This is a genomic window from Bartonella sp. AC62GZZY (assembly GCF_042196525.1).
In the GTDB taxonomy this organism is placed as follows: domain Bacteria; phylum Pseudomonadota; class Alphaproteobacteria; order Rhizobiales; family Rhizobiaceae; genus Bartonella.
The window spans coordinates 115343-334251 of the sequence record NZ_JBHIQN010000003.1; the positions used below are offsets into that span (position 1 = coordinate 115343).

Annotated in this window: 166 protein-coding genes, 2 tRNA genes and 5 pseudogenes (1 of these 173 cut by a window edge); 78 read left to right on the plus strand and 95 right to left on the minus strand. The window is 36.9% G+C overall.

Annotation, left to right across the window (positions count from 1 at the left end):
• Together ACFIML_RS03350 and rpoZ are read right to left on the minus strand one after the other, a co-directional pair.
• A protein-coding gene (locus ACFIML_RS03350) for a RelA/SpoT family protein (protein WP_375606310.1) crosses the window boundary here: on the minus strand, positions 1-1351 show its 5' portion. 872 nt of this gene lie to the left of the window's left edge; the window shows 1351 of its 2223 coding nt (coding positions 1-1351); the start codon lies at positions 1349-1351; its stop codon lies beyond the left edge, outside the window.
• 127 nt (positions 1352-1478) lie between these two features.
• Positions 1479-1877, minus strand: coding sequence for a DNA-directed RNA polymerase subunit omega (gene rpoZ, locus ACFIML_RS03355; RefSeq protein WP_273791104.1), 399 nt, complete (start codon positions 1875-1877; stop codon positions 1479-1481).
• A gap of 570 nt (positions 1878-2447) precedes the next feature.
• Between rpoZ and ACFIML_RS03360 the strand changes: the two genes are divergently transcribed.
• Positions 2448-3116: a uracil-DNA glycosylase gene (locus ACFIML_RS03360; RefSeq protein ID WP_375606474.1), complete on the plus strand. Its 669-nt coding sequence runs from the start codon at positions 2448-2450 to the stop codon at positions 3114-3116.
• A 48-nt stretch (positions 3117-3164) separates the two neighbouring features.
• On the opposite strand, the gene smpB is transcribed toward ACFIML_RS03360, so the two are convergent.
• Both smpB and dapA read right to left on the minus strand, forming a co-directional pair.
• Complete coding sequence (smpB, locus tag ACFIML_RS03365; RefSeq protein ID WP_012231306.1) at positions 3165-3641, minus strand: SsrA-binding protein SmpB; 477 nt, start codon at positions 3639-3641, stop codon at positions 3165-3167.
• Between the two features lie 18 nt (positions 3642-3659).
• Positions 3660-4544, minus strand: a complete 885-nt coding sequence (dapA, locus tag ACFIML_RS03370) for a 4-hydroxy-tetrahydrodipicolinate synthase (RefSeq protein WP_375687361.1) — start codon at positions 4542-4544, stop codon at positions 3660-3662.
• A 253-nt stretch (positions 4545-4797) separates the two neighbouring features.
• On the opposite strand from dapA, the gene ACFIML_RS03375 reads away from it, so the two are divergent.
• The gene (locus ACFIML_RS03375; RefSeq protein WP_375687363.1) at positions 4798-6891 is read left to right on the plus strand and encodes a lytic transglycosylase domain-containing protein; all 2094 of its coding nucleotides are present in this window, start codon (positions 4798-4800) and stop codon (positions 6889-6891) included.
• Positions 6892-7905: 1014 nt separating this feature from the next.
• Here ACFIML_RS03375 and ACFIML_RS03380 read toward each other — a convergent pair.
• Positions 7906-8676: an energy transducer TonB gene (locus ACFIML_RS03380; RefSeq protein WP_375606475.1), complete on the minus strand. Its 771-nt coding sequence runs from the start codon at positions 8674-8676 to the stop codon at positions 7906-7908.
• A 243-nt stretch (positions 8677-8919) separates the two neighbouring features.
• Between ACFIML_RS03380 and ACFIML_RS03385 the strand changes: the two genes are divergently transcribed.
• From ACFIML_RS03385 to ACFIML_RS03405, 5 genes are all read left to right on the plus strand, one after another.
• Positions 8920-11097 (plus strand): TonB-dependent hemoglobin/transferrin/lactoferrin family receptor, encoded by a 2178-nt coding sequence (locus ACFIML_RS03385; RefSeq protein ID WP_375610142.1) that lies wholly within the window; start codon positions 8920-8922, stop codon positions 11095-11097.
• 263 nt (positions 11098-11360) lie between these two features.
• Positions 11361-12404, plus strand: coding sequence for a hemin-degrading factor (locus ACFIML_RS03390; RefSeq protein ID WP_375606314.1), 1044 nt, complete (start codon positions 11361-11363; stop codon positions 12402-12404).
• Positions 12405-12417: 13 nt separating this feature from the next.
• On the plus strand, positions 12418-13320 hold the full coding sequence (locus ACFIML_RS03395) for a hemin ABC transporter substrate-binding protein (protein ID WP_375606315.1): 903 nt from the start codon (positions 12418-12420) through the stop codon (positions 13318-13320).
• Positions 13321-13325: 5 nt separating this feature from the next.
• A complete protein-coding gene (locus tag ACFIML_RS03400) occupies positions 13326-14423 on the plus strand; it encodes a FecCD family ABC transporter permease (RefSeq protein WP_375606316.1) in 1098 nt (365 codons plus the stop codon).
• Positions 14420-15220, plus strand: a complete 801-nt coding sequence (locus ACFIML_RS03405; RefSeq protein ID WP_375606317.1) for a heme ABC transporter ATP-binding protein — start codon at positions 14420-14422, stop codon at positions 15218-15220. The genes ACFIML_RS03400 and ACFIML_RS03405 overlap by 4 nt, the downstream gene beginning before the upstream one ends.
• A 1144-nt stretch (positions 15221-16364) precedes the next feature.
• Here ACFIML_RS03405 and ACFIML_RS03410 read toward each other — a convergent pair.
• Positions 16365-17339: a phage tail protein gene (locus ACFIML_RS03410; protein WP_375687365.1), complete on the minus strand. Its 975-nt coding sequence runs from the start codon at positions 17337-17339 to the stop codon at positions 16365-16367.
• Between the two features lie 1866 nt (positions 17340-19205).
• Between ACFIML_RS03410 and thiC the strand changes: the two genes are divergently transcribed.
• The 9 genes from thiC to ACFIML_RS03455 all read left to right on the plus strand — a co-directional run bounded on the left by thiC (position 19206) and on the right by ACFIML_RS03455 (position 30916).
• The gene (gene thiC, locus ACFIML_RS03415; RefSeq protein ID WP_375687367.1) at positions 19206-21041 is read left to right on the plus strand and encodes a phosphomethylpyrimidine synthase ThiC; all 1836 of its coding nucleotides are present in this window, start codon (positions 19206-19208) and stop codon (positions 21039-21041) included.
• The gene (locus ACFIML_RS03420) at positions 21038-21988 is read left to right on the plus strand and encodes an FAD-dependent oxidoreductase (RefSeq protein WP_375606320.1); all 951 of its coding nucleotides are present in this window, start codon (positions 21038-21040) and stop codon (positions 21986-21988) included. The genes thiC and ACFIML_RS03420 overlap by 4 nt, the downstream gene beginning before the upstream one ends.
• A gap of 3 nt (positions 21989-21991) precedes the next feature.
• Positions 21992-22189, plus strand: a complete 198-nt coding sequence (gene thiS, locus ACFIML_RS03425) for a sulfur carrier protein ThiS (protein ID WP_375606321.1) — start codon at positions 21992-21994, stop codon at positions 22187-22189.
• A gap of 2 nt (positions 22190-22191) precedes the next feature.
• Complete coding sequence (locus ACFIML_RS03430; protein ID WP_375606322.1) at positions 22192-22965, plus strand: thiazole synthase; 774 nt, start codon at positions 22192-22194, stop codon at positions 22963-22965.
• Positions 22962-23567: a thiamine phosphate synthase gene (locus ACFIML_RS03435; RefSeq protein ID WP_375610135.1), complete on the plus strand. Its 606-nt coding sequence runs from the start codon at positions 22962-22964 to the stop codon at positions 23565-23567. Before ACFIML_RS03430 ends, ACFIML_RS03435 begins: the two co-directional genes overlap by 4 nt.
• Positions 23558-24316, plus strand: coding sequence for a hydroxymethylpyrimidine/phosphomethylpyrimidine kinase (locus tag ACFIML_RS03440; protein ID WP_375606476.1), 759 nt, complete (start codon positions 23558-23560; stop codon positions 24314-24316). Before ACFIML_RS03435 ends, ACFIML_RS03440 begins: the two co-directional genes overlap by 10 nt.
• Before the next feature lie 446 nt (positions 24317-24762).
• Positions 24763-25602 carry a uracil-DNA glycosylase family protein gene (locus ACFIML_RS03445; RefSeq protein ID WP_375606324.1) on the plus strand — a complete coding sequence of 280 codons (840 nt, stop codon included), beginning with the start codon at positions 24763-24765 and terminating at the stop codon, positions 25600-25602.
• A gap of 73 nt (positions 25603-25675) precedes the next feature.
• Positions 25676-28306 (plus strand): aminopeptidase N, encoded by a 2631-nt coding sequence (gene pepN, locus ACFIML_RS03450; protein WP_375606325.1) that lies wholly within the window; start codon positions 25676-25678, stop codon positions 28304-28306.
• A 288-nt stretch (positions 28307-28594) separates the two neighbouring features.
• Positions 28595-30916 (plus strand): ATP-binding protein, encoded by a 2322-nt coding sequence (locus tag ACFIML_RS03455; protein ID WP_375614399.1) that lies wholly within the window; start codon positions 28595-28597, stop codon positions 30914-30916.
• Here the strand turns inward: ACFIML_RS03455 and ACFIML_RS03460 are convergent.
• Positions 30913-31434, minus strand: coding sequence for a methylated-DNA--[protein]-cysteine S-methyltransferase (locus ACFIML_RS03460; protein WP_375606327.1), 522 nt, complete (start codon positions 31432-31434; stop codon positions 30913-30915). The genes ACFIML_RS03455 and ACFIML_RS03460 overlap by 4 nt on opposite strands.
• An 809-nt stretch (positions 31435-32243) precedes the next feature.
• Between ACFIML_RS03460 and carB the strand changes: the two genes are divergently transcribed.
• The 3 genes from carB to ACFIML_RS03475 all read left to right on the plus strand — a co-directional run bounded on the left by carB (position 32244) and on the right by ACFIML_RS03475 (position 37707).
• On the plus strand, positions 32244-35729 hold the full coding sequence (gene carB, locus ACFIML_RS03465; protein ID WP_375614401.1) for a carbamoyl-phosphate synthase large subunit: 3486 nt from the start codon (positions 32244-32246) through the stop codon (positions 35727-35729).
• Positions 35730-35976: 247 nt separating this feature from the next.
• Positions 35977-36186 (plus strand): cold-shock protein, encoded by a 210-nt coding sequence (locus ACFIML_RS03470; RefSeq protein WP_012754908.1) that lies wholly within the window; start codon positions 35977-35979, stop codon positions 36184-36186.
• A gap of 318 nt (positions 36187-36504) precedes the next feature.
• Entirely contained in the window at positions 36505-37707 is a 1203-nt protein-coding gene (locus tag ACFIML_RS03475; protein ID WP_375610130.1) for a pyridoxal phosphate-dependent aminotransferase, read from the plus strand.
• Positions 37708-38869: 1162 nt separating this feature from the next.
• Here the strand turns inward: ACFIML_RS03475 and ACFIML_RS03480 are convergent.
• Both ACFIML_RS03480 and trxB read right to left on the minus strand, forming a co-directional pair.
• A complete protein-coding gene (locus ACFIML_RS03480; protein ID WP_273791217.1) occupies positions 38870-39775 on the minus strand; it encodes a LysR family transcriptional regulator in 906 nt (301 codons plus the stop codon).
• Positions 39776-39817: 42 nt separating this feature from the next.
• Positions 39818-40774 (minus strand): thioredoxin-disulfide reductase, encoded by a 957-nt coding sequence (gene trxB / locus ACFIML_RS03485; protein WP_375606331.1) that lies wholly within the window; start codon positions 40772-40774, stop codon positions 39818-39820.
• Between the two features lie 310 nt (positions 40775-41084).
• Here trxB and ACFIML_RS03490 point away from each other — a divergent pair, with 310 nt between their 5' ends.
• Positions 41085-42479, plus strand: a complete 1395-nt coding sequence (locus ACFIML_RS03490; protein WP_375606332.1) for a TrkH family potassium uptake protein — start codon at positions 41085-41087, stop codon at positions 42477-42479.
• Positions 42480-43710: 1231 nt separating this feature from the next.
• Here the strand turns inward: ACFIML_RS03490 and ACFIML_RS03495 are convergent.
• Together ACFIML_RS03495 and greA are read right to left on the minus strand one after the other, a co-directional pair.
• Positions 43711-44769 carry a glycosyltransferase family 4 protein gene (locus ACFIML_RS03495; protein ID WP_375606333.1) on the minus strand — a complete coding sequence of 353 codons (1059 nt, stop codon included), beginning with the start codon at positions 44767-44769 and terminating at the stop codon, positions 43711-43713.
• A gap of 17 nt (positions 44770-44786) precedes the next feature.
• Positions 44787-45260 (minus strand): transcription elongation factor GreA, encoded by a 474-nt coding sequence (gene greA, locus ACFIML_RS03500; protein ID WP_375606334.1) that lies wholly within the window; start codon positions 45258-45260, stop codon positions 44787-44789.
• 336 nt (positions 45261-45596) lie between these two features.
• On the opposite strand from greA, the gene ACFIML_RS03505 reads away from it, so the two are divergent.
• The 3 genes from ACFIML_RS03505 to ACFIML_RS03515 all read left to right on the plus strand — a co-directional run bounded on the left by ACFIML_RS03505 (position 45597) and on the right by ACFIML_RS03515 (position 49937).
• Entirely contained in the window at positions 45597-45911 is a 315-nt protein-coding gene (locus ACFIML_RS03505) for an SH3 domain-containing protein (RefSeq protein WP_375609122.1), read from the plus strand.
• A gap of 260 nt (positions 45912-46171) precedes the next feature.
• The gene (uvrB, locus tag ACFIML_RS03510; protein ID WP_375614037.1) at positions 46172-48481 is read left to right on the plus strand and encodes an excinuclease ABC subunit UvrB; all 2310 of its coding nucleotides are present in this window, start codon (positions 46172-46174) and stop codon (positions 48479-48481) included.
• 667 nt (positions 48482-49148) lie between these two features.
• A complete protein-coding gene (locus ACFIML_RS03515; RefSeq protein WP_375687370.1) occupies positions 49149-49937 on the plus strand; it encodes a BA14K family protein in 789 nt (262 codons plus the stop codon).
• A 68-nt stretch (positions 49938-50005) separates the two neighbouring features.
• Here the strand turns inward: ACFIML_RS03515 and ACFIML_RS03520 are convergent.
• Positions 50006-50320, minus strand: a pseudogene (locus tag ACFIML_RS03520) (MBL fold metallo-hydrolase); the annotation flags it as partial.
• Here ACFIML_RS03520 and ACFIML_RS03525 point away from each other — a divergent pair.
• Together ACFIML_RS03525 and ACFIML_RS03530 are read left to right on the plus strand one after the other, a co-directional pair.
• A pseudogene (locus ACFIML_RS03525) lies at positions 50316-50720 on the plus strand (sensor histidine kinase); the annotation flags it as partial. The pseudogenes ACFIML_RS03520 and ACFIML_RS03525 overlap by 5 nt on opposite strands.
• 482 nt (positions 50721-51202) lie before the next feature.
• On the plus strand, positions 51203-51826 hold the full coding sequence (locus tag ACFIML_RS03530) for a BA14K family protein (protein ID WP_375614038.1): 624 nt from the start codon (positions 51203-51205) through the stop codon (positions 51824-51826).
• 68 nt (positions 51827-51894) lie between these two features.
• On the opposite strand, the gene ACFIML_RS03535 is transcribed toward ACFIML_RS03530, so the two are convergent.
• The gene (locus ACFIML_RS03535) at positions 51895-52545 is read right to left on the minus strand and encodes an MBL fold metallo-hydrolase (protein WP_375606477.1); all 651 of its coding nucleotides are present in this window, start codon (positions 52543-52545) and stop codon (positions 51895-51897) included.
• 144 nt (positions 52546-52689) lie between these two features.
• Here ACFIML_RS03535 and ACFIML_RS03540 point away from each other — a divergent pair, with 144 nt between their 5' ends.
• Both ACFIML_RS03540 and ACFIML_RS03545 read left to right on the plus strand, forming a co-directional pair.
• The gene (locus ACFIML_RS03540; protein WP_375606339.1) at positions 52690-53394 is read left to right on the plus strand and encodes a response regulator; all 705 of its coding nucleotides are present in this window, start codon (positions 52690-52692) and stop codon (positions 53392-53394) included.
• Between the two features lie 8 nt (positions 53395-53402).
• Positions 53403-54743: an ATP-binding protein gene (locus tag ACFIML_RS03545; RefSeq protein WP_375606340.1), complete on the plus strand. Its 1341-nt coding sequence runs from the start codon at positions 53403-53405 to the stop codon at positions 54741-54743.
• 45 nt (positions 54744-54788) lie between these two features.
• Here ACFIML_RS03545 and ACFIML_RS03550 read toward each other — a convergent pair whose 3' ends face one another.
• Entirely contained in the window at positions 54789-55289 is a 501-nt protein-coding gene (locus ACFIML_RS03550) for a YbjN domain-containing protein (RefSeq protein ID WP_273724125.1), read from the minus strand.
• Positions 55290-55692: 403 nt separating this feature from the next.
• Positions 55693-55938, minus strand: a complete 246-nt coding sequence (locus ACFIML_RS03555) for an accessory factor UbiK family protein (RefSeq protein WP_375606341.1) — start codon at positions 55936-55938, stop codon at positions 55693-55695.
• A 306-nt stretch (positions 55939-56244) separates the two neighbouring features.
• Here ACFIML_RS03555 and lgt point away from each other — a divergent pair, with 306 nt between their 5' ends.
• The 4 genes from lgt to ACFIML_RS03575 all read left to right on the plus strand — a co-directional run bounded on the left by lgt (position 56245) and on the right by ACFIML_RS03575 (position 60478).
• On the plus strand, positions 56245-57123 hold the full coding sequence (gene lgt / locus ACFIML_RS03560) for a prolipoprotein diacylglyceryl transferase (RefSeq protein ID WP_375606342.1): 879 nt from the start codon (positions 56245-56247) through the stop codon (positions 57121-57123).
• Complete coding sequence (locus ACFIML_RS03565; protein WP_375687373.1) at positions 57098-58177, plus strand: class I SAM-dependent methyltransferase; 1080 nt, start codon at positions 57098-57100, stop codon at positions 58175-58177. The genes lgt and ACFIML_RS03565 overlap by 26 nt, the downstream gene beginning before the upstream one ends.
• Before the next feature lie 102 nt (positions 58178-58279).
• On the plus strand, positions 58280-59071 hold the full coding sequence (gene pgeF, locus ACFIML_RS03570) for a peptidoglycan editing factor PgeF (RefSeq protein ID WP_375606344.1): 792 nt from the start codon (positions 58280-58282) through the stop codon (positions 59069-59071).
• Between the two features lie 474 nt (positions 59072-59545).
• Positions 59546-60478: a ribose-phosphate pyrophosphokinase gene (locus tag ACFIML_RS03575; RefSeq protein WP_375606345.1), complete on the plus strand. Its 933-nt coding sequence runs from the start codon at positions 59546-59548 to the stop codon at positions 60476-60478.
• Here ACFIML_RS03575 and ACFIML_RS03580 read toward each other — a convergent pair.
• Positions 60475-61974: a helicase HerA domain-containing protein gene (locus tag ACFIML_RS03580; RefSeq protein ID WP_375606346.1), complete on the minus strand. Its 1500-nt coding sequence runs from the start codon at positions 61972-61974 to the stop codon at positions 60475-60477. The genes ACFIML_RS03575 and ACFIML_RS03580 overlap by 4 nt on opposite strands.
• A gap of 287 nt (positions 61975-62261) precedes the next feature.
• Here ACFIML_RS03580 and ACFIML_RS03585 point away from each other — a divergent pair, with 287 nt between their 5' ends.
• Both ACFIML_RS03585 and pth read left to right on the plus strand, forming a co-directional pair.
• Positions 62262-62891: a 50S ribosomal protein L25/general stress protein Ctc gene (locus ACFIML_RS03585; protein WP_375610123.1), complete on the plus strand. Its 630-nt coding sequence runs from the start codon at positions 62262-62264 to the stop codon at positions 62889-62891.
• Positions 62892-62967: 76 nt separating this feature from the next.
• Positions 62968-63543, plus strand: a complete 576-nt coding sequence (gene pth / locus ACFIML_RS03590; protein WP_375606348.1) for an aminoacyl-tRNA hydrolase — start codon at positions 62968-62970, stop codon at positions 63541-63543.
• A gap of 416 nt (positions 63544-63959) precedes the next feature.
• Here pth and ACFIML_RS03595 read toward each other — a convergent pair whose 3' ends face one another.
• Positions 63960-64703 carry a L,D-transpeptidase gene (locus tag ACFIML_RS03595; RefSeq protein ID WP_375606349.1) on the minus strand — a complete coding sequence of 248 codons (744 nt, stop codon included), beginning with the start codon at positions 64701-64703 and terminating at the stop codon, positions 63960-63962.
• Between the two features lie 265 nt (positions 64704-64968).
• Here ACFIML_RS03595 and ychF point away from each other — a divergent pair, with 265 nt between their 5' ends.
• A complete protein-coding gene (ychF, locus tag ACFIML_RS03600) occupies positions 64969-66072 on the plus strand; it encodes a redox-regulated ATPase YchF (protein ID WP_375606350.1) in 1104 nt (367 codons plus the stop codon).
• A gap of 155 nt (positions 66073-66227) precedes the next feature.
• On the opposite strand, the gene ACFIML_RS03605 is transcribed toward ychF, so the two are convergent.
• The 4 genes from ACFIML_RS03605 to petA form a co-directional block, all read right to left on the minus strand.
• On the minus strand, positions 66228-66668 hold the full coding sequence (locus tag ACFIML_RS03605; protein ID WP_375606351.1) for a PRC-barrel domain-containing protein: 441 nt from the start codon (positions 66666-66668) through the stop codon (positions 66228-66230).
• A gap of 103 nt (positions 66669-66771) precedes the next feature.
• Positions 66772-67668 (minus strand): cytochrome c1, encoded by an 897-nt coding sequence (locus ACFIML_RS03610; RefSeq protein WP_375606352.1) that lies wholly within the window; start codon positions 67666-67668, stop codon positions 66772-66774.
• Positions 67662-68918 (minus strand): cytochrome bc complex cytochrome b subunit, encoded by a 1257-nt coding sequence (locus ACFIML_RS03615; RefSeq protein WP_375606353.1) that lies wholly within the window; start codon positions 68916-68918, stop codon positions 67662-67664. Before ACFIML_RS03615 ends, ACFIML_RS03610 begins: the two co-directional genes overlap by 7 nt.
• A gap of 4 nt (positions 68919-68922) precedes the next feature.
• Positions 68923-69471 carry a ubiquinol-cytochrome c reductase iron-sulfur subunit gene (gene petA / locus ACFIML_RS03620; RefSeq protein WP_375606354.1) on the minus strand — a complete coding sequence of 183 codons (549 nt, stop codon included), beginning with the start codon at positions 69469-69471 and terminating at the stop codon, positions 68923-68925.
• Positions 69472-70210: 739 nt separating this feature from the next.
• Here petA and ACFIML_RS03625 point away from each other — a divergent pair.
• Positions 70211-70687, plus strand: coding sequence for a tRNA (cytidine(34)-2'-O)-methyltransferase (locus ACFIML_RS03625; RefSeq protein ID WP_375606355.1), 477 nt, complete (start codon positions 70211-70213; stop codon positions 70685-70687).
• Positions 70688-71172: 485 nt separating this feature from the next.
• Here ACFIML_RS03625 and ACFIML_RS03630 read toward each other — a convergent pair whose 3' ends face one another.
• On the minus strand, positions 71173-72426 hold the full coding sequence (locus tag ACFIML_RS03630) for a CCA tRNA nucleotidyltransferase (RefSeq protein ID WP_375614406.1): 1254 nt from the start codon (positions 72424-72426) through the stop codon (positions 71173-71175).
• Positions 72427-72671: 245 nt separating this feature from the next.
• Here ACFIML_RS03630 and ACFIML_RS03635 point away from each other — a divergent pair, with 245 nt between their 5' ends.
• The 5 genes from ACFIML_RS03635 to ACFIML_RS03655 all read left to right on the plus strand — a co-directional run bounded on the left by ACFIML_RS03635 (position 72672) and on the right by ACFIML_RS03655 (position 80983).
• Positions 72672-73703 carry an AAA family ATPase gene (locus tag ACFIML_RS03635; protein WP_375606357.1) on the plus strand — a complete coding sequence of 344 codons (1032 nt, stop codon included), beginning with the start codon at positions 72672-72674 and terminating at the stop codon, positions 73701-73703.
• Entirely contained in the window at positions 73704-74615 is a 912-nt protein-coding gene (locus ACFIML_RS03640; RefSeq protein WP_375606358.1) for a DUF58 domain-containing protein, read from the plus strand. It begins immediately after the preceding gene.
• Positions 74612-77410, plus strand: coding sequence for a DUF4159 domain-containing protein (locus tag ACFIML_RS03645; protein WP_375687375.1), 2799 nt, complete (start codon positions 74612-74614; stop codon positions 77408-77410). Before ACFIML_RS03640 ends, ACFIML_RS03645 begins: the two co-directional genes overlap by 4 nt.
• Complete coding sequence (locus ACFIML_RS03650; RefSeq protein WP_375687377.1) at positions 77407-79503, plus strand: glutamine amidotransferase; 2097 nt, start codon at positions 77407-77409, stop codon at positions 79501-79503. The genes ACFIML_RS03645 and ACFIML_RS03650 overlap by 4 nt, the downstream gene beginning before the upstream one ends.
• 595 nt (positions 79504-80098) lie before the next feature.
• On the plus strand, positions 80099-80983 hold the full coding sequence (locus tag ACFIML_RS03655) for a metallophosphoesterase family protein (RefSeq protein ID WP_375687379.1): 885 nt from the start codon (positions 80099-80101) through the stop codon (positions 80981-80983).
• A 1381-nt stretch (positions 80984-82364) separates the two neighbouring features.
• Here ACFIML_RS03655 and ACFIML_RS03660 read toward each other — a convergent pair.
• From ACFIML_RS03660 to ACFIML_RS03715, 12 genes are all read right to left on the minus strand, one after another.
• Positions 82365-83189: an outer membrane protein gene (locus ACFIML_RS03660; RefSeq protein ID WP_375614411.1), complete on the minus strand. Its 825-nt coding sequence runs from the start codon at positions 83187-83189 to the stop codon at positions 82365-82367.
• A gap of 770 nt (positions 83190-83959) precedes the next feature.
• The gene (locus ACFIML_RS03665) at positions 83960-86905 is read right to left on the minus strand and encodes a bifunctional [glutamine synthetase] adenylyltransferase/[glutamine synthetase]-adenylyl-L-tyrosine phosphorylase (RefSeq protein WP_375606363.1); all 2946 of its coding nucleotides are present in this window, start codon (positions 86903-86905) and stop codon (positions 83960-83962) included.
• A 77-nt stretch (positions 86906-86982) separates the two neighbouring features.
• Positions 86983-88365 carry an ATP-binding protein gene (locus tag ACFIML_RS03670; protein ID WP_375687382.1) on the minus strand — a complete coding sequence of 461 codons (1383 nt, stop codon included), beginning with the start codon at positions 88363-88365 and terminating at the stop codon, positions 86983-86985.
• Positions 88362-89048 carry a response regulator transcription factor gene (locus ACFIML_RS03675; protein ID WP_273791552.1) on the minus strand — a complete coding sequence of 229 codons (687 nt, stop codon included), beginning with the start codon at positions 89046-89048 and terminating at the stop codon, positions 88362-88364. Before ACFIML_RS03675 ends, ACFIML_RS03670 begins: the two co-directional genes overlap by 4 nt.
• A gap of 72 nt (positions 89049-89120) precedes the next feature.
• Complete coding sequence (locus ACFIML_RS03680) at positions 89121-90632, minus strand: Do family serine endopeptidase (protein ID WP_375687384.1); 1512 nt, start codon at positions 90630-90632, stop codon at positions 89121-89123.
• Positions 90633-90848: 216 nt separating this feature from the next.
• Positions 90849-91259 carry a cytochrome c-type biogenesis protein CcmH gene (locus ACFIML_RS03685; RefSeq protein ID WP_375606366.1) on the minus strand — a complete coding sequence of 137 codons (411 nt, stop codon included), beginning with the start codon at positions 91257-91259 and terminating at the stop codon, positions 90849-90851.
• Between the two features lies 1 nt (position 91260).
• The gene (locus ACFIML_RS03690; RefSeq protein ID WP_375686391.1) at positions 91261-93240 is read right to left on the minus strand and encodes a heme lyase CcmF/NrfE family subunit; all 1980 of its coding nucleotides are present in this window, start codon (positions 93238-93240) and stop codon (positions 91261-91263) included.
• Positions 93241-93247: 7 nt separating this feature from the next.
• Positions 93248-93727 (minus strand): cytochrome c maturation protein CcmE, encoded by a 480-nt coding sequence (gene ccmE, locus ACFIML_RS03695; protein ID WP_375606368.1) that lies wholly within the window; start codon positions 93725-93727, stop codon positions 93248-93250.
• A 311-nt stretch (positions 93728-94038) separates the two neighbouring features.
• A complete protein-coding gene (locus ACFIML_RS03700) occupies positions 94039-94797 on the minus strand; it encodes a tetratricopeptide repeat protein (RefSeq protein WP_375607780.1) in 759 nt (252 codons plus the stop codon).
• 236 nt (positions 94798-95033) lie between these two features.
• Entirely contained in the window at positions 95034-96452 is a 1419-nt protein-coding gene (locus tag ACFIML_RS03705; RefSeq protein ID WP_375606370.1) for an ATP-binding protein, read from the minus strand.
• Positions 96452-97117, minus strand: a complete 666-nt coding sequence (locus tag ACFIML_RS03710) for a response regulator transcription factor (protein WP_375606371.1) — start codon at positions 97115-97117, stop codon at positions 96452-96454. The genes ACFIML_RS03705 and ACFIML_RS03710 overlap by 1 nt, the downstream gene beginning before the upstream one ends.
• A gap of 21 nt (positions 97118-97138) precedes the next feature.
• On the minus strand, positions 97139-97375 hold the full coding sequence (locus ACFIML_RS03715) for a hypothetical protein (protein WP_375606372.1): 237 nt from the start codon (positions 97373-97375) through the stop codon (positions 97139-97141).
• Positions 97376-97730: 355 nt separating this feature from the next.
• Between ACFIML_RS03715 and ACFIML_RS03720 the strand changes: the two are divergent.
• From ACFIML_RS03720 to ACFIML_RS03735, 4 genes and pseudogenes are all read left to right on the plus strand, one after another.
• Positions 97731-99880 (plus strand): annotated as a pseudogene (locus tag ACFIML_RS03720) (transglycosylase domain-containing protein).
• Positions 99881-99897: 17 nt separating this feature from the next.
• Positions 99898-100494, plus strand: coding sequence for a DUF1214 domain-containing protein (locus ACFIML_RS03725; protein WP_375687386.1), 597 nt, complete (start codon positions 99898-99900; stop codon positions 100492-100494).
• Entirely contained in the window at positions 100487-101026 is a 540-nt protein-coding gene (locus tag ACFIML_RS03730; protein WP_375687388.1) for a hypothetical protein, read from the plus strand. The genes ACFIML_RS03725 and ACFIML_RS03730 overlap by 8 nt, the downstream gene beginning before the upstream one ends.
• A 534-nt stretch (positions 101027-101560) precedes the next feature.
• Positions 101561-102346: a DUF1499 domain-containing protein gene (locus tag ACFIML_RS03735; protein WP_375687390.1), complete on the plus strand. Its 786-nt coding sequence runs from the start codon at positions 101561-101563 to the stop codon at positions 102344-102346.
• 1100 nt (positions 102347-103446) lie between these two features.
• Here ACFIML_RS03735 and ACFIML_RS03740 read toward each other — a convergent pair.
• The 3 genes from ACFIML_RS03740 to ACFIML_RS03750 all read right to left on the minus strand — a co-directional run bounded on the left by ACFIML_RS03740 (position 103447) and on the right by ACFIML_RS03750 (position 107990).
• Positions 103447-103692, minus strand: coding sequence for a hypothetical protein (locus ACFIML_RS03740; RefSeq protein ID WP_375606377.1), 246 nt, complete (start codon positions 103690-103692; stop codon positions 103447-103449).
• A gap of 1056 nt (positions 103693-104748) precedes the next feature.
• On the minus strand, positions 104749-105078 hold the full coding sequence (locus tag ACFIML_RS03745; protein WP_375606378.1) for a hypothetical protein: 330 nt from the start codon (positions 105076-105078) through the stop codon (positions 104749-104751).
• Positions 105079-107381: 2303 nt separating this feature from the next.
• Positions 107382-107990, minus strand: a complete 609-nt coding sequence (locus ACFIML_RS03750) for a hypothetical protein (RefSeq protein ID WP_375687392.1) — start codon at positions 107988-107990, stop codon at positions 107382-107384.
• A gap of 242 nt (positions 107991-108232) precedes the next feature.
• On the opposite strand from ACFIML_RS03750, the gene ACFIML_RS03755 reads away from it, so the two are divergent.
• Genes ACFIML_RS03755 through ACFIML_RS03770 form a run of 4 tightly spaced genes read left to right on the plus strand, consistent with a single transcriptional unit; the run spans position 108233 to position 111630 of the window.
• Positions 108233-109072 carry an ABC transporter transmembrane domain-containing protein gene (locus tag ACFIML_RS03755; RefSeq protein WP_375606380.1) on the plus strand — a complete coding sequence of 280 codons (840 nt, stop codon included), beginning with the start codon at positions 108233-108235 and terminating at the stop codon, positions 109070-109072.
• Positions 109073-109104: 32 nt separating this feature from the next.
• Complete coding sequence (locus tag ACFIML_RS03760; protein WP_375606381.1) at positions 109105-109851, plus strand: ATP-binding cassette domain-containing protein; 747 nt, start codon at positions 109105-109107, stop codon at positions 109849-109851.
• Positions 109841-111166, plus strand: a complete 1326-nt coding sequence (locus ACFIML_RS03765) for an HlyD family type I secretion periplasmic adaptor subunit (RefSeq protein WP_375687395.1) — start codon at positions 109841-109843, stop codon at positions 111164-111166. The genes ACFIML_RS03760 and ACFIML_RS03765 overlap by 11 nt, the downstream gene beginning before the upstream one ends.
• On the plus strand, positions 111166-111630 hold the full coding sequence (locus ACFIML_RS03770) for a toxin-activating lysine-acyltransferase (protein WP_375687397.1): 465 nt from the start codon (positions 111166-111168) through the stop codon (positions 111628-111630). Before ACFIML_RS03765 ends, ACFIML_RS03770 begins: the two co-directional genes overlap by 1 nt.
• Positions 111631-111855: 225 nt before the next feature.
• On the opposite strand, the gene ACFIML_RS03775 is transcribed toward ACFIML_RS03770, so the two are convergent.
• Positions 111856-111930 (minus strand) — tRNA-Gln (locus ACFIML_RS03775).
• Positions 111931-112805: 875 nt separating this feature from the next.
• On the opposite strand from ACFIML_RS03775, the gene ACFIML_RS03780 reads away from it, so the two are divergent.
• Positions 112806-113408 carry a superoxide dismutase gene (locus tag ACFIML_RS03780; protein ID WP_375606385.1) on the plus strand — a complete coding sequence of 201 codons (603 nt, stop codon included), beginning with the start codon at positions 112806-112808 and terminating at the stop codon, positions 113406-113408.
• 82 nt (positions 113409-113490) lie between these two features.
• Here the strand turns inward: ACFIML_RS03780 and ACFIML_RS03785 are convergent, their stop codons facing one another.
• The gene (locus tag ACFIML_RS03785; RefSeq protein ID WP_375609100.1) at positions 113491-115584 is read right to left on the minus strand and encodes a S9 family peptidase; all 2094 of its coding nucleotides are present in this window, start codon (positions 115582-115584) and stop codon (positions 113491-113493) included.
• Between the two features lie 854 nt (positions 115585-116438).
• Here ACFIML_RS03785 and ACFIML_RS03790 point away from each other — a divergent pair.
• Positions 116439-116876 (plus strand): MucR family transcriptional regulator, encoded by a 438-nt coding sequence (locus ACFIML_RS03790; protein WP_012754848.1) that lies wholly within the window; start codon positions 116439-116441, stop codon positions 116874-116876.
• Between the two features lie 98 nt (positions 116877-116974).
• Here ACFIML_RS03790 and ACFIML_RS03795 read toward each other — a convergent pair whose 3' ends face one another.
• On the minus strand, positions 116975-117385 hold the full coding sequence (locus ACFIML_RS03795; RefSeq protein WP_375606387.1) for a SufE family protein: 411 nt from the start codon (positions 117383-117385) through the stop codon (positions 116975-116977).
• A 108-nt stretch (positions 117386-117493) separates the two neighbouring features.
• Positions 117494-117869 (minus strand): annotated as a pseudogene (locus ACFIML_RS03800) (DUF5330 domain-containing protein).
• Positions 117870-118925: 1056 nt separating this feature from the next.
• On the opposite strand from ACFIML_RS03800, the gene ACFIML_RS03805 reads away from it, so the two are divergent.
• Positions 118926-119759: a peptidoglycan-binding domain-containing protein gene (locus ACFIML_RS03805; RefSeq protein ID WP_375606388.1), complete on the plus strand. Its 834-nt coding sequence runs from the start codon at positions 118926-118928 to the stop codon at positions 119757-119759.
• Positions 119760-120651: 892 nt separating this feature from the next.
• On the opposite strand, the gene ACFIML_RS03810 is transcribed toward ACFIML_RS03805, so the two are convergent.
• The 4 genes from ACFIML_RS03810 to ACFIML_RS03825 all read right to left on the minus strand — a co-directional run bounded on the left by ACFIML_RS03810 (position 120652) and on the right by ACFIML_RS03825 (position 125568).
• Positions 120652-120777 carry a hypothetical protein gene (locus tag ACFIML_RS03810; protein ID WP_375614987.1) on the minus strand — a complete coding sequence of 42 codons (126 nt, stop codon included), beginning with the start codon at positions 120775-120777 and terminating at the stop codon, positions 120652-120654.
• Between the two features lie 716 nt (positions 120778-121493).
• Entirely contained in the window at positions 121494-124160 is a 2667-nt protein-coding gene (ppdK, locus tag ACFIML_RS03815; protein ID WP_375687399.1) for a pyruvate, phosphate dikinase, read from the minus strand.
• A 166-nt stretch (positions 124161-124326) separates the two neighbouring features.
• Complete coding sequence (locus tag ACFIML_RS03820; RefSeq protein ID WP_375606390.1) at positions 124327-124983, minus strand: DsbA family protein; 657 nt, start codon at positions 124981-124983, stop codon at positions 124327-124329.
• A gap of 84 nt (positions 124984-125067) precedes the next feature.
• Complete coding sequence (locus ACFIML_RS03825; RefSeq protein ID WP_375606391.1) at positions 125068-125568, minus strand: DUF721 domain-containing protein; 501 nt, start codon at positions 125566-125568, stop codon at positions 125068-125070.
• 200 nt (positions 125569-125768) lie between these two features.
• Here ACFIML_RS03825 and mutY point away from each other — a divergent pair, with 200 nt between their 5' ends.
• Positions 125769-126827, plus strand: coding sequence for an A/G-specific adenine glycosylase (mutY, locus tag ACFIML_RS03830; RefSeq protein ID WP_375607797.1), 1059 nt, complete (start codon positions 125769-125771; stop codon positions 126825-126827).
• 745 nt (positions 126828-127572) lie between these two features.
• Here the strand turns inward: mutY and ACFIML_RS03835 are convergent.
• Positions 127573-128709: a site-specific DNA-methyltransferase gene (locus ACFIML_RS03835; RefSeq protein WP_375609097.1), complete on the minus strand. Its 1137-nt coding sequence runs from the start codon at positions 128707-128709 to the stop codon at positions 127573-127575.
• A 316-nt stretch (positions 128710-129025) separates the two neighbouring features.
• Here ACFIML_RS03835 and ACFIML_RS03840 point away from each other — a divergent pair, with 316 nt between their 5' ends.
• From ACFIML_RS03840 to ACFIML_RS03875, 8 genes are all read left to right on the plus strand, one after another.
• Positions 129026-129721, plus strand: a complete 696-nt coding sequence (locus tag ACFIML_RS03840; RefSeq protein ID WP_375606394.1) for an HAD family hydrolase — start codon at positions 129026-129028, stop codon at positions 129719-129721.
• A gap of 425 nt (positions 129722-130146) precedes the next feature.
• A complete protein-coding gene (locus ACFIML_RS03845; RefSeq protein ID WP_375606395.1) occupies positions 130147-130368 on the plus strand; it encodes a hypothetical protein in 222 nt (73 codons plus the stop codon).
• Between the two features lie 1251 nt (positions 130369-131619).
• Positions 131620-131976 carry a hypothetical protein gene (locus ACFIML_RS03850; RefSeq protein ID WP_375687402.1) on the plus strand — a complete coding sequence of 119 codons (357 nt, stop codon included), beginning with the start codon at positions 131620-131622 and terminating at the stop codon, positions 131974-131976.
• Positions 131977-132155: 179 nt separating this feature from the next.
• A complete protein-coding gene (locus tag ACFIML_RS03855) occupies positions 132156-132521 on the plus strand; it encodes a hypothetical protein (protein ID WP_375687404.1) in 366 nt (121 codons plus the stop codon).
• A gap of 209 nt (positions 132522-132730) precedes the next feature.
• A complete protein-coding gene (locus ACFIML_RS03860) occupies positions 132731-133093 on the plus strand; it encodes a hypothetical protein (protein ID WP_375606398.1) in 363 nt (120 codons plus the stop codon).
• A gap of 636 nt (positions 133094-133729) precedes the next feature.
• The gene (thrC, locus tag ACFIML_RS03865) at positions 133730-135127 is read left to right on the plus strand and encodes a threonine synthase (protein ID WP_375606399.1); all 1398 of its coding nucleotides are present in this window, start codon (positions 133730-133732) and stop codon (positions 135125-135127) included.
• Between the two features lie 83 nt (positions 135128-135210).
• Entirely contained in the window at positions 135211-136485 is a 1275-nt protein-coding gene (locus tag ACFIML_RS03870; protein ID WP_375606400.1) for a M16 family metallopeptidase, read from the plus strand.
• 398 nt (positions 136486-136883) lie between these two features.
• Entirely contained in the window at positions 136884-139769 is a 2886-nt protein-coding gene (locus tag ACFIML_RS03875) for an EAL domain-containing protein (protein ID WP_375687406.1), read from the plus strand.
• Between the two features lie 42 nt (positions 139770-139811).
• Here ACFIML_RS03875 and ACFIML_RS03880 read toward each other — a convergent pair whose 3' ends face one another.
• On the minus strand, positions 139812-140396 hold the full coding sequence (locus ACFIML_RS03880) for a YqgE/AlgH family protein (RefSeq protein ID WP_375606402.1): 585 nt from the start codon (positions 140394-140396) through the stop codon (positions 139812-139814).
• Between the two features lie 71 nt (positions 140397-140467).
• On the opposite strand from ACFIML_RS03880, the gene ACFIML_RS03885 reads away from it, so the two are divergent.
• The gene (locus ACFIML_RS03885) at positions 140468-141346 is read left to right on the plus strand and encodes a protein-disulfide reductase DsbD domain-containing protein (protein WP_375687408.1); all 879 of its coding nucleotides are present in this window, start codon (positions 140468-140470) and stop codon (positions 141344-141346) included.
• Between the two features lie 27 nt (positions 141347-141373).
• Here the strand turns inward: ACFIML_RS03885 and rnhA are convergent, their stop codons facing one another.
• The 4 genes from rnhA to cyoE all read right to left on the minus strand — a co-directional run bounded on the left by rnhA (position 141374) and on the right by cyoE (position 144968).
• Positions 141374-141841, minus strand: a complete 468-nt coding sequence (rnhA, locus tag ACFIML_RS03890; protein WP_375687410.1) for a ribonuclease HI — start codon at positions 141839-141841, stop codon at positions 141374-141376.
• 5 nt (positions 141842-141846) lie between these two features.
• Complete coding sequence (locus ACFIML_RS03895; protein WP_375606405.1) at positions 141847-142806, minus strand: homoserine kinase; 960 nt, start codon at positions 142804-142806, stop codon at positions 141847-141849.
• Positions 142806-143861: a 4-hydroxy-3-methylbut-2-enyl diphosphate reductase gene (gene ispH, locus ACFIML_RS03900; protein ID WP_375609088.1), complete on the minus strand. Its 1056-nt coding sequence runs from the start codon at positions 143859-143861 to the stop codon at positions 142806-142808. Before ispH ends, ACFIML_RS03895 begins: the two co-directional genes overlap by 1 nt.
• A gap of 171 nt (positions 143862-144032) precedes the next feature.
• A complete protein-coding gene (gene cyoE, locus ACFIML_RS03905) occupies positions 144033-144968 on the minus strand; it encodes a heme o synthase (RefSeq protein ID WP_375687412.1) in 936 nt (311 codons plus the stop codon).
• A gap of 344 nt (positions 144969-145312) precedes the next feature.
• On the opposite strand from cyoE, the gene ACFIML_RS03910 reads away from it, so the two are divergent.
• Positions 145313-145852 (plus strand): invasion associated locus B family protein, encoded by a 540-nt coding sequence (locus tag ACFIML_RS03910; RefSeq protein WP_375687414.1) that lies wholly within the window; start codon positions 145313-145315, stop codon positions 145850-145852.
• Between the two features lie 109 nt (positions 145853-145961).
• Positions 145962-147380 (plus strand): metalloprotease TldD, encoded by a 1419-nt coding sequence (tldD, locus tag ACFIML_RS03915; RefSeq protein ID WP_375687416.1) that lies wholly within the window; start codon positions 145962-145964, stop codon positions 147378-147380.
• A gap of 543 nt (positions 147381-147923) precedes the next feature.
• Here tldD and ACFIML_RS03920 read toward each other — a convergent pair.
• The 8 genes from ACFIML_RS03920 to ACFIML_RS03955 form a co-directional block, all read right to left on the minus strand.
• Positions 147924-149177 carry a class I SAM-dependent RNA methyltransferase gene (locus ACFIML_RS03920; protein ID WP_375609087.1) on the minus strand — a complete coding sequence of 418 codons (1254 nt, stop codon included), beginning with the start codon at positions 149175-149177 and terminating at the stop codon, positions 147924-147926.
• Complete coding sequence (locus ACFIML_RS03925; protein ID WP_375609086.1) at positions 149174-149917, minus strand: TlyA family RNA methyltransferase; 744 nt, start codon at positions 149915-149917, stop codon at positions 149174-149176. The genes ACFIML_RS03920 and ACFIML_RS03925 overlap by 4 nt, the downstream gene beginning before the upstream one ends.
• Before the next feature lie 16 nt (positions 149918-149933).
• Positions 149934-151841, minus strand: coding sequence for a 1-deoxy-D-xylulose-5-phosphate synthase (gene dxs, locus ACFIML_RS03930; protein WP_375606412.1), 1908 nt, complete (start codon positions 151839-151841; stop codon positions 149934-149936).
• A 236-nt stretch (positions 151842-152077) separates the two neighbouring features.
• The gene (locus ACFIML_RS03935; protein ID WP_375606413.1) at positions 152078-152332 is read right to left on the minus strand and encodes an exodeoxyribonuclease VII small subunit; all 255 of its coding nucleotides are present in this window, start codon (positions 152330-152332) and stop codon (positions 152078-152080) included.
• Between the two features lie 7 nt (positions 152333-152339).
• The gene (gene ribB / locus ACFIML_RS03940) at positions 152340-153452 is read right to left on the minus strand and encodes a 3,4-dihydroxy-2-butanone-4-phosphate synthase (protein ID WP_375687419.1); all 1113 of its coding nucleotides are present in this window, start codon (positions 153450-153452) and stop codon (positions 152340-152342) included.
• Between the two features lie 15 nt (positions 153453-153467).
• Positions 153468-154556 (minus strand): chorismate synthase, encoded by a 1089-nt coding sequence (gene aroC, locus ACFIML_RS03945; RefSeq protein ID WP_375687421.1) that lies wholly within the window; start codon positions 154554-154556, stop codon positions 153468-153470.
• Between the two features lie 147 nt (positions 154557-154703).
• Complete coding sequence (gene fabI, locus ACFIML_RS03950) at positions 154704-155522, minus strand: enoyl-ACP reductase FabI (protein ID WP_375606416.1); 819 nt, start codon at positions 155520-155522, stop codon at positions 154704-154706.
• A gap of 128 nt (positions 155523-155650) precedes the next feature.
• Entirely contained in the window at positions 155651-156553 is a 903-nt protein-coding gene (locus tag ACFIML_RS03955) for a DnaJ C-terminal domain-containing protein (RefSeq protein ID WP_375614995.1), read from the minus strand.
• A 321-nt stretch (positions 156554-156874) separates the two neighbouring features.
• On the opposite strand from ACFIML_RS03955, the gene pdxH reads away from it, so the two are divergent.
• Positions 156875-157498 carry a pyridoxamine 5'-phosphate oxidase gene (pdxH, locus tag ACFIML_RS03960; RefSeq protein WP_375609083.1) on the plus strand — a complete coding sequence of 208 codons (624 nt, stop codon included), beginning with the start codon at positions 156875-156877 and terminating at the stop codon, positions 157496-157498.
• Between the two features lie 482 nt (positions 157499-157980).
• On the opposite strand, the gene ubiA is transcribed toward pdxH, so the two are convergent.
• Positions 157981-158985 (minus strand): 4-hydroxybenzoate octaprenyltransferase, encoded by a 1005-nt coding sequence (gene ubiA / locus ACFIML_RS03965; protein WP_375606419.1) that lies wholly within the window; start codon positions 158983-158985, stop codon positions 157981-157983.
• Positions 158986-159075: 90 nt separating this feature from the next.
• Between ubiA and purD the strand changes: the two genes are divergently transcribed.
• The gene (gene purD, locus ACFIML_RS03970) at positions 159076-160350 is read left to right on the plus strand and encodes a phosphoribosylamine--glycine ligase (RefSeq protein ID WP_375606420.1); all 1275 of its coding nucleotides are present in this window, start codon (positions 159076-159078) and stop codon (positions 160348-160350) included.
• Positions 160351-161435: 1085 nt separating this feature from the next.
• Here the strand turns inward: purD and ACFIML_RS03975 are convergent.
• From ACFIML_RS03975 to ACFIML_RS04005, 7 genes are all read right to left on the minus strand, one after another.
• The gene (locus ACFIML_RS03975; RefSeq protein WP_375609082.1) at positions 161436-161963 is read right to left on the minus strand and encodes a DUF6101 family protein; all 528 of its coding nucleotides are present in this window, start codon (positions 161961-161963) and stop codon (positions 161436-161438) included.
• A gap of 144 nt (positions 161964-162107) precedes the next feature.
• Complete coding sequence (locus tag ACFIML_RS03980; protein WP_375687424.1) at positions 162108-163517, minus strand: FAD-binding oxidoreductase; 1410 nt, start codon at positions 163515-163517, stop codon at positions 162108-162110.
• 2 nt (positions 163518-163519) lie between these two features.
• Positions 163520-164482, minus strand: coding sequence for an L-threonylcarbamoyladenylate synthase (locus ACFIML_RS03985; protein WP_375606423.1), 963 nt, complete (start codon positions 164480-164482; stop codon positions 163520-163522).
• Entirely contained in the window at positions 164479-165120 is a 642-nt protein-coding gene (locus ACFIML_RS03990; RefSeq protein ID WP_375606424.1) for a ribonuclease HII, read from the minus strand. The genes ACFIML_RS03985 and ACFIML_RS03990 overlap by 4 nt, the downstream gene beginning before the upstream one ends.
• Positions 165121-165399: 279 nt before the next feature.
• Positions 165400-166308 carry a 4-(cytidine 5'-diphospho)-2-C-methyl-D-erythritol kinase gene (locus tag ACFIML_RS03995; RefSeq protein ID WP_375606425.1) on the minus strand — a complete coding sequence of 303 codons (909 nt, stop codon included), beginning with the start codon at positions 166306-166308 and terminating at the stop codon, positions 165400-165402.
• A gap of 221 nt (positions 166309-166529) precedes the next feature.
• The gene (locus tag ACFIML_RS04000; protein WP_375687426.1) at positions 166530-167381 is read right to left on the minus strand and encodes a S49 family peptidase; all 852 of its coding nucleotides are present in this window, start codon (positions 167379-167381) and stop codon (positions 166530-166532) included.
• 189 nt (positions 167382-167570) lie between these two features.
• Positions 167571-168359, minus strand: coding sequence for a tRNA1(Val) (adenine(37)-N6)-methyltransferase (locus tag ACFIML_RS04005; protein WP_375687428.1), 789 nt, complete (start codon positions 168357-168359; stop codon positions 167571-167573).
• A gap of 179 nt (positions 168360-168538) precedes the next feature.
• Between ACFIML_RS04005 and ACFIML_RS04010 the strand changes: the two genes are divergently transcribed.
• From ACFIML_RS04010 to glyS, 4 genes are all read left to right on the plus strand, one after another.
• A complete protein-coding gene (locus tag ACFIML_RS04010) occupies positions 168539-169615 on the plus strand; it encodes a polyprenyl synthetase family protein (RefSeq protein WP_375687430.1) in 1077 nt (358 codons plus the stop codon).
• 95 nt (positions 169616-169710) lie between these two features.
• A complete protein-coding gene (locus tag ACFIML_RS04015) occupies positions 169711-171405 on the plus strand; it encodes a tetratricopeptide repeat protein (RefSeq protein ID WP_375687432.1) in 1695 nt (564 codons plus the stop codon).
• Between the two features lie 91 nt (positions 171406-171496).
• Entirely contained in the window at positions 171497-172438 is a 942-nt protein-coding gene (locus ACFIML_RS04020; RefSeq protein WP_375606430.1) for a glycine--tRNA ligase subunit alpha, read from the plus strand.
• Complete coding sequence (gene glyS / locus ACFIML_RS04025) at positions 172438-174660, plus strand: glycine--tRNA ligase subunit beta (RefSeq protein ID WP_375687434.1); 2223 nt, start codon at positions 172438-172440, stop codon at positions 174658-174660. The genes ACFIML_RS04020 and glyS overlap by 1 nt, the downstream gene beginning before the upstream one ends.
• A 139-nt stretch (positions 174661-174799) precedes the next feature.
• Here the strand turns inward: glyS and ACFIML_RS04030 are convergent, their stop codons facing one another.
• The 9 genes and pseudogenes from ACFIML_RS04030 to ACFIML_RS04070 form a co-directional block, all read right to left on the minus strand.
• Complete coding sequence (locus ACFIML_RS04030) at positions 174800-175294, minus strand: F0F1 ATP synthase subunit B (RefSeq protein ID WP_375606432.1); 495 nt, start codon at positions 175292-175294, stop codon at positions 174800-174802.
• An 11-nt stretch (positions 175295-175305) separates the two neighbouring features.
• Positions 175306-175872 carry a F0F1 ATP synthase subunit B gene (locus ACFIML_RS04035; protein WP_375606433.1) on the minus strand — a complete coding sequence of 189 codons (567 nt, stop codon included), beginning with the start codon at positions 175870-175872 and terminating at the stop codon, positions 175306-175308.
• 143 nt (positions 175873-176015) lie between these two features.
• The gene (locus ACFIML_RS04040; RefSeq protein WP_005773968.1) at positions 176016-176246 is read right to left on the minus strand and encodes a F0F1 ATP synthase subunit C; all 231 of its coding nucleotides are present in this window, start codon (positions 176244-176246) and stop codon (positions 176016-176018) included.
• Between the two features lie 54 nt (positions 176247-176300).
• Complete coding sequence (locus ACFIML_RS04045; protein WP_375687449.1) at positions 176301-177059, minus strand: F0F1 ATP synthase subunit A; 759 nt, start codon at positions 177057-177059, stop codon at positions 176301-176303.
• A 7-nt stretch (positions 177060-177066) separates the two neighbouring features.
• On the minus strand, positions 177067-177501 hold the full coding sequence (locus ACFIML_RS04050; RefSeq protein WP_375610075.1) for an AtpZ/AtpI family protein: 435 nt from the start codon (positions 177499-177501) through the stop codon (positions 177067-177069).
• A gap of 990 nt (positions 177502-178491) precedes the next feature.
• Positions 178492-179916 (minus strand): ribosome biogenesis GTPase Der, encoded by a 1425-nt coding sequence (der, locus tag ACFIML_RS04055; RefSeq protein WP_375687436.1) that lies wholly within the window; start codon positions 179914-179916, stop codon positions 178492-178494.
• Positions 179917-179920: 4 nt separating this feature from the next.
• Positions 179921-180592 (minus strand): tetratricopeptide repeat protein, encoded by a 672-nt coding sequence (locus ACFIML_RS04060; protein ID WP_375687438.1) that lies wholly within the window; start codon positions 180590-180592, stop codon positions 179921-179923.
• 494 nt (positions 180593-181086) lie between these two features.
• Positions 181087-181358 (minus strand): annotated as a pseudogene (locus ACFIML_RS04065) (XRE family transcriptional regulator).
• 98 nt (positions 181359-181456) lie between these two features.
• The gene (locus ACFIML_RS04070; RefSeq protein ID WP_375687440.1) at positions 181457-183229 is read right to left on the minus strand and encodes an SLC13 family permease; all 1773 of its coding nucleotides are present in this window, start codon (positions 183227-183229) and stop codon (positions 181457-181459) included.
• A gap of 354 nt (positions 183230-183583) precedes the next feature.
• Here ACFIML_RS04070 and ACFIML_RS04075 point away from each other — a divergent pair, with 354 nt between their 5' ends.
• Both ACFIML_RS04075 and nhaA read left to right on the plus strand, forming a co-directional pair.
• Positions 183584-185290: a hypothetical protein gene (locus ACFIML_RS04075; protein ID WP_375687442.1), complete on the plus strand. Its 1707-nt coding sequence runs from the start codon at positions 183584-183586 to the stop codon at positions 185288-185290.
• Positions 185291-185438: 148 nt separating this feature from the next.
• Positions 185439-186800, plus strand: a complete 1362-nt coding sequence (gene nhaA, locus ACFIML_RS04080; protein ID WP_375606439.1) for a Na+/H+ antiporter NhaA — start codon at positions 185439-185441, stop codon at positions 186798-186800.
• Between the two features lie 1210 nt (positions 186801-188010).
• On the opposite strand, the gene ACFIML_RS04085 is transcribed toward nhaA, so the two are convergent.
• Positions 188011-189267: an aspartate kinase gene (locus tag ACFIML_RS04085; protein WP_375606440.1), complete on the minus strand. Its 1257-nt coding sequence runs from the start codon at positions 189265-189267 to the stop codon at positions 188011-188013.
• 188 nt (positions 189268-189455) lie between these two features.
• On the opposite strand from ACFIML_RS04085, the gene ubiG reads away from it, so the two are divergent.
• Positions 189456-190199, plus strand: coding sequence for a bifunctional 2-polyprenyl-6-hydroxyphenol methylase/3-demethylubiquinol 3-O-methyltransferase UbiG (ubiG, locus tag ACFIML_RS04090; protein ID WP_375606441.1), 744 nt, complete (start codon positions 189456-189458; stop codon positions 190197-190199).
• A 17-nt stretch (positions 190200-190216) separates the two neighbouring features.
• On the opposite strand, the gene grxC is transcribed toward ubiG, so the two are convergent.
• Together grxC and ACFIML_RS04100 are read right to left on the minus strand one after the other, a co-directional pair.
• Positions 190217-190474, minus strand: coding sequence for a glutaredoxin 3 (gene grxC, locus ACFIML_RS04095; protein WP_375606442.1), 258 nt, complete (start codon positions 190472-190474; stop codon positions 190217-190219).
• Positions 190475-190520: 46 nt separating this feature from the next.
• Positions 190521-191306 (minus strand): ComF family protein, encoded by a 786-nt coding sequence (locus tag ACFIML_RS04100; RefSeq protein ID WP_375606443.1) that lies wholly within the window; start codon positions 191304-191306, stop codon positions 190521-190523.
• A gap of 196 nt (positions 191307-191502) precedes the next feature.
• On the opposite strand from ACFIML_RS04100, the gene ACFIML_RS04105 reads away from it, so the two are divergent.
• Positions 191503-192381: a methyltransferase gene (locus ACFIML_RS04105; protein ID WP_375608569.1), complete on the plus strand. Its 879-nt coding sequence runs from the start codon at positions 191503-191505 to the stop codon at positions 192379-192381.
• A gap of 7 nt (positions 192382-192388) precedes the next feature.
• Here ACFIML_RS04105 and ACFIML_RS04110 read toward each other — a convergent pair whose 3' ends face one another.
• The 3 genes from ACFIML_RS04110 to ACFIML_RS04120 form a co-directional block, all read right to left on the minus strand.
• Positions 192389-193744: an L-cystine transporter gene (locus tag ACFIML_RS04110; protein WP_375606445.1), complete on the minus strand. Its 1356-nt coding sequence runs from the start codon at positions 193742-193744 to the stop codon at positions 192389-192391.
• Between the two features lie 1968 nt (positions 193745-195712).
• The gene (locus tag ACFIML_RS04115) at positions 195713-197086 is read right to left on the minus strand and encodes a glutamate--cysteine ligase (RefSeq protein WP_375606446.1); all 1374 of its coding nucleotides are present in this window, start codon (positions 197084-197086) and stop codon (positions 195713-195715) included.
• 59 nt (positions 197087-197145) lie between these two features.
• Positions 197146-197889 carry a 16S rRNA (uracil(1498)-N(3))-methyltransferase gene (locus tag ACFIML_RS04120; protein WP_375606447.1) on the minus strand — a complete coding sequence of 248 codons (744 nt, stop codon included), beginning with the start codon at positions 197887-197889 and terminating at the stop codon, positions 197146-197148.
• A 237-nt stretch (positions 197890-198126) separates the two neighbouring features.
• On the opposite strand from ACFIML_RS04120, the gene ACFIML_RS04125 reads away from it, so the two are divergent.
• Positions 198127-198270 carry a hypothetical protein gene (locus ACFIML_RS04125; RefSeq protein WP_375606448.1) on the plus strand — a complete coding sequence of 48 codons (144 nt, stop codon included), beginning with the start codon at positions 198127-198129 and terminating at the stop codon, positions 198268-198270.
• Positions 198271-198589: 319 nt separating this feature from the next.
• Here the strand turns inward: ACFIML_RS04125 and ACFIML_RS04130 are convergent, their stop codons facing one another.
• Positions 198590-200470 carry an AsmA family protein gene (locus ACFIML_RS04130; protein ID WP_375687444.1) on the minus strand — a complete coding sequence of 627 codons (1881 nt, stop codon included), beginning with the start codon at positions 200468-200470 and terminating at the stop codon, positions 198590-198592.
• 297 nt (positions 200471-200767) lie between these two features.
• Between ACFIML_RS04130 and folD the strand changes: the two genes are divergently transcribed.
• Positions 200768-201667: a bifunctional methylenetetrahydrofolate dehydrogenase/methenyltetrahydrofolate cyclohydrolase FolD gene (gene folD, locus ACFIML_RS04135; protein WP_375606450.1), complete on the plus strand. Its 900-nt coding sequence runs from the start codon at positions 200768-200770 to the stop codon at positions 201665-201667.
• Positions 201668-201727: 60 nt separating this feature from the next.
• On the opposite strand, the gene edd is transcribed toward folD, so the two are convergent.
• The 5 genes from edd to ACFIML_RS04160 form a co-directional block, all read right to left on the minus strand.
• Positions 201728-203551, minus strand: a complete 1824-nt coding sequence (edd, locus tag ACFIML_RS04140) for a phosphogluconate dehydratase (protein WP_375606451.1) — start codon at positions 203549-203551, stop codon at positions 201728-201730.
• 55 nt (positions 203552-203606) lie between these two features.
• Positions 203607-204359: a 6-phosphogluconolactonase gene (gene pgl, locus ACFIML_RS04145; protein WP_375606452.1), complete on the minus strand. Its 753-nt coding sequence runs from the start codon at positions 204357-204359 to the stop codon at positions 203607-203609.
• Between the two features lie 10 nt (positions 204360-204369).
• The gene (gene zwf / locus ACFIML_RS04150; RefSeq protein ID WP_375606453.1) at positions 204370-205842 is read right to left on the minus strand and encodes a glucose-6-phosphate dehydrogenase; all 1473 of its coding nucleotides are present in this window, start codon (positions 205840-205842) and stop codon (positions 204370-204372) included.
• 119 nt (positions 205843-205961) lie between these two features.
• Positions 205962-207251 (minus strand): NAD(P)/FAD-dependent oxidoreductase, encoded by a 1290-nt coding sequence (locus tag ACFIML_RS04155; protein WP_375606454.1) that lies wholly within the window; start codon positions 207249-207251, stop codon positions 205962-205964.
• Between the two features lie 5 nt (positions 207252-207256).
• Positions 207257-208684: a glutamine synthetase family protein gene (locus ACFIML_RS04160; RefSeq protein WP_375606455.1), complete on the minus strand. Its 1428-nt coding sequence runs from the start codon at positions 208682-208684 to the stop codon at positions 207257-207259.
• Positions 208685-210294: 1610 nt separating this feature from the next.
• On the opposite strand from ACFIML_RS04160, the gene ACFIML_RS04165 reads away from it, so the two are divergent.
• From ACFIML_RS04165 to ACFIML_RS04175, 3 genes are all read left to right on the plus strand, one after another.
• The gene (locus ACFIML_RS04165) at positions 210295-211716 is read left to right on the plus strand and encodes a coproporphyrinogen-III oxidase family protein (RefSeq protein WP_375614151.1); all 1422 of its coding nucleotides are present in this window, start codon (positions 210295-210297) and stop codon (positions 211714-211716) included.
• A gap of 10 nt (positions 211717-211726) precedes the next feature.
• Positions 211727-212947, plus strand: a complete 1221-nt coding sequence (locus ACFIML_RS04170; RefSeq protein WP_375614152.1) for an MFS transporter — start codon at positions 211727-211729, stop codon at positions 212945-212947.
• A gap of 781 nt (positions 212948-213728) precedes the next feature.
• Positions 213729-213875, plus strand: coding sequence for a hypothetical protein (locus ACFIML_RS04175; protein WP_375608561.1), 147 nt, complete (start codon positions 213729-213731; stop codon positions 213873-213875).
• Positions 213876-213921: 46 nt separating this feature from the next.
• Here the strand turns inward: ACFIML_RS04175 and ACFIML_RS04180 are convergent, their stop codons facing one another.
• The 7 genes from ACFIML_RS04180 to ACFIML_RS04210 all read right to left on the minus strand — a co-directional run bounded on the left by ACFIML_RS04180 (position 213922) and on the right by ACFIML_RS04210 (position 218743).
• Entirely contained in the window at positions 213922-214311 is a 390-nt protein-coding gene (locus tag ACFIML_RS04180; RefSeq protein WP_375608560.1) for a hypothetical protein, read from the minus strand.
• A gap of 558 nt (positions 214312-214869) precedes the next feature.
• The gene (locus tag ACFIML_RS04185) at positions 214870-215208 is read right to left on the minus strand and encodes an NADPH-dependent FMN reductase (protein ID WP_375606460.1); all 339 of its coding nucleotides are present in this window, start codon (positions 215206-215208) and stop codon (positions 214870-214872) included.
• A 260-nt stretch (positions 215209-215468) separates the two neighbouring features.
• Positions 215469-216812 (minus strand): MATE family efflux transporter, encoded by a 1344-nt coding sequence (locus ACFIML_RS04190; RefSeq protein ID WP_375606461.1) that lies wholly within the window; start codon positions 216810-216812, stop codon positions 215469-215471.
• A gap of 122 nt (positions 216813-216934) precedes the next feature.
• Positions 216935-217075, minus strand: coding sequence for a hypothetical protein (locus ACFIML_RS04195; protein WP_375606462.1), 141 nt, complete (start codon positions 217073-217075; stop codon positions 216935-216937).
• A gap of 25 nt (positions 217076-217100) precedes the next feature.
• Positions 217101-217177, minus strand: a tRNA-His gene (locus tag ACFIML_RS04200).
• A gap of 138 nt (positions 217178-217315) precedes the next feature.
• Positions 217316-218398: a quinone-dependent dihydroorotate dehydrogenase gene (locus ACFIML_RS04205; RefSeq protein ID WP_375609059.1), complete on the minus strand. Its 1083-nt coding sequence runs from the start codon at positions 218396-218398 to the stop codon at positions 217316-217318.
• 51 nt (positions 218399-218449) lie between these two features.
• Positions 218450-218743, minus strand: coding sequence for a hypothetical protein (locus ACFIML_RS04210; RefSeq protein WP_375606464.1), 294 nt, complete (start codon positions 218741-218743; stop codon positions 218450-218452).
• Between the last annotated feature and the right edge of the window lie 166 nt (positions 218744-218909).

A 218909-nucleotide genomic window follows, 5' to 3' on the forward strand; every position in this document is an offset into this window, starting at 1 on the left:
GAATAATATCAACCTCATCACCATTTTTTAATTTGGTCATTAAAGGCATAATACGACCATTGATTTTTACACCTACACAAGAATCACCGATATCTGTATGGACGGCATAAGCAAAATCAATAGGCGTAGCTCCTTTAGGAAAAGCAATTAATCGACCTTTCGGCGTAAAACAAAAAACTTGGTCTTGAAAAAGCTCAAGTTTTGTATGTTCTAAAAACTCTTCTGGATTATCTCCATCAGACAAAGATTGTATCGTTTGACGCAACCATGCATAGGCATTCGTTTCACTTGATAACTTCACAGTCGAATAATTGGAACCGTGCTCTTTATATATGGAATGAGCAGCAACCCCATATTCAGCAACTTCATCCATAGCAGCCGTTCTAATTTGCAACTCAACACGTTGTCTTGAAGGACCAACAATTGTTGTATGAATAGAACGATAATCATTTTGCTTTGGTATAGAGATATAATCTTTAAAACGACCAGGAACCATTGGCCATGTCGTATGAATGACACCAAGAGCACGATAACAATCATTCACGGACTCAACAATCACACGAAATCCAAAAATATCCGATAATTGTTCAAAAGATAATGCTTTACTTTCCATTTTGCGAAAGACTGAATAAGATTTTTTCTGACGGCTTTTAACATCTGCTTTAATGCCATGCTCGAAAAAAAGTTTTGTCAATTCATTTTCAATTGTGGAAAGCAAATCACGGTTGTGTTTCAATAATTCAGAAAGTCGATTGGTAATCGTACGATAACCTTCTGGATTTAAATAAAAGAAAGAGAGATCCTCTAACTCCTCACGCATATCCTGCATACCCATACGGCCTGCAAGTGGCGCATAGATATCCATCGTCTCCTCAGCAATTCGCCGACGTTTATCATCACGCATAACACCAAGGGTACGCATATTATGAAGACGATCAGCAAGTTTGACTAAAAGAACACGAACATCATCAGAAATAGCAATAAGAAGTTTACGAAGATTTTCTGCTTGTACGGCTTTCTTTGATACAAGATCAAGCTTATTAAGCTTTGTAAGCCCTTCAACCAACTTTCCGATTTCAGAACCAAAAATCTGATCAATTTCTGCTCGTGTAGCGCTTGTATCTTCAATTGTATCATGCAAAAGAGCAACAGCAATCGTTGCCTCGTCCAACCGCATATCTGTCAAAATAGCAGCAACTTCTAAAGGATGAGAAAAATAAAGATCACCTGATGCACGCTTTTGATGTGCATGCTTTTTCATTGCATAATCATAGGCCCTGTTTAAAAGAGCCTCATCTACGTCAGACTTGTAACGTTGAACACGTCCAACAAGCTCACACTGACGCATCATACGAGCATATCCTTTATCTTTTCACACCTCTAATCTTTATTGAACATGTCCTATCAAAAAAGACAAGAAAAATAATTGCTCCTTACATGACAAGGTATCTTTACTCCTGTAACATAAATTTCTGCAATTAGTAATCGTCACTTTTTTCTGGAACAACCAAACCTTCAATACCCGCTAAAAGCTCTTCTTCTGACATATGATCAAATGAAGTACCTTCTTCTTGCGACGACGTATTAAAAACACTTTCAGCTTCACCTGAATGGGTAATAAATTCACTTGCCATTTCTGGCTCATCTACTTCCACATGTTTTTGCAGCGAATGAATAAGGTCTTCCTTTAAATCAGCAGGCGACAATGTTTCTTCTGCTATTTCACGTAAAGCAACAACTGGATTTTTATCATTATCGCGATCAACCGTAATCTGCGCTCCTTGTGAAATCTGACGCGCCCGATGACCTGCTAAAAGTACCAACTCAAAGCGGTTGTCAACTTTATCAATACAATCTTCTACCGTTACGCGGGCCATTTATGCCTCTTTCTCAAATAAAAAAATTTAATAGCGGATAAAGTAGTATATACAATAATCAAAATAAAACACAAGAAAAACAACACAAACTTTTATATTTTTTAATTAAAGAACTTATTTAAAAAAAATCTTGGAAAATTTATAAAAATGTATAACCTATTCATGCTCGTTATCAAAATTTCTTTTAAAAGCATTCCAATAGATTGACTTCAAACAAAGAGAGATCTTTCTTGACAGAATACTTGTCTGGAGTCCTTATCCTTTTAAAAGGAATACCTGCTGTTTAAACCCTTTGCAATAACAGCAGCCTTATACATACTTTTTATGATAATATCTTTATCTAAAGAGAGAACTTTTTTCTTTGAACATCATGTGTATTGCACTCTTATTCATCGAATAAATTACTGAAAGATGACCTATCCTTACACAATAATGAGCAATAAGTTTATATTAAACTTTCTTCTAAAAAAGTTTATTTATATTCATTATAGATTGTTTATCAAACCATAACCCGTCATATACGCTATAAAAGACTCAAAAAAAATAGAAAAACGATTAATGCCTAACACCATGAATAGCCAATTAACATCGCTTTGCCCAGAACCACCCCCAAATTGCAATTTATGTCCTAGGCTCCATCAATTTATCGCTGGCTGGCGTGTAAAAGAACCAAGTTGGTATAATGCACCGGTGCGCCCATTCTTTCCTTATAAAGGGCCAGACACAACACGCCTTCTTATTGTTGGGCTTGCCCCTGGATTACGCGGAGCAAATCGAACTGGACGTCCATTTACTGGTGATTATGCTGGGCACTTACTTTATTCAACTTTAAAAAAGTTTGGTTTTGCCCAAGGAACCTTTGAAGAAAGAGCAGACGATACTCTTGAACTTATTGATGCAGCAATTGTTAACTCTGTTCGTTGTGTTCCACCAGAAAATAAACCCACCGGTGCAGAAATTAACACGTGCCGCTATTTCTTCTCTCCTCTTTTAACAAATCTTCCCAAACTTAAAGCCGTTATTACCTTAGGCACCATTGCGCACCATTCAACAATACGTGCCCTTAATGCAAAAGTTTTAGCTCACCCTTTTGGACATGGCGAAATCAATAATATCGGTAGATTACGCATCTTTTCAAGCTATCACTGTTCTCGTTATAATACGAATACTGGCCGCTTAACAGACGCTATGTTTCACCAAATTTTTCAAGCAGTAAAAACATACTTAGATCAATGCTAAAACTATTTTAAATAGCGCTATAAATAAAGGATATCTAAATCGCATCCGTCATCCATATCTTTTTAAAAGTCTTGCTTTTTCACGTCCCCAATCGCGTTTTTTTTCCGTTTCGCGCTTATCATGAAGCTTTTTCCCTCGCGCTAGAGCGATCTCCAACTTAACGCGCCCTCGTTCATTAAAATAAAGTTTGAGAGGAACAAGTGTCATTCCTTCACGAGACGTTGCATTAAAAAAACGTGCCATCTCACGTTTTGAAAGTAATAATTTGCGCAAACGTCGTGGTTCATGATTAAAACGATTAGCCTGCGTATATTCAGGAATATAGCTGTTTACTAACCATAATTCCCCATTCTCAAAACTCGCATAGCTTTCAGCAATATTAGCATGATTGGAACGTAAGGACTTCACTTCCGCTCCCTGAAGGACAAGACCAGCCTCGAGATTATTAAGGATTTCAAAATTAAAACGTGCTTTACGATTGTCAGCAATTATTTTCCGTACGGGCGCGTTCTTTTTTTTATTCATGACTTTTTCAATATCATTTTATGCTTTTAAAAGACCAGCATGGCTGAGGGCTACATCAATAACCTTCTTTGTGCTCTCTGTTAATGGAACAATCGGAGAACGTACAGTCTCACCACAAAGCCCCAATTTTGTAGCAGCATATTTAATCCCTGCTGGGCTAGGTTCAATAAACACAGCACGATTGAGAGGCATGAGGCGATCATTTAATTCTCGTGCTGTTTTATAATCATCACGAAAACACGCAGCTTGAAGCTCTGCACAAAGCTTTGGAGCAACATTCGAGGAAACCGAAATACAGCCCATACCTCCATGTGCATTAAATCCTAACGCTGTACAATCATCACCGGAAAGCTGCATAAAATCCTTGCCACACTTTTCACGTTGCTCACTAACGCGCTCAATTCTGCTCGTCGCATCCTTAACACCAACGATATTTTTAAAATCTTGATAAAGATCTCTCATCGTTTCCACGGCCATATCGATAATAGAACGACCAGGGATATTATAAATTATAATCGGAATAGAAACAGCTTTGGCAATAGAAGAAAAATGCTTGTATAAACCAGATTGATTTGGTTTGTTGTAATAAGGAGTGACAACCAAAACTGCATCTGCACCAGCCTTTTCTGCATATTGTGCAAGCTCTATAGCCTCACTTGTGCTATTTGATCCCGCTCCCGCAATAACAGGAACACGCTTTGCGACCTGCTTGACACACAATTCTATAATTCGCCTATGTTCTTCATGACTTAAAGTTGCTGATTCACCTGTTGTCCCAACAGGGCTTACACCATTAATCCCTTGTGTAATCTGCCATTCAACAAAATCACAAAATGCCTTCTCATCAATTGCGCCCTTGTTATCAAACGGGGTGATAAGCGCAGTTATAGCTCCCTTGAGCATGATAAACTCCCTATAATGTTTGCTTTTATTTTTTTATAATCGCCTTTTATAAATTTTAAATAGAGCATAATCTTGCTCTATCATTGAAGCAAGATGAATTTCAAAAAAAGCCCTCATAAGATGAAAATGAACCTCCTTAAATGTTGAACATTTCTTTAAAACAAACCGTCTATATTAACGCGTTTTTCACGCTTGTGTTCTAAAAAACCTTAAGTTTTTTTTACAAAAAGCAAGGTCTCAAGGTCTTTTCTCTATGCGTGTATTTTCCACCTCTCTTTTCGTATCAACCTTTACTGCACTTATACTGGCAATAAGAATTTTATTTTCAAGTGCACTTGCACAAACACCGCTTTTACATGGGAAAGTACCAATCCCTTCGACACGTCCTACCCCCATTGCCATAAAACAAAAAGCTCAAGAACCTCTTCAACAGAGACACACGACATCGCACAATACTGCGACACTCAAACAACTAAAAGCTGGATTAGATGCACTAGCAAACAACAATATTGCAAAAACAATAAATCTTCGTAATTCAATGGAAAAACATAGCCTTGATCGTTATATTTTGACATGGGCGCTAGGACTATCAAAGCAAAATAATATACCAAGCTCTGAAATATCTAATGCAATTAACATGCTAAAAGGATGGCCTGGTATAGAAACGATGCAACGCAATGCTGAACGTGCTTTTCTTAACGAAACCAATATCACACACGCCATTATCCAAAAATTTTCTCATCATCCCCCCCTTACAGCACAAGGCATGGCTCTCTTTGCTAAAGCGCTCATTGCAACGGGACAAATCACCCGTGCTCAACACATTATTGCACCATGGTGGCATAAAACACGGCTTAATGCACAAGAAGAAGTATTTGTTCTTAAAAATGCAAGTGCTGCCTTAAAACCTATTGATCATTTAAAACGCATGCAGTTTATGTTGTATGCACATCGTTTTGATTCAGCGGCACGCGTTGCAAAATTAGCCCATGCTCAATCTCTTTTTGATGCTTTTGTGGCGGTTGAAAAAAATGATCCTAGCGCAACACAAAAATTAAAAGCTTTAGAAAGAGTATGGAAAAAAGATCCTCTCTTCCAGTTTGCTCGAATGCGCCATCTGCGGCGAACAGAACAATATGATGCAGCCGCAACACTCATGATGAAAACATCACAAGATGCATTCCATCTTATGAACCCTCAATCATTGTGGAAAGAGCAACGCGCCCTTTCTCGTGAAATGCTTGATTTAAACAAACCCCAAATAGCTTATCAACTCGTTGCAAGGCACACCGGTATGACATCTGCATTAGCCGTCGATGCTGAATTTCACGCAGGATGGTATGCACTACGGTTTCTTCATAACCCTAAGTTGGCAATGCAACATTTTTCACGCATTCCTCAACTCTCCTCTTTACCTTTTGCTGCATCACGTGGATATTACTGGATGGGACGAACAGCAGAAACGCTAGGAGAACATAAAAATGCCCAGCTGTACTTTCATCGCGCCGCTCATTTTGGCGCAACGTATTATGGTCAATTAGCCGCTGCGCGACTCAACCAAAAAAAAATTAATATCTCTTTTCCTAAACCAACAATCGCTGAGCGACAACATTTTAGTGCACGAAAAGCGATCAAAGCAATTCAACGTCTTGAAGAAGCTGGATATGCTGAGTTTGCTAAAGTTTTTTATAGAGAACTCGGAAAAAAAATAGAAAGCCCCGGTGAATTAGCTCTTCTGGCTGTTATGGCAGAAAAAAATGGTGACTATTATACCAGCCTCAGAATCGGAAAAATGGCTGCTTTCCTAGGAAAAAATGTTGGAGCACTCTCTCATCCTCTGGGAGCTATACCAGACTCTGCTCATATTTCTGTAGAAGAAAAATCGCTTATCTATGCCATTGCACACAAAGAAAGCGAATTTAATCCAACAGCCATATCACAAGCAGGTGCACAAGGGATACTCCAATTGCTTCCTACAACTGCAGAAGCACTAGCAAAAAAATACTCAATCGCATGGTCTCCTAAAAGATTTAGCAGTGATGCGCGTTATAATGTGACATTAGGCGCCCATTTTCTCAATGAACAATTGGAACGTTTTAATGGATCCTATATACTAACTCTTATTGGCTATAATGCAGGCCCCCGCCGTGTCAATGAATGGACCAAGCGCTATGGCGATCCTCGAGGACAACCTCTCGATAACGTCATCGATTGGATTGAACGTATCCCTTATACAGAAACACGGAATTACGTGATGTGTGTCATGGAAAATTACGGTGTTTACAAAGCGAGACTCACCGGGAAAATAAATATAAAAACCGACTTGCTTTCTGGTCGACGGAAATAATATGCCTGAACTTCCCAAGTAGCATTTGAAAGGGTTCATAAGAAGTGTTTTTATTCCTTTTTAAATAGTACCCACATACCAACCTTCTTAGGACGTATAAAAAGTAATTTTAATTGATTCAGTATTCATAAATTCGAAATGAGAAAACCCTACACTATTTGGGTCTTTTATTTCAAATACAAAATGATGAATTATCATTATAAATCAACAGGTAGTACAAATAATTCATTTCTTCTCAACATAGATGACAATATCATAGAGATTACAAATATAAGAGAAGAGTGAAACAAATAGCTCATCCTTTTACTGTTGCTTATTAGTCAATATTCAAATCTTGTGAAACAGCTTATTTTAAGACTATTTTTTCTGCTTACAATATTTCTATACCCAATAGGGGCGCATTATTGTGTATATCGTTTGGATTATCTCTGATAACAGAAAGAGAGACTCATTGAGTTAGAAAGCCTTAAAGACAAACAATTCTCTTCTGCCCCTTCCCTTTTCATTCGGTTTTACGACTTTTAAATATGTCAATATCTTTTAATAATGAAGATGAAGCTTTGCTTTTTTCTCATTTTTACATATAAGCTCACATCCTTTACACAAAACAGAGCATCCCCAAATAGTATGTTTTTCTTATTTATATTATTGTTTTATTTTAATGTTTCTAAGTCCATTTCACAACGGTGTATCTGAAAAGTACTTACGAAAATCTTCTCACGAATGGTATAAAAATCGATTAGACCTTTAATTAATAAAAGCTATAGCTCTATCATCCCTTAACTCCCAATGTTGCAAAAGCCCTTTCATTTAGAGCACTCATAAGAAGTATGTTCACTGCTTTTTAGAAGTTTTTTGTCCATGCTCCTCCTCAACTTGTATCATAAGTAAGCGGATGGTTTTGATTGATTCAACATCAAAAAAATTCGAATAAATTATATTTTAACTTTCATCAAAATTATAAACAATCATTATAAATCAATATATTATAAGAAAATCGCCCCGTATAAAAAATCAGCTAAATATTAGGGATACTCTAATTGTTTTATTCACTTTTGATGGTGGTGGTGGTGGAAAAGAACCAACGCGTCGAAGGGCTGCCATCGCTAATCGATCAAGTTCTGGATCTCCAGCAGAAACAACGACACGACTAGAAAAAATACTCCCCTGCTCATGCACCATAAATTCTAACTTCACCGTTCCTTTTGTACGATTGGTGCGCTGTCCCACAATATAATTTTTTTGCCTTTCTAATTGTGACTGTACCTTTGCTAACCACTCCATTAACAACATATCTTCAAGCCCTGCTGTACCGCCGCCCTTGTTGATGGAAGAAGAACGTACCGCCTTTGCATTGGAGCGCTTTACTACTGCCTTTGGCATCGGTATTGTTTTTTTGATAAACGCTTTATGCTCCACTTTTTGAGGTAGGGGTTCTTCCAAAGGCTTTAAATCATCTTGTTCTACTATATGCTGAGGTTCTTCCGATTGAACTTCATCCACGGATTCCAATCCTTCTGACTCCTGCTCTAGGAGATCAGACTGTAATACTTCTTGCTCTGTATTAATATCCAACTCTCTATGAATATCTGGCAAGTCTGTATCAACATCCGGATATACAGTTTCTTGCACAAAAGTCAGCATAATCTCCGACGAGAGCAAGCCATTACTGATACCAGTACTTTGAAAATAAAACTGTGCTGCCAATAATACATGCAAAAAGAAAGCCCCAATAAATGCACCAATCCAAAGAATTAATAATTGTTTCGTATTTGCAAAATTCATCGTTTTTTCTGCCACTATTTTAAGCTTAATATTGGTGTTCAATCTCATTAAAACAAGCTATTTTGAAATTGCAACTTTTTTCTTGACTGATTTTGTCATGTTTAATATGGTCTTCTAATGATTTTGTGCTGTTGTCAAAATCATTCCTACTTGGCTGGCAAGTTTTAATTAGTGAGTCCAGCCTTTTTGTATTAAAAAAATTTCAAAACAGAGAGGGGATGTTTAAAAGGGTTATGATGTGTTATGCAAATAAGACGAAAAAATATCTATAAAAGCTGTGTAATTTTAAGTGCATTATCGGTTTGTATACCTTCATTTGTTTTTGCACAAAATAAAGATGGAAGTGCTGTCACTGAACTCAAACCAATCCTTATTAAAGGAAAAAAAATAGAAGATGCTTCAAATTCAATAACCATTCTGACTGATCGTAAGACCAACAAGAATATTGATGAAAGACAAATAACTGATGTTTATGATGTGAGTCGTCTTAATCCTTCCGTATCCTATAACTCAGAAAATAACAGTTTCGTTATTCGGGGTTTAGATGCAAACCGTGTTCTTACGACAATGGATGGTATTTCTCTTCCATGGTTTAATGATATATTCCGTGGTGGAGGTGGAAACACAACTTTTGATTTCAATGCTCTTTCTACGTTTGATACTATTCAAGGATCAGATTCTAGTCTTTATGGTTCTGGCGCCTTAGGGGGAATCATTGCGTTGCGTACCCTTGATCCTGAAGACCTGATCGTGGAAGAAAAGAATTGGGGAAGCCTTATAAAAGGTGGTTATAATTCTGTTGATAACAGCTGGCGCATCGATCAAGCTTTTGCTGTGCGTAATTACCGGACATTTTTACTTTTTCAAGGATCTTATGTAGAAGGTCATGAGCGCAAAAATATGGGAACAGTAGAAGGGTATGAGGAACGCACGCGCAAAAACCCTTCTCACTTTGATAAAAATAACTTACTTTTTAAAATTCATCAATATTTGAGTGATAATCACCGCCTTGGTTTTACCGCAGAGCGTTTTGGTCATAAGAGTAACACACATGAATTAAATTCGTCTAAAAGATACGCTCCAGGTTCCGTTTATGAGCAGGATAATAAACTTCGTGAGCGCTTTTCTCTTTCTTATAATTATAATGGTAATGGTGATGCAGTTCTTGATGCGTTTAATGGGCAGCTTTATTGGCAAAGGCAATCAAGTCGTTACGTTATGACAGGCGTTCGTGTTTCAGCCCCCAAAGGGGATTATTTGAGAGATAATTTCTTGCGTAATATCAATTATGGTTTCAATGCTGATGCCCTTAAAAAAGTGGATTTTGGCACTATAAACCATACGTTAAAGTTTGTAATGAATGTTTCGTCATCTAAATTTCATCACTATTTGTTAGGTAAAGACAATTGTCATATAAAAGAATACGCTCGAGGATGTCTTTTTGTTCCTGCTAATCGATCAGATTCGCCAGACACAAATGGTTACAATTTAGGTTTTGTTTTTGAAGATGAAATTGGGTTGGTTGATGATCGTTTTCGTGTAACACCGGGAATCCGGTATGATTGGTACAAATATGTTCCTCAGAAAACACCTTCTTATGAGAAAGCTCTGATTTCTGATAAATTCCCTCCAGAAAGAAGTGGTTCACGCTTTTCTCCTAAATTACGCGTGGAGTGGGATGTTCGTAATCAAGTAACGCTCTATGCTCAGTGGGCACAGGCTTTTCGTGCACCACGTATTTCAGAACTTTACGTCTCTTATATCAAACCTTCTGCTTATTACGTGAAAGGGAATCCTGATCTTCAACCAGAAACAAGCAATGGGTATGATGTTGGTTTACGGTATGGAAATGTAAATTTCGGTGGTTCCTTCAATGCCTTTTTTAATCAATATAAGAATTTCATAGATACTGAGGATAGAGGGCCATCAGAGGAATTTAGATTTGCGCGTCGGCATTATATGAATCGTTTTCACGTGCAAATTTTTGGTGTTGAGACAAAAGCCCATTTAGTTCTTAAAAACGGTTTTCATAGCAATGTTGCTCTTGCTTATTCACAAGGAAAAGATCTTGATAAAAAGGAGTATCTTAACTCAATTCCTCCTTTGAAAGCAATTATCGGATTAGGATATGCAAAAGAGGTTTGGGGAAGCGATATTATCCTTACTTTGGCAGCTAAACGTGATAAAGTAGCCGGAGAATCTGATTACCAAAAAATTCCAGGATATCATGTCGTTGATATGACAGGGTGGTGGAAACCATTCGGTGAAACAGGACCTATTCTAAGAGCCGGTGTTTATAATCTTTTCAATACAAAATATTGGAATGTATCTGAACTTCCTTCAGGTAAAAGTTCAACACCAAAAGACTATTATAGCCAGCCTGGTCGTAACTTTAAGGTGTCGTTTGTACAAAAGTTTTAGTCACTTCTGTTAATTATTCGGTCAATAAAATCATATTGATAAAAGGATTAATTATTGTGTTTCTATTTTCAACATCTTTAAAATTACAAAGATTTGGTAGAAAAGTTTTAATTCTTTCTGTTTTATCGTTTTTTGATTGCTCAGCTGTTGGCGATAGAGTGTTATTTTGTGATAGATTGAACTCTTAAAAGAATTTAATTTATTGCCTTGGAATTGTAAAATTTGAAAGTTAGTTTTTGAGTTAAGTAGCATAAGGTAAATTCATGGCACATACAGCTGAAATGATTCTTCGTTTGCGTGAAGAAAAAAAAGAAATGCGAAACCGCGATTTTGCGGTTTCGATTGGTATATCTGAAGCGGAGCTTATTGCGGCTTATTGTACCATTGGAAAAGCAAAAAGGCTACAAACTGATGTTGCTACTCTCTTGGAAAATGCACCTCGACTTGGAACCGTCATGGTCTTAACTCGCAATGAATATGCTGTTCACGAAATAACGGGACGCTTTGAAAAAATTGTTCAAAACGAACATATTCCTATCACACTTGGTGAAATTGATTTGCGTATTTTTACAAAACAATGGAAGTTCGGTTTTGAATATGATGTCGTTATTCTTGGAAAACCTACAAAAAGTCTGCAATTCTTTGATCAACATGGCGTTGCTATCTTAAAGGTCTATTCTAAAGATATGACAAATATGGAAGAGTGGAATAAACTTGTTGAAAAGCTCCTTCTTGAAGATCAGTCTCCTGTTCTTAACATTCTTCCCGTTTCTCTCCCAGCCCAGTGTGACATAACAGAATTGGATATTGAGAGTTTTCGGGACCGTTGGCGGAAAATGACAGATGTACACCAACTTCACAAAATTATTTCCGAATTTAAAATTAATCGACATCATGCTGTAAAATATGTTGGTAATGAATTTGCCGATGAATTACAGGTAAATGCTGTTGAAATAATGCTTAACCAAGTCGCACAACAAGAACTGCCAATCATGTGTTTTGTTGGGAATAAAGGGTGTATTCAAATTTTTAGTGGGACTGTAAAAAATATTAAGCAAATGGGACCTTGGCTTAATGTTCTTGATCCAAGATTTGACCTTCATTTACTCACGTCTGGGATTTCTAGTGTATGGCATGTTCGCAAACCTACCCGTGATGGTTATGTCAGTTCACTTGAAGTTTTCGATAAAGATGATGAGATGGTTATTCAATTTTTTGGCGTACGCAAAGAGGGTCAAAAAGAACGTGAAGATTGGCGTTCTTTATTGAATAGTTTGCCATCATGCCAAGAAAACAGCAGTAACTAAGATAAGGTTAGACATGTTCATATCTCTTTTACATAGGTTATCAAACCTTTTTCTTATGTGTTTACTGCTCTCTCTTACTTGTTTTTCTAAACAAGTGATTGCTGAACCTGCAACGCGTTTTCCTGAAAATGCTCGAATTGTTTCTATCGGCGGAGCACTTACAGAAATTGTCTATGCATTGGGAGCCCAAGATCAACTTGTCGCCCGTGATAGTACAAGCGTCTACCCACAAGAAGCGCTCAAGCTTCCTGTGCTAGGATATATGCGTGCTCTTTCACCTGAGGGGGTTTTATCACTTGCTCCAGAGGGTATATTGCTTGTTGAAGGAAGTGGTCCCGCTTCAACAATTGATATTCTCAAAAAAACATCGATACCTCTGGTGATCATACCAGAAGACTACTCCCGTGAAAATGTGATAGAAAAGATTCGCCTCGTTGGTCAAGCCATTCATCGGGAAGTGCAAGCCGCAGCGTTAATTGAGAAATTGAAGCGTAATTTTTTAGACAACGATGCGCTTTTGGCGAAAGTAACAACACCAAAGCGTGTTCTTTTTGTTTTCTCTGTGCAAAATGGACGCGTCATGGCATCTGGAACAGGTACTGCAGCTGATAGTATGATCAAACTTTCAGGCGCTATCAATGCTATCACCGATTATAAAGGATATAAACTTCTCAACGGCGAAGCATTATTGAAATCAGATCCTGATGTTATTTTGCTTGTAAAACATGGTGCAAGATCAACCAGCATTGATAAGATTTTAGCCATACCGGCAATTCAAGCAACAACTGCAGCGAAAAATCATGCCATAAAACAGATGGATGCTATGTATTTTTTGGGATTTGGTCCACGTACTGCAGACGCATCAAGAGAGCTTATTGAGATACTTTATGGTGCACATCAAAACGGTAAGAGCTGATAAAAATGGTAGACGGTACATCCAGGATGCATTTACCTAAAGAAAAAGAAGGTAAAAAAATAAACCGTTCAAAGCAGGGGAAGATTTTATTATTAAGCTTAATAATATTCCTTATTTTAAGTATTTTTGGTGGGCTCTTGAATGGTGCAGCAAAGGTTTCTTTCGTTGATCTCCTCCATGTGATGCTTACACAAGATTTTTCGGTAAGTAGTAAAACGCGTGATTACCTCGTGCTCATCGACATAAGGCTTCCCCGTGTTATCTTGGGATTATTGATTGGAGCAGCTTTAGCTGTCTCCGGTGTTCTTATGCAAGGGCTTTTTCGTAATCCTCTTGCAGATCCCGGAATTGTAGGTGTATCAGCAGGTGCTGGACTTGGAGCAGTCTTAGCAATTGTTGTCGGCATTGCTTTTCCTGTTTCATTTGCACCTTTTCTAGAGCCTTATAAAGTTATCATAGGTGCTTTTTTTGGTGGACTTTTATCAACGATTATTCTCTACATAATAGCAACACATAACAGCTTTACCTCTATTGCAACCATGCTGCTTGCTGGTATTGCTCTTGGTGCATTAAGTAGTGCTGTTGTCGGAACATTGATTTTTGTCGCAAATGACCAACAACTGCGTGATATCACTTTTTGGAGTCTGGGCTCTCTTGCGGGCGCTACATGGTTGAAAGTATGGCTCGTTCTCCCTTTTATCGTTATTGGTCTTCTTTTCTCTCCCTTTTTATCACGAGCACTTAATGCCCTTGCTCTTGGAGAAGCTGTTGCTGGCCATATTGGTTTCCATATTCAACGCGTCAAAAATATTTCTATTCCCCTTGTTGCTCTTATGTGTGGTAGTGCTGTTGCTGTCAGTGGTGGTATTGGTTTTATTGGTATTATTGTTCCTCATATTTTACGTCAGCTCATAGGTCCTGATCATCGCTATCTCATTCCTTGCTCTGCTCTCTTGGGAGCAGCATTACTTATTTTTGCTGATATGTTTGCACGCTTAATTGTTGCCCCCGCAGAATTGCCGATTGGGATTGTAACAGCACTTTTTGGTGCACCTTTCTTTCTATGGATCCTTATATGCAAACGAGGAACAGACTTTTCATGATTGAAGCGACAAATATTTGTGTTCAGCGCGGAAAAAAACAGATTCTTAAACACATTAATCTTCAAGCTAAAAGTGGTGCTTTTACCATTATTATTGGCCCTAATGGATCAGGAAAAAGTACTTTTATCAAAGCTCTGAGTGGTGAAATTCCTTACAGTGGAAAAATAACTTTAAATGGTTATAATGTATGCCAAACAAAAACTCATGTAATGGCAAAAATGCGCGCTGTACTACCACAATCAACAACGCTCGTATTTCCGTTCTTAGTCCATGAAGTTGTAGGGCTTGGCCTTTCTGTAAACCAATTTAGCACTGCCAAAGCCGAATTGCAAAATCTTATCCAGAAAGCTTTAGATCGCGTTGACCTTTCTGATTATGGTAACCTATATTATCACCAATTATCAGGTGGAGAACAAGCGCGCGTACAACTTGCTCGTGTTCTTTGCCAAATCTGGAAACCTGTTCATAATGAGGTTCCTCGCTGGATGATATTAGATGAACCTATTGCTAGCCTCGATATTCAACATCAAATCATCGTTATGGATATTGCTAAACAATTTGCTCATTCTGGTGGCGGCGTTCTCGCTGTTCTTCATGATCTCAATCTTGCAGCACATTATGCAGATAGCATGATCTTGCTAAAAGAAGGAGAGATTTATTGCGAAGGAAATGCGACTAATGTTTTGACAACACAAAATCTCCGCGATGTTTATCATTGTTCCTTAAACGTTTCTGAATTACCTAAAGAAGATATCCCATTTATACTCCCTCAAACAGCATCCTCTTATGAGATTTAGATCCTAAAGCAGTCAGCTTCAATCTAAAAATTAATGTACCTAGCACAATAAAGTACGCAAATATTCAAGATTCTATTTTATTTTTAATGAACTCCTTTCTATCATCTAACGTCTTCCGCTCGCATCAAAGATATTTTTGGAAAAGACTATCTGTTTAAAATCTTTCAAGATTTTACGTACTAAAAATATTTGAGATTTTGTTTTGCTATCATACTTTTATATAATGCAAGTTTATACGACATAAATATGTATTTTCCTCGCTATTTCTATCACTCTTGTCTTTAATAAAAATGATCCAGAAATACATACAAATACCTTTGTCATAATAATTACATGGATTATTTATATTTTCTAGGGACTAGATAAAAATTAAGTACCTCTTAACAATCTGTAAAAGATTTATTTGTTGCTTTAACGGCGTTATTTTTTCTCATAACATATATGCTTTTTCTTTATCTTTTTTTATATTGATTCTTTATCTATCTCTGTAGTCAATAAAAACATTAAATATAATCATATTTTTATTTTTCTTCCTCTATTAGAAAAATTGTTTATTGGTACATCAAAAGAATTAAACTATTGAATAAAATATTTAAAATAAATTCAATAACGCTTCTTGTCGTCCCCTTAACGCAAAAACAATGCGTAATATAGAGATGAAAAGAAAGTATAACGATAATTTCACTCAAGGAGTATACAATTTACAAATATAACCTACATCATAGCATTGCAAAGAAATAAAATTGATAAAGAGATGAGAAATCTCTTTATGAGATCAATTCGCTGATACAAAGATATACTGTTTTTGTAATAAAACGCTACAAATGTTGCACTTTTTCATGCCTCAGATTGAGTAATTGTATCACTTTAGCCCCTATCAAAACACCTGATGAAAAGATATATCTCCAGATCATTTAATGGCAAATTTAAAATAATTTTTACATATTTTCTCTTCATAATCATACAATTATAATAAATTATATCCTTAACTCTTCCCTCCAATCATTTAAAATTATTTTTTAACTCTCTCAAGTATTGTATAAAGAGTATAGATTTCCTCTTCACATACATAAAAAATAACGCGGAATTGCTCCGCGTTAACAAAATTATCAAAGTGTATAGATTATTTATGAGCAGATCATACTCATGATTTTATAGCATAGACAACAGTTGCATTAACAGGGCGCGTTTCTGCCTCACCCGTATGGGAAAGAGTGATCTTGTGTGTATGTGCACCAGCAGAAGCTGTTGTCCCTTTCAGGGTCGCATTATAGGTATAATGATTTGGTAGCCTTCCAATATCACCAACGGGCCATCCTACTGTTTTATACTCAAAACTGTGTGCATGCTCGCCTGCTTCTTCAATGGTCCCAATATGCGTATGCGATCTTATGCTATCTTGTTGTTTATCTGCAAATTTTCTACCACCATCTAAACCACGGCCATCATCAAAGCCGCGTAAAAACATACCTCTAAAATCAGGAACTTTAAAAGTTCCATAGCTGTTTTTCCCCCATTTATCACCTATTGCCTTGAATAACTGCGGATAATCCTCACACTTATAGGACTTACCATCACATAAAAGCCAACCATTTGGCACACTTTGCATAGCAAATGTTGCAATGAATCCAGCAGGAAAATTTTCTATTTTTGGTGGTGTAGGATTTAATAAATACCACCCTTCATGCTCTTTTATTAAAACACCATTATTATATACCATTTCATAAATGCCACCTCTTTGCAGCTCTCCCCCTTCTAAGGGGATAACCCCCACATCAGTGGCTTTATAGATAAGCTTTTCTCCTATATTATTAACAGTTATTGTCGTCGTGCCAATATTTGTGCCACGAGCTTTAAAACGTATGATGATATCATTGTTGTATTTCTTTATTGGTGAAACTGTCTTTAAGGTAATTAATGTTGTTTTATCTTCCGCATTTACCATAAAGCTTGAGTCAATAGATCCACCATTATCTGCAAGATATTCTCGTACGCGCTGCATCATCGCCCGTGCACTATCATTAACAGAACTAGGCGGCTGTCCTTCTGCCCAATTAATGATACTATCTGAATAAGCATTTTCATCAGCCTTTAGAGACCAATCGTAAATATTAGACATTTTAAACCCCCATTATTTTCATAGTTTTTCTAACAACTTCTCGTTCTGTGCACTAAAATGTGCTGCCGCTGTTGATTGATACATCATAACCACTGCACCATCCTTATTTACGCATTTTATCTCTCTTCACTCCTTCCAATTTTATAACCTAAATTCACCAGACGCTTTTCATAACATTAGTATGAATACTTTCTCTTCTAATGTATAATGTAACCACCTCATCTGATGTTACTTAATATCTTGTTTTGTTGTTTTGCTGTTGTTATATAATTATTTTTTAAATCTTGCATCTTGTTGCAAAATTTATAAATATTATTCAAATTTTTCCTTATTATGGATTTCATATAACCATTACTGAATGTAATAACTTATCATCCACATAGAAAGTTTCTGACTTAAACATTATCTTTTTTTATTTTTTTTCAATAGTTTAAATCTATCTCGTCGATATTTTATACCATATATTTTAAACAAAGAAATTCTATCTTTTGGCTATCATTTGTATTAAAACTTTAAAAATTAGCTTCAAATTTTTTACATGCTTCATTATCTTTTTATTCACACGCAGATACTTTGTTCTATTTTATTCAATTTATTTCTGAAATTGTGTCACAAGATTAGCACCAATGTTTTTTTGAATAAGCTTTTATTCAATCTAAATGTATCATAGAAAATATATTCAATATGGACACTTGCTCCACACTTTCATTAAACTGGAAATAAAATACTTTGAAATATCAAATATCACACACCTTCACAAAATTTGAAGGTTGTATCCGATCCGGAAAAAATTAAAAAGCATAACCTAGCCCCTCCCCCAATCTTTATGAACAATATCCTTGTTTTTTAAACGCCCCATAACCAACTTTCCCCCTCCCACACTTAGCACATCTCCCTCTATATACTATTATATGTATATGTTTTTTGCAAGAGCAATAAATCATTCTAAACAACATCTTGCAATTATTGGTGTTCTTCTTAATTCAAGACAATATTATTTTTAATAATAAAGATTAGGTATTGTTTCCCGCTTTTGTTTATCGCATTCTTAATGGAAACATCCCCCTCATGAAGAATAGAATACCCCAAACAAAATATAATGATATTGCATATTACGCACTTTTTAAGAAATATTGCTCAAAATATACTCCTTTCATTTTACGACAGCGCACGTCAATGATACAATAGCAAGCCATTATAGATCATCAGCTTTAAGCTTTTGAGGATACAAGTGGAATCCATCATACATTTTGTTGGCCTCCACTTTTTGACAGCCTCACATCTTAGAATATTCATTAAATGACATTTGGCTTCCTTTCTTCAAGTGTTTTGCCCCATACGCTCCCACTTATGACGTGCAAGGAAGTGTTTTTATATGAAAAGATATATGATGAGAGAATCTTATGGTATTCTGAGTTATTATTTTAATATGAAAAAAATCTCAATCAGAGCCATAAACTATCTACTTTTTCTCTGATAATCCGCTTTTAACTTTATTCTGGTTTATAAAAGCTTCAATATCATAGTTTATCACTTCATAATATTTATTTTCACTCTTAAAAACACACCAAAATCGTTTAAAATATATTTTTATGATTGACAATATAGATATTTAAGCCAACCATATTCGTATTAACAAAAATACTTTAAGTGGGAGGAGGCATGCAAATATTAGAATAGATATTGTATCAGTTTTTCAAAATAACTTTTCTTGAGCTGTATTGGGTTTTCTTTGCTACAAAGCAATACTTACCCCTATTCATCCGAATGCTCGTGATTGATAATTTGAATACATCTCCATTAACATCGTAACTCCATTAACATCGCAACCTATTTTTGAACTCCGTGTCTATAAGGAAAAAGTTTGTGCAGAAAAATACTCCATCAATTAGTTGTAACCCCTTTCCCGCTTCACGCAAAATTTATCAACAGAGCCTTCTCTTTTCTGATGTGCGCGTACCATTGCGTGAAATTTCACTGGCTGATGGCAGTGGTGAAAAACCTTTAAACGTCTACGATACTTCTGGCCCCTACACAGATAAAGATATGATCATTGATATTACAAAAGGCCTTCCAGCAATTAGCTTGCCTTGGCTCTCTAAACGGGATGATACTGAAACTTATCCTGCACGATTAGTTAAACCTGAAGATAATGGATTGACTTCTGATAAAAACCTTACACCAGCCTTTAAGCAAAAACGTTCTGTTTTACGAGCAAAAAATGGCAAAGCAATTACACAAATGGCTTACGCACGCGCAGGCATTATTACCGAAGAAATGGAATATGTGGCTATACGAGAAAATGAAGGATTAGCAGTAGAAGAGCGGCAAAATGTACCATCAAATGAAACATTTTCTGGATCAATACCTGAAACTTATACTGCGGAATTTGTTCGCAATGAAATTGCTTGTGGACGCGCCATTATTCCACAAAACATTAATCATCCAGAGTGCGAACCTATGATTATTGGACGTAATTTTCGTGTTAAAATTAATGCCAATATTGGAAATTCAGCAGTAACTTCATCTATGGAAGAAGAAGTTGATAAAATGGTTTGGGCCATTCGCTGGGGAGCAGATACAGTTATGGATCTTTCTACAGGACGAAATATTCACAATATTCGTGAATGGATTATCCGAAATTCTCCTGTGCCCATCGGAACAGTTCCTCTTTATCAAGCACTCGAAAAAGTGCAGGGTATTGCCGAAAACTTAACATGGGATATTTTTCGTGATACCCTTATTGAGCAAGCAGAACAAGGTGTTGATTATTTTACCATTCATGCAGGATTAAGACTACCTTTTATCCCTTTGACCGTTGATCGGGTAACAGGTATTGTTTCACGAGGTGGTTCTATTATGGCAAAATGGTGTTTGCATCATCATAAAGAAAGTTTTCTCTATGAACATTTTGATGAAATTTGTGATATTGCACGCACGTATGACATCTCTCTTTCATTGGGGGATGGATTGCGCCCTGGCTCTATTGCCGATGCCAATGACGAGGCCCAATTTGCAGAGCTTAAAACCTTGGGAGAATTGACAAAAGTTGCTTGGAAAAAAGATGTACAAGTTATGATTGAAGGCCCTGGGCATGTCCCAATGCACAAAATTAAAGAAAATATGGAGCAACAATTAGATCTTTGTCATGAGGCGCCTTTTTATACTTTAGGACCTCTTACAACGGACATTGCTCCGGGTTATGATCATATTACATCAGCAATTGGTGCCGCTATGATTGGATGGTTTGGAACTGCTATGTTGTGTTATGTAACACCTAAAGAACACCTAGGACTCCCCGATAGGAATGACGTAAAAACTGGTGTGATTACTTATAAAATTGCTGCTCATGCCGCAGACCTTGCCAAAGGTTTGCCGAGAGCACAATTGCGCGATAATGCTCTTTCGCGTGCACGATTTGATTTTAGATGGCATGATCAATTTAACCTTTCTCTTGATCCAGAAACAGCCTGTGCCTTTCATGATGAGACAATGCCTAAAGATGCCCATAAATTGGTGCATTTTTGTTCCATGTGTGGACCAAAATTCTGTTCTATGCGTATTTCCCATGATATTCGTGATGCTGCAGCACTCAAAAAAACAAAAGGTGAAGGTATGATTGCTATGGCTGAAAAATATCAAGAAAGTGGTGATCTTTATATGGAAATTGTTCCTCCTCAAAAAAAGAAAGTAAACAGTTGAAGAACATTCTTATCAAAGGTGCAGGTGTAGGCGGCTTAACAGTTGCCTTTATGTTACAGCAAAAAGGTGCTTCTGTTACTGTATCAGCCCCCCCTCATTCACCTATAGGAAGTGCTAGTTGGTATGCAGGAGGAATGCTCGCACCTTACTGTGAAAGAGAAAATGCGGAACAGATTGTTGAAGATCTTGGTGTACAAGCTATACAATGGTGGCGTAAAACGCTCCCCAACCTTGTCATACAAAAAGGCACTTTAGTAGTTGCACCTACACGAGATAGAGGAGAGCTTGAACGATTTTTTATGCGTACGCATAATCACAAAACCATAGATAATACAGAAATAGCTCATCTTGAACCAGATCTTGCGGAACGTTTTAACTGTGCACTCTTTTATGAAAATGAAGCCCATATTGATCCTCGCAAAGCACTTATGGCTTTAAAAGAAAAGCTTCTCAACAATGGAGCCTGTTTTGTTGATGTAGAGAAGGCTGAAAAAAATTTTGATATTGTTATTGATGCGACAGGAATAGGACGTTTAGGAAAAGATAAAAATATACGGGGTGTACGTGGTGAAATGCTACTCTTGCGGAGTACAGAAATTAAAATTTCCCGCCCAATTCGTCTTCTTCATCCACGATTTCCACTTTATGTTGTTCCACGACAGAATGATATTTTCATGATTGGCGCAACGATGATTGAAAGTGACTTTGATGGTGCAATCTCTGTAAGATCAATGATGGAATTGCTCAACGCGGCCTATACATTGCACCCTGCTTTTGCCGAAGCAGAAATTGTTGAATCCGGCATTGGTATTCGTCCAGCTTATCCTGATAACTTCCCTTCTGTATGCAAATATGGTAACCATATCTCTATTAATGGATTTTATAGACATGGTTTTCTTTTGTCTCCAGAAATGGCAAAACGAGCAGTGAAATTGGCATTGGAATAAAGCATGCAAATATTTGTTAATGGTGAAACACTTCAAACAGAAGCTCCTTTTCTTAGTCTCTTGCTTGTGGAATTGGGGTATGAAGGAAATTGGCTAGCAACTGCTGTTAATGCTGAAGTTGTTCCTGTAGATGCGCGAGACCAATTTATTTTGCATGAAGGAGATAAAGTGGAAATTTTAAGCCCAATGCAAGGTGGTTAATTATGTTGAATCTTTATGGACGACAATTCACCTCTCGTCTTATGTTAGGTACAGCGCAATATCCTTCTCCTGTCATCCTTCGTGATGCTATTCATAAATCCAATACAGAAATTGTAACCGTTTCATTACGTCGAGAAAGCGCAGGTGGAAAACAAGGAGGGCAGTTTTGGCAATTTCTTCAAGATCTTGGGGTAACAGTGCTTCCTAATACTGCTGGTTGTTATACTGTTAAAGAGGCCGTAACCACAGCGCAATTAGCAAGAGATCTTTTTAAAACAGCTTGGATTAAACTCGAAATTATCGGTAATTCAGACACCTTACAGCCAAATATTTTTTCCTTAATCGAAGCTGCTCAAATTTTAAACAATGAAGGTTTCAAAATTTTTGCCTATACAACGGATGATCTCATTGTTGCTGAAAAACTTTTCGACATTGGTTGCCGTGTTATTATGCCTTGGTGTGCTCCTATTGGTTCTGCCAAAGGACCTCATAATACTGATGGATTGCGTTCTATCCGTGCTTACCTTCCTGATGCTACTCTTGTTATTGATGCCGGCATTGGACGCCCATCCCATGCCGCCATTGCGATGGAACTAGGTTATGATGCAGTACTGCTTAATACCGCAGTTGCTAAAGCAGCTGATCCTGTTTTGATGGCTGAGGCCTTTTCCAAAGCTATTCAGGCAGGGCGTATGGGGTATAAAGCTGGCATGATCGAAGCACGCAATGTAGCAGTCCCTTCAACACCAATCATTGGAAAAGCGGTATTTTCATGAAACTGGATCCTTTTTACCTCATCGTTGATAACGCTGATTGGATTGAACGTTTGCTTCCTCTTGGTATCAAGCTCGTACAATTGCGTATGAAACATGAAAATCAACAAATAATCCGTCAACATATTAAGCGTGCAAAAAACATATGCAATAAATTGGGAACACAATTAATTATTAATGATCATTGGGAAATAGCAATTGATGAAAAGTGTAATTTTATTCATCTGGGACAAGAAGACCTGAGCAATGCTGATCTTCACGCAATTCGTAAAAGTGGTATAAAAGTTGGTCTTAGTACACATGATGAACATGAATTGGATATCGCACTCTCTGCTAATCCTGAGTATATTGCACTTGGTCCTATTTATCCGACAATCTTAAAAAAAATGAAATGGATGCCACAAGGACTAGAGAAAATCAAACAATGGAGAAAACGGATTGGTGCTTTACCTTTAGTGGGTATTGGTGGGTTAACACCAGAACGTGCAGTTAGTGTTTTAAATGCAGGAGCAAATAGTGCTGCTGTTGTGACTGATATTATCCTCCATAAAAAACCTGAAGAGCGTGTACAGCAGTGGATAAAAGTGACACAAACATGGCGTTGATACCTTCCATTCTTATTGTTGCAGGCACTGATCCAACAGGAGGTGCCGGTATTGTTCGTGATATAGAAACCTCTGCACATTTTCAAATAAAAGCAAATTTAGCAATTACTTGTGTTAACGTACAAGATGATAATCGCGTTGTCGAAATCATTCCAATGTGTGGAGACCTCGTCGCTGCGCAAATGCGTGCTGCTCTAGAAGCAAATCCAATAAGCGCAATAAAAATTGGTATGACGGGGACAAAAGCAATTATAGCAGCAATCTGTAACGTACTCAAAGACTATCCCCATGTTCCAGTTGTTTTGGACCCTGTACTTGTCGCTTCATCAGGAGGAAAACTAATAACAGAAACAATCATCGACACTATGATCGATAAACTGCTTCCTCATGTTGATCTTTTAACACCGAATAGAGAAGAACTCGCTCTTCTTAGCCAAAGTCCATTGGCATCTAATGATAAGCAAGCAATACAACAAGCAAAAAAACTTTTGTCATTGGGAGCTCGCTCTATCTTAGTAAAAGGCGGACATGCGGAGGGTCCTCTTGCAATTGATAGCTTCATTGACAAAATTGAAGTCATCAATATTTCTACTCCACGTTTAAAAGGAACAATGCGTGGAACAGGTTGCATTCTATCAAGCGCTATTGCAGCGCATTTGGCACTCAATGAACCTCTCATTTCAGCTGTAAAAAAAGCAAAAGAATATATCCACACATTGCTTTTAACCCATTGTGAAAACTGTTTGTAACGTCTTAGTGTTTTCTCATATAAAAGTAATAATTATATATTTCAATTAATATATTTAATTTATTTAATAAAAGCTATTAAATAAATATAATAATAAAAAATTATACTTAATTTTTTAAATAAAATACTACAAAATTCACTTTCACTAAGTATTAAATATAGAATATAATGATAAAAAATATTATCACGCCACTTGCATTCAGTAAAAAATTCTTTTATTATGAGTGAGTTTATTTTGTTTAAAAAGTTGAAATAGCGCAATTTAAACAAATTATACATTTAAAGATGCATATAATCGCGAAAACTCGCATTTTACGATTTGCCTTTTTTGTGAAAAGAGAGAATCCTATCAGCATTCTTATACATTAATGGCTAGCGAATACGTTTATAAAACTTGAAGGATAATTTTGTTTGATCTATAGTGCCTAGATCATTAGAAAAAGTAAAATGTTAAATCAAACGCCGTACTCGATTTCCTATGAAGAACTCTTAAACTTTTATAAAGAAAGTGGTGCGGATGCCGTTCTGACAGACTTCCCTATTGATCGTTTTAAGCAGTCTGCTTGTTCAGAGAGAAAATTAACGCCTGTTGTTAACATTTCTGGTAATCAACAAACATCTGCCAAAACATCTCCAAGCGTAAAATTAGATAATCATCCACTGTATAATTCTAGTCCTATACAAAACGAATCCGCTGCTATAGAGAGTGCAAAAAGTGCAAAGACACTTGATGAATTAAAATCTGCCCTCCTTGCATTTAATGGCTGTTCACTAAAATTGACAGCAAAAAATACCTGTTTTTCAGATGGAACAGCAGGAAGTCCCCTAATGCTCATAGGTGAAGCACCAGGACGAGAAGAGGATATACAAGGAATTCCTTTTGTGGGAAAAGCAGGGGTGTTACTTAATAAAATTCTCGCATCAATTGGCTTAGCAAGAAATAATGTTTACATTGCCAACACTATTCCTTGGCGTCCACCAGGAAATCGTACACCAACACCAAGAGAAGTTGCCTTGTGCCGCCCTTTTATTGAACGGCACATTTATTTAGCACGTCCTCGTGTTCTTATAGCACTGGGAGGCGTTGCTGCACAATTTCTTACTGGATCTCAAAATGGGATTATCCGAACAAGAGGGAAATGGCATATCTATGAAAGCGAAGATAATATAAAAATACCTGTTATGCCAACTTTTCATCCAGCTTACCTTCTTAGAACCCCTAGTCAAAAGAAGCTTACATGGATAGACTTCTTAGAAGTAAAAAATCGCCTCGACAGCCTTTTGTAATTCTTTAATCCTATCTTGCTTCTAAAATTAAAACACCCTTCTTTAACTCTTAAAATACTAATGGGAAAAAACTATGAAACAGCCAATAACATCTATTTATCGTTTGGAAGATTACCAACCAACTCCTTACGCTATCCCTAAAACACACCTTTCTTTCCAATTGGCACCAACAAAAACCTATGTTACAGCCATATTGTTTATTGAGCCCCGTCACGATACAAAAGAATTAACACCTCTCGTTCTTTCTGGTGATGATCTTACTTTAATTTCCGTTTCTATTAATGATGAGATATTAGCCCCAAACACTTATAGAGTGACGCCTTCACGTTTAGAGATTACAACGCCACCAACGGCTCCTTTTACATTAAAATTGGTTACGGAACTGAATCCTGAAAGCAACCGCCAACTTATGGGGCTTTATCTTTCAAATGGTGTTTATTGCTCACAATGCGAATCGGAAGGTTTTCGTCGTATCACTTATTTTTACGACCGCCCAGATGTTCTTTCTACCTATAGAGTAAAAATTGAAGCAGATTCCAAAACAATCCCAATCTTGCTTTCAAACGGTAATCTCGTGGGAACAGGAACTTTAGAGAATAATCGTCATTTTGCTATTTGGGAAGATCCTTATCCCAAGCCATCTTATCTCTTTGCTTTAGTAGGTGGAGATCTTGATAAGTTAGAAGACCATTTTACAACTGTATCTGGACGACGTATCGAGCTTGGTATCTATGTAGAAAAAGGAAAAACCGAACGCGCAACCTATGCAATGGATGCTCTTAAACGTTCCATGCGTTGGGATGAACAATGTTTCGGACGCGAATATGATCTTGATGTTTTCAATATTGTTGCTGTGTCCGACTTTAACATGGGAGCAATGGAAAACAAAGGCCTTAACGTTTTTAATGATAAATATGTTCTTGTCGATCCTGAAACAGCAACCGATCAGGATTATAGAAATGTTGAACGTGTCATTGCCCATGAATATTTCCATAATTGGAGCGGTAATCGTGTTACCTGTCGCGATTGGTTTCAACTCTGTTTAAAAGAAGGATTCACTGTTTATCGTGATCAGGAATTTTCATCAGATCAAAATATACGCAGCCTACAGCGAATTGAAAATGTAAAAGCATTAAAAGCGACGCAATTTACAGAAGACGCAGGACCTCTTGCGCATCCTGTACGTCCTCGTCAATATAGCCAAATTAATAATTTTTACACCACAACTGTTTATGAAAAAGGTGCTGAAGTTGTTCGCATGATACGAACTATTTTAGGTCCTACTCTGTTTCGTAAAGGCACTGATCTTTATTTTCAACGTCATGATGGACAAGCTTGTACAATTGAAGATTTTATTACCTGTTTTGCTGAAGTATCTGGTCAAGACTTCTCCCAATTCATGTTGTGGTACGAACAAGCAGGAACACCCAATGTAGAAATCGATAGTCATTATAGCGATGGTGTTTTAACAATTCATACAAAGCAACATATTCCCGCAACCCCACAACAAAAAACAAAAAAGCCCATGCTTATCCCTATCGCATTTGGCTTATTAGGACCTAACGGAGAAACCCTCGCTTATGAAGCGGATACAGATATTCAATCAGACGTTATGCTTTTATCCAAGGAAAGCCAAACGTTTACATTAAAAGGACTGCGTGAAAAACCCGTTTTATCACTGCTGCGAGACTTTTCTGCACCAATCATTCTACACACGCCATTTAATGAAAGTGAACTTATTTTTCTTGCACAACATGATGACAATCACCTTAATCGCTGGCAATCTCTTAATCATTTAATGACGCAAGCTTTGCTTCAAAGCATTCAAGATAAAACACAAGCAGCAAAAGAAACAATCTCCTCTGCTTTGCTAAACCTGATTGAAACAATCATAACAGATGAAACCTTAGAGCCTGAATTTCGTGCCTTCTGTTTAAATTTACCTAGTGAAGTTGAGCTTGCTCATACAATCGGTAAAAATATTGATCCAGATCGTATTCATTACGTGCGCAATCAGTTTCTCGCTTCACTTGCACAAACACATCAAAAACTCTTAACAAAATTTTATGAACAAATGCAAACCCAAGAACCCTATTCACCAGACACTGTACAAGCCGGAAAGCGAGCATTCAAGAACATACTATTGGATTATCTTTCCATTTCTGAGAACAATCCAAATCGTGCGGCGACACAGTATGCAACAGCTGATAATATGACTGACCGAATGGCGAGTATTGCTGTTCTCGTGAAGCGTTTTAACGAAAGTGAGCAGGCACAAAATGCCTTAAATGATTTTGAAAACCGCTATCGACATGACCCTTTGGTTATGGATAAATGGTTTTCTATTCAAGCAATGGTTGCTGGCACATCAACACTCGAAAATGTTCAAAAGCTCATGCAACACCCGCTATTTTCAAAGGATAATCCTAATCGTGTACGATCTCTGATCGGTATCTTTGCCTCTAACAACCTAACAGGCTTTAACAGAGTTGATGGTGCCTCCTATGATTTTCTTTGCCAAATCATTTTAGAAATTGACAAAAAAAATCCACAGCTTGCTTCACGATTATTAACAACTTTGCGCTCTTGGCGACAATTAGAACCCATTCGGCAACAAAAACTTGAAACGGCATTAAAAACGATTGCTGCCGCACCAAAATTATCAAGCGATGTTTCTGATATCATCAATCGTCTACTCACTTGAAACAAAAAAACATTTTAAATCAATATACTATAATATTTTTAAAAATAAACTCTACAAGCTACTTTGATCATCATTAAACCTATAAACAGGCAATCTAAGCCTGTTTATAGGCCATGTTTAAAATGCCTTTTCCTTTTCATATTCCAAATTCATAAAAGTAAAATACTTTTTTTTAAAAAAAGACTGGACAGAAGACTCCTGTTTTGATTCATTGCACTCTCATGGGGTTATTAATGAATATCGAAGCAGTTTTTAAATCACATTATTCCGGAATTAAAGGAACAAGAGATGGCTAAATTGGACGCATATAATGCGCCAACGGAGATATATGCTGATTCAAAATCGAGCGCTCAAAGCCATAAAGCGCAGACAAAGCGTATTCATCTGTTTTCTGGCTCTACCTATCAAAAGCTTCTCTTTATTGAACCTTGGTTGCGACGCTCACTTCCATTTGTCATTGTGGCATTTCTTATTGCGCTTGCAGCAATCCGTTTCGTATCAATCTATGATTGGCGCAACACAATTGATAAAAACACGCATTCTACCATCACTCTCTTAGCTTCTCATATTACCAATACAATCGACCGTGACTTACTTGCCGCCACTCGACAAGGAAAAGCTGCTGCTCTTTCTCATAATCATTTACAAAATATCCTAACCAATTTTCGTAACAAAGGTTTTATAAAAACCAGCGCTGTTATTGCTATTGTCGATCAAAAAGGCAATGTCCTAGCTTCATCAAGTTCTGAGATCATCCTAGGAAAACCTTTGCAAGATTTTATCTCTGACAGCATTGCTTTACAATCTCTTGGACAACACGCTGGAGTTATGAAAATCACAATAGGCAAAGATACCCCTGCTCTTGCTTCATTTCACCAAACAGAAAATGGACAATATGGCGTATTCATTAGCGAAAAGATGCAACATATTTATATGGAATGGCGGAAAGCTCTCTCGTTAAATATAACCATGTTCATTGGAACTAGTGGCGTTATCCTCGCTCTTCTTTATGCTTATTATAACCAAATTGTACGAGCACGCAAAACAGATCTTGTTTCAGAAAAAATTCAAAACCGTATTGATATGGCAATGATGCGTGGACGCTGTGGACTATGGGATTGGAATATGGCCAGTGGGCGCGTCTACTGGTCACGAGCAATGTACGAAATGCTCGGCTATGTCCCTCAAGATGCATTGCTCTCAATTTCCCAAATTAGCGCCATTATCAATCCAAATGATGCGAATTTTTTTGACCTTGCTCAGGAATTAATGAGCGGCAAAAAAAAGCATATCGATATTAACGTTCCTATGCGTCATGCTGATGGTCATTATGTATGGATGCGCATTCGTGCCGAAGTGACTGAAGAAGAAGAACCCCATTTGGTTGGTATTTCCTTCGATATTAGTGAACAGCAACAATTGGCTGAACAAACGGCACAAGCCGACCTTCGTATTCGTGACGCGATTGAAAACATTTCAGAATCTTTCGTCTTGTGGGATGCTGAAGGACGTTTAGTCATGTCCAACAGCAAATTTTGCGAATATGCCGCTATTCCTAAACAAATTCTCCAATCAGGTATCCAACGTGCAACCGTCGAAGCCATGGCACGCCCTGCTCTTAGTGAATATCCCCTTAAAGATGATGGTACTGGTAACTTAACCAGTATTCGCCAAACGGCAGATGGTTGTTGGCTCAAAATTAACGAACGACGAACCCAAGATGGAGGATTGGTTTGTATTGGTACTGACATTTCTGAGCTTAAACAACAACAGGAAAAATTTGAAGACAGCGAAAGGCGTCTTTTTTCTTTCATTCAAGAACTCAAACGTGCGAGAGGGAGTGCTCAACAACGCGCAACAGAAGTTGAAAAACTTAATAAAAGTCTGAAAGCAGAAAAAGAACGCGCCGAAAGTGCTAATAAGGCTAAATCAGAATTTTTAGCCAATATGTCTCATGAATTGCGCACTCCACTAAATGCTATTCTCGGCTTTTCAGATATTATGTTACAATCAACCTTTGGCCCTCTTGGTTCACAACGCTATAAAGAATATATGCATGATATTTATAATTCAGGAACCCATCTTCTAACCCTTATCAATGACATCCTTGATATGTCAAAAATCGAAGCTGGAAGATTTACGCTTGATTGTAAAAATACCGATCTTGAACCTATCATTAGTGAAGCAGTACGAACACTAACGCCTCAGGCTCAAGAAAAAAATATTGCTGTTACAACAAACATTACCCCAGAACTTCATGCTGAAGTTGATGGTCGTGCAATGAAACAGATTTTCCTTAATCTCATCTCTAATGCCGTTAAATTCACTCCTTCTGGCGGAAATATTGATGTCTGCGCTTTCAAGAAAAAAAATAATCTTATTTTTAAAATTACAGATACAGGTGTTGGTATTCCACAATCAGCAATTAAAAAACTTGGACAACCCTTTGAACAAGTTGAAAATCAACTTACTAAATCTCATACGGGCTCAGGTCTTGGCTTAGCCATTTCACGCTCCTTGCTAGAACTCCACAAGGGAAAACTTGAAATTACTTCAAAAGAAATGAAAGGAACAACTGTAACGATTATAATGCCCATCACACAAAGTTAAATTTCTCCATTTTGTTCTCGTTGTAGTAAAATCTGTTTCCGTTTGTCCCCCCAACGATACCCTGAAATAAAACCATTTTTACGCACAACACGATGACACGGAATGATAACAGCCAATTCGTTACGTGCACAGGCATTAGCAACGGCACGAAAAGCATTCGGCATACCAATACGGCATGCTAAAACCTCATATGAAATTGTTTCACCACATGGTATATCACATAATACTGCCCATACTTGTCGTTGAAAAACTGTACCATTTATATCTAAGGGAAAATTATATTTTTTTACCAGCTTAGGTGTTTCTATCATGGCTATAATATGGGCAACTTCTCTCTTAAATGTATTGTCACCTACAACTTGTTGTGCATCACCAAATCGTAGCGTAAACTCCTGTAGTAATTGCTCTATAGTGTCTCCTAACGCACTATGACAAATCCCTTTTTGAGACCTAGCCACCAAAAGCTTTCCTATTGATACATCTTTCAGACAAAATCTCGTTTGGGAAATGCTCGGCATTTTATCCTTCTTTATATTTTAAAAAGTTTTGAACATCACCATAAAGTAAAGGGAGAGTATTCACTCTCTTTTAAAAACAAACAAAATCATTCTGAAATTATCTCCTTAGCCATTGTATTAAAATACACTCTCACCCTTTTATGAAACGGACACATCTATAGATTGACGTTCCCTACCCTAAAACGGAAACTTCGACCAGAGCCGATTTATCAACAATCTTATTGTTTATTTAACAGATTCCAACTGAAACCATTTTATATGGTTTATTTCATAAGCTCTCTACAGACAAATTTGGTCCTGAATTTTATCATACGCTCTAACAAAAAACACCTTAATGTGGTAATTTTCATACCTTATATCACAGCTCTAAACAGCAGTATTTTACGGAACAACACGATAAGTTTCCCATTTCATTGTACGAAATCCCATCAAACCATAAATAATGGCTTATGTTTTACAAGAAATAGAAAAAGCGCGGGTTCTCTTAGGCAAACAACGTCATAAAACACAAAATATGCAAGCAATGTATTGGAAAGATGTTCCGACTTTTTATGCTCCACGTATGATTAAATATTCTAATTTGTTGGAGCACTGTTATTATTTTTTATCAAAGGTCATACTTTTGATAGACTGACGAGATGACTCAACTCAAAAAAGAAATTTATCTTAAATTTTATGAAAAAAAGCATGGAAAAGGTATTTTAATGCTTACTTTCTTTGTCACTTAACTTATAAAATGACTGTAGCTTCAAAACTGAAATATTTTGCCTGCAACAATCGCACATAGATATTTGTCATAGGAAAAAGTCATGCCCAAACGCACAGATATAAAATCTATTCTTATCATCGGAGCAGGACCTATTATCATTGGTCAGGCATGTGAATTTGATTATTCTGGTACTCAAGCCTGTAAAGCATTAAAAGAAGAAGGTTACCGAATTATTTTGGTCAATTCTAATCCTGCCACGATTATGACAGATCCAGATCTAGCTGATGCAACTTATATAGAGCCCATTACGCCTGAAATCGTTGCCAAAATTATTGCCCATGAACGTCCCGATGCCCTTTTACCCACTATGGGAGGACAAACAGCCCTCAATACTGCTTTATCATTAAAGCGTATGGGTATTTTAGACCGCTATCATGTTGAAATGATAGGAGCCAATGCTGATGCTATTGATAAAGCTGAAGATCGTGCTTTATTCCGCCAAGCGATGGCAAAAATCGGTTTGGAAACGCCACGCTCTATGTTAGCCAATGCAACAGAACTGAAAGAAGAAAATCGCCAACAACACGCAAAAACGTGTGCTGAACTTAAAGCAAAGCTTTCTGGTACCGCGCTTGACAAAGCACTCGAAGAACTTGAGCGCAACTGGCGACATACCGAAGCTGATCGCAAACAACATTATATCGCTCATGCAACAGCAAAAGCAGTTCAAGCTCTTGATGTTGTTGGGCTTCCAGCTATTATTCGTCCTTCATTTACCCTTGGTGGAACTGGTGGTGGAATCGCTTATAACCGCTCTGAATTCTATGAAATTATTGAACGTGGGCTTGAAGCTTCACCAACAACAGAAGTATTAATTGAAGAAAGTGTTTTAGGGTGGAAAGAATATGAGATGGAAGTTGTTCGTGATAAGAACGACAATTGTATCATCGTTTGTTCTATCGAAAACATTGATCCAATGGGGGTTCATACCGGTGATTCGATCACTGTAGCACCTGCTCTCACCTTAACCGATAAAGAATATCAATGTATGCGTAATGCTTCGATTGCTGTTTTGCGTGAAATTGGCGTTGAAACGGGGGGATCCAATGTACAGTTTGCTGTCAATCCTGAAAATGGGCGCCTCATTGTTATTGAAATGAATCCGCGTGTTTCTCGCTCTTCAGCGCTTGCTTCAAAAGCAACGGGGTTTCCCATTGCCAAAGTAGCGGCTAAACTGGCTGTTGGTTATACACTTGATGAATTAAAAAATGATATCACGGGCGGTGCAACACCAGCATCATTTGAACCTTCTATTGACTATATTGTGACAAAAATTCCTCGTTTTGCGTTCGAAAAATTTCCCGGTTCATCACCTGTCCTCACAACTGCGATGAAATCTGTAGGAGAAGTCATGGCAATTGGACGCACTTTTCAAGAATCGTTACAAAAAGCACTCCGTGGACTTGAAACAGGGCTTACGGGTCTTGATGAAATTGTGATTCCAGAGCATGCTGAAGGTGATGAAAAAAGTTCTATACGCTCAGCCATTGCCATACCAAGCCCTGATCGTCTACGCTATATTGCTCAAGCTATGCGCACAGGCTTACCTTTAAATGAGATTCACCAAATTAGCAAAATTGATCCGTGGTTTTTAGAACAAATAGCCTCCATCATTGAAATGGAGCAGCGTATCCGCATTCATGGATTACCCCAAGATGCAGATAATTTACGTATGTTAAAAGCTATGGGCTTTTCAGATGCGCGATTAGCCTCCCTTATCGGACAAGAAACCGATTATATCGCAGCTTTGCGTAAATCACTGAATGTTAAACACGTCTTCAAACGGATCGATACTTGTGCGGCTGAATTTTCTTCTCCTACAGCCTATATGTATTCAACATATGAAGTTCCCTTTGCAGGTGTAGAGCACTCGGAAGCACACGTTTCTGAACGCAAAAAAATTGCTATTTTAGGCGGTGGACCAAACCGCATTGGGCAAGGTATTGAATTTGATTACTGTTGCTGCCACGCTGCTTTTGCACTGCGTGATGCAGGATTTGAAGCGATTATGATTAACTGTAATCCTGAAACAGTTTCAACCGACTATGATACCTCTGATCGCCTTTACTTTGAATCTTTAACAACAGAAGACGTTATCGCTATTTTAGAAGCAGAACAGGAAAAAGGAGATTTGGTTGGAGTCATCGTCCAATTTGGCGGACAAACACCCTTGAAATTGGCAAGCGCTCTAGAAAAACACAACATCCCCATCCTAGGTACTTCACCTGACGCTATCGACTTAGCTGAAGATAGAGATCGCTTTCAAAAACTGTTATTTAAACTTAATTTAACACAACCTCAAAATGGTATTGCCCACTCCATCGAACAAGCACGCCTCATTGCCCACGAACTAGGCTTCCCCTTGGTTGTACGTCCATCTTATGTTTTAGGAGGACGTGCTATGCAAATTATTCGTGATGAGCGTAGCTTACAAAATTATTTACTTGAGAGTGTCCCTGAATTAATTTCAGAAGATATCAAAGTCCGTTATCCTAACGACACAACAGGACAAATCAATATATTGCTTGGTAAAAATCCGCTTCTTTTTGATACCTATTTAACAGAAGCAATTGAAGTAGATGTTGATTGTCTCTGTGATGGCAAAGAAACACTAATCGTTGGTATTATGGAACACATTGAAGAAGCTGGTATCCACTCTGGTGATTCAGCATGTTCTTTACCAGTCCATACGCTCTCAAATAAAATAGTTACTGAATTAGAGCGCCAAACCAAAGCATTAGCACAAGCACTTCATGTTCGCGGTTTAATGAATGTACAATATGCTATAAAAGATGACACCATTTATGTCTTAGAAGTCAATCCCCGTGCTTCACGTACTGTTCCATTTGTTGCAAAAACGATTGGTCGCCCTATTGCTAAAATGGCTGCACGTATTATGGCAGGAGAAACGCTTCATGATGCTCTTCAAGCTTATGGTGGATTACCTTCTTTGCAGGAAAAACAACATATTGCTGTCAAGGAAGCAGTGTTTCCTTTTGCTCGTTTTTCAGGTGTTGATACACTTCTTGGTCCAGAAATGCGCTCAACCGGTGAAGTTATGGGTCTTGACTATGAGTTTTCGCTTGCTTTTGCTAAAGCCCAACTTGGAGCTGGTGTAAAACTCCCTAAAGAGGGAACTTTGTTCGTTTCTGTAAGGGATGAAGATAAAAAACGCATCTTAAATCCTGTAAAACGTTTAACTGAGCTTGGCTTTTCTGTTGTCGCCACAAGTGGAACACAAAAATTTCTCACCGAACACCACGTTGAAGCAAAAAAAATCAACAAAGTTCTAGAGGGACACCCCCATATTGAAGATGCTATTCGTAATCGCCAAATTCAATTGATTTTTAATACAACTAGCACTGCCAGTGCCATCTCAGACTCAAAATCATTACGTTATGCAGCACTCATGCAAAATGTTCCCTATTATACAACAATAGCTGGAGCCGAAGCCGTCGTAGAAGCGATCAAAGCACTCAAAAAAAGGCACCTTGAGGTACGTTCACTACAAAGTTATTTTAGTTGAATTTTTTTCTACTTAGTAAAATGTACACTATTTTCTTATTTTTTCTTTATATAAAAATTGATTAAGACTTGCTTTTTGTTCTAAAAACTTTTATAGAGGTTTCATCGAATTTTCGGTTACGTGACTTTCTTTCCTGTGCAATCTGCACTTTCGACGAAACTTCTCCCACCTAATTTCGATCTACAGCCGTATTGAAGGGATAAAAGCTTCAATGCTCAATATAATTATATATTCTAAGGAGTTTCCTATGTCTACAGGAACAGTTAAGTGGTTTAATACAACAAAAGGTTTCGGATTCATTCAGCCTAGTGATGGTAGTGCAGATGTATTTGTACACATTTCTGCCGTCGAGCGTTCAGGTCTAAACAGTCTTAATGAAGGGCAAAAAATCTCTTATGATGTTCTTCAAGATCGTCGTTCAGGAAAATTTGCCGCTGGTAACCTTGCAGCACTTTAAAGTTTAAATTCTGCAATATTTTATTTAGAAGTCTTCGTCTGTAACGACGAAGATTTTTTATTTTGTATAAAACATTATTTTACCTTGTTAAAATAAAAGACTGCTTATCTCCTTTGCACAATTTATCAAACCTCCTCTATCTTTCCTTATAAATCTTTCATAAAACCTAAGAAGAAATGACCTTGCAAAAATCTCAAAAAAGAAGAATATAAAGCCTATGTAAGAGTATTGTGGAAGTTTTTTATTGCATACAATATAATCTCTTATAAAATATTCTTAAAGCAATAATCATTTGATATAATATAAGGATTTTAAATTATGGCTTTTATTGCCGACAAACTGTCTCGTATCAAACCTTCTGCAACAATTGCTGCTTCTCAAAAAGCCCGTCATTTAAAAGCATTAGGGCGAAATGTTATTGCTTTAAGTGCTGGAGAGCCAGACTTTGATACCCCAGACAACATCAAAAACGCGGCTATTGAAGCTATTCGAAGGGGAGAAACAAAATACCCTCCCATATCTGGAATTCCAGAATTGCGCCAAGCAATTTCTGCAAAATTTAAAAGAGAAAATAACCTTCTTTACCAACCAGAACAAATTATTGTTGGTACCGGTGGAAAACAAATTCTCTTTAATGCATTTATGGCAACTTTGAATAGAGGAGATGAAGTCATCATTCCATCTCCTTATTGGGTTAGTTATCCAGAAATGGTCACACTTAACGATGGTACGCCTGTCTTTTTAGAAACAAAAGCGGAATTTTCTTATAAACTCCAACCACAAGAGCTAGAAGCTGCCATTACCCCAAAAACCAAATGGTTTATCTTTAACTCTCCTTCAAATCCATCAGGTGCCGCTTATACATATAATGAACTGAAAAAACTCACCGATGTTTTAGTAAAATATCCTCATGTATATATTCTCACTGACGATATATATGAACATCTCACGTATGAGGGTTTTACCTTTGTTACTCCAGCTCAAGTAGAACCAGCGCTTTATGATCGCACACTCACAATGAATGGTGTTTCTAAAGCTTATGCGATGACGGGCTGGAGAATCGGTTATGCAGGCGGACCACAAGAACTCATTAAAGCTATGGATACCATTCAAGGCCAGCAAACATCTGGCACGAGTGTTATTTCACAATGGGCAGCAGTTGAAGCTCTCAATGGACCACAAGACTTTATCACTAAAAATAAAAGTATTTTTCAAGCACGCCGTGATCTCGTTGTTTCCATGTTAAACCAAGCTCCTGGCATTCACTGTCCAACACCCGAAGGTGCTTTTTATGTTTATCCTTCTTGCAAAGGACTTATTGGTAAGAAAACACCTAACGGTCAATGTATTATGAATGATGAAGACTTTGTCATAGCGCTTCTAGAAACAGAGGCTGTTGCTGTCGTCCAAGGGTCTGCTTTTGGACTTGGATTAACTTTTCGTATTTCTTATGCAACATCAGAAAAACTGCTTGAAGAAGCTTGCTTACGTATCCAGCGCTTTTGCAACAGTTTAACTTAAAATTTTTAACATCATCTCTTGTGATTGTTTTTTGCCGAATGTTAGTATATCCGAGAAAATACCAGAAACTGCGTCATGGTCTAAATCTATCGATTCAGCAAAAATATCTATGAATAAACACAAAAATAGATGCTGTAGATAAAGATCAAAAAAATCTAGCTATCAAATAAATGAATCAGTCTCTTATCATAAGAGATGACAAGCCTATTCTGCTTTCTCCATTCAATTTATAACTCTAAAAAAGACCGAGCACTTTTAAACACAATTGCCCTTATAATCAAAGGCCCTTACAATAAAATCTCTTCTATTTCTCAGCTTCTTCTTCGTCCTAAAATGAAGAAGAAGCCACCTCCCATCGTTGTGTAAACAATCCAGTTTCCTTTAAGTTCTATCTAATAACTACTTGATTTACTTCATAGGCTTTATGAACAAGACCTGCCTTAAATATTCATCTCACATTCTAATAAAAAGCACTTCATGTATAAGGTTTTAAATATTTTATATCACGCTCCTAAAAGACAGACTTTTACAGTACAGTAGAATACCCCCTCTCAAACTCCTCATTGAATTTTAGTATTCTTAAAAAAATTGTTGGATATCCGCCAGTTTCGAAATTTTTTCTTTATCATCTTCCCATATATTGCAATTTCTAGGGACTCTTTCAAAAATTAAAAAAAAAGCCGGACATATGCCCGGCAAATTTGGAAAATCCTCAGAGATAAAATCAATCTGATAGATCTTCGTAAGGGAACACTCAAGAAAACGAAACTGGGAGGCAACATAATCAAGAGATAATATTCTATGTCATTTTATAAGGAAAAGCACAATAAAGACTTAAGCGTATCTGCTATGCGATAAACACATAGCTTTAAATTTGTCTCCATCATGTACCACTCTCTTTAATTAAATAGTAAAAATGTTAACTACACCATCACACGATTTTCCATTTTTCAATATATAATAACCCTCACCGTTGCTAGCATTCATAAAAAACATTTATCCCTCTTTTCAAAAATATTTACCCGCACAGACTCCCTCCACTTTTAATGTGCAACAAATAATTTTAATTGATTCAATATAGGCAAATTTGAAACGAAAGAATATTACGGGAGTCTCAAGTTGCAAAATAGCTAATTGTCCCTTATAAATTAAGATATTAATATTAAAAAGACCACTGACGGGCTTTTAAAAAAATATAATCTCGAAAAGCATTTAACCTTGCCAAATTCTTTAAATTATAAGGATAACAAAAAAAAGTATCAAAAGAAGGAATATCAACCATATCAGGAAAAAGACGCACTAAATGCTCATCATTATTGACGATATAATCAGGAAGCACAGCAATCCCAAGATCACGCATAAGCGCATTCTTTATTGAGATGATATTGTTGATTTGTAGAACTGAAACGCGCAATGATCCATCACTTCTACCAGCCTTTTCCAACCAATTTAAACCAGACAAATAAGGTGGAACCGGTTCACCGAACGAAATAATACGATGCTCATCGAGATCAGACAATTTTTCCGGCTTTCCATAATTTGCAATATACTTTTCCGAAGCATAAACATGCATATGAATTGTAAAGAGTTTTCTTTGTATAAGATCAGGTTGTTTGGGTTGATGTAAGCGAACAGCACAATCCGCATGACACATTGTCAAATCAAGCTCTTCATCGGAAAGCAAAAGCTGAACCTGCATATCAGGATAAAGACTAAGAAATTCTGGCATACGCTCTGCAATCCACCCTGCCCCCATTCCAAAGGTCGAGGTCACACGCAAGTGCCCCGTTGGTTTTGCATAGCTTTCACTTAATTGCAAACGCACACTTTCAAGCTTCATCAAAACATCATGAGCTGTACGATAAAGAGTTTCTCCTTGTTCTGTAAGAATCAAACCACGCGCATGACGTTGAAATAAGGATACCCCAACCTCTTGTTCTAAAGCCGAAACCTGTCGTGAAACGGCTGATTGAGATAAATGAAGTTTTTGAGCAGCATGCGTAAAAGATCCCGCTTCTGCTGCAGCGTGAAAAACCCTTAACTTATCCCAATCCAACGGTGGCGCCACAATTAATTTTACCTCTATATTCTCTATGTTCTCAATGGGTGACTAACGCTTGAGTATATCCAAAAACCGTTCTGCTTCCAACGCTGCCATACATCCTCTTCCCGCAGCTGTTACAGCTTGGCGGAATGTTTCATCTGTCACATCCCCAGCAGCAAAAACACCAGCAATGCTTGTTGCTGTTGAGTCCGGTGCTGTCCATAAATAGCCACTTTGTTTTTGTTTCAGCTGTCCTTCAAACAGAGAAACAGCAGGATCATGCCCAATGGCAATAAATATGCCCTCTGCATTCACTTTCATCTCGTGACCTGTCTTAACATTTTTCAGACGTGCCCCTGTTACAACAGCGCCCATTGAATCTTGAGCGGGTAGCCCCAAAATTTCTTCGACCACATGATCCCAAAGAACACGTACATTATTACAAGCTAGCAACCTATCTTGCAAAATTTTTTCTGCCCGAAACTGCCCCCGCCTGTGAACCACGCTTACACTTTTAGCCAAATGCGATAAATAAAGTGCTTCTTCAACAGCCGTATTTCCTCCTCCCACGACAATAACGTCCTTATCACGATAAAAAAAGCCATCACATGTCGCACAAGCGGAAACACCTCCGCCCATAAAGGTCTGTTCACTTTCTAAACCAAGCCAGCGCGCTTGAGCTCCTGTTGCAATAATCAGTGCATCACAAGAATATTGTGTTCCTGAATCCCCATATAAAACAAAAGGATACTTCAACAAATCAGCCTTTATAATTGTATCATAGACAATTTTTGTCCCCATATTCTCAGCTTGTTTTGCCATTTGCTCCATCAACCATGGTCCTTGAATGGGATCTGCAAAACCTGGATAATTCTCAACATCAGTTGTAATTGTTAATTGCCCACCCTGCTGCAAGCCCGTCACCAAAACCGGCTTAAGCATTGCTCTTGCTGCATAGATCGCCGCTGTATAACCAGCCGGACCTGAGCCAATAATCAGCAGACGAATATGAGATTGTACCATTAAATCCCCTTCACTTTATTATAAATTAATTATTCTATAAATGATAACGGAATGCAGCCTTTTAAAAAAATATTTTTCAAGAGCCCTAATTATGTTATGTATACTTCTTTTCAAGTTTTATGAAAAGGTCTGATTACCAATTCATCAAGGCGCGCTAATGTTAAGAATTAATCCTTATCCTATAAAGAGAAAAATGTAACTTCTTATGAGCACAAAACCATAATAAAAAGAGATACAAAGATAGGGAACGATCATTTTTCAATTTATTATCAATGTCTGTGCACGTTTTGCCTTAATCATGGGAGGAGCAATGCTTTTGCCAATTTTTGTGGATTTGCACGACAACAATCGTAATTGGATAAGCTTTCTCTATTCTTGTGCCATAACCACCATGTTAGCAACGCTGATTCTTTTAGCAACTAAGGGGGCTACTTGTCGTTTTTCAGCACGCCTTGGTTTTATGCTCACTGTTTGTCTTTGGCTCACAGGAAGCATCGTGGGTGCCTTACCTCTTTATCTTTCCCCTCTACCCATTTCTCTAGCAGGTGCCATCTTTGAATCTGTCTCTGGAATTACAACAACAGGCTCTACAGTCCTTTCGGGTCTTGATAATTTGTCGCGAAGTATTTTGTTATGGCGTTCTATCATATGCTGGATTGGAGGCATCGGTTTTATCGGTTTAGCCCTCTTGATTTTGCCTTCACTGCGTGTGGGGGGAGTACGACTTTTTCATATGGAATCATCTGATAAATCTGAAAAAATATTGCCTCGCATCAACCAAATTGCTAATGGAATTATCATAGCTTATGTTGGTCTCACATTGGCTTGTATGCTTTCTTATTTTGCTGCAGGCATGAATTTATTTGATGCCATTAACCATGCAATGAGTACAGTAGCAACTGCTGGTTTTTCGACTCACGATGCTTCTTTTGGCTATTTTTCTAATACACCAGCTATCTTAATTATCTCAACAATCTTCATGTTGCTTTCTGCTTTACCCTTCGTCCTTTATGTTAAATTAGTTCTTCCTGGACACTCCAAACGCTTCCTTGATCCACAAGTAATTGTTTTTCTCCATATCGTTCTCCTTTTCAGCTTTGCTTTAGCAGTGTGGCTACGGTTTCATGATCATCGCGCTTTCCATTTGGTTTTTCTTGATGCCATTTTTCACCTTTCATCCATTATTAGTACCACAGGTTACAGTGCTGAAGATTATCAACTTTGGGGCCCCTTTGCGCTTGGAATTTTCTTTATTGTTTCTTTTACAGGTGGGTGTGCTGGTTCTACTTCTGGTGGTATGAAAATCAATCGCCTTATTATTCTTTGGCGTATTACACAAACAAATATACAAAAACTTCTTTCTCCTAATGTTGTCGTAAAAGCTCGCTATGATCACTCAAATATATCAAACGATGTTGCTCAAGCCGTTTTATTTTTTGTATGTCTTTATATGTTCTGCCTTGTTATCGGCACTGCACTTTTGCTTACAACCGGTCTTGACTTTACCTCTTCCTTTACAGGTGTCTTAACCGCACTTTCAAATGTTGGTCCAGGCTTTGGAGATATCATTGGCCCTGCAGGTAATTTCTCTACAATCAATGATAATGCTTTATGGATTTTAAGTTTTCTAATGTTAGCTGGACGCCTTGAAATCATAACAATATTCGTCCTTTTTATTCCCGCTTTCTGGCGTGAACAATTCTAATGCATAGAGTATTTTATGCTACCATGATAAAAAATTTACAAGATAAAAAGGCGAGAACAGTATGCGTCATAATATTCACCCCTCACCCAATCTACTGAAGATTTCCTAAAATTTCATACAAAACATCATATCAATGATATAAAAATAATTCAACAAAAACAATCAAATACCAATACTCTCAAAGCCATAACATATAAAACTTCACTTTATTGATCTTCTTTATCAAATAAAGTGGACGCATAGAACATTCTTTTACGAATAATCCCTCATGCAAAAATATGAATATTTGCTGATAAAAGTGTTTTTTCTCTTTAATAGAACAACATCTTTATGGAAAATAGAATGCATTCTATTACAAATTTACGAGCTTGTTAAAAAACATCTCACAATACTCATCTTATTCATTTCACAACAATTCTTATGAAAGGTATAAGATCTAATTGGTCCCATCATTTTTACTTAAATAATAAAGTGCATACCGAAACCACAACATAAGATACAATTAGCACCATCATATTATTTTTCTGCTGTTAATGTGCAACAGACTGCATTTCAGACAATTTATAAGAAATCTCTTTACACCTTTCTTAAATAGTTTTTATCCGCCACATGCTCTCTTCCAATTGTGACGTGCAAATGTATAGTTTTTATTGATTTACTATAAACAGATTTGACATGGAAGAATCATACGATATTGAAAGTTCTTATTCAAATTGCAAAGATAAATTATTTATATGATATCAATATATTAATCAAAGCACATTTTGTTTATGAATTTCTACTACCCGAAAATATGTACAACTATTTTATCCATGAAAATACTAGAGAAAACCTCAAAAATTTTCTCTCATTTAAGATAAGAATTTTTTTGCTCTATATTTAAGTCTTACAAAACGTAATAATATTAGCATGACAGCGTTAAGATAGTGCATAAATCTCTAGACTTTAAAAGTTAAAGTATTATTTTCTCATTCTAAAATATTGCTGGAATTAAAATAATTCTTCTCTCTCCTCGTATGCTTTGTCATAAGCCATATATCGCTCTCAAACCTATAGATTTTTTAATCTTTGATCCCAAACTTTGAGAACTTCTTATAGCGTTATATGAAAGACATGATAAATTTTTTGAAATAACACTTATATAATTGAGATGTTTTCTTGATGATCATAAAAAACCTTTAAAGGAAACACTTTTTATCATTCCTCAAGAAGATTTTTGATATAATATATTTTAAAGTATTTTTTCCGCAAACAGTTCTTTGTAAATACTTCCAATCTCAATTGCCTCCTTTTCCAAAGGAAAGTGAGTACGAACATGGGTTAAAGCTTTCTTTCCGGCTGCTAATGTTTTTTCTACATCAGCAAAATAAAGTTCAATCGCTGCCGTTAAAGCCGAACCATCTCCTGCTTTTACAACCGTTCCTGTTTCTGCTACTACCAACTCTTTATAAGCTCCCGCATCACTCGTTACAACCGCAACCTGTGATGCCATTGCCTCTAATGGTGTTAAACCGAAACCTTCTGTACGAGAAGGTGCCACATAAAGTGATAAACGACGATACCATAAAGGTGTATCCAGAATCTCACCAAGAAAAATAATGCGATCATTCAGATCAGCCTTAGCAATCTTTTGGCGTAATTCTTTTTCAAAATGATAATGTTGTTCTGTCGTACGACCAGCAATAAGTGCTGTCCACTCAGGATAGTGGGGCAATAATGCTATCATAGCATCAACAAATAAATCTGTTCCCTTTGAGCTACGCACACGTCCAAAACATCCTACCGCATATTTTCCTGGAAATCCTGTTGAAGAAAAGTAATCATTAAGAGTCTGTGGTGGCGTAAAACGCCTTACATCCACCCCATGCATAATAACCTTGTGAGGCACTTCTAGATAAGCGCCCGTATGCGTACTGGTAGCAATAACTCTATCCATACGGCGAATCAACCATTTGGTAAAAGGCTTATGATGGCGTTGTGAAGCCGATGTGAATATAAGCCTCAGCTTCATTCGCAAGATATCGCGTAAAAAGATCCCACAAAGCATCTCAATATTGCGTCGTGCATGCCAAATACGAAATGATTTCCCTTTCGGACTTTTCCAAAGTCCGAAAAGGTCCCTAAAGGTAAGAGCAGGCAAGTTTTGTGGTAATCCAAATCCCAAAGTAGATATACGCACCCCCTGTTCGCGCTGTAGTGGAATAAGCTGAATAATCGTAGATGTCACTCCCGACAAACGCTTTTTTAAATGAGGCGCAATAACCTCAGTTTCTTCCAAAGAGATACGCATAATAATCCATATGTTATTTAGATGTACTGAACCTTAATGATCTCATAATTATGCGCACCACCTGGTGCATTCACCTCAATCACATCACCTTCTTGCTTGCCAATAAGTGCACGTGCGATAGGCGAAGAAATAGAGATTTTACCAATTTTTACATCAGCTTCTTGATCCCCTACAATCTGATACACTTTTTTTTCTTCAGTATCCTCATCCAAGAGTTTAATGGTTGCGCCAAATTTTATTTTGTCACCTGAAAGACGCGAGACATCTATCACTTCTGCTCGTGCGATATAATCTTCAAGCTCATTTATACGCCCCTCATTAAGACTTTGCGCTTCTTTAGCTGCATGATACTCGGCGTTTTCTGACAAATCACCATGTGCTCGCGCCTCAGAAATTGCTTCAATAATCCGCGGACGCTCCTGTTGTTGACGCCAACGCAACTCTTCTTTAAGACTTTCAAAACCAGCTGTAGTCATCGGAACTTTTTCCATAATCCGTCCCTTTCTATTACACGGAAAGTTTAATAAAAATACAAAAAACGGCTTCCAAAATTACTTTTGGAATCCGAAAACTACGATCTTTTTCATTATATAGTACAGTCTCTCTGTTTTCCATATAAAAATAAATAAAGGGAACAAAACATGCACCAATAGTGTTTAAAACATCTCATTTTGGTGTTTAAAATATTAAAATTCACTCTACTGCTGAGTCTCCTAAAGAAGAAAGAATTGTATTTTTTTCTGTTTTATCATAGTCTGGCAAAAGAAATCATATGTGATACGAAGAGAGAAGGATAGAAAATTACTAAAGAAGTTCTTTGCAGTAAAATGAAAAAAATCATAATTTTTTTTATGTTTGTTCCTTTCTTTTTAACTACAACGATATCCGAGGCAGCAGAGGCCTTTGTTACGAGAAATCTTAATTTTAGAGCAGGCCCCAGCACTCAGTATGCGCTTTGTGGCTTAATCTCTGCGGGGGAATTGATCTTTGTCAAAAACTGTGAAGGAAACTGGTGCCATATCCGATATAACGCTCAAATGGGTTGGGTGTCATCTCGTTATCTTTCATTTAAAGATGGAAATGATCTTTATCACACATACACAATGCCTTTAGTGCCCAAACGTACCGATTATTCTCCATAACAGCCATAATAACTTATGCCCTCTTGAATATCATCATGGAAAAAATGCAATAGTGTCTATGAACAACCACAAATATGCTCCCTCCAAAGAAATACTTCGAAGAATTTGTCTCATAGAAAAAACTTGATCAAGATCCTAATGAAAGCTCCAATAAACCAAAACAAATCTGTTCAATAATGTTTTGCTGTTGTTGTAATGAAATTGTAAAAATTAGTATTTTCTTTAAAATCACCAGCACGCTTCTATCAAAGGATACAACAATGAAAAATGGTGTTACTGCAACAGTAGAAGCTCTTTCTGCTCTCATTGCTTCAGGTAATCCTCTTTTTAAGAATGGTGCATTATGGACACCTCACCGCCCTATTCGTCCTGAAAAATCTGAAGGTGGTATTCCATTTCAACTCGAAACATCTTTTAAACCAGCGGGAGATCAACCTCAAGCCATTAAAACTCTGGTTGAGGGAATTCAAAAAGATGAACGTACACAAGTGCTTTTGGGTGTTACCGGCTCAGGAAAAACCTATACAATGGCCAATATCATTGAAAAAACACAGCGTCCAGCTCTGATTTTAGCTCCAAATAAAACTTTAGCGGCACAGCTTTATGGAGAATTTAAAAGCTTTTTTCCTCACAATGCTGTCGAATATTTTGTTTCTTATTATGACTATTATCAACCAGAAGCCTATGTTGCACGCTCTGACACTTATATTGAAAAAGAGTCCTCTATTAATGAACAAATCGACCGGATGCGTCATGCTGCAACACGCGCCGTCTTAGAGCGTGATGATGTTATTATCGTCGCATCTGTCTCCTGCATCTACGGAATTGGTTCCGTAGAAACCTATACGGCCATGACCTTCGAAATAGAAAAAGGGGACAAACTCAATCAACGAAAACTCTTGGCTGATTTAGTCTCTCAACAGTATTATCGACAAGATATCAACTTCGTTCGTGGTTCCTTTCGTGTACGAGGAGATACAATCGAAATTTTCCCTGCCCACCTCGAAGATCGTGCTTGGCGTATTTCGCTCTTTGGCGATGAAGTGGAAACAATTACGGAATTTGATCCTCTCACCGGACAAAAAACAGGCGATCTTCAATCAATTAAAATTTATGCCAACTCACACTACGTAATACCACGCCCAACACTTAACCAAGCGATGAAATCTATCAAAATGGAACTCGTTCAACGCCTCGATGAGTTGAACGAAGCTGGGCGTCTTTTAGAAGCACAACGTTTAGAACAACGTACAGTTTTTGATTTGGAAATGTTGGAAACCACCGGTTCATGTCCGGGAATTGAAAATTATTCACGTTATTTAACAGGACGAAATCCCGGTGAACCACCCCCAACTTTATTCGAATATATTCCACTCAATTCTCTTGTTTTTATCGATGAAAGCCATGTAACCATTCCCCAAATTGGTGGTATGTACCGAGGTGATTTTCGCAGAAAAGCAACTTTAGCAGAATATGGTTTTCGCCTCCCTTCCTGTATGGACAACCGTCCTTTGCGCTTTGAAGAATGGGATGCCATGCGCCCACAAACAATTGCTGTCTCCGCAACACCTGGACGCTGGGAAATAGAACAATCCCATGGTATTTTTGCTGAACAAATCATTCGCCCAACAGGGCTTGTCGATCCAGAAACAGAAATTCGTCCAGCACGCACTCAAGTCGATGATGTTGTGAATGAAATTCGGAAAACAATTCAAAAGGGCTACCGTACATTGGTGACAGTTCTCACAAAGCGTATGGCCGAAAACTTAACTGAATATCTCCACGAACAAGGTATTCGTGTACGCTATATGCATTCCGACATTGATACATTAGAACGCATTGAAATTCTACGCGATCTTCGGCTTGGCACCTTTGATGTCCTCATCGGTATCAACTTGCTCCGAGAAGGCTTAGATATTCCAGAATGTGGTTTTGTTGCCATTCTAGATGCCGATAAAGAGGGCTTTTTGCGCTCTGAAACTTCCCTCATACAAACAATCGGACGTGCTGCACGTAACGTAGATGGCCGTGTTATCCTCTATGCAGATACGATCACTGGTTCCATAAAACGAGCCTTACAAGAGACACAAAGACGTCGACAAAAACAAATAGCCTATAATGAAGAACACCATATCACACCGAAAAGTATCAAAAAAAATATCGGAGATATTCTCAATTCAGGTTATGAAAACAACCATATTCGTACAAATATCCCTGATGTCATCGAGAAAAAAAATATGGTTGGCAACAATTTAGCATCTCATATTAAACACCTCGAAAAATTAATGCATGAAGCAGCTGCTGATCTTAATTTTGAAGAAGCAGCACGCCTTCGCGATGAAATCAAACAATTACAAAAGATAGAACTAGAACTCGCGGAGAATCCCTTAACACATCATAGAGAACAATCCCCCCAAGAGCCCGTGTTACAACCAAGTCTTTTCTCCAAACCAGACCTTGCACACATGGGACCAACCATGGACACTGGTATTTTGGAAAATCAAAAAGGAAAATCTCGTAAAAACACTCCTAATCAAGCAACAATAAAACGAAAAAAACGCAATCAATGAAGGAGCAAGAAATTTCACACCGCCAAAACTAATCTTTAGCTCTTCTAAAAAACTGACTATCGATGAAGAGTAAACAGTATTGCCCTAAAAATAGATAACAGCAAATATTAAAAATATTCCAATTTTTCTAAGACAACATAAGAGAGGATATTTTACAAAAAATGCCTAAAATTATTGACTTTTCAAAAAATCTTTCTTGTTCAACCTTATTATAAAAATCTTTAAAACTGTAAAAACTTCTAAAATATAAATAAATGCAGACAAATTTAAAAAAATATCTTCCATGAAACAAAATATTACTACAAATATATTATATTTATACAATTATACTATAATATATAATTTAATATTAATCATAATTATATAGTAATAAAACTATAGGCTTTATTTATAAAATAGTTATTAAATTACATTAAATTAATTGATAGGAACAAATTATTCCCAAATAAATACTTTATACAACATAGTAAAAATCATCTACTACCAATACAATCTTATCAATTAAATACATTAAATTGAAATCAAAATTTTGTCAGTATCTATGATAGCTTTTACTAAATGGCTTATTTATTTGTTTTGTCACAATAAAGTCCCAAATTGTTCAGGCTCTATTCAGTTTGAAACGTGTAGGATGTGAAAAATACGAATTAACACAAGGAGCATCATTATGAAAAAAGTGATCAGGTTAGCGGTATTATCAGCAATGTCAACTGTGACCATTTTGATGCCGCTAAATGCAACGCTTGCGGATATGGCATGGAATCGTAGTGACTCTATCTCGAGAGAAATAGATGATATGATGAGGAAGATGCGTAAAGAAAGAGATGATGCGATAAGGGAAATAAGGAAGAGAGCTGATATTCTGCCTTGCGGTTTTTCTCACTCCCATTGTTCTGATAAAAAACGTGGTTTTTTTTCTGATGATTTCCAAAAGTTTGTTGATGATTTCCACAAGAGTTCTGATGACAACAAGAGAAGATTTAAAGCCAAACATGAAAGGTCTGTAGCCAAACATAGTAAGACGGAACAACAACAACAACACCATCATCACCACCACCACCATTATCATCATGTTGAAAACAAAACATATCATTACGTCGAGCGCAAAAAGACAAAACACAGTAATATTCATATAGACAACTCAGGAGATGCTTTAGCGGTGGGCATTCTTGGTCTTGCAACAGGTACAATTCTTGGTACAATTTTAAAAAAACCAGAACAGCCACAAGTGGTTTATCAAATAGTACCACAAAGTCAGGTAATTTATCAAAAAGTTCCGCAAAATCAAAGGGTTTATCAAGTGCAGCAAACGGTGGCATATGAGCCATTCCAGCAATCATTAGAATCTGATTGGCTTAACTATTGCAAGAAAAAATACCGTTCCTTTAACCCTAAAACAGGGACCTTTCGAGACCGTAATGGTTTGGAACACATTTGTTATGCCCCAATAAATTAACTTCTGTTGCGTCCTACTAAAAAAGTTTTAAATGGCAAAAAAACGCTTCAAAGCGTTTTTTTGTTTTCTCATATATTAAAATCTTGAAGAAAAGTATTATTTTGGCGCTCATAGTCTATACTACTTTTGGGATCATGCCCACAGATAAAACAAACATCATCGCCTAAGGGTAAAACTTTTTCTCGAAGGGATTTCATCAATTTTTCATAAGAACAGAAGGGGAAGTCCGTACGTCCAATAGAACCACGAAAGAGAACAACACCCAAGAAGGCTAAGCGCTCTTTCTCATTGAAATAAATAACATGACCAAGGGAATGCCCCAGTGTATGCAAAACCCTAAACTCATGTCCAGCAAAATACACACACTCACCATCTTCTAAATATATCGAACAACGCCCCATGATGCTTGCGGATGTAAGCCATGATTTAAGAACCATTCTCACCCGTTTTAAACTTCAGCTAACATTAGCAAATACTGACTTTGATATCAAGCCGCTTGAGCAAAATGTGAGCGACATGCAAAATATGTTAGAAGATTATCTTGCCTTTGCCCGTGGAGAAGGAAGTGAAAGTGTCAAGACTTTTGATTTAAATGCTCTTATGCAAAAATTCTCTACCGATGCACATCTTCACAAACGTCAATTTTCCTACACCATTGAAAGCCCTACACAAATACAAGCACGCCCACGTGCCTTCACGCGTCTCATCAGCAATCTTGTGTCAAATGCATTTTGTCATGCCAATACTGTCAAACTAACAGCCATATCCCAACAAGAATGTTTCCCATATATCAAAAAAAGTTCCCGCAATATATTATATTTATACAGTTATAATATGATATCGAACTCAATATTTAGCCTCACAAGAGAGTAGTGAAACAGGACTGTATTCAATCACACAAATAAGGTGAAATAAGGTTCTATCTTAGCACCATAAGCCTATAATAAAAAACGATAACTTTTATTCATACACCTATTGTTCAATTCATATTGTATCAAGCAATAAAAAAGTACTCATCAATAAATAATTTATAACCAATAGTAAAAAATCTGGTGCTCTAAATACAAGCTGCTTAATTAAGCTTAAGAAGAGTACATTAATTGAAATCAAAATTCTGTCATGATTTTATTTTATTGTATTGATAATAGTTTTAACTAAATGAATTTTTATTTTTTTGTCACAATAAAGTCCAAAATTGTTCAGTCTCTATTCAGTTTGAAACGTGTAGGATGTGAAAAATACGAATTGACACAAGGAGCATCATTATGAAAAAAGTGATCAGGTTAGCGGTATTATCAGCAATGTCTACTGTAACCGTTTTGATGCCATTAGATCCAACGCTTGCGGATATGGCATGGTATCATAACTATGATATGAGAAGGGAGGCTGGTTTACCGTCTCACAATTTTAGCTCCCATTTTTCTCATAGTGAACATCACTCTTTTGATAATCCCCACAAGCGTCATTATGTTAGCCATAAATGGGGAGCACAACAACACCATCATGTTGAACACAAGACATATCATTATGTCGAGCGCAAAAAGACAAAACACAGTAGTATTAATATAAATAACTCAGGAGAAGCTTTAGCAATGGGCATTCTTGCTCTTGCAGCAGGTGCACTTCTCGGCAAAATTTTTAAAAAACCAGAACAGCCACAAGTTGTTTATCAAACCGCACCACAGCATCAAATTGTATATCAACAGGTTCCACAAGAACAGATAATTTATGAAACTCCGCAAACGGTGGAATATGAGCCAGTACAACAATCATTAGAATCTGATTGGCTTAACTATTGCAAGAAAAAATACCGTTCCTTCAACCCTAAAACAGGAACTTTCCGAGACCGTAAAGGCGTCGAACACCTTTGTTATGCCCCAATAAATTAACTTCTGTTGCGTCCTACTAAAAAGTTTTAAATGGCAAAAAAACGCTTCAAAGCGTTTTTTTTGTTTGCTCATATATTAAAATCTTGAAGAAAAGGATTATTTTGGCGCTCATAGCCTATGCTACTTTTGGGACCATGCCCACAGATGAAACGAACATCGTTGCCTAAAGGTAAAACTTTTTCTCTAAGAGATTGCATCAATTTTTCATGGGAACAGAAGGGGAAGTCCGTACGTCCAATAGAGCCACGAAAAAGAACATCACCCAAGAGGGCTAAGCGCTCTTTTTCATTGAAATAAATAACATGACCAGGAGAATGCCCTGGTGTATGAAAAACCTTAAACACATGTCCAGCAAAATGAACGCACTCACCATCTTCTAACCATCGATCAGGAATACAAATGCAAGCATCAGTGATGCCATAATTTTTTGCGCTTTCGCTCACGGCATCCATCACAGGCTTATCATCGCGATGTGAACCGATAATTTTTACATTAAGCGCTTCTTTCACTTGCATTGCTGCTCCTACATGATCAAAATGACCATGTGTTATCCAAATAGCCTCAACGATAACACCATTCTTTTCGATTACGTCTTGAATCCGCGGCCAATCACCACCAGGATCAACGAGAACCCCCGTTTTACATTCACTATCAAAAAGCAAAGTGCAATTTTGTTGGAATGTCGTAACTGGAATAATATGTATATTAAGACTACCCATCATATCCTTTTCAAAAATAACTTTTTTCAATTTATAAATAAAACTTTCTCTCCTTTAAGGTAAAGGTGCTGCTCGACAGCTTTATACAACTTATGTAAACTTGCACTTTGTGTAAACTAAATTTTTATCAAGGTTTTTTTAAGAATGAGCAATCACGTTCAAGTTTTGTGTGACGATGCCCCTCACCTTCTTGTGATTGATGACGATACGCGTATTCGCAATCTTTTATTTCAGTTTCTCATTAAAAATGGATTTCGTGTTTCAGTTTCAGCCAATGCGAATGAAGCAAGACGACTGTTAGCAAGTTTAGATTTTGATCTTCTTATTGTTGATGTCATGATGCCTGGCGAAAACGGTATTGATCTCACTCATTCACTCCGTCAAACAAAAGATGTCCCTATCTTCATGTTAACAGCTTTATCAGAAATAGACAATCGTATCCGTGGATTAGAAGCAGGGGCAGATGATTATCTGGCTAAGCCGTTTGACCCTCGTGAACTTCTCCTTCGCATCAACGCCATTTTACGACGTGGTTTTCCCCTTAGCCAACCTAAAATTGAGCAAATCATTTTTGGTCCTTATATATTTTCAATTTCACGGCGCGAACTCAAAAAAAGAGGAGAAATTATTAAATTAACCGATAAAGAACAAGAAATGATGATCATTTTTGCCGAAAATGCAGGCGATACAATTCCGCGCCATAAATTCGCGACCGATGACAGCAATATAAGTGAACGTGCCATTGATGTACAAATCAACCGCCTTCGCCGTAAGATCGAAAAAAATCCAGCACTTCCTATATGGCTCCAAACTGTGCGAGGAATAGGGTATAAACTCTCAATTGAATAGGCACAAGAATGTTCAAACCTTTAAGATTTTTTTTTCGATGGCTAACGAAAAAAATGCCTAAACGGCTTTATGCTCGTTCTTTGATCATTATTATTGCTCCCATGGTGCTTCTGCAAACGGTTATTGCTTACGTCTTTATGGAACGTCATTGGCAAATGGTAACCGAGCGTCTTTCAACTGCTGTCGTGCATGATATTTCAGCCATTATTGATATTATTGAAACATATCCACAACAAGATAACTATGAAGATATCAAGCGTATTGCACAACAACGTATGGGATTAAACATTTCTATTCTCTCTCCTGCCCCCTTACCCCCACCGGGACCTAAGCCATTTTTTGCAATTCTTGATTATTTTTTAAGCGAAGAAATTACCCGACAAATTAACCGTCCCTTCTGGATCGATACCGTAGGAGATTCTGATCTTGTTGAAATCCGTATCCACCTTGGCCACAACATCTTGCGTGTCTTCGCTCCGCGCAGCCAAGCCTATGCTTCCAATACCTCTATTTTTTTAAGCTGGATGGTAGGAACAGCTCTTGTTTTATTGTTGATAGCAATTTATTTCTTACGCAACCAAATAAAACCAATTCAACAACTCGCTGAAGCGGCTGAAAGCTTTGGGCGAGGTCGTCCCTTACCAAAAGGATTTCAACCACTAGGAGCTGATGAAGTCCGTCGTGCAGGCATCGCTTTTTTACGTATGCGAGAACGTATTGAACGCCAAATAGAACAACGCACCATGATGCTCTCAGGAGTAAGTCATGATTTAAGAACCATTCTTACACGTTTTAAACTTCAGTTAGCATTAGCAAATACTGGCTTTGATATTAAACCGCTTGAGCAAGATGTAAGTGATATGCAAAATATGTTAGAAGATTATCTTGCCTTTGCCCGTGGAGAAGGAAGTGAAAGTGTCAAGACTTTTGATTTAAATGCTCTTATGCAAAAATTCTCCACCGATGCTCATCTTCACAAACGTCAATTTTCTTACACTATTGAAGGTCCTACAGAAATACAAGTACGTCCACGTGCTTTCACACGCTTGGTCAGCAATCTTGTATCAAATGCATTTTGTTACGGCACAACCGTTAAACTAACAGCTAACTCTCAACAAGAATCTTTTATATTGATAATCGATGATAATGGACCTGGAATTCATGAAAATATGCGCACAGAAGTTTTTAAGCCATTCTTTCGACTTGATAAAGCGCGAAATCAAGATGCAAGTGGAACAGGACTTGGTCTTTCTATTGCTCAAGACATAGCACGCAGCCATGGTGGCAATATACAATTAGACGAGAGCCCACTCGGGGGATTGCGCGCTATTCTTGATATCCCCCTATGAGCAATATTTCAGCAAACCGTCTGTAAAAATAACAAACTGTATATTTTAGGCATTCCCTACAGTTTCAAACAAAGTGTACTGCAGTGCCTTGTAAGCACTTTCTCCCGATAAAGCAACCATCTGAAATGCAACATAATGGCTTTCACAGGCTTTAAGTGCATGTATCAATAATGTTTCAACCTGTATATGAGATGGATGCATCCCACCAGCCAAAAGAAGACCTTGTCGATAAATAACTGAATTATTCCTTTGCCAGTAATCAAAATGTCCCAACAACAACTTTTCATTAATTGCTAGCAATAAGCGCTGTATTTCAGCTGTTCGAGCATTTTTAATAGAAAGATCAAACGAACAAGCTAAATGAAGTGCTTCATGCTCTTCCATCCATGAAAAAGCAAGACGATAGTTTGCACGTTTTCCTTCCACACAAACGCTAATTTCATCTTGTGCATCTCGCTCAAACGACCAATCATATTCACAGGCAATCTGTTCGATAAAGTCAACAGGGTGCTCTTTTCTTTCTGTGGCGCAAAATGCAAGCCTCATCACAATCCTCAATCATCTTAAAACATTGTCAACAGAATATAAACCGCTTAAATTGTAACAATATTTGCTACAATCAAACCTCTTACACCAAACAAATACACATTAAAAACATCAACAAAACACAAACACCTAGAACACAATCGCGCTCTTTAGGGAAACCTGATAATCATGAAACGAATCATCAAGTTTTTTCAGTGTATTGATACAATTTGATAGCGCCAGCCCCCCTGATTCAAAAAAATGTATTTTTACCCAAAAAAAATCAAAAACAAACAAATGCTCCGCTCTAACAGACTCAAGATTAAGCATTTTTTAGTTTCACGCATCATATTGAAAAATTGGGGATATTTTTTTGAAGATTCTTTTTTTTAAACTATTTTACTTTTTTGTGCCTGCGTTTTTTTTAATCATCTTTTTTTAAATCATCAAGGCGTCTTTTCAAATCAGCGTTATCAGTATGGATTTTCAGCACCATCTCCTTAAAAGTCTCAAACTCTTCGCGAGAAACAAGATCAAGTTTGTTTGCTATCTTTTCAGCCTGCACACGAAAAGCTGTTCCAGCTTCACGTCGTATGCCTTGCGCAACGTCAGCAGCATCTGTTGCTAATTTTGCTAATTCATCAAGAATACGATTTGATCCATTACGCATAACCTTTTTCCTTAAATTTTAATTATTGACACACGCATTATAGCGTATTCTCATAACATTTAGATACTGTAATTTGTTCCTTTTACTCTATATTTTACATACTGTGCAGATTTTTCATAATGATTTTGTTTCAGATTTTTTAATATTCCTTTTATCACCATATTTTTTTACCGTGATAAATCAGTGGAAATCTCCCCCCCTTTCTGACTAGCCTCCCTACTGACTTGACCATTGTGTATTCATCTGTCATTTCTGACCATCAGAGTCACTTCATATTCATCTCGTATAATGTAAGATGCTTAACTCATGAACAATTTGTCTTGTCCAGCCATTGCTTTTCCGTCTTTTCTTGATCCTGTCATTATCCATCTAGGTCCCATAGCACTTCATTGGTATGGACTTGGTTACGTACTGGGTATTCTTTTTGCTTGGTGGTATGCGCAAAAATTATTAAAAAAAACATCTCTATGGTATAGAAACTATCCTCCTATGGATAAAGAAAAGATCGGAGATTTTGTTGTCTGGTCTGCCATAAGTGTTGTTGTCGGAGGGCGTTTAGGACAAGTTCTTGTATGGGATCCCATTTACTATTTTAACCATCCAAGTGCTATTATTGCCGTATGGGATGGGGGAATGTCCTTTCATGGCGGACTTATTGGTATTATCATTGCTATGATCTGGTTTGCCCGTAAAAATCATATTAACATACGAGCCATGTTTGATATCATTGCGGCAGGTGCTCCTATTGGTATCGGCGTTGTACGAATCTGCAACTTCATCAACCAAGAATTATGGGGCAATATTACTACACGTCCTTGGGCTGTTTGTTTTCCTCTCGATCCTTACTATTTACCGCGCCATCCAAGCCAGCTTTACGAAGCATTTATGGAAGGATTTCTTCTCTTCATCATCCTGTGTCTTCTTATTTTTGGGTTCAAAGCATTAAAACGTCCCGGTACTGTATCAGGAACATTTATTATAGGCTACGCAGTAACACGCAGCATTTCTGAAGTTTACCGTGCGCCTCAAGAAGATCCAGAATGGTTTTCGACTCTTTTCCATTCTACTGGTTTTACCTATGGCATGGCTTTATCTCTTCCCATGCTTCTTGTAGGGTTTTATCTTCTTCTCCACGCCTTTAAATATAAACCGACAGAAAATGGCCAATCTCAAAGAAAAAATTAAAGAAATTATTGTCCTTAATGGACCAATCACTGTTAGCCAATATATGACGTTGGCACTTACAGATCCTCAATTTGGTTATTATCAAACACAAACACCTTTCGGACGTGCTGGTGATTTCATTACAGCACCTGAAATAAGCCAATTATTTGGAGAAATGATTGGCATTTGGACTCTTGCGAGCTGGAAAGCTCAAGGGTGTCCTCACCCTTTTATTCTCGCTGAAATAGGTCCAGGACGAGGAACTTTGATGGATGACATTTTGCGAACCATCCAAAAGCTCTCTCAAACGGCATTTAATGCTGCTGAAATTTTTCTGATCGAAATAAGCCAAAAACTCGCAAAAGAACAAAAAAAGCGCCTTTGCTCTTATCAAAAACAAATCCATAGCATTGAAAATTTTAATCAAATTCCTTCAAAACCTCTCTTCCTCATTGCTAATGAATTTCTCGATACACTCCCTATCAACCAATATATTAAAGTCAATGGAAAATGGAAAGAGCGCCGCATTACAGTCAATCAAAATGGAGATTTTATCTTTATTGCTGCCCCGCATAAACTTCCCTCTTCTTGTCTACAAACCTATTGTTCTAAAGTGCCTGACGGAACAATTTTTGAACATGCCCCCTTACGGCATCAATTCATGCAACAAATCAGCCACCATTTAGTGCAAGTGACAGGTTCTGCTTTACTTATCGACTATGGTGCTTGTGAGCTTGCCTTTGGCGATACCTTGCAAGCACTCTCAAAACATAGATTTCGTGATGTTTTTGATGCCCCTGGTGAACATGATTTAACATCCCATGTTGATTTTTCTTTTTTAAAAAACATAGCTCTTGAACAGAGCTGTTTTGCTGAAATCTTAGAGCAAGGAGAGTTTCTTTTTAAAATGGGGCTACTGGAGCGCGCAAAACAGCTTGGAGTTGGCAAAAGTGCTCCTTTGCAAGACAAAATCCGCCAAGACATTGAACGGCTCGCTGGTCCAGATCAGATGGGAAAATTATTTAAAGTTTTACATTTCAGTGATAAAAATATCTCCATACCTCCCCAATTTTAATGATCGGCGCTTTTGTCAATAAACACATCATTATCTGAAATATTCATTGACAAATATGAACATCTCCATCCTCACTTTAAATAATCTCCATAAGGAACTTTTATGAAATCTATCCCTCATCCCATTCTTGCAAAAAATCTTTCTACTTTACACACCCATGGAATAAAACATGGATTTTTTACACGTCAAGGTGGTTTTTCAAAAAATCTTTATCATAGTCTTAATGTTGGGAAAGGTTCAAATGATCAACCTGAACATATCGTACAGAATCGTCTTTTGATCGCCAATTATTTTTCTATTGAAGCGCAAAATTTAGTCACAGTTAATCAAATACACTCCTGTAACGTTGTCGTAGCTCATCAAGCAACTATCGGTGCACCTCCTCAAGCTGATGCTCTGGTTACGACTACCCCAGAACTCGTTATTGGAGTTCTTACAGCAGATTGCGGACCCATTCTGTTTGCTGATCCACAAGCTGGAGTCATCGCTGCAACTCATGCTGGCTGGCGTGGAAGCTTAAATGGAATTATCGAGAAAACAATTGCTGTTATGGAAAAACAAGGAGCCAAAAGACAATCAATAACAGCAGTCCTTGGACCTTGTATTGGCCCTTATCACTATGAAGTAACAAACGAATTTTACGACCAGTTTATTGATTACCACAGCAAATACCAAAAATATTTTTTAAAAACAGACAAAATAAATCGCTTTTATTTTAATCTATGGGCATTTATTATAAATCAACTCAAAGAAGCAGGTGTTAATGCTTCTTGTGTAGAGCTTTGTACCTATCAAGATGAACAGCGTTTTTTCTCCTATCGCCGTGCAATACACCGCAACGAACCCGATTACGGACGGCAAATTTCTGCTATTATGCTGAAAAATAAAAGATGAGCCCCTTTTATGCTTGAGAACAATACCAAAACTGCAAAACTAAACTTTTTACCCAAATATAAAAATAAATCCCATTATACTTTGCTTTTTTCACGAAATTATCTACCAGCCCATAAAATATGATAGCCTTCGCTATGATCATTTTCAATGTTTGGTTATAATGATTGAAGGCAAGATAATACTTCTTTTTATTACTCCCTTTCATTCATCTTAAATATGAAACATTCCCCATATTGAAAGTATTTTTATAAAGTAATAACCAAAAAGCTTAATCAATATGTTTTTCTTTGCCGCATGGAGAAAAAACTTTGCTCTAAAAGTAACAAACTTTTGGAAAAAGAGAAAACATACTGCATAGCTCTTTAATAATAATCAATAAAATTGTAATGGTTTTGTAATTGTTTTCTTGCAATTTAATAAAAAGAAATTAAAAACCGTGTCGCATTCCTACCATGATGATTCAGAGGTTCTACTATGAAACTTTTCTGCGGAAATTCTAATCCACGCCTAGCTGAAGATGTTGCAAATTATTTGAACATCCCCTTAGGCAAAGCAACTGTAAAGCGCTTTGCTGATCAAGAAATTTTCGTAGAACTGCATGAAAATGTACGTGGACAAGATGTTTTTGTTTTGCAATCTACATCCTATCCCGCAAATGATCATTTGATGGAATTACTCATCATGATTGATGCCCTTCGTCGTTCTTCTGCGCGTCGTATTACAGCTGTTATCCCCTATTTTGGCTATGCACGCCAAGATAGAAAACCAGGACCACGAACTCCTATTTCTGCAAAACTTGTTGCCAACCTCATTACTGAAGCAGGGGCCCATCGTGTTTTAACATTGGACCTTCATGCAGGACAAATTCAAGGTTTTTTTGATATCCCTACAGATAATCTCTATGCTGTTCCTGTCATTTCTCGCGATGTCAAAGTGCATTATTCTCTTGAAAATGTTATCGTTGTTTCACCTGATGTGGGTGGTGTGGTGCGCGCGCGCGCACTCGCCAAGCGCTTGAACAGTTTGCTCGCTATTGTGGATAAACGTCGCGAAAGCCCCGGTGAATCAGAAGTTATGAATATCATTGGAGATGTATCGGGAAAAGATTGCCTTTTGCTTGATGATATTGTTGATTCAGGTGGAACTTTATGCAATGCAGCAAGTGCTCTGCTTAAACATGGTGCCAATAGTGTCACAGCTTATATCACGCACGGTGTTCTTTCTGGTAATGCAATCGAGCGAATTGCCAATTCAGAGATGAAAGAATTGGTTATTACAGATTCAATCATGCCAACACAAGCTATTGAGAAAACCCATAATATTCGTGTTTTGCCCATTGCCGACCTTATGGGAGAAGCAATAGCAAGGACAGCAGCAGAACAATCCGTTTCAAGCTTATTTGGTTAAAGTGGTTCCTTGGGATCTCCTGGTGCTGTTTCAACACCAAGATCAGGAAATGCAACAATGCGTTGGCCACTAAAATGCGTATGAATAACAATGAGACCGCGTTCTTCAAAGTAGGTTAAAAGCCGACGGACGCGGCTTAAAGAATGAGTCCCATAAAGACGTGCTAAAAATGCATCGGATGGACAAGGCTTTCCGCCCAATGCGGCTTGAGCCACGTTCAAGAAGACTCCTTGAACATCTTCTTCCAAACTTTCTGATATCTGCAAAATATGTTTCCAATGTTCACTGACAGCCGTTTGTTCATCAACAAAAGCCTGAGCAATAGCCAATTTACGCCGAAATTGTGAAAGATTAAAAGGAACCTTTGACATACCATGGATACGGCAACGAACTGAAAAATCTTGATAAAGCACCGCTGTTGAACGATAAAAAGCCTCAGAATCCTCAAGAATTTCCCGAATAATATGTTCTGCTTGGCCGTCACGCTCAACATCAGAAAGTTCAGGAAATAAACTCAAGTTTTCTTCCAACAGCTCTTGTTTTTTATGTACTACCTCCTCTAACATCTCGTGCATTGATTTTTCCCTCATCGGCTCTCGTGTTTGTTTAAATGGCGTTAAAATTTCCTCTGGTGAAGCAGTAAAAACGAGCTCTTGCACATCATCCCGCTCTGTTGGAAGTGGCATTAATTTAGGACTAGAAGAGCGTGCCAAAGTTTCAACAGAACCGATAATGATTGGTAAGGGACGTCGTGATAAAGCGGGACCTAAAGCGATAAAATTTCCCCGCTCAAGATCTCTAAACATTTCTGCTTGACGACGCTCCATTCCCAAAAGATCAGCAGCGCGCACCATATCAATATCTAAAAAAGTCCGCCCTATTAAAAAGTTTGAAGCTTCAGCAGCAACATTTTTGGCCAGCTTAGCCAAACGTTGTGTCGCAATAACACCAGCAAGACCACGTTTGCGCCCCCGACACATAAGATTAGTCATAGCACTCAGTGAAATTTTACGTGCTTCATCAGAAACTTCTCCTGCAGCAGTTGGAGCAAACAATTGTGCTTCATCAACAACGACAAGCATAGGATACCAATAATCACGTTCCACATCAAACAGTGCCCCAAGGAAAGCACCCACAGCACGCATCTGTTGTTCAGTATCCAAACCTTCAAGATTAAATACTACAGAAACCCGATGTTGTCGAATGCGATGCGCAATACGCGTCAATTCTAGTTCGCTCCGTTGAGCCTCTACAATAACATGACCAAATTTGTCTGCCAAAGTTACAAAATCACCTTCTGGATCAATCACACAATGCTGTACCCACTGAGCACTTTGTTCTAGAAGACGGCGTAAAAGATGTGATTTACCTGAACCAGAATTACCTTGAACAAGAAGACGTGTTGCCAATAACTCTTCCAAATCAAGAAGTGCTGGCATCGATTTATGCAAAGCACGACTCTCTGATATCTCACCCAAGGCAATCTCAACCTTCATAACATCTCCAGTGTTTGATTTTGAACATATCAGCGCATATTGGTTGATTCTCCATCCTGTACCATAATGTGTAACATTTCCTCTTTTTTAACGATAGAAATCATCGATTTTTCCCACAACTCTTGCATCTATGAATAGTTTGAATTATAGAACAGACTTCTGCGTAGACACCCTTGGAGGCAACGCAGAATGGAGCAATCGCTGCTTATCAGCGCATATCTTCATATCCATGCAAAAACTGTTATTGTTTTTGAAGGATCTCCAATCATGTAAAAAGGACTTAAATTATGAGCAAAAGCTACACTCTTAAGGCCGAAAAACGCGAGCGGGTTGGTAAGGGGTCCTCCCGTGAACTTCGCCGCAACGGTCTTATTCCTGCTGTCATTTATGGTGAAAAACAACCTCCTTTGGCAATAACAGTTCCCTATAAAGAAATTTTCTATAAAATTCACGCTGGTGGCTTTCGTACCACCATTGCAACGATTATTCTTGACAAGCAAAAAATTATGGTTTTGCCAAAAGATTATCAATTAGATCCCGTGCGTGACTTTCCCCTCCATGTAGATTTCTTACGCATTTCAGCAAAATCCGTTGTAGAAGTGAATATTCCTGTCCACTTCCTCAATGAAGATACGGCCCCTGGACTTAAAAAGGGTGGTGTCCTCAATATTGTTCGGCACGAAATTGAATGTACAGCTCCAGCAAGTGCTATTCCTGAAGCTATTGAAATTGATCTCTCCAGCTACTCTATTGGTGATTCTATTCACATTTCAGCAGTGCAACTGCCAAAAGATGTGACTCCCATCATCCAAGATCGAGACTTTACCATTGCAACCATTGCAGCTCCTGCTGGCATGGATGTCAGCGATGAAACCTCTGAACAAGAAAATGATGAAGAAGACACGGAAACTTCATAAAACTCAAAAGGCGGAAATTTTTTCCGCCTTAATTTATGAGACATTACCCTTACTCATACTTTGACTGAAAATACACATGTGGCTTATTGCTGGTCTTGGCAATCCTGGTTTACAATATCAAAATAACCGCCATAATATCGGTTTTATGGCTGTTGATGCCATTTATCAGTCCTTCTCTTTTTCTCCATGGTCGAAAAAGTTTCAAGCAGAAATCTCCAATGGTTTCATAGATAATGAGAAAATTTTTCTTATAAAACCGCAAACTTTTATGAATTGCTCGGGTCAAGCTATCGGTGAAGCTTTGCGATTTTATAAATTAGATTTGAAGAATTTGATCATCATTTATGATGAGTTAGACCTGCCTCCGGGAAGAGTCCGTGTAAAAATTGGTGGAGGAAATAATGGACATAATGGTATTAAATCTATTGATACCCATTGTGGTACTAATTATTGCCGTATACGCATAGGAATTGGTCATCCTGGAAGCAAAGAACTTGTTCATCAGCATGTCCTAGGAAATTTTACCAAATCTGATCAAGAATGGCTTCCCCCTCTCTTAGAGGCAATCGCAAAAAATATCGCTCTCCTTATAAAAGATGACAAATCCCTCTTTATGAATGAAGTTTCACAAACAATAAAAAATAAGAACTGACCCTAACAGCTTATTTCTCTCATCAATAAAAAAACAACTTTTCTCTATAAAATCTATACATATAACTTATTGATTTATAAGAATTAATTGTTTTATATTCTTGAATAGAAATGCCAAATATCACAAGATTTATTTTAAATCTATTAATAATGAAACCATAAAAACCATTGGCTTACACCTCACAAGTTGGAGGACATATGGATAAAAACTTTTGAAAAAAGAAAGAAAAATGCCTCTTATAAATTTCCTCAAAGACAAAACCTGTTGGGAAAATATGAAAGCTAGCAAATAGAACAATGATATTTGTACATATCTTTTGAAACAGAGAAGAGGTCTATACTCTTTTTTTGGAGGAAGAGAAGATTGAACAGCAAACCAAAATACCCAAACGGCTCTCTCCAATCTTCTCCCCTAAATTAAAAAAAATCATTTGGCTGAATGGTCGATTGTAGCGGATCGTAACCATTTGATTGTTGACTATAAACTGTAGGAATACTCCTATTGTTTTGCAATACCACAACACGCGAACCAACGGGAACACGATCATAAAGATCGATAATATCTTGATTAAGCAAACGGATACACCCACTTGAAATAGCACGCCCAATTGACCACGATTCGTGTGAGCCATGAATACGGAAAAGTGTATCTTTCCCATTTTTGAACAAATAAAGTGCCCGCGCACCTAATGGATTATCGGGCCCTGGTGGCATTCCTTTCCCAAGATGACCATAACGTTCTGGTTCTCGAGCCATCATAGCTGCAGTAGGAGCCCAATTTGGCCACCGACGCTTGCGCTGTATAACCCCCTCACCTTCAAATGCTAGGCCTTCTTTACCGACACCAATCCCATAACGCAAAGCTTTTCCATTTTCACCAATAAGGTAAAGAAAACACTCTTGCGTATCTATAACCAATGTTCCAGGCGCATAAGATGTATAATAAATCACCTCTTGTCGCCAATATTTTGGATCAATTGTCGCAAGATCAACAGCAGGTAACGAATAGGCCTCATTCGTTACAGGACCATACAAAGCCTGTATTTCTGGTGGAATGTATCGAACTTGTTGAAAAGGTACCGATGACATATCTGACTGACGTGTAGCACATCCAGCCAAAGCCAAAAGTGCTGCAATTAAAAAGGCACAACGAGATAACACTCTTCTATTTTCTCCGATTAATTATTTATGCAGATTTGCATACCATGAAAAACTTAGCACACTATTAACATTAATTCGAAGTTTTCTTATCCTTGTAACTAAGGAGAGCATTAAGATAAGAAGAACTAAGGTAAAAAAGTAGATACCTACTACTTTAGACTTTTTTCTCACTTATCGCAAGACAAGGACTATAACTCTTCTGAAAATATGCTATAAAAAGGAAGCTTTATCTTAACCATAAAATCAGTAGAAAAGAAAGACTCTCATGGGCTTTAAATGCGGTATTGTCGGATTACCTAATGTCGGGAAATCAACTCTTTTTAATGCATTAACAAAAACAGCCACTGCACAGGCTGCCAATTATCCTTTTTGTACTATTGAACCCAATACCGGTGAAGTTGCTGTTCCAGATTTACGAATGGAAAAAATTGCATCAATTGCTGGTTCAAAAGAAACGATTCCTACACGCATTAACTTCGTGGATATTGCGGGGTTGGTACGAGGAGCCTCAAAAGGCGAAGGTTTAGGGAATAAATTTTTAGCCAATATTCGTGAAGTCGATGCCATTGTCCACGTTTTACGCTGTTTTCAAAACGAAGATATTACCCACGTAGAAGGACGTATTGATCCTGTTAGTGATGCAACAACGGTTGAAACCGAACTTATGCTTGCAGATCTTGAAAGTCTTGAGAGAAGAATCGTACAAATCCGTAAACGAGCAACTGGAAAAGATAAAGAAGCCCTTACAATTCTACCCATTATGGAAAAAGCATTAAACATACTGCAACAGGGAAACCCTGTCCGCTTATTACTCAAAGATATCTCTTCTGATGAAAAGAACATTCTTAAAAGTTTAAATCTTTTAACCTCCAAACCTGTACTTTATGTTTGCAACGTAAGCGAAAATGACGCCGCTCATGGCAATAGTTTTACCCAAACAGTTGAAAAAATGGCAACAGAGCAAAATGCGCAAAGTATTATCATTTCGGCTTCTATCGAAGCGGAAATCACGCAACTGAGTGATGCTGAAGCCTCAGAATATCTCAATGCTCTAGGACTCTTTGAACCAAGTTTAAATCGCCTTATTCGCGCTGGTTATCATTTACTTGATCTCATTACTTACTTCACCTGTGGGCCTAAGGAAACGCGAGCATGGACAATTGCGCGTGGTACCAAAGCTCCCCAAGCAGCTGGCGTTATTCACTCAGATTTTGAGCGCGGCTTCATTCGTGCACAAACCATCAGCTACAATGACTATATTGCTCTGGGTGGAGAAAGCGGTGCAAAAGAAGCAGGAAAAGCCCGCGATGAAGGAAAAGAATACATTGTGCAAGATGGCGATATCATGTTATTTAAACATAATACTTAAATCTTCACTCTATCTTAATAGTTTATCTTGAAAATTTTGTATTAAGTTCATGAGAGCTTACCGCAAAAGTTCCTAAAGGTCTCCTGAACAAAAAACAGGTGCTACCATTATTGTGACAGCAACTGTTTTATCCATTCAAGAATGGAAATATAAAATTAGCGCGTCCAACGCCCTTCGTATTTAAATGTTGGAGCGTCCTTTAAAGAATCTTTTGTCGCATTTGTAATAAGTTTCCACTTACCATAATCATTTGTCATCTGGATTGTTTCTGGAGAAACGACCACATAACTCTCCCCTATACCAAGGAAACCACCAACTGCAACAACAAATCCCGCAATATTATTTTCACGTAAAATAATATCTTTTACTTCACCAATATTTTCATCTTCTATATTATATACCTTAGCACCTATAAGGCTAGAAGCAACAAAATCCGTTGCTAAAGGTGTTACATAACGCACAGAATTATTTATCCCTACCTGTACAATACCTGTCGAAGAAATCATTTCAGGTTTAGAAGGTCCTTCAAAAGACTGCGCATAAGTACTAGAAATCATCAAAATTGACATAAGAGTAGTACATGAAATTTTTTTCATTTTAACATCTCCGTTTTTACTTTGCTTTTACTTTATAAAACCTCAATGCATTATAAACAGATTTGTTCCTTATGCTTTTTATACTCTTTCAAAACCAGTCGCCTTATCCTTTTTTCTTTATTTCGTCTTTTGTTTCTTTCTCAAACTCTTCTTCTAAACTACGCCAAATACGACCTTTTAAAATATAAACAAGCCCTGCAAAAATGATTAAAAATAAAATAACACGAAAACCGGTTTTTTTACGAATTTCCATATGAGGATCAGCAGACCACATCAAAAAAGCAGAAACATCACGAGCGTAATGTTCAACGGTTTCTGGGGTTCCATCTTCATAAGCAACTACACCATCACTCAAAGGAGGTGCCATAGTTAAAAAATTACTGGCAATAAAATAAGGATTATACCAATAACCATCAGCAACTTTTACTTTCTTCGGCGCTTCCTGATATCCTGTTAAAAGAGCTGTAATATAATCTGGACCAGCCGTATCATAATGAGTCAAAACATCCGTAATTAAAGCAGGAAAAGGCAAAGATACACCACGTGCACGTGCCATCAATGACAAATCTGGAGGATAAGCACCATTCAAAACCTGTCTTGCTTCTTCTTCATACGCAAAGGGAGAAGGAAAATAATCCGTTGCAACCCCAGCACGTTTAAAAAATTTTCCTTCTCGATTAGGACCATCACGCACTTCATACTGCCCCGCTAAAACTTTAATCTGTTCTTGATCATACCCAAGAGCTTTTAAATTGCGAAAAGCCACATATTTTAGCCCATGGCAGCTGGAACAAACTTGTTTATAAACCTTTAATCCGCGCCTCAATTGCGCCTTATCGTAGAACCCAAATGGACCTGAAAAACTCCATTCTTGTTTTTTAGGAACCTGTAAAGGAAAAGAAATAAATCCCTCTTCCTGATCAGAGGCATCACCCGCTAAACTCTGAGCAGAAAAACTCATAGCAACAATAACAACCAGCCCGACAAAAACATTTACCATAGTCTCTTTTTTTTCTGTTTTAAATCTTGCATAATTGAAGAAGGAAGAGAATAATTTTTTTCAAACGCTGGCAAAATCGGCAAAATAACCAAAAAAAATATAAAATAATAAACCGTAGCCAATTGTGTCCATAAAAGAATTTTGTCACTTATTTCTCTTGACCCCAACCAACCAAGAAAAACGACATCAATAACCAACGCCCAAAAGAAAATTTTATAAACAGGTCGATATCTTGCTGAACATATTTTAGAGCGGTCCAACCATGGCACAAAAATTAAAATGCAAATCGAACTGACGAATAAAACAAAGCCAACAAAGTTTGAAGAGAAAATACCAATATCAAAAGTTATAGCACGAAGCATCGCATAAAAAGGCAAAAAATACCATTCTGGAACTACACGAAGAGGTGCCTTTAAAGGATCTGCCACACTATAATTTTCAACCTGCCCCATATAATCGGGCATATAAAACAAAAACCAGGCAAAGAAGATGAGAAAAACAGTAATAGCAAAAATATCTTTGATCAGTGCATAAGGCGAAAATGGAACCGTTTCCTTATCTGACTGTATAGCAAGACCCGTTGGATTTCCTTGCCCAACACAATGAATTGCCCAAATATGAAGCCCCACAAAAAGAAGCAAAACAAATGATAAAACATAATGGAAAACATAAAAACGATTCAACGTTGGTTGTCCTACGACATAACCACCAAGAAGTGTCTCATGCAACCAAGACCCCACTAAAGGAATCGTTTTGAAAAGCCCTGCAATCACTGAAGCAGCTGAAATAGACATCATCCCCCAAACAAGCACATAACCAAAAAACGCTATTGCCATCATGATGATATAAATAAAAATACCTGTAACCCATACCATTTCTCGCATATTTTTATAAGAACCATAATAAAGTCCACGTGCCAAATGGATATAAACAGCAATAAAAAAAAACGAAGAGCCTACACAATGCCATGGACGAAAAAGCCAACCAAACTGCCCTTCACGCCGAAATCGTTCACTAGTTTCAAAAGCCAAATGAATATCCGGAACATAATGCATAGCCAAGACAATACCTGTCAATAGCTGTGATAAAAGCATAATGGTTAAAATACCGCCAAATGTGTAAAAGTAATTAAGATTACGCGGAACAGGAAAAATCACAAATGCATTATAAAAAAAACGAGGAAGAGGAAAACGCTTATCAAACCAACGAGCAAGTGCATTTTTAGGACAATAAGGAGAAAACCTTGTCATAACCTTATCCTATTTTGAGCAAAGTATCAGAAAGAAATTGGTAAGGAGGAATAGCCAAATTATAGTTAGCTGGACCCGAACGCACTCTTCCAGCTGTATCATAAACAGACCCATGACAGGGACACAACCACCCTCCAAATTTACCCGATTGCCCAAGTGTTACACAGCCTAGATGCGTACAAAGATTAATAACAATAAGCCAATTTTCACGTCCTTTACCTGCTGAACGCGCAAAATCTGTTGCTTCCTTTTCACCTTCAAGATTAGGATTGCGCGCTTGACGATCTTTTAGAAGTCTCAATTCAGTAGCGCGCGCATCAGCAATTTCTTTTGCCGTACGATTTCGAATAACAACAGGCTGTCCTCGCCACTTTACCGTTATCGACATCCCCTCTTCAATACCAGAAAGATCAACCTCAACAGAGGAAGATGCCAAAACAGCTTCATCTGGACGCAACTGACGGATAAAAGGCCACATAACCGCTCCCATTCCAACTGCTCCTGCAACAGCTGTTACCAAAAACAGAAAATCCCGCCTCGTTTGCTCACCCATGGCCTTAACTTAAAGAGACACTTTGCTAAAACATCCTTTCTACCATACCCTCTCCCATTGTACAATGCTTGATCACTCAGTTACCTCAATCATAAAAACATCCCCGTAAAAACTCCTGCCATTTGTATGGTTTATACAAAAAACTGTTTTATAATGATAATTCATCATTTTACAGAGTGAATGAAATCCTGAAACACCGTAAGGTTTTTTCATTTCCAACCTATTCATATTAATCAATCAAAATTACTCCCCCGCCCGTGAAAATCAGAGATAGCATGTAAATAAACACTTTTAAAGAAAGATAGTCTTATTATGACCATATCTCAGTAAACAAGTTGAGCTTATCGGTTATTTCTTTAACACATTTACAGCATCTCTCCCTCTCTCAATTCCAACTGGTTGTATGAGTATTTTTTTCGCTTCTGTTTTTGCATAAGCTTCTGTTTTTGCATAAAAAGCATATTTTGTTGATTTTAATTAAAATGGATGATCTAACCTCATTAAATATCCCACTTTTCAACATAATGAGCCAATCCATTCATGGATCGCTCAATAAAATGAAGTCCCGAATAGGGAGCTTCTCTCTTATCCCAAACAGATCTGTATACATAACTTTTTCCCTGAAATTTAAAGGGAATAAAAATTAACCGTAAAAAACATGTATTTCTCAAAGCATATTTTTCGAATAAATTGTGGTATTTCTTTACAAAGTCGAAAGAAAAATCATATTACAGAGAACATGACACTTCATATAGCTCTTTTCCAACCTGATATTGCTGGTAATACTGGAACGATTTTACGTCTTAGCGCTTGCTTTGGTTTACATGTGCACATTATTGAACCTGCAGGCTTCAATCTGTCGGATCGTAATCTCAAACGCGCAGGATTGGATTATCTCGAATATGCTTCCTTAGAACGACACATTGATTGGCAACATTTTATAAGCTCCATGAAACACTTTAACCGCCGCCTGTTGCTTTTAAGTACAAAAGCAAAAACATGCTATACGCAGATATGCTATCAAAGAAATGATGTTTTACTTTTTGGTCGGGAATCAGCTGGAGTTCCCGATTATGTTCATGAAACGGCCGATTACACACTGAAAATTCCCATGCAACCACAGGCACGCTCTCTCAATCTCGCCATGAGCGTGGCTATAACAACAGGAGAAGCATTGCGCCAAATTGGTTATTATGAAAGAAAATGTATTTTATAAAAATATAAATTATCACGAAAAACAATAATACAACATATAAAGAACAGTTAGAGCGTATAATGCCTATCATTTTCAAACAATTAAGTGCTTGTAAAATAAACATTTATTAGTGCCCATCACATCCATTTCATATCACCTCATATCACCACCTATGAATGATTAAATACTCCTCATAGTAAAAATCCAGTGAACATCCCCCTCTTTATGGTCATACAAGGTGCAAACCGCTATCACTATTCTCTTTATTCGTTCTCATTTTCGAGAATCCTTATCTTTGAGATGGTTTATAAGAGACATTTTCCCCCTCTGTAATCATTTTTCCTCACTTGTGACGTGTAAGGCAATAATTTTGATTGATGTAATATGAACAGGTTTGAAATAACCTTACAATATTGTGGACTCTTCTTTCACATGAATAGTGATTATTATAAATTAATATGTTGACTTAAAAAATATAAAAAACAGTGGGTTTATAAACAGAAATATTATAAATCAATTTTTTCTAATAGTGCATGACGATCCATTAAAAATCCGCTTTCAATCCATATCATTTCTAGCTCTTTAAGCTTTTTTCCTAAAAGTATACCTTTCGTAAAACCTTTTTTTATTAAATCGTTACCATTAATAGGAAAAGTTGGAATTTGCCATTTTTTGGCAAGTTGATAAAGCTTAATATAACCCTCTGCTTTTTGCAAAGCATCACTTTTTTCCAGATGATCAAGATGTGATGCAGCGACAGACAACGATAATTGATCTAAAACTGGCTGTCGTCCATGAAAATAAATCAGTTTTTGCACAAAATGATCAGAACAGTTTTGGCTGATTATTTCTAACTCTGCCCATTCTTTTAATCGCGTTGTTTCCTTAAGAGAAAAACGCAAGCGCTGTGCCATTTCATGAAGACGCATGGGATCAGGAGGAAGAAGGCTTTCTAGCCGTAACAATGGATCAACTTTCCAACCAAGAGCCTGTTCTGTCTTCACCAATGCGTGAATTGCATCAATACCCCATCGTTCTGTTTCAGGGAAAATGAGTGCCAAAATTCTGCTTTGTCGCATCCATAAAAGAGCACGCGTTGGATCAAACGCCGCAAGAAGCTTTTTCATTTCTGCCCAAATACGTTCAGAAGAAAGTTTTTTTAAACCGTGTTTTAAACGAACACATGCCTTCAATCCTTGCACATCAGGTCGCCCTGCTCCATACCACGCAAAAAAGCGAAAAAACCGTAAAATACGCAAATAATCTTCGCCAATACGATCTTCTGCAACCCCAATAAAACGAACTGTTCGGCTAGCAATATCACTCAAACCTCCCACATCATCATAAAGGTTGCCAGCAGCATCACAATAAAGCGCATTTATCGTAAAATCTCGCCGTTCAGCATCTTTTTTCCAATCACGACCAAATGCCACTTTTGCATGACGACCATCCGTTTCAATATCGCAGCGAAGCGTTGTAACCTCATAAGAACATGAATGAGCAACTACTGTTATTGTACCAAACGCAATCCCTGTAGGAATAGCTTTAAATCCTGCTGCTTCTACACGTGCGATAATCTGTTGCGGCAAGCAGGTTGTGGCAATATCAATATCACTAATAGGCTGCCCTAGCAGTTGATTGCGTACTGCTCCCCCTACAATACGCGCCTCTTCCCCCTCCACAGACAAAACACGAAGAAGTGTTTGGATATCACTTTGTTGTAACCACGCAACCTGTTTGAAGTTCTGTCTTATATTCACCCTTTAACCTTTCAAAAAAGTTGTCTTCATTGCTTTAAAAAACTCTCTTCATAAAACAATTTTTTTAAGACATCCCTTATAAAGCACGTCTATTCTTCCAAAGAAACTTTTCTCTTCTATATGAATATGAAAAAAAACGGCATATGATACTTCATTTCTTCTCATTTTCTGTTACAAACAATAAGATATCCATTATCATGCAGAGAAAATTACCATTTTTGCGACAAACGCCTTAAGGAAGAAATATGAGTCAACATGATCCATCATCCAATTCTATAAAAAAGGTCAATATCAATCATGAAGCTCAAGTCATTATTGATGATATTGATACGGCACACAAAGAGTTGGATATTTTACAAAAAGAAATTGACAAAGTTATTTTTGGGCAAAATCAGGTAATCGAATATGCTTTAATCGCTATTTTTGCTGGTGGTCACGCCCTTCTTGTCGGTGCTCCAGGACTTGCAAAAACACGTCTTGTTGAAACATTGGGAACAGTCTTAGGGCTTGATGAAAAACGCATCCAATTCACTCCTGACTTAATGCCATCGGATATTATTGGTTCTGAAATTATGGATTCCGATAAAGACGGTAAACGTTCTTTTCGATACATTCAAGGTCCTATTTTCACGCAACTTCTCATGGCCGATGAAATCAATCGTGCTTCCCCACGGACACAGTCAGCCCTTTTACAAGCTATGCAAGAATATCATGTTACTGTTGCAGGTACCCGTTATGATTTGCCACAACCTTTTCATGTTCTTGCAACGCAAAATCCTCTCGAACAAGAAGGGACCTATCCACTTCCTGAAGCACAACTGGATCGCTTTTTGATGCAAATCGATATTGACTATCCTGACCTCACAACAGAGCGACGGATTATTTTAGAAACAACAAAAGAAAAAAAATCAAATGCAAAACCAATTTTATCCGGCAAAAAATTGCAAAAAATTCAAAATATCGTTCGCAAAATGCCTCTTTCAGAAAATGTGATTGAAGCTATTTTAAAAATTGTCCGCTCATCTCGCCCTCATAAAGACAATAGCCTTGCTAATACTTATGTTTCTTGGGGACCTGGTCCACGGGCATCACAAGCCCTTTCACTTTGTGTTCGCGCTCGTGCTCTTTATTATGGACGCTTAGCTCCTTCACTTGATGATGTTGAAGCATTGGCCTATCCCGTATTACAACACCGCATGGCTCTTAATTTTTCTGCCCGTGCTGAAGATATAACCGTAAAAGATATTATTAATAACCTTGTGAAAGATGCTCTTTGAATGGCTCTTGGCAAAAAAGTTTTACAAAAGCCTCCATTGTCGCTGGCAAATGAACTGCATAAGGATACTGGCAAAATGCCATATTTCCTTTTACAAGCGCGTCATATCGCTAATACATTGATAACCGGATGGCATAGACAACGTAAAAGCGGTAATGGGGAAAACTTTTGGCAATTTCGTCCCTATATGGAAGGAGAATCCATTAGCCGCATTGACTGGCGTCGCTCAGCGCGTGATGAAAATACATATCTCCGTGAACATGAATGGCAAATGACACAAACCGTTTGGCTTTGTCCTGATCAGAGCGCATCAATGCATTACTGTTCGCGCTTTTCTAAAATCTCTAAAGGTAATCATGCCACTCTTCTTACCCTTACCTTGGCATCCCTTCTTGCACGCAGTGGCGAACATATTGCTATTCCCAACTTAATGTCCCCCACAATGACATCCAATGTCGTAGAACGAATAGCCTTTGCTTTAGAAAATCATTCAGATGAAAATTCATTTCCGGATTTTTCAACGATTACACGCTTTTCACATGTCGTTATAATGAGTGATTTTCTCGACTATCCTGAAAAAATCATCCAACATTTAACCGTTTTAACTACAAAACAGGTGACAGCTCATTTAATTGAAATTTCTGATCCCGCAGAAGAAAGCTTCCCCTACACAGGTCACACAGCATTTTTGGATCCTGAAACGAAAGAGAAACATGTTTCCACTAAAGCAGAAGATCTTCGTAAGAGCTATTGTAAACTATATCACGCAAGGCGACAAGAATTGGTAAATTTTTGCGCACGCCAAGGATGGTCTTATCACGTTAGTACAACGGATCAACCTTTAACAGAGACCATTTTTCATCTCGCAAATACAATGAGCGACTCTCCATTGCAAAAAAGGAGGGCACTTTGAGTTTTGCTGCTCCCTTTCTGTTACTAGGGCTTTTGTTCCTACCGGTCATTTGGTGGCTATTGCGGATAACTCCTCCATCTCCGCGTAAAGAGCTTTTTCCCCCTTTTCGCTTCTTACCCAAACCAACTCATCAACAAGAAACAGCAAAACATACACCTTGGTGGTTGCTCTTGTTGCGTTTAACCATAGCGGCACTTGTTATCATAGCTCTAGCACGCCCCACTTGGAATCAAAAACCAATAAGCCTTTCTGGGTCTCAACCCCTTGCACTCATTATTGATAATGGTTGGGTTTCTGTAAAAGAATGGAAAAAACGCATCTCTATCGCTGAAATACTCCTTGCACAGGCAGAAAAACAGCAAAAAGATATTTATCTTGTTGCAACGGCTGAACATGATATCTCCAATATAGAGCCCCAACCAGCCAAGATTATAAAACAGCATTTAATGCATTTGCAACCGCGTCCTTGGCCTGTCAACCGTGTGCATGCCTTCAAAAAACTCAGCGAAATAACCAAAGGAAAACCTCTTGATATTGCTTATTTAAGTGATGGATTACAAACAAATGAAGATGAGCAAGCTTTTGCTCTTCTTGAAGAACTAAAACCTAGAAACTTCTTGTGGTATTTGACTGATATTTCCGATTTAACCGGCATAACATCCATAGAAAATAACAATGGAAACATGGGCGCGCGTATTATCCGCTCAACAACACACAGTAATACTCCCGCTATACTCAGCCTTTACGATTCAAATAATCAACTTCTCGGTCAATTTACGAACAATTTCTCTGAAGGAGAAACAACAGTACTTGTTCCTTTTAATGTACCACTTGAACTACGCAATGATATCGCTTGGATAAAAATAAACAATCAAAACCATGCTGCTGCAACCTTCTTGGTAGACAGCCATAACAGGATAAGCCGTGTTGCTCTTCTCTCACCCGATACCAATGAAATGGCACAGCCTTTACTTGCTCCATTTTATTACATTATTAAAGCCTTACAAGGTCATACACAGCTTATAACAGCCGGTGGAAGAGAACTTTCAACGGATATTGATCATTTGCTTAAACAAAATCCATCTGTTTTTATTATGGGTGACATTGTTAACATGCCCGAAAATGCAGAAAAAAAACTTTCTGATTTTGTGAATAAAGGGGGAACACTCATCCGCTTTGCAGGAGAAAAACTCAGTAGCGCAGAACATTACGATAACCTTCTTCCGATACCACTGCGCCCAGGCCAACGTTCCCTTGGAAGTATTATGTCTTGGACAAAACCACAAAAGCTTGCACCTTTTGCAAAAAATAGCTTTTTCTTTGGTCTTCCCTTTCCAGGAGATGTTACTGTCTCTCGCCAAATCCTCGCAGAACCAACCCCAGATCTTTTTGAAAAAACGTGGCTTAGCCTTTCGGATGGAACTCCTCTTATTACCGCAGCAAAACGTGGTAAAGGAACCCTCATTCTCATTCATGTTGCTCCTGACCCAACATGGTCTAATCTTCCTCTTTCTGGCTTTTTTGCACAAATGCTGCAAAAATTAATCACATTAGGTTCTAACGAAAACACAAACCTAACACACAGAGAAAAAAGAACAGTGGTACAAAACCCTTGGCGAACTATAGCCGTTGACGGACAATTACAAGTACCATCCTCTGATATTGTTCCACTGGTCTTTGATGCTCAAAATCCACCCCGTCCTTCCTATCATACCCCACCAGGACTTTATGGTGTCAAAAACAATTTTTATGCGCTTAATCTCTTAACTCATTCATCGCGCTTGATGAAACAATCATCATTGCCACCTTCTCTTAACAAGAGTCCTTTATCTTACGATATAAAAGAAAAAAATCTTACCGGTCCACTTTTAGGATTAGCCATCTTATTATTCGCCTTTGATAATTTTCTCATTTTATGGATGGGAGGTATTTTTTCTTTCAATAAACGGCATAATATGTTTTTCCTCCCTCTCATAATTCTTATTGCCTTGTTTGCATATGCTCCAATTCTTCATGCACAAACGACAGAAAATCATCATGATAGTGTACAAGCCGCTGGTGCAACACATCTTGCCTACGTTATAACCAACAATCGTGAAATTGATACAACGAGTAAAAGTGGTCTAGAAGCCTTAAGCCAATTTATTGCAGAGCGCACAATGCTTTCCCCTGGCTCTGTTACAGCACTTGATCTCGATAAAGATGAACTCTCCTTTTATCCTCTTATTTACTGGCCAATTGATGTTGAGAGTCCTATACCAACTCCCAAAAGCCTTGAAAAAATAAATAATTTTATGAAACATGGGGGAACAATTTTATTTGACACACGCGATCAGATAAAGAGCAATCTTAATCTTGAAGGAGATGCCACTCCAGAAACGCAAAGATTACGAACCATCTTAAAAGGATTAAATATTCCATCCATTGAGCCAGCATCAACCGATCACGTTGTTGCACGTTCCTTTTATATTATGCCAGATTTTCCTGGTCTCTACCGTGGTTCACCTTTATGGGTTGAATCCTCATCAACAAACAAAAAAAATAAAAATTCTCTTGCCAGTGGTGATAACGTAAGTTCTCTTCTCATCACCGCAAATAACTTTGCCGGTGCTTGGGCACTCGATGAAAAAGGAACATGGAAATATCCCCTTGTTCCCAATGATCCAATGCAACGTCTATGGGCATTTCGCGCAGGTTTAAATATTGTTCTTTATGTGCTTACAGGAAACTATAAAGCGGACCAAGTTCATGTTCCTGCGCTCTTGGAACGCTTTAAAAGAGAAAGAAGGCAATGATACCACTTTTCACTTTTCAGCCTTTCTTACCACTCTTTTGGATTCTGCTCTTAAGCGGAATATCCTTTCTTTTTGTCGTTGTTGGTCTTGTTACGCAACGTCAAGGTTCTATATTTCGTCTGATGGCATTAAGCGCCCTCATCCTTGCTTTGCTTAATCCAATGATCATAAAAGAACAGCGCGAACCACTGAAAAGCACAGTGGGAATTATTATTGACCGCAGCAAAAGCCAAACATTTGGAACACGTACAAACGACAGTGATGAAGCGCGCGCGCAATTAACTCAAGTATTGGCGCATTATCCACAATTTGAACCACGTTTTATTGAAGCTGGAAAACTTGCTGATAATCAGTATGCGCCCTCAACGAATTTGTTTGAGACTTTAACACAAGCAGTATCTGATGTACCACTCTCTCGTTATGCAGGAACCATTTTTATCACTGATGGACAAGTGCATGACATCCCTGACCTATCAGATCTTCATCATGAAGCACCTCTCAATGCTTTGATTACAGGATACTCAGATGAATTTGATCGCCAAATCAAGTTTATTTCTCCTCCACGCTTTGCCCTTGTCAACAAACCACAAACGCTCTCCATTTTGGTAGAAGATAAAGGCCCCGCCAAAAAAACAATACCACAGAAAGCAAATATTACACTAAGCGTCAATGGACAAGACATTGGCCATTATTCTGTAACTCCTGGCGTGATTTTTCAAACTGAAATTACTCTTCCTCATGCTGAAAAAAATATTATCCAAGTTATAACTGATCCATACAAAGGTGAACTAAGCTTTGAAAATAACCGCGCTATAACAATTATTGAAGGAATCAGAGAAAATTTACGCGTTCTTCTTATTTCAGGTGCTCCTTATAATGGAGAACGGACATGGCGAGACCTTTTGAAAGGTGACTCCAATATTGATCTTGTTCACTTTACTATTTTGCGTCCCCCCACCAAAGCAGATAATACGCCCTCAAGCCAATTATCCTTAGTGGTCTTTCCCACAAGAAAACTCTTTGTTGAAGAAATTAATAACTTTGATCTCATCATCCTTGATGGCTACCAGCACTCTACTGTTCTCCCCTTAATCTATTATGATTATATCGCCCAATATGTACAAAAGGGGGGTGCATTGTTGATGGTAACAGGACCTGAATTTACCCAAAAAAACTCACTTGCGAAAACACCTTTAATAAGCATTCTACCGGCATTGCCCAATGGAACTATTATTGAAAAACCTTTTCGCCCCACATTAACCAAAGAAGGTGAGCGCCATCCTGTCACAAGGGGTCTTGCAACACTTAACCTTCCAGCTTCTCAATGGGGACAATGGTTGCGACAAATTGCTATTCAAAATATAAATAACGGAATCGCCCTCATGAAAGGAGCCAATGAACAACCACTTTTAATTCTCTCCCATGTTGATAAAGGGCGTGTAGGCATGTTGCTTTCCGATGAAAGTTGGCTTTGGGCTAGAGGTTTCGAAGGCGGAGGTCCTTATGCTGCTCTTTATCGACGAATTGCCCATTGGCTTATGAAAGAACCAGAACTTGAAGAAGAAAAATTAAGTGCAACCAGCAGCAATCATCATTTAACAATTCGCCGCCAAACCCTCAAAGAGCATCCAGAGCCCGTCGAAATAATCTTTCCCTCTGGAAAAAAAGAAAATATTACTCTCACCAAAGAACAAGAAGGCCTTTTTACTGCAACTGTGACCACTGATGAGACAGGAGTTTTTACCATTAAAAATGGCGATTTAACAATACTTTCTTCTGTAGGGATGCTCGATAATCTTGAGTTGTTTGACTTGACTTCAACACAAGAAAAACTGGCCCCCATTATTAAGCACACTGGTGGCTACATCGGACGTTTACACCCTGAGGGAAAAGAAAATTTTCATCTTCCTCCATTCAAGCTGATTCAATCAAAAAAAAGTCCGTCCTCTTCCCCAGCACATTCAATTGTTCTGAAAGAAGCAACCGAAACCCGTTTAATCAATACCTTTTATTTTTCGATATTTTCTGGCTTTTTTGCACTGCTTGCCTGCCTTTTACTGTTGAGCAGCATGTGGTATCGTGAAGGCCGTTAAAAAATCTGAAATTTAGTATAATAGTTTTTAAATTTAGCTTATCCTTTTACGTATTTACTTGTCTTTTATAATTATATAACGTATTGATTTATAACTAAAAATACAGTGGAATTCTCCTTATTTCCAATATCCTCATATTAAAATAATAAAAAACATTCTCTTGCGTATTATTAGAAGAAATGCTGTATGGATAGAAACCATTGAAGAAAAGAGTGAAATACCTCTTATGAATCCTCTTAAAGCAAAGCAAGAATTTTCATAAAATTGGGGGAAAATAGTATGATGTTTTTTATTTGCACCTTGTATAAGCGTAGAGATGGTAGTGTACAGTAAGCCCTATATAGTTCACAGAAGCTTTCCATTATAATATCGAGTACCGTCTTGAAATTAGCTCAAACGCATTGAGAAATGTTTTTTACAAATATGTGAATGTACGACACAATGATATTTTATTAGGGATATTCTATTTGGAACATTCCGTTTGAGACATTCTTTTTTTGCAAGCTAATTTTCATTTTACCATCTTTCTTGCCTTTAAACACTAAGTTATCTTATGTTTATTCTTTAAATCGTTTTTAATACTCTACGAGCTTTTATGTTTTATCTTGCCCATATATCGGATGTACATCTTTCCCCTCTCCCGCAACCTTCCCTTTTTGAACTTTCTGGGAAGCGTCTTACCGGTTATCTGAACTGGCAAAAAAAACGTAAGAGTCAGATGGCAACAAATGTCTTAGAAACTTTAATGGATGCCTTGAAAAAAACAAAGCCTGATCACCTGGTGATCTCTGGTGATCTTGTCAATCTTGCTCTCGATAAGGAATTTGAACAAGCGTATCGTTGGCTCCTTAACTTAGGACAACCCCAAGATATTTCTTTGACATTTGGAAATCATGATGCCTATGTCCGCGGCGCTTTACAAAAAGCATGCACTCTTTTTAAACCTTGGATTACAGGTGACATCCCTCAAAAAAGCGTCTTTCCTTATATGCGCATTCGTAAAGATGTTGCCATCATAGCAGCTTCTTCAGCCATTGCGACATTGCCTTTTCAAGCTTCCGGTTATTTTGGTAAAATGCAAGCGCAAACTTTACCGCTCTTTTTAAAGGAAGCAGCACAATGCAACCTTTTTCGTGTCGTCATGATTCACCACCCCCCCTTTCCAAAGGCAACGTCTTGGCATAAAAAACTACGGGATATAAAACGTTTTCTAGACATTATCAAATACCACGGTTGTGAGCTTATTCTTCACGGACATACTCATTTACCCACATTGAATTACATTGAAGGACCAATTAAAAAAATTCCTATTGTTGGTGTTCCTTCCGCATCACAAGCTTTTGGAGATAAAAAACCGCCCGCAGGTTTTAATTTATTTTCCATTGAACGCTTACAAAATCAATGGCATTGCCAATTACAACGTTATAGCATTATCAACCCCAAAAACGAGATTGCATGTACTGAAACAATTAATCTTTAAACACCTTCATAGTTGCCCAAACAACCAAAAATGAAAATATTTTTATTTCATATCCCTTTGGAAATCATAATTCTTATTTCCTTTTTCTCCTTAAAAGATAAAGTTTCACCTTCTCTGTCAATAGATCAATTTTTCTCAGACAGTTCCATCTGCAGCCCCACTTATGTGACTAGCTTTTTACAAACTTATCGGTTTTGGTTTTCTTCCTTCCCGCCCTAAAGGACGAAAATTCTACCACATCTGATTTATAAATAATTCGGATTCTTGTCTCAAGGGTTCCATCTGCTAATCGCACATGTGATTTACTTCACAAAGCTCTACACATAAACCCTGCTTTGAATTTCATCATCCACTCCTCCAAAAGCATCTAATGCGTAAAATCCTTATATTATTACAATGATGATATTTTATAGAATAATAGAGAAGCTCATTCAGCTTCTATGCCTGAAAATCAATGGCTAAAAAAGCCAAATAATAACTAAATTATATAATTTAAATAACCCAATATACTTGTGATTCATAAACAAATGATGTTGATTGATTTATCGTAAATAGATTTGAAATGATCCATTACTATTTCACTCAAAATTTATTATCGTACATTAAAAATTTAGGAAAAATAATAGATTATGTTTCGATAAAAAACATAGGTAATAATATTTTTTATGTCTCAATAAATTCCTAATTTTTCATCTATTTTTTCCTATAAATCACTTTATAATACTCTTTATAATTATTTTATTATTGAGTTACATTGTGGATGTAATTTTATGTTCTTTAGAATTTTTTGCGAGCTTTTTGTTATTAAATAAAATATTTTACGATACCGCAAAACAGAAAAGTTGATTGTATGAGAAATCTTTCAAATAAAATAAAATGCCATTAGCTTGCCAATTCACATGTTGGTTTAAAAAAGCATCTTTTAAAGCACCCAAACCCATTTCCCGACGGCACCTAGGAATGATGTAATGTTAAGTCCATTTAGCAACACCATCTTCACGTTTATGGAAAAGCAAGCTCGTATCAAATCTCATACTTCGCCACCCCCCTAATGTAGCGAAAGTCTTTAGCACTTAAGATGGTTCATAAGAAGCATTTTTATTCTTTCTTGAATGTTTTTATCTCACGAATCTCCCTCTTTTTGATGTACAAAAGACATGGTTTAGATTGGTTCAATATGGTATAGGTTAAAAATGAGAAAATCTTATGACACTTGGGTCTCTCACTCAACATGACAAAAAGTAATTTATATTTACAAATCAAAGTATTGTTCGAATAAAATAGTAGCTTTTTTGAGTAAAGGATATTTACTAGAACATATCTGAAAAACAAAAGCCTCATTCGAAAATGAGACTTTTGAAGTGTTTAATTCTGCAAAAAATTAAAATTTATAAGCTACCCCCACACGGAAATCGTTTGTCTTGTAGCCCATTTCAAATTTATCCTGTATGAATTTCTTTTTGCCAAAATCTGAATAACGATATTCTGCACGTACAATAATATTATCAGTCATTGCAAAATCAATACCACCTCCAAGGGTATAACCAATCATGGTCTTTTTTTCATCATGCAACCAATCAGAAAAATCAACTTCTCCATTTTTGCTATCAGCTACTGCCGCAAAAATATTCTGAAGTTGCGTATAAGCAATTCCTCCAGAAACATAAGGCATCATACGTTCAAGTGCAAAACCAACTTTCACTCGCGTAGCACCTGACCATTTTTGTTTTAAAGTATGCTGTATAGCCTCAATAGGTAACGCTGGAGATTCCTCCTCATGAGAATCTCTCGTGTAACCTGTTCTTTCTAAAGATTTTGCTATTCCTTCAGGTTTATTTTTTGGTAGAGGGATATCCTTCGTACTTTTTTTATTAGACCACATAACATCCGTATCAATACCTATAATAAAACCATTATCGATATCAATATTGGAACCTGCATAAACGCCCCCGATAAAACCAGAAAGTTTAGGCAAATTCTCTTTTCCAACTGGATTCCATATCCCTGTCTCTTTTTTTAAATAACTTGCAGTCGTTTTGCCTGAAAAGTTTCCAATCTGCCCTCCAAGATAAAATCCTGTCCAAGAAAAAGAAGGCGCTGCAATAACAGGAACAGGCTGTTCAGGAATAACGCTATCCGCTGCCTGTACGATAGAAATTGAAATTAAAGAAAATATAGATGTTGAGATTAAATACTTTGTAATCATAATTGCTCCCCTAAAAGCTAATGTGATACATAAATAATAGTAAATCGTTTCACATTTTTTGCAAAAAATCTATAGCAAAAATGACACAGTTAAAAACTTTAAACTCCTATTTAAAAATAAAATTATTTTTTAATAAATAATTATTATAAATACTTTAAAAAAATTATTTATAATTTTCTTAAATTATTACTTTATAATAGCTTTCATAGATGGATATTTCATTATTATCCATAATAATATAAACAACTCCAATATCAATTTTGTTTAAAAAATGAGATATATAATCAATAAAACTTTTTATCATATTTACTTCAATATATTTTTATAATAATAAATAATATATATCCACTACCTCTATAATATTTTATATAAATCTAATATGATAAAAACATTATTGAATATAATTATTGTGTTTAATATCTCTAACTTGATAAGTATATCTAATATAATACTACTGATTTATAACTGATCCATATTCTTGTATCATATACATGAGCAACATCATTCGCTAAAATCTAGTCCTTATTTCTTTTTGTATAAAGAATAACACCTAGAGTGACTTTTTTTGATAGAGAAACTCTTTCATGACACTTGAAGAAATAAGTAGAGAATGGTTTTTACTCTCTAGATCTCTCAAACCTATATGACATAAAATATCAAAATTAATATATAAAAATGGAATTAATAATTTTTAAGCTTCTATAATATCTTTTTATGATTTTATCTAATAATCGCATTCAATAATTTCATAAAAGCATTATAAAATACATTTAATGTTTCATGACTTTCGTAAAAACTGAACAGACTAATTGCCCAGTTTCTGCAATTAATTTTTCAACACGAAGCAAATCAGGTTCCCCAACACTCTTTAACAAAAGATCACTTAATCCAGCTGGCATATCATTGGGATCAAGAGAATCATTTAAGCAAAGTCGTATAATTTGACTCAAATTTGTATAGAGACCATAGGCATAATGTAAATCAGCAACACATGACTGATTAAGAAAACTATTTGGTAAATTATCTAAAATATCTGCTGTCGTCTCTCCAATGTGAAACTCAATGACATGCGTAATAAGAGAAAATTGAGCAATAAACTCCAAATCCATAATGCCACCAGACATCGTTTTTAAATCCCATTGATTTTTTGGCGGCTTTTCTTTTGCAATCAAGGAACGCATTTCACATACTTCTTTTGCAACTTCCTTCTTATCACGAGAAATAGCAATAATTGCACACACTTCATTTTCTAGCTTTTGTAAAAAATCAGGATCTCCTGCAATGCCTCTAGCCCTTGTTAAAGCAAGATATTCCCATATCCATGCTTCTTGGCGATAATACTTTTTAAAAAATGGAAAAGAAACAGCAATAGGTCCTTTATTGCCTAATGGCCGTAATCTTAAATCAACGACATAAAGAACACCTTGGCTTGTAAGAGTGGATAAAGCAGAAACGAGGCGCTGTGCTAAACGCGTATAATATTGAGAGATATAAAGAGGCTTTTCTCCATCAGATATTTCTGCATCATCATCATGTTCATAAAGCAAAACGAGGTCAACATCAGAATCTGCCGTTAATTCGCGACTTCCAAGCTTCCCCATACCCAATATGCCAACACGCCCCCCTTTAATACGACCATGAAGACGAGAAAATTCCTCTTGAACGGTAGCAAATGTTTTTGTAATCATAAGATCAGCAAGCGCAGTAAAAGCAAAACCCGCTCTTTCTCCTGTAATTGTACCATTCAAAATTCGAATACCAATCAAAAAACGTTGTTCATCTGCAAAAATTCTTAAATGGTCAAGAATTTCCTCATAAGAAAGAACATTTTCAAGAAAATATTCAAGCCGTTTTTCTAAGTACATTTTGGTCGGTAATTCTGAAAGAATATTCGGATCTAACATTCCATCAAAAACATGGGACCTGCGTGCAATAATTTCTGCAAGACGTGGAGCAGCCCCCATAATAAGGACAAGCATATCCAAAAGAGAGGGATTAGATTGCAAAAGACTAAAAAGTTGAATTCCTGAGGGTAAGCCCTGTAAAAAACTATCAAAACGCAACATCGCCTCATCAGCTCGCTTTGTCGCGCCAAAAGCTTTCAAAAGAGCTGGCGTTAATTCCGTTAATCTCTCGCGTGCTTCGGCTGATTGCGTTGCTTTATAACGACCACAGTGAAGGGTGCGCATAATACGACAAATATCACTTGCTCTTTCAAAGCCTAAACGGCTTAACGTTATTAATGTCTCTGGATCATCTTCTTCACCTGTAAAAACTAAATTACCAATTTCTAAACCAAGTTCTTGCTCATTCTCAAACAGTGCAGCATAATGTTTTTCAACAACCTGAAGTGTTTTTAATAAATCACGGATAAAACTGCTACTGTCTTGATAGCCCATTAAATAGGCAACACTCGTGAATTGAACAGTATCATTTGGAAGAAGATGTGTTTGTTCATCGAAAAGCATTTGAATACGATGTTCCACATTTCGAAGAAATGCATAACTTTTTATAAGGCTATTTCTCGTTTTTTCACTGATCCAACCAAGCGTGTGAAGTTCTGCTAACATTGCAACTGTCTGACGTCCACGTAATTGAGGAAAACGTCCACCAGCAATGAGTTGTTGTGTCTGAACAAAAAACTCAATCTCACGAATACCCCCACGACCTAACTTTATATTATGCCCATAAGCTGCAATTTGACCATAATTTTTATGCGCATGAATTTGACGTTTGATCGAATGAATATCAGCAATAGCAGCGTAATCTAAATATTTCCGCCACACATAGGGAAAAAGCTCTTTGAGAAAGTTAAAACCTGCCCTCTTATCACCAGCAACTGGACGTGCTTTAATCATGGCTGCTCGTTCCCAATTTTGCCCACGCCCTTCGTAATAACGCAATGCAGTCCTTACTGGTAAGGCCAAAGGGGTTGATCCTGGATCTGGACGAAGACGAAAATCAAGACGAAAAACATATCCTTCCGCAGTGCGTTCTTGAATGATACGGATTAATCGGCGTACCATTTTAGAAAATACGTCAACACTTTCAGAAAGATTACCAATATGAGGTGATGTTTCATCAATGAAAACAATAAGATCAATATCAGAAGAATAATTAAGTTCCCCTGCTCCTAGCTTTCCCATCCCTAAAATAATTAAACCACAGTCTTTTTCTGGATTTTCGCGGCTTAGCAAATTAATCTTACCATGATCATGCGCTTCTCTTAATAGAAAACGTAGTGCTACACTTAATGCTGCTTCGCCCAAACGTGTCAACCAAGCACATGAAATTTCGTAAGTAAAAACACCTCCCAAATCAGCTAAAGCAATGAGAACATGCGCTTCTCGTTTTTTGCGCCTTAAAGCAGCCATCAATGAAGTTTCATTTATAGATTCATCCTTATCAATAGCCGTAATATCATCTATAATTTCGCTCAGCCTTGTTTCTATATCAACATTTAATAAAACACTAAGATATGATGGATTGGCAATTAAAACCTCACGCAAAAAAGGAGATAAGGTCATAACCGAACTGATAAAATCAATCTGCGTTCCACTCTCTGAAATGATGGAAACAAGCGATTCTAAACCTTCTTTCCTTGCTTGTTCTTCCATGTCTTTTAACCATTGGGAACCACTTTTATCGAGAGGACATAAAGAAAGAAGCTGTGTTTTTAAAAAAGCTTGTTTCGTCTGCGCTCCCTTGAAAAGCATTTTGCTTTCCTTTCTATTGCTTTATACTTTTAAAATAGTTATTACGTATGAAAAGAGAAAAGTGAAGAAAAATATCTTTAAGGAAATAACAAAATAGCCCTAAGCCCTGGATTTGCATTTTCAAGTAACAATTCACCCCCATGAAGCTTCATAACCGCTTTTGCTATACTTAAACCAATCCCAAACCCAGGTTGTGTGCGGCTTTCTTCAAGACGAACAAATCGTTCTGTCACTTTTTCACGTTTATCCTCTGCTATTCCTGGTCCATTATCGCTCACAACAACTAATAAATGTTCATCACGATATTCCATTGATAAGAAAACCTTCGCTTGCCTTCCACCTTTAGGCGCATATTTAATTGCATTATCTATAAGATTAAAAATTGATTGTGCAACAAGCTCACGATTCAATTTTAGCTCTTTATCAAATATATCTCCCAACTGAAGTAAAACACCTGACTCTTCAGCAAAAGGTTCGTAAAGCTCAACAGCATCCTCAATGATCAGTTTCATATTAATCATTTCAAGATGTTCAATTGTACTGCTGGCCTCAATACGTGAAATCATTAAAATCGCATTGAAAGTACAAATAAGTTGATCTGATTCTGCAATAACCCTATCAAGGACCTGACGATATTCAAGCTTTGTCTTATTTCCTGAAAGCGCCTCTTCAGCGCGATTTCTAAGACGTGTTAACGGCGTTTTCAGATCATGAGCAATATTATCTGATACTTGACGTAAACCAATATTTAACTCTTCAATGCGGTCTAACATAACATTAAGATTGGTTGACAATCGATCAAACTCATCCCCTACTCCAGAAACAGGTAAACGCCCACTGAAATCACCATCCATCAAACGCTGTGATGCAGCCGTTACATGATCAATCCTTTGTAAAGCTCTCCTGCCAACAAAAAACCATATGAGTAAAGCGCCTCCAACCATTGCAGCAAGTGCAATGATCACAGCTTTGCGAATAACCACTGCAAAACGTTCTGGCTCATCCAAATCACGTCCTATAAGAATCTTCATAGCATTAGGCAAGTCAACAATAACCGCCAAAGCGCGATGTTCACTTGTTTTGCCATGTTCTCCAAAACGGGAATACAAAAAAGAGGTAGAAATAAAACCACTCTGATTCAAAAGACCTAATTCAATACGCGCTACATTTCCTGCTAAAATACGCCCCATAGAATCTGTAACAAGATAAAGAAATGCTCCTGGTTGTCTTGAACGATAATCAATAGTGCGCATTAATAAGGATAATCCCCCATAATTATAAGCATTTTCAATATACTTTAATTCTTCATGTAAAGCCTGTTCAGTTTGCTCTGTTAACAATGAAGCAGAAAATGCCGTCATATAAATCGAAAGTCCTGTTGCCACCAATCCAAACAATAAAATGTAAAGTGCTGAAAGCCTTAGCGCCGTCGTGCGCATTATATTAATCAAACGATTCATGCTTTGTTATCTGGTACTTTGAGCATATATCCAGCTCCACGCACTGTATGGAGAAGGGGAACATCAAAATCTTTTTCAATTTTGGCTCTCAAACGAGAGATATGGACATCAATGACATTCGTTTGTGGATCAAAATGGTAATTCCAAACGTTTTCCAAAAGCATAGTGCGTGTAACAACCTGCCCCGCATAACGCATCAAATATTCAAGCAAACGAAACTCTCGTGGTTGCAATAGAATGTTTCTATCACCCCGTTTTACCGTATGTGCTAACCGATCAAGCTCAAGATTACCTACACAGTAAACAGTTTCTGCTTCTTTAGGATTTTTCCGCCGTTGTAAAACTTCAACACGCGCAAGAAGTTCAGAAAAAGCATAAGGCTTTGTCAAATAATCATCTCCCCCTGCACGCAGCCCCGTTACACGATCATTAACTTGCCCTAAAGCAGACAGAATAAGAACTGGTGTTTCATTGCCTTTAGCGCGCAATTCAGCAATAATAGAAAGACCATCACGATGCAAAAGCATTCGGTCAACAACCATAACGTCATAATTTTCCGTGGTTGCTAAAGCATATCCCGTATCTCCATCATAAGCAACATCAACAGAATGCCCTACTTCCAAAAATGCTTTTTCGAGATAATGCCCCGTCTCATGATCATCTTCAATAACGAGTATCTTCATAAAACGTATCTCCATTATTTTATTATGTTGTAGGACAAATATTTAATAAACATTTGTCCTACAACTAAAGCTTTATTTTTTGAAAATTGGAAGAGCAACAAAACGATTTTGATCATTTGTTCGCACTTGTAAGAGTATAGCTTTTCGTCCTAACTGCTGAGCATTTTTGATTGTGTTAATAATATCAGAGATTCGTTTAACCGGTTTATTATTTACTGTCACAATGATATCACCAGGGCGTATCCCTTTATCTGCAGCATCTGAATCGGTATCGACATCCGTTACGACAACCCCTACACCATCATCAGAAGGCATAACAATCAGACCATAATCTTCCAATGTTTCATCTAAATCACTCTGTCCATTTGAATATTTTGAAGTCTCTTTCTTACTTTCATCTTCAGACATTGAAGCGAGTTTAACCTTGATGCTCTCCTCCTTACCTGATCTCCAAATCCCTATGGTTACCATTTCTCCTGGTTTAATATTTGCAATACGTTTCGCCAGCTCACGCGCATCAGCAACTTTTTCATTATTCACTGAAATAATGACATCACCCGCTTTAATACCAGCCTTTTCTGCCGGTCCTTTTAACGGATCAGTAACCAAAGCGCCTTTGGCTTCTTTCAAACCTATTGAATCAGAAATCTCCTTTGTTACCGGCTGAATCTGAACACCTAACCAACCACGTTGAACTGAACCTTTTTCAATAAGTTGTTGTACAACCTGTTTTACAGTCGCTGCTGGAATAGCAAAAGCAATCCCAACATTTCCTCCAGAAGGAGAAAAAATTGCTGTATTAACCCCAACAACCTTTCCATTAAGATCAAACGTTGGACCACCAGAGTTTCCTCTATTAACAGCAGCATCAATCTGAATAAAATCATCGTACACACCAGTGCCAATATCACGTCCACGTGCAGAAACAATACCTGCTGTCACAGTTCCACCAAGACCAAATGGATTTCCAATGGCAACAACCCAATCCCCAACACGAAGCTTTGAATCATCACCAAAATCAACATAAGAAAATTTTCTTTTATCATTCACTTTTAATACGGCAAGATCGGTTTTGGGATCTTTCCCAATGAGCTTTGCATTCAATTCTGTACCATCATCAAGAACAACAGTATAACTTGTTCCATCAGAAATCACATGATCATTGGTCACAATGTAACCATCAGATGAAATAAAAAAACCCGATCCAAAAGCAACAGGACGGAGTCTATGCGATTGGTGCGGAAATTTATTTTTAGGTTTATCAAAATCATAAAACTCTTTAAAAAATCTTTTTAAAGGATGCTGATCTGGTAATTGATCAAGTCCTGGACCACTAAAAAAGTTGCTAAAGAACCTATCTTCTTTCTTTTTATTGCTCTTTACTTGTACTGCTACAACGGCTGGTTTCACTTGAGCAACAATATCGGCAAATCCCTGTTGTTGCATTAACGAAGTAAATACAGAACTTGCATGAGCCTTTGTCATCCACAAGCTTGATGTACATCCACTAAAAAACAGTGCACTTTCCAATATCGCAGAAAAACTCACTGCGACAAACGTTTTAAAGAAAGCCTTTTTAACCATTTATTCTATGCTCCTATTCAATCATACCTTTATTTCAATTCCGATCACTTATAAAATACCAGACCTTACCGTTTTCTGTCTAAATTATTAAAGTTTTGTAAGGTTTCAGTATTCCCTAATATAATTACAATAAGATTGTCTGCTCATTGCAGATAATCTTATTTTTTCTTTTATGTAACATTTTTTTAATGCAATGACATTTTTGACTGTCCTTTTTCATTCACATAACTCATGATTATTCCGTTTGAAGTGGAAAAATATGATACTTACGCCAATGATAATAATGATCAAAGGCGAGAACCATAAAAACCAAGTTATCTTATTCAACGGTGGTTTCAAGAGAATAAACTCACCATATCGCTCAACAAGAAAGTCAGTGACTTGCTGATTACTATAGCCCATTTTTAGCCTTTCCCGAATTAAAAGCCGTAAATCACGTGCTAAAGCAGCATCTGAATCATCAATTGATTGATTTTGACAAACGGGACAACGTAAATGCGATGAAATATGGCGTGCTCGCGCTTCAAGAATCTTATCCTTTAAAATCTCATCCGGCTCTACTGCTATTGCTAATCGAAAAGGAAACGCTGCCATTAAAAAAAATACAATCCAAAATTTTTTTTTCATCTCAATGTCTTTTCCAAAAATTTAAAGCAAACACTACCTTATTGTACATGCCAATGCGAAACCAATACCCCAAAAGAGAAAGACATCCTCCCATAGCCATCATGAATGCCCCTAACCAAATACATATTACATAAGGCTTCCACCATATGTGCACAACGAGACCCCGATTATCAATATGTCCCGGTACAATATAGAGCTGTGATAAGCCATGATTTTTAAGACCAACTTCTGTTGTTGATGTATTTTGGCTTGAATAAAATCGCTTTGAGGCTGTTACATGACCTACAATGTTTTTATTTTCATATATTTTAAAATAAAACTCCATTGTCGAATAATTCGAACCAACACCATCATACACTGCATCAAAATGAAGCGTTTTATCCGCTATCGTCACCCTATCCCCTACGTTCATGATTAAAATACGTTCTTGCCCAAAACTTGCCACGCAAACAATACCAAATAATGTAACGCCTAATCCCATATGTGCTATTGCTGCACCAAAAGTAGACCATGGCAATCCAAGAAATCTCTTAACGCGTACTGAAAAAGCTCTCTTGCCATATCCACTCTTTCCCCATAGATCCGCTAAACTGCCTAAAAAAACAAACGCTGAAAGCCCAATCCCTAAAACTGCAAAAATATCACGCACAGATGTCGCGTAAAATATTATAAAACAGACGATACCAACCAATACAAAAACAAACCACAACCGTTCAAAAACTGCAAGAAAATCACCGCGTTTCCATGCCATCATTGTCCCAAACGGAACAAACAACAACAGCAAAACCATTAGCGGTCCACAGGTAAGGTTAAAAAAAGCAGCCCCTACAGAAATTTTTTGCCCTGTTAATATCTCAATAAAATAAGGATAAAGCGTACCAATCAATACTGTTGCTGTTATTGTTGTCAGTAACAAGTTATTTAAAACAATAAACCCTTCACGTGAAATTGGTTGAAAAAATCTTTCTGTTTTTAAAATAGGGGTACGCAAAGCAAAAAGAAGAAAAGCAGCTCCCGTAAAGAAAAATAAAAGTGCAAGAATTGCCTGCCCCCGTGCTGGATCAATAGCAAAGCTATGAACAGAAACTAAAAGTCCCGAACGAACAAGAAAAGTTCCCATTAAAGAAAGAGAAAAAGTTAGCAGAGCCAAAAACAAAGTCCAACTTTTTAATATTTCTCGTTTTTCGAGAACAAGAATAGAATGTAAAAGAGCTGTTCCTGAAAGCCAAGGCATAAACGAAACATTTTCAACAGGATCCCAAAACCAGTAGCCCCCCCATCCTAGCTCATAATAAGCCCAATAAGAGCCAACCATAATACCCAATGTCAAAAAACACCAAGAAAGTAAAAGCCACGGACGAATCCCACGCGCCCAAATTCTATCAACATGTCCCATAATCAATGCCGCAACGGCAAAAGAAAAACAAAGTGAAAAACCGACATACCCTAAGTAAAGTAGCGGTGGATGAATTGCTAATGCGATATCTTGTAAAAGAGGATTGAGACCATTTCCCTGCAATGCTGGTGGATTTACGCGTAAAAATGGATTGGATACAAAAAGAATAAATAAAAGAAAAGCAGTTGTAATCCAACTTTGGCAAATTAAAACAAGCGTCTTAAAATCTTCTGGCAAATGTTGGTTAAAAAAAGCCATCAATGCACTAAAAAAAGCAAGACTTAAAACCCATAACAACATAGAGCCTTCGTGGTTGCCCCAAACACCTGTAATTTTATAGAGCATCGGTTTTTCTGAATGAGAATTCTCAACAACGTTCAAAACAGAAAAATCAGATACGACATAAGCATAAATTATCACTAAAAAAGATAAAAGCAGTAATGTAAAAGTGATATATGTTAGAGGAACAACTGTTTGCATTAACAAACGCTCTCTCCACCAAAAACCTAAAGCAGGTAAAAATGCCCCTAATAAGCTTACTGAAAATGCTGCAGCTAAAAAAATATGACCCAGTTCGACAAGCACAATCGAATTATTTCTCCATAATGTAATGTTTTTTCAAACGATCAGCTGTTTCTTTAGGCATATAAGTTTCATCATGTTTTGCTAAAATACGCATCCCAATAAAAAAGCCCTGTTTATCGAAATGCCCTTCTACGATCACCCCCTGACCTTCACGAAAAAGATCCGGTAAGGCACCATTGAAAACTACTTTTTCATGTTTTTTGTTATCCGTTACAAAAAAAACAACGCCTCTCTCTCCAACATATTGAACAGTTCCCTTTTCAACAAAACCACCCAAACGCAAAGGGCGCCCCGTTAAAATATCTTCTCTTGTAATTTCAGAGGGCATTCTAAAAAAACTGACCGCATGACGCATTGCATACACTATGAGACTTGCTGCAATTGTCATAACCAAACAACATAATAATATGATCAGTAAGCGCTTTTTTTTTCGCTGCTCTAAAATAACCTTCAACGAAGTAGAACTTTTTAAAGATTGATTGTTCATAGACACTCTGCGAAAAAATTTTAAATACGTTATAATTAAGTATCAATATTTTATTTTTTAAGAGCTTTGCACATCTTCTACATAGGTGCAACTTTTTATCCAATCTCTCACCTTTGCTAATAAGCTTACCAATAGCTTTCTTACTTTTTTCACCAATTTTTATTTAATATATAACCACTTATATTGCGCTCTTTCCATTCTTCATTTCTGTTCTTTAATCGTCTCTACACATACCTTTCTCTTCTAGAATGCCCCCCTCTTTTATCTTCCTAAACAGCTTTTCTCTTTTATTTTCTCATCTCAATTGACGCCTATTCCTTTTCTTTGTATGGCCCACTCGATAAATCACGTAACTGAATCATCATTTTTTCAACACGTGATCGTCCTGAAAAATTTTCAGGCATTGTGTCAAGAAAGCTTTGTAAAAATTGCACTGCCTGCGCAGTTTTTCCTGCTTGATGCAATGCATCAGCCAACAATAAACGTGGATAAAAATCTGTTGGCGCTAAATCCGCTGCTTTTTGAAAAGCATTTTGTGCTTCTTGCGTTATCATGCCTCCTTCATAACCAACCAATGCTAAACCATATCCTACAAGCCTTGGAGCTGTCTCTCCATTCAAACGAAGTGCATCTAAATAAGCATTGACCGCCTCTTGAAAATGGCGCTCTTCAAGATAGCCTACCGCTAACGCATCTGCGAGCTTGCCATCACGAGGTGATCGGAAAAACAGCACTTGTAAGCGAACAAGCTTTTCTTGCTGACTTAGAATTTTAGGATCTTTATCCATTAATTCGCTAAAAAAATAGCTTTTCACTTCCGGATTACCTGTCAGCCCATAAATACTCCATGTGATGAGAAGAACAAATAAAACACTTAAGGCCTTAAGAATATTCCTTTTTTTATAATGCATATAAAGCTTGTTACACTCAATCGTATGCCTATGGCTTCTATCACCATCCATGGTTTGAACTTTTCCTTCTTTCTTTATCCTATCGTCAAAACGGAGTGAAAGAAAAAGAACACTTGCCAGAAAAGCCAGAAAAAATGCTGCAAAAATGAATAAGAGCATATCACTTTTTTCCAATACCAACAGAGAATCTCTCGCTTACCTTTTATCCTCTTCATAAGAAGAGTGATGTGAATTAATAAAAATTCATTTTTTCATGGAGAATATTATAAAATCTATTATATATATATCAATTAAACAAAGAAACTAAAAACAATGTTTCCTTACTCTTTAATGTATTGTCTGAAAATACTGCTTTACAAAATTTATAGACATTTCTTGCTTAAGGAGAAAATATGTTATTCTCCCATCTTAGGTAATAAAACTTTTGCATACAACCCACCCAAATCAGAACGTGATAAAAAGAGATTGCCTCCATATTCACTGACCATATCTGAAACAATTGCTAACCCTAAGCCTGACCCTAGTTTACTTTCATTAAAGCGCCGCCCTCTTTTTAATGCCTCATCAATTTTGTCTTCTGTTAAACCAGGACCATCATCTTCTACAAAGATACTAAAATATTCTGTTTCTTCAGCATTTTCTTCTAAACAACAAGAGATCAAAACCTTTGCGCGAGACCATTGAGTAGCATTTTCAATCAAATTTCCTATAATTTCTTCTAAATCTTCCTTCTCTCCAGAAAAAACAATATCATCAACATCCATAATAAATTGAATTTGTTTTTCAGGATTAAGCTTTTTCATAACCCGCACCAAGCGTTCAAGCACACTGCGAACAGACGTATGATAGACAACACTATCGCATTGTGCTGCAATCCGCGCACGCTGAAGATAATGATTGATTTGAGCTTGCATTATTTGCGTTTGCTCTCTCAACAAACTAGCCTTTTCTCCGCGCATCTTATCTGTCTCATTCATAATCACGGATAGAGGCGTCTTCAATGAATGCGCGAGATTACCAACCTGTGTGCGAAATCGCTCGATAATACGCTGATTATTATTAATGAGAGCATTCATCTCTTGTACAAGCGGCATCACTTCGCTTACTAAATCCGTATTCACATAATGAACTCTTCCTTCGCGAATATCATTCAATGCACGTCGAATAAGCTTTAACGGTTGAAAACTAAAGAAAATAATAGCAATATTAATAAGAACACTCCCGAGACCGAAACTCCAAAGAAAAATTTGCAAAGTTCGCTTAAATCCCTTTACCTGGGCATGAGCTTCATCGATATTCCCAACAAGCCGAAAACGTGCAATATGATTTTTATTATCAAGAACAACATCACTCTCAATCACTTGTAGCTTTTGACCATTGTTCCCCGTTATCCGATAAGAGCGAAAGAATTTATTGTCAAAAGGTATATCAACATCACTTGGTGTAAATATCTCGCCTGTTCCCAATGAAGGAGATGTCAATCTTCCTTTTAAATTATGGGATATCGAAACAACTTCCCAATACCATCCTGTTGTTGGATCAGAATAACGAATATCATCAATCCCAGCCCCTCCTATCAAGGTACCTTCCGATGACACCGTCACTGTTGCAATAAGACTGTAGAGTTGAGCAGAAAGGATACGCTCTAGGCTTTGTTCAGTTGAACGCTTATAAAATAAAATACTTACTGCAGAAATCGATAAAAGAGAAATAACAACCCATAATGTTGATAAGATCATAACACGTAAACTGAGAGATCGAGTAATTACAAAAAAGAACCTCCTATACCAATTATTCTCTTCAAAAACATTCATTAATCACCTCGCGTTCTCACGCGATATCCCATTCCTCGAATAGTTTCAATCAAATCCACTCCAAGCTTTTTCCGTAACCGACCTACAAAGACTTCCACTGTATTCGAGTCCTTATCAAAATCCTGATCATAAAGATGTTCAGTAAGCTCTGTTCTTGAAATGACCCTGTCACAATGATGCATGAGATACGAAAGCAGTCTGAATTCATAAGATGTTAGTTTAATCAATTGACCATCCACAAAAACACGAGACGTCTTTGTATCCAACAAAACATTTCCGCAACATAATGCACTCGTCGCATGTCCCGTAGTGCGACGAATTAATGCTCGCAAGCGCGCCATCACTTCCTCCAAATGAAATGGCTTCACAACATAATCGTCAGCTCCAGCATCAATACCGTGCACCTTATCAGACCAACGGTCTCGCGCTGTTAGCATTAAAACAGGCATGGAGAGCCCTTCTTGACGCCACTTTTCAACAACACTAATACCATCAATCTGCGGTAAACCTATATCAAGTATCACCGCGTCGTAAGACTCTGTGCTACCTAAAAAATAAGCCTCTTCACCATCGAAAGCACTATCGGAAACATATCCTGCACGTCTTACAGCTTCTGCTAATTGATGGTGAAGATTCCGATCATCTTCAACGATTAAGATACGCATCACAACACCATCTGCCAAAAACTAATCAGCAGGAACAAAAAACTCAACACGACGTAATTTTTCACCATTACGGGCTGGTACAACAACCACAATTGCACACATGTCCTTTCCATCCTGAACAACCGGTTTTGAACGGACGAGAACCCCACTCTCTTGCGCAGCAGCCTTCTTACCTAATTCAGCACACCCCGAAGCTAGAACATAATCTGCTTCTAAAAAAGCTGCTATTATTACAAACAAGAATTTTTTTTTCATCATAAATATTTCAATAACCCATCTCTTCTCTTCCTTGATAAAGGATAAAAGAAATAATGGTTTTTTTTGGTCGATTAAAAAATCACAAATGGAAAAACTTTATCCTCTATCTTACAAAAGTAACATATTAACATTAATCCAAATTTTTAAAAAATCAAAAAAATATTTTTAATAATGAGAATAAAATTTATTCAATAAAATAATAAAATAATAAAATATTAATATACTATCTTACAAAAAATGCATAATTCTAAAACAAATTCTTTCTCTGTTATAACTATAGAAAAAAAATACTTCTACTCCATATACTTATTGTAGATTTGTTTGGTTGTATTGCTTTGCCATAGGCTCTCTTTAAATGTTTGATTTTTTTAAAAAAAAGAAAGGGCAACACCGTAAGCCATTTCATAGTCCTGCTCTCATTGAATTAGACGCACGATTAGACACAGCGCTTTATCACATTCGTTCTGCTAACAGTTTTTTCTGGAAAAAGGCAAAAATCGTCTCACAAAATTTTCATCTTCAAGGATGGAAACGTTTTATCGTTGAAGTTCTCGATGAAATACTAACATTAGGGTTGATGGGATTTACTCTTTTCACCATTTTGGGCATTTCTGTTTTTGAACTTACCAAAACAGATTGGTCTTCTCCTAAAAACTTTTCCATTCTTTTTCTCGATCTCTATGGAAATCCAATTGGACACCGTGGTGCAATGCCGGCTATTTCTGTCCCTGTTGAAGAAATGCCTGACACTGTTATTAAAGCCGTTCTTGCCACAGAAGACCGTCGTTTTTTTGATCATTGGGGCGTTGATTTTCAAGGACTTACACGGGCAATTTCACAAAATATTCAAGCTAAAGGGGTGGTGCAAGGTGGTTCAACTCTCACACAACAATTGGCTAAAAATTTATTCTTAACAAACGAGAGAACCATAACACGTAAAATCAAAGAAGCTTATCTTGCTCTTTGGCTAGAAGCAAATTTTAGCAAAAAGCAGATTTTGCAACTTTATCTTGATCGAGCCTATATGGGAGGAAACAATTTTGGTATTGCAGCCGCTGCAAAATTTTATTTTGGAAAAGATATCCGTCATGTATCTTTGAGTGAATCTGCTATGTTAGCAGGACTCTTTAAAGCTCCAACAAAATATGCCCCTCATAGTCATCTCTTTGCTGCTCAAACACGTGCCAATGTCGTCCTTTCTAATCTTGTTAATAGTGGCTTTATGACGAAAAGCCAGATTATCAACGCGCATCGCCACCCTGCTAGGGCCCTTCCCCAAATAGACAATAATCAGCCTGATTATTTTCTTGATTGGGCATTCGAGGAAGTCAAAAAAATGCGCAATCAACTTCCAAGCCATAGTTTAATTATTCAAACGACCCTTGATCCGAATATTCAAAAAGCAGCAGAAGAATCAATTGCCTATCATTTACATCAATATGGTCAACAATATCGTGTAACACAAGCAGCCACCGTTATACTCGATAATAACGGTGCGGTATGTGCAATTGTTGGAGGACTAGATTACAAAAAGAGCCAATTTAACAGAGCAACACAGGGCGGTCGACAACCTGGTTCTTCATTCAAACCTTATGTTTATGCAGCCGCAATGGAACATGGATTATCACCCTCAACAATCGTTCTAGATGCTCCCATCAATTGGGGAGGTTGGACACCCAAAAATAATTCTGGTCGTTATCTGGGAAAAATTGACTTAGCAACAGCTTTAGCCTTTTCCATTAATACAGTCCCTGTTTATCTCACCTACCAATATCTTAACCGCGATACCCAACCTATCATAGATCTCATTAAAAATATGGGGATTAACGCGCATATTTTATCACACAAAACGATGGTTCTTGGCACTTCCAACATGACCCCCATGGATCAAGCTACAGGCTTTAATGTCTTTGCCAATGGAGGAATAGCGGGTAATCGTCATGGGTTTACGCAAATCAAAACAATTGGTGGTCGTGTTGTGTGGGATTTCGAACATAACGGAAAAAAACTACACCGAGTTCTGAGTGAACAATCAGCAGCTTATATGAATCAAATGATGGTGGGTGTCACAACACGAGGATCTGGTAAGCGTGCTGCGTTGCCCATGACTCTTGTCGCTGGGAAAACTGGAACATCACAATCTTATCGTGATGCTTGGTTTGTTGGCTTTACGGGAAATTATACGGGAGCGGTATGGATGGGAAATGATAATTTTTCACCGATGAATCGTGCTTTTGGGGGTGGCGTTCCTGCCATGATATGGCATCGTATCATGCTTGCTGCGCATCAAAATATTATGCTCAAACAGCTCTATGGTGTTAAAGATTCTCTCCTTCCTTATCAGCCTCCAGTACTTTCTTCCCGTGTAGATTCTGAAGTTTCCTCCCAAATACCCTCTACGCTTTCTCCTGAAACATTAAATATCGTGCGATTGATTAACAAAGATCTGAAAAAACCTCTTCAATCTCTTTGAAGATGAAAACAACTGGAGATTCAACATTTTGAATTCAAGATATTCACTGATGTTTTTTAATATCACCATTTTCTTTTTTATCTTCGCTTTTTCCATTTTATGTGGAACACTGAGTGTCGATTATGTACTCAATTCCTTTCATCACTTTGGACACTTTAGAATTGGAAAATGGAGTGCTTATCCACAAATGGGAACCGCCAATATGGATCCTTATACCCGCGCTCGCACCGCTAAACAAGGCATAGTTTCACTCGGACGAACTGAAGGTATTCAATTCCAGATTTGGCAAGATAACCAAGGGCGTCCACTTCATCATCACTGTCATTATTTGCTCAAAGGCACCATCCCTGAAACCCGTCTTTTTACCCTTTATACAGCTGACAAATCCCTTAAACCCTATACTTCATCCAAAGAAATACCTTTTGAACTTCACACTAACAATATTATCTATGAGCATGATGGCTCATTGCGCATCAATATTTCACCCACACCGCAAACCGGTAATTGGCTTGCAACAATTAGTCAAAAAGAATTCGGGCTTATTCTTACTTTATACGATACTCCAATCATCTCAGCAACGGCATTACAAAAGCTCACAATGCCCTCTATAGAACAAATTCCATCAGGACAAATAAATTGTGATTAGATTTATTTATACCGCACTTCTTGCAATCATTGGCGCTATTATCGTTCATATTTGCGTTCTCTTTCTGATCCCCTATTGGGCACAAGATAATATATGGACAGCACTAAAAAAATCTGGAACCTCTTATCAATTTGTCGATTTTACGCCCAATAATCCTATTCAGCAATCTGCTGATCCACTCTTTCTTCTTAAAGTCTGCAGATTTAATCTTGAAAATGGACCTGTTCATTTAAAAGCTTTGAAAACACAACAATTTTGGTCACTAGCAGCCTACACACACGACGGAATTATTTTCTATAGCCTTAATGACCGAACAGCCCCTGATGCGACACTTGATCTTATCATTGGAAAACCAATACAAATCATAGAACTCAAAAAATCAAAACCTAAAAAAAATGCCAATTCAGTTTTGGTTGCTAAAAATTTGAATGAAGGGTTTGTTATTTTACGTATTTTTGTCCCTTCTTCCCTTGCAAAAAAAGAAAGTGAAGCTTTTCTTTCATCTGCGACCTGTCGCATATTTTATGAATAAAAACGGACTAACCTCTCATTTGTACAATACCTTACTTTCTGTACAAAATACATGAAGCCTATCAAAATGGTTATCTTTTTTCTCTATTAATCAAATATTCGAATTCAGATTTATCTGATTGTAGATCCCTCAATTTTTTATTGAGGTAGAATGAAATCTCTATTGCACATAATCATATCCTATTTGAGACGCATTATCTGACAGAAAAAACTCCCCGCCATTAGAAGAGAAAAATCAAGAGTAAAGTTCTAAAAATATATGCTGCTAACAACCGTAGAACTTGTTATTTGAGTTTACTTCTTTTTATTTACAAAAATTCCCATAAAGTTCGCATCAACAACATGATAAACTATAGAAGAAATATTGTTTACCTTCAATGAAGTGCTAAAATAACCGCTGGAAACTTATAAGACATTACGCATCCTTGACCTTAAAAATAAGTGCTTTATTTTTGGTTTATGAGCAGAAGCTTTTTGTAAGATAGCACTCTGAAAAAACTTGGCTTATAGTTTACAATTGAGGGGAAAAAACTTCATGAAGAAGAGATATGTTCGATTCGTTTCAAGAGCAGCAGTATGGTCCCCTCGATTTGGTGGTTTAGCCTTCTTTATTTTATTATTTTCAGTCATTTTACAACGTTTTTCCTTACTTAACGTAAGCGACTTCATAATCTTGATAGGTATCTCTACTGGCTGTGTAATTATTTCTCTTTTTCTGGCTCTTAAAGCACTTCATAGTTTGTGGGTCTATGGTGCTCTAGGGGGAATGAAAGCTTTAAAAGGGATCATTTATTCATTAATAACTGCGACACCATTGATGCTCTTTTTTGGACTTTGGTTTAGCTTACCAGCTCTTTACGATATTTCTACCGATACACAAAGACCACCGGCTTTTTTTCGCACAATACGTCCCAGCGATGCTTTACCGCTCAAAAGTGTTTTGACTGAACAAGCAGCAATACAGATCTCACAATGGCCAGAAATATCGGGGCGCCGTTATGATGGCTCACCTGATCGTATTTGCGAATCTGTTCTCAATGTTTTAGAAGCCTATGATTGGCCTGTTGTAGCGCAAAGAGAATTCAAAGGCGAAGAAAATGAAATTTACATTGAAACAATGGCCAAAACTTTTTACCTTGGCTTTATTTCAGATATTGTTATTCGTTTAACGAATGAAGGGGATACAACTTTTGTTGATATGCGTTCTGCTTCTCGTTATTTGCCAAGAGATTTGGGAACCAATGCTGCTTTTATTATCGATTTTATGGATGCGCTTGATACAGAAATCGCCTCACTTCCTCTTTCTCAAGATGATGAGTAGAAACTAGAAGTATAGTAAGTTATATTAGTAAATCAGCTTATTTTTCAATAAATTATGATATATAAGAAAATAATCACTTTTCAAAAACTATAAACTAAAAATTCTTATACAAAAGATAATATTCTTAAACCTAACCATTCTTGAAATAATGAAAAAGATTAAAAAAATAGGAAATAAAAAACAGAAATATTGATAATAATATTAAAGTCTCTTTGTCTAACTGTAATCAGTAAATATTTTTTAAATTTTAATATTAAATAAATATTATAAAAATCATTTTTCATATAAATAACGTATACAAATAAAAACTGTTATAGAAAGTAATATAACAAATATAATGAACAAAAATGTGCTTAACAACATTTTTTTCACAATTTCTTTGTTACTATAACCTTTAAATTTATACCGTAAAAACATTGCATAGAAAAATATAAAGAAAGCACATGTAGAAGATAATAATTCTGCAATAATACGAATAATATCACTCATAAAAAAATCCAAATTAAAAACATATAAAAACAATAAACATTAATATATATTATTTCATATAAAAATTAATAATTTAAAATAATATAAAAAACGAATTTATTATTAATTAATGATTTAATTTTAATATTTTTTTCATTACATACCTTAGATACATAATACAATTTAAATAAATATAATTAAACAAAAAATGCAAAAAATAATTCATAAAATATATTAAAAATATAGATAACAAATAAAATTTCCAAATTAATCTATAATTATAAATTAATAATGAATAATCATTTTTCATAGAAATAACGTATATAAATAAAAAATGTCATAGAAAATAATATAACGAACAAAAATATTCTTAACAAAATTTTTTTCCAAATTTCTTTTTTACTATAACCTTTAGATTTATAATATGAAAACAATGTATAGAAAAATATAAATAAAGCACCTATAGAAAATAATAATTCTACAATAATACGAATAAGATCATTCATAAAAAAAAATCCAAATTAAATATATAATTTTGTAAAATTATGCACCTAAATCTTCCTGTCAAGTTTGTAGACACATAATTATGCCTACAAGCTTGTTCATTTTAGAAATATCTGCTGATTTTTATATTAGCGATAACATCCATAGAGTGTATTTCCTACACCTGTAGCAAATCCTACTCCAGTGCCAACTCTTCCTCCTAACATTAGACCTTCCGCAGCGCCTATTGGTCCTCCAACTGACCACCCCATAAGTCCACCAGTTACCACTCCCATATCATGTCCGATATGTCCGATATGTCCCATTGACAATCCTGCAGAGAGATAATCTCCAACAGTACACCCAGGTCGAGATCCACTACTTGAAAAATTCATTGATGAAATATTTGACCACGTATTAGGAACATATAAAACCTCCTTGTTTATTAAAAAATGTATTAGAGAGATACAATTAAAATGGTTTAATATTTTATTTAAATATATTTAATACACTATTAAATAAATTAATTTTATAGTATATATTCATAAAAAATATTATAAAAATTAATATAAAAATTAAGCTTATTATAAATAATAATATATTTCTTTTATATTCTTTCGTATTATAATTTTTATATTTATTTTGCAATAATAAATAATATATTATTGTAATTACACTTATTATTGAAAGTAATATATTTACAATAAAATGACTAAAATCTTCCCACATTAATAATAACCACTAAAATAGTTAATAATAAAATTATAAAATATAATTTATCTAATTTTATTTTTACATAAGATTATATTTACATTAGTAAAATACTTATAAATAAAGATAAAACACATCAAATATTTTATATATTAATATCATTTATTAAATAATAAAGTCCAAAATATATTATAAAGTATATAATAATTATAACTACCCCCAATTTAATAGATTTTTTCCAAGTAGGAAATTGTAATTTATAAAAAAGTATACTTAAAATTAAAAAAATGTTTGTTGCAAGTAATGCATTTTTAATATTAAATAAAATATCTCCCATAATATTTTCCAATTAATTAAATAATTTAATACATAATATTATGATATATAAAAACTAGTTAAACAATATATTAATTTACAAATAACTTAACTAAATAAAACAAAATAAAGAACACACTAAAAAATAAAATTATTCTTATTAATGATTTTTTTTTAATATTTTTTTCATCGTATCCCTTAGAGACATAATACAATTCAAACAAAGATATAAATATACTTAAACAACAAACTGTAAAAAATAATTCAGAAAAGATACTTAAAATATACATAACACATAAAATTTCCAAATTAAAATATAAATCAATTTATTAATGAAATATACTCTATAAACACCTATAGACATATTTATTAAAATATGTCTATAATATTACTATAACTTTAAATATATATTAAAATATTATAACTTAATAGCATACATTATACCGAAAACCTATCCCCACAAGTCCTCCAAGACCGTAGCCAACACCAGAACCAATTGCACCACCAGTTCCCGCTCCTGCCAACGTACCCGCTCCTGCTCCGAATGCTCCCGCGACACCTCCTATAATTACTCCACCAGTCTGTCCTATATGATATCCTACTAATCCCGATGAATGTGCTGTCGAGAGATAATCTCCAACAGTACACCCAGGTCGTGATCCACTGCTTGAAAAATTCATTGATGAAATATTTGACCACGTATTAGAAACATGAGACCAACCATTAGAAAAACTAGAACTAAATGAACCAAACATATAAATCCCCCTTTATATTTTGTAAAAAAACATATCAGAACGATACAATTAAGATGGTTAGCATGCAGTTTAGCACGGCTATTAGCACTCTATCAAGCTACTTAGGGGCTTATTTAGCCAATCGGCTTACGCTAGAATTTGGACGACGCGTTTACACCCATCTTTTAAGGCTCTCCTGCCTGTTTTACGCCATTAGCAAATGGGAGAACTGTTTTCACGTATTGGAAAGATTAATACAATTCGTGCTTTTTAAGAAAAAACTCTGTAAAACAAATAAACTTAGCAAATTTGATTATAAACTTATAGCTACATAAATTTATAGATACGCAAACAATCTATAACAAAAAATAGAATTTTCGTATAGAATGTTGCTTTTTCTATCTCTTTTTAACTAAGTCAGCTCATTTTCTGAAATGTAAAAAGTCTACATAGATATAAAACAAATACTAAAAATAAATCTTATTTAACCTGATAAAAAACATATCATATATAATAATATTTTAATTTAAAATAATTTATCTATTTTACGAATGATTTTATATATATAGAGATATAGATAGAAATTTAGAATTCTATAAATAATAAACTTAACTCAAATAAATCTAATTTTATATTCTTTTCAACTTCTTAATCTAAGTATATAAGAAAAAATTTTTAAATTATACATAATAAGAAAGTAAAAACATAATATATATAATTAAAAATAATATAAACTTATTTAAATGAAAGTTGTTTTTTATAATAAGTTAAATATAAATACTAATATCTAATATATTTAAAAGAAAAATAAATAAAAAAATGCTAAAAAGAACAAAAAGAACAAAACAAATGTCTTAAGCGATTCCTTTATACTATTTTTCCAACTGTCACCACTGTATCTATAAATTACTGTCACCACTGTATCTATAAATTAATGCAAATAAAAATATAAAAATAAATATTGAATACAACACATCAAAAACATTACTCATTAATAGTGAAATAATATTATCACCAATATACATAATAAACATCCGAAATAAAATATCTATTATCACACACAAAAATATCCCTGAAATCAGTTTAGCCATAGCTTTAAAGTATGTTTACAATATCACTGATCTCAGAAATATCTTACTAGCTATTTTCTAAATAAATTAGAAACAGCCTCCCTCCATTTTACGGATGGCATTGATTGTACTTATCTTTTAAACCGTTAACAGCTCCCATTACTCCGCCTGCGGCTGCTCCTTCCGGACACCACTTAATAAACCAATTAATGCTCCTGTGCCTCCCTTTATGACCGCTGATTCAACATAATCGCCTACTTCACAACTTGGATTCGGATGGCATTGATTGTATTTATCTACCATGGCGTCACCAGATCTTCTAGTCCACCTACTACTGCTCCACTCACAAAGCCAGCACCTGCACCTCCTAGTTTAGCAATAGAACCTCCGACTGCACACCAGCAACACCTCCTACTAATGCTCCTACGATGCCGCCTGCGCTTGCTGCTTGGGAATGAGCGCCTGCGCTACAATCATCTTCTTCTGGAAAAAGCCAACTTTTTGGATGTGAGTTACTAATTGAATTATGTGATGAGCATGCTATTTAGCAAAAAATAAACTATAATTTGTAAAAATATATAAATTATAATAAATAATAAAATACTGATAACAACTTTATTTTATATTATTTTAAAATTCCCATATATTCAATTAATAAATTTGCAGCATAATATAATATAAAAAACCTAACTGTTGATAATGTTGTCCTTTTTATACTCCAGTTCTCACCTTTAAATCTATTGTAAGAAAACATGCAAAGTCCAAATCCAATTGCTGTCACTAAGGAGCTAGTAAAAGTATGCATAACAAAAAATCCAGACTGAAATTTCATCTACTTTATGAAGTCTTTAATATATATAGAAAGTATAATTCAAATAATAAACTTAACTTAATTAAGTATAATTTTATATATAAACAATATTTATAAAATTCCCATATATTTAACTAATAAATTTCCAGCATAATATAATATAAAAAACATAATTGTTGATAATATTGTCCTTTTTATACTCCAGTTCTCACCTTTAAATCTATTGTAAGAGAACATTAAAAATCCACATATAAACGTTGCCAATAAGGAGCCAGTAAAAGTATTCATAAAAAAAAATCCAAAATAAAATATCTATTATTACACACAAAAATATCCCTGAAATCAGTTTAGCCATAGCTTTAAAGTATGTTTACAATATCACTGATCTCAGAAATATCTTACTAGCTATTTTCTAAATAAATTAGAAACAATGTCCCTCCACTTTACGGATGACATTGATTGTACTTATCTATCAAACCGCTAACAGCTCCCATTACTCCGCCTGCGACTGCTCCTTCCGGACCACTTAATAAACCAATTAATGCTCCTGCGCCTCCCTTTATGGCTGCTGATTCGACATAATCGCCTGCTTCACAACTTGGATTCGGATGGCATTCATTGTACTTATCTATCAAACCGTTAGCAGCTCCTCCTAATCCGCCTGCTAGTGCTACTTCCGGCCCCAATAATGCACCACTTGCTGCTCCTATGCCTCCGTGTATGGCAGCTGCTTCAACATAATCGCTTGTTTCACACCTTGGTGCCGTATAGCATTTATTGTATTTATCTACCACAGCGTCACCAGCTCCTGCTAGTCCACCTCCTATTGCTCCATTGACAAAGCCAGAACCAACACCTCCCGGTCCAGAAAAAAGACCTCCAACTGCACCAGCAATACCTCCTATTAATTCTCCTACGATGCCACCTGCACCTGCTGCTTGGGAATGAGCACCTGCGCTACAATCATCTTCTTCTGGAAAAAGCCAACTTTTTGGATGTGAACTACTACTTGAATCATGCGATGAGCTTGAACTACGCTTTTTATTATCCATTATATATATTTAAAATACTGTATCATAATGATGCAGTGAGAAATTCTTTACTTATTACTTTATAAGAAGTCAAACATAAGTTGTAAAAATAATAATAAAAATACTGTATAAATAATAAATACATTATGTTTATATTATATTCATACAAAATGTATATTTTGTTGAGTAATAATACTATTTACAATACTGTTTAAATATGCGACATCCATCGCTCTTTCTCTTAAACAAAATCATAAAATCAAATGAGTCATTCACAAGAAAAACCTGTAGCCTTCTCTTGGTTTACAAGAACAACAAAGAAATATATTTATTATGTCATCGAACTCAGTTGCGTTGCTGTTGTTTTGCGTTTGTTGGGCTTGGTAAATCCTTTTATTTTTCAAGCGATTATTGACCGTATTCTCCCTTTTCAGCGTATTGAAAGTCTCTATGCTATCGTTGTCTTGATGGTTGCTATCATGCTGTTTAGCACAGCTCTTAGCACTCTATCAGGTTATTTAGGAGCTTATTTAGCCAATCGGCTTACGCTAGAATTTGGACGGCGCATTTATACCCATCTTTTAAGTCTCTCTTTGCCCACTTTACGCCGTTGGCAAGTGGGAGAATTGTTTTCACGTATTGGAGAGGTTGATACAATTCGCGGTTTTTTAACAGGAACCATCACCACAACTGTGCTAAATGTTCTCTTTGCCATTATTTATATTGTTGCACTCTTTTCCATTAGTCCGAAACTGACCTTCATTGTCCTTATCATTTTACCTTTACAAATGGGTTCTTTAGCGTTGGTCGGTCCCTTCTTGCGCCGCCAATTACGCCGTTCTTTCACTCTGCAAGCTGTCCATAAATCGTGCCTTATTGAAAGTTTTACCAATCTTGAAGCCATTAAAGCACACGTAAAAGAAGCTGCTCATACGGTACGCATGCAAGAAACTCTAGCACGTAGTCTGGATCAAAGCCTTACAACCAGTAAATTGCATCTTCTCAATGGAGCTATGAGCCATATTTTTGGTGATCTTTTCACTATTTTTATTATCTTATTGCCTTTCATCTTCTTGCAGGCAATGTTTCTGGTCCTATCTTAAGCCTTGCATCCCTATGGGAAGAATGGCAGCATTTGAAAATCTCTCGTCTTCGTTTGGGCGATATTCTTAACTCCCCTCCAGAATGGGAAGAAGAAAAACCGCCTCTTCAACTCAGTGCTCCTCCTCATCTTGAAGCCAACGATCTCTGTTTTTCTTATGGAGATAAGTCCATTATCAATCATCTTGATATCTGTTTACAACCTGGGCAACCAATTATGTTACTTGGTCCTTCAGGGTGCGGAAAAACAACCTTGGCGAAGCTCTTTTGTGGACTCTACCCCCCAACAAGCGGAAAGATATTGATTAACGCCCAACCTTTACAGAATTTTGATGTCCGTAGCGTGCGTGAAACTATCGCGTATTTTCCTCAAAATCCTTGCCTTTTTTCCGGAACCATTCTTGAGAATATGCTTCTTGCAAAACCAGATGCCACTAAAGATGAAATCGACGCTGCACTATATATTAGTGCTTGCCATGATTTGATTGCTCAATTACCTCTAGGACTCCATACTCAAGTAGGAGAGCAAGGTGGTTTTTTATCAGGTGGTCAGCGCCAACGCTTGGCTTTGGCTTGTTTTTTTCTGATAAACCCAAGCCTTCTTATTTTGGATGAACCTACTTCCGCATTGGATGACGCTGTCAGTGCACAAATTGTTGAGCATTTATATAAACTTTCACAAGATCGTATTGTTCTTGTTATTACCCACAAAAGTGACCTCTTTCCTCAACATGCAACCGTCTTAAACTTTACTGATTTGGAGGCAAAAAATGGCAGATAAAGCTCCTTATTTGCGCCTTTTGTCACCAACGCTTCATATGGTGGTTGCTGTTTTGATTGCTTTATTTCTCTTTATTGTGATCGGCAGCTTTATCGCAAAAACAGAGATTGTTGCACGGGGGCAAGGAAGTGTTATTCCCACCACCTATGTTCAGCTTGTCCAAGCGCAAAATACAGGACGCATTGAAAAAATCCTTGTAAAAGAAGGGCAATTTGTTCATCAAGGGGATCTCCTTATTCAATTAGATCCCCGTGAAGCCCTCAATGAGTGCGCACGTGTTCAAGCAGATATCGCGCAACAAACTCTTCAAGCACAAATCGCAACAGCTATTTTAACAGCTTTGCATGAAAGTGATCCTTTGGATAAAGATTTTGTGACCAAAGGGCTTGCCTATCTGCCAGCTCCTCCTTCTGGCAACACGACTGCAAGAATAGAAGGTGAAAAACTCATTAGCGCTACCCTTCAATCTCTCCAAGATAAATTAAGAGCGCTAAAAGCACAAGCGGACCGCGTCGAGCGCAGCGGTGCAACACAACATGCGCAATTAGATAGGTTGGAAGATGATCGTCAATTAAGCCAAGGAAAATTAAAAGCTGCAAAAAGCCTGATGGAAACAAAAGTCATTAGCCAAGCCGTTTACTTAGAGCGTTTACATGACTTTAAAAATGTCGAGCATGAAATTTTAACCAATCAAAGACATTTGGAAGAAAATGCCGCCGAAATAAATACCCTCCGCCAACAACGGAAAAGTCTCATTTCCGATGAAATCGCCCGCTATCGGCAACTTTCGCGTGAAACAGAACTGAATCTTCAAGGATTAAAAGCAAAGCTTGATAGCACTCAATACCATCTTGACCACTTATCACTTTATGCACCTGTTGATGGACGTATCGATGATTTAAGTACCCATACTTTGGGTGGCTTTGTAGAGGCTGGTAAAACTCTCATGCGCATTGTCCCTGGTGCGGGCGGTCTCATTATTGAAGCATTTTTTGATAATCGAGATATTGGTTTTTTAGAAAAGGGCCAACGTGCTTACATCAAGTTTTCTGCCTTTCCGCCTGAACGTTTCGGTGTTATCCACGGCTCAGTCGTTAATGTAGGCGCTACAGCACGCTATAATAAAGAAATTAATGGTGTCTACGCTGTTTTAATCAAAATTGACCAAGATTATATCACTTTGAATAACAAACAATTTAAATTTATCCCTGGCATGACTGTAACAACGGATGTCATTACCTCAAAACGGCGTCTCATTTCTTATTTCTTTGAACCTATCACCAAAATTTTAGAACAGTCCCTAAAGGAAAGATAATGTCTGTAAATGAAAATCCATCACCATCACTCATAGATCCTCTTACGGCTTTGGGTGCCATGGTTGTTTTAATGCTTACATCTCCCTTATACCGCCGCTGGCGAGTTTGGGATATAGACCGAAACTTAGGTCCAGCTTTACAGACTGGGCAATACAAGCTCTATAAAAATGAACGTGGAGAATTTTGCGCCTTTATCACCTGGGCTTTTTTAGATGAGAAAAATCATCAATCTATGCTTGAAAAGGGAGAATTTTTACCCGATGCCAATTGGCAAAATGGAAAATACGTATGGTTTATTGATTGTGTAGCACCTTATGGCCATACTGCTCATATTGTACGTGATATGCAACGAAATATATTTCCTGATCAGCGTTATTGTTATGCTGTACGACGTAATGAAGATGGTGGAATAAGAAAAATCGCACGCTGGTGTTGTTATAGAGCGCAAAATCCAGCCAAATAGTTTTTCTAAAGCAAGTGCGCATAAATCATTTAAGCCCCACTCTTATAAAGAAAAATCCCTAAAATAACTATTTTGACTATAGTTATAGTAAGAGCCACTCCGCTACAAACGCGTATTTCCCCTCTGACCAATCCGATATGAATGGCTAAAGATAATATAAGAGGTTTAATCCACTCTCAAGTCTATGATTTCTCAAGTTTATGATTGATTCATTTCACTAAAGGCTGGCTGGGGTACCTGGATTCGAACCAGGGAATGCCGGTACCAAAAACCGGTGCCTTACCGCTTGGCTATACCCCAAAAAAACACGCTTTATAGCGACTCCTGCACCTTATAGCGATTCCTGTGATTGGACGCAATATCTGAAAATCAAAGACCTTACTTTTTTATCATAAAATTTCTGAGTCTTGTATGGCATTGCCATCGATACAAATTCGTAGCAGAAACTGATATACAATTGTGATTTTAACATAAGTAGCAACCATTTATCCACCAATTATTTTGCTCTTTGTATTGAGGTCTTAGGAACAGAACATGAAAATCTTTCAGTTTACTCATGTATCTAATAAATTTGCATATGATTTACTTTTCTTGATATATTAAAATCTCATCTTGCTCAATTTAAGAAAAAAGCTGTCACCACATTGGCAACCGGTAAGTGTATGATAGTGTTGCTGTGCTCTTGCATTAAGCATAAAGATGGTAATGTCCACTAATTTTTACATTATATTATTCATGGGTAGCACCATAAAATAAAATCAAGCACATTGAAAAATATTTCCTAAAAAATAACACTTAATATTCTGTTGAAAACATTATGATACACCAATAAACTGGAAGAGTTTTGCAAAAATTAAAAACATTTTATATGGTATTTGAAAAAATAGATATACAAAAACAAGGAATAATAGCTATTTCCATTTACTTTTTATTCAAAAGATAATGATATTCATTACCCGCTCATAGATGTAAAAAATCTTCAGAAGCAATCTTTATGTAGACCAATACCCTTTTTGATTGATGAATATACATTTCCTAAAAGCTTCTTTTACAAAAAGAGAGACATTAAAACTATTTCATACAAACTAGGTATTCAACATTTGCTTTTAAATTCGGTAAATGGCAAATTAGGCTTATGAAATAAGCTTAACAATTAGAATCGAGGAGATTTTTAAATGGCTTTTGAATTGCCCCCGTTGCCTTATGATTACGATGCCCTTTCGCCTTATATGTCACGCGAAACGCTTGAATATCATCATGATAAGCATCACCTTGCTTATCTTACCAACACCAATAATTTTGTGAAAGAGTTAGGCTTAGAAAATGAAAGCCTTGAAGATATTGTTAAAAAAAGTTTTGGAAAAAATATTGGTTTGTTTAATAATGCAGCGCAGTATTACAATCATAACCACTTTTGGCTTTGGATGAAAAAAAATGGTGGTGGCCAAAAACTTCCTGAAAAGTTAGCAAAAGCTATTGACGCTGATCTAGGTGGTTATGACAAATTCCGCGCTGATTTTATTGCTGCTGCTAGTGCCCAATTTGGTTCTGGATGGACGTGGGTTGCTGTTAAAGATGGCAAGCTTGAAATTATGAAAACCCCTAATGGTGAAAATCCCTTAGTGCACAATGCTCGCCCTATTTTGGGTGTCGATGTGTGGGAACATTCCTATTACATTGATTATCGCAATGCTCGACCGAAGTACCTCGAATCCTTTGTAGACCATTTAATTAATTGGGACTATGTTTTAGAACTTTATGAAGAATGTGAATTTTAAACTATCTAGATAACTTTTTAGTGTATGAAAGTCTCTATAATCCAATAAATTATCGGAGACTTTCATACAGAAGTATTATGGATTAGCAAAAGTCTTTTCCTGCTATCTTTAGAATATATGCATAGATATAGGCAACTTCTTCTAGCTTTGAAAAACGTCCAGCTGCACCAGCGTGCCCTGAATCCATATTAATACGTAATAAAACTGCATTATCGTCTGTTTTTAGGTCTCGTAATTTTGCCACCCATTTTGCAGGCTCCCAGTAAGTTACACGAGGATCTGTTAATCCTGCCATCACAAGTATAGGGGGATAGTTTTGAGCTTTGACATTATCGTAAGGGGAATAGGAAGCAATAAGCTTATAATCTTCTTCTGATTCAAGAGGGTTCCCCCATTCGCCCCATTCTGGAGGTGTGAGTGGCAATGAAGCATCTAACATTGTCGCTAAGACATCAACAAAAGGCACATTCGCTACGATCCCAGCAAAATCCTGGGGAGCTATATTGGCAATGGCTCCCATCAACATCCCCCCTGCTGAACCACCATGGGCAATCAGCCGGTCGTGAGAAGTGAATTTATTGTTTACAAGGTAACGCCCACAAGCAATAAAATCTGTAAATGTATTGTGCTTAAAGAGATGTTTTCCTTTCTCATACCACTCTACTCCCTTTTCTTTTCCTCCGCGAATATGAGCAATAGCGTAAATAAAACCTCTGTTTACTAGAGAAAGTACATTACTATTGAAACTGGCAGGAATAGAAATCCCATAAGCACCATAACCGTAAAGCAGACAAGGCGCACCACCATCAAGGGGAGTGTTTTTGTGGTAAAAAAGTGAAATAGGAATCTTCTCACCATCGTCTGCTATTGCTATAATCCGTCGTGTTACATATGCATCTTTATTATGCCCAGAGGGAATTATTTGCGTTTTTAAAAGCATTCGTTTACAACTTTTCATCTCATAATCAAACACTTGATCAGGTGTTGTCATAGACGAATAGGAAAAACGAATAGTTGGACTGTTATATTCTGCAACTCCTTGCAGACCTAAAGAATAAGCCTCTTCAGTAAAAGCGATGGAATTAACTTGTTTAGTGGTACGTTCCATTACTTTTATACGTGGAAGCCCCTCAAAACGTTCGATCCAGACAAGAAAATCTTGATAAGCATCATGGGATAATATTAGGCACCCAAGCTGATGTGGGACAAACTCAGACCAATTTTCTGATTGTGGAGATGTATATGGCGCTACCATAATTTTGAAATCTTTTGCATTATCTAAATTGGTTAGAATATAAAAGACATCACCACCCTCTGTAAGTGAATATTCAATACCTTGTTGTCGTTTCCGTACACATTGGGGAACAGTAAAAGGCGCCTCAGCAGGAATTAGCCAGATCTCGGATGTTTCATGATCATGAATATTAATATAAATAACATCATTAAGCTTAGAACCGCTTACATCTAAGAAAAAACCTGGATTGTCTTCACGAAAAATAAGCTTATCTTGTGATTGATCTGTGTTTAATTGGTGATAATAGAGCTCTGAAGGTCGGTGGTTTTTATCCATCTTAGTATAGAAAAAACCTTCAGACCTAGCATCCCATACAATTTGACCAGATGTATCAGTAATTGTGTCCGTACAGTCAGACAATGTCTCAAAATTACGAATTTTAGCTGTATAGAATTCTGATCCTTTGTCATCATAGGTCCATACCACATGTGTATGGTCAGGAGATTCTTGAACTGAACCAAATTTAAAATATTCTTTGCCTTCTGCCAAGACATCACCATTAAGGTACACGTTTTTTTCTCCGCCATTCCTTGGTGTCCGAAAATAATGTGGCTGTTGGCCTCCGGTAACATAAGAGAATCCGTAAGCAAAAGGACCATGTTTTATAGGAACAGAACTATCATTCTCTTGGATCCTGTTTTTCATTTCTGTAAAAAGCAAATCTCGTAATGGTTTTGTATCAGCCATTTGAGCTGATTGATAAGCATTTTCTTTTTCAAGATGCTGTCGAATATTGGGGTCAAGACAGTTAGGATCTTTAAAAACATCTTGCCAGTTAGACGCACGTAGCCAATGATAGGGATCATCACGAAAAATACCATGATATATTTCCTTATGAGTGATTCTAGATGCTTTGGGAGGAATTGCAAAAGTGCGAGTCATACACAATCCTATATTAAAATATGTTAATAGCTTCGTTTATATGTTAGAATCACAATGATTGATGAAAGTGTAAAAATCTATAAGTTCTATTCACTTGCAAAAATAGCACCATGATAATTTTTAAAACTAATACCTTTCTGTTCATTACATATCACAGCTATTGTTTTCTAGGGATATAATACCACTTTTATAATGAAAGTGACGGGTAAAACAATTAAACTATTAGAAAAAGAATTGATTTTTTTTGAAACAGTATAATCGCATAATTTTACAGAAAGGAATAAATATATCTAAAATATTATTATTACTGTATAAAAAATAAAAATGTTCCATCTCCTTTTAACGAATAGTTTTATATTATAAACAATACTATTATGTCATATTTATAATATAGTATTTTTTTATTATTAAATTTTATAAATATAAATAATAAAAATAAATTTAAAACTTATTAAACATAAACTTACTAAACTATAAGTATTCAAAACAAAATATAATAATTTATATATTATATTTTTATAATTAGTAATTTTATTTTTACGTTCTCAAAAAAAATAAATAAATTTTATCATATATTTTTTTATATTTGTGATGTATTATATATTATGTATGATATGTTATAGGGTAAAAATATATTTTATCATGTAATAATTTCGTTTTTCTTATTGTATATTATGACAAAAAATGGGTATTTATTTGATTTTTTTGTGTTTTGGCAATTTTATAGAATAATTGAATTGACAAAAAAGATTTTTGTACAATATGAAACTCATGTGCATGAGATCTTTATATCATGAGTATATGCACTATATCTCGATTTTGAATTACTCAATTTTAAATTAAAGGAAACAAGAATGGAACATCGTGCAGTCTTAGAGACTGAAAGCAATTTAGTTATTACATTGGTTGCTGATATTGTTGCTGCCTACGTGAGTAATAATTCTATTCGACCGACTGAAGTGCCAAGTTTAATTGCTGATGTCCATGCTGCTTTTCGTAAAGCAGGGAATCTAGAGTTAACAGAAGTCGAAGTTGAAAAACAAAGGCCTGCCGTTAATCCGAAGCGTTCAGTATTTCCTGATTATCTCATTTGCCTTGAAGATGGAAAGAAGTTTAAATCTCTAAAGCGTCATCTCATGACACATTATGGAATGTTGCCAGAGGAATATCGTGAAAAATGGCAGTTAGATAGTTCTTATCCTATGGTAGCGCCTAATTATGCAAAAACACGATCGGCTTTGGCCAAAGAAATGGGGCTTGGACGCAAAAGCAAACGGAAAAAAACTAAATAATCTTATTTTGCGAAAAAATGGTTTCATGTATAAAGTTTATTTTAGTATACATGTTTTGTGTGAAGCTTTTGTATATATAGCAATTTCTACCAAAGGTATTACATATAGCTTTCGTTACGAATCCGTTTAATCATTGATTTCAGACCATTTGATCGTTGTGGTGTAAGATTTTCATTTAAACCAAGTTTTTCAAAGAGCTCTTGAGCATCAGAATTGCGAATTTCAGAAGCTTTTTTGCCTGAATAAAAAGCAAGAAGTATATAAATGAGTCCACGCACAATATGAGCATCGGAATCACCTTGAAACGTCAATATTGGATCTTCTGAGTTATTACGTGAAGATAAAAGCCACACTTGGCTAACACAACCAGGAACTTTGTGAGCATCGTTTCGAGCGCTTTCCGGAAAAGGTGGCAATTCATAGCCAAGCTCGATGACATAACGATAACGATCTTCCCAATTATCCAAAAGCGAAAAGTTATCTATAATATTACCGATTGTGTCCGCCATTATTTTAGTCCTGTTTCGTTTGAATAATCATTCTTGAATACACTTATAAAAAATAAATATTTATTCTTCCTAACATAAATAACACGAAGAACGTTAAAAATCCTTATTTCAAGATAACATTGCATGGTTTTGTAAAAACTCTTGTATTTCGATTTTGTAAGAAACATTAGGGAAAGTCTCTGATATTATTTTTGTTTCCTAATATGTTCCCTAAATATTCATAAGCAGCTCTTGCACCGTAATATGCGCGCTCGCCAAGTGAACTTAAAAAGGATTTTCCTACTTTGCAGGTTTTTATATTACGGTCACAAAATGCGCCTAAGTCATTTAAGGCTTCCTTAAAAGCAACAATCACATCGCTCGTTGTTGTCTCATTATTTTGGGGGATAGAAGAATGATTACTGCTTGGATCTGCTACAAAAAATGAAACAATGACAAAAATAAAAAATAAAAAAAATGATAATTTGATTAAAAAACGTATCATGGATAATCAATGTACCGCAGTGGTAAATACAATAAAAGAAGCATTTTATCCACCGTTGCTTTATAAACAATTTATAAAATGTACTTTTTATAAAATTGAGTATTCATGTATTGGATCTATATCATTGGCTTTTTTATAAATATGGCACAATTCCGCTGTATAAAATGGGATACATTGTCTATTCAGTAAAAAATTAACATCAAAATTATACACTTACAAGCTGGTCATGTTAATAAACATACTATGATAAAAAATGAGAGAGATAATCATGTTGTGTACATAATTATTTTAAATAATAATCCACCATCTTAGCTTAGTTGAAAAGGCTAACAAGAGTAAACTCTGTTATTCTGATTCTAGTGTCGATAAAATATTTATATTATCTATAAAATTTTTACTGGAATGTTATAAAAATAGTCAACATGTCGATAAAAACATCAAAAAAATAACTGCATCTCTTATGATTACATCTCAAACCAGTTTTTTTCTATAACATTGTAAACATCAATTTAATTGATACTTATGAAAATTATTTAATAGAAGGAATTTATACAAAAATATAATAATATTGATAGATAATTATTCTTACCAAACCGTTTATGGATAAGTAACCATCTATATGTAAATTATAAAGAATAGATAATGATTGTCATCTTTTTAGTGTTATAGGCAAATATTTTCAATTTTAGTTTAAATAATAGCCAAACATATGCCCCAAAATGAAGAATAACGTGGCATTATTGTTTAGATAATTATATGTGATAATGCAGTTTGCAAACACCAAAATGATCTTGAATGCTAATCATTTGGTGCTCTCTTTATACACATTAAAGATTTATATAAAATAAAATGAAATGAATAAAAGTTGATAAGAACTCTTGTTGATTTATCAACTTATAAATTGATATAATGAAGCCGCTCGTTCTAGGAGTTTGAAAGGAAAATCAATAATGTCAATGCACTTTTCGCTGTCTGAAAATAAGAACTGATTCATATTCGTTTCCTAATTTATATTTGTTTCTTTGTAAAAAATAAACGCAACTGAAAATAAAAGTAATGGCAACAAAACGAAAGACATACCGAAAAAAAAATGTAAAACACCGTAAATACTATAGTAGTATTGTTATAACGCTTCTTCTTATAATTTTTCATTTTATTTTTTGGAGTGTAAAAACTCTTTATTTCTATACAAGAAAAAATACTTTATTTTTTGTTGGATCTCTTCTTTTTAGCATTAGTTTTTTATTTATTTCATTTAATGCTTTATTTTTGCAAATGACAACGCATCAAAATATTTTAACTCAAATGAAATTTTCCTCTGTTCAAAGTATAGGTAAGAGCTCTATTTTATCGGAAAAAGAAGAAAAATCACAAGAACTCTCCCGTGTAACTTCTGTACATTCTCAAAGTCAGAACCACACAAATTCACCTTTACCCTCTCAATCAGCAAGCATGCTGGAAAAGCAAAAAGAACTAACAAAATTAGGCCTTTATGATGGACCATTAGATGGACTGGAAGGACCTAAAACACGCCGAGCCATCACTTTATGGAAACAGCAAACTGCTCAGAGAATGCAAAAGAATGTTCTATCTAATCCCGCAACAGATGAAATCGCGATATTAATTAAGCAAAGCGAAATAGAAACAAACAATACAAAAAATATGACACACTTAAAAGAAGCTATTTTAGAGCCTTCTGTTGAAGATATTATACAAGTGCAAAAAGCTTTACATATTTTTGGGAATGAGGAGGTTATTGTCACAGGAATAGAAGATCAAAAGACGATAGAAGCCTTAAAACAGTTTCAAAAAATATTTGATCTTCCTGTAACAGGTAAAATTAATCACACAATTTTAATGAAAATGCGTGAAGTTGGTTTATTAAATTGAAGTAATCTCTTAATTTATAATGATAATTCATCTTTCGTTTATTTAATATTCCCCTCAAACATTCCTTCATCTCAAGCCCTCTTATATTCAATCAATCAGAATGGTTTTCTTACACATTACATATTGAGCCGTACAATTTGCTGCAAAAAAAACACAACCGATTGCAGAAAAAAGAAATATTGCAAAATAGCAAACGTGCTCGTTCTACCATTTTTATTGCCTCTGATGATAAAAGAACACGAAATTTTTGTAGTATCACGTAAACCTTTCATATCATCGAGCCACGAATTGTCCATATATTATCGTCAATTTGATCTTTATAAATATGATGTAAAGAATTTGTGCAAACATCTGTAAAGATAAGTAGACGTAAGGCTAGTTGTGTTATGATTGTTGTTTCGCAAAGTGTCTGATAAAAAACCAGCACTTCTCTCCAATCTATTGCTGGAAAATTATGTGTTTTATGACATTGTTTTCCTAAGAGAGCGTGTGCGTTTAGTATTGCCTATAAATCAACATCCAAACCTAACGCAGCAGTATGTTTGAAACAAATATTAAGACAGTTTAGTACTTCTCTCAGCTGTCATAGCTTTTGTATGCCAAATGGAGGCAAGAATATTGCGCATCTCTGTTTGTATAATCTCCTTAAAACAGGAAAACAGCCTAATTTGGAAAGAATATGAAAATTTAAGGTAAAAACCAGTTTTCATCTTTGCCATTTCCTTTTAATTCAGCTTTACACCTTTCAATAACATCTAAAGTAATATCTTTAATGGAGATTACCTATTGCCTCATGCTTTTATTTATCACATGTCTTTTTGGCCTCACTCCCCCTCACCTAAAATAAAATGTCCCAAACGGAATATACTTGGATTGCCATTCACGGGCTTTCTTAAAAAACATCTCTAAAGCACCCAAGACCACTTCGCAACAACGCCCGTGAATAATAATAGCAGCCCCAGCGCCGCGCATCATCTTTACGCTTTTTGTCAAGAAGCAAGCCGGCACCATTACACATTTACCTACCTTCAATTTGTGACAGCTCTTGACATTTGAGATGATTCATAAAAGGCATATCCTTACTTTATTTTTTTATCCACAGACACTCATCCCGCCTATAACACACAAAAAACATGGTTTTGATTGATTCATTATAAAAAAAGTCGAAATGAGAGGGTTTTATGATATTTACAGCTTTCATTCAATATAAGAAATAAAAAATTATCATTATAAATCAACAGATTGTGTAACTTTGATATTCCTTCATAAGTGTAAAGACGGTAGTGCATAATGGAGTTTATAAATTTTGGGAAGATTTTCATAAACTTACGGAGAGTTTTACATAATCCCCATTCCACGAATGTCAATGTGAAATGGGGCATCTACTGAGAAATGTCTATATCAAACAGCATGATATGCAAAAAAATGCATTTGTTTGCAGCATTCTATCTTGCGTGAGGAGCTCATTCCCCTATAAAAAAGCAAATGCATAAATTGACTGCACAATAACACGTTTCTCTCTATCAAGAGGTTCGCCAATAGAAAGTGATTAATAATACATCTTTTGTCTATCCTGCTTTATATTTTCTCTCATAAACCTCTAAAAAAACACTTTCTCGCGTAACATAACTTATCGTGCATTTTAGAAGCATTTTTATTCCCTTTATTAAAGAAAATAAAAAATATATAAAAATTTATTTCTGTAATAACTATACAACAAAAAATATTAACCCATTACATCCTTTTTGCTATTGCGGCCTGAGCTGCTGCTAAACGAGCAATTGGTACTCGAAAAGGAGAACACGAAACATAATCTAGGTTATTTTCTTCACATAAAGCAATAGAGGCAGGATCGCCTCCATGTTCACCGCAAATTCCCAATTTTATTTTTGCACGCTTTGAGCGTCCACGCTGTGCAGCAATGGTAATAAGTTCCCCTACTCCATCACGGTCAATAGATACGAAAGGATCTTGCTCTAAAAGACCTTTTTGAAAATAGGTTGCCAAAAAAGGAGCAGCATCATCACGGGAAATCCCAAAAGTAGTTTGTGTCAAATCGTTTGTTCCAAATGAAAAAAATTCAGCAGTTTCAGCAATTTCATCTGCTCGAAGCGCTGCCCTTGGAAGTTCAATCATCGTCCCAACTATATATTGAATAGTACCTCCCTTTTCTTTCATCACTTCCTTAGCAACCTGATCAATACGCGCTTTTACAAAATCGAGTTCAGATTTAAGAGCAACCAATGGCACCATAATTTCAAGCATAACAGGAGATCCAGATTTTTGGGCAGATTCTGCTGCTGCTTCAAAAATCGCCCGCGCTTGCATTTCTGCAATTTCAGGATAAGTAATAGCTAAACGGCATCCTCGTAATCCAAGCATAGGATTAAATTCGTGTAACTGCTGAGCACGTTCAGCAAGTACTTCAGCAGAAACCTCCATAGCTGTTGCAACATCAAGAATTTCTGCTTTCGTTTTAGGCAAAAACTCATGGAGTGGCGGATCTAACAAACGAATGGTAACAGGTAAACCACACATAATTTCAAATAATTCACTAAAATCTGAACGCTGCATTGGCAAAAGCTTATCTAGTGCTTTACGACGACCACGTTCATCATGACTTAAAATCATTTCACGCATGGCAACAATACGTTCTCCAGAAAAAAACATATGCTCCGTACGGCAAAGACCAATACCTTCAGCCCCAAAAGAACGCCCCATACGGGCATCAGATGGTGTCTCAGCATTGGCGCGAACTCTTATACGTCGCATCCCATCAGCCCATTCCATTAATTTTGCAAAGTCTCCGCAAAGCTTAGGCTGCAACATTGCAACTTTTCCTTTGAAAATTTCCCCACTTCCACCATCAATCGTGATAACATCGCCTTTTTTAAAGCTTTCTCCTGAAGCAAATAGCGTATTTGTATTATAATCAATCCGCACACTACCAGCACCAGAAATACATGGTTTTCCCATTCCACGCGCAACAACAGCAGCGTGACTTGTCATGCCGCCACGCGTTGTTAAAATTCCTTCTGCAGCATGCATACCATGAATATCTTCTGGGCTTGTTTCCACACGGACCAAAATAACTTTTCGCCCTTCTGCTGACACAGTTTCTGCCTCTTCCGAAGTAAAAACAATTTCACCGGTTGCTGCTCCAGGAGAAGCAGGTAAACCACGTCCTATAACAAAACGCTCTGCTTTGGGATCAAGTGTTGGATGTAAAAGTTGGTCAAGTGACTTTGCATCAATACGCATTACCGCTTCTTCACGGCTTATTAACCCCTCCTCAACCATTTCAATTGCCATCTTGAGAGCTGCACGAGCCGTACGTTTTCCCGAACGAGTCTGCAGCATCCATAATTTACCTTTTTCAATGGTAAATTCGAGATCTTGCATATCCCGATAATGCTGCTCAAGCTTCTGCGCGATCTGACATAACTTCAAAAAAGCCTCAGGCATAATTTTTTCTAAAGACGGCTTATTTGAACCAGCAACAATACGCGCATTTTCTGTAATATTTTGAGGCGTTCGAATACCCGCCACAACATCTTCTCCTTGCGCATTAACTAAAAATTCACCGTAAAGTTCTTTTTTTCCTGTCGATGGATTGCGTGTAAAAGCAACACCTGTTGCCGAATCTTCACCCATGTTGCCGAAAACCATAGCTTGCACATTAACTGCCGTTCCCCAACTTTCAGGAATGCTATGTAAACGACGATAAGTGACTGCGCGTGCTGTCATCCAACTTGAAAAAACGGCTCCAATCGCCCCCCATAATTGCTGTTCAGGATCTTGTGGAAAAGGGATTCCTAATTTTTCTTCAATATATGCTTTATAAGAAGCAATAACATGTTTCCAATCATCTGCTGTCATTTCTGTATCAATAGTGTAACCATTGCGTTCTTTTGCCTCATCAAGAATCTCTTCAAAATAAGAATGGTCTACCCCCAAAACAACGTTAGAATACATTTGGATAAAACGCCGATAACTATCATAAGCAAACCGTTCATTATTAGCTTGTAAAGCAATAGCTTTTACAGTCTTATCATTCATGCCAAGGTTAAGCACTGTATCCATCATTCCTGGCATAGAAGCCCTAGCCCCTGAACGAACAGAAAGCAAAAGTGGTCTTTGCTCATTACCAAATTCACGTCCTGTTTGTTCACCAACGCGTCTTAATGCTTGCTTAACAGATTCCTGTAGCTCTTCTGGGTATGATTTGTCATGTGCGTAATAAAAATTACAGACTTCTGTTGTCAGAGTAAATCCTGGCGGTACGGGCAAACCAAGACTACTCATTTCTGCTAAATTAGCCCCTTTACCTCCGAGAAGATTACGCTCGCTTGCACTTCCTTCTGCGTTTCCATCTCCAAAACTATAAACCCATTTTTTCATTGTACAAATCCTCCCATATCAGCATCAAAACACCATTCAACCTAGGCTTAACTTAAATGATTCAAAATCGGCGAAATAAAAAAGATCGCTTCATAAATGCATAATACCTAACCTTCTTAAAAGAGATAATGACCACATCACCATCTATCTTCTAGAAGATTAAGATTCAGTTTTTAAGAAAACTATCAATCACCGAAAAAAAGTCTTCTACTTTCATAGCACCTTCATATTTATTACCATTGATAAAGAAAGTAGGCGTTGCTGTCACACCAAGTTCTTTACCACGCTCAAAAGATGCATTCACTTCATCTAAAATGGTCTGATTTTTCAAACACGCAGTAAAACTTTCATCTGAAAAACCCGCCATTAAGCTAATTTTTTTCAATGGTGTCAGAGCATCTTTTCCCCAAACCCACTCATTTTGTTTTTGAAATAAAACTTCTATCAAAGGGAAATAGCGATCTTCTGGTGCACACCGTGCTAACATAAAACCTGCTGTTGCCCGAGGATCAAAAGCATATTCTCGGAAAATCAGTTTCACTTTTCCTGTTTTGATATATTTTTTACGAATTTGAGGAAGTATATCGTTGTAAAAATGTGCACAATGAACACATGTTAACGAAGCATACTCAACAATGATGACTGGTGCATCCGCCTCTCCCTCAAAGCGATCCTTTACTTTACTTGATTGGAGAAGCTCAGCCATATCAACTGTTGCCACTGGTTTGAGATCACGCGCTAAAGCAACTGTTACACTATTTTGTACAATCGTTATGAAGAGAAAAATTATCCCGAAAGATAAAAAAGAACGAAATTTTACCATAAATAATACTTTTCTGTTGGTATTAAACGAATAGGAATCCAATGCTTTCTCATATATTAAAGAAAATATATATAAAATATCTTGCTATTTATTATTTTTTTCCGAGAAAATGCAACAGCCAAGTTTATAAAGTGATTGGCGTAAACTTTTATCTTCAATTCCTTCAAGCATTTTCTCCACGCATTTTTTGTCTTGTTCACTCAAAGTCGACTTTAGAGGCAAATGATTCATAAAAACCGACAGACGCCTTTGTTCAATCTTGATGCGATCAATAGCAATATAGCCAAAAAATCCATTAATTTTATGAAGAAATTCCTCTGTTTCATGCATTAATTTCAACGCCGCAAATCCTTCACATGCGACAACAAGTGTTGCTGGCTGAAAAACTTCATCTTGATCTGCACGACGTTTCCAAATAATTTTAAGCGGCATTGTATGTTCACTGATATCATGGCCCACAATTTGTGGCCAATGCTCTATAAGCTCTACATTTAGCCCTGTCCGTTTGCGCAAAACGGGATCAAGTATTTTGAATACCGTCTCAGAAAGAGAATAAAAGATACGTTTTTTTAGTTGTTTTCTCATTTTTAGATCATTGTTCAACCGTTTACTCAATTACAATAATTTGTTTTATCTAAAAATAATTGCCTCCCTAATTTATAAAATATCAACAAAATAAAAATCCACTCCTCACCAGGGTCTCGACAATAAAAGAGCAAAAAAAGAATTACAAAATAAATATTTTTTCTTTTGCATTTTACATCTCTCTATGCTTGAAAACAATCATGTATGAAATTTCTTCGCACCTCCTTTCTTGGTACGATCAAAATCATAGAAACCTCCCATGGCGGATTACCCCCGAAGAGCAAAGACAAGGTATCCGTCCTGATCCTTATCAGGTTTGGCTTTCTGAAATCATGCTGCAACAAACAACCGTTGAAACGGTTAAGCCCTATTTTAAAAAATTTCTGAAATTTTGGCCTGATCTTCCTTCTTTAGCAATAGCCTCACAAGATGATATTATGAAAGCATGGGCTGGACTTGGTTACTATTCACGCGCACGTAATCTTAAAAAATGTGCGAGACAGCTTGTTGAAAACTACGCAGGACAATTTCCACAATCTGTAAAAGAATTGCGAACTCTAGCCGGTATTGGAGAGTATACTGCCGCAGCCATTGCCGCAATTGCTTTTAACCATCCTGTGGCAGTGGTTGATGGTAATGTCGAACGTGTAATAGCGCGCCTTTTTGCTATCGCTTCAATATTACCAAAAGCAAAAGCTGAAATTAAAGAAAAAACACAAAAAATTACTGCTTTAAATCGTCCTGGCGACTTTGCTCAAGCAATGATGGATTTGGGAGCAACCATTTGTACTCCACGCAAACCATCTTGTTATATCTGCCCTCTTCAAAGTTTATGCAAAGCGGCAAAGATGCAACAACCGGAGTCTTTTCCAGTTAAAGCCCCTAAAAAAGAACGCCCTTCAAAAACAGGTAGTGCCTTTGTGGTTCTTAATAAAAACAAACAAATTTATTTGGAAAAACGACAGACGCAAAAACTCCTTGGTGGAATGACCCAAATTCCTAACAATATTGATATAAACAACAAAAATGGGCTCCAAAACGCCCCCTTTCCTGCCAATTGGCAATTCAAAGGGCAAATTACGCATGTTTTTACTCACTTTTCTCTAAAACTCGATGTCTACTATACTGAAGATATTCATGAAATGAATTGTGAAAATGGTTGGTGGTGCAACATTCAACATCTTGCCAAAGAAGCGCTCCCTACTGTTATGAAAAAAGCCATTTCCGTAGCACTTCCCAATTCTTTCAGATTTAAATAACCTTGTTTATTCGTAAACATGTTTGCTAATGGAGACTTTTGTATCCCTAATGACCATTTCTTAATCTTTACAAAGAAAAATTTAAACACGTAGAATGTCTCATTTTTTCTATCAATGAGAATTAAGAAGGAATAGAAATCTTAGATTTAAATTTCAGGATCTATCCTTTGTTCGCTTATGAAGAAGCAAATCGGCACCATCGTTATATTTACCCACCCCCTACGACACCCTTGGCACTTGAAACGGTTCATAAGAGGTACTTTTAGTTCTTTCTTTAACAATTTTTATTCACACGCCAACCCCGCTTATGACATGCAAGTAAGTAATTTTTATTGATTCAATATGAAACAGGTTTGAAATAAAAGAGTTTGACGATATTCCGAGGGCAATTCAATATGAGTTGCGCTAAATTATCTTGATAAATCAATATATTTTACGCACTTTATAGATGCACGTACAAAAAAGCACTTAATTTTGAACTTCTGAATGAACCTTTTAATTCTGATATTTCATTTTTATAAGATTATATTGAAATTTTACTATTTTGGAACTAAAATCAGAACATAGAGTAGAAATTTCTCGTTTTAATTTTTTCTACAAGAAGCGAAAAATACTCGCTTGCCGCTTACAAGCGAGGTGAGTATTTCAATATAAAATATCTAAGAAAAGCATAAAACGCGCTTGCATCCATCCCAATCGAGATCAGGTACATTGGTGATTAATAGAATGAAGCAATCAGCTTAGTTCATAAAACACCCGTTTTTAACATTTGTGAACGTATGATCATTCTTAAATGATCTATGGACTTTAACCGTCCATTTTCCTCATAATACCAAAATGTCCAACCATTACAACTCTGCGAATCTTGAGCCTTTCTTCCCATTGCGTGAATTGAGCCCGCTTCACCACCATGCATAATCGTACCATCAGCTCTTACAATAGCAGATACTTGCTTTTTCCGATCATAAAGAACTTCTCCAGGATAAAGTAAACCTGCCTCAAGCAAACTGTTGAATGCTATGCGCGGTTCTGCTTTTTTTCTATCTAAAATCGCCAGCTCTGGTTGTCCTAAAGGTTTAACCGACGCAATCCTTTCACATGCCGCATCAATGTAATCTTGCTCGCGTTCAACCCCAACAAAATCACGCCCTAAAAGCTTGGCAACAGCACCTGTTGTTCCCGAACCAAAAAACGGATCAAGAATAACATCACCAGGTTTACTAGAAGCCATAATAATACGCGCTAATAACGCTTGCGGTTTTTGTGTTGGATGTAATTTACGCCCTGAATCATCCTTTAAACGTTCAGCTCCAGTACAGAGAGGAAAAAGCCAATCTGAACGCATTTGTAGATCTTCATTTGCCGCTTTTAAAGCATCATAATTAAATGTATACTTTTTATCTTTTTGATCTCGCACAGCCCAAATAAGTGTCTCATGAGCATTTTGAAAGCGTCGCCCTCGGAAATTAGGCATCGGATTATTTTTGCGCCAAATAATATCATTGAGCATCCAAAAACCTAAATCTTGTAATGCCGTACCAACTCGAAAAATATTATGGTAAGATCCGATAACCCAAAGGGTTCCATTAGGTTTTAACACACGACGACAAGCAAGCAACCACGCACGGGTAAAAGCATCATAAGCAGCAAAACTCTCAAACTGGTCCCATGCATCATCAACCGCATCAACAAGCGAATGATCTGGACGATATAAAGCACCATCCAATTGCAAATTATAGGGTGGATCCGCAAAAATCATATCAACGGAATGTTTTGGAAGTTTTTCTAAAACGGAAACACAATCTCCTTTAAAAATTTTATTGCGCCATGGCGTCTGGGAGGGATTACGAACGAAATCTTTTTGAAGCTGAATAACTGTCATGAAAAACCCAACAAAATGAACTGAATTTGCCCTATAATCAACCAAAATAGTTTATAGGCCCGCTTTACCAATCCATATTTACAAAATAGAGTAAACGTATCGTTAAAGTTCCGAAAAATTGATTATTATTTTTTGTTTTTTAAAGTAAAAAACTTCCATCTGAATGAATTTTTCTTTTTTCAATATACTGTTCCCCTATCTTTTATTTCGTAAAATGAATAAGAATCATTTTCAAAATATATTTTTATGAAATAAGATTCTCTCAATGTCGTTTTCATGAAAATTGTTCATCTCGTAACATGTAAAGGAATATTTTATGCCTCAAATAGATCTTATTATTTTTGATTGTGACGGAGTTCTCGTCGACTCTGAATATCTTGCAGCAAAAATTGGATCTCAATTGCTCAAACAAACAGGATATGAAATCTCACCTGAAGAATTGAGCGAACGTTTTGCAGGGCTTATCTTTCGCGATATTCTTAAACAAGTTGAACAGGAAACAGAAAAACCAATTTCTGCTCATCTCATAGATCAAATGACTGATATTTTTCGTACACAAATAAAAACTGAATTACGTGCTCTTGATGATGTAAGAGAAGCAGTAGAAATTATTCAAACACGCTATCCCTACTGTATCTGCTCTAATGCAAAGAGCATCGATATAAAAGAGATGCTCACCACTGTTGGTCTCTATGAACTTTTTGAAGGTAAAATATTTTCTGCACCTGAAGTTGGAACAAAAAAAACCAAACCTGCCCCTGATATTTTCCTTTTTGCCGCAAAACAATTACAAGTAGAGCCTCAAAACACTATCGTTATAGAAGATTCAATTCATGGTGTACATGCCGCCAAAGCAGCAGGCATGCGTGCCATCGGCTTTACGGGAGGATCACATAGCTATCTTGGCCACTCTAATGCACTTGCAGAAGCTGGTGCAGAAACAGTTATTGCAAAACATGCTCATTTAGGAGAAGTCTTAGAAGCAATGGCAGTATGGCGAGATCTATTATAAGAAATCTCTTGAATATATCAGTTTGTAAACTCTTGTAAGAAGCACTTTTATTCAAATGTCCTTCTCTTCTCGCTGCTCCTTTTATAATAACTTCAATAAATGCGTAATTCACGACATGGGTGAATTGCATCTCAATGTGAAAAAATATATCACCTCATTGAGATCATAAGTCTGTTAACCATTGCACGTGCTTTTAAAAAAAGCAAAAAACAGGGGTGCAAACTCATAAAAATTAAGCCCTGCTTATCTATCTCAAATCCGATATCCCAGTCCCAACCACAGCAGCTCATCCTGATAAATTATGAGATTTGTCAAAAAAGGAATATCACAACTCCCTACCGATAAGATGTGAAAATTGCTAACCTCTTTTATCTGATCAAAAAAAACACACTATGGTAAAATTGTAAGGGATGTGCGTATTGATCATGGAAAAAAATATTAAAATTCGCAGAACCTATGGAACACAAGAGTTTATTGAAAAAAACAAAAGTATTCTTGTTAAATTACACGGGCTTATATTTGCTCAATCCAAATCTCGCAAACTTGTTGAAGGCTTATTTACTTTGCTGCTTAAACAGTATTTTAACAGCATCAATCGGCACAACCTCCCTAAGATTACAAAAAACAAAAAGAATACATTCTTATAAAGATTTGCATTTTATAAAAAACATTTCATACCAAGTAATTTACAGACAACGTATTGATTTATAATCAATAATTAATCATTATTCAAATTAAGCAAAATGCAAAAATGTAGCAACATTAGGAGCGAGCAAAGTGTATGGCGATGCCATCTTTCTTCTTTATAAACGCCAAAAACTCTGATGCCCTAAGAGTTTTATATTATGGGGCTTTATCATCATATCTATCATTGCACAATAGGCTTGAGTACCTTGAGAACGGTTTCTTTAAAAAAACACATAAATATGAAACATATAATCATGTTAAACAACCTACAGAGATACCAATAGTTGCTTAAAATTTTCCGAAAGCACTTAATAGACTTTTTAAATAAGCAATGAAATCAGATCTTTTTAAAAGTAATCCAACTTTAAGAAAAACACCCTTTCTAAAAATATTAGAAAGGGTGTTTTTCTTAAAGCGGCTTTTCTGTTTGGAAAGAAGAAAGTGTTGAAAAATATTATCTAATACTGATCTTTCGGCACTCATAAATATGTCTAAATTAGATTCTTCTATACACTGCTTTGCATCATAGTAATATGCTGTTCACATTGGCGATAAAAAGATAATATCATTTATCTCTATCCAATTCGAGCTCTACTTTACACTATGAGAGAACTGTACATTTTTTAGTATCTATAACATAAATGTATATAATTAATAGTGAAGTATCATTATGCTATCACGATGCAATTAAATAACCATTGAATAATAACTTAAATAATATCTATATAACACAAATTCTACAATAATGACTATCTATAATAACTACTATAAATAATAAAATTTTAGCGTGTCCATTCATATTTTAATTGTTAAGAATATTTATATAAACATATCATAATTTTCATGTTTTTTATTATATTATCGATAATAAATAATTTTTATATATTTAATATGTAAAAATTTTGATCATTTTATTATCGATAAATGTATTTATAAAATAATATTAATCTCATTTTACAAAAATTATACGATAATAACGTGTTGTTTTATATATAATACATAATAAAATATTTGATAAAGCTTTTAAAATATTTTTTTGTAATTATTACTGTTACTTTTTTACAATAATGTTTATAAAAAATTATATTTATATTTTTATATGTGTTTTTATTGTTGATTAAAAATACATATTGGACTATATATGTATGATGTAAATAAACATATATGTATATTTCTTACATATATAAATTAAAAATATTTTAGGTAAAGTTATGGTAAAAGTATTTAAAAATTATATCTTAAGCATTTTTATAACAAGCGCTTTTTTTCTTTCACAAACCATAAATGTTAATGCAAACTATTTAAAAAAAGAGACTCCAAAAGAGGAGTTTTCTGTTGCCCTAATGGAACAAGTAAAGAATGTGAAATCTGACGCAGTTTCTATGACTGCTTTCCATGTTCCATCTGTAAGTTATGGAACAGAAAATGGGACAACCTTTGAAGGAAAAGTTGAAAAGGTTATTGAACCCATGACTGTAGGAGTGGGACTATTGTTCGCTGGATATACAATAAGTTTTATAGGATCGATAATAAGTTGGATAAAGGACATAGTATTGATGTTCAAGTAATTCAATATATTGTAGAAATATAGAATATATAGCTTCATTATTTTATTATTAATTATTATAAATTTATTACATAATGAAGCTTATATTACTATAAATATAAATGCTGTAAATTACATCAAAAAATCCAAAATATAATTTTACACACATATATATTGAATAGTATAAAGTATTTGAGGTAAATGATGATTAAGTTGTTTAAAAATTATATGTTAAGTATTTTTATAATATCTGTTTTTTACATTTCACAGACTGTAAGTGTACATGCCAACTACTTGCAAAACAATATTCATCGTGAGAATAGTTTTATTTCTTTAACAGAACAAAACAGAAAGGATGCAATCAGTACGGTTTTTCTCTATACACAAAATCTAAATCGTGGTATGAAAAATGAAATTACCATCGAAGGAAAATTTGAAAAAGTCGTTGAACCTCTTACACTCGGGACTTTTGGTATTGGGATGGCTCTTGGTTATGTATCAAGTACGGTAGGTATGTTTTTAGGATGGATAATCAGCAAAATAATATCCTATTTTAAATCTCGTTAAAATTGAAATTTCATCAGATTAAGACCTTCTCATATGAAATATAAACTATTAACACATTCTGTGTTTATCCATTGTTGATGATAAAAACTAATGAATTATCACAATAAGAGTGAAAAAAGCTTTAAATGCTTCTGTTTCTCTCAATGTGCACTAATTCTGCCGATGCATCTATTCAATTCAGATTAAAATAAAAGTATTGGTGGTAAACTATGATTAAAGTATTGAAAACTTACGTATTAAATATTTTTATAGCAGTTGCTTTTTTGCTTTCACAAGTTATAAATGTTCATGCCAATCATTTGAAAAATGATACTCAATGGGAAACTGTCTCTCTAATAGAACAAGGAAAGAAAAAAACTATCGATATAGCTGCTCTTTATGTCCCAAGTTTCACTCATAGAGCAAAAAGTGAATCTGCCTTTGAAGGAAAATTTGAGAAAGTGTTTGAACCAATTACGCTAGGAGTTTTTTCTACAGTAGGAGCTTTGGGTTTTGGATTCTTAACTGGATCTGTTATGGCCATATTTAGCGGGATAATCGGATGGGCAATAGGAAAAATTAAAGGCAAATAATTCAAAGATACTTAGTTATTTTTTTCTATTTAAAATGAAAACACTTTACAGCCTGCTTCCCATCATTTAGCAGGCTGTTGTATGTTTTCTATGGATAAACTTTAGGTTACCATACTGTATAGCACAAATATAATATCTATTATTATACAAAGTGATAAGTTAAGCTAAAAAAGATTATTCAAAGTATGATTTGTGCACGAAATGCCATAAAATTACCTTATAAATCTTCCAATGTGAATTCTGAGATGTATCATTTTAACATTCAGTTCAGCAGATTTAATTGTTACAAAGTATTAAGAGCATAAAATAACTATAAATGATTGAGTTTTATACAAAAGTTCTTCAGTAAATGCCATTCTATCTATTTAATTGTATTATTTAAGAAGGTGCACAAGTGAAGATACGTTGTAAAATTTAAGTGAATGAATAATAGAGAGAAAATTTTCGACTGTAAAAGATTTTCTGTGAACATTTGGCGTTTATATCTCAAAAATAAAAATGCTTAAGGCTATTTCCTTTCATTATTGAGTTAAAAAGAAGAAAAGAAGCTCTATCCATTTAATAATTTAAATATTATGAAAAACGTGAAATAAATAACTTCACCAATTTGCCAGAAATAAAAAAAGGATAAGACTTATGGAATATATCAGCACGAGAGGTGAAGCTCCTGCTTTAAGCTTTACGGAAACAATCATGACAGGGTTGGCAAGTGATGGGGGACTTTATTTGCCAGATAAATTTCCTCAGCTATCATTTGATGCGTTACGAGCACTTCGTGGTCAGTCCTATACAACAATTGCTAAAACTATCCTGTGGCCCTTTGTGAATAACGAAATCGAATATACAGCTTTTGAAAATATGATCGCTGAATCTTATGCAACCTTTCACCATCCAGCAATCTGTCCGTTACGACAAACTGGAGCAGATGAATTTATCCTTGAACTCTTTCATGGTCCTACTTTAGCTTTTAAAGATGTCGCAATGCAGTTTCTTTCTCGACTGATGGATTATGTTTTGACTGAAAAAAATAGATGTGCAACGATTATTGCTGCAACATCAGGTGATACAGGAGGAGCTGCGATACAAGCTTTTGCTGGAAAAGAGCACTCAGATATTTTTATTTTATTTCCTAAAGGACGTGTATCACCTGTTCAACAACGGCAAATGACAACCAATCAATGTTCCAATGTTCATGCCATTGCCATTGAAGGAAATTTTGATGATTGCCAAGCTCTTGTCAAAGCAATGTTTAATGATCATAATTTTCGTAAAAAAACAGCGCTTTCAGGTGTTAATTCTATAAATTGGGCGCGTATCATGGCGCAAATTGTTTACTATTTTTCATCAGCTCTTTCCTTAGGAGCACCTGATAGAGCTGTTTCATTTACTGTTCCTACTGGAAATTTTGGTGATATTTTTGCAGGTTATGTCGCAGCCCGTATGGGATTACCCATTGCTCAACTGGTCATCGCAACGAATGATAACGACATCCTTGTACGTACATTGACCAGTGGTACTTACGAAACAAAACCAATAGTCCATACAACATCACCTTCTATGGATATTCAGGTCTCTTCTAATTTTGAACGTTTGCTCTTTGAAAGTGGCAATCGTGATCCAATGTGGATTCGCAATGCAATGGAAAACTTGAAAAAAACGGGTCTCTTTACTCTTGATGAAAAGCAACTCAAAAATATTCGTTCCCTATTTTCCGCTGGGAAAAGCAACATGGCTGCAACAGCTCAAAAAATTGATAGTGTCTATAAGGAAAGTGGCTATCTTGTTGATCCACATACAGCGGTCGCTCTTCAAGTAGCGCGTGAAAACAAAAAACCGCATATTCCAATGATCGTTCTTGCCACGGCTCATCCAGCTAAATTTCCTGATACTATTAAAAGCGCTTGTGGCCTTCATGCTCCATGGCCATCTCATCTCAATGATGTAATGAAACACGAAGAACATTTTATAAATCTTGCTAATGATGAAAAAATAGTAAAAGATTATATTTCTTTAAAATCGCGTGCATCTTATTAAAGTTAGCTGCATTAATTTAAATCAAGAAGATTCTGATACCCTTACAATGAGGTATTTAGCTTATTTAATGGAGTTGTAAATACATGGATGTAGATATCTGTCGCCTAAATAATGGTTTGACTATCGCCACACATACAATGCAACAAATTGATAGTGTTGCCCTCGGAATATGGGTTAAAGTGGGCTCACGCAATGAAACCTCCACACAGCATGGTATTGCTCATCTTCTTGAGCATATGGCTTTTAAAGGAACCGAAAACCGTACTGCTTTTCAAATTGCAACCGATATTGAAGATGTTGGCGGTGAAATCAATGCTACAACCAGTATTGAAACAACAGCTTACTTTGCACGTGTACTTAAAAGCGATATCCCACTTGCTATAGACATTTTAGCCGATATTTTAATGCATTCAAAATTTGACGACAATGAACTAGAACGAGAAAAACAAGTAATCTTTCAGGAAATTGGTGCTGCCCATGACACTCCTGATGATATTGTTTTTGATCACTTTACAGAAACAGCCTTTCGTCATCAATCCCTTGGACGCTCTATTTTAGGAACAGCTAAAACTATTCAATCATTTACATCTACTGATCTCCATGATTTCATCAATAAACAATATAGTGCAGATCGTATGATTGTCGTTGCTGCAGGAGCTGTAAAGCACGAAAGTTTCTTGCGAGAAGTTGAAAGTCGTCTTGGTACTTTTCGCTCCCATTCAACCGCACCTCTTACTAATCTTGCAAATTATGTCGGTGGCGACTTTCGTGAATATCGCGATTTAATGGATACACAAGTTGTTCTAGGGTTTGAAGGGCGTGCTTATCACGCGCGTGATTTTTATGCGGCTCAAATTCTTTCAATCATTCTTGGTGGTGGTATGTCTTCACGTCTTTTTCAAGAGGTAAGAGAGAAACGTGGATTATGCTATTCTATTTATGCTTTTCATTGGGGATTTTCAGATACTGGGCTTTTTGGTGTTCACGCAGCTACCGGACAAGAAGGGCTCAAAGAACTTATTCCTGTGATTCTTGATGAACTTTCCAAGGTCAGCAAAAATATTCACGCCAACGAACTGCAACGAGCACAAACGCAATATCGTGCAAATCTGACAATGTCACAGGAAAATCCCTCTAGTCAAGCACATCTCATTGCTCGCCAAATACTCCTTTATGGTCGACCAATTCCAATATCGGAAACAATTGAACGCCTCAATCTCATCACTCCTAAAAGATTAACTGATTTAGCGCATCGTCTTTTTACAAACTCCACTCCAACACTAACTGCTGTCGGACCTGTAGGCCCCCTCATAAATTTTGATGATTTAACGTCAACTCTTTCATACAAGCTAAAGTAAAAACTTCTTTTCAAAGCAGCATCACAATAACATCACATATTTTATCATAAAATTTACCACAAAAGCTCTCCTCATTAAATAAGTTTTGGAAATATTGGGCAAAGAGGTGTACAAAACTACCCAATTCATACTTCATGTGATAAAGATTCTAATCAGTAAAGATATATCCGTGAAATATGGAAATTCATGGTTTAACTTTGCCCTTTTAAAATATAAAACTTCATTCGCTTCAGGTTCCATTGAAGCAGATGGGTATGTGGTCTATTTGTATATAAAATCACATAACTTAAGAAAAAGTGATAACAATTTATTATGTAAATAAATTATAAAAGGTGGACGTTTTTTCTCAAAAATCGAAATGAAAATTAAACATCCTAAAATATTGAGAGTGGGACATTGTGAAGAGTTTGCGTAAAATAATTGACATCATTTTCATTGTAGTCGTTAGTTCTTTTGTCCATCTTACATCAGCACAAGCAATTGAACCAGTTAAAATTTCTTCTCAGGATGCTGCTCTTGATCTCTCAAAAGCAATTGAAATTCACCATACAAACAATTCTATTTTTCAAACAAGTACAGCACCAGGACCAGATGGTATTGTATGGCGTATTGAAGTGCAGGCAAAAAATGAAAAATTTTCCGGAAATTGGGCCGTTTTTTCTCTTGCAAATCCAACAGATGAACAAGTTGATCGTCTCATCGTTGCCCCCCATTACCGCATGGCACGTTCTGGATTTTTTTGGCCAGACCTTGGGTCAACAAGGATTCAATCCATAACGCCAAGTGAAGGTTTTTCTCTCGATCGTCAACCGAGTGCAAACTCTGATATCTTTCGTATTACCCTTAATCCTGGTGCTGTTATTACATTTGTGGCCGAACTTAACTCTGCAAATCTACCGCAAATCTATTTATGGCAACCTGAAGCTTATAAAGATGCAATTAATTCTTATACACTTTATCATGGTATTCTTCTTGGTATATCAGGTCTCTTAGCGCTTTTGTTAACGGTTCTCTTCGTCGTCCGTGGAACAGGGCTGTTTCCTGCAACAGCTGCTGTTGCTTGGGCAGTGCTTTTTTATATTGGTATTGACTTCAATTTTTTAAATAAATTCTTTGCTGTTACACTCACAACCCAACCAATCTGGCGTGCTGGTACAGAAGTAGCACTTACTGCTACACTCTTCATTTTTCTTTTTACCTATCTCAGCCTTAACCGCTGGCATTATCATTTTAGTTACGGGGCTATCGCTTGGACCATTGCCTTTTGCAGTCTAGGAGCCTTTGCTATTTATGATCCCATCAGAGCCGCTGGAATTGCGCGTTTGTCTTTTGGCCTTACCGCTGTGCTTGGTATAATATTAATCATCTATTTCTCAATCAGAAGCTATGACCGCGCCATTATGCTTATTCCAACATGGTTGCTCATTAGCTTTTGGTGTGTTGGAGCCTATGCCTGCATAGCTGGACATTTAAACAATGATATTATTCAGCCAGCATTAGCGGGGGGATTAGTGCTCATTGTTCTTCTCATTAGCTTTACTGTCCTGCAACAAACTTTTTCTAATGACGCTTTCCATGAAGGAATATTTTCCGACCTTGAACAACAAGTACTCGCAGCAAAGGGAGCTGGAAATATTATTTGGGATTGGAATATTGAGCGTGACCGTATTGTTGTACATCCAAACATGGCAACCCTTTTTGGTACTGAAATTCATAACCTCAATGGACCTATGCGCAACTGGATTTCAGCCTTGCACCATGATGATCGTGAACGCTTTCAAGCCGTATTGGATATCATTCTTAAAAATAAAAAAGGGCGCATTGATCAAATTTTTAGGCTTTCTTCCGGTGGTGGTTATTATCATTGGTTTTCTCTTCGTGCACGTCCGGCTATGCAAAAAGATGGAAAAATCACACGTGTCATTGGAACCATTGTCAATATTACTAACCATAAAAAATCCGAAGAACGCTTATTGCATGATGCAATCCACGACAGCTTAACCGGACTTCCTAACCAACAAATTTTCTTTGATAGACTACAAAATTATACCTCTTTAGCGAAAGCAAATATCAAAATTAGACCAACCGTCTTTATGATTGATTTTGATAATTTTCGCCAAATTAATCGCAAATTAGGTATCGCTGTTGGGGATACTGTACTTCTTATAATTGCACGTCGTTTAAATCGTCTCATTAATTTTCAAGATACCTTATCGCGCCTTTCTGCAGACCGCTTTGCAATTATTTTACTCAGTGAAACAGAACCACAAAAAATTGCAGCATTTGCAGATCATTTGCACAAAACAATTTCAGCACCTATTTCACTTTCAGAAAATAAAATAATCCTTTCAACCTCTATCGGATTGGTTACATGGAGTGAAAGTCGATCAACTGCTAAAGATATTTTTAATGATAGTGAATTAGCAATGATTCGCGCAAAACAAATGGGGGGAAATCATATTGAACCTTTTCGTCCTAATTTTCGCACTCTGGGTCTCGAACATAATACTCTGGAGAAAGATGTTCATTATGCAATAAAACGTAATGAGATGAAAATCCTCTACCATCCTATTCTTAATTTATCAGACGGACATATTATTGGTTTTGAAACAATTGTAGAATGGCATCATCCCACTTATGGAAATTTAAATGTCTCTGATTTCATAAAAATCGTAGAAAATGAACAAATTGTTATGGATTTGTCACAATTTATCATTGATAATGCCATTATCGATCTTATAAATGTACAAGAAAAGTTTTCCCAACAATCTTTCTTTATTTCAATTAATTTACCAAGCGCAGAAATGATTCATCCTCGTTTTATCAGTCAATTGCGTGCCGCTTTGCTTCGGCATCCGCTCCACAAAGGACGCTTAATGATTGAAATATCTGAATTTGTCTTAAGAAATAATCCTGAACAATCAGCGCACTTTCTTGAACAAATTAAAACACTTGGAATGAATCTCGCACTCGATAATTTTGGAACAGGTTATTCGTCTCTGACCTATCTCGTACGTTATCCATTTGATATGGTTAAACTTGATCGTTCACTTATCTCAATCGACTCTCTTAAGAAGAAAATTGTTCTAAAGTCTATCATTAATATGGCAACAGATCTTAATTTGCAAATTATCGCAGAAGGTGTTGAAAATGAAAAAGAAGCAATCTTCCTCCGTCAAGAAGGTTGTAAATATGTTCAAAGTACACTTGTGACGAAACCGATTGCCATAGAAGAATTAATTACGCTCGTTCAGAGCCATTTCCCTTATAAAATAAAAACATAAGGGATAAAATAACGTGTAAAGTTAAAAAGCTTAGAAAAAACTCTACGCGTGTCCCATTTCAGAAGCAAGATAAGTTGGATCGATACCCATGCGTGTTAAACTTTTATCATACTTGCAGCTTAAATCGCTTTCAAAAAGAAAACTAGGTGATGTAGAACTGATTAGCCACCCATTTGTAGAAATTTCTGCCTCAAGTTGCCCCGCTTTCCATCCAGCATAGCCTAATGCGACCAGTGCATGTTGCGGACCTTGTTCGCAACTGATCGCTTTTAATATATCAATTGTCGCAGTAAAACAGATCTTATCTGCAATAAAAACAGTTTCTTCACAAGCATAATCATCTGAATGAAGGACAAAACCACGCGAAGGATCAACAGGACCACCATAGCGAACTGGAAAATTTTTTATCGGTTCAGAAAGACTTTTTTTTTGGCCACTGTCTATGATTCCTAAGTGAAGCAAAAGCTCTGGAAAATCAATATGATGTAATTGATTGAGAATGATGCCCATCGCACCAGCATCAGAATGCGCGCAAATATAAATAACAGAACGAATAAAGCGTTTGTCATTCATTCCAGGCATTGCTATGAGTAATTGACCACCCAAAAAGCCATTACACTGCTTCATTAATCTGCTATTCTCCATAATTTACATGATAAAAGTTTGTTCATTTAGTACACTAGGAAAATAAAACTCCAATGAAAAAAAGTTACATATTTACAAATTTACAAAATATCGCAACTTTCTTTTATAAAAAGCTTTTAGTTACTTTATGCTTAACATTCTTAGTTTTAAAATTACTTAACATTCCTGTAAATGCTCAAACAGAACAAAAACTCCAGCTTTTCGCAACATCTTGGTATGAATCAGAGGGTGGTCGTATCCGATTAGCAATCACTGAACCTTCTCTTTCTGGAATAAGAGAAGGTATTATTGAAATTGTGCTTAAACCAGGATGGAAAACTTACTGGCGTAATCCAGGTAATTCTGGCATGGCACCATTTTTTAATTTCAATCAACAAGTTTCTTATGAAATCTTTTATCCGACGCCACAGCTTTTTGAAACAGAAAATGATTGGTCATTAGGCTATAAAGATAAAGTGACATTGCCCTTCAATCTTTCTAGTTCAAGCAAAAATTTAAGTGGGGCTTTCACTCTCGGACTATGTAATAAAATCTGTCTTCCATTGACTATTAACTTTGATTTTTCGCCATCTGTTCTTAAAAACAAGCATCTTCCCCTTTCCTTCTTAAAAAATGCCCAAGACTCTTTGCCTCGCATGATGCAGAATGCACTCAAAATAAGCGCCGAAAAAAATAACAATACTCTTCTTCTAAAAATAAAAAATAACGACAAAACCACTCCTTCCTCTCTCTTTTTAGATGGAGGAGAAATGCAAATTGGAGCAGCAAAAAAAGTCAGTGATAACGCGGAATATACGCTCTTTAGTGCTCCGATCTATTTCGTACCAGAAAAAATAAACCAAAAAATTTTTTACACTGTTTCTTTTAAAGATCACGCCTTAAGTGGAACATTCATATTCCATACGCAGCCCCCCTCTCTTACAACTCCGTGATAAAAGAGAAAGGCTCTCAAACAGCAATTATGCTGGAAAATGTCCATTGTTGCGATATTGCGTAATTGCTTTGCGAGCAAGTGCATCAGCGCGTTCATTTTCTGGATGTCCCGCATGCCCTTTTACCCAGTGCCACCTGACTGTATGACAAGAACAAACATCCTCAAGAGCTTGCCATAGCTCCATATTTTTAACAGGATTTTTTGATGCGGTGCGCCAATTATTCTTTTTCCAATCCTCAATCCACTTAGATATCCCATTACGCACATAAACTGAGTCTGTATAAAGGTTGACCAAACAGGGCTCTTTAAGCGCCTTTAATGCACAAATTGCCGCCATGAGTTCCATTTGATTGTTTGTCGTATGGACCTTACCGCCATAAAGCTCGCGTTCATGACCATTCCAGCGTAAAATTGCCCCCCACCCTCCAATTCCAGGATTCCCTGAGCAAGCACCATCTGTATAAATTTCAACGACTTTTTGTTGAGTTGCCATAAAATTTAAAAACCTAATTCACTTAGCGAATTTACATTACTGAAAAAACAAAGCTTGTGCCAATATTCCCATGGATCTTTCTTAATAACAAAGCTATGAGGCGGTGTATTAAACCAATCATAAAGGCGTGTGAGTAAGAAACGTAGAGATGCACCACGAGCTAATAAAACCATCTTGTCCAATTCTAAAGGGATCAATGGTCTTATTTTTTGATAATTTTCCAATAACTTACGTGCTTTGGTAAGATTATAGGAATGATCAGGCTCAAAGCACCAAGCATTTAAACAGATCGCTAAATCATAAGCAAAAAAGTCATTACAAGCAAAATAGAAATCTATCATCCCAGAAAGACGATGATTCACAAAAAAGACGTTATCATTAAATAAATCCGCATGAATAATGCCTGTTGGTAAATTTAATGGCCAGTTTTCTTGTAAAAAAACCAATTCCCACTCAATTTTTTGTCCAAATTCTTTTAATAATGCATCTTCTTTTGTTTGACAACGTTGCCACAATAGCTGCCAATCCATAACAGAAAGAGTATTTCTACGACTGAGTGTAAAATCCTGTCCTGCTAAATGCAATTGTGCTAATCCCGTCCCCACTTCACCACAATGATCTATATTGGGCTGGCGGATCCACTCTCCTTCCAGAAAAGTAATAATAGCAGCAGGACGACCTGCTAGTTCACTGATCATCATGCCATCATTTTGAATAACAGGTTGAGGACAAGGAATTCCACGCTGTCCTAAATGCTGCATTAAGCTACAAAAAAAAGGTAAATCATCTTTTGAAATACGCTTTTCATAAAGTGTTAGAATAAATCGTCCTTGTGTTGTCTCTAACATAAAATTAGAATTTTCAATCCCCTCCTCTATACCTTGATAAGACAAAAGTGACCCTATTGCGTAACCTGTTAAAAACGCTTTTAAATCATTTGGATGAATATCTGTATAAACGGCCATTATTCTGCTTTCATTTTAGACATGTCTGTATCTTGATGTTCATTTTTTGTACTATTTTCTTGACCATTAACAAAAGCCATATCTTGAGAGGTTAAAATGACATCACGTAATTCGCGACTCACTAAAAACTTTTCCGTTTCTACCACTGTTTCAGCCAATTCTATTGTGACATCATAACGCTCACGAAATGCTGAAATAATTTCATCAATAATAATTTCAGGAGCGGAAGCCCCTGCTGAAAGACTGACAACAGAAAGAGCTTTTAGGTTTTCAAAATTAATTTCATCAGCGCGCTGAACTAAAATAGCTTGTCGCGCACCAGACTTTTCAGCAACCTCGACTAAACGTCGCGAATTAGAAGAATTTGGTGCTCCAACAATCAAAAACAAATCACTCCCTTTTGCCGCGGCTTTAACCGCATCTTGTCGATTCGTTGTCGCATAGCAAATTGACTCAGCCGCTGGGGCTGCTAATGTAGGAAAACGTTGTTGTAATATATCGATAATTCCTGCAGTATCTTCAACAGAAAGCGTTGTTTGTGTCACAAATCCTAATTTATCTGGATCCCTTGGTTGATAATGCAAAGCATCTTCTATCGTTTCAATGAGCGTCACAGCCCCTTCTTCAAGCTGTCCCATCGTTCCTATCACCTCAGGATGACCAGCATGACCAATCAATATAACATGACGACCGTGACGTTGATGCCGTATCGCTTGTTTGTGAACTTTCGAGACCAACGGACATGTTGCATCAAGATAAAACAAATTATAGCGTTTTGCTTCTTTTGATACAGATTTTGGTACACCATGGGCAGAAAAAACAACCGGTTGAGTGCGATATTCTTCTGGAATCTCATCAAGTTCTTCAACAAAAACAGCTCCCCGTTGCTGCAATCCCTCAACCACATAGCGGTTATGTACAATTTCATGACGAACATACACTGGAACACCATACTTTTTTAATGCAAGAAGAACAATCTGGATAGCACGATCAACCCCTGCACAAAATCCACGTGGACCACAAAGACGTATCGTTAAAGGAGGAAGTCCAGACATAAATCATCCTTAATCTCTATAGCTTTAGTATCATAATCAAACAACTTATCCTTATGCACGAATAATCAATGCAAAAAAACGTGCAATACCATCTTTTACATAAAAACATACTTTATAGTATCTTCTTGTAGGAAAGCTCTTTTAAAATTTGTTTTTTATATTTTCACGCTCCTAAAGAGCGATAAAATACCAAACAAGAGATTCAATCAAAAGAACCCCAAAGATAGCTGCCAAATAAAGTAATGAAAAGAAAAATAGTTTTTTTGCCATCAAAATAGTTTCATTATGTGTATCAGCTTTCCACAAACGATAGGCAAAATAAATAAAGATAATGCTTAAAATTGTTGAAAAAATACCATAAAAAATTCCGCCAAGACCAGTAAAGCAAGGAGCAGCAGCACACAATGCCATCAAAATAGCATAAAATAAAATCTGTTTTTTTGTTGAATGTTCACCTCGTACATTAGGCATCATAGGGATACCTGCAGCCTCGTAATCAAGAGATGAAAATAAAGAAAGAGCCCAAAAGTGAGGGGGGGTCCACATAAAAATGATTAAAAATAATAAAAAGCTATCAATACTCACTGTCCCTGTTGTCACGGCCCATCCAATCATTGGTGGAAAAGCCCCAGAAGCACCACCAATAACAATATTTTGTGGTGTGATACGCTTTAACCAAATTGTATAGATAACGACATAAAAGAAAATCGTAAATGCAAGAAAAAATGCCGCAAACCAATTAATGAAGCTTCCCATAACCAATACCGAGAGCATAGAAAGAACCATGCCAAAAATAAATGCCCTTTGAGAGCTGATTTTACCCATGGGAATAGGACGCTTTTTAGTCCGTTCCATCACAGCATCAATGTCAGCATCATACCACATGTTCAGTGCTCCCGCACCACCGCCACCAGCAGCAATACATAAAATTGCTAAAAAACCATACCACGGATTGATAGGAACAGGCGATACAAGCAAACCAACCAGAGCCGTAAAGACCACAAGAGACATAACACGTGGCTTTAATAATGTGATGTAATCACCAATACCGGATTTTGGTGGCGTTGATTTACCATTCACAACCGATAACTCTTCTGAAACTGACATTCCACTCAAAGCTCTTTTCCATTTCTGTCATTCACAAACCCAATATTATCTGACAAATATTATCTAGCGTATGGAAATGACCAATTAAGACCAATCGTATTTTTGAGAAAATATGAAATATCTCTTTCGCACGTATCCCCTAAAAGTAAATGGAAATATTGGCAATAAAAATACATTTTTTCAATCAACGTTCTCTCCACATTACAAATGTATCATAAAAATATATCATATGAATTAATATATTTGGGTAAATACTGATTTTGTGTTATGGTTTTTTATGGGGAATTCATTTTTTTATGTAAATCTATGCATGGTTTTGGGTGTTGAGTCGGATAGGATTTTCTGTGATACTTTATAAATTACTCAAAAAAACTTTTTTTATTGGTGCTGTTCTTTACACACTTTATAGTAGTTTTATCAGTCATGCATTTGCACAAACACCCTATGCACAAGATGTCCCTGCTCCACAAACCTATGGTGCATGGACAAAGGTTTGTGCTCTACCACCAGGTACCCCTAATATGCAGTGTGAAGTTGTACAAAACGTCCATACACAAGGGCGTCAAGATATTACCTTGCGCGTTACATTTTATAAACTTCCTCAAAAGCAAGGCGCTTTGATGCGTGTTTTTGTTCCGATTCGCGTTGAGTTACGTCCTGGTGTTGGCATTAAAATTGACGATAAAGATATGGGAAGAATGGAATATCGTCGTTGTCTTGGTGATAATTGTGTTGCTGAAGCTTTTCTGAAAGAAGACATATTACAACTCTTTTTAAAAGGAAAAATGGCAACCTATTTTATCTTCACAACTCCAGAGCAAGGAATTGGAGGTCTGGTTGACCTTCAGGGTCTTAGCGACGCCTATGCAACCTTACCAACATGAATAAAATCGACACACATTGGACAATTAAAATCTCATCGTATATTTTGAGAGCCCCTTAATTTAGATCAATAAAAATCTTCTCATCCCCCGTAAAAATAGGATAATTCTTATGAAATCGCTGATTGATCATTTTGATATTGCTTCCTCTAAAGTGCAGTCTCTTGTACAGGAAACGCTTCATCATGCGGATGATGGCGAACTTTACCTTGAGTATACAGAAAGCGAAGCTCTTTTATTTGATAATGGACAGCTTAAAAACGGCTCTTTCCATCAAGATATGGGGTTTGGTCTGCGTGTCGTTGCTGGAGAAGCTACCGGATATGCACATTCTAATGAATTATCAGCTGCTGCACTCAAGCGTGCTTGTGAAGCAGCTAAAGCTGTTACCTATAATAATCATGCTGGACCTTATAGTGTAGCACCTCAACAAACAAACAAGAGACTTTATCAACCGCATAATCCCCTTGATGCTCCGTCATTTGAAGAAAAAAGTGCTCTTTTGCAAAAAATTGATGCCTATTTACGTGCGAAAAATGATAAATTACATCAAGTGACTGTTTCTCTTTCCGGCTCGCTACAACATGTTGAAATTTTACGTGCAGATGGATATTTGGTTCGTGATATTCGTCCACTCGTACGACTTTCTATATCTGTGGTCGCCACTGAAGGCAATCGACGTGAAAATGGTTTCTATGGATGTGGGGGGCGACAAGCATTTAACCAATTTATTCGTGAAGACAATTGGAAAGAAGCCGCGGATGAAGCCTTACGTATGGCTTTAACAAATTTAGAAGCAGAAGCAGCACCTGCAGGATCTTTTGATGTTGTCTTAGCCAATGGATGGCCTGGCGTTATGCTCCATGAAGCCGTAGGTCATGGTTTGGAAGGTGACTTTAATCGCAAAAAAACATCTGCTTTTGCTGGACTTTTAGGACAACAAGTTGCGGCAAAAGGTGTTACAGTTGTTGATGATGGAACAATTCCACAACGCCGTGGCTCTCTCACTGTCGATGATGAGGGGACGCCTTCAGGATATAACGTTCTCATTGAAGATGGAAAACTCGTTGGTTTTATGCAAGACAGGCTTAATGCACGGCTTATGGGAGGTAAATCAACTGGAAATGGACGGCGTGAATCTTATGCTTATGCACCAATGCCACGAATGACCAATACAATCATGCTAGGAGGAGATAAAACACCTGAAGAAATCCTTTCTTCACTTAAAAGTGGTATCTATGCTGTTTCATTTGGTGGAGGACAAGTTGATATTACTTCTGGAAAATTCGTCTTTGAGTGTACTGAAGCATACCGAGTAGAAAATGGTAAAATTGGTGCACCAATTAAAGGTGCAACTCTTATTGGAAATGGACCGGATGCTATGAAACGTATCACAATGATTGGAAATGATAGTAAACTGGATAATGGTATTGGTATGTGCGGAAAAGCAGGACAAAACGTTCCTGTTGGTGTTGGACAACCTCATCTACGGATTAATAATATGACAATCGGTGGAACTGCGTTGAAGTAAGCTTGCTCATTCCTTCCCAATATTCAATACTGCCCCTTCTCGTTTATCAAGATGGTCTTGTGAAGGATGAATTTTTGCTACAAACATTGATTTATAAAGATAATTGAACGTTATTCATATTTAAATTAGAACCTTGAACACCGTAAGATTCTCTCATTTTAAATTTGTGTCTGTTGAATCAATTAAGATTATTCGTTTGTACGTTACAAGCGGGGGGAAATGCATGGAGTAAAACTGTACAAGAAAGAACTAAAAATACCTATAATGAACCATCTCAAGTGCCAAGAGCTATAGCAACATTAGGAAGTGGCCAATATTACGATGGTGTTTGCTTAAATACACATTCTTTATGATACATTCGTCTTTTGTATGGAGTAGTGGAGCAACTATCTTTTATGTTTCATAATAAAAAAGTTTAAAATAAAAAACACTTTCTACATTCAGTGCTCGTTAACTCAACGAGAAAAAGATTATTATTGTAGATAAATTTTAGAGAGATTTTATAATAATACTCAAATGAACTATGTCAAAAAAACTTTCAGGCTAAAGCTTCCAACTTTTCTTCTTTTTATTTTTGCTCAAAACAGCAACAACTTCGACATGTGGCGACCATAAAAATTGATCAATTGGTATGATTTTTTCTACTGTATATCCCCCTGCAACAAGAAAAGATAAATCACGAGCAAATGTAACGGGATTACACGAAATTGCCACAACACGTGATATTGTTGCCTTTGCCAGTTCATGTACTTGTTCCTCTGCTCCAGCGCGAGGAGGGTCAAAAACAACGCTTTCAAAACACTCAAGTTCCTTTACAGAAAGTGGATGGCGAAAAAGATCACGTTTTTCACAAGTGACTGTTTTTAAACCAGTTGCAAAACGTGCTGCTGTATTTAGATTTCTTAATGCATCTTCATTATTTTCTACTGCATGAACATTCATCTTTTTTGCCATACGCAAGGCAAATGTTCCTACCCCTGAAAACAAATCAAGAGCATTCTTTGCTTTTTTTAAATGAGTCAAAATAATATTGCCCATTATATGTTCAACTTCACAAGTTGCTTGAAGAAAACCACCAGAAGGAAATTCAACACGGACATCTCCAAAATAAACCAATGGTTTTTCTTGCTCAACCAAAACTTCTCCGTCAACAGATAAACGTATAATCCCATATGAAAGAGCAGCACTGATCATTTTCTGACGAACACGCTCATCGCGTATAACACAACCGCTTAAAGCGATATCTAAACCGTTTTCAACAGATGTTATCGTTATATGAAACCGTTTGGCATGATTGCTTACAAGAGCACAAAGTGACCTAATATCATCTAGTTTAGACATAATCTCTAAACGCGTCACTGGACATTCTTCAAGAGCTATAATCTCATGAGAGAGATAACGATTAAAACCAACTTTTTGCCCCTGTGGGGTCATGGATGCTGTTAACGTCATCCGACGTCGGCTATAGGGTTTACATTCTATTAAAGGCGCAACAACATTATTAAGTCCATACTTTTTAAGTGCATCAACAACTAATTGTCGTTTCCATACGCAATAAGCATCAGTATGCCAATGCTGAAGAGCACACCCTCCACATTCTCCAAAATGCTGACAAAGAGCATCAACACGTTCTGGTGATTTTTCTTTTAATGCTATACATGTTGCATATTTTCCATGAACAGTAATTTCAGCACACTCTCCCGGTAAAGTAAAAGGAACATAAATAAAACCGTGGGACGTCTTGGAAGTACCATAACCATTTGCTCCAATATAGTCGATTATCACATTATCGTTCACTCTTGTTTTTCTCCGAATAGTAAATATTCCACATTGCCATCACCACCTGTAATGGGTGAAGGAAGTAAACCTTTTGCACGCCACCCTGTTTGAGTATCTAACCAGATAAAAAGTGCCTCAGCGGTTTTTTTAGCACTTGATGGATTTAATATTCCTCCCTTTCCAAGGTTCTTACGACCAACCTCAAACTGAGGCTTTACCAATAAAACAGCTTGAGCACCCTTCTTGGCTAAAGATAAAACGGGAGGCAATGCAAGTTTAAGAGAAATAAAGCTGACGTCGGAAACGATAAGATCAATTTCCCTACCGCCTAAATGTTCCTGTTGAAAATCTCTAACATTTAAGCCTTCTAATAACGTTATAGCCCTGTTGCCCAATAAACGTGCATCAAATTGATGATGCCCAACATCAACAGCAATGACATGGGCCGCTCCACGCTCTAAGAGAACTTGTGTAAAACCACCTGTTGATGCCCCAACATCAATGGCTGTCACTTTATCGGTTACAATCGGAAATGCATCAAGTGCAGAAATCAATTTCAATGCCGCACGGGACACATAATTTTGCGCTGGATCACAAACAAAAATCTCTGCATCATCAAAAACAATTTGCCCAGCTTTAAAAACTATTTTGCCATTAACTTTAACAGTTTTGCGTATAATTGCATCACGTGCACGTGAACGTGTCGTAAAAAAGTTTCTTTCAACTAAAAGAATATCGAGCCTTTTTCTGGAAGCCATCTCATACTTGAATTTTCTATCCCGTTCGAATCTCGCGTCCCAGAGCAGTAAAAACCGTATTTAAAATACCCATAGCATCAAGTCCGACACGTGAAAGAACTTTTTCTGGTGAACCATGACTCAAATATTCATCAGGAAGTTTTAGTGTACGAACTTTCAAACCATGCTCTAAGAGCCCTTCTTGCGCTAAAAATTGTAATATGTGTGCTCCAAACCCACCGATTGCACCTTCTTCAATTGTCACCAAAACTTCATGCTCACGTGCCAAACGACGCATCAAATCCTTATCTAAAGGTTTTGCAAACCGTGCATCTGCAACTGTTGTAGATAATCCTTCAACCTCCAACGCATCAGCAGCTTGCAACACTTCTGACATCCGCGTTCCAAAACAAACCAAAGCAATCCTATTTCCTTCACGCAGAACGCGCCCTTTTCCAATTTCTAATAACTCACCACGTTGCGGTAAATCTATACCAAGACCTTCACCACGTGGATAACGAAAAGAAATGGGACCCTGATCATAGGCTGCAGCTGTACGTACCATATGCATCAATTCAAGCTCATCTGAAGGTGCCATAACAACAAACTCAGGAAGAGTGGACAAAAAAACAATATCAAAACTTCCAGCATGTGTTGCACCATCTGCCCCCACAAAACCTGCTCGGTCAATAGCAAAACGTACCGGTAATTTTTGAATTGATACATCATGAATAATTTGATCATAAGCACGCTGTAAAAAAGTAGAATAAATTGCAACAAAAGGCTTATACCCTTCACAAGCAAGTCCTGCCGCAAAAGTTACGGCATGTTGCTCAGCAATACCAACATCAAACATTTTTTCAGGAAATTTTTCTGCAAAAGCATCAAGGCCTGTCCCTGTTGGCATCGCTGCTGTTATGCCCACAATCTTATCATCATGGCGCGCTTCTTCTGATAAGGCTTCAGAAAATACCTTGGTATAGGGTAGAATATTACTTGATGCTTTAACCTGTTTTCCTGTCGTAACATCAAAACGATTAACACCATGATATTTATCAGAAGATGCTTCTGCAGGTGGATATCCCTTTCCCTTATGGGTGACGACATGCACCAAAACTGGACCATTAGGACATTCACGAATATTTTTTAAAACGGGTAATAAATGCCCTAAATTGTGCCCATCTATGGGTCCCACGTAATAAAAGCCAAGCTCATCAAATAACGTTCCCCCAACCAAAAAACTACGCGCAAATTCCTCTGAACGACGTGCCTTATCCAAAAAAAACTTTGGCAATTTTTCGCTCAACATCTTTACGCGTTCACGCAAATGACGATAAGCAGGACGAGAAACTAGTCGTGCAAGATGTGCACTCATAGCACCTGTAGGCGGTGCAATAGACATATCGTTATCATTAAGAACAACAATCAAGCGCGCATCCAAAGCACCAGCGTTATTCATTGCTTCATAAGCCATGCCCGCAGACATTGCACCATCACCAATAACAGCGATAATATTGCGTCTTGTCTCTGCCTTCAAAGCACTCGCTACCGCCATGCCAAGACCCGCCGAAATAGAAGTAGACGAATGGCCCGCTCCAAATGGATCATACACACTTTCTGAACGTTTTGTGAAACCTGATAATCCTCCCTCTTGACGTAATGTACGTATTTTTTCTCTACGCCCCGTTAAAATCTTATGTGGATAGGTTTGATGACCAACATCCCAAATAATCCTATCCTCTGGTGTATTAAAAACATAATGTAATGCAACAGTGAGCTCAACAACACCAAGTCCTGCCCCAAGATGACCACCTGTTACAGAAACCGCATCAATTGTTTCTGCCCGCAACTCATTAGCCAACTGTACTAAATCAGACTCAGGCAAAGCCCGCAAATCTTGCGGGAAACAAATACGGTCAAGCAATGGTGTTAAGATATGAGACAAAAAAACTCCCTCCTATCACCTTAACTTAAGAGAACGCAACGATAAAAATACATCTTCTCTACTCTTTCATTGACAGTTTTGCATCTTTTTTACTGAAAAATCTCTATTTGAGATGATTTATGATTTTTCTCATTTTTAACTTATTTTATAAAAAAGAAACCAATAAAACTTGCTTTCTATAAATAAGGTTATTGCACTGCTTAATCCCGCAATAAATATCCAAAAATAGTTTAATACTATTGAGCATCAAGTGGTTCTACTCCTTCTGGAGAACCTCCTTCTGAAAGTTGAATTTTTTCAACTTTAGCTTCAGCAACTTTCAAGAGTTTTTCACAATGTTTTTTAAGCGCTTCACCACGTTCATAAATATCTATGGATTGTTCCAAAGGCACATCGCCACGTTCCAAATTTTCAACAATAACTTCAAGTTGCTTCAGCGCTTGCTCAAAACTTAAGGTCGTAATATCCCCCTCTTGTATTTCTTTTTTCATATGAACCTCACAAAATATCTATTCTGGATATACGAATTCCAAAACCTTCTAAATCTAAATAATGACGTTCTTTAGAAGTGTAAACAATAACAGAACTGATTCCTAAATGTTTCAAAATTTGTGATCCTAAACCAATTTGTCGCCATTCTTCTTCACGTTCAATTGCCTGTATATGGTTTTCTGAACCGTCTTTTGCCATTTCCTGAATGCTCATAGCTGATTTTTCATCAATACCAACTGATCCTTCACGTAAATAAACAAAAACACCCCGTTTTTCTTTTTCCATCATACGCTGCATGATAGCGGTAACATCTGACGCTTGACCAAAAACATCATTCATAATGTTTTCACGATGCAAACGTACAGGAATATCTTCACCATCACCAAGATCACCAAAAACGATTGCAACATGCTGAACTGTTTCCCAAGGGAGTTGATAACTCTGAACAATAGCAGGTCCTACTGGTGTTTCAATAGCCATTTCTCCAACATGCCTGATCAACATTTCTTTGCGCTGACGATAAGCGATTAAATCCGCAACCGTTATCATATGCAATCGATGTTCCTGTGCAAATTTTGTAACTTCATCTCCATGTTTCACACTGCCATCATCATTGACCAACTCACCAATAACACCAACTGGCGGTAAACCAGCTAATTTACATAAATCAACAGCCGCTTCCGTGTGACCTGAACGCATAAGAACACCCCCTTTATGCGCAATCAAAGGGAAAATATGTCCTGGACGAATAAAATCGTGAGCACCAGCATTTGGATTAGCAAGATTGCGAACCGCCAATGTGCGGTCGTGTGCGGAGATACCCGTCGTTATCCCATGTTTAAAATCCACAGTAACAGTAAACTGGGTCTGATGTGCTGAATTATTATCTGGCACCATAGGAGCAAGATGAAACCGTTGTGCTTCTTCTTTTGGCATAGGTGCACAAACAATCCCTGTTGTGTGGCGAATGATGAATGCCATCTTTTCTTCTGTACAATGGACAGCAGCAACAGTTAAATCACCTTCGTTTTCACGGTCATCATCATCTGTCACCACAACAATTTCACCGCGTTCAAAAGCTTTAAGTGCAGAAACAATTTTTTCTTCATCATACACCATTATTCACCTTCTCACTCACCCAACTTGACCGCGATGTCTTAGATAATGGTCCGCAATAGCACAAGCAACCATCGCTTCACCAATGGGAACAGCGCGAATCCCAACACATGGATCATGACGTCCCTTCGTTATAACATCTACATCATGACCATCAACATCAATAGAGCGACGAGGCGTTAAAATTGACGAAGTAGGCTTGACAGCAAAACGTGCAACAATTGGCTGTCCACTCGATATTCCCCCTAAAATACCACCAGCATGATTGGATAAAAAAAGTGGTTTTCCATCATTTCCCATCCGCATTTCATCGGCATTTTCTTCTCCCTTCATGCGGGCTGCCGCAAAACCATCCCCAATTTCAACTCCTTTTACTGCATTAATCGACATAAGGAAGGATGCAATATCTTGATCTAGTTTTGCGTAAATAGGTGCTCCTAAACCTGCCGGAACATTTTCTGCAATGATCTCAACAACAGCACCAACAGATGTCCCCTCTTTACGGAATTTACTGATATAATCACTAAAAATGTGAACCATCTCTGCGTCAGGTGTAAAAAAAGGATTATTATCAACCTCTGACCAATCCCAACGATCACGATTAATATTATGAGGACCAATTGCTATCACTGCTCCTCGAACCACCAAACCAGGAACAATTTTACGTGCAAATGCACCCGCTGCAACACGTGCTGCTGTCTCCCTTGCCGAAGAACGCCCTCCTCCTCGAAAATCACGAATGCCATATTTAATATCATAAGTATAATCCGCATGTCCTGGACGATATTGATGGGCAATCGAGCTATAATCCTTCGAACGCTGATCTGTATTTCTAATCAACAGAGAAATTGGTGTACCTGTTGTAACCAATGCCGTCCCATTGTCCTGAGCGATAGCTCCTGAAAGAATTTCTACTTGATCCAATTCGCGTCGCTGCGTTGTATATACGGATTGTCCTGGTCTCCGTTTGTCAAGATAAGCTTGAACTTCTGCAAGAGTAAAAATAATTCCAGGCGGACAACCATCAATGACACAACCAAGAGCAGCACCATGACTTTCACCCCATGTGGTTACACGAAACAAATGACCAAATGTATTATGCGACATGAAAAAAGATCCGTTTCTCTGTCAAATATACGCCAACGACAACATATGTTGAGTTATACACAAGACAGCTCTTTGTTCCAAAATACTCTCAGCCGCTTTTAATTTGGTCAAATTACCGCTGTTCAATAAAACCCTATAAACCAAACTTTATTCTTTAACGACAGAAATGTCTGGTGCATCAACTGCTTTCATACCTATGATATTATAACCCGAATCGACATGATGAACTTCACCAGTAACAGAACGAGACAAATCTGAAAGAAAATAAAGAGCAGAATCACCAACCTCTTCAATTGTTACTGTACGGCGTAATGGAGCATTATATTCATTCCATTTTAAAATATAACGGAAATCACCAATACCTGAAGCTGCTAACGTTTTAATCGGTCCAGCAGATATCGCATTAACACGAATATTTTTGGGACCTAAATCTACCGCTAAATACTTCACGCTCGCTTCAAGAGCTGCTTTAGCAACCCCCATGACATTATAATTGGGAACAACCTTTTCTGCACCATAATAGGTCAGTGTCAAGATTGAACCGCCATCCGGCATCAACTTTTCTGCACGCTTTGTTAGAGCTGTTAGGGAATAAACGGAAATATTCATGGTCATCATAAAATTTGATTCGCTGATATCAACATAACGACCACTTAATTCATCTTTATTAGAAAAACCAATAGCATGAACTAAAAAATCGAGTTTGCCCCATTTCTTCTCTATGGCTCTAAAGACTGAATCAATAGAAGCACTGTCAGAAACATCACAATGTCCACAAACAAATCCCTTTAATTCTTCAGCCAAAGGCTCAACACGCTTTTTCATGGCTTCACCCTGATAGGTAAAAGCAAGCTCTGCCCCTGCGCTACTCGCCGCTTTAGCAATTCCCCAAGCGATGGAGCGATTATTGGCCAACCCTAAAATTAAGCCACGCTTACCGTACAATAAACCATTACCCTTAGCCATTAGCACTGCCCCATTGTTACTTAAAATTAATATTATTCATTTGCCTATGACACAGGTCAACTTTTTCTTCAAGTAATTGGTTTAAAATCAAGCAAAAACTATGCTTTATATATAAAAAAAATTAAAATTTAATCTTTTTGCATTTGCAAAAACTGTTCTAGCGCAACATTTTTACCTTCCGGCAACATAATACGAACATGCACATAAAGATCATCTCTTGTACCACTTTTTAAACGAAGTCCTTTTCCTTTCAACCGTAAAACGCGATCAGAACTTGACCAAGCAGGAATCGTTAAAACCACACGTCCCTCCAATGTCTCAACTTCTTCTTTTGCTCCCAAAACAGCATGTTTAAGAGAAACTGGTAAATCAAGATGAAGTGCCCTTCCTTCAACCCGAAAACGAGGATGTTTTTGAATCTGAATGGTTATTAATGCATCTCCTGCTTGCCCATGAGGAACCTCTTCTCCCTGACCTTTTAAACGAATAGTTTGCCCGTCTTCAATATAATCTGGAAGTTTAATTTTTAACTTTTTTCCATTAGGAAAAACGGCTTCCACCTTTTCTGCGCCAACCATCTGCTCTAATGTTATGGCAAGATTAGCACGAATATGTGCTCCTTGTTGAGGGCGATTATAGTGTTTGGAATTCGAAAAGCTACCGCCTCCCCCAAACAGATCGCGAAAAATATCACTCGCATCAAAACCTGCACCACCTGAAGAGGAAAAATCAAATCCTCTCGCTCTTCCTGAAAAAGGATTTTGTTTATTGTTAAAATTCTCACCAGCACCATAGGCTTGATAAAGTGGTTTTCCTTCCATATCAATTTCACCGCGGTCAAATTGTGCTTTTTTATCTTTATCACCTATAATTTCATAAGCTTGATTAATTTCAGCAAACTTTTCTTTAGCCTTTGCATCATCTTTATTGTGATCTGGATGATACTTCTTTGCTAATTTTCTAAATGCTGATTTAATCTCTTGCGATTTTGCGGTACGTGCCACACCCAGAATCGTGTAGGGATCACGCATATTGCCCTCTTTTCAATTTTTTGGTTTTCAAAATATCAACGGATATGTTTTCAATATCCCTCATAACTTTATCAATCTATTCTAGAGAATAATTTCTTCTTTCTTTATATGTCTATCAATAAACTAAAATACCAGATAAAATGAGATATTTATTTAATATAGCTCATTATCGTCTATGCTAAAGACAAAAATAATGGAACCACTATAAAAATACACGATAGCATTGACTTTTTGAAAATAGGAAAAAATGCTACTTTACTTCGAGATGACAAAGTAAATAAGAAAATGCCTTACCCATGCTCGCTGACATTTGGAGACACTATGAGCGATAAAATCCCAACAGATGATCATTTTATGCAAATGCAAAAACCTTTTGAACTTTTTGCAAAATGGCTTGAAGAGGCAACAATAAGCGAAATAAATGATCCGAATGCTATGGCACTCGCAACAGTAGACGAAACAGGACTTCCTAATGTTCGTATGGTTCTCCTCAAAGACTACAGTCCCCAAGGATTCGTCTTCTATACCAATTATGAAAGCTGTAAAGGACAAGAAATTTTAAAATCAATGAAGGCATCCTTAGGTTTTCATTGGAAATCGCTCCGTCGTCAGGTCAGAATTAGAGGCATTGTTGAAAAAGTAAGTCAACAGGAAGCGGATGCCTATTTCCAATCGCGACCACGTGGGAGTCGAATTGGGGCATGGGCATCTAAACAATCTCAACCATTAGACAATCGTTTTGTGCTCGAAAAAGCAATTGCTCAATATACTGCACGTTATGCAGTAGGCAATATTCCACGACCACCTTATTGGTCTGGTTTTCGTGTTAAACCCCTTTCTATAGAATTCTGGTGTGATCGCCCATTTCGTTTACATGATCGTCTGCTTTTTACGCGTGATTGTGTTGAACACAGCAATTGGAAAAAACAAAAACTTTATCCTTAATCCTTCAAGCTTTATCGTTATGAAGACTTTGTCTTCCTAAGGGTTCAATGACTATTTTCTATTTGCAAATTTCTAAAACAAAATGATTAGTTTCCTTTCAATAGAAAAGTTTTATTTTCACTATAAAAGTTGGTTGATAATATCTCCTACTGCATTGCTTGAAGACAATAGATGCGCAACAAGCTTTTTTAAGAGAAAACACGATATTCAACAAAAATTATGATTTTATTTTTGTAATTTCTGATAAGAGAAAGTGCACTTTCAATTAAAAAAGTTGTTCATTCCTCCTAAAGTCTATTTTTATTTCAATAAAATTTGAAAAAATCGTTATTTCAAACCAGAAAGATCTGGAATAAAACTAATCATAAAATACAAAAAGCTTTGAACATGAAAAAATAATACACTTTAAAATTAATGAAAGTATCTTTGTATTTTCATTCCTCTCCTCATCATCAGAATATATGATTTTATCTAATTCATTGTTAGGCTGCAGGATAAAACATCATCCATATACCACCACATACTAAACCAGCAAAAATCACAAGACCAATAAGCGAATTAGATTTGAAAAGCCTGAGGCATTGCGCACTGTCATCTATATCAATAACTTTAATTTGAATAAACATATGGATACTTGCCACAAAAACCCCAAAAAAACTAAGAACAGGGACTTCAGCTAAATAAAATGCTAAACTCACGAACAGTACAAAACCACCATACAAAAATACTAAAGCACGCTTGGTTTCTTTACCGAAGAGAAGTGCTGTAGAACGCACACCAACCGTAGCGTCATCTTCTTTATCTTGATGGGCGTAGATTGTATCATATCCTATGGTCCACAAGATTGATCCCACATAAAGCAAAATCGGTGACCAGCTTAAACTTCCAAAGACAACAGCCCACCCCATTAATGCCCCCCAATTAAATGCAACGCCTAAAAAAAACTGCGGCCAATATGTTACGCGTTTCATAAAAGGATAAAATGCAACAGCTATCAATGACGAAATACCGAGAAAAAAACTAAACCTATTAAATTGTGATAAAACGCCTAAACCAACCAAACATTGCACAAGTATAAAAACTTTTGCTTGAAACCGACTCACATGACCTGTCGGCAATGGGCGAGAACGTGTTCTTTCTACCTGAGAATCGATTTTATGGTCAATAAGATCATTCCAAGTACATCCTGCCCCTCGCATAGCGATGGATCCTAGAAAAAAAAGAAAAAGATACCAAACCCAATGAAGCAACATTGATGAAAGAGTATCATAATGCATTTCATAAGAGAGAAAAGCCATTGTTGTTGACCAAAAACAAGGCCACATCAACAATTGCCATCCGATAGGCCGATCCCAACGCGCCAATTGCGCATAAAACCATAAAGAACAGGGAAGTAAACTATAGACCCATTGTTTGGAAGATGCATCCATAACCCGTCCTTGGCTATTATAGGACTGAACAGGTGCGATATTTTTATTTTTTTTCATCAAATGATTTACCTTTAGTCTTGCGATAGAGACATTTCATTCTTATGAGAAGGAGATGAAATTAATCATCTTCTATGAGAGGAGCAAGCAATGAATATTCTTCTTATTGGCTCAGGTGGACGAGAACATGCTTTAGCATGGAAAATAGCAGCATCACCACTGCTAACAAAGTTATATTGTGCTCCTGGAAATCCTGCAACAACAGAATTTGGTGAAAATATTAATTTAGACATTGATGATCACCCCCTTATTATTGATTTTTGTAAAGCACATTCTATTGATCTTGTGATTGTAGGACCAGAAGCACCATTGGTTGCAGGTATAACAGATTCTCTTAATAGCGCTAACATCTGTGTATTTGGTCCTACTCAAAAAGCTGCTCAACTAGAAGGTTCAAAAGCTTTTACAAAAGATTTATGTCATAAGAATAACATTCCTACAGCAAGTTACCAATGCTTTAATGATGCCGCTAGAGCCAAAGCCTACATTCATCAACAAGGTGTTCCCATTGTTATTAAAGCTGATGGCTTAGCTGCCGGCAAAGGTGTCGTGGTTGCAACAACTATAGAAGAAGCATTTAACGCTGTTGATGCCTGCTTCAAAAGTGCATTTGGGGATGCAGGAAACAAAATTGTTGTAGAATCTTTTCTGGAAGGTGAAGAAGCAAGCTTCTTCTGCCTTTGTGATGGTAAAGTTGCTCTTCCCTTTGGATCTGCTCAAGATCATAAGCGTGTAGGAGATGGAGATACTGGAGCAAACACCGGTGGTATGGGTGCTTATTCACCAGCACCCATCATGACCCAAGAAATAGTGAATCGTACCCTTAAAGAAATTGTTGAACCAGCTTTAAAAAGCATGAACGAAATGGGCGCCCCCTTTAGAGGTATTCTCTTCGTCGGCTTGATGATAACGCAAAAAGGACCCGAATTAATTGAATTTAACGTACGATTCGGTGATCCTGAATGTCAAGTTTTAATGATGCGCCTTAAAGATGATATTCTACCAATTTTTCTTGCCGCAGCTCAAGGAAATCTTGAAAATAAACCTCTTCAGTGGTCTGAAAAGACTGCTCTCACCGTTGTTATGGCTGCTAATGGTTATCCAGACTCTCCCCAAAAAGGGACTGTTATTCGTAACGTTGATAAAATAGATACTCTTCCCGATGTGAAAGTTTTTCAAGCTGGTACAGCATTACGAAATGGACAACTCATTGCAAATGGTGGACGTGTTCTCAATATAACAGCAACAGGAAAAACGATTACGCAAGCACAAAAACGTGCTTATGAAGCCGTTGATTATATTGATTGGCCAGAGGGTTTTGTTCGTCGCGATATCGGATGGCGAGCTATTGCGCGAAAAAACTAAATCCTTTGACTATTCTTTTTTACGATTTGATGATTTCACGTAAGAGCATGATACACAAATTTTCTCACTGTTTTACGTTGACCATAATTTTGAAAAAATGAGTGTGCTTTCCTTTGAACAATCAAATATTGTAAATAGGATACCTACTCATGATGAAATAGGAAAAAATTCTGAATCTGAGAATATAATATAAAATGATCATTTTACTGTTATCTTTACTTTAAACGTATTTTCTCATCATTTTTATAAACACTTTCTTTCTTATAAAATCCTGAAGAAAAACATATATACTATCATTTCTTTTATCTATCGCGTTTTTTAATGAAATTCCGCTTTTACGAAAAATAAAATGCCCAAAAAAGATAGTTATGTTATTCACATACAAATTCTTAAACAATATCTCTCATGCTCATCACTCCCATTTTACGACACTACCTGCAAATAGTATAAATCCATTCTGCCATCTTTCTGGAATAAAGATAAAAACCGATACCATCTTTGTATTTTCCAACTCTCAATATTACGATAACCCTTTCTATCTAAATGATTTTGATTATAAAAGAGAGATGAAATAAGAATGTTCTGCAATATTCAAAGCTCTCATTCAAAATGGAGAAATGATTTATTAAAAAAAATTTAAAAACACTTCCAGTAATTTTCTGATGTTTTAATAATGTGGCAAAAACCCAAAATTATACCGCAAAAAACAGTTTCTATTGGTACAAAAGCCGTTTTCACCTCTCCGAAAAAAGCGTTTTACATAATAGATTCCTGCTGCCAATGTATGGTGTCAAAAAACTCTCATTTACAATCATTGACTTCCTCTTTGTTTTCAAGAACCAAAAGTCACACCAAATCCCGTCTGTAAAAGTCTGGATTCTCATTGAGCGGGGTCCTCTTGCTTCCCACTCATATGCTGCACTTACACAAAGACCTACAAGCAAACTTAAGAATATTCGCCATATCTTCTAAAAACACTTCATGTGTGAAGTTTACACCCCTTATGTTACCGCCCCAAACAACGATGTTTTACGGCACAACAAGATAAATGCTGATGGTAGTACAACAATGAATGCATATTAATATCACTGGAGTGCGATTCGATTCGCAATCACCAAACGCAAGCCGAACGGATTGCTATAACGAAGTAAAAAACGCTTTTGTCTAGAATACGATGTTGTACCAAAAAATCGATGTAAATCAGAACGATCTTTTACAACCAGAATGCGATTATCTTCATTGATCATAAGCATGGGAAGGCCATAAGTATCCGCCCATAACCGCCAATCCAGAAGAACATTATTCAAATCTCTGGAAACCAAAAGCGGTATACAAGCTTCCTCATCTGCATGAAGTAATTCTAATGCAACAGCTCTTTCTCCTGAACGCGTTTTTACGGTACGTGCTGCAATTCCTTGAAAATGATAAGGAGGTATTAAATGCGATAAGCTTGAAGGCATATCCGTTTTAAAAGAAACACCACGCTCATTTAACGAACAAATTACCTTATTGCCCGTTTTGGATGAAAAATATGTCGTAGTTTGTGGCAAATGGCACGGATCTAACCGAAATTCAAGCACCGCTTTTGCCTGATTAAAGCATTGATTAGCCATATACATTATCCCAATTTATCTTAAATAACATACACCCTTTAGCAGCTTTTTCTCATTGGATTATTAAAAGTTTGAATAAAAAACAACTGGTTTCTTTTTTGGTTATTAAAATCTAAACAAAAATGCATGATCACCATTCTTGAATTATAATACTTTTCCAGGATTCATTATCCCTAAAGGATCGAGCGTTTTTTTAATCCCTTGCATAATATCCAATGCGACAGGCGATTTAAAAGAACGAAGTTCTTCGCGCTTAAGCTGACCAATTCCATGCTCAGCAGAAAATGCACCTTTATAATTCATCACTAAACTATGAATGCGATGGTTCATTGTTGACCATAACTGCAAGAATACTGTCGTATCAACTCCTACAGGTTGTGTAACATTATAATGCAAATTTCCATCACCCATGTGTCCAAAACAAACCACCCGTGCTCCTGGAGAAATATCTTCAACAATAAGTGCTGCTTCAGCAATAAAATCAGGAATGGAAGCAAGCGGTACTGCAATATCGTGCTTAATAGATCCTCCCGCCAACTTTTGTGCCGATGATATACTTTCTCGCAATTGCCAAAAAAAATCTTGCTGTTTTAAAGATTGCGCAATAACTGCATCTTCTATCACCACATTCTTTAAAGCTTCTTCTAAAATACTACTCAATACCGATAACGCCTCATCATTGCCTTGCAACGATGAAATGTTCATTAATACATACCATTCATGTTTCTGCTGGAGAGGAGGCTTCTCACACATCTTATAATCTAAAGCCATTTGCAAACTGAGCTTTGACATAAGCTCAAAACCTGTCAACATCCCTCCTCCATATTCTTGAGCCAGAGATAAAAACTCTAAAGCCTTCGCCGGACTATATAATCCCACCAAGGCAACTGCTTTTCCTTTTATTTTTGGAAAAATCTTCAAAACAGCTGCGGTTATAACACCCAATGTGCCTTCTGCACCAATAAAAAGATTTTTTAAATCGTAACCGCTATTGTCTTTTTTAACAAAACGCAAATCATCTAAAATACGCCCGTCCGGTAAAACAACTTCCAAACCAAGACAAAGATCACGCATATTGCCATAAGCCAAAACAGCTGTCCCTCCAGCGTTTGACGAAAGATTTCCCCCTACTTGGCAAGAACCTTCAGATGCCAAAGAAAGAGGGAAAAAACGACCTGATTCATCCACTTTTTTCTGCAAATCCTGTAAAATAACACCAGCCTCTACAACAACAAAATTTCCTTCAAGATTTATAGCTCTAATCTTATTTAATCGCTCCATGGATAAAAGAACACCCTCTCCTCTTTCATCTGGTTGCTGTCCCCCCACAAGCCCTGTATTCCCCCCCTGTGGTACAATCGGTGTGTGCGTTTTGCTCGCTAACTGCATAATCGATGAGACCTCTGCGCAAGAAGATGGACGTAAAAGTAAAGGTGTTTTTCCATGAAAAAGCCCACGCTCTTCAAGCAAATACGGTGCAATCAACGTCTGATCTGTTATAGCATACTTGGCTCCAACAATTTCCCTAAACCCCTCAATTAATTCCTGCTCCATATTCATTTCTCCTTTGGAGCCGCAGCCCGTATAAGACGATCATTGATAGCCTCCCCTAATCCGTATGATGGAATAGGTTCTACTGCGATACATCTCACTTTAAATGAATCTAATTCCTTCATATATTGAAATAAATGAGAGGCTGCCTCTTCCAATTTTCCATCTTCGCTAAGGTTTAAAATAGAAACAGCATTTTCAGCCCCCATAACACGCTTTGAACCAAATGCTAAAAGCGCTTCACCACTTTCCACCTTTTCTACATTCAAACGAACCATGGCATTGGGAGCATAATGCGACTTTAACATCCCAGGAGCTTCAATCGCCGCCCTTTGATCTATCCGTTTTAAAGGCTTCCCCACAACTTCTTCAATTTCATCAGCCGCAAGCCCCCCTGGACGCAAAAGATAAATATTTTCACCACAAATCTTAATAATCGTTGATTCAAGCCCTATTCTAGAAAATCCTCCATCCAATATCAAAGAAACAGATTCCCCCAAAGATGCAAAAACAGCCTCAGCGGAAGTAGGACTAAGACGTCCTGATTGATTCGCACTAGGAGCAGCAAGTGGGCGTCCAAAATATTGTACAACTTCCGCAAAACGACTGTCTGGAAAACGAATAGCCAATGTATTCAAACCGGCAGTCGTTAAAGGATGGATATTATGCTGTTCCTTTAAAGGCAAAACCAATGTCAAAGGTCCTGGCCAAAATTCCTCCATTAATTGGCGTGAAAGAAAGTCGATTTTAACATAACGTTCCGCCATTTCGATGCCGCTGACATGCGCAATAAGAGGATTAATTTGCGGACGACCCTTTGTAGAATAAATAGAAGAAATTGCCCTCCCATTGGTCGCATCGCCTGCTAATCCATAAACAGTTTCCGTTGGTAACGCTACTAACTTTCCTTGTTCAAGAAGCGCTATTGCCTCTTTTATTGAAGCGCTATTGAGTGGTAGAATCGTCATGATACATCATTCCTATAACGTTCTTTTAGTGGTGCAAAACTATAACGATGTAATCCTACGATTGGACCATATTTATTAAGAGCCGTACGATGAACTAACGTTGCATATCCTACATGCTTCTCTAAACCATAGCCTTTATAAACTTGTCCTGCACATTCCATCATCCGGTCACGCGTTACCTTCGCAATAATAGATGCGGCTGCAATTGAAACCGAACGCTGATCGCCCTTAATCAACGCAATTGCGGGACAAGACAACCCAGAGGGAATATCACGTCCATCAACAAGTACATAGTGGGCTGAAACAGCTAATCCTTTAATACAGCGACGCATTGCTTCTAAAGTTGCTTGTCTAATATTAGATTGATCAATTGTACGAGCGCAAACACTAGCAACTGAAACCGCCAATGCACTTTGCAAAATTTCATGATAAAGTCTACTTCGTTGAAGAAAAGAAAGTTTTTTTGAATCATTTAATCCATCAGGAATATGACCTTTATCCAAGATAACTGCTGCCGTTACCACCGGTCCAGCGAGAGGTCCTCGTCCTACTTCATCAACACCAGCTATATGAAAAAACCCCTGTTTCTGCAAATTCAATTCACACAAGAAATTTGGCTGAAGCGGCAAATTAAACATCTTTGATAAATCACAAATACAACAAATATACACTTATTTCTGTAACCTGCTTATTTTTTGCAAGCATTACAGTTTTAAATGGCTTTTCAAACATTCTGCGAATTCTTACACAAAAGATAAAAACAAACCATGAGATAAAGAGTATCCTATTGTCCATTTTTCTTCTAAAAAATTATTCTAGCATGTATTCATTTTGTTTAAAAAACAAAAAGTAGATTTCTTTAGTTACCCTTTTCATTATGTATAGTAGAATCAAGACAAAATAAAAGTTTTTATTTCTCAAATAGTTCCTAAAGTCATGATCGGTTTTACAAACCAATTTGGGTACATTGATTTGATAAAAAGAGCTGCCTTTTGCGCTGCTTGTTGATTTTTAAAAATGCCAAAACAAGTTGCCCCCGTTCCAGACATACGAGAAAAAAGAGACCCACATTCATCTAATACAGATAACACTTCGGCTAACTGAGGTGCCATTTTTAATGCCGGAGAAAAAAGATCATTACGCGTTTCTTGTAAAACCTCAACCAATGAATCAACAGTCTTTAAAGCGACTGAATCAATTTTTAAAGAAGGATGATGACGCTTCTCTAACGCTTTAAAAACAGCTTGTGTTGAAATCTCTTGTCCATGATTAACCAATACCATTGCCAGTGAACAAGCCTCTTGTAATCGTATAATCTTTTGACCAATCCCTTTAACCAAAAGGGGCTGCTGATATTCTAATGCAAAAAGACACATGGGTACATCAGCACCAAGAACTAAACTCATTTTTGCTAATTTTTCATAAGGGCAATCAAGATTCCACTGTTGATACAACATGCTTACAACCCCAGCAGCATCACCTGAGCCACCACCAATACCTGAGGCAACAGGTAATGTTTTTACAAGTCGAAAAAACGCAGGTTGAGCACTTTCAGGAAAAGTCTTATGCATAAAATCTCGTGCACGAATAACCAAATTATCTGAATGAGAAACAAGCCCTTTTGCAAATGGCCCCGTTAAAACAAACTGGTCACTTTCACAAGACGCATAGTGTAAGCAATCACCGCTAAGACTAAAATAAACCAAACTTTCTATTAAATGATAACCATCAGCACGTTGCCCCACAACATGCAAAGCCAAATTCAATTTAATGGGTGTAAATACATAAGAATGTCTTTGGATCGAAGCTTTTACATGTGATATCATATGACGTAATATTAACCTATACAGAGTTCTTTTATAAATATGCCCCTTTCATTCATACCTGTAGCATAAACCCTATAAACAGCTTGAAATATTCTTAATTGTTTTCTAAATAAGTAATAAATATGGAGAATTCTTATACAAAATAAACTTTCGTATCATTTCAAGCTTTTTTTTCTATCATCTGTTTTTAGATAAAATCTCCTCTCGAATGATTTTTGGCCTCACAAACCGTAACGCTGCCAAAGTGCCCGCTCTTCTGCTGCTATCAACGCACTGTCAACTGCTGTATAAACTGTATGAGCAGTCACTCCTGAATGCGTTTTAGGGCTTAAAAAACTTTTTGGAGGCATAATAAGTCGAAGTTTTGCATCATTACCAAAGCGCTCCTTAATAACAGAACGTACATCATTCAATCCGTCAATCAAACCAAGTTCAACGCCTTTTTTTCCACTCCAAAACATTCCTGTAAAGAGATTCAAATCATTTGATAATTTTGTAGAACGCCGCTCTTTAACTAAATCGATAAAAGTTTGATGTACTTCCAGTTGGAGAGATTTCAAATGCTCAATATCCGCCTTTTTTTCAGGCTGAAATGGATCTAGTGTAACCTTGTTCTTTCCTGCTGTGTAAACGCGCCGCTCCACACCAATTTTCTTTAAAAGTTCCGGAAAACCAAAGGAAGCTGAAACCACCCCAATGGAACCAACAATCGAAGAAGGATCTGCAAAAATTTCATCTCCTGCACAAGCAATCATATAACCACCGGATGCTGCTATATCTTCAATAAATACAAGAACCTTTTTATTTTTTTCTTCTGCCAAATCACGAATACGCTTGAAGATTAAACGCGATTGTACAGGTGAACCTCCAGGAGAATTGATAATAAGGGCAATAGCCGGTGCTTTTTTGTACGCAAAAGCCTTCTCTAAAAGACTAGCACATCTACTAAGGGAAAGCGTACGAGATATAGATGCTGATGAATCCATAATCGCCCCTTGAAGGCGAACGACAGGAATTTCTAGTTTATTGGAAGAAAAACGATGGGGAACAAGTTTCTTGATAACGTCAATCAAAACAAAATCTCCTTATAAGTTAAGAAAAATTAAAGAGGACAGGACAACAAAAAGGAACAACGCGATACCATCCAAAAGCGCCAATCAATCCCCACATTACAACCAGAAATATAATTTCATACAAAAGCTAAACCTCCCTAGTAACAAAGTGTAGACTTTAAAGAATAAACTGAAAAACACAAGATACCATTACAAAAGTTCCCACAAGCTTATATATCCATTATTAATTGCATCAATCCGTGGTGAAAAAGTATGACCATTATCTTCATGTATCAGCAGTGCCGGTAAAATAGATAAAGCTGCTCTGCTTCCTCGTTTTGCGTAAAATAAAAGACGAATTGCTGCTGTCTTTGCACGTGCATGCACAGGAACGATGCAAATACCACCAAAGCGCCCTTCTAAAGCACGCAAAATATCTGCCAGTGATTGTGGCCGTGCAATGAGCCCTAAGTATCCACCTGGCTTGACAATCGCTGCTGCACTCCGCAACCAGTTATCAAACATCGCTTCAGGCATAACGTGTGCTTCAGACTTTTGTTGATCAGGTGTCTTGCGATCAGTAGGATTATTAAAAGGTGGATTCATAATCGCAAAATCAAAGCTATTATCTATCAAACCTGCCTTTATACGTTCATTCCCTTTGAAAGTAACATCTGCTTCTAGCAAACAAATGCGGCCAGCAAATTGTTTATTTTGTTTTAGCATAAGCGTTTTTTGAGCGTAAGATATCATAAAAGCCGAACGTTCAACTAAGGTAACATGAACTTTCAGACAACGCGAAGCAACAGCCAGTCCTGCAGCTCCAGCACCAGCACCTAAATCAACAACCTTGCCCTTTAAATCACTTGGAACCAAACTAGCTAATAACATCGCATCCATTCCAGAACGATGACCATATTTATGGGGTTGAACCAAATAAAATTTCCCGCGGTGAAAACTGTCAATTGTTTCACCACTCTGATTCGCTGCTTTATCCATTTAAAAGCCTAATGCTCACCTTTATAAACTGCATTTTTGCCATTCAGCTGCTATTTTAAATTTTTTATTATTTTATAACAATAAGATTACACTCGCTAAAGAACATTTCTTGCCAATAACATTCCAAGCTAACACTTTTAAACGACATCAAAAGCTTGAGTCAAAACCAAACCCCCTTTATGCTAATGAATAAAGTAAATTTTATATATGTCCATTGCAATACTCTAGGAGTAAACACATTGAGTGCAGCTATCAAACCAAAACAAATAAGAAATAATCAAATTTCTCTTCAATCTCTTGTCAATCTTACTCAAAAAGATATGGATTGCGTAAATCAATTTATTCTCTCTATGGCAAAATCAGAGGTTGAGATGATCCCTGAAATTTCTAACCATCTTATTTCATCAGGTGGAAAGCGATTACGCCCAATGATTACGCTCGCTTCTGCTCATATGTTCGGTTATCAAAGTGACGGGCATATAAAACTCGCAACAGCTGTTGAATTTATGCATACAGCAACATTACTACACGATGATGTGATTGATGAAAGTAATTTACGACGTGGAAAATCTACAGCACGTATGATTTGGGGGAATCAAGCAAGTGTACTTGTTGGTGATTTCCTATTGGGGCAGGCCTTTAAAATGATGGTCGATGTCGGTTCCATAGAAGCGCTCTCTGTCCTAGCCAACGCTGCTGCAATTATTGCTGAAGGAGAAGTTATGCAACTTTCTGCCGCAAAAAATATAAAAACCAGCCCTTCAGAATATCTCAAAATCATCGATGCAAAAACAGCAGCACTTTTTTCAGCAGCCGCTGAAGTAGGACCCATTATTGCTGGCTATGGAAATAAAGAGCGTTCTTCATTACGTGAATATGGAACATCCTTAGGTTTAGCTTTCCAATTAATTGATGATGCACTTGACTATAGCGGTAGTGCTCAAAACTTAGGAAAAAATATAGGGGATGATTTTAGAGAAGGAAAAATCACAATGCCTGTTATTCTCGCCTATGAGCGTGGGAATATGCTAGAAAAAGATTTCTGGAAAAAGGCACTTGAAGATGGCAATAATAATGATGAATCCTTCGCACACGCACAACACTTAATGGAAAAGTATGATAGTATCACAGATACAATAGAACAAGCACGCATCTATGGAAAATATGCAATTGATGCTCTTGTTCCCATGGATGAAAATCTTGCTTATAATGCTCTCGTTGAGACTGTTGAATTTTGTATTGCGCGCGTAAACTGAATTCTTTGCAAGAATCGCAGTATTTCTCAACAAAGTAATGAGATATGATCTATAAACAACACCATCAATTGATTATCTTGAAAAGGATTAGCTCCATGTGCTCTGCAACGGTATCTCGACTTTTTGCCCTCTTTATCGTGGGTATCATGCTGATGCCATCCCTCACCTACAGTAAAATAAGTGCAGCAACTCATACAAGCTCATTTACAGGTGCTTATTTAGCTGGAAGGGTTGCAAATCATGAAAATAAAACAGAACTTGCTATCAATTATTTTAAACAAGCACTGGTTTATCAACCTGATAACATTGAAACACAAAAAGAGCTCCTTGAAGCTATGCTCTCGGTCGGAAACTTTAAAGAAGCTGTCCAACAAGCCCAAAAACTCAAAGAGAACGATGTTATAACTCCCTTTGTTTCCTTAACTTTGTCAGTAGAAAGTCTCATCAAAAAAGATTATAAGAATGCCAAGGCTCTTCTGAAATTAAAGGAACTTCCTACGTCCAATAATCCAATACCTGAATTAATTAGTGCTTGGATTACATTTGGATCTGGACACAAATCTCAGGCAATCGATGATCTTAAGAAACTCAAAGGTCCTGTCTGGTATGATCTTTTTATATCTTATCATCTAGCACTTATGAGCGACCTTGCAGAACGGCCAAAGGATGCAAAAAAATATTTCATTAAAGCACTGAGTAACAAACAGGGAACTCTTATCGCTCCTAATACTTATGAGCGTATTATCATAGCCTATGCCTCATTCCAATTGCGCCATAATATGCGCAACCAAGCCCTTCAAACAATCCAGCATGGCGAACAAATGTTGTCAGGTCGAGAAGTCCTTAAAAACTTTCAAGAAAAAATTGAAAAAAATTCTTTCTTAGAGAGAGTTATTAAAACACCTCAACAAGGAGCAGCCGAGGTATTATATAATTTTGGAACAGCCCTCAACTACAAAAACTCAGGGCGAATTGCACGTATTTTTAAGCAATTATCTTTCGCCTTATACCCTCAAAATGACGCAACACTGTTTCAGCTCGCACACATTTCTGCTAAATTGAACGATCCACATCAAGCAATTAAACTTTATCGCGCTTTATCCCCTAAATCTCCTTATTATAAAGATGGACAACTTCATCTTGCATTCCTTCTTGCCAATAACAACAATTACAAAGAAGCAATAAAATTACTCACATTGTTAAATAAAAAATTTCCCAATGATCGTAATATTTTGATAACGCTCGTTGCTTTTTATATGCAGGACAATAAATTTCTTGAGGCTATTAAAACTCTAGACTACGCTATTACAAAGATAAAAAACTTTCAGCAGGACGATTGGAAACTCTTTTATCAGCGTGGTATTGCTTTTGAACGTTTAAAGCAATGGCCAAAAGCAGAACTTGACTTGCGAAAATCACTTGAATTTTTCCCAAATCAACCGCAGGTTCTTAATTATTTAGCCTATTCCCTTGTGGAACGTGGTGAGAAGCTTGAAGAATCGCTCCGTATGCTACAAAAAGCCTCTGCTTTGCAAGCTCACAACAGTCATATTCTCGATTCTTTAGGGTGGGCTTATTATAAACTAAAAGAATATAATAAAGCAGTGCAAATATTAGAAAATGCTGTCAGATTACAACCTGAAGACCCAACACTGAATGATCATTTAGGGGATGCCTATTGGAAAGTTGGACGTAAACGTGAAGCAATCTTTCAATGGAACCACGCAATTGACGGAAAACCAGAAAATTCTGAACAAATTCAAGAAAAGTTGAAATTTGGTTTGCAATAAACGATGCTTAACCATAAACCACATGAATAATAAATAGAGAAACTAAAATTACTTTGTTTTTTTGTTTAGTCCAATATAAAGAGTATAAAGCGTGAAACTGCCTGAACATCTTAACCCCAAACGTTCTTTTCAGGGACTAATCTTAACTTTGCAAAATTATTGGGCACACTATGGATGTGCAATTTTGCAACCTTACGATATGGAAGTCGGAGCTGGGACTTTTCATCCAGCAACAACATTACGCTCTCTAGGGCCACGCCCTTGGAAAGTTGCTTATGTCCAACCCTCTCGACGTCCAACAGATGGCCGATATGGTAAGAATCCAAATCGTTTACAACACTATTATCAATTCCAAGTGCTTCTCAAACCCTCTCCGCTCAATCTACAAGAACTTTATATAAAGTCGCTACAAGCTATCGGGCTTGATACAAAACTGCATGATATTCGCTTTGTTGAAGATGATTGGGAAAGTCCCACTCTTGGTGCTTGGGGGCTTGGATGGGAATGTTGGTGCGATGGAATGGAAGTCTCTCAATTTACTTATTTTCAACAAGTGTGCGGCATTGAATGCGCTCCAGTTTCAGGGGAACTCACATACGGTCTTGAGCGTCTAGCGATGTATATCCAAGGGGTTGATAACGTCTATGACCTTAACTTTAATGGTTTAGAGGGAGAAAACAAAATAAGTTATAGAGATATTTTTTTACAGGCAGAACAGGAATACTCATATTACAACTTCGAATTTGCTGATACAAAACTGCTCCATCAGCACTTTATCGATGCAGAACGCGAATGCAGCGCACTTCTTGATGCTGGAAAACCAAATAAAGAAAATGTATTCCATCGCTGTGTTTTTCCTGCCTATGATCAATGTATTAAAGCGAGCCATATCTTTAATCTTTTGCAAGCACGTGGCGTTATTTCTGTAACCGAACGACAAAATTACATTCTTCGCGTTCGTAATCTCGCGCGCCGTTGTGGGGAAGCCTTCTTACTCACAGAAGCTGGACAAATATATACTGGAGAGGCCTAATGTCTGATCTTCTTCTTGAACTTTTCAGTGAAGAAATACCCGCACGCATGCAACGAAAAGCTGCTGCTGATCTTAAAAAAGCTGTTACGGATCAACTTGTGAATGCTGGATTAACCTATAAAGCCGCTCGTGAATATTGGACACCTCGTCGGTTAACATTGGACGTACGCGGACTTTCTATACGCTCCAAAGATGTCCATGAAGAACGCAAAGGTCCCAGTATAAAATCACCACAGCATGTAATTGATGGTTTTCTACGTGCAACAGGATTAAATGATGTTTCTGAAGCGCATATTGGACATGATGATAAAAAAGGTCATTTTTATATTGCTAAAATTGTTAAAAAAGGTCGAGCTGCAGAAGAAATTATTGCCGATATTTTACCGGATATTATCCGCAACTTTCCATGGCCTAAATCTATGCGTTGGGGAAAAGATTCAGCACAAAGTGGTACTTTGAAGTGGATTAGACCTTTACAAAATATTCTTTGCATCTTCGGACCAGAAATTGGCGAAACACATGTTGTTCCGTTTACAATTGGTTCTCTTAAGAGCAATAATCTAACTTATGGTCATCGTTTCTTAAGTGACGGAAAGCCATTCCAGGTGCGTCGCTTTGATGACTATGTTACTCAACTTGAAACACACAAAGTCATTCTGGATGCAGAAAGACGAAAGAATATTATTTTAGCTGATGCTCAAAATCTTTGCTTTGCAAACGGTTTAGAACTGGTTCAAGATAATGCCCTCCTAGAAGAAGTTTCTGGCCTTGTTGAATGGCCTGTTATCCTTATGGGTGATTTTGACAAATCATTCCTTGATATTCCTCCAGAAATTATTCGCTTGACCATTCGAGCTAATCAAAAATGTTTTGTCACCCGTAAACAAGGGGAAAAGATAAAACTTTCTCATCATTTTATTCTCGTTTCTAATATTCTCGCCAATGATGAAGGCAAAGAAATTTCTAAAGGAAATAGTAAGGTTGTCCATGCTCGTCTTTCTGATGCACTCTATTTTTGGAAAACAGATCAGCGTGATTTGCCCGATATTAAACAATTGGAATCTTCTGTAAAAAAATTTGATCTTGATATAAAAAAACCTCTTGATCAAAGAATGGCGCGACTTGATCATTTGAATGTAACTTTTCACGCCAAATTAGGTACACAAGGTGCAAGAGTAGAACGCATCGCTACACTCGCACAAAAAATTGCACCTTTGATACAAGCAGATCCTCTCTTAGCGAAACGTGCAGCCATCCTTGCAAAAGCTGATTTGCAAACAGAAATTGTCGGAGAATTTCCTGAACTACAAGGTGTTATGGGGCAAAAATACGCCCTTCTTCAAGGGGAAGATCCTCACGTCGCTGTAGCAATCGAAGACCATTATAAACCTCAAGGACCAACAGATCGTCTTCCACAAGAACCACTTGCTATAACCGTTATGCTCTCCGACAAAATTGACATGCTCGTTGGCTTTTGGCTCATTAATGAAAAACCAACGGGCTCAAAAGATCCCTATGCGTTAAGACGAGCAGCATTGGGAATTATTAGGCTTGTACTTTCGCGAGATTGGAAAATCAATCTTATGCCACTGTTCCAGTTAGCAACGAATCTTTTCTTACAACAAAAAAATAAATATGAAATCTCTCAAAGAGAAAATCCACAATTGCAGAATCTGCTTCCAGAAAAAACAGAATATATTTTATCAGATCTGTTATTCTTTTTTCATGACCGTTTGAAAATCTATCTAAAAGAGGAAGGCGCTCGTTACGACGCCCTTGAAGCCGTTTTAAATAAAGATTCTGATGATTTTTTATTGGTTGCACGTCGTGTCGAATCGCTTATCGCTTTTATCAACACCCATGATGGAATGAACTTTGTAGCCTCTGTAAAACGTACTGCCAATATTCTTGAAAATGAATTTCAAAAAAGCACAAAAATAGCGAATGAAATTAATTTTGAGCTCTTTGTCGAGAAAGAAGAAAAACAGCTCTATCATGCAATCTGTGAAGTAGAAAAAAAAGTTCTTGCTCCCATCAATACAACAAATTTATCATTTGCCCTCAGTGTGCTAACGCCACTTGGAAAATTGATTGATATATTTTTTGAAAAAGTATTGGTGAATGATAAAAAACCTGATGTTCGTGCTAACCGTCTTGCTCTTCTCAAACGCACTCACATTGTTACACAATCGGTTGCAGACTTCTCAAAACTTGTCATTTAAAATCAAAGAGCCTATTAACTGATAAAAACAATGAAGATAAATTTTTCTTTTTTATGACTTTTATTAATTAATATTGATACTAATTAATATTGAGAAAATTATGCAACCAAAGAGACTGTTCTTTATCTCTCAAATATCATTAATTAAGATATGTTTTCATTTTGATAAATGATTCTTTCTCAAGAGACTCTTTAATAAGTTCATCTACCTTGTTAGCATCTATTTCTCTTGTAATAAGGGTACGTGCTGTAGAAATTGCCAAATCAATAGCCGATGAAGAAACCATGCGCATAGCATCGGCTTCTGCTTGGGAAATTTTTTGTTCTGCCAATTTATTGCGGTTTTTTACATATTCTTCTGCTTTTGCACGGGCTTCAGCAATAACAGATTCAACTTCATGCTTTGCTGCTGCAATAATTTCTTGCGCATCTTTTTCTGCTTCTGCATGTTTGCGTTGATATTCAGCCAATATTTCCTGTGCCTCTTCACGAAGACGCAGAGCCTCATCCAGTTCATCTTTGATACGTTTCGCGCGCGCATCAAGATGGTGTATAACCCTCTGTGGAATTTGGAAATAGACTAAAAGAGCCAAAAAAAGAACTAACCCAACAAATGCCCAAAAAGTATCAGTCATCTTTTTCTTCCTCAATAATCCGCAGTTTTAACAACTGAACGAACAGCCTCTTTGTTGATATCAACGTCAATCAATTTTTTCACAATTTCAAGAGCTACTTCTTCAGCGATAGAACCAACATTTTGCATGGCTTTATCCCGAATTTTTGCTATCTGTTTTTCAGCATCTGCGAGTTTTTTCTCTAAACTCTCTTCAATTTCTTTCCGTTCAAGCTCTGCCTTTTCTTTTAATTCTTCACTAGCTACCTGCGCTATAGCCTGCGCGTTCAAACGCGCTTCTGCTAATTTCCGCTCATAAGTTTCAACAACAATGTCTGCTTCTTGCTTCATGCGCATTGCCTGATCTAAATCAGATGCGATTCGATCTCGCCGTGTTTCAATAACACCGCCAATACGTGGTACAATTACACGGGAGATAAAAAGATAAAACAGTCCGAAAGAAATTGCCAACCAGAAAAAATGCGAACCAAAATGCACAAAATCAAAAGGCGGAAACACACGATTTGCATGCTCTGCCACCTTTTTAATATGTTCTATCGACGTTTCAGTGTTCTGTGCATAAGCGCTTGAAACAAACATCTTCTTTCATCCTTTAAATAGCTTATTAAAGCCCTCTATAACCGATGATAACTGACAAACATCTCTCTGGCATCTCTCTGGTTAAGAGCCTAAAAGGGTAAATCTTTCCTCATGCAAGAACAGATATACCCTTTTGATGATGATTAAACCCCAAAAAGAAGTAATAAAGCAATGAGCAATGAAAAAATTCCCAAAGCTTCTGTAACAGCAAAACCAAAGACGAGACGTCCAAACTGACTATCTGCTGCTGATGGATTTCGTAATGCACCAGAAAGATAGCTACCAAAAATATTACCAAGTCCTAAAGCTGTTCCAGCCATACCAAAGCAAGCAAGACCAGCGCCAATATATTTTGCTGCAAGCACCATTTCCATGTTATTCTCCTTTAAAGCGAAATTGCATTATTCGACGGAAAACCGCCAGTTCTATTAATGTCCTGGATGAATTGCATCATTAAGATACATACAAGTTAAAACCGTAAAGACGTAAGCCTGAAGAAATGCGACCAAAAACTCAAGAGCAGTAATTGCTACAGTCATAATAAGCGGTAAAATCGAACCACCAACACCTACGAGCCCTACCCCAATCATTGAAACAACAAACCCAGAAAACACTTTAAGCGTAATATGACCAGCAAGCATATTCGCAAAAAGACGCAGAGAAAGACTAATTGGACGGGAGAGAAAAGAAATAACCTCAATCATTGTCACCAGAGGTAAAACCACAACAGGAACTCCACTGGGAACGAACAGTTTCAAAAAACTGACCCCATGCTTATAAAAGCCATACCCAATCACCGTCAAAATTACCACCATTGCTAACGAAAACGTGACCATGATTTGAGACGTAACCGTATAAAAATAAGGAAAGAGACCAATAAAGTTAGCAACCAAAATAAAAGTAAACAGAGAAAAAACTAAAGGAAAAAACTGCATTCCCTGCACACCAGATGATTCCCGCAGAGTCGATGCTACAAACTCATAGGCCATTTCCGAAAGAGACTGCATCCGCGTTGGAACCAATCCACGACTCGATGATGAAATAAAGAGAAAAATAGAAGTTACAACAACCGTGAGGACTGTAAACAATGATACATTTGTAAACGATAAATCCATATTTCCTATGGAAATCTTAATCAGCCTTAAAACCTCAAACTGATGAATAGGATCTGGAGCGTGCGCTGTCACTTCAACCTCATTTATCGGACCTCTCATTGGCCCCTTTATTTTGTTTATCTTGGCGCAATACGCCTTCTTTTCCTAATTGACTGGAGGAAACATACCCCACAGACCGAAGAATACTCAATACACCAGCAGCAAATCCAAAGAAGAGAAAAAATACCAATCCCCAAGGCCATGAACCTGCTAACTTATCAAACCCCAACCCCAAAACAATACCAACTATAACACTTGCCAGAAACTCACTGGAAAGCTTAATTGCACCTGCCATCCTTCCTTGTGATTTTTCCCGCTTATTCCTATGCTCCCGCTTCTTTAATGCTTGCTTGCGTACTAAAGCTACGCTTAAGTTCCTACTACGGCATTCCAAATCCTCTGAATGAAGACACTCTCCTTGCTTTTCCTCTTCAGCCTCCTTACAGCTCATAACGGGTTTCTCGCCCATCGCCATCATTGGCTCCTTAATTAAAAAGCAACGTAAGAATACATTTCATAAAACCGTGTGCATCATATTGTTCCCGAATTTATTCGTCAAGATACTAAAAGAAATCTATCACAAGTTATCGTATAAATTTTATTGCAGAAATAACGTATTTTTCAATTTACATGCTTTCTTAAAAAGATATTCCAAGCACCTAAACCGATTTCACGACAGCACCCGTGAATGTATAACGAAAAGTTCACGTGAATAATATAAAACTCATAGAACAACCATTTTTACGTTTAACAAAAGGTGTAAACTAATACCATCTTATTTTCCGACTCCCAATGTTATATCAGTCCTAGTTTTGAAAGAGAACATAGAAAGCTAAAAACAGTATGAGAGCGTTGGTTTTCTCCTTTTATTCGAATAAACTTGCACTTTTTATTTTATGAAAATAATAATAATCAATTGTTTCTATATGATCCTATTCGCAAAGTATTTTACATACGCCATTAAAGGCCCCACCACGAAATGAGCTTGAGGGTATTAAGAGAAGTTCCTTTAAATACAAGATATTAATAAATCTAAAATTTCAAATAGATTAAGCCAATAGAACATAATAAATTTTAAATACGATTACCATACCACTTTATACAATTTTAATCCACTTTTATGAACTTCGCTTTTTACAATTGAATATCCGTAGATTCAGCAAATATTTTTGCTTTTTATTCAAACAAACTATCGTAAGCAAAAGCGCTTATTCATAAGCTTTATTTTTATGAAACGATAATCTAATGCTGCTTTTCAAACAAGCATCATAATTATATTCCCCTACCCTCATATTGCATCTATTCTTGCACTTATAATAACCCATTAAGAGGATTATGTACTCTTTCTTAAATACTCCCTATTAAACTCTTCTCATGACATGCAAATAAATGACCTTTATCAAGATGAGAGAGCTCTATTCAATAGCGCTCATGATAAATGATTATCAATAAAATTAAAGAGTTATCATTTCTTCTTGGAACGTGCCGCAAAAGGATTATCAGAGGCTCGTAATGATATGCGAACTGGTATACCAAACATATCAAATGTTTCACGTAACCCATTGACAAGGTAACGCAAATACGACTGGGGCATACTTTTGGGGCGCGAGCAAGAAATCATAAATCCAGGAGGACGTGTCTTAACCTGTGTGATGTATTTAACCTTAAGTCGACGTCCAGAAACCGCAGGAGGTGGATGATGTGCCACAACAGTTTCAAGCCATTGGTTCAATTTAGCCGTCGAAATGCGACGATTCCATACACGGTGCATCATCATCACATTTTCCATAAGTTTATCAATTCCTTGACCATATTGTCCCGATAAAGGAACAGCTCTCAAACCACGAACTTGAGGAAGAAATCGTGCACATTTTTCATGCAAATCAATCAATGTAGCCTGACTATTTTCAATAAGGTCCCACTTATTAAAAGCAATAACTGGAACACGCCCTTCACGAATCACAAGATCAGCAATTTGTAAATCCTGCTTTTCAAAAGGCATCGTTGCATCAAAAACAATGACCACCACTTCTGCAAAACAAATAGCACGCAAAGTGTCAGCAACGGATAATTTTTCTAACTTTTCTTGAATTTTCGATTTTCGACGCAAACCTGCAGTATCAAACAGTTTAACATGACGACCACGCCATTCCCAATCTACAGAAATAGAATCACGCGTAAGTCCTGCTTCTGGTCCTGTTAATAACCGCTCTTGTTTCAGCATGCTATTGATAAGAGTAGATTTTCCTGTATTGGGGCGCCCCGCAATTGCAATCCGAATAGGCTTATTTTCATCGTACATAAGCCCCTCTTCTTCCAAATTGTTTATATCATCACCAACAGATGCAGGCTGTATCGTAATATCTTCCTCTTTGTTGTTGTCAAAAGCGCGTTCTGCCCCAACAGCCTCTATAATTGCATCACGAAGATCACTAAGTCCCAAACCATGTTCAGCCGATATTGGGCACGGCTCCCCCAAACCTAATGACCACGCCTCATACTCTCCTCCCGTTGCCGCTCTTGACTCAGACTTATTGGCAACAAGGACAATTGGTTTTCCTGATTTGCGAACCAATGAAGCAAAGTTTAAATCACTTGGTGTTATTCCACTCTTTGCATCAAATACGAATAAAATAAGATCAGCTTCATCAATTGCAACTTTTGTATGAGAACGCATACGCCCCTCAAGTGTATGATCACCTGCTTCTTCCAGCCCAGCCGTATCAATCACATCAAAACGTAGATCTTGAAGTTTTGCCGCATGAATACGCCGATCACGTGTTACACCTGGCTTATCATCAACCAAAGCCAACCTTTGCCCAACCAAACGATTAAAAAGTGTTGATTTCCCAACATTGGGACGACCAACAATAGCAATGGTAAGGCTCATCAATTTATTCCTTATTTGTCTTGCCCTCGGCTTGTATGAGCTCAAGCATCATTCGAGCCCGATCTGCTATTTTTAAACCCAAAGCACCTTCTTCAGAAATTTTCTTAAAATAATAAACCGCCTCATCCATTTTATCCGACTTATAAGCAGCTAAGCCTAAAGCTTCTCTTGCAGACATACGCATAGGATCGGTATCACTTGCCATCTCTTTGACGCGCTTTTTGACATCCTCCAAAGTTCCTGTATCAACTAAAATATAGGCTGCTCGAATTTTTGCAACTTTCCGCAAAATCTGTGGTGCTTTCTCATCCGCTGCAACAGAATCAAAGATCTCCACTGATTTAATCATATCACCTTGCTCCATGAGTAAAGAAGCCTCCCGCAAACGAGCAAGAAAAGGATATCCTCCAAAGTTAGAGTCTTTAACATTCTCCAATTGCTTTATCGCTTTATCAAAATGACGTGTATCCGCAAAATTAAGGCTTTTTATAAATGCGTCACCAATATAACCAGCTTTCTTTATTTGTGCATGATAATAAATTTGATAAATAATTATCATGATGATGAAAAGAAGGACTGCTCCAATAATTGAAAAACCATAACGTCTCCAAAAAGCAAGCGCCTTTTCCTGACGAAATTCAGCATTAACTTCAGCAATAAAACTATCATACGACATATATCATACCTTGTAAAAATTTACTCTCTGCGCTTTTACGCATAAATGGACAAAGATGGTAGCCTAAATCAACTAAAATCTTTAAATTACTGATTTATTTATTTCAAATTGACATGTAACCAAATCAATTGGATTTTTGCAACTGTCTTAGTCAAAAACGATGTAAATGTTCTTTAAGCTTACATCACAACTTTTGAATCTTATAAAAAAATCACTGCTTTAATATTATCCATGATTGCCTACCATCTTCAGCACCCTTCCCTCTCTATTATATGAAAGATATCTTTTAAAGTCTTTAACACAATCATTGTATTGTATTCGATTATAGGATTTTAATACCATTCTTTATTCATCTAGCTTACTGTATTTATATATCTTTTTTAATATGAGGGATGCGTAAATAAAAGTTGGGGAATAGAATTTCGCAATAGCCTCTACAAAAAGCATACTTCATGGAGTGTTTCTAACATTTCTTTGAAATCTGCTAACGCCCCTTAAAATAAGACATCTAAAAGTAGCATAAATGCAACAACAGTTTCATGTTGCAACGGATTAGAAGGTTTGATTGTAAAATTCTTTCGACAAAGATAGGCTTCTTTTTTAACAGAGAAGCTTTTTCTTGATCTAAAGCATAGAGTTCTATGATTTTCTCTTCCATGCCTACTGGAACAGATTTTCTACCAATTTCTACAGAAGATAAAAATGACACAGATAAACCTAATTTATCAACTATATTTGAAAGACGTTCTGAATGATCAATGCGCAGTTTTCATAAAATTTTGCCAAAGAAAGTGTATCCCTTCAATTTATCTTTATACAATTAATAACCTTTTGTAATAGATACTCAAAGCTTCTGAAAATATCTTATTGTAATGGCCAAACCCACATAAGCATTGGAACAGCAATAATAACGATCAACACCGCCAATGGAGCACCCAAACGTGGATAATCACTAAAACGGTATCCTCCTGGCGCCATCACGAGCATATTGCTTTGATGTCCGATAGGTGTAAGGAATTCACAACCTGCACCGATTGCAACAGCCATTAAAAAAGCTTCAGGCTTATAATGGAGAGAATGAGCAAAACTTGATGCAATTGGTGCTACCATCATCACTGTTGCTGCATTATTCAAAAATGGCGTAACCAACATAGCTGTCACCAACATAAGCGCTAAAGCACCGGATGGCGGGAAAAATATTGCCAATTGGCTCAGCCATTGACCAATGAGCTCCGTACATCCTGTTTTCTCTAACGCTTCACTCACTGGAATAAGAGCCGCTAATAGTACTAATATTGGACCATCTAATGCCTGATACAAATCACGCGCTGGCAAAACACGAAAGATCACCATTGCAGCAGCAGCAGAAAAGAAAGAAAAAGCAACTGGAACAATATGAAAAGCTGTAAAAATAATTGCTATAAATAAAATAGCCAAAGATATAAAACCATGTCGTAAATTTCCAAACACAATATTTCGTTTTGCTAGGGGTAAGCATTTCAATTCCCTTAACAAATTTGGAATAACTGCATCCTGTCCTTGCAAAACAATCACATCTCCAAGATGGAAAATAATATCATCAAGTCTTCCCCGCACCCTTTCATGCTGACGACTTAACGCAAGCAAATTTACATTATAGCGATCAAATAAGGAAAACTCTTTCGCACTAATACCGATAAGAGGTGAATTATGGGTAATGACGGCTTCAATAATATCAATATCACTGTCCTTATCACCTGCAGCAATAGTTCGCCCTTTAGAAAACTCTAAACGAGCAGAGTTCATCACGCTATCTAACCCTGTATGTGATCCTTCCAGCAAAATAATATCATTTTCAGACAAAACAAAATCTGGTAATGGTGAAATAGATACTTTGTTTCTGATGATTTGAATCACCATAACATCACCACTTGATGGCTTAACCAAATCAACAATATTTTTCCCCACAATCGGTGAATTTATTGGGACATGCACCTCTGCAACATAATTACGAATATCAATGGCATCATCAAATGATACACCTGAACGTACACGCACAGGCAAAAGCCAATAAAACAAGACCAAATATAAAACACCAGCCGTCGCAATAACCGCACCAACTGGTGTAAAATCAAACATTGTAAAAGGTGTTCCTGCTAAGCGTTCTTGCATCGCTGAAATAACAACATTGGGAGATGTTCCTATCTGTGTCATAAGCCCCCCCAATAAAGAACCAAAGGCCATGGGCATCAAAAAGACAGAAGGAGAAACCTGAGAACGACGAGCAAACTGAAAAGCTATCGGAAGCATAATAGCCAAAGCACCAATGTTTTTAACGAACATTGATAACACGACAACAGAAATAACCAAAAAAGCTAATTGAAGACGCACCGATTTCACATCTGGCCATACCCGTTGAATAATAAATTCCATTATACCAGAGCGCGATACGGCCGTACTGACAACAAACACACTCCCCACGATAATAACGATATCATTACTAAAACCGCTAAAAGCTTCCTTCGGACTGACAAGACCAAGAGCACAAGCTATTAATAACGTACAAATAGCAACAAGATCATAACGAAATCGATCCCAAATAAAAACAACCATCATGAGACCAATGATCGAAAAAGCCATTATTTGATTTTCTGTCATAACACTTACCTCTCCCCATTAAATTATAATGAACAAGAACATATTTTTTATGTTTTAAATATTCCTATAAACAGCAGCAAGATAAAAGCAGACATCGAAATATTTTAGGATAATTTTAAAGTGATAAAAAATTATGATGCGCATAAACTTGCCTCTCCTTATTATGCGTGCTTTTCTATAAAGTGCTGAACCCAAAGAAAATTGATAAAAGTTGATAAAGCTATATTGCAAAAAAGATGAGAATAACTCTAATATAGAGCGTAGATAATTGTTGAAACTGGTACACGCTATATTTAAACCTTTGTCGTTGCTTAAAAGAATTTATCTTCACTCTCAATTCAAAGAGTGATAAAAATGAAAGAAGAAAGAATGGTCAATCTTAATAGTGGGTATCAAAGTAACCTCAGATATTGGCTCACTTGCATTATTGGATTTGTTGCTATCTTGGCAATTATAATGGTTGGTGGATTTTATATTGCAAAACCCTATCTTGACAGTTTTGTAAGAAAAGAAATAGCCCGTCATTCCATAAAAGCCGAAACATCTGAAGTAAGCATTCTAGGTAAAATCAATTTGAAGAATGTGACAATACCTGTTCCAGCTGGTACATCACTTAAAATTGGTGCCATTTCTGCCCGTCCTCCTCTTTCCTTTATTCCTGGAAATTTCACACTCTATAATGTTGATTTAAAGCATAATAATATTCATGTGCAAATTCCCCAAATTTCTCTTCGAAGTGTATCTTTAAAAGAAAAAGATAGAACGATAACATCACGTCTTTTACAATCAATGATGCGTATTGAGCTTTCCTCAATTATTGCTCCCAATATACAACTTTCTATAGAAAATAAAAATAAGCAAATAGAAACGGTTGAAGTCAATAATTTCCAGCTTTCTGATTTTAAAAATGGCCATATCCGTTCAGTTAGTATCAAAAGTATGGATCTTAAAACAGTTGCAGTCAATGGTGCCAAACAGATGCAGATTATGGCTAAAAGTGATACAATAAAAGCCCATGATATCGACATCAACTACACCTATTCTATCATCTTTGGAAAAAACAATACTCTCAATCAAGGTAAAACCGTTACTGGTCCCATTGCTCTGAATAATATAAGCGTTGATATTTTTGAAGAAGCAGAAAAAAACAGCTCTTTCTTTCTCCAACAGTTTAAAACATCTGGTTTAAAGATGAAGCCACTTGAACAAACTCCTGAAAAATTGATCAAAGCTTATCTTAATGCAAGAAAAGAGAATAATAAAACCGCTGAAAAAATAGCACAAAATGGTCTACTTCTAAACATATTGCTCGCCATTACCTCAGCCGATGCCAAAGTTGATAACGTCACCGTTGATATACCACAGTTGAAAGCAACACTCGAATCATTCCAATTCAAACCAAGCTTGTGGAAACAACCTATCCCTAAAAAACTTTTTCTTTCCCTCAATAACCTTTCCGTTTTACCTAAAAACATGAATGAAAAAGACTTAGAACTCTTCAAAAATTTGAACTTTGAGCACTTTAACATTTCAGGAAAAATTGATATTTCTTATGATGAAAAAAAACGTATGCTCTTTCTTGATGCAATGTCTTTCGATATGAAAGACGTTGGATCTGGGTACATATCAGCCAAGGTTATTGATGTTGATGAAAAGCTTTTTTCTGGTCAGAAAAATGTAATGATTGCTGCTTCTCAAGACCTTGGCATCAATGAAATTGATCTACAATATAAGGATGCAGGTTTCATTGATAAGCTTTTTTCTTATCTTGCGCAAACTCTTAATGACAGCAAACATGATCTTAAAAAGGAACTCTATGACGATTTCTATCTAATGATGACGCAGACCCCTAACATTCTGTTAAAAAATCATGACGAAGCAGAAAAAATTTCAAAATCCTTAGGTGAATTTGCTAAAAATCCGCAAACATTGAGCGTTAAAATTAAAGCAAAAGATAATAAAGGGCTCACAATAATTGATCTCGAATCTGCTTTACAAAATGATCTATCCAAGGCTTTAAGCAAAGTAGATCTCACTATTAAAAATGAAGCATCGCCTTGAACATTTTGTGCTTTAAACATGATGATCTTGTCTATAAATTAAGAACTTTATTCCTCTTTTTGCTTTTATATGATACAGAAGGCTTCACATAGAGTCATTTACATAAGAGAATATAGAATTATAAAATTGTCGATACTTGGAGTTGTTCATGTCTGATTTATCTTCAAATCGCTTGCCTAATCGCGCTTCTCGTGTCACCAATCAAGCGCTTTCTGCTATCGAGCGTTTTCTCCATATTGAAGCTCTTAGTGGTATTGTTCTTTTATTAGCTGCTGCTTCTGCACTCATTTTTGCCAATTCTAAATATGCTGATCTCTATGAATCTTTTTGGCATACACCTCTTGGTTTTAATTTGGGGCATTTCACTCTTTCATGGGATTTGCATTTTTGGGTTAATGATGCTCTTATGACTATTTTTTTTCTCGTTGCAGGAATGGAAATCCGACGCGAGATTCATGAAGGTGCTCTTGCCGATTTTAAACAAGCAATCTTACCAATTGTTGCTGCAATAGGGGGTGTTTGTTTCCCTGCAATTATTTATTTTATCTTCAACTTTAATGATGGGCATATACATGGTTGGGCCGTACCAACAGCAACAGATATTGCCTTTGCTCTCGGTATTCTTGCTCTTCTTGGAAAAAAAATTCCTTCTAATCTTCATATCATTCTTCTATCACTCGCGATTATTGATGATATTATAGCTGTTCTTATTATTGCTTTTTTCTACTCAACAAACATTGATCTTAGTGGTTTAATGATTGCAGGAGCAGGTATTGCTCTAGTGCTATTCTTTCAATGGATTGGGCTTGCATCAGCATGGCTTTACATTTTACCTGGTGCAATCATCTGGTGGGGTTTAATGGTAACAGGCGTTCATCCATCACTTGCTGGTGTAATTTTAGGGATGATGACTCCCGTTTTTCCTACTCGGACTCTTGTAGCGCCACTCACCACGCTCAGCAATGCTATGCAAATTCTTCAAGAAAAAAATATTAAAACAGATCTCCATCATATTTCAACCGCATTGAAAAAAATGCGCAAAGGACAGCGTGCCATAATTGCTCCAGTAACCCGTGTTCAGAAAGCATTGCATCCATGGGTTGCATACGGTGTAATGCCGATTTTTGCCTTTGCAAATGCAGGAGTAAGTTTTGCAAACTTTGACCTTTCTTCCGATAAATCATTCTTGATTGTTCTTGGTGTTGTTATTGGGCTTTTCATCGGTAAGCCGCTTGGCATTATCACTGCCAGTTATCTAGCTGTAAAATCAGGTCTATGCCGCCTCCCTCCTCATATGACATGGACAGGTATTTTACTCATTGGTTTTTTAGCAGGAATTGGCTTTACAATGTCTATCTTTGTTTCAATGCTTGCTTTTAAAAATATTATCCTTCTTGATGCTGCAAAAATTGGAGTACTTTGTGGCTCTGGTTTATCTGCTCTTATCGGTCTAGGATATGGATTTATTTATATTAAGCGCAATAAAGACGTTGCTCATAGTTCCCAATAAACTAATTAAAAATAGACTTTTATACGAGCTTTTTAAAAAGTGATTCTATTCATTTGTTGGATTTGGACAATATTGAACGTAAAAGCCGTTGTTTTACCTCATCTTTACATCTATGAAGATGTAAACTGACATCATCATATTATTTGCCAACCTCTCATGTTGCAACAACTTTTGACACTTGAGAGAATTCGTAAGAGACGTTTTTACTCCTTTCTTCAATAAAGTTTACTCACATACCAGTCCCACTTGTAGCGTATACAGAAATAATTTTAATTGATTTAATATAAAGGGATTTGTGATAGGAGAAGCGATCTTTCGTCAAAGCTATTATCCACTATGAAGAAACAATGAATTCCTATTATAAATCAATATGTTATATTTAATTATAACGAAAAAATAAGAAACAATAATTAATAGTAATGTAAATAATATATCTTCATTTGAAGCTATCATTAAGATCTTGGCTACTCAATGCACATGAATAAGGTATATTGAGTTAATCAACACAAAATAACTTTCTCACCATAACTGTGTGTATAAAAATCATAGAGAGTTGTTTCAAACACCTTAACTCCATCATCACAATTCTTACAAGCTTCTGTTTTTATAATAAAGTATATAGACGTTAATTTATTGAAATAATATAAGTTTTTTACTGCCCTTTATAGCCACAACAGTTCTTCCAACCTCACCTATCACTTATAACGTCAACATAGCAAGCAGACCCAATAATTAGTTAAGTAATCCCGTAGCTCATTTTTCCAACAAATCCATCTTTTCGTTACTGACTTTATTGTCAGTATTATCAACAGCTTTAATCCTAGCCTTCTTTAAAAAACATATTATTTTTTGAGCAAATATATTTTTAAGGATCATTTGTCGTCTTATCACTCGGGTAAGAAAGCAAAATACCGGAAGGTTTCCTTATTTCAAAGCAAAAGTTGCACAATATTGGAAACTGAAAATAGCCTTAGTGCGGCTCACTTTCTCCTTTATAAGCGTAAAGATGAGTATTGATTTTTACCTTTACAACTTCATAGTCTCCCAGTGTTAAACTGTCTTCCCGTTTTCAAGATCACGAATAAGTTTAAAATGAGAGCATTTTGCTGTATTGAATAGTTCTCATTTAAGTTCAAAATATAAGTTATCCTTAATAAAAATTATTAATATATATTGATGTCATTGAAACTTTATTGGAGCTAAAAAATGCTCACCCCTTATCAAGAGCATAAACAGCATGTAATGTTCTAACCGCAAGTTCAGTGTAAGCACTATCAATCAAAATAGAAATTTTAATTTCTGAGGTCGTGATTGCTTGAATATTAATACCCTTTTCAGCCAAAGCCTTAAAAGCTGTAGCAGCAACACCTGCATGGCTGCGCATTCCAATACCAATCACAGATACCTTGGCAAGATCGCTTTCAAATTGGAGAACATCAAATCCAATTTCTTTACGATTTTTCTCAAGAAGTGCAACAGCTTTTTCTACATCTGCTGATGGTACCGTAAAAGTCATATCAGTTTTTGAGCCATCTTCAGAAATATTTTGCACAATCATATCAACATTAATGCGCTCTTCAGCCAAGGGGCCAAAAATTGCTGCCGAAATCCCTGGACGATCGGCAAGCCGACGAAGGGAAATTTGTGCTTCATCCTTAGCAAAAGCAATACCAGTAACATTTTGTTGTTCCACAATTTCATCCTCATCGCAAATAAGTGTTCCAGAAGAACTCATTGGATCCTCCATGCCTAAAGCATCAGGATCCTCAAAACTTGAACGCACAAAGGTACGAACCTTATGAACCATTGCCAATTCAACAGAACGAACCTGTAAAACTTTTGCACCAAGAGAAGCCATTTCCAGCATCTCTTCAAAAGCTACCTTTGGTAAACGACGCGCTTTCGGTTCTATACGTGGATCCGTTGTATAAACACCATCCACATCCGTATAAATATCACAGCGATCAGCTTGTACAGCCGCTGCTATAGCAACAGCACTTGTATCTGATCCCCCACGTCCTAAGGTAGAAATTCGATTATCCGGAGTTACCCCCTGAAAACCAGCAATAACAGCAACCTGACCTTCCTGAAAACGCTCTATTAAAAAAGATCCGTCAATATCAGTAATACGTGCACGGCCATGCGCATTGTCTGTATGAATAGGAATTTGCCAACCAAGCCATGAACGTGCATTCACGCCCATTGTTTGAAGTGTTAAAGCCAACAAACCAGAAGTAACCTGTTCACCAGCAGCAACCACAACATCATATTCACGAACATCTCTATGTATAGGCGAAGCATCACACGTCCACTGAACAAGTTCATTGGTTTTACCAGCCATCGCAGATACGACAACGGCAACCTCATTACCTGCATCAACCTCTCTTTTGACATGCCTTGCAACATTATGAATACATTCAATGTTTGCTACAGATGTTCCACCAAATTTCATGACAATGCGCGCCATTAATAATACTCTATCTTTACATCTCTTATCTCAAACGGTAACGAGAATAAGATGTTCTATCAACTAATCATTTACTCGACATAGCGAATATCTATCATTTGTGCAAGTTTCATTATGATTATATTAATTTCTCTTGACTTTTTATAAAAAAACTTGACGTGATCATTAAAAAATAAAAGGAAAGCAAAATGATAGATAAAATGCGGACAACTATTGATCAAAGTGAAATTGATCACTTTTCACGTATTGCTACAGAATGGTGGAATCCACAAGGAAAATTTCGACCTCTTCACCAATTTAACCCAACACGCCTTGCTTACATCAGAGAAAAAATCTGTTTAGAGTTTAATCGTGACCCTGTTTCACTTACACCCTTTGAGAATTTGAAAATTCTTGATATTGGCTGTGGAGGAGGCTTGTTATGTGAACCAATGGCACGTCTTGGCGCTATGGTCGTAGGCGTTGATGCTTCACAAACGAATATTGAAGTCGCAAAAATTCATGCAACCCAAAATGATCTTTTAATTGATTACCGTACCACTACGGCAGAAGCACTCGCCAACGAAGGAGAGAAATTTGATATCATCCTTAATATGGAAGTTGTTGAACATGTCGCTGACGTTAATCTCTTCATAGAAGCTACAGCAAAAATGCTGAAACCACAAGGGTTGATGTTTGTCTCGACACTCAACCGTACATGGAAAGCATGGGGGCTTGCTATTGTAGGCGCTGAATATATCCTACGTTGGCTTCCTAAAGGAACACATGATTATAAAAAATTCCTAAAACCTCTAGAACTTAAAAATTTCTTATCACAAAATGCTCTAGCTGTCATTGATGAGATAGGTATTACTTATAACCCATTAAACGACAGCTGGAATCGCTCAAAAGACATGGACGTTAACTACCTCCTTCTCGCAAAACGGTCTTAAGAATATCTCATTTACAACTATTGTATGCCTTGTAATAAAGAATTGAGCTTTCCCTCAGCCTCTAAAGCATAAAGATCATCACAACCGCCAACGTGATAATCACCTATAAAAATTTGCGGAAATGTATTACGTCCATTTGCGCGCTGTACCATTTCTTGGCGACGGGATGTAGAAGCATCAATATCTGTATATTTTACGCCTTTTTTATCAAGTAAATCACGAGCTTTTATGCAATAAGGACAACCGGGACGTGTATAAATTATTATCTCTTTCATAATAGTTTCCTCCAATATTTTTTATAATATTCACTTCAAGTTTCTCTTAAGAAGAGGGATAAATAGAATCTTCTTTGAGGACACGCGAAAATGTTAGCACATCAACCTGTCGTGCACCTGCATCTTTTAATGCAGAGGCTGCTGCCGTAACTGTTGCACCCGTTGTAAAAACATCATCAATCAGTAAAACAGAACATCCTTTAAGGTATTTTTTAACCTTATGCGAAACCTTAAAAGCATTTTTTACGTTAAGTTTTCTCTCTCTTGAAGAAAGACTAACCTGCGGACGGGTATGCCGACAACGAACAAGCCACCCCGGTTTTAAAAGCTTTTTTTGTGATTCTGCAATATAACGTGCAAGCTCAGCAGATTGATTATAACGCCTCTCCCAAAAACGACGAAAATGCAATGGAATGGGGATAATAACATCACAATCATCAATAACCTCGCGTCCAGCAAACATCATCCACTTGGCCATAAATGATGCCAATTCTATATGATCACCATATTTTAAACGCGTTACTAAAGTTCGTGCAAGCCCCTTATGAACAATGACCGAGCGAACACGTGAAAAAGGATAAGAATTACGAAGTGCTTCACCACTGAGAAACCCCTCCCCCATATCACAAACAAAAGGAGTCCCCATAACAGGACAATAAGGTTTTGTGATAAATTGAAGTTCTTTCCAACATTCGGAGCAAATCGTACCATAAGTAGAAACATTTTGCTTACATCCAGGACAAATTGGAGGATAAAGCATTGTTTTCAAGCGTTCAATGCATTTACTTAGTATATCGTTGCTATTTAACGCCGCTTCTCGAAAGTACAACATTATAAATCTAGGCTTTTACAAGTTCCCCGTAGAACAAAAGTTCCTTTGTATTTCCTCAATTTATAATTTTAATTCCTTTAAAAACTCTTACCTTCTATAAATTTATTTTCTTTCATATTATAAACTTGACAGAGCTTGCACAAATAATGAACCTTTTCAAAATATATTCTTTCATAGAGAGAAAGTGTTCTACAATATGTCGCATCCTTTAATTTTTGATCATAACCGCATTGAACAATTCCGCAAACGCGCTTTCCAAAAAGCAAAAAAAGGATATGACTTTTTACTCTCTCACACAGCAGAAGATCTCTATAAACGTCTTAGTACTGTTGATCGCCTCTTTACATTAGCTCTCGATTTACACAGCCATACAGACCTTGCTGCGCAAGCTTTAATGAAGTCTGGAAAAGTTTGTTCCATAGAACGTATTGAAACCGATACGCTTTATCAAAGCCATGATAAAAAATTTCATTTACGTCATCGAGAATTTCTTGATTTACCTCAAAGTTACTGTGACCTTATTGTTTCACTTCTTTCATTACAATTGACCAATGATACCCCTGGTGTTCTAAGCCAGATAAAAAATACTCTTAAACCAGATGGCTTATTTCTTGCTGTTATGGCAGGAGCTGGTACATTAAGAGAATTGCGCGAAAGCCTGCTGCAAGCTGAAAGTGAAATTTATGATGGAGCAAGCCCTAGGGTCTACCCTTTTGCCGACATTCGTGATGCAGGCGCTCTTTTACAGCGTGTTGGCTTTGCCCTTCCTGTAGCAGACGTTGAAGATATCACAATACGTTATAATACAATGTTTGATCTTATGCACGATCTTAAAGCTATGGGAATGCAAAATGCACACATAAATCGTTCACGACGCCCTGTATCCAAACGTTTTTTTCTCCGCGCAGCTGAAATCTATGCACAACGATTTAGTGATCCTGATGGACGTATTCGTGCACATTTTTCTTTCATCTGGCTCTCTGGTTGGGCCCCTCATCCCAATCAACAAAAACCCCTACAACCTGGTTCAGCGCAAATATCTCTTACAGATGTTTTACAATCTAAAAAAACATAACCTAAAATCATTTTTTTAAAATACTTTTATCCGTTGTTCGTAACATTTGACTGGTAATTGTTCCGGCTACCATTGAATCGCTCACGTTTAGAGCAGTACGTCCCATATCAATTAGCGGTTCAATAGAGATGAGTACAGCAACCAAAGTAACAGGAAATCCCATAATTGGTAAAACAATCAATGCAGCAAAGATAGCCCCTCCCCCCACACCAGCAACACCAATAGAACTCAACGTTACAATCCCAACAAGCGTAGCAATCCAAGTAGGATCAAGAGGATTAATACCCATAGAGGGTGCAATCATGGTCGCAAGCATCGCTGGATAAAGACCGGCACAACCATTTTGTCCAATTGTTGCCCCAAAAGAAGCTGCAAAACTCGCAATGGATTGCGGAACTCCTATCCACTGCGTTTGCGCTTCAATATTCAAAGGAATACTTGCAGCACTTGAACGACTGCTAAAAGCAAATGTTAAAACCGGTAAAACCTTTTTGAAAAAACGAAAGGGATTAATCCCAGAAATGCCAAGCAGTACACCATGAATACCAAAAATTAAGATAATACCGACATAAGAGGCAATAATAAAAACCAGTAAATTTAAAATATCTGAAATACGTGATATCGCTCCTACTTTCGTCATAAGAGCAAAAATACCATAAGGCGTCAAAGCAATCACTATACGGACCAACCGCATAATCCAAGCTTGTGCCACTTGAATAAATAAAAGCGCGTTTTCTCCTTTTTCTGGCTCATCTTTCTTTAAAAGAAGAACCGCTGCACCTAAAAATGACGCAAAAATCACAACACTGATAATTGACGTACGTTTAGCTCCACTCAATTCAGCAAATGGATTTTTAGGAATCATAGACAAAATCATCTTTGGTATATTCATATCTCCAAGTTGAGAAATATGACCTTCAAGAATAGCAGAAACATTTTGCCCTTCATGCACCAAACCATTTGCTGTTAATCCAAAGAAATTAACCACAAGCACGCCAACCAATGCTGAAAGAGCCGTTGTAAAAAGCAATATTGAAATTGTTATTATACTCATCTTTCCAACAGCATAAACAGAATGTAAATGAGCAACCGCTGAAACGATAGAGACAAAAACCAGTGGCATAACAATCATTTGTAACAATAAAATATAGCCTTCACCAACAATGTTAAACCATTCAACGGATTTCAATAAAGTGCCTTCACCCTCTCCATAAACAAACTGTAAAATACTACCAAAAATCAAGCCAAGGATAAGCCCTAGCATAACACGGAGTGAAAGACTCCATTGCATTCTCTTACTCTGAGCAATCCACAATAAAAAAATAACAAATAGAAATAAATTGATAAAAAAATTAAATGTCATTGTCTATGCCCAGTCTATATCCACTATTGTTTATGATTGATGTAAATAACATACATACCTCAAAATCAATGCATGATATTTGAAAGTTAAAGTATAAAACTTACAAGGTTTTTACAAAACCATTATTTTTCAATTTATAGATTAAAAGAGAATTTTTTATCTACTAATAAATGTTTAAAGAAAATAAATAAAATTATTTTCCTATTATTTAAATTTATACTCTCATTAAATAATTTAAAAAGAGAAATATAAACAGCACTCATAGCATCTTAATACTGAATAACTCCAACATATCTTATCACTCTAAATGCCCTTATCACTCTCTTTTGCTCTTTGAATTGAAAAGAGCTTTCCAAACAATGGTTAATTAATAATCGAACATTCATAACTTTTCTGAAAAATACAAGATCAAGCCACTCTTGCCAATTTTATGGACGGCACTCTCAACAATTTTGATCAGCACTTCAAATATAATTATTTTATGGATAACACCTTTTACACATTCTTTCTCTGCTCTCAATGGAAGCTTTTTTGTTTTTCGAAATTCTCTTTATAGACATGAAAATATGCCCTCTCAATAACAAAAAAATCTCAAATGTGAAGACTTCGAAAACCACAATACCTATAAAATGCAATACAACTAATAATATAAAACATTACTCAACACACCCTAAAACACAATACCAACAAAAATACCATATATCCTGTTGATATAACAAAACTAAATGATATCAATCGTCATCATAGACGTATTTAATATCGGTCTATTTATTGAAGATAAGGAGTTAAATTACTCATGAAGCGTACCATAACATTTATTGTTGTATCTTCTCTATTGATACTTTTGTTTGCTGTATTAATATCATTTGGATATACTAAAGTGAACGATTTGAATCCGTACAATGAACTTTATCAGTCAAAACCATAAAGACTTAGAATATCGTGAAAAAAAGGAAATAGCAAAAGAAGTTATAAAAGTCTTTCAAAGTAAGACAAAACCTGTTACATCTGTAGAATATGATAAGGTATGATTTTAAAAATATTTAATAGAATTACAAATTGAACCTCCACAATTGGATATTTTAAAGCATTATCACACAATACTTGCCTTTTGTGGACGTTTTGCTGTTGTTTGGCAAATAATCCAAAGATGAAGATCTGCTCACTAATCAAATACAATACTCATTTGATTCATTGAAAAAAGATGTTTTTCTCGCAAAACTTGCAGAAGACTTTCATGATCTGATGGCTGAATATGGAAAAAAATTTCTAGATTCTCCAACTCCCATTAACCGAAAAGAACAAATTATGCGTCCAGAGAAAATAATAACATGTAATTTCCTTACCCGTTTTAAAAATACAGCTATTGTCTGCATAATGACAGCGTAATTATATCGTATAATGATAAAAAAAGGGATAAGAATCCTTATAAGATCTGGCTAATAAAAAATGGAAGCAACAAAAAGTTAAGCAGCCCACTCTATGTTTAGCAAACAAAGTAAGTATTTGCAGCTTGCCTGTATAACAACTAAATTTTTGTATTTTGTTCCACATAAAAAATACTTCATATTCATATAAACATCGTATATTGAATGATAATAATTTAATATTGGATAAGATTATTAAACACAAATAATATTTTTATTCCTTTATTAAAAAGTGAAAAATATTGTTTTCAGACTTATTCATAAGCGTGATGAGCCAAGTGGATAAAAATATTTGATAACAAGCTAAATATATCTCTTATGATCCATCTCTAAGATAAAGATACAAGATTGAGGTTACGGAAATATCGTGACAGTATTAATCTGGATATAAAAATAACAGGGACTAAGAGATCTTTGTATTGTATGATTTACGAGACAATGTTGAAAGCAAGGGGAAATATTCTTTCTAAGATAAGTGAATGAATGAGCCACCACAGTGATATGCATTTTTAAAAAAGTACAAAATGTCTTTGCCTCAAATTTAATAAGCACATTCTAAAAATACAGGTTCTACAGACTCATTCCAAATAGAATAGTAATAGGACAACAATTTTTCAGCATCTGTTTGCCCCATTGCAACAACCTCTTCTAAAGGATTAAGAAAATTTGTTTCATCAAAACCATTCGCATCATACTGTTTGCGATTTTTTAGGCCCTTGCGTGCAATAGCAAGGGCTTGACGAGCTAATTCTAACAGAATGGTTTGACGAAAAGGAGTTTTTAACCCCTCTTTTGGAACGCGTTGGCGCAACTCTAAAACTTCTTCAAAACACCAATCTTTTGTCAAAGCCTCCGCCTCATTAAGTGCTTCTCTATCATAAAGAAGCCCAACCCAAAAAGCTGACAACGCACAAATACGCTTCCAAGAACCACAATCCGCTCCTCTCATTTCTAAAAATCTTTTTAAGCGGACTTCAGGAAATAACGTTGATAGGTGATTAATCCAATCTCCCATATTTGGAATTGAATTTGCAACTTGTCCTTTTAATGCTCCATTCATAAACTGACGAAACGTTATGTGTGTACAATCATAATAACGACCATCACGAACAACAAAATACATTGGAACATCAAGGGCCCATTCAACATAATCAGCAAAACCAAAGCGCTCAGAAAATATAAAAGGGAGAACCCCTGTCCTCTGATTATCCGTATTACGCCAAATTTCAGAACGCCAAGATAAAAAGCCATTCGGACGTCCTTCTGTAAAAGGTGAACTTGCAAATAATGCGGTCGCAATAGACTGTAACTTCATAGATACTTGCATTTTTTGCCGCATATCACTTTCAGATGAAAAATCAAGATTAACCTGAACCGTTGATGTGCGATACATCATATTAAGACCATTATGCCCCACTTTCGGCATATAATCAGTCATAATCTGATAACGTGACTTAGGCATTTTCGGCGTTTCAGCCAAAGTCCACTTTGGACTAGCACCAAGACCTAAAAAACCAATCCCTAATGGTTCTGAAATTTTCTTGAGAAGAGCTAAATGCTGCATCAACTCGTTATAAGTATGACCTATTGTTTTTAATGGTGCACCCGATAATTCAAATTGTCCCCCAGGTTCCAAAGAAATAGCCCCCTGATCACCTGATCCTACGAGCCCAATAATATTCCCTTCATCTAAAATAGGTTCCCATCCTAAAACGCTTTGCATCCCCTTTAAAAGCGCTCGGATTCCTCTCTCACCTTCATAAGGAACAGGAAGAAAACCATCTCTATAAAACGGAAATTTTTCATGTTCTGTACCAATACGCCAATCATCTTCTGGTTTATACCCCCCTTGGAAATAGCTAACCAAGGAATCTAAGTTATAAATTTCACTTTCATCGGTTATATCAAGCGCCATAACTTATCATATCCTATCATCGTCTTAAATGAATTGTTTAGAATGATTTTACAGACTTCTCAATCCATTGCCCAATCCCCCACGGTAGCATTAAGAAGAGCCAAAGCAGCGACAGCGGCAGTGTCAGCGCGTAAAATACGCGGACCTAATGATATTGGAACCACAAAAGGATGTTTTTTTAAAAAGCTCCGCTCTTCTTCACTAAACCCACCTTCTGGTCCAATGAGAACACCAGGTGTTGTAACGTCACGCTTTTTAAAAGAAGGTAATGGATTATGCGATTTATGCTCTTCATCACAAAAGAATAAAGGCTGTGTCTCATCCCACTGTGCTAAAAGTTCTGCTAATGATAGAGCAGATACGCATTCAGGCAGAGATAAAATGCCACACTGTTCAGAAGCTTCGATAACATTGGCTTCCATACGCGCCATATTGATACGCGTAACCTGCGTATGATGCGTTATAACAGGCTGCAAAATCGATACCCCCATTTCAACAGCTTTCTGCACCATATAATCCAACCGCGCGTTTTTAAGTGGAGCAAAGCAATAAATAAGATTAGAATGCCTCGTTTGTAATCTTTCTTGATGGATAAGCTGAACCACAACAAATTTTTTTTTTACAATGATAAGTTTAGCAAGCCATTCACCATCCTGTCCATTAAAAAGTAAAATTTCTGCTCCTTCTTTCATCCGCAAAACATGCACAAGATAAAAAGCTTGCGCCCCCTCTATCTTTATTTCTTCATTCAAAGCCAATGTCTGTCTAATAAATAATCTTTTAAGTTTATAATTTATGCGCATAAAAATCTTGCCAAAGCTCACTATCATCATCGAGAAAATGAAGAAAAATATATAACAAAAAGAAAAAAATATATCTATAGAACTATAATATATGAAAAATTTATAGAGTTTTTTTAGCTTTATGAGATGATAATAGGAACCTATCGGTCTTTAAGTGATTCTGCTTTCATAAAAGTTTAGATAATACACCGTTCATCTTTGAATTGGGTCATTGATGCATCCGTGGAGGAAAAAGATATGTCTGCTAAAAAAGCTACAATTATTACGATTACAACCCTCTTAGCCTTTATTTTGATTACAGTGGGAATTGGTTCTGTTGGAGCCGACGGGAAGCATACAGTTACCAAAGATGGCTATGGTATTTCTTCTGAGATTCAATAAGCACTGACCGACATCCCTTAAAAATTTAGTGTAACAAAATATTGCTAGCAACCTTCTAAGACTTGCATCAATATTATGAATCTCTTGTATTTAAAAGATTTTATAAGAAGCGTTGTTCTTCCTCTCTTCACTCATTTATCGACATACCAACCACGCTTATAACGTAGAGGACGATTTTTATGACTTTATCACGAATAGATTTAAAATGAGAGAATCTTACGATAGTGGAATTTCTTATTTAAGTTTAAAAACAACTTTAAATTGTAAACGGATGAGTTATAATTATAAAATAAAATGTTGTATAGACGAAAAACAATACTCAATCTGTATCAGTGGCTTTTGTAATTAAAAAATTACCATGATCTTGTCCTTTAGAGCTCAGAGAAAATGTAAAAGGCCATGTAAGGCTGTTAGCAAGGCATTGAACATCTTTACATAAAGTGTCTGATCTATAATTTTTTCGTAATTGTGCCTGTAGTATCAATTCATTCTGCTTCCCTTGAGAAATAGCAGTTGCAATAGCTCCCTGAATGGATAAACTCAAGTCTGCTGTATGCATCAATGACTCTGTCACTTTCATCACACCTTCTGAAAAGCTTGTCTGGATATTCCAGTGATCAAAAGTTGTGGAAAGAGAATCATCATTTGTTAAAAGAAATTGTTGTTTGTTTGAAAGTCTTGTTTGTAATTCATTCAAATCATACCCTAATAGCCGACCAGAAGACATCTTTAATGTTAATTCACTCTGCATTTTTGTAAAAACTTCCATCCAAGAATCAGCCAGTGTCTGTATCGTTGCAGTAAAATTCGTTTTGCTTTGTATAAATGGAATAAATCCTAAAGCTTCTAGAGCTTCCTGCATATCAATAGAAGCACCTGAAATATTTCCTCCAATACGCACTTTCTGTCCAACTGGCGTAACTTCAATATTACTTTGAATGGATCCACCCCAAATATTCGCATGCCCAAGATCAAAAATACCATGCCCATTTTTTATTTGTATTGCAGCAGCTAAATTTGTGAGTGAAATATTCCCTATTTTAGTTTGTGGTGCAGAAAGTCGTACATCCACCCCAATACAATCAAAATTTGTCATATCAAAAAATGAATTTTTCTTTTTGCTTGAAAAAAACATTGAGCCCAAAGTGCTAGAATCTAAGTTATCAAATGCTAAAGAGCCCATAATATTTGGTACAGAATCTTGGAAATCAAGTTCTAAAGCCCCACGCGCACTAGTTTGCCCCATCGTAAAGGTAACATTATTCATTTGGATATGCATTGGTTGCGCTAAAAAATGAGATTCCCATACAATGGGTATTTTTAATTTATGTCCCCAAAACTGATTCCCACCAATCCAAGACAATGTCTGATTCCATCCCGGAGAACGCATCGATACCTTTCCATCAAAAATATAATATTCAGATAACCGAGCCTGTCCTGTAAACGTTATTCCCCCACGCACAGAATTGAGACTTGCCTTAATCTGGCTTTTTCCTCCTGCAAGAAGCAGCAATGCTTGAGAAGCATCAATTGATAACTTTGTAAATTCTCCGCGCCAACGAGCATCTGCACGCAAGCGTACTTCCTCAGTCGATTCAGCCCAATCTAAAGTCGCATTTAATCCTGTTATTTTTTCTGCTACTCCCGAAAAACTATCGTGATACACAAGAACACCATTTTCAATAACAATCCTCCCAAAAGGTTGTTTCAAAAGATGCTCTAGCTCTGGATGTTCAGGATTATTTTTTAATATTTCACGCGCATTGCGTATTGCCAATCCTAATGCACCTTGTGAGCGAGAAAATCTATCAAAAAAATCTGCCATTGTTTCAACGGGCTTTTCCATAACAAATTGAGGACGCACAATCCGCGTCTCGGAAAAAGAAACATGCCCCCAAAGAAGATCTATTAAAGAAAGATCAACTTCTATTGATTCAGCTTCCAATAATGGCGTAACATCATCCATTTTTGATGTTAAAGTAACGCCGGAAAGAAATGCTTTAGGATAAGGGAAAAGATGTAACCGCGGTGGATCACGCAGTTGTACATTATAACCCGTCCATGCACTCAAATCCTGTGCTAAATGAATACGAATCGCATCTGTAGAGACAAGATAAGGTAAAACGAGAATCCCCACTCCAAATAAAAAGATAATTGTAATAAAAATTCCGCTCAAAAATTTTATTATTCTGATGTGCACAACATCCCTCTGCAGTTATCCCCCTATAACAGATTAAATACAAAATTAAATGATCGTTAAAAGATTTTTTATATCCTTATAATTCGCCTTATATCTTCATTATTTTTATTCTTTATCCAAAGTTTATTCAAACAGCAATGTTGCTGCTTCTTTATAAAGCAATTATTTAAAAGTCTTCTAAAACTATAAATCCACAACCTTATCAAACCATTCTTACCGTTATTGCTATAAAACTCTATCGTATCATTAGAAAATGCTTTACAAAAAAACAAACAGCCTTACCGAAAGGATCTCTGAATGAATAATATTATCGACGGGAAAAAACTTGCTGAAGAGATTATCGTAAAAGTTAAGGCCGAAACAACAAAGCTCCGCCGTCACTATAATATACAACCTAGTATCGCCGTTATTATTGTTGGAGATGATCCCGCAAGTCAAGTATATGTCGCCTCAAAAAATAAAAAAGCCGAAGAATGTGGGTTTCTTTCAATCAAACATGTCGTTTCCAAAGAAACCCAAGAAAAAGAACTACTTCAACTTATTGCAACATTAAACTCTGATCCAAAAATTCATGGTATTTTGGTACAGCTGCCTCTCCCTGCTCATATGAATACAAACCGCGTAACACAAGCCATTGCTTTTCAAAAAGATGTTGATGGTTTTCATTATATTAATGTAGGAAAACTCGCGGCAAATGCACTTGAAGATGCTATTATTCCCTGCACACCAGCTGGTGCCATGATGATGATTGAACAACAATGTGGGCAAGATTTATCTGGACTTGATGCTGTCGTTGTTGGACGCTCTAATATTGTTGGAAAACCTATGGCTGCCCTTTTAACAGCAGCCAATGCCACTGTGACAATTGCCCATAGTCGTACCCGTGACCTTGATGATGTGTGTCGAAGCGCTGATATTCTCGTAGCTGCTGTAGGCCGCCCACAAATGATTAAAAAAGACTGGGTGAAAAATGGTGCAATTGTTATTGATGTCGGTATTAATCGCGTTGCTGCACCAGAAAAAGGTATAGGGAAAACACGTCTTGTTGGTGATGTCGATTTTGAAAATGTAAAAGAAAAAGCTGCTGCGATCACCCCTGTTCCAGGAGGCGTTGGACCAATGACAATTGCCATGCTTATGGTTAATACACTCAAAGCCGCTGCGCGATCACACAATCTTCCTATACCAAAATTCTAAGAATTGTAACAATTCATTTTGCATGGTTTCATTGCACATGATTTACCATTTTTACATTCGTCATGTCATAAAAACAGATGCCCCTTGATCTGCACGATTAACGGATTGACGAAACACATGAAAAAGTTCGCGTCCAACACCATGTTCATTTTTTGAAAGATCAGGAGGCGTGGTTGTTCGCGCGTTAAATTTTGCTAAATCTTCCAAAAGAGTTAATTTACCCCCATGAACATCAAGGAAAACAATGTCACCATCCTGCAAACGTGCAATGGGGCCATTATCCACTGCTTCTGGTGTCACATGGATAGCAGCAGGAATTTTTCCTGATGCCCCTGACATACGCCCATCCGTTATCAATGCTACCTTTTGACCACGATCTTGTAAAACGCCTAAAATGGTCGTTAACTTATGAAGCTCTGGCATACCATTGGCTTTTGGTCCTTGATAGCGAATAACAGCGATAAAATCTTTATCATGCAACGCTCCAGATTTAAAAGATTTTTGTAGTTCTTCTTGATCATTAAAAACAAAGACTGGTGCTTTAATCTGCCAATACTCTGGTTTAACAGAGGAAACTTTTATAATAGCTGTTCCCAAATCTCCCGATAAAACGCGAATACCCCCTTCAGGCTGGAATGGTTTTCTCCATCCTGCTAACACCTTATGATCACCACTTTCCTTGAGAGCAGCTTCACGCACCACACGTCCATCAGCAGAAAGCTTCACTTCAATTGCATAAGCATTGAGATCTTGACCACAAACCGTAGAAACATCTTCATGCACTAAACCTGCCTCGATAAGCTCGCGGATAATAAATCCTATCCCCCCTGCTGCATAAAAATGATTGATATCAGCCAAACCATTCGGATAAATTCGCGCTAAAAGAGGCACAACGGATGAAATTTCTGCAATATCATGCCATGTCAACTGAATACCGCAAGCCGCAGCTATAGCAATCAAATGAATCGTATGATTGGTAGATCCCCCTGTTGCATTTAACCCTACAATGGCATTCACAAAAGAACGCTCATCAATGATCATACCAAGTGGACTATAATGATCACCAAGATCTGTCATTTCAAGTACACGTTTCGTGGCTTCTTTTGTTAAAGCATCACGCAACGGTGTATTCGCATTAATAAAAGAAGCTCCCGGCATATGAAGCCCCATCATCTCCAGTATCACCTGATTAGAGTTAGCTGTTCCATAAAATGTACATGTTCCTGGTCCATGATAAGAACGTGCTTCTGATGCTAGAAGTGTTTGACGATCTATTTTATTTTCGGCGTAAAGTTGACGTATCTTCGCTTTTTCATCATTACCTTGACCACTTGTCATAGGACCAGCAGCTATAAAAATTCCTGGTAAGTGACCAAATGTTAGGGCACCAATCAATAAACCTGGCACAATTTTATCACACACCCCAAGATACAATGCTGCATCAAAGACATCGTGTGATAAGCTTATAGCTGTTGCCATTGCAATTACTTCACGCGAAAAAAGGGAAAGCTCCATCCCCGCATTTCCCTGCGTAACACCATCGCACATCGCGGGAACACCCCCTGCAACTTGTGCAACACCACCAACCGTACGGGCCGACTCTTTAATTAAGTGAGGAAATTTTTCAAAAGGTTGATGTGCTGAAAGTATATCATTATATGCCGTGATAATGCCAATATTCCCAACGATATTTCCCTTCAAACGCTCTTTATCTATTGCACCACAAGCAGCAAAGCCATGAGCCTGATTGGCACATCCTAAAAAACTCCGTTTGGGGCGGTGAACTTGTGCTTTTGCAATACGATCTAAGTAAATTTCTCGTGTTGATCGAGAACGTTCATAAATCCTTCGTGTAACTGTGGCAATTGTCTTGGAAAGTGCCATATTTCTCTCCCCCTTTCATTGTTTCTTCCCCTCATTCATTGAGAGAGATTACGTTTTATTCACCTTGTGTCGCATATTTTGATTCACTTATTTCATTTTCTGCAGGCGACCAATAAACCTGAACGAGATGAGGGGAATTACGCAAAATTGCCCGAATAGGCATTTCTGTTTCAGCCCCATCTTGACAAGCTTCCTCAAAACAATCGCGTTTCTGAAGACCCTCGAAATGGAGAATAATGCAACGAGATTGCATAATAACTGGCAAAGTTAGTGAGAGTCTTGGTTCAACAGCACTCTTAGCATGAAGGGGTAAAACAAGTGCTTGTGTTCGTAAATCAAGCGCTTGCTTTAAACGATCAGCATCAGGAAAAAAAGAAGCCGTATGTCCATCCTCCCCCATTCCTAAAACAACAACATCAAAGGGTTTAGGCAAAGTATTAACACGACTCGCCGCTGAAAAAGCAGCAAGTTCAGCAGTAATTGCTTTATGATAAAGCCCTACAAAACGTGCTTTTTCTGCAAAATTTTGTAACAAATGACACCGTACCATATGTTCATTTGAACGTTCATCGTGTGTAGGGACAAAACGTTCATCGACCAAAGTGATAATGATCTTTTGCCAATCAATATCCGCTTTTGACAAATAATGAAAAAACAATTCTGGTGTTTTACCACCAGACACCGCTAAAACTGCTCTATTACGCTCAAGAACAGATATACTAAGCTCTGCGGCTACTCGATCTGCTAATGCCAAAGCTAAAGTCTGAGGGGTTTCAAAGTCTAAACGATCAATATTCATTCTATACATACTTATTGCTCTAAACTAAATTGTTCCATATACGTCCATCACGTTCTATGAGGCTCATCGAAGCAGACGGCCCCCACGAACCAGCGTTATAACTGTGAACAGGCTGTTTTATTGTTTCCCATCCCTCAATGATTGGATCAATCCAACGCCAAGCAGCCTCAACTTCATCACGACGCATAAACAGTGTTTGATCTCCACGAATAACATCCATTAATAAACGTTCATAAGCATCAGGATTACGTTCAGAAAATGCGGAAGCAAAACTCATGTCTAATGGAATGTGACGAAACCGCATACCGCCATAACTTGGATCCTTAATCATCAACCATTGTTTTACACCTTCATCAGGTTGGAGACGAATTACAAGCCGATTAGAAAAAATTTCATCTAAATCCACATTAAAAATATTATGAGGAATAGGTTTAAAAACGACAACAATTTCAGACATTCGCGTGAACATACGCTTACCTGTTCGTAAATAAAAAGGCGTATTGGCCCAGCGCCAGTTATCAATCTTAACCTTAAGCGCAACAAATGTTTCGCTCTCACTCGCTCTTCCCAGATCATCAAAATAAGACTCTACAGATATACCATTTGATAGACCAGAAAGATACTGCCCACGTACAGTATGCTGCCCTACATTATGGACATCAAGCGGTGTCAAAGAATGTAAAACTTTAAGTTTTTCATCGCGCACAGCATTAGCACTGTTGGTAAATGGTATTTCCATCGCAACCAAACAAAGTAACTGTAGCATATGGTTTTGAACCATATCGCGTAGAGCACCAGTGCTTTCATAGTATTCTGTACGCCCCTCTAACCCTAAAGATTCAGCAACGGTTATTTGAACATGATCAATATAATTGGAGTTCCATAGCGGTTCATAAAGTGTATTAACAAACCGCAATGCCATTAAATTTTGAACAGTTTCCTTCCCAAGATAATGATCAATGCGAAAGATCTGCTCTTCATTAAAGGCGCTTGCAAATACATCATTAAGTGAAATAGCTGTTTTTACATCGCAACCAATTGGTTTTTCAATGATAATCCGTGTTTGTGCTGTCACCAAATTATTTTTTCCCAACTTCATCGCAATATCAGTAAAAAGTGACGAACCAACAGCCAAATAAAAAGCTCGAATATCCGCTGAATCTTGTGACAGAAGGAGGGCTAAATCCTCCCATCCTCGGTTCGAGGAAACATCAACAGAAACATAGCTTAAACGTGCAAGAAAACGATTGAGTTCTGTTGAATTTAGATCTTTTGGATGGATATGTTTTTCTAAAGAAATGCGGACAAAATTTTGATATTCTTCACGACTTAGGGAAGTGCGCGAAACCCCAATAATACGTGTTGGCTCATTGAATTGCCCAGCACACTGACAATGATACAAAGCCGGCAAAAGTTTGCGCGACGCCAGATCACCATTGCCACCAAAAACAATACAATCAAAGGAAGAAACTGGAATAATTTTACGCACCATGAACTTGTTTATTTTCCATTCGATTATGAAATCCCATATCACTTATAAAAGCTTTCATCATTAAAGCAGACAGATACTAAATAAGCCATTAATTTTCTTCATTTCAAGCAATGTTTCCATTAAAGGCGATCCATTAAAGAAAACCAACGCATTGCTAAAAATATAAGCGGATAACGCAAAACGCGTCCCCCCGGAAAAGATGAAATCTTTAAGTCTTGGAAATAGGAAAAACGTTCATATTTTCCAGTTAACCATTCTGCGTATAATTTTCCCACGAAAGGAGCCAACATAACGCCATGCCCTGAATAACCACCACAATAAGTTATCCTTGAGAAAAGTTGGCGAACATAGGGCATGCGCTCAACTGTAATCGCTACCGTTGCTCCCCACCGATGGCTTAAATTGATAGAATGTAATTGAGGATAAATTTCAACAATTTGCCGTTTTATACGTTCATCTAAATTTAGAGGATGCTTATTATCATAACTTTCTACACCACCAAATAAGAGACGATTATCAATGCTTTTGCGAAAATAGCGAACCATAAAACGGGAATCATCAACCGATTCCCCCCCTATAAGAATTGAACTATGCTTTGGTAATGGATCCGTTGCTCCAATATAAGAGCGAATAGAAACAATATTTTTTTCAATAAAACGCTCCAGACCAAGTTTATACCCATTTGTTGCAAGTAAAACATGTTCTGCTGTTACACTGCCTTTTTCTGTTATCACTTTCCAATGGGCTTGCTTGCGCCTTATGGTCGTTACTTGTGATTTCTCATAAAGCTTAGCACCAGCATCTTGGGCTTTTTTTGCCAATCCAACAACCAATTTTAAGGGATTTATATGGCCGGTATCCGCATCATAAATACCACCACAATAAAAAAGCGATCCAAGTCGCCTAGATGTTTCAGCCCTATCCATAAAAGTAAGAGCCTGATAACCGTAACGTTGCATCACCTCAATATGCCGTTGATAAGAGAGAAGATCACGCCTTTTATGGGTCACAGAAAGTTGTCCTACTATCAAATCACACTGACAATCAGGCATCGCGCATAACGATAAAATATCTTTTTTAGCTTCTTCTGCTAAATCAAACAGAACCTTACTGCGCTCAAAACCATATTTTTTCTCTAATGTTTCTACCCACTGCCGTTGCCCCGTTCCTAATTGACCACCATTGCGCCCTGAAGCGCCATCACCAAAACGTGATGCTTCAAACAAAACAACATCCACTCCAGCTTTGGCTAAATGATAAGCAGCTGAAAGTCCCGTAAATCCACCTCCGATAATGACCACATCACACTGTCTGTATTCATCAAAACATGGATAAGAGGGGCGCTCTTTTAAAGTATCTTCATACCAAGAAATTCCTGGAGAAATTGGATTATCATCAATCGTTGTCATAAAATTTAAACATTCAGCAGGAGATATTCACGCTCCCACGGACTAATTACTTCCATAAAAGTTTCAAACTCTTGTCGTTTGATTGCAGCATAAGTACTGACAAACACATCCCCTAAAATAGCATGTATTGCTGTATCTTGTTCAAACAAATTAACTGCCTCAATGAGTCCACGCGGTAACTCAATATTATCAGCATTCACATTATTTGTCGTTGGCTCATCTGGCTCAATTTTTTGCTGTAAACCAATGAGACCACACGCTAAAGAAGCTGCAAGAGCTAAATAAGGATTCGCATCTGATGAAGGAAGCCTATTCTCGACACGCCGCGCTTGAGGAGCAGAACGAGGAACACGAAAAGCTGTCGTCCGATTATCATATCCCCACCGCAAATTAACAGGAGCCGAATTATCAGGTACAAGACGTCGATAAGAATTCACGTAAGGCGCAAGCATCACAAGAACCCCTGGCATATGTTTTTGCAATCCACCAATAAAATGCCGAAAACAGACACTTTCTTCACCATTCTCCTGTGTAAAAATGTTCATACCCGTTTTCTTATCAACGACCGATTGGTGAATATGCATCGCAGAACCTGGCTGCCCCTGAATGGGTTTTGCCATAAATGTCGCATACATATTATGTTTCAGTGCTGCTTCACGAATTGTTCGTTTAAACATAAAAACTTGATCCGCTAATTCAATAGGATCACCATGACGTAAATTGATTTCAAACTGACCTGCTCCTTCTTCATGAATGAGTGTATCAATTTCCAATCCTTGTGCCTCTGAAAAATGATAAATATCATCAATCAAATCATCAAATTCATTCACACCAGCAATTGAATAGCCTTGCCCTCCACCAATTGAACGCCCAGAACGACCAACCGGTGAAACTAAAGGGTAATCAGGATCGGGATTTTTTTGTACCAAATAAAACTCAATTTCTGGTGAAACAACTGGTTTTAAACCCATTTTTGTGTAAAAATGAACCACCGTTCGTAAAACATTGCGTGGTGTATAATCCACAACCTGACCATTTTGATACACAAGATCACAAATCACCTGTGCCGTAGGAGCATCTTCCCATGGCACAATGCTTAACGTAGAAAGATCAGGCTCAAGGCGTAAATCACCATCTGCTTTAGGATATTCAAAACCATGACCATCTTCAGGATAATCCCCTGAAATTGTTGCCATAAAAACTGCTGAAGGCAATGCCAATGATGTTTCCGATGTAAATTTTTTAGAAAGCATCATCTTACCCCGTGGAACTCCTGCTTGATCAGGCGTAATACATTCAATATCCTCTACCTTACGAAAAGAAAGCCATTGTGAAACCTGTTCCCAATTATTCACACCACGTAAACTTTTGAGAAAACGAGAGACAGGTTTAAAATTCTTACTTTTCGTTTGTTTAACATTTTTTACAGCCATAACATACCAACTTTAAAAACAATTAAGTCCTATTTTTATTGTATCAGCCCATGCATAAACGACACAAAAAAAATTTATCAACTGATATTTTTGAAGAATACTATAAGATTCATCAAGGTAAAAGAATTTTACGCTCAACAAGCTATCCTATCACCATCAAGCTATCCTATCACCATAGTGAAAATTGGTACTGCACGCGATACATCGGTCGAACCTTCTCCTTATATAAAACAGTGCGAAATACCATAGGGAACATAACCTAATTCCGATTCAAATAATCATATACAAGCAAACATTGGCGAGAATAATAAAGACGAGATATTTAATTTCCTTTTGGTTGTAGCAATGCTTAATTAAAAGAAAAGAAACTTTTTTAATATGAAGCAAGTTTTGTAACTCTATTGTTATCCACATAGAAGTAAACACCCTAGGATGGTGAGTAGCCTTTACAGCTAGTGCTTACAAACACTCACCCCGCCATAATATGCGTAAATGTATTTTCAGGATAAGTCATACGCTCAACATTTCCGACATAAAACTTAACCATCGCCTGCATAACAGAGCTATCAACCTTGTTCTGAGCGGATGGTACGACTCTGCACTTATATCAATTCCCACCGCTTGACATTGCACTTCGCACACAATATTTAGAGCTAAGAATCCAGTAGAGCATACCAAATCCAATAGATAGGATTTTTTGCTAATTGCGCCATGCGTGATTCAACATTTGATAATCTCCAGCCCACTAAGAGGTGTGTTATTTATATCTCAAAAGCCCAAAAATCAGGATATGAAAACACAATAATATCAATTTTCTTTGAACTAACGTCCTTCATCGTCGATCTTCCACCATCGTAAAATCTTTTTTGTATCAGTTGCTTTCACATACTTTGACTTATGATCTCGTGATACTGTGCAGACCGAGCACACGCCCCCATGCAAATGCACCCTATTAAGCCTAATCCTATTGGATTCTAGCAAAGACAATGCAGCACGTAACTTCGTCGCAGTCATACCAAAACGCGATCTATCCCCGTTTGCCAGTACATGACACAATCTCAATGAGATTTTAGGTAATATGTCAAAATGGCGAGCAAGAGCGATGATGTCATGTCATTCGATAATATTATCACACTGGACATTTATATGTTTTCTAATAGATAATTCTATCTCTTCTCGAAGTTTTACAGAGATATTAAAATCTCTACCTTTAAAACCATCTTTTTGCGCTAATGATATTTCATAACCAGACGCAAATTCCAAGACCCAGCAACATAACAATGATGTCCCGCACGTCCATTAAAATACCCTGCTTTTTCTCGCTCTAGGCATTCATAGCCCGACCACGTAAAACAGGGTACCAATTACAATATCAGACCATAAGACTGCAAGAGAAAGTTCTTTTATAAATAGACATTTTTTATCTTTCCATTGCCTCTTAAACAAGCTATCCTGTTCATATAACAAGTTATATGTATAATACATATAACTTCTACAAAAGGAGGATTCATTATGTTCCGTGAAAATCTTTGGTAATACACTCGAGCGATTGGATAACCAGTCGCCCGTCAATAATATAGTGCGAGTTAAGAAATTGGGGGAGATAAGCTATGCAACTCGTGGATCATCCTTTTGTGAAATTCAATCAACCCAAGCCGATTTACAACTTCACATATCCGCTATTTCGCACTATTTCAAATGAATTTTACAATTACCTAGACTTTAATAAGCTAGCGCAGAGTCAGCAGATTCCACAAGCGCGTACCATTTCTCTTTATTTGCATATTCCCTTTTGTGAAACCATCTGTTCCTTCTGTCCCTTTCAGAAAGGGGCCTACAAGCACGTTAAGCAAATCGAATCTTATATGTCAGCGCTTACCACAGAGATCAGAAACAAAGGAAATTTCATTCGCTCGCTTAAAGGGCCCATCCGCAGCATCTATATAGGGGGCGGCACACCGTCGCTTTTGTCTGCAGATAATATCCGCCACATCGGAAAAGTATTGCATGCCGAATTTGAGCTCTCTTCCTTAGCCGAGTTTACACTGGAAAGCGAACCGAAGAGCGTCACACGTGATAAACTTTATGCTGCCCGTGAGATCGGCGTTAACCGGATCAGCTTCGGTATACAGAGTTTCATTGAGCGTTTCCGATCATTGTTTAACCTCACCTCAACACGTGAACAAATCAACAATACCGTAGCTTGGTCACAAGAGATAATTGGACATGTCGGTTTAGACCTACTATATGGCATGCACAGCCAACAAGCCGAAGAACTATTATACGATTTGAAGCAAGCAAGCGAGCTTCACCCTGAAACCATCAACCTCTATGCAATCAACAATCTGGCTATCACGTCGCAACTGCATAAGTCTTACGCACAAAAAGGGTTGAAACCGTCCAGCCTACAGCATCGACAGATGCTTCGATTATTTAGCGACATCGTTATGCGCAGCTGCGGCTATGCGCCGTGTAATGGGCATTCCTATATCAAAATTTCCAATAACACTCCTCTAACGCTCGCTAAAACGAGTTCAGCTAATTATTTCCGCTATCACAAATATTTGCATGGTTATCATGATGATTATGTGGTTGGCTTTGGGGCGTCAGCACTGTCGATTCTCGGCTCACTCGTCACACGAGCCAATCCCAGTCGAAGCGAATACATTACCGACATACAACTTAAAGGCAAATCCAAAGTATACTACAATTGGGTATCAGCGGAGCAACAAGCCTCCAAGGCTTTGTGTATGCGGCTACCTTATAACGGCTATGCAAAAAAAGAAAGAATTGACTGGACCGCACTCCCCTCTTTTGTATACAATAACCTACAACAGCTCATAGATGCAGCTCTCATCGCAGAAAGTGATAACGATCTCCAGCTCACTCAGCGTGGTTGGCAATGGTATTCCAACCTTATGTATTTTCTTCTCCCTCAGGAAGACAGGAATATCTTGGACGACTATGTCGCAAACATGCTGAATACAACCGCCGTACTTGATGGAACAGCGGAAACCTGTGTGGCATCTTAAGGAGAACAGAATGTTCACGCTTTTTGCCAACAAGAACATACGCTATTTTTGCCTAACCGTTAGTCTGCTCGCCTTACTCAGCGGTGCTTTGCGCACTGCCATCCCGCTATTAGCAAGACAATCTGGATATGGCGTAGTCGGAGTAAGTTGGGCGCAAGGTCTCTTCTCATTAGCGTGGCCAATTTTCGGCATCCTTGCAGGCGTTTTACTTGATCGCTGCGACAAAATAAAACTTGCCACCTCAGCTCTCTTCATCTTCATGCTACTGCATATTGTCCTGTTCATACTGCTCATGATACAGATTACTCCAGCTGAACAAATTTTCTTCTATGCAACCATTGCTGGATTCATCGTCGTTTCTGCCGAAGCTTATATAATGACGATTCCACCACTTATCATGGAGGGAGAGCGATTGATGACCTTCTACTCTATTGTCTTGTTTTTAGATTTCGGGGTCTCCTATTTTCTTGCCCCTGTCATAACAAGCAGCATTTTAGCGCATAGCACACTGCTATTTCTCGGCCTGTTAATCGTGCTTTTTATCGCATTGATTTTTACCGCTCGCCATGCTGTTCCGACATCGCCAACACCTGATAAAGAAAACATCACTTTCCGTTATATCATTGCCGGCTTTCGTTTCATTTTTTCAAATCGGCATCTTACCTCCCTTACATTACTCACATTCTTTCTATCGGTGGTATTTGGAGCATTCCTAACCTCATTCATCTTCTTCGTTACCGACAGTCGGTATCTGGGCCTACATAGCAGCCAATATGGCGTGATGTTTGCAGCCTACGCACTTGGAACAATGGCAGGTGCCCTATTTGCGCCGCGTATACGCTATGCACCGGTGCGCCTAGCTGTTCTCACTGACGGTTTAGGAACGGTTGTCTTGCTGCTGATTCCAGCCTTTTCAAAAAGTGCTGTCGTCGTATGGGGCGTCACCTTTATCGCTGGCATTGGAGCAAGCTTATGGTTTATTGGTGTTACCGCCTTCAGGCAGCGCCTCACACCAAAGCAACTTCTCGGGCGAGCTAATTCTGCTTTTCGGGTGATAGGCTATGCTGGAACGCCGGTCGGAAGCTTTTTGGTCGGCGTCCTTGGTTCTTTTATATCATTGCAGTTTGCTGCCACCTTTATCGCTGGACTACTATTGGTGGCTATCGCGATAACGCTTCCATTTCTTTGGCAAGCTGATCATATAAACACCCCAAACCCTGCCACGAGGTAACAGCTGCTTTTAAAAAAAGACACGGTCAAAAAAGGCACACATACCCTATTACGCAATCGATTGATTTATTCTTTGGACGAGAAAATTATCACCATAATGGCTGATAGAGCCAGCGGCACTATAGAAGCAGCCAAACAAACGCTAAAGACAAAACAGCCCCTTTACGTTGCATTGGGCGATGATCCAACGCCTATATGAAGGATGCAGAGAGCTTATAGCGTACGAAGTGCAATTCTTAACTAAAAACTCCGCCCTAGCAATGCCTACTTATACTCCAGTTAATCCGTCACCCGCTGGACATCAAATGCCTCACCCCTTTACTGCTCCTCAAAATACATTTTGCTTCACTTACGCGCCGTATTCTTCCTTTGTAATTAAAAGAGCAGCCCTCCTTTCCTAGTTTAGGATCTCTGCCTACACAACGCAGCAACAGATACGACCATATATGCAATCACGCATTAGGACCTGCATAGTAGAAAGCTTAGTTCGAGAGATTCATAAAGCCTATATCCCAATAAATTTGCCGCCCAATCCATCTTTTAAAAGGGCGGTTTTATATAAACCGTTAGAGCAAGCTATGAAATCCTTAGGTGTATTAGAAATAATTGGCGGTTTTTACCTCAGACCAATGTTGATTGACTTTTACTCGTACATATACGCAAGCGGTGCTACTCTTTTCTCAGATAAAAAGGACATAATCGTTACCATCTGACCTATTATTGTTTGAAAATAAAAAAAAAGTATCAGTACGACTGATGATATTGAAGAGCTATCTCATTATGTGGCTGTACTTAATTACGGCATTGGGAAGCTAGACACGCAATCACCCGTTTCTGCGCGCCTTCTGCATGATATTCATAAGATTTTATTACGCGATAAACGCGGTACGTCCAAAAGTCTTGGCGAATTTCGCAAAGCACAAAATTAGCTTGTCGGTACGCAACTAAAGACAGCCTCATTCGTACCGCCCACTCCTACCACAGCCCCCCTACTCTCTCTACTACCATCCCCCGCTTAGAATCGCGCCAACTCATCACCGGTGCCTCGTTAAACGCCACACCAGTCTCAAGGGCGGTAAAATGCGCCTTGCCGCATTTAATCTTCAGCATTTCTTTAAGACGCAAATCAAACTCGCTATTCGTTCCTTTTGTTTCCAGCACAAAGTAAAGCTTTTGTTCGCCATCCCGCTCTAAAAAAAACGTCCAATCAGGCGTGTAAGAGCCAATGGGAGTAGCTATTTTAAAACTTCTTTGCAGTTTAAAAAACAATCTTACATCAGAGTCGTTATCGAGATTTTGCGCAAACTCTTTCTCAATACGGCTCTCACAAATCACATGATCATAAAGACTTTTCTCATTGATCACCGCCGGCCATATGATCGCCTTTTCTGACCTAATTTTACAGATGTGGAATCAATCTTATTGTGATGCGCACATCCAGAGATTATTTTATCCTCTGCATTAGAACCAAAAACATAAACAATACGCAAGCGGCTTCGGTAAGAAGGCCAAAAGCTCAATCTCAACCTACACGAAAATGCATGTGCAGGCGAATGCCCCCATAATATGCAATATTTCAAGCACGTCCATAGTGGTACCCCTTTTAAAAATTGTGCCTATGGCTTATAATAATCTCCAAGATACACATTTAGCCCTTATCTGAAATAACTCGATTTTGGATTGATGAGAACGAAAACGCGCTGCAATAATCACGTTATTTAGCCCTAATGACCGGTACACGGAAGCCAACAGTCCTGCACCACCAACGACTAAATAACGGTATTTCCTATCATTTTTGATCATATCCTCCACCCTTATTGTTTAAAAATATATATTTCATCAACAAGATGTGCGCAGCGAGCCCGTACATTTACGCTGCTAAGTCTCCATGTACGGTTTTCATTCTCAAACGCAAAACCATCTTTAGCTGAAGCAACTTGATATTGCAGTGCCTGTCCATAAAGCATATGCACAACTAGTACCAAATATACACAGGGCAGTGCGCATTTTTGGTTGTATTGTCATGAGAGAGAAGACCAAAAGCTTTATCCAAAAAGCACCATAATCTAAATTATCAAGAGCATTCTTCAAAGTCTCTGAATAAGACCTGTAATAAACAGGATTTGCAAAAATAACACCGTTAGCGACTGCAATTGTTTTAACAAATGCATGCACTTCAGCACCGCTGATTGTATTGTAATAACTTATAAAAACAACAACTTTTTTAAATGCCTCCTCAACGGCGTATGAATATAAGCACATTTTTTCTCGTCATTTTTTAAGGTATTAAACTCTTCCAATCTACCGAACTTACTCTTAAATTGAAGCCGAATGATTTTAATAAATCCATATTATTTTAAAATTCAATAAAGAATATTGAGGCTACAATCAAAGGCACTTCTTTTCAATATTAAGCAAGTTTTGTAACCTATATTGTTATCTCCATAGAAGTAAAACAGCCTCTATGGACGGTGAATAGCTATGCCTTCACAGCTAGTGCTTTACAAGCGCTTTTATAACACTCACTCTACCCCAAACATAGGATTGCATTTTATTAAATAACCCACGCGCATATAATTAAAGATAGAAACGATTAAGCTTGCACCAATCATGCCAAGCCAATAGCCAATAAAGTCATATTCAAAAAAATGCGCCATTAGCGCTCCCCCCAATAGGCCTAACCCCCAATAACTTATTGCTACAACAATTATTGACCAAAACGTATCAAGCAAACCCACAAGTATGCCATTGAGCATAGCTCCTAAAGTGCCAAAAGCAAAAGACAATAAGATGAACGGAAGCAACTCCCAAGAGAAAACAATAACGCGTTCTGAAGAAATATTAAAGATAGTTGTAAGGATAAATTCATAAGAGAGATAAACAACCACTGATAAAAATAAGACATAAGCTACAGCAAAAACTGTGACACTTATACGCAACTGTTTTAGAGCCATATTATTCCTATCTGCTCTATACCACGCTGCTATTGTCGCAGCTGCGCTGGAAATTCCCAAAGCCACCACAGAAATAAGCATATCGATACGCATCCCTATCGTATGTGCAGCCAAAGATTCGACCCCATAAGCCGTAATCATAAATGCAATGACCGAAGGAAAGCCTTCCGCAATAAGAATACGTATACCAATGGGTAGCCCTACTCGCAGCAATTTTATTATTCGTGAAATCTCTAACTTTGGTCTCAAATAATTAAAGCGAAAAGAATGAAAAGCAGAATTGCGGGACAAAATTATTGCCGCAGCGATAACAATTAAAATACGGATCAAACTGCTCGCAACTCCAGCACCAAAGACACCTAATCCGCTCGCAGAACCTATACCAAAAATAAGCGGCCAAGAGATAAAAAAATTCACGATGATAGCTGCAAGCATAACCCAGGTTAAAGGCTGTGGATTACCAATTGCTGACAGCAATCCCCGGCTATTCACATAAAGATAAAAAAACACCACTCCTATAGCAGCACCACTATTATATTCCTGCGCTATATTGGCAATTGTCCCATCTTGGCCGAGAAAACACAAAATATTCCTCGTGTTGAGTAAAATGATCGCACTCACCGTTCCAATCAAAAGGGAAAGCCCTATTCCTTGATCAAACCATGCCTTTAATGCATATCTATCTTGTCTACGAAAACTTTCCGCAAGTTTTGGTGCAACCGCGGTAATAATACCTAGCCCAAACAACATAACAAAACTAAATATACTCAGAGCTAACATTGTACCACTCAAGGCTTGCACGCCTAAATGCGCTACAAGCGCTGCTTCTGTGAAGGAAATCATCATCTGAGAGATAAACCCAACAGCCAGTGGCATGCCAAGAGATAGCAATTGCTTCATCACAACAAACATTGTGAATACCCTTCCATATTGAAAAGTGTATGAAGCTCGGATCTTTTAAACAAAACAATTGATTTGTTCCGTAAAATCTTTCCATCGCAAGTCTTGTGTAAAAGATGCATAATGAAAACGCATTAAGGTAAGAGGAGAAGCGCAATGCGCCTTATTGTTTTTTTTGGAATGCCATGCGTTTTTTGTACAACATTATACCCCCAAGCAGTTACAGTCGGTGATACAATACTCTTAGCAAGCGTTTGTTCGTCTTGCACATCCATTTTCAGTATTTCCAATAAAATTTTTTGGTACGGTTGGTGGGATTTGAACCTACGACCTCTGGTGCCACAAACCAGCGCTCTAACCAACTGAGCTACAACCGCATAAAAAGAAAATGTACCATAACTGTTCACGATTTTGTAAACATTTATCCTTTGCTTATGTGACATAAGGAAAATCAACAAAGTTTGCAAGCCCCTTTAAAAAAATCTCGCAATTTTTTGTGAAGAAAAAAGCGTTTTTTACAAAGGAAATTTTGCCCAATGCTCAAGACTATGATCACGATAGCTTTTTATGTTATCAACTCCATCTTGTTGCATCATCTGCAAAATCTCTTGCAGAATAGTTATGACAAGATCTGGACCTTCATAAACCATCCCACTGTATAATTGAATCAAATCTGCACCAGCTTTTACTTTTTCCAAAGCAGTTTGTGCGTCCTTTACACCGCCAACACCGATAATTGCAATCTCCTTCCCTAACTTTTGACGCATTTTTGCAAGCACAATAGTAGAACGTTCAAAAAGTGGACGTCCAGAAAGCCCTCCCTCTTCATTGCTGAGGTGACTATTGCTAAGCCCCTGGCGTGAAAGAGTTGTGTTAGAAACAATCAGCCCATTAAAATTAGAAAGCTTTATTTCTTCAGCAACATCATCTAATTCTTTCTCTGATAAATCAGGAGCAATTTTTAAAAAAATGGGAATGGAGAATCCATGCTTTTTCTCTTGCTCATTTCGCACTTGCGAAATTGCACTCAACAAAAGATGCAAACTGTCACGGGCCTGTAAATCACGTAAGCCTGGTGTATTAGGAGAAGAAATATTAACCGTAAAATAATCAGCAACATCATAAAAATGAGCAATACCAACAGTATAATCACCAATCTTATTAACCGTATCCTTATTGGCTCCAATGTTAACGCCTACAACACCAGTTTTTTTACACGCGCGCAATCTGTTGTAAACAACTTGATGTCCATCATTATTAAAACCCATTCTATTAATAATTGCTTCATCTTCTTTTAAACGAAAGAGTCGTGGTTTAGAATTTCCAATCTGAGGCTTTGGTGTCACTGTCCCAATTTCTGTAAAACCAAATCCTAAACGAAAAACACCATCCACAACCTCTGCATTTTTATCAAACCCCGCAGCAAGACCAATAAAATTTTCAAACTCAAGCCCAGCAACAGTTACACACAAACGTTTATCGATAACCTTTTGACAGCCATTTAATCCACTTTTCAGCCCGAGAATCGCTAAACCGTGTGCTTGCTCTGGATCCAACATAAATAAGGCAGAACGGCCAATACAACGAAAAAAACTCATCAATCCTTCTCCACAACATAAAAATGATCCATCGCACCTCACCTATATCTTTTAACACAAAAGATTACCAATCAAAGAGAGCATATTATCCAAATAATACTGCTCTCTTCTATAAGAAACTTCAGCATAAAAATCCATTAATAACCATACACATTTATATTGATGCATACCGTGTAAAAACTTTTTATTCTTTAAAAAACGTTTCTCTTTTTTGCTACTGTTCAGAGATAAACTTTCAAACCTAAACCTTATAAAATGCAGCACAAATTGAGACATCAATGGCTCTTCACCAAAGCCTTTCTCTTCTTTCTTATAGGTAAGCTTATACCCCCCTTTAAAAGGCAAAAAAATTATCTCTATTCTCAAAGTTACTTTGTGTAATATCATATAATATATTGATTTTAATGATAGTTAATCGTTATTCATATTGAATAAGAATCCCGAATATCGTAAGATTGTCTCATTTCAAATCTGTTTATCTTGAATCAATCAAAACCATTCGCTTGCACGT

Bases quoted from the DNA above. Each gene is read 5' to 3' on its own strand.
- ACFIML_RS03380 (WP_375606475.1), bottom strand. From the start codon at position 8,676: ATGAATTTTGCAAATACGAAACAATTATTAATTCTTTGGATTGGTGCA.
- ACFIML_RS03870 (WP_375606400.1), top strand. From the start codon at position 135,211: ATGGATGTAGATATCTGTCGCCTAAATAATGGTTTGACTATCGCCACA.
- ACFIML_RS04155 (WP_375606454.1), bottom strand. From the start codon at position 207,251: ATGACAACGATTGATGATAATCCAATTTCTCCAGGAATTTCTTGGTAT.
- ACFIML_RS03710 (WP_375606371.1), bottom strand. From the start codon at position 97,117: ATGCGTATCTTAATCGTTGAAGATGATCGGAATCTTCACCATCAATTA.
- ACFIML_RS03395 (WP_375606315.1), top strand. From the start codon at position 12,418: ATGTTCATATCTCTTTTACATAGGTTATCAAACCTTTTTCTTATGTGT.
- ACFIML_RS04170 (WP_375614152.1), top strand. From the start codon at position 211,727: ATGTTCACGCTTTTTGCCAACAAGAACATACGCTATTTTTGCCTAACC.
- ACFIML_RS03785 (WP_375609100.1), bottom strand. From the start codon at position 115,584: ATGACTCGCACTTTTGCAATTCCTCCCAAAGCATCTAGAATCACTCAT.
- ACFIML_RS03610 (WP_375606352.1), bottom strand. From the start codon at position 67,668: ATGGTAAATGTTTTTGTCGGGCTGGTTGTTATTGTTGCTATGAGTTTT.
- ACFIML_RS03410 (WP_375687365.1), bottom strand. From the start codon at position 17,339: ATGTCTAATATTTACGATTGGTCTCTAAAGGCTGATGAAAATGCTTAT.
- ACFIML_RS03635 (WP_375606357.1), top strand. From the start codon at position 72,672: ATGAGTCAACATGATCCATCATCCAATTCTATAAAAAAGGTCAATATC.
- ACFIML_RS03685 (WP_375606366.1), bottom strand. From the start codon at position 91,259: ATGAAAAAAAAATTTTGGATTGTATTTTTTTTAATGGCAGCGTTTCCT.
- ACFIML_RS04010 (WP_375687430.1), top strand. From the start codon at position 168,539: ATGCTAATGAATAAAGTAAATTTTATATATGTCCATTGCAATACTCTA.
- ACFIML_RS03795 (WP_375606387.1), bottom strand. From the start codon at position 117,385: ATGGCGGACACAATCGGTAATATTATAGATAACTTTTCGCTTTTGGAT.
- ACFIML_RS03495 (WP_375606333.1), bottom strand. From the start codon at position 44,769: ATGCGTATCTCTTTGGAAGAAACTGAGGTTATTGCGCCTCATTTAAAA.
- carB (WP_375614401.1), top strand. From the start codon at position 32,244: ATGCCCAAACGCACAGATATAAAATCTATTCTTATCATCGGAGCAGGA.
- ACFIML_RS04050 (WP_375610075.1), bottom strand. From the start codon at position 177,501: ATGGCGATGGGCGAGAAACCCGTTATGAGCTGTAAGGAGGCTGAAGAG.
- ACFIML_RS03715 (WP_375606372.1), bottom strand. From the start codon at position 97,375: ATGATGAAAAAAAAATTCTTGTTTGTAATAATAGCAGCTTTTTTAGAA.
- ACFIML_RS03780 (WP_375606385.1), top strand. From the start codon at position 112,806: ATGGCTTTTGAATTGCCCCCGTTGCCTTATGATTACGATGCCCTTTCG.
- rpoZ (WP_273791104.1), bottom strand. From the start codon at position 1,877: ATGGCCCGCGTAACGGTAGAAGATTGTATTGATAAAGTTGACAACCGC.
- ccmE (WP_375606368.1), bottom strand. From the start codon at position 93,727: ATGAACAATCAATCTTTAAAAAGTTCTACTTCGTTGAAGGTTATTTTA.
- ACFIML_RS04070 (WP_375687440.1), bottom strand. From the start codon at position 183,229: ATGACAGAAAATCAAATAATGGCTTTTTCGATCATTGGTCTCATGATG.
- ACFIML_RS03435 (WP_375610135.1), top strand. From the start codon at position 22,962: ATGAAACTGGATCCTTTTTACCTCATCGTTGATAACGCTGATTGGATT.
- ACFIML_RS03550 (WP_273724125.1), bottom strand. From the start codon at position 55,289: ATGAGGCTTGCATTTTGCGCCACAGAAAGAAAAGAGCACCCTGTTGAC.
- ACFIML_RS03580 (WP_375606346.1), bottom strand. From the start codon at position 61,974: ATGAAGGTTGAGATTGCCTTGGGTGAGATATCAGAGAGTCGTGCTTTG.
- ACFIML_RS03995 (WP_375606425.1), bottom strand. From the start codon at position 166,308: ATGATATCACATGTAAAAGCTTCGATCCAAAGACATTCTTATGTATTT.
- ACFIML_RS03405 (WP_375606317.1), top strand. From the start codon at position 14,420: ATGATTGAAGCGACAAATATTTGTGTTCAGCGCGGAAAAAAACAGATT.
- ACFIML_RS04015 (WP_375687432.1), top strand. From the start codon at position 169,711: ATGTGCTCTGCAACGGTATCTCGACTTTTTGCCCTCTTTATCGTGGGT.
- lgt (WP_375606342.1), top strand. From the start codon at position 56,245: ATGAACAATTTGTCTTGTCCAGCCATTGCTTTTCCGTCTTTTCTTGAT.
- ACFIML_RS03980 (WP_375687424.1), bottom strand. From the start codon at position 163,517: ATGGAGCAGGAATTAATTGAGGGGTTTAGGGAAATTGTTGGAGCCAAG.
- ACFIML_RS03850 (WP_375687402.1), top strand. From the start codon at position 131,620: ATGGTAAAAGTATTTAAAAATTATATCTTAAGCATTTTTATAACAAGC.
- ubiA (WP_375606419.1), bottom strand. From the start codon at position 158,985: ATGAAAAAAAATAAAAATATCGCACCTGTTCAGTCCTATAATAGCCAA.
- ACFIML_RS04005 (WP_375687428.1), bottom strand. From the start codon at position 168,359: ATGGATAAAGCAGCGAATCAGAGTGGTGAAACAATTGACAGTTTTCAC.
- dapA (WP_375687361.1), bottom strand. From the start codon at position 4,544: ATGCTCAAGGGAGCTATAACTGCGCTTATCACCCCGTTTGATAACAAG.
- ACFIML_RS03555 (WP_375606341.1), bottom strand. From the start codon at position 55,938: ATGCGTAATGGATCAAATCGTATTCTTGATGAATTAGCAAAATTAGCA.
- ACFIML_RS03375 (WP_375687363.1), top strand. From the start codon at position 4,798: ATGCGTGTATTTTCCACCTCTCTTTTCGTATCAACCTTTACTGCACTT.
- pth (WP_375606348.1), top strand. From the start codon at position 62,968: ATGTGGCTTATTGCTGGTCTTGGCAATCCTGGTTTACAATATCAAAAT.
- ACFIML_RS04160 (WP_375606455.1), bottom strand. From the start codon at position 208,684: ATGGCTGTAAAAAATGTTAAACAAACGAAAAGTAAGAATTTTAAACCT.
- ACFIML_RS03845 (WP_375606395.1), top strand. From the start codon at position 130,147: ATGGAAAAAAATATTAAAATTCGCAGAACCTATGGAACACAAGAGTTT.
- ACFIML_RS03615 (WP_375606353.1), bottom strand. From the start codon at position 68,918: ATGACAAGGTTTTCTCCTTATTGTCCTAAAAATGCACTTGCTCGTTGG.
- pdxH (WP_375609083.1), top strand. From the start codon at position 156,875: ATGAGCGATAAAATCCCAACAGATGATCATTTTATGCAAATGCAAAAA.
- ACFIML_RS03805 (WP_375606388.1), top strand. From the start codon at position 118,926: ATGGCAACAAAACGAAAGACATACCGAAAAAAAAATGTAAAACACCGT.
- ACFIML_RS04075 (WP_375687442.1), top strand. From the start codon at position 183,584: ATGAAAGAAGAAAGAATGGTCAATCTTAATAGTGGGTATCAAAGTAAC.
- ACFIML_RS03440 (WP_375606476.1), top strand. From the start codon at position 23,558: ATGGCGTTGATACCTTCCATTCTTATTGTTGCAGGCACTGATCCAACA.
- ACFIML_RS03460 (WP_375606327.1), bottom strand. From the start codon at position 31,434: ATGCCGAGCATTTCCCAAACGAGATTTTGTCTGAAAGATGTATCAATA.
- ACFIML_RS03385 (WP_375610142.1), top strand. From the start codon at position 8,920: ATGCAAATAAGACGAAAAAATATCTATAAAAGCTGTGTAATTTTAAGT.
- ACFIML_RS03535 (WP_375606477.1), bottom strand. From the start codon at position 52,545: ATGGGTAGTCTTAATATACATATTATTCCAGTTACGACATTCCAACAA.
- ACFIML_RS03755 (WP_375606380.1), top strand. From the start codon at position 108,233: ATGAGTCATTCACAAGAAAAACCTGTAGCCTTCTCTTGGTTTACAAGA.
- ACFIML_RS03475 (WP_375610130.1), top strand. From the start codon at position 36,505: ATGGCTTTTATTGCCGACAAACTGTCTCGTATCAAACCTTCTGCAACA.
- ychF (WP_375606350.1), top strand. From the start codon at position 64,969: ATGGGCTTTAAATGCGGTATTGTCGGATTACCTAATGTCGGGAAATCA.
- nhaA (WP_375606439.1), top strand. From the start codon at position 185,439: ATGTCTGATTTATCTTCAAATCGCTTGCCTAATCGCGCTTCTCGTGTC.
- ACFIML_RS04190 (WP_375606461.1), bottom strand. From the start codon at position 216,812: ATGTTTGTTGTGATGAAGCAATTGCTATCTCTTGGCATGCCACTGGCT.
- rnhA (WP_375687410.1), bottom strand. From the start codon at position 141,841: ATGGCAACTCAACAAAAAGTCGTTGAAATTTATACAGATGGTGCTTGC.
- ACFIML_RS03605 (WP_375606351.1), bottom strand. From the start codon at position 66,668: ATGAAAAAAATTTCATGTACTACTCTTATGTCAATTTTGATGATTTCT.
- cyoE (WP_375687412.1), bottom strand. From the start codon at position 144,968: ATGTCAGTTTCAGAAGAGTTATCGGTTGTGAATGGTAAATCAACGCCA.
- ACFIML_RS03880 (WP_375606402.1), bottom strand. From the start codon at position 140,396: ATGAAGCAGTGTAATGGCTTTTTGGGTGGTCAATTACTCATAGCAATG.
- smpB (WP_012231306.1), bottom strand. From the start codon at position 3,641: ATGAATAAAAAAAAGAACGCGCCCGTACGGAAAATAATTGCTGACAAT.
- edd (WP_375606451.1), bottom strand. From the start codon at position 203,551: ATGGCACTTTCCAAGACAATTGCCACAGTTACACGAAGGATTTATGAA.
- ACFIML_RS03445 (WP_375606324.1), top strand. From the start codon at position 24,763: ATGTTAAATCAAACGCCGTACTCGATTTCCTATGAAGAACTCTTAAAC.
- ACFIML_RS03700 (WP_375607780.1), bottom strand. From the start codon at position 94,797: ATGCTCTTATTCATTTTTGCAGCATTTTTTCTGGCTTTTCTGGCAAGT.
- ACFIML_RS04185 (WP_375606460.1), bottom strand. From the start codon at position 215,208: ATGTGCTTATATTCATACGCCGTTGAGGAGGCATTTAAAAAAGTTGTT.
- ACFIML_RS03400 (WP_375606316.1), top strand. From the start codon at position 13,326: ATGGTAGACGGTACATCCAGGATGCATTTACCTAAAGAAAAAGAAGGT.
- greA (WP_375606334.1), bottom strand. From the start codon at position 45,260: ATGGAAAAAGTTCCGATGACTACAGCTGGTTTTGAAAGTCTTAAAGAA.
- ACFIML_RS03745 (WP_375606378.1), bottom strand. From the start codon at position 105,078: ATGTTTGGTTCATTTAGTTCTAGTTTTTCTAATGGTTGGTCTCATGTT.
- ACFIML_RS03750 (WP_375687392.1), bottom strand. From the start codon at position 107,990: ATGGATAATAAAAAGCGTAGTTCAAGCTCATCGCATGATTCAAGTAGT.
- ACFIML_RS03505 (WP_375609122.1), top strand. From the start codon at position 45,597: ATGAAAAAAATCATAATTTTTTTTATGTTTGTTCCTTTCTTTTTAACT.
- ACFIML_RS04115 (WP_375606446.1), bottom strand. From the start codon at position 197,086: ATGGCGCTTGATATAACCGATGAAAGTGAAATTTATAACTTAGATTCC.
- ACFIML_RS03740 (WP_375606377.1), bottom strand. From the start codon at position 103,692: ATGAATTTTTCAAGTAGTGGATCTCGACCTGGGTGTACTGTTGGAGAT.
- ACFIML_RS04060 (WP_375687438.1), bottom strand. From the start codon at position 180,592: ATGTCGTATGATAGTTTTATTGCTGAAGTTAATGCTGAATTTCGTCAG.
- ACFIML_RS04195 (WP_375606462.1), bottom strand. From the start codon at position 217,075: ATGGATGTGCAAGACGAACAAACGCTTGCTAAGAGTATTGTATCACCG.
- ACFIML_RS04040 (WP_005773968.1), bottom strand. From the start codon at position 176,246: ATGGAAATGGTGCTTGCAGCAAAATATATTGGCGCTGGTCTTGCTTGC.
- tldD (WP_375687416.1), top strand. From the start codon at position 145,962: ATGAAATCGCTGATTGATCATTTTGATATTGCTTCCTCTAAAGTGCAG.
- folD (WP_375606450.1), top strand. From the start codon at position 200,768: ATGAATAATATTATCGACGGGAAAAAACTTGCTGAAGAGATTATCGTA.
- ACFIML_RS03975 (WP_375609082.1), bottom strand. From the start codon at position 161,963: ATGGCTAATCAATGCTTTAATCAGGCAAAAGCGGTGCTTGAATTTCGG.
- ACFIML_RS04205 (WP_375609059.1), bottom strand. From the start codon at position 218,398: ATGAGTTTTTTTCGTTGTATTGGCCGTTCTGCCTTATTTATGTTGGAT.
- ACFIML_RS03390 (WP_375606314.1), top strand. From the start codon at position 11,361: ATGGCACATACAGCTGAAATGATTCTTCGTTTGCGTGAAGAAAAAAAA.
- ppdK (WP_375687399.1), bottom strand. From the start codon at position 124,160: ATGAAAAAATGGGTTTATAGTTTTGGAGATGGAAACGCAGAAGGAAGT.
- petA (WP_375606354.1), bottom strand. From the start codon at position 69,471: ATGGGTGAGCAAACGAGGCGGGATTTTCTGTTTTTGGTAACAGCTGTT.
- ACFIML_RS03885 (WP_375687408.1), top strand. From the start codon at position 140,468: ATGAAAAAAAGTTACATATTTACAAATTTACAAAATATCGCAACTTTC.
- ACFIML_RS03770 (WP_375687397.1), top strand. From the start codon at position 111,166: ATGTCTGTAAATGAAAATCCATCACCATCACTCATAGATCCTCTTACG.
- purD (WP_375606420.1), top strand. From the start codon at position 159,076: ATGAATATTCTTCTTATTGGCTCAGGTGGACGAGAACATGCTTTAGCA.
- ACFIML_RS03515 (WP_375687370.1), top strand. From the start codon at position 49,149: ATGAAAAAAGTGATCAGGTTAGCGGTATTATCAGCAATGTCAACTGTG.
- trxB (WP_375606331.1), bottom strand. From the start codon at position 40,774: ATGGTACAATCTCATATTCGTCTGCTGATTATTGGCTCAGGTCCGGCT.
- ACFIML_RS03985 (WP_375606423.1), bottom strand. From the start codon at position 164,482: ATGACGATTCTACCACTCAATAGCGCTTCAATAAAAGAGGCAATAGCG.
- ACFIML_RS03585 (WP_375610123.1), top strand. From the start codon at position 62,262: ATGAGCAAAAGCTACACTCTTAAGGCCGAAAAACGCGAGCGGGTTGGT.
- ACFIML_RS04110 (WP_375606445.1), bottom strand. From the start codon at position 193,744: ATGACATTTAATTTTTTTATCAATTTATTTCTATTTGTTATTTTTTTA.
- ACFIML_RS03470 (WP_012754908.1), top strand. From the start codon at position 35,977: ATGTCTACAGGAACAGTTAAGTGGTTTAATACAACAAAAGGTTTCGGA.
- ACFIML_RS03835 (WP_375609097.1), bottom strand. From the start codon at position 128,709: ATGACAGTTATTCAGCTTCAAAAAGATTTCGTTCGTAATCCCTCCCAG.
- ACFIML_RS03530 (WP_375614038.1), top strand. From the start codon at position 51,203: ATGAAAAAAGTGATCAGGTTAGCGGTATTATCAGCAATGTCTACTGTA.
- mutY (WP_375607797.1), top strand. From the start codon at position 125,769: ATGTATGAAATTTCTTCGCACCTCCTTTCTTGGTACGATCAAAATCAT.
- ACFIML_RS04165 (WP_375614151.1), top strand. From the start codon at position 210,295: ATGCAACTCGTGGATCATCCTTTTGTGAAATTCAATCAACCCAAGCCG.
- ACFIML_RS03990 (WP_375606424.1), bottom strand. From the start codon at position 165,120: ATGTTTAATTTGCCGCTTCAGCCAAATTTCTTGTGTGAATTGAATTTG.
- grxC (WP_375606442.1), bottom strand. From the start codon at position 190,474: ATGAAAGAGATAATAATTTATACACGTCCCGGTTGTCCTTATTGCATA.
- ACFIML_RS03650 (WP_375687377.1), top strand. From the start codon at position 77,407: ATGATACCACTTTTCACTTTTCAGCCTTTCTTACCACTCTTTTGGATT.
- pepN (WP_375606325.1), top strand. From the start codon at position 25,676: ATGAAACAGCCAATAACATCTATTTATCGTTTGGAAGATTACCAACCA.
- ACFIML_RS03430 (WP_375606322.1), top strand. From the start codon at position 22,192: ATGTTGAATCTTTATGGACGACAATTCACCTCTCGTCTTATGTTAGGT.
- ACFIML_RS03660 (WP_375614411.1), bottom strand. From the start codon at position 83,189: ATGATTACAAAGTATTTAATCTCAACATCTATATTTTCTTTAATTTCA.
- ACFIML_RS03790 (WP_012754848.1), top strand. From the start codon at position 116,439: ATGGAACATCGTGCAGTCTTAGAGACTGAAAGCAATTTAGTTATTACA.
- ACFIML_RS04100 (WP_375606443.1), bottom strand. From the start codon at position 191,306: ATGTTGTACTTTCGAGAAGCGGCGTTAAATAGCAACGATATACTAAGT.
- der (WP_375687436.1), bottom strand. From the start codon at position 179,916: ATGAGCCTTACCATTGCTATTGTTGGTCGTCCCAATGTTGGGAAATCA.
- ACFIML_RS03955 (WP_375614995.1), bottom strand. From the start codon at position 156,553: ATGCGTGATCCCTACACGATTCTGGGTGTGGCACGTACCGCAAAATCG.
- ACFIML_RS03625 (WP_375606355.1), top strand. From the start codon at position 70,211: ATGACACTTCATATAGCTCTTTTCCAACCTGATATTGCTGGTAATACT.
- ACFIML_RS03895 (WP_375606405.1), bottom strand. From the start codon at position 142,806: ATGGCCGTTTATACAGATATTCATCCAAATGATTTAAAAGCGTTTTTA.
- ACFIML_RS03545 (WP_375606340.1), top strand. From the start codon at position 53,403: ATGTTCAAACCTTTAAGATTTTTTTTTCGATGGCTAACGAAAAAAATG.
- ACFIML_RS03575 (WP_375606345.1), top strand. From the start codon at position 59,546: ATGAAACTTTTCTGCGGAAATTCTAATCCACGCCTAGCTGAAGATGTT.
- thiS (WP_375606321.1), top strand. From the start codon at position 21,992: ATGCAAATATTTGTTAATGGTGAAACACTTCAAACAGAAGCTCCTTTT.
- thrC (WP_375606399.1), top strand. From the start codon at position 133,730: ATGGAATATATCAGCACGAGAGGTGAAGCTCCTGCTTTAAGCTTTACG.
- ACFIML_RS03490 (WP_375606332.1), top strand. From the start codon at position 41,085: ATGCTTTTGCCAATTTTTGTGGATTTGCACGACAACAATCGTAATTGG.
- ACFIML_RS03665 (WP_375606363.1), bottom strand. From the start codon at position 86,905: ATGCTTTTCAAGGGAGCGCAGACGAAACAAGCTTTTTTAAAAACACAG.
- ACFIML_RS03565 (WP_375687373.1), top strand. From the start codon at position 57,098: ATGGCCAATCTCAAAGAAAAAATTAAAGAAATTATTGTCCTTAATGGA.
- ACFIML_RS03655 (WP_375687379.1), top strand. From the start codon at position 80,099: ATGTTTTATCTTGCCCATATATCGGATGTACATCTTTCCCCTCTCCCG.
- ACFIML_RS03855 (WP_375687404.1), top strand. From the start codon at position 132,156: ATGATGATTAAGTTGTTTAAAAATTATATGTTAAGTATTTTTATAATA.
- ACFIML_RS03680 (WP_375687384.1), bottom strand. From the start codon at position 90,632: ATGGTTAAAAAGGCTTTCTTTAAAACGTTTGTCGCAGTGAGTTTTTCT.
- ACFIML_RS03820 (WP_375606390.1), bottom strand. From the start codon at position 124,983: ATGGTAAAATTTCGTTCTTTTTTATCTTTCGGGATAATTTTTCTCTTC.
- ACFIML_RS03360 (WP_375606474.1), top strand. From the start codon at position 2,448: ATGAATAGCCAATTAACATCGCTTTGCCCAGAACCACCCCCAAATTGC.
- pgeF (WP_375606344.1), top strand. From the start codon at position 58,280: ATGAAATCTATCCCTCATCCCATTCTTGCAAAAAATCTTTCTACTTTA.
- ACFIML_RS03935 (WP_375606413.1), bottom strand. From the start codon at position 152,332: ATGAAAAAAGAAATACAAGAGGGGGATATTACGACCTTAAGTTTTGAG.
- ACFIML_RS03675 (WP_273791552.1), bottom strand. From the start codon at position 89,048: ATGAAGATACTCGTTATTGAAGATGATCATGAGACGGGGCATTATCTC.
- zwf (WP_375606453.1), bottom strand. From the start codon at position 205,842: ATGGTGCGTAAAATTATTCCAGTTTCTTCCTTTGATTGTATTGTTTTT.
- fabI (WP_375606416.1), bottom strand. From the start codon at position 155,522: ATGGCTAAGGGTAATGGTTTATTGTACGGTAAGCGTGGCTTAATTTTA.
- pgl (WP_375606452.1), bottom strand. From the start codon at position 204,359: ATGTATAGAATGAATATTGATCGTTTAGACTTTGAAACCCCTCAGACT.
- ACFIML_RS04105 (WP_375608569.1), top strand. From the start codon at position 191,503: ATGTCGCATCCTTTAATTTTTGATCATAACCGCATTGAACAATTCCGC.
- ACFIML_RS03840 (WP_375606394.1), top strand. From the start codon at position 129,026: ATGCCTCAAATAGATCTTATTATTTTTGATTGTGACGGAGTTCTCGTC.
- ACFIML_RS03765 (WP_375687395.1), top strand. From the start codon at position 109,841: ATGGCAGATAAAGCTCCTTATTTGCGCCTTTTGTCACCAACGCTTCAT.
- ACFIML_RS03640 (WP_375606358.1), top strand. From the start codon at position 73,704: ATGGCTCTTGGCAAAAAAGTTTTACAAAAGCCTCCATTGTCGCTGGCA.
- ribB (WP_375687419.1), bottom strand. From the start codon at position 153,452: ATGGTGTATGATGAAGAAAAAATTGTTTCTGCACTTAAAGCTTTTGAA.
- ACFIML_RS03540 (WP_375606339.1), top strand. From the start codon at position 52,690: ATGAGCAATCACGTTCAAGTTTTGTGTGACGATGCCCCTCACCTTCTT.
- ubiG (WP_375606441.1), top strand. From the start codon at position 189,456: ATGATAGATAAAATGCGGACAACTATTGATCAAAGTGAAATTGATCAC.
- ACFIML_RS04030 (WP_375606432.1), bottom strand. From the start codon at position 175,294: ATGACTGATACTTTTTGGGCATTTGTTGGGTTAGTTCTTTTTTTGGCT.
- ACFIML_RS03825 (WP_375606391.1), bottom strand. From the start codon at position 125,568: ATGAGAAAACAACTAAAAAAACGTATCTTTTATTCTCTTTCTGAGACG.
- ACFIML_RS03455 (WP_375614399.1), top strand. From the start codon at position 28,595: ATGGCTAAATTGGACGCATATAATGCGCCAACGGAGATATATGCTGAT.
- ispH (WP_375609088.1), bottom strand. From the start codon at position 143,861: ATGTCTGGACTTCCTCCTTTAACGATACGTCTTTGTGGTCCACGTGGA.
- aroC (WP_375687421.1), bottom strand. From the start codon at position 154,556: ATGTCGCATAATACATTTGGTCATTTGTTTCGTGTAACCACATGGGGT.
- ACFIML_RS03705 (WP_375606370.1), bottom strand. From the start codon at position 96,452: ATGAATGTTTTTGAAGAGAATAATTGGTATAGGAGGTTCTTTTTTGTA.
- ACFIML_RS03860 (WP_375606398.1), top strand. From the start codon at position 132,731: ATGATTAAAGTATTGAAAACTTACGTATTAAATATTTTTATAGCAGTT.
- ACFIML_RS04035 (WP_375606433.1), bottom strand. From the start codon at position 175,872: ATGTTTGTTTCAAGCGCTTATGCACAGAACACTGAAACGTCGATAGAA.
- glyS (WP_375687434.1), top strand. From the start codon at position 172,438: ATGTCTGATCTTCTTCTTGAACTTTTCAGTGAAGAAATACCCGCACGC.
- ACFIML_RS03810 (WP_375614987.1), bottom strand. From the start codon at position 120,777: ATGTGTAATGGTGCCGGCTTGCTTCTTGACAAAAAGCGTAAAGATGAT.
- uvrB (WP_375614037.1), top strand. From the start codon at position 46,172: ATGAAAAATGGTGTTACTGCAACAGTAGAAGCTCTTTCTGCTCTCATT.
- ACFIML_RS03725 (WP_375687386.1), top strand. From the start codon at position 99,898: ATGTTTTTTAATATCACCATTTTCTTTTTTATCTTCGCTTTTTCCATT.
- ACFIML_RS04120 (WP_375606447.1), bottom strand. From the start codon at position 197,889: ATGCGCATAAATTATAAACTTAAAAGATTATTTATTAGACAGACATTG.
- ACFIML_RS03670 (WP_375687382.1), bottom strand. From the start codon at position 88,365: ATGAATCGTTTGATTAATATAATGCGCACGACGGCGCTAAGGCTTTCA.
- ACFIML_RS04125 (WP_375606448.1), top strand. From the start codon at position 198,127: ATGTCTGCTAAAAAAGCTACAATTATTACGATTACAACCCTCTTAGCC.
- ACFIML_RS03735 (WP_375687390.1), top strand. From the start codon at position 101,561: ATGAAGAAGAGATATGTTCGATTCGTTTCAAGAGCAGCAGTATGGTCC.
- ACFIML_RS03925 (WP_375609086.1), bottom strand. From the start codon at position 149,917: ATGGCTTCCAGAAAAAGGCTCGATATTCTTTTAGTTGAAAGAAACTTT.
- ACFIML_RS04085 (WP_375606440.1), bottom strand. From the start codon at position 189,267: ATGGCGCGCATTGTCATGAAATTTGGTGGAACATCTGTAGCAAACATT.